A 230,686-nucleotide genomic window follows, 5' to 3' on the forward strand; every position below is an offset into this window, starting at 1 on the left:
GTAGATACATTGTTCTATATCCTACTCAGTGCCACGAATGCATAACAAGGTGTGGCAACGGCGTTAGGTGTATTTTTGAATTCAACGCCTGATTCCATGATGGTGATAGTGGAATCAGGGATTTATGTCTCACCAATGAAATTTGTGAATATTATGAGTACAGGAACCGTAAAGTGGTTTGATTCTGAAAAAGGCTATGGCTTCATCACTCCAGAAGATGGAAGCAAAGACCTTTTTGTCCACCATTCAGAGATTCAGGCCGGTGGTGGTTATGCGAGCCTAGAAGATGGTCAAAAAGTCGAATACGTTGTTGGGCAAGGCCAGAAAGGCCCGTGCGCTACAAAAGTTGTACCTCAGTAGGTCACAGCGTATAGCAAGTGGCTGCAGCTTGACGCCGAAAACTTGGCGTCGTTATGTTCATAGCCTGCAGCCATTTTGAACAAGTTCAACCGCGCTATCTCAGCGCGGCTGAACCAGTCGTTCGGTACATGACAATTCAGTGAAAACTATACAAATTTCTGGACTAGTTTTAGCTGTGTTAGCTGTGTTAGCAGGGGCAATAATTGCTTATTTTCTCTCCCTGGTGGAGCCGGAAATGGGCGCTTCAGCTGCAGCGGGTATAGGGTTCGGGTTATTTTTGATAGTACCAATTCTTTTTCTGTCGGCTGTACTAATTGTCCCATCCTCGTTAGCGTTGCTAAGCCATAGTATTAGAACGCGGTTCAGTTTTCATGGGCGCATTTGGAGTGCGGTCTGGTTAATAAACTGCGCTTTTTCCGTATTATTTGTCGCTGTTTCTGTATTCATTGTATGTGGTTGGCTTGGACTTAAGCTAGACACGTGACAAGGCGTTCCAGCGTGACGTCAAAAAAGATGTGCGCCTCTTGAGGTCGCTTCTCTTTCACCGAAAAGTCTCCCAGCTTTCTTGGCAGTTATAGGGGACTTACTCCCTTCCCTGAACCCTGTGGTTCGTTTCTTAGGGCTACTTGTTGAAGCCGTATGCCTTGAAATCATATTGATTGCTTTGCAGGCACAGCTTGTTTCGTTGGCTGGTATTATCTATAGCCGTTGGGTAGTTCCAGTTTCGAGTGTAGATAATGGAATATTAGAGAAGGTAGATCCATTGTATTTTCGTTCGAATTGATCGCTAATTTGGGCGTATTCGAAAATGGCCACGCATTCGATTCTATTTTTTTGACCACAGTCCACATTGCTGCTGTGGGAACCGTGCTGTCACATTCATAATAAGGCCGGGCCATTAACACCAAGCCTCCGGCCCTCCTTGGGATAGCTTGCCTGTCGTATGACTTTCGTACTAATGTCGTAAGAACGACGTAACTAGTTAAGGCTGATCCGCTGAAAATATCAGTTCAATTTTCAGAGGACAGAGAAATGGAAGTGCAAGTAAATACAAAAAAGATAATCAGCCTACGAAAAGAGCGTGCTTGGAGTCAGCAGCAACTGGCCGAAGTGGCATCGATAAGCCTGCGGACTATACAGCGAATCGAAAAGAGTGCTAATGCATCTCAAGAGTCTGTCAAATCAATTTCTTCTGCATTTTCGCTTACCCCCGCAGACATTCTCGTAAAAGAAACCGAAAAGTCTTCGGTTGTAAAGCGAGCCCAACAATATTTTGGTGGAATGTTGGCAATTGTAGGAGCGTTGCTTCTGTACACATCTTTCTCCACTGCGTCTCCAATTATGCTGAAAGTAGATGCGAGCGCAAATAATGAACAGTTGGCGTCTATTCAGCTTCTGAGTGAGGAAGGTGCTGAAAGTGAGTTGCGTATAGAAAGTAAGCTAAAAATCGACCTAAGTGCGGTGCAAACACCGGAAGGTCAAATCCGGTTGAAGACGAAAGTATATGAGTTTAATGAGTCTAGCGGGTTTGTACTCGTGGCTACCCCCGTTTTACTTACAGAATTTCACGAAGCTGTGGGTATAAAGTTTGTAGCATCCGATGGGGTTTCATTCGAGATTCACGTAACTCCCCAGAATTAGGGGTAATATAGCGCTGTAGGTAGATTTCATACTATGTGTATCTTTCTCTCAGCCGCTATGACCTCATATTGGTGGGGCACGGACAATTAACTCGTCGGCGCTGTGAGTGTAATTATTATTTAATGACCTAAAGGAAGGGTTCGAGTTTGTACCAACTTTACTACTATCCAAATAACGCGAGTTTGGCTCCCCACTTTTTGTTGCATCACATGGGGCTGGATTATGAATTAATATTGGTTGATAAAAGCTCTAACTCGCAAAAATCTTCTGATTACTTAAAGTTAAATCCTGCGGGTCGCATTCCTACCTTGGTAGATGACGGGCACGCAATTTTTGAAAGCCCGGCTATCTGTATACATCTGTGTGAGCAGCATCCAGGCCATCAGCTTATCCCTGAATTGGGTACACCCGAGCGTGCATCGTTTTTTCAGTGGTTGGCATACCTGAATAACACTCTCCAAGCCGAGCTGATGGTGCGTTACTATCCACATAGACACACGAATGATGAAAAGACAATTCCGAATGTAGTCGCGGCGCAGGATGAGCGCATCGCAGATTCTTTAAGAATTATTGACGAGCAGCTTTCTAAAGGTAAATATCTTATTGGTGATAAAATTACTGCTTGTGATTATTTTTTGTTTATGTTGGCTGAGTGGAGTTTGCTAATTGAAAAGTCGCCTTTGACATTTTCTAACTTGGGCGCATATCTAAAGCATCTAGCCGCTAATAAAACAATTAAATCTGTGTGCAAAATGGAAGGGATGGATTTGTCCCTATTCGAGTCATACGAGTAACTATTAATAGCAATTAGAGTAATATTTCTACTTGATTGGATTTCTTTAGATGCTCTAACTATTTTAGATAAGGGGCTAAATCTCATAATGAATGTCCTGAAAGCAGATAAAAGACATCTGGATGAACTATCTAGATTGTTCAATCTATACCGACAGTTCTATGATTACCCGGCAGATTTTGACGCAGCTAAGAGCTTCATGTCTGATCGAATTAAAAATTCAGATTCCACTATCTTTATTGCGGAGAATGATGGTGAGTTGGTTGGGTTTACCCAAATGTATCCATCATTTTGTTCTGTTGATGTGGCAAAAATATTTATTTTGTACGATCTCTATGTGGATGAGTCTGCTAGAGGTTCGGGGGTTGCTGCTTCTTTGATGAATAAAGCAAAGGAATATGCCATAGAGAATGGTGCAAAACGTATCGATTTGCTTACAGCTGTGGATAATCATCCAGGGCAAAAGCTCTATGAAAAGCTGGGTTATCAGCGGGTCTTAGATGATTTTTTAAGCTATTCGCTTAATGTATAGCTGTGGACTCTATTAAAGATATCCCAATATATAGTGACGCTCGCAGTCCAGTGTCCGGCCTCAGAGTGAGGCTCTAAACGGAGGGTGGATAGCGCCAGGTACTATCTATTTAGTGTTAGGCCTGCGCAAGTGATACAAGTTGGTGAGCAAGGTTGGTTGTGGATTCACCGATGGAATACCTCGAGGCTACACTTACCCCGGCTCGTTAATGCGATAATAAGGCGTTACTTTTAGTGAAATTTTCGAAAGTAGGAATGTTAGAGAAAAATGTCACATCCAGCATGCCCAAAATGTAACTCAAGCTATACCTACCAGGACCAAGAGAATCTGGTTTGCCCAGAGTGTGGTTACGAGTGGAACCCATCGGAATCTTCGGAGGAAGATACGATTGTTGTCAGGGATTCGAATGGAAATCTACTTCAGGTTGGCGACAAGATTACGCTGATTAAAGATCTCAAGGTGAAAGGGAGTTCACAGGGGCTAAAGATTGGCTCCAAGACGGTTATACGGAGAATTGTGGATAGTAAGGACCACGAGCTTGATTGTAAGTTTGCCGGGGTGGGGGAGATTATGGTCACTGCGAAGTTCGTAAAGAAAGTGTGATGCTTGGGGTAATCGTAGCGCTTATTTTGTCTTGGGGACTCTTGCGCCGCATATCGGGTGAGCCGGTCACTGTCCTGGGCATTACTCCAACGTGGAAGCGTTGCAACGAACTCCTGCTCGGTATGGGGTTTATGGCTATCATCGCGGTTATCAACTTCACATGGCAGGCGCACTTCAAGCAAATTAACTATGAAATCAATCCAGAATACAGTGTACTGGATTTTTTCCATGGGTCTTTTTGGGTGCTTAGGTCGGTCCTGTTTGAAGAACTCGTGTTTCGCGGGGCTATTCTCTACCTGCTGATCAGGTATATCGGTCTGATCAAGGCGTGCCTGCTCAGTTCTGTTGCTTTTGGCGTCTATCATTGGTTCAGTTACGAGGTCTTTGGCGCTCATCTTGTACTGATGATATATATCTTCCTGGTAACCGGTATGGGCGGTTGGATGTTTGCATTTGCCTATGCGAAAACCCAGTCCCTGTTTGCTCCGGTTGGCTTGCACCTCGGCTGGAATCTCGTCACGGCAATCATATTTTCTTCGGGGCCCCTCGGTAACCAGTGGCTGATCCAACAGGGGGAAGCGGTTCATACGAGTGATTGGATCACGCTGATTTTCTTTTCGTTACAGGCGATTGTCGCTCCTGGCTTGGTGACGTGGTATCTGCTTGTGCGCTATAAGTCGAACGAAGACAGTGCCGTTCCCGTTATGAGATGATTGAAACAGATTGTTTCTCTGTTACGTCCACTTGATATTTTCTTAGGTGAGATCCAGTGAAGAAGATGATATTTGTTATTCTTTTGTTGGCGGTCGCTGCATTTCTATTCTATCAATACGGCAGAACAATCTGGCATCCGGCGACGACCAAGATCACGGGTAAGAAGACGGTAGCAGAGGTTATTGATCTTTACGGTGAGCAATCGAGACAAGAGCTGGAGCCACTGTTCAATGAAAAGGGCATAAGCTACCCACCGTCAAAGCTCGCGCTTATTGCCTTCAAGGATAAAGATATATTGGAAGTCTGGGCGTCAAACGGTGCGAGTTACCAGCTGATTACTTCCTACCCCATTAAAGCGGCTAGTGGCGTACTGGGGCCGAAGTTACGTGAGGGGGATAAGCAGGTACCGGAAGGGATTTATGAAATTATCGGTTTCAACCCGAATAGTGCTTACCACCTTTCCATGAAGTTAAACTATCCCAACGCGTTCGACTTGGTACATGCCAAGAATGAAGGCCGAACTTACCCAGGCACAAATATATTTATCCATGGCCGCGCAGCTTCAATAGGCTGCCTTGCAATGGGGGATCCAGCAATCGAGCAATTGTTTTCCTTGGTTCATGCTACCGGAAAATCGAATACGACAGTGCTTATTTCGCCAACTGACCCATCGCAGAACACGCTAAGCCCACCCGTGGATTCTCCGTCTTGGGTCTCCGATCTGTATAAAGATATCGAGTCAACGTACATGGAAATTACCGGGCAGTAGGTCCACCCCACACTCCAGTCTCTCGAACCAGCCTAGAAACTCGGCGACCATTTTCTTGCCAATAAAGGGTTTTCCGTGCTGCGGCAATATCATTTCCACATCCATTAATCTTATCCGGTTCACCCACTCGCGGCAGGCACGATTGCCCGCCATATAGCGTCGGTGGAACCCTTCCATACGTGGGATATGTGTGGCCATGTCATCTACCGGTAGGTGATCCTGTCCTGGGGTAATGGCTGCACCCACATCGCCGGAAAACAATGCTTTGCTAATCGGGTCGTAGAAGTGGAAGTTACCTACGGAGTGCAGAAAATGTGCGGGCACCGCCTGAAAGCTTGTTTCGCCCAATGCGATGCGACCACCTTCATCGGGCAGTTCGATCATCCGGTGGGCGAGAGAGGCATTCATACGTTCAGACACGAAACCAGATACCAGGTGCGGCAGGAACCGAGCCCACAGCTTGGATGTTACAACGCAGCAGTTGGTATGCATGAGCCAGCGGGGTAGGGATGCAATGATGTCGGGGTCTTGGTGTGAGGCGCATACGTAGCGCAGTGATTTCAAGTTGATGAGCTTGGACAGCTCGAATGACAGCGCGCTGTAGGTGAGATCGCCACCGGGATCAAATAGCGCGGCTTCGCCATGATCAATGATGACCAGTTGATTGCTCGGAATGGCTTCTCCATCCACCAAACCGGTTACGAACAGACAAATATGATCGTCTTTGTCGTAGAGTTTTGTAATCTGTTGGCTCATCACATCGATTCCTTCTATTTATGAGCAGTAAGCGTCATTATTCTGTTGGAAGGGCGCGATCATACGTATCGTACGTGGCGTCTAATTGATGTAGGTCAAGCAAGTCGTGGGCGAGGATCACTAACTACAGGATGAGTATGAAGACCATCGGTATGCTCGGCGGGATGAGTTGGGAATCAACCGCAAGCTATTACAAAGCGCTCAATGAGGGAGTGAAGGAAAGTCTCGGAGGCCTGCACTCAGCAAAAATTGCGCTTTACAGTGTTGATTTCGATGAGATCGAGAAGCTACAGCATCAGGGACGTTGGGATGACACTGCGAAAATTCTTGCGGATGCGGCCAGATCGGTAGAGGCTGCTGGAGCGGAGTTTCTGCTTATTTGCACAAATACTATGCACAAGGTGGCTGGGGAAGTGGAGGCCGCCATATCTATACCTCTGGTGCATATTGCCGATGCCACGGCTGAACAGTTGCTCGCGGACGGTGTGAAGTCGGTAGGGTTGCTTGGGACAAGATTCACCATGGAGCAGGAATTCTACAAGGGTCGCTTGATTGAGCAGTATGGAATCAATGTGATTACTCCAACACCGGACGAGCGCGACATCGTGCATGATGTGATTTACTCAGAGCTTTGCCTTGGCGTCATCAATGACGAATCTCGGGAAAAGTATCTCGATGTGGTTCGTCATCTGGCTGAGCGCGGTGCTGAAGCCGTGATACTGGGGTGTACGGAAATAGCGCTGCTGATTGAACAATCAGATACAAGCGTACCGCTCTACGATACAACCAGGATTCACGCTGCGAAAGCGGTGGATCTGGCGGTCAGTGAACTCTAATAGTGGATTGATAAATGGGTCGCAAAACACATTTCCAAAAGCTCGTCAGCATGTATGTGGCAGCGCCGATAAACACGATCTTCGCGCCTATAATGGAGGTATCAGAAGGCGAGGCGGTCATCGAGATCGAGCTGTCGAAGAAGTATCACCATTCGGGTGGCGGGGTGCATGGGTCTGTATATTTTAAAATGCTCGACGATGCGGCTTTCTTTGCAGCCAACTCTCTGGAAGAGGAGGTGTTTGTGTTGACCACCTCCTTTACCACTTATATAACCCGGCCTGTAGCAACAGGGCGTATGCGGGCGGTAGGCAAGGTTGTGAATAGAAATCGGACCCAGTTTATCGCGGAATCCATTGTATATGATGCAGAAGGCCGGGAGATCGGGCGCGGCAATGGTATTTTCGTACGTGGCAAGCTGCCACTGGCCGAGGCCGATGGGTATGAGTGACAGGTGTTGGACCTGAAGCTGGTCGCTCGTCATTATCTTGAGTGACTGGCTAGTTCTAATTTTCTAATTGACCTAGTGAAGTAAGGGTTCTTAATGTTGATTAAAAAATCGATTGTGGCTTTGGGTATGTTCTTATTTCTGTCTCAGCCAGTGATGGCGGAAATGGACAAAGAATTTGCACCTGTGGAAGAGATTTTCGATGCGTTATCCGCGTTTGATCACGACGGGATGAAAAGTGCGGTAACCCCTAGCTTTGTCCTGCTGGAGCACGGGGAGGTCTGGGATATCCAAAAGCTGATTGAGGCAGTAAAGCCGGCCGAGTACCAGCGCAGAAATTTCATCAGTGTGATCTCTAAAGACGTGAAGGCAGATATGGCGGTGATCAATTATTGGAATAAGGCAGTGTTCAAAAGTGGGGATAAAACCACGGAGCGCGCCTGGCTGGAAAGCGCGGTTGTGGTAAAGACGGAAAATGGTTGGTTGCTGGAACAAATGCATTCAACACGAATCGAATTTGAGAATTTACCAAAGGATCTTGAATTTACTGAAATTTAAGTATTCTTTCCCCTGATCTATGCTCCATCATTCCGTGAATGTCTTTGATAGTCACTTTCATATTATCCCTGAAGGTTATCCGTTGCATAGCAACGCAGGCTTCGTGCCTGACTATTTTTCAGTGAAGGACTATCTCAGGGTGATGAAACCCTATGCGCTGAAGGGCGGGGTGGTGGTTTCAGGCTCTTTTCAGCGGCAAGATCAAGGCTACCTATTGGATTCACTTGCGCGGCTTGGTGAAGGGTATTTCGGGGTTACCCAGTTATTGTCTTCTGTGAGGGATGAGGAAATCCTTGCGTTAAGCGCTTCTAGAGTGCGGGGCGTGCGGTTTAATTTGAAGCGCGGTGGTTCTGAAACGGTGGATAACCTGAGGTACTTTGCATCCAGGATTTATGATCTGGCGAAATGGCATATCGAGATATATGCGGGCCCCCGTGATATCTCCTCTCTATATGACACGCTATTGCAGCTGCCCGCAGTCGCTATTGATCATCTGGGGTTGGACAAGGCCTCTCTACCTTTCATGATTAAGCTGGCTGAGCGTGGCGTGAAGATCAAAGCGACAGGATTCGGCCGGTTAGGTTTCGACCCTCGACTGGTGATTGCACCTATCTATGCGGCGAATCCATCCAGTTTGATGTTTGGTAGCGATCTTCCTGGAACCCGTGCCCCGCGGCCTTTCTGTGAGAATGATATAGCTCTGATATGTGACGCTTTGGGTGAAGCTGCGGCTGGCCAAGTGTTGTATGAAAATGCACACAAGTTTTATGATCGTTCATAACTATAACATTTCGTAAGTTGGTACCGGTTCGAGCATGCGAAAACTTGTTGCGCTGATATTGGCCTATTTTTTCATCGGTCTCGCGGTGATCGGTGTCTTCCTCCCTGGTATTCCGACCGTACCATTTCTGCTGCTTTCTGCTTGGTTTGCTGCGCGCGGTTCTGATCGGCTACACAAATGGTTATACGCGCACCCGACGTTCGGAAGTATCCTGATCAATTGGGAACAACAAAAAGCCATTTCGCGCAGAAGTAAAGTCTTGGCGGTACTGATGCTGATTGGTAGTTGGATCTTTTTGTACCACTTCCTCGAAAGCACCTGGCTACTGTTGGCGATCACGGGAATCTTTCTAGTTGTATCGGCGTTTATTGTGTCTCGTCGTGAGCCATACTGACGTCTGAGACTGCTCCCTGCCTACAGTCTGCCGTTTTTCTCGCTGGGACTTCAGCTGCTATGGTGATTAGACGAATCGTCCTGAGAGGCTCTAAAAATGGCATTACACGCCGAGAGAAGGCTTTGTCTTGTTGGTGTGGCGCCGCTATTGGTCGCCCTGTTAACTCTGTTTACCAGTCCAGTAAGTTTTGCGGAAGACGGAAGTGACGCAATGAATAAGCAACTGTCAAAGAGTGCCGTTGAAATGTGGGCCGCTGATGCGAAAGTGGACACCGCAATCTTTGCGCCGGATTACGTCAATCATCAAGCCCCTCTTGCGACAGGTGGAACCGGGGCCATCGATTTGGCTACCTGGGCTAGCGTGGTGAATACAGTGCATGGCGCATTCTCCGATCTCAAGGTGGAAATCTTGACTCAGATTGCTGAGGGGGATCGAGTGGCTACGCACTGGCGATTTTATGGCACCAACTCAGGTGAATACCTTGGCGTACCAGCGACAGGTAAAGGGGTCAGTTGGACTGGTGTACAGATTGACCGACATGCGGATGGCAAGATCGCGGAAAGTTGGGTGGTATGGGATTTTTTCACATTGCGCAGCCAGCTGGGGCTTGAGGGGCAAGATTGAAAGGGTGTGTTAGGCTTCTGCCTACATTTCCCTTCGGGTGGCGAAGCTGATACCCGAACAACCCATTTGTAATGTGAAAGATGCCGGTAAGTGAAGTCAATCGACATAGTCCCGTAGAGATATTTTTTGTTTTTCTGAAGTTAGGCCTAACCTCTTTCGGGGGGCCAATCGCCCACCTGGGCTATTTTCGGCGCGAGTTCGTCGAAAATCGTGCTTGGATTGGCGAACATCAGTTTGCACAACTCCTATCAATCAGCCAGTTTTTGCCTGGGCCAGCAAGTAGCCAGCTTGGCTTCTGTATCGGACTTATTCGTGGTGGATGGTTGGGGGCATTGTGTGCTTTTCTTGCGTTTACACTGCCCTCGGTAGCTCTGCTAATCGTTTTTGCTGCAGTATCCTCTTTCTTTTCTGGGCCAATCGGAGAGGCTGTTATCCACGGTCTAAAGCTAGTGGCGTGCGCGGTGGTTGCGGATGCGTTGCTCGGCATGTCGAAGAACCTGTGCCCTGATGCAAAACGGCGGTCCATTGCGGTGGCGGCAGCCGCACTACTTCTGGTGTTTTCTTCTTCGACGATGCAATTGGTAGTAATCCTAGTTGGCGGTATCTTGGGTGCCTCAGTGTTGCGCGGTGGGGTAGCTTCTGATTCTGCAGAGCCTCTTCAAGCCCCACTAAGTAGGCGCCTCGGTTTTCTTTTGCTCTTGCTGTTCTTGGTACTGTTGATTGGTTTGCCGCTGTTTGCAAGCGCAGCACCGAGCCTGCTATCGGTTGCCGAGGCGTTTTACCGTGCGGGTGCACTGGTGTTTGGCGGTGGTCACGTGGTATTGCCGCTGCTTGAGGATTCTGTGGTAACGCAGGGGTGGGTGAGCCCAGATCAGTTTTTGGCTGGCTACGGCGCGTCGCAGGCCATTCCGGGGCCAATGTTTGCATTCTCTGCTTACCTGGGGGCGCTGATCCCTACCGGTGCGGGGGCGTTATTGACCGCGGCAGTGGCATTGGTTTTTATGTTTCTGCCCGGGTTTCTGCTGGTGGCTGGTGTGCTGCCGTTCTGGAGCTCTGTATCCCACAGTCCGGTTGCCGCGCGCGTTATCGCGGGCGTGAATGCGGCGGTGGTCGGTCTATTGGCCGCAGCGCTGTATAACCCCATTTTCACCTCGGGTATTGAAGACACCCAAGATCTCGCCATCGCATTGGTAGGCTTCGGTTTGCTGGCGGTTTGGCGACTCTCGCCACTGATCGTCGTGTTGTGGTGTGTGCTCGCCAGTGTCCTGCCGGTTTTGATTTAGTACCCAGTTGCTTCTATATATTGGATTGCGGGCTTGAAGATCTGAGCCTGTAACCATTTTTGTGGAGCTTTTCTTATGCAGCGACAGGCTGGGAATTGTGCGGTCGCCAAGCAGCTATACGATGCGTTTCTCGCCGGCGATATCGACGGGATTTATGCTCTGCTGGATCCGAACATCGAGTGGGAGTTGGTGGGCTCCGACGAGGTACCACATTTTGGCGTTTACCGCGGTCTCGATGAGGTGAAGCGCTTTTTCTCCATCGTCGGTGATATCAACCGAGTCGAGTCGTTTGAGGTGCTTTCTTATACCGAGACGGAGAAGGGCGCTTATGTGGAGTGCAGAGAGCGCGGCCACTTCGTAGGGCACCCGCAGCACTTTGATATACGGTCTTGCCAGATACTTGAAATTGAAAGCGGGCGTATCGTGCGCTTTCGCATTTATCAGGACACTTCGCAGATGGTAGATGCCTGGCGGTCCTGATGCGGCCAGTGTGTAGCCCGCTACTCGTTACAGTTCGTCGAGCGGTTTCTCCTCAAGCTTTGCCAGCATCAGTTCGCGGATGACCGGGACCGGCGCATTGCCGTAGCTCAGGAAGGTCTCATGGAACTGCTTCAAATCGAATGCGTCGCCCATCTTTTCCTTGATTTCATCCCGTAGTTCCATGATGTCCATGTAGCCGGCAAAATAGCTGGTGAGCTGCACCTGTGAGAGCGTGGCGCGGCGCCATTTACCCAGCGCTTCAGTTTTTTGCTGGAACCCCTGTTTCATCATCATATCCAGGGCTTCTTGCTCCGTCATGCCCTTCACCTGAATGGAATAGTCCAAAAGCGTGTTGATGACGGTGCGCAGGTTCCATTTGTAATACATCATCCAGAGTTCCGGCTCGAAGTTGCCGTAACCGGCTTCCAGCATCATGCGCTCGGTGTAAACCGCCCAGCCCTCAATCATCGCGCCGTTGCCGAGAATATTCTTGATGAGGCTTGGGGACTGGTTGGCGTATACCAGCTGCGTGTAGTGCCCGGGAATGGCCTCGTGAATATTCAAGATCTGCATCAGGTAGGTGTTGTACTCACGCAGAAAGCTTTCGGCGCGGTCGTCCGCCAGTTCCGCAACCGGCATCACGTTGTAGTAGGTATTGGCGTCTTTGTCGTAGGGGCCTGGTGCATTGATGGAGGCAATGGCGAAACCGCGCATATAGGGCGGGGTGGTGCGAACGACCAGCGGCTTTTCTTCGTCCAGCGACAACAGGTCTTTTTCTTTGACGAAGGCGACAAGCTCAGGAATCTGTTTTTCAACCTCGGCCTTGAAGGTTTCCTTGGTGGCGTGATTCAGTGAAAGCTTTTCCAGCACCTTGTGGATTTTTTCCAGAATATCGGTCGGGCGTTTTTCATCGGGAAAATACTTGGGCCACAGTTTGTCTGCCAGCTCGTCCATTTTCAGGTGGAGGCGATCTTTCTCGCGCAGCGCACGTTCGTACAGCGACTTGCCGCTCATGCTGATCTGAATGTCGTAGCCAAATTTTTGTTCGTACTGTTCTTCGCCAATACGAAAATCTCGGAAGCTTTCGACGTTCGCCATTTTTGAGTGCATTGTTTGCAGGAAAACGACGTATTCATCGATTGCCTTGCGTGCAGCTTTCAAACGGCTGAGAAACTGCTCCTGTTCGCGCGGGGACAGTCCACTGTCTTCGATCTGACTTTCCAGGGATTCACCGAATACGGATTTGGCGCCCTCATTTTGCTGGATGGCCAGTATCAACTGGGGTGCAGCGGGGTTTTTCAGGGTTTTTTCCGCAGCGGCGTAATAGGCGGGTACCTTGGTGAGGCGTTCGCTAAAGGTGCGTAGACGCTCGTCCAGCGGTGCGTAATCGGTATTCAGGATCAGCGCGAAACCGTGCGAAACATTGTAATCGGCGGGGTTCCACTCGTGCGGTTTGAATTCGGTGAGTTTCCAGATGGTTTGGTTGAGAAAATTGATGATCAGCGCAAGGTCGGTGCGCGCACCGGCGCTCAGGGTTTGCGGGTCAAATCCGGAAAATTGGTTCAGGTAGTCTCGCGCAAAGCTCAGTACCGCCCGGCGGTAGTGATTGTCCGGTACCTGGAGTTCACTGGCGACTTTGTAGTAGCCGTTGCTGATTGCCCATGTGGGGAATAGCTGCCACATGCGCTCAATCATTTGTGCACTTAGGCGCTCAAATGTTTCTTCGTTGACGGTAGCGCGTCGGCTGGGTTTTTCTTCTTCGGCAGCGGATTCGGTTGCGCTCTGGTCGACGAGCGTCTGTGGTGTGTTGGCGTCAGTTTTCTCGCTTGGCGTATCTTTCGGTCCGCAGGCGCAGAGTATGCTGGCGAAAAGAAGTATCGCAGTCACTTGTTTCATAGAGATGCTCGAACTTTTGACCGAATCTGTTGAAAAACTAGCACAGTCGTCTTGTTAGCAGGATTTTATCCGTACACTATTTCGTGTGACCGAGCTTACCTTGTTTCCGCTTCGTGTGGCGACTACAGTGTCAAATTCTGGATTTGTGGTCGAGCGCCACGATTCTACCCTCACTAATAATGAACTGTGCATAGAGGAGTCAGATATGACTGAGCTGGCAGCTCAAGCCTGCGAGGCCTGTCGTGCAGACGCACCACTGGTATCCGATGGAGAACTCGCGACGCTAATCCGCGAAATTCCGGACTGGACCCCAATGACCCGCGACGGCGTTATGCAATTGGAGCGTGTGTTTAAGTTCCGTAACTTCAAGCAGGCGTTAGCGTTTACTAATCGCGTCGGCGCGATTGCCGAAGAGGTGGGGCACCACCCAGCACTGCTGACCGAGTGGGGCAAGGTGACCGTTACCTGGTGGAGCCACGAGGCGGGCGGTTTGCACAAGAATGATTTTATTATGGCGGCGCGGACCGACCAGCAGCTGGACGCAGAGTAAGAATCTCTGCGGTTCCGGTATCCAGGTTAGTGCTCAGTTGTGAGTTCTAGCCTGGAGTTGTGTGCCTAATCGCGCTTTGTGGCCCACAGTAGAAATTCGCGGTTACCGTCTCCGCCCTTGATCGGGCTTTCAATGTAATCCCGCACGGTAAGATCCAGCGCTTCACACAGCGCGCAGATTTTTTCTTGCACGCCTTGATAGAGGCTCGGGTCCTTTACCAGTCCACCTTTACCGATTCCTTCCGGACCTACCTCAAACTGGGGTTTTACCAGGCTCAGCAGGTGCCCCTGTGGCTTCAGCAGGGCGGGAAGCTGGGGCAGGATGAGTGTTTGGGAAATAAACGAAACATCCATCACCACCGCGTTGAAGCCCCCGTCTCCCCAGGGAGAAATTTGTTCGGTGGTGAGATCGCGTGCGTTGATACCTTCGAACAGGTGCATGCGCGGGTTTTCCAGTAATGCCGGCGCCAGCTGGTCGCGTCCCACATCCACTCCCACCACCAGTTCTGCGCCCCGCTGCAGCAAGCAGTCACTAAAGCCGCCGGTGGAGCAGCCTACATCCAGGGCGTGCCAGCCCGCGGGGTTCAGGCCGGTGTGGTCGAGAATGCCCGCCAGCTTGATACCGGCGCGGGAGACATACTGGTCTTCCGGCAGCGCTTCCACGCGCAGCTGGGTGTCCTCACTCAGGTTCTGGCTGGCCTTGGTGGCGGTGCGCCACTGGCTTCCGGCTGCATCCGATACCTGTACCTGCCCGGCGTCAATCAGTTTGCGGGCATGGGTGCGGGAGCTGGCGAGTTGTTGCTGTACCAGCAGTAGGTCGAGGCGGGTCATGAAAGGCACTATAGTTCAGAAACAATGGAAGATTAAATCGCTGCCATGCTAACCTCAGTTTCCCGGATGCGGAAGACGCGGACAGCAGGTAACCGCCCGGTAGATCGTAAAGTAAGCAGACAACCATGTAACTTGGCAACGCGGTTACATAGCGGATCTGAATGATAGGAGTTGGTGTTAGATGGCAAATAAGGTTCTGAGTAAATTCAGAGTGCGTAAAGGCAAGGTGTTCGAGGCGCCATTGGAGAATGCCCTGGGACGCCTGATGACGCCGTTCGATGAATTTATTCACCGCCAGAGTAGCAGTGGTGTACTGCTGATGATTTGCGCAGTGATTGCCCTGGTGATCGCCAACTCTGCATGGCAGGCGGGCTATGCGCATCTCCTTCACCTACCAGTCAGTTACAACTTCGGTGACTGGTCGCTGTCGATGAGTTTCCACCACTGGATCAATGATGGCCTGATGGCGATCTTCTTCTTGCTGGTGGGCCTCGAACTCAAGCGTGAGTTCCTGGTCGGCGAACTCTCCGAAAGGAAACATGCAGTACTGCCCGTGATGGCCGCCATTGGCGGCATGGTGGTACCGGCCCTGATCTTCTCCATGTTCAATGTGGGGACGCCCACCGAGCGCGGTTGGGGTATTCCCATGGCCACCGATATCGCCTTTGCGGTGGGCTGTATTGCCATTCTGGGGAACCGGGTGCCGCGCGCGGTAGTGACCTTCCTGGTGGCATTGGCGATTGTGGATGACCTGGGAGCCATCCTGGTGATTGCCATCTGGTACACCGAAAGCGTCAATATGATCGCGCTGATGGGTGCCTTCCTGCTGACAGCGATCTTGTGGCTGCTGAATTTGGCCGGGGTACGGCACTCCGCCGCCTATATATTTGTGGGTATCCTGCTGTGGTACGACCTTCACATCACCGGTGTGCACGCCACGCTAGCGGGGGTGATTACCGCGATGGCCATCCCGGCGCGCCCGAAGTACGACCCGGTGGCGTTCAGTTCCTTTGTTAAAGACATCATTCGCAGCTTCGACCGCAGCTTCCGCCCCGGCGACAAGATTATTGCCAACGACGCACTGCGCGCACGGGTGTCTGCGCTGGATAACGGCGTACACCTGGTGCAATCCCCGTTGCAGCGCATGGAAACGCGCCTGCACATTCCGGTGGCCTTCATCGTGGTACCGATTTTTGCCCTGGCCAATGCGGGCATTCCAGTGGACAGCTTTACCAGTGCTGAGGCGGTACTGAACCCGCTGACCATTGGTGTGATTTGTGGTCTGGTGTTCGGCAAGCTGATCGGCATCGTCGGTGCCACCTGGATCGGCTGGAAACTGGGCTGGGGTGAACTGCCCAAGCATTCCACCTTCCACCACATCATCGGCGTCGCCCTGCTGGGTGGTATCGGTTTCACCATGTCGATCTTTATTTCAGAGCTGGCCTTTGCCGGTCAGAATGAAATGCTGATTCAGGCCAAGGCGGGTGTGTTGCTCGCGTCGCTGATCGCGGGTATTTCGGGTTTCTTGATCCTGCGCCGCGCGCCGATCGAGGAGTCCACCCAGAGCGAAGAAGTCGATGTTGTTGCTACCGCTGAGATGAGCACCGGTAGAAAGTTGCCCTGATCGGTAACTTCTCTCGATAGTTCTTCAGATTCCTTTCTCAAACGACCCCAGCACCATAAAGCGTGGTGCTGGGGCTTCGTTACTCTCTTCCCAGCTCTCTTCCAAACTCCCTTGCCAACTCTCTTCCCAAGTAAACACGGTAGACGCAGTCGCGCGTATCAGAATACCTCGTGGCGCTGGTAGCGGTTGCAGCGATTGCCGCAGTACGGCTTGTCCGAGCGGATGGCACCACTGCTCGGGTGGACCAGAAGCTGGCGCTTCTTGTTGCCGTGGTAGGCGATTACATTCCAGTAGCCGTTGCGAAAGTACATGGCGTCAAAGGAGTGAAAGCCCAGTTGCTGCAAGCGTGCGCGGACCGCGCCTGCGCTCAGGTCAATCTCCGATGGTGTGTGCCCGTCGAGATCCGGCCCGTACAGCTGCGGGGGAATCTGGGGGTTGGTTTTTGGGCCGGAGAACTGGAAGTCCTGGGCGGAAAAGGGACCCGGTTGTTGTGCGGCGGCCCCGGCGCTTAGCGACAGGGCGGCGGCGAGCAGCGTCGCGCCGAGAAAATGACGCTTTCTGCGGGACTGTCCTTGTTGGAGTGGTTCAGTGGCAAACAGCATGGCGCTCCCCAAATTGCCTTTATCCGGTCATTGATAGGCTGGGGAGGCGTCAATCCCAAGTGCTGTGGGCTTCCGGCTGTTGGCTGATGCACTTTGCGGTGAGTTGAAGGGTTGCTGAGACGGTATTTCGGCGCCGGAATCGCCAGTCACATTAGTGCTGCTAGAATGGCGCGCTATTTATCCAATCTGTGAAAAATGGCGCCAATCATGACCATTAAGACTTTATACCGTCGCCTGGGCGCGGTACTGCTCGGATTTGCCGGGGCCTCCGCGGCCATTGCCGCCGACCCGCTGAACGTCACCGGTGACAAGTTCCGCCAGCTGGAAGAGCTGCTTCCCACCCCGAACACCTATCGCGCCGCCTCTGGTGCGCCGGGGCACGAATACTGGCAGCAGCAGGCCGATTACGATATCAAGGTCTCCCTGGATGATGACAAGCAACGCATCACGGCGTCTGAAACCATCACCTACACCAACAACTCGCCGGACACCCTGCGCTACCTGTGGGTGCAGCTGGACCAGAACCGTTTCAAGCCGAATTCTTCCGGTAACCTGGCGGCGCCGGTAGACGTTGAGTCCATTGCCCCGGATACCATTCCGTTCCGCAGCTTCCGTCGCGAAGTGGTGTCCAGAGATTTCCAAGGTGGTTATGACATCACCAAGGTGGCCGATGCCCGCGGCCGCGATCTGCGCCACACCATCGTCGACACAAATATGCGTATCGACCTGCCGCAGCCGCTGAAGTCTGGCGACGGCGTGACCTTCCAGATCGGCTGGGAATACAACATCATCGAGCAGAAGGCGCTGGGTGGCCGTTCCGGTTACGAATACTTCGAGCGCGATGGCAACTACCTGTATGAGATCGCGCAGTGGTTCCCGCGCATGGCGGCCTACAACGACGTGAGCGGCTGGCAGAACAAGCAGTTCCTGGGCCGTGGTGAATTTGCCCTGGAATTCGGCGATTACCGCGTGGCTATCGAAGTACCGGCGGACCACATTGTTGCCTCCACCGGTGTGCTGCAGAACCCGCAAGACGTACTGACCCGCGAGCAGCGCGCGCGCCTGAAGAAGGCCGAGACGGCGAAGAAGCCGGTCATGATCGTGACCAAGGAAGAAGCTCTGGAAAACGAGAAAGATCGCGCAACTGCCCGCAAGACCTGGGTGTTCGAAGCGGAAAACGTGCGTGACTTTGCCTGGGCTTCCTCGCGTAAGTTCCTGTGGGATGCGCAGGGCTACAAGAAGGGCGGCACCGACACCATGGCGATGTCTTACTACCCGGAAGAGGGTACGCCGCTGTGGGACAAGTACTCCACTGAAGCCATCATCCACACAATGGAAGTGTTTAACCGCTACAGCTTCGATTACCCGTACCCGACCTCTATTTCGGTAAATGGCCCGGTAGGTGGTATGGAATACCCGATGATCACCTTCAACGGCCCGCGCCCGGAGATCGATGAAGAGGATCGCTCCAAGCGCACCTATTCCCGTCGCACCAAGTACGGATTGATCTCGGTGATCATCCACGAGGTAGGTCACAACTACTACCCGATGATCGTGAACTCCGATGAGCGTCAGTGGACCTGGATGGATGAAGGCCTAAACACCTACGTTCAGTTCCTGGCGGAGCAGGAGTGGGAAGAGAAGTACCCGTCTCGCCGTGGCGACGCGCGCAAGATCATTGATTACATGAAGAGCGAGAACCAGGTGCCGATCATGACCAACTCAGAATCTATTCTGCAGTTTGGTAACAATGCATACGGCAAGCCAGCTACCGCGCTGAATATCCTGCGTGAAACCGTGATGGGCCGCGAGCTGTTCGACTTCGCGTTCCGCGAGTACTCCCAGCGTTGGAAGTTCAAGCGTCCGATGCCGGCGGATTTCTTCCGCACCATGGAAGACGCATCCGGTATGGATTTGGATTGGTTCTGGCGCGGTTGGTTTTACACCACTGACAATGTGGATATCAGCATTGATGCAGTGAAGCATTACACCGTGGGTACCAAAAACCCGGATGTAGAAGGCCCGTGGAAGCGTGAGCGTTTCGAGGAAGAGCCGGAGTCTGTGACCAAGCAGAAGAACCGTGCGAACAAGATGACGCGCATTGTGGACGGCAAGCCGGAGCTGGCGGACTTCTACAATGAGCACGATGAGTTTGATGTGTCCAATGCGGACCGCAATCGTTACCGCGGTATGCTGGATGGGCTGGAAGACTGGGAACGCGATCTGCTGAAAGTAGAGAGCAATGTGTACGTACTGAACTTCAGCAATATCGGTGGTCTGGTGATGCCGATCATCCTGAAGCTGGACTACACCGATGGTTCTTCCGAGGAGCTGCGCATCCCGGCGGAAATCTGGACCCGCAATGCGGCCAAGACTTCCAAGATGCTGGTGCGAGGTAAGGACAAGCTGCTGAAGTCGGTTGTGGTCGATCCGCACTGGGAGACTGCCGACGTAGACGTGGAGAACAACCACTACCCGCGCCGAATCATCAAGTCGCGTCTAGAGCTGTTCAAAGACGAGAAAGCGCGCAACTTGATGAAAGACTGGCAGGAAGAGTTGAAAGAGGACTAATTCATTCCTGAAGTCTCTGCTTAGCTGACCCGGTGGCGGTGCTGCCGCCGGGTGCAGTCTTGCGAGACACGCATGAACCCATCCCTGGGGCTCTGCACCGCCATCCATGGCGGTGAAGGTCTCGCAAGACTGCCCCCAGCGTCAGCACCTTCTCTCAAACCGCAAAACTTCGTCAGTGCACATCGTCGTTTCGTTATGCGTTGCATAAAATTTCTAAATGCACATTTTGAATTAGTTAGGTTCATATATGCAGATTCAAATGCTTCGAGTTTGGCAGCTTGCCTTTGTCTCTTTCGCTCTTGTCTTGAGTGCGGCTCAAGCCCACGCCCATCGCTACCACTTCGGCCTCACCGAAATGTCCGTGAATGAGCGTAGCCAGTCCCTGGAAATCACTCATCGTTTCTTTATCGCGGATATGGAGCGCGCGCTGCAGTTGAGTGCGAGTAAGGAAATGAAGGATGCCAAGGCGCAGATGGAGGCGTATGTGAATGATCGCTTTCAGTTGCGCACTGCCGATGGTGCAGTGATCAAGCCCAAGTGGGTGGGAATGGAAGCGGATGTGCACGATGTGTGGGTGTATCAGGAGCTGCCGCTGGCGGAGGTGCAGGGCAAGGAACTGCAGGTGCGTCAGTCGATGTTGATGGAGATGGAGCGGGATCAGGTAAACACCGTGAACGTTACCCGGGATGGCAATACTGAAACCTTTACCCTAAAGCCCGGTTCCAGTGCGGTAACGGTTCAGTTCTGAGGTTTACGTCTGGGGTTTTTGCCTGAGATGTGTGCCTAGCCGCAGCTACAGCAGCGGCGTGTTTTTGCGGTCTTGCCGATACCGGGGTTGAAGGTGTTGGTGGGGTCGAGTTGTTCGAAGAATTCGCGCTGTGCGTCGGGCGCTTGATATAGGTGGCCGACATTGTGCTCTGCGGGGTAGCGCGCTCCCCGCTGGTCGAGCAGTGTTAGCATGGCTTTCTTGACCGCCTCATGGTCGGCGTCTTTTTTCAGGACGTAATCCTGATGGAAGACGTTACACAAGAAGTGGCCGTAGTAGAGGCGCTGCTCTAGCTGATCGGCGATTTCTGCCGGTAGCTTTTCCTCCCAATCCATATCGTTGCGCCGCAGTGCAATATCCAATGGCAGTAACTCCCCCACGCGTTTGTAATGTACGGCCTGGTAACGCATGGCGGCACCGGCGGATACAAAACGGTGCAGCATGGCTTTGCTGGCTTCCTCGGTTGTGCAGATAAAAAAGTCACCCGTGTTTTCTTCGTTTTCGAAAAAGGCCTGCAGCCATTCGCGGGTGCTTTCGATGCCGTCATCCGCCACCTTGACGATCAGGTGGTGTGGATACTTTCCCCGATAGTCCAGCATGCGCTTGGGCAGATGTTGCGGGAGTAGCTTGCTGATTTTTTGTAGCAGGCGTTCGCTCAGAAAGCGCGGTAGGAAGCTGCGTTTTTCTAGCCAGGCATCAACGCGACCTTTGAGGGCAAAGAAGCGCGGCATATTGCTCGTGCCGAGTGTGTTGATCAGGTAGAAGCTGTCTCTTCCGTATTCCGCAGCGAGGTCAAACATGTCGCGGTGCAGGTATTCACCGAGTAGGGGGATAGTAGGTAACTCGCTCAGTAGCCCTCTGCGCAGGCGCGCAAAAACGGTGGGATCGTCGCTGCCGATATAAAACGTTTGTGTGCGCTTGGGGGTGGGGTAGGTGTCGAGGCGTACCGCGAAGACTGCGACTTTGCCGGCGCAGCCGCTGGTTTCAAACAGGCGGCGCGGGTCTGCGTTGAATCTCGCCGGGGTATCGGCGTCTACATCGCGCACCCGTTCCACATACTCCCGGTCCGAGGCCATGCGCGGACGGGTGTTGCTGTTCGAGTAAGCCAGTTGCCCAACTTCTGCAAAGTTGCCGTGCTCGAGGTTAGTGAGTATTTCCTCGGGGTTCTCACCCAGTTCGATGCCCAGGTGATTAATCAGTTGCAGTTCGCCGCGGGCGTCGACCTGTGCGTAGAGCGCCAGCTCGGTGTAAGCGGGGCCACGTTGGCAGAGTGCGCCGCCGGAATTGTTGGCGATACCGCCAATAACGGAGGCGCCCAAACAGGAAGAGCCGATCTCGGAATGTGGCGAGCGCCGCAGTGGCGCCAGCTGTTTTTCCAAGCTGTTGAGTGTTGCCCCGGGCAGCGCGACAACTTGTTCTCCGCGGTGATTTCCCTCGCCCAGCAGATGGATGGTGTCCATGCGCAGGGTATTGATAACGACAACCGGGCGATCGTAGTCAGTGCCGCTGGGGGTAGAGCCCTCTGTCAGGCCGGTATTGGCCGCCTGCAAGATAATGATGACACCCGCATGCACGCAGGCCTCCAGGGTGCGCCAGAGTTGCAGGAGCGAGTCCGGGAACACCACCGCAAGTGCCACGCCCTCACCAGAGCGATAACCTGTACGGTAGTATTCGTTGCGCTCGGCGTCGGTAATCACGCGCTCGCAGCCCAGCAACTGTTCCAGTTGTTGGAGTAGTTGCCGGGTATCTACCTGGGCTTTGTTGGGGGCGGTGGCGTTTTCTGGCATTGGCACGGGTCAGTTGTTGTCTTCTTTTATCTCCAGTATTTCCCCGCTGTTGGGGTCCACCTCCAGGTCCCACTTCTTGCCTTCTTTGTAGGCTTCAACTTCCCAGCGGCCCTTGTCCAGCGATACTTCCACCACAGGGGTATAGCCCTGTTGCTCGAGCTTGGTAAGCACCATGGATAGCGCCATGGCACCGGGTGGTGGCTTTTTGTCTGTGGCGTCCTGTGCGGCAGCCACCGCGGCAATCCCGCCGAGGGTGACGGCGAGCAGTGAGCTCTTCACATTTTTCATGTCGTACTCCCTAAACCGACTCTATGCGAGCCGGTTTCTCGAAGTGATGGCCTTGTCCGGGAATCAGTCGTTGTTACTGAGGCGCTGCTGCATCATAAAACACCACTCATCACTGCCGCCGTCGGGGCCATGGGCGCCGTCCATCTTGTCGCCGCCGGTAAGCTTCTCCATCGCGGTAAACCATTCTTTGGAGCCGACTTCAGGCAGGCCGGTGGGGTAGTGTTCGGCAATGGCCAGGCCCTGGGTTTTCATCACCTCTCCGTTGACCCATTCAAACCATTTTGCGTTGCAGATTAACTGCCCCTCACTGTTTGGGCTTTCGGGAGAGTCGGTGCTGCTGGCATCGCCAGTGCCGGCTGTCGATGACGCAGCGTCGCCGGTGGTTGTTTGGGTATTGGGGTCAGGTTGGGTAACCGTGACTTCCTCCACCACCTCGGCCTCGGTGGTCGGCGCGGTATCCGGGTCGTTGGTATCAGACTTGCGGCTGCAGCCGTGCAGGGCGACAGATGCCGCAAGGGTTGTGGCGAGCGCAGTGAGCAAGAGTTTACGGGTCATGGGGTCTCCTAAACTGTGCGTGCGTGTTCACTTGAACAGCAGTGGCGCCGATTTGTTCGGGTATGTGCTCTAAGCATAGGTGGATTTTGGTGCCTTGCACGGCGGAGGGGGAGTGCCGGAGCACCAAAACAAAACAGGCGGCCAGTGGCCGCCTGTTTTGCTCAATCAGAGGGGTTGGATCAGAGTGCAGACTGGGAAGCGGCGGATTCCGCAGCGGGGACTTCCGCGAGCGCCTCGCTATTGTCGTTGGCTGCGGCGTCGGCCAGGCGCTGTTCTTCGATCCGGTCGGTCCAGGTCAGCAGGGCCTGGTAGTGACGAATATTCTGCACATACGTCACCGGCTCCCAGCCGCGGGCGTAACCGTGCTTCAGGGTCTTGTAGTACTGGCGCTTGGCCAGCAGTGGCAGGTGGTCGCGTACGTCTGCCCAGCGGTCCGGGTTGCCTCCCATGCGCTCGGTGAGAACGCGGGCGTCTTCCAGGTGGCCAAGGCCGATGTTGTAGGCGGCGAGCGCCATCCAGGAGCGATCTGGTTCACGGATACGCTCGGGGATCCGGTCGCGTACCTGAACCAGGTAGCGCGCGCCGCCGTCGATGCTCTCCAGTGGGTCCAGTCGGTTCACGCCCATTTCGCGCGCGGTGGCGCGTGTCAGCATCATCAGGCCGCGCACACCGGTAGGTGACTTGGCGCGCGGGTTCCAATGGGATTCCTGATAACTGAGGGCGGCCAGCAGTTCCCAATCCACACCATACTTGTCGGCTGCTTTCTGCAGCTCTTCCCGCCAGCGGGGCAGGCGGTCGCGGGTGAGCTGGGCGAAGGTCTTGGCGCCGCCCACATTCATCTGGCTCACGTGCCCGAAGTGCAGTTCGCGCAGCTCCGCTACCAGACCGCTGGTATTGGCGCGAACCATAAAGCTGCGCGCGGCGCGGTAGAGGGTGTCGTCATCGCCCTTGGGGAAGGCCCAGGAGACCGGCTGGAACTGGGTCAGGTTAAAGGCGATATGGGTATTGGGGTAAAGGCCGCGGTGCACCGCGTAGGCATTGGAGTCGACAACCGCGTAGTGGTACTTGCCCTGATCCACCATCTCCACCAATTCCATGGCGTCGACATCGGAGATCTCCTCCCAGGACAGCTCTTCGTAGCGCTTGGAGAGCTTGCGCAGCTGCTCGGCGTGGGCGCTGCCGGCGATTACCGCGATATTTTTACCGGCCAGGTCACCCACGCTGCGTGGGCGCGATTCACCCAGGCGGTAGATTACTTGCTGGCGAATCTCAAAATAAGACGGTGTGAAACGCACCTGCTCGCGGCGCTCGGAGGTTACTGTGAGGCCAGATGCCGCCATGTGCGCACCAGACTCGGGATCTTCCAGCTCACCGAACAGGTGGCTCAGGTCGTGTACGTCGCGGATTTCGAGTTCAACGCCCAGTTCGCGGGCAAACTCTTCCAGCATGCCGTATTCAAAACCGGTGTGCTGGCCGTTGGCATCTTCGTAGTAGGTGGTGGGTCCGTTCTGGGACAGCACAACAAGATTGCCGGAGGCCTTGACCCTCTCCAGCAGGCTCGGCGCCTTGCTGGCGACCAATAAAGAGGCGCAGCAGGCCAGTGCCACCCCCTTTACCAGGCGGCGGCTGTATCGCAACAGTCGGCTTTTCATGATCATAGGCTGTCCCCTCGAATCCTTTCGTTAGCATTATTAACGTGTGAAGCTCGGCCAGTACCTGCTTGGTACCTAACACCTTCCATCCGGATCTTTCACCTGGACGTTTTACCCGCTTGTGGCCGGTATCCATGCTTCACTGCGAGCGCTATCCATTGCGTCTCGCCTCGATTCACCGCGTACCAGAAGAATCCAGTACGTCGGCAATGCCGGCTTTGCCTATTATTTGAACAGTACTAGGCAAAAGCGCGGCAATTTTACCCCATATCTACCGGGTCTGACCAATTTTGACCAAATTGCGTGACCTGGTTTGTGAAAGCCGGGGTTGTTCCAATCCACCTTTCAGTGTAGTTCGCCCAGCCGAACATGGAGCTGGCCAAGGGTGATTTAAGGGGAATTGAGGTCGTTCCTGGTGCCACTTGGGTCTTCTCCATTAATGAAAAGGGTGCATTGGTACAGTTAATTCCTGTGGCAGTGTTGGAGTGGCGTCGCTTCAGGTACAATGCGCGCGCTCCGATTCCCGGTGTACCTGCGTGCCACCCCTAAACCGACCGGTTGCTTCCGGCCGCAGGCGCTCAAATTCAGACAAGAGGCTATCTCCCGCGATGCTAGTTCTGCGTGGTGCTCCCGCACTGTCGAAATTCCGCCATCAAAAACTGCTAACCCAACTCCGCGCGCTGCAGCCTGCCATTGCAGACGTATACGCCGAGTTTGTGCACTTCTCTGACAGCGACAACCTGGGGGACAAGGACCTCGCGCTGCTGGAGCGTTTGCTGCAGTACGGTCCCACCGAAGAGAAGCATCTGCCCGAGGGCGAGCTGCTGGTGGTGGTGCCGCGTCCGGGCACGATTTCTCCCTGGTCTTCCAAGGCAACCGACATCGCCCACAATGCGGGCCTGACGGATATCCACCGCCTGGAGCGTGGTGTTGCCTACTACATTACCGGTGTTGAATTAACCGAAGCTGAACGAGACGACCTGGCGGCGCTGTTGCACGACCGTATGGTGGAGTGCGTCTTCACCGAGATGGCCCAGGCCGAGCAGCTGTTCCGCGTGGAAAGCCCGCGCCCGATGGGCACTGTGGATGTGCTGAGCGGTGGCCGCAACGCCCTGTCTGAAGCCAATGTGACCCTGGGCCTGGCGCTGGCGGAAGACGAGATCGATTACCTGCTCACGAGCTTCGAAGAGCTGGAGCGCAACCCCACCGATGTGGAGCTGATGATGTTCGCCCAGGCGAACTCCGAGCACTGCCGCCACAAGATCTTCAATGCCAGCTGGACCATCGACGGCGAAGATATGCCGCACTCCCTGTTTGGCATGATCAAGAACACCTACCGTCAGGGCGGCGACAATGTGCTGTCTGCATACTCGGATAACGCGGCCGTTGTGGTTGGCCACAATGCCGGTCGTTTCTATCCGGATCCGGAAACCAAGGAATACCGCTTCAGTCAGGAAGCCATCCACCTGCTGATGAAGGTGGAAACCCACAACCACCCGACCGCCATCGCCCCGTTCTCCGGTGCCGGCACCGGCGCCGGTGGTGAGATCCGCGATGAAGGCGCGGTAGGCCGCGGCTCCAAGCCCAAGGTTGGCCTCACCGGCTTTACCGTATCCAACCTGCAGATCCCGGGCTTCGAACAGCCGTGGGAAGTGAATTACGGCAAGCCCGGTCGCATCGTGACCGCGCTGGATATCATGATTGAAGGCCCGATTGGTGGTGCTGCCTTTAACAACGAATTTGGCCGACCGAACATCTGCGGCTATTTCCGTACCTTCGAAGAAGATTTCAACGGCGAGCGTCGCGGTTACCACAAGCCGATCATGCTGGCCGGTGGTTACGGCAACATCCGTGAAGATCACGTGGACAAGCCGGAATTCCAGCCGGGCGCCAAGCTGATCGCCCTCGGTGGCCCGGCCATGCTGATCGGTCTGGGTGGTGGTGCCGCTTCCAGTATGGCCAGCGGCTCCAGCTCGGAAGACCTGGACTTCGCCTCCGTGCAGCGTCAGAACCCGGAGATCGAGCGCCGCTGTCAGGAAGTCATCGACCAGTGCTGGCAGCTGGGCTCCGAGAACCCCATCGCCTTTATTCACGATGTCGGCGCCGGCGGCCTCTCCAATGCCTTCCCTGAGCTGGTAAAAGACGGTGGTACCGGCGGCAGCTTTGAACTGCGCAATGTGCTGTCCGACGAGCCGGGCATGAGCCCGCTGGAAATCTGGTGTAACGAATCCCAGGAACGCTACGTCCTGGCTGTCATGCCGGAAGAACTGGCGCGCTTCGAGAAGATCTGCGCGCGCGAGCGCGCGCCGTTTGCGGTGGTGGGTGAAGCCACCAGCGAGAAGCACCTGACCCTGAACGACAAGCAGTTCGATGCCAAGCCGGTCGACCTGCCCATGTCCGTACTGTTTGGCAAGCCGCCGAAGATGCATCGCGAGGCTGCCAAGGTCGAAGCCAAAACCAAGGCATTCGATACCAGCAAGATCGATCTGAACGATGCCGCCGAGCGCGTTCTGCGTCTGCCCACCGTGGCCAGCAAAAACTTCCTGATCACCATTGGCGACCGTACCGTAACTGGTCAAGTGAGCCGTGATCAGATGGTCGGCCCCTGGCAGGTACCGGTCGCAGACTGTGCGGTAACTACCGTTTCTTACGACAGTACCGCGGGCGAAGCCATGTCTATGGGTGAGCGTACTCCGGTAGCACTGCTGGACGCGCCGGCCTCCGGTCGTCTGGCGGTGGGAGAGGCGATTACCAATATCGCGTGTGCGCCGATTAAGCAGCTGTCCGACGTCAAATTGTCCGCCAACTGGATGTGTGCCGCTGGCCACCCGGGTGAGGAAGAAAAGCTCTACCGCACCGTAGAAGCCATCGGTATGGAACTGTGCCCGGACCTGGGTATTACTATCCCGGTGGGTAAGGATTCCATGTCCATGCGTACCGCGTGGAATGAAGACGGCGAAGACAAAGCGGTAACTGCGCCACTGTCGCTGGTGATCTCCGCCTTCTCCCCGGTTACCGATGTACGCAAAGTGGTGACCCCGCAATTGCGCCGCACCAAAAAAGGCGAGAGCGAACTGATTCTTGTGGATCTGGGCGCTGGTAAAAATCGCCTCGGCGGCTCCTGCCTGGCTCAGGTATACAACGAGCTGGGTGAACAACCGGCAGATCTGGACGATGCCAAACGCCTCAAGGGTTTCTTCGACCTGATGCAGCAGTTGCTGGCGGAAAACAAGGTCATTGCATACCACGACCGCGCCGACGGCGGCCTGTTCACCACGCTGGCGGAAATGACCTTTGCTGGCCGCGTCGGTCTGGATGTTGAGATTTTCGACCTCGACGACGACGCCATCGCCGCGTTGTTCAGCGAAGAGCTGGGTGCGGTACTGCAGGTGCCGGCGGCCGATGCTGAGATGATCGAAGCGCGTTTCGCCACTGTTGGCGTACCGGCGCACCGTATTGGTGGCCTTAACGACAACGAAACCCTGTGCATCACCAACAACGGCAAAGAAATCTTCAATCGCAGCCGCGCGGAACTGCAGCAGATCTGGTCGGAAACCAGCTACCGTATTCAAGCCCTGCGCGACAACGCCGATTGCGCCAAGCAAGAGTTTGATGCCATCGCCAAGACCTCCGCGCAGGACCCGGGCCTGTCGGTGAACTTGAGCTACGACGTCAACGAAGATATCGCTGCGCCCTACATCAGCAAAGGTGTACGTCCGAAGATTGCGATCCTGCGCGAGCAGGGCGTTAACAGCCAGGTGGAAATGGCACACTCCTTCCACCGCGCGGGCTTCAATGCCGTCGACGTACACATGAGCGATATCCTTGCCGGCCGTGTTGAACTGGACCAGTTCAAAGGCCTGGTGGGCTGCGGCGGCTTCTCCTACGGTGACGTACTCGGCGCCGGTGAAGGTTGGGCCAAGACCATTCTGTTCAACGACCGCGCGCGCGATCAGTTCGAAGGCTTCTTTAACCGCAAAGACACCTTCGGCCTCGGCGTATGTAACGGCTGCCAGATGTTCTCCGTCATCAAGGAACTGATTCCGGGTGCCGGCCACTGGCCGCGCTTTGTGCGCAACCTGTCCGAGCAGTACGAAGCGCGCTTTGCGCTGGTGGGTGTGGAAGATTCCCCGTCTGTCCTGTTCAAAGGTATGGCCGGGTCTTACATGCCGGTGGCGGTTGCTCACGGTGAAGGCCGCGTGGAATTTGCCGACCAGAAGGCACTGGAAGCGTGCGAGCAGTCCGGCACCATTGCCATGCGTTACCTGAACAATAACCAGCAGATTTCTGAAACGTACCCGGCCAACCCCAATGGCTCGGTAAATGGTATTACCTCGCTGTGTTCTGAAGACGGTCGCGTCACCATCATGATGCCGCACCCGGAGCGTGTTGCTCGCGCGGTTAGCAATAGCTGGCGCCCGGATGACTGGGAAGAAGATTCCGGTTGGATGCGCCTGTTCCGCAACGCCCGTGTATTTGTCAACTGATTTTCGGTATTGCACACCCGCCTGATTTCAGGTGTACAAAAAACCCCGGTTTTTACCGGGGTTTTTTTATGCGCGAAAGGCAGCAGTTTTCCCGATATGGATACCCCGGTGCAGTGATTGAACTTGTCTAGACTGAAGTGGCTTTAAAATTTGGTCGTCCGGTGAAAATGCACGCTGGTCGGATTATGAATCCTCTTAACAATCTCGGTGGTTCAATTATGTGTGACGAATTACTGCAATCCGGCGAAACCTCTCGCGCCACGCAATCGCCCTCTGAGGCGTCCGGTACAGGCCAGGGCACTAGCCGCCGTCAGTTATTAAAGGGCGCCTTCTCAGCGAGTGTGGCCGGGCTTGCCGCTGGCGCGGGGTTAATGGGTTTTTCCAATGTGAGCTTTGCCGGCGCCCTGACCAAAGAGCAGCGCGACGGGATGAGCCCCGATGACATCGTTAAGATGATGGAAGACGGCAACAAGCGCTTTCGTGCGGGCAAGATGAAGCAACATGATTATGTCTCGCAGCAGCGTGCAACTGCATCGGGACAGTACCCCGCCGCGGCGATTTTAAGTTGTATTGATTCGCGCACCCCGGCAGAAATCCTGCTCGACCTTGGCCTGGGCGACGCATTCAATGCGCGTGTGGCGGGTAATATTTGTAATGATGACGTTATTGGTAGCCTCGAGTTTGCTTGCGCAGCCGCGGGCTCCAAAGTGATTCTGGTGATGGGGCACAGTGCCTGCGGCGCAGTGAAGGGTGCCATCGATAACGTAAAACTGGGCAAGCTTACCGGCCTGCTCAGCAAGATCCAGCCGGCAGTGGCGGCCACCAAGTACGACGGTGATCGCACCAGCAAGAATGCCGAGTTTGTGGATCAAGTGGCGGAAAACAATGTACGCCAGTCGATCAAGGAAATTCGCGAAGGCAGTGAGACCCTGGCCAACCTGGAAAAGGAAGGGAAGATCAAAGTCGTTGGCGCCATGTACAACTTGGGTGATGGTCGACTGGAGTTCGTTGACTGAATATGCGCCGCGTCCCGCCGGCGCGATCTTCTTCCTACTTTCTATCTATAAGTGTTTTTGCGCGCCTGACCAGAGGCTAAAATTTCTGACTGGTCGGGCACTTTTTCTATTCTTTGCTACACTTAAAACTATAAGCGCAATAACATTTTTCGTATGGATACTTCATCGCAATCGATACCAACCTCCATACCTTCGTTGCTGGCTGACTACCTCAGTCCACTAAGCCCGCAGCGCAGCGAACGCTTGCACAAGTTGCACAACCTTGTGACCGCCAACTATCCCGATGCAAACCTATCCCTTAAATACAAAATGCCCACCTACGAGCAGGGTGCCGGCTGGGTGGCATTGGCGAGTCAGAAACAGTATGTGTCGGTGTACACCTGTGAGCGTGCCCATATCCAGCCGTATCTCGACAAGCATCCAAAAACCAAGTGCGGAACCGGGTGCCTGAATTTTCGCGACAACGACGATATTGTGTTTGAAGACCTGAAGCCGGTGCTGGCTTCTGCATTTAGCAAGAAGTGAAGCGAGCGAACCCTCGGTGGTGTAGCGGCGCGTTCACAGGGAATTAAGATAAAAATCAAGGAGTTGATCATGCCTTACAACGAAGAGCTGGCGGACAAAGTGCGTGAAGTCCTGCATGAAGAAGCCGGTCTGACCGAAAAGCAGATGTTTGGCGGTCTGGCATTTATGCTCAACGGCAATATGGCCTGCGGTGTTGTTGGCGAGGAGCTGATGGTACGGGTAGGGCCCGACAACTATCAGGCCGCACTGGGAGAGCGCTATACCCGGCCCATGGATTTCACCGGTCGGCCATTAAAGGGCATGGTTTATGTCGAAGAAGACGCCATTCTTGAAGACCTGAATGGCTGGGTCAATCGTGGCGTGGAGTTTGCCGGCACCCTGCCACCAAAATAAGAGCGTACACGCGCTCTCATCAAACAGCGCCGGCATCCAGAGTGTCCGGGTCGTCCAGCTTCGAGGGGGCGGCAATACCGTCTATTTCGACGGTCAAATGGGAAACCTGTGAACAGCGCTGTTTGAGCTCCTCTTCCAGTGTGTCAATCAACATTTCAGTGGCTTCCAGGGTGGCCTGTACCGTCGCTCGCTGTTCCGCATAGTCCATAACCGTATCCGTGCGCCGATGATCAGGCACGCGCTCCAGTAGCTCTGCCTGATGCTCCTCAATACGTGCACGCATATCGCGCATCAAAACTTCTTCGCGTATCTCAATTTCTGCAACGACCACGGTATGCCGGTCATCTACGATGACCGAACGCAGGTCGTGGTGGCGCTCAATCTCGGGGTGCTGGCGCACGATCTCACTAAAGCACTTCTCCGCCTTGTGGTCGCGAATACTGGTAAGGAAACGCATGTTGACCATGCCGAGAAAGATTGCGGTCACGCCGAGCATCAGTGCGATCAGCACGGAAAACCCGATGTCCCAGCGCGGGTCTCCTGTGACCTGAGTCATGCCAATCCCAGTGGCGGCAAGAATCACACCGGTGACCGCAATCGAGTCTTCCAGCAGTACCGCAATCAAAGTCGGGTCATCCGCGGACACCAGATAGCGAAACGGATTGCGCAAACCGGCGGCACGCATACGACTGAAGAATTCCTTGGCTGCCACGTAGAGGACATATCCCTCGAGTACGAAGGCAATGGTCAATACCAGTGCCGAAATCACAATAGGGTGGACCGCCATGCCCAGTACCTGGATGGTCTCCGGCCGTTCTATATGTCCCAGGTTGTGAAACGCGTGCCAGGCGTGAGCCAGGCCGAGACCACAACCAATGGAGAAGAGACCAATGGCGCTCCACAGGTTCCACAGATACTTTTTCTGGCCGTGGCCAAACGCATAGTGCCTATCCGCCGGCCGGCCACCACGCTTCAGACCTAACAATAAAAAGATCTGATTCAATGTATCCATCAGGCTGTGGACTGCTTCGTTCATCATCGCCGCCGAGTGCGTGGCAAGTGCCGCCACCCCTTTCAATACGGTGATGATCGCGTTTACACAGATGGCATAGAGAACCGCCTTTTTTGATCCCTGAGCCATGTCACTCCCTTTTCCTGATGTTTCCTGGCCAGTCGCCGCAGCCCAACGGCACAACGCGACTATTTACATAGATGGTTTCAATGGCGATTTCTACGGATGATTTGTTTTCCAGGTGTTTTGAAAACCCACTTCCGTCAAAAATATACAATGTGACGGCGGCTGAATTTTTTTCTAAATGCGACAAACGCCAACCCGCCAATCTGCACAAAAACCGCTGCCTATACTTCCCCAATTCCAATTGTCTGTCACCGCGATTAGTGCAACGCGGATACTAATGGGGAATCACCATGAGTAAGTATGGGATTGTTTTAACGGCTTTGGCTTTCATTTTTGTCGCAAGTGGCTGTGGTGAAAAACAGCAGGGCGGGACGGAGAGTGAAACGCCAAGCGGTCAGCCCAAATTGATTGAAGAAGAATTTGGGCGCGATGCCAAAGAGCTTAATGAGGAATCCGAACAGCCCCGGGACAAGGAGCCGCAAGCCGTTCCCGAAGGTGGTGACACCAGTGCGGTAGCACCGGCTCCCGCGTCCAGCGGCGGTTACCCAACCCAGGCTTACTTTGGCGACACCCATGTTCATACGGGCTGGTCGGTAGACGCCGGTATGGATGGGGCGATCCTTTCGCCGGAAGACGCTTATCGATTCGCCCTTGGTGAGGAAGTCAAATCCAATAGTGGCCTGAGTGCCAAACTCAGCCGCGCATATGACTGGTTTATGGTCACGGATCACTCCGATGGCATGGGCGTCATTAGCGAGCTGGTGTCCGGTAACCCAGAAATGATGGCCGACGAGACGCTCAAGCGCTGGAACGAGGCGCTCAATTCCGGTGACGACCAGCGGGCGGCTGATGCCAAGAGCGAGCTGATCGTCATGCAATCCGAAGAGCGCCTGCCGGAAATCGTGATGGATCCCAAGTGGATGAAATCCGCGTGGGAAAAAACCGTGGATGCAGCGGAGAAATTCAACAAGCCCGGTGAGTTCAGTACGTTTATCGCGTTCGAGTGGACTGTGAATGCGGGCGGTGGCGACAACCTGCATCGCAATGTGATTTTTCGTGACGATGCCAGCAAGACCCGTAGCCTGCTCCCACTAACCACCTTTGAGACGCAGGATCCGGAAAAGCTCTGGCAGTGGATGAAGGCCTACGAGGACAAAACTGGCGGGCGCGTTTTCGCCATTCCCCACAATGGCAATATGTCCAACGGCCGCATGTTTGAGCAGAAGCGCTTTGATGGCTCGCCCATGACCAAGGAGTGGGCGGAATTGCGCGCGCGCTACGAGCCACTGTACGAAGTCACCCAGATCAAGGGGCAAAGCGAATCACACCCCAGTCTGTCCCCTGAGGATGAATTTGCAAGCTGGGACTTGTGGGACCGCGGTAACCTGATTCTCAAGCCAAAGCCTGCGGGTTCCTTTAAATATGAATACTGGCGCCCGGCCTTGAAAGAGGGCATGCGCCTGGAAGCTGAGCTTGGGGTGAATCCATTCCAGCTTGGCGTCAACGGCGCAACGGATACGCATACCGGCCTCTCCACTCCCGATGAAGATAACTTCTTTGGCAAGTTCAAAACACTGGAGCCGAGCAATAAAGATCGCTGGAAGTTCCCGTTGCTGAGCGGGCCCTCGGATAACTACATGGGATGGGAAATGGCTTCCGCCGGCATTATGGGTGTCTGGGCGGTGGAAAATACCCGCGAGGCCATCTGGGACGCCATGCTACGGAAAGAAACCTTTGCCACCAGTGGCCCGCGTATGCAGGTGCGCTTCTTCGGTGGCTTTGATTTCTCTGCAGCCGATGCTGAATCCGATCTTGTGAAACAGGGCTATGCGAAAGGCGTCCCCATGGGTGGGGTAGTCAACGGGGATCCATCCGGTAAGAAGATGGGCTTCCTGATTGCCGCCATGAAGGATCCTGATGGTGCGAATTTAGACCGTATACAAATAGTAAAGGGCTGGGTGGATGGCCGCGGTAAAACCCATGAGAAGATATTTAATGTGAAGTGGTCCGGCGACCGCAAACTGGATGGTCAAGGCAACATCCAGGAAGTTGGCGATACCGTTAATCTCGAAACGGCCGAATACACCAATGATATTGGCGATTCTGAGCTGGTTGGGTACTTTGAAGATCCTGAATTCAATCCCGAACATCGCGCGGTCTACTACGTGCGCGTGCTGGAGATTCCCACTCCGCGCTGGACGCTGTACGACAAGATAAGAAATAAGGTGGAGATGGATAAAAACGTTCCCATGGTTCTGCAGGAACGCGCCTTCTCAAGTCCTATCTGGTACAAGCCGTAAGTGACAGCTGTAATGCACCCATGGCTTTTGCTCGGGTTAGTCGGTATTCGAGAGAAATTGGCGACATGGAGGTATGCATGAACAAGATATCTTTGGCGATATGCATTACGGCGTTGTTGGTGGGTTGTTCTGGTGAGCAGGAATCCGCGCAGCAACATAAACAGGCATTGCTGGGTGAGTCTTCAGCTCAATCCAGCCTGGCTAAGCATCCGGCGCAAAAGGTAAGTGGTACGGAAGCTTCCGGTGGCAAATTGGTAAGCCGGCAGGGCAGTCTGGCGACGACAAAGCCGAGGCAGCAGGCCGCGCAAACCAGTGATCAAACTGGAGGCAAACCCAACATTCTGGTGATCTGGGGCGACGATATCGGCTGGACGAATTTGTCCGCATACGAAAATGGCGTAATGGGGTATACCACGCCCAATATTGATCGTATCGCCAAAGAAGGTGTGTTGTTCACCGACCACTATGCGCAACCATCCTGTACGGCGGGCCGCGCGGCATTTATCACCGGTCAGTATCCAATACGCTCGGGGATGACCACTGTGGGCCAGCCCGGCGACGCGTTGGGGCTGCAGCCAGAATCACCGAGTCTTGCCGCAGTGTTAAAAGCCGTTGGCTACAGTACCGGGCATTTTGGGAAAAACCACCTGGGTGACCGCAACTCCCACCTTCCCACCAACCATGGCTTTGATGAATTCTTCGGTAATCTCTACCACCTGAATACTCAGGAAGAGTCCGAGCAACGGGATTATCAGAACTTCGGCAAACAGTTTTCCGGTGATTTGGAAAAGTATGAGCAAAGCTTTGGTACCCGTGGTGTGATCCATTCGTTTGCCACGGATAAAATGGACAAAACTAAGGACCCACGGTTTGGTGTGGTCGGCAAGCAAACGATCAAGGACACTGGGCCCCTTACGCAAAAGCGGATGCACAATTTTGACAGTGCTGAAGTCATTCCGCTGGCGTTGAAGTTTATGGAAAAGGCCAAAAGTGAGGGCAAGCCCTTTTTCGTTTGGCTGAATACCAGCCGCATGCATCTCTACACCCGTATCGATGACGAGTGGCTGCAAAAGGTAGAGAAGTACACCAGTGAGGCGGACTACCATGGCGCGGGCATGTTGCAGCACGACCACGATGTGGGCGTGGTGCTGGATTGGCTGGATGCGCAAGGGCTCACTGAAAACACCATTGTCTTGTACAGCACGGATAATGGCCCGGAACACAGTAGCTGGCCGCACGGTGCGACCACGCCGTTTCGCGGTGAGAAAATGACCACGTATGAAGGCGGTGTCCGGGTGCCGATGTTTGCCCGTTGGCCCGGCCGAATTCCCGCGGGTGTTGCTCTCAATGGCATTCAAGGGCATCAGGATCTCTTCACCACACTTGCCGCTGCCGCCGGGGTACCGGATGTCGGCGAAAAAATGCTGAAGGAAAAGAAACAGTACATCGACGGGCTGAACAACTTGCCCTACTGGATGGGTGAATCCGACGAGTCAGCGCGCTCCTATATTTTCTATTACTACGAGAGTAAGCTGACAGCGGTGCGGATGGGGCCATGGAAGTTCCACTTCTCTACCAAGGAAGATTACTATGCGAACGTTGTTCCGCGCACCGTACCGCTGGTATTCAATATTCGGATGGATCCGTATGAAAGCTATGATTCTCCAGATTCATATGGTCATCTGATGCAGAAGATTTCCTGGTTAATCCAACCCATGGGCGTATTGATGCAGCAACACCTGCAGACACTCAAGGACTACCCACCGGTTCAGGGGGGCAAGACGTTTGACATGTCGAATGTGGTTGAGGAATTCATAAATAAACCACCGCAATGATTGTGCAGAAACCCCGATGCCTGAATAAACAAAACCCACCGAAAAGGTGGGTTTTGCATTTCTGGAGCGGAGTGCCTAGTTACTGCCGCCAGCCCCTTCTTTCAACTGTTGCTCGATTTTCTCAAGGTTGAAAGAACCGGGGGTTTGGCTGGGTGGGTATTCCTGCATGGTTTTCAGGAACTTCGCGGCCAGCTGCTGCAGTGGTACCAGTACAAAGGCGCGGTCGATCAGCCAATCGTAATAGGTATTGGCGTTGTGTTGGGCGCGTTCGAAAGGGTCGCGACGCAGGTTGAAGATCAGCGGTACCCGCAGTTCGGTGAAGGGTTCCATCCATACCCCAAACGCCTTGCCACGGTTCTCGAGGAACACGGCTTTCCACGCGTCATAGCGCATAGCTACGATCTGGCCATCGTCATTTACATAGATGAACTCACGACGTGGCGACTCGTCCGTTTTACCGGTGAAGTAGTCCAGCATGTTGCTGCCATCGATGTAGTTCTTGTAGCTGCGGCCATTGAGTCGTACACCCTTCAGCAATTGCTGCTTAATTTCCGGGTTGCCGCCTGCGGCAGCAAAGGTGGGCAGCCAGTCTTCATGGGAGACGATGCCGTTCAGGGTTTTGCCAGCCGGGAACTTGCCAGGCCAGCGCACAAACGCGGGTACCCGGTAGGCGCCTTCCCAGTTGGAGTTCTTCTCACTGCGGAAAATGGTGGTGCCTGCATCCGGCCAGGTATTGAAGTGGGGACCATTGTCAGTGGAGTAGAACACAATGGTGTTGTCGGCGATGTTGAGTTCATCCAACAGGTCCAGCAATTTACCCACATGCATGTCGTGCTCAACCATGCCGTCCTGGTATTCGTTGCTGTTGGGGCCCGCGAGATTTTTGTGCTCATCCTTCACATGGGTGCGGAAGTGCATGCGCGTGGCGTTCCACCAGACAAAGAAGGGCTTGCCGGCCTGCGCCTGCTGTTTGATAAAGTCCATGGCTGCGGCGAGGGTTTCCTCGTCCACCGTTTCCATGCGTTTTTTGGTCAACGGACCCGTGTCTTCGATCTTGCCGTCAGCGGTGGCTTTGATCACACCGCGGGGGCCGAATTTCTTGCGAAACTCCGGGTTTTTCGGGTAGTCGCGGTTTTCCGGTTCCTCTTCCGCATTCAGGTGGTAGAGGTTGCCGAAAAATACATCGAAACCGTGATTGGTTGGCAGGTGCTCGTCGCGGTCACCGAAGTGGTTCTTGCCGAACTGTCCGGTGGCGTAGCCCTGGCTCTTCATCACCGTGGCAATGGTTACGTCGGATTCCTGCCAGCCTTCTTTCGCGCCGGGTAACCCTACTTTCGTCATACCCGTGCGTACTGGCACGTTGCCACCCACAAAGGCGGCGCGTCCCGCAGTACAAGACTGCTGGCCGTAATAGTCGGTAAATGACAGGCCCTCTTTGGCGATTCGATCAATATTCGGCGTCTTGTAGCCCATCATGCCTTTGCTGTTGGCGCTGATGTTCCAAATGCCAATATCATCACCCCAGATCACCAGGATGTTGGGTTTATCCTGCGCCTGTGCTGCGCTGGTGCAGATGGACAGCAATGCAGCTGCCGCTAGAGAAACAGGTACCTTCAACAGGTGCCCTAAACGTAGTTTTTTCATGGTTTCCTCCGGAGCATTGTGGAAGGTTGTTAGTGATCGTTAGTGCTACTTGGTACTAGTTGATTTGTGGTGAGTAATTGATACGAAGGTCAGGGTGTTGCGACCGGGAACACCTGATTCCAGTCTTGCTGCATGTCGATGACAGTCCAGCCCCGGTCCTTCGCCTGGTCCAATCCTTTTTCCAGACGGCCTATGTGCGATTTTCGGTCGTAGGCCCACTCACGTTTGTCATCGGTGTGGTGCAGCAGCAGGCCAAATCGTGGACCTTTTCCTGCGGTGGTCCATTCAAGCATTTGAAAATCACCGTCGGAATTTCCTGCCGCAAATAGTGGGCGTTGGCCGATGTACCGGTGAATACCGACGGGCTTGCCTTCCTTGTCATTAACCAGGTTGATATCAGCGAGCTTGACGATTTCTGGTTTGCCATTGCGGACCTTGTATTCGGCTTTGAGGCTGGACCCCACCACCTGATCCGGTGGGATACCGTAGGTCTGCTCGGCAAACACGCGCATAAAATCGATGCCACCGCCGGAAACGATAAAGGTCTTGAATCCATTCGCGCGCAGGTAGTCGAGCAACTCCAGCATGGGCTGGTAGATCATTTCGTTGTAGGGACGGTTGGTTTTCGGGTGGCGCGCGGTTTTCAGCCACTGGGACACATTTTCCGAGAATTCGTCGGCGGTCATATCGGCGTGGGTCGCGGCGATGATTTTCATCAGGCCTTCTTTGCCACTGGCCATCAATTTTTCCATGTCTCCCTTAAGGGCTGAGGCAAACGGCTCTTCAGATTTCCACTCCGGGTGCTGGGGGGCCATTTTTTTGACTTGATCTAGCGCGTAGATCAACTGGAAATAAACAGGTTGTTCAGCCCACAGGGTGCCGTCGTTATCAAACGTGGCGATGCGCTGATTTTCGGGCACGAAGCCAGGAGAGCCTTGGCGTGTTGTCTTTTCGACAAAGCTGACAATGGCCTGCTTGGTCTTGCCATCGGACCAGGAGGGGAGTGGGTCGTTACTCTCGGCCGCCCATACGCCAGCGCTAAGGCAAGCGAGGGAGACAAAAAGCAGCCACAGAGCTGTGGTCGCGAAGCGGTACGGCAAAATCCGTAGTTGCATAGAACTTCCCAAAGTACTGCAGTGAAGTGCATGCGTTCGTGGTTCACTGTATAAATCCTAGTTCGTGTTTTTCATTCTTGCGCTGCCCCCGCAATATTTTTTCAACTTTGTACGTTAAGCCGCAAAGTTGACCTGATGGTTCTCGAGCGGTTCTGGGGAGGGTCTGGAATGAGGTTAGTGATCGCGGTGTGATGGGTTCAGCGCAGGCAGGTCCGGTCGTCGACTTTTGGCTCGGCGCTTTGCGGCGTAAGCATCAATGGCTAACTCCAACTGTTCCCACAACGGGGTTGCAGTCTCAGATGCCGCGGTGTCGCCATATTGTGCCCGTCCCAGGGCGAGGAGAGCGTCGGGTACATTGGAATCCTGATAGTCAGTAGAACTTTCAAGTTCCACTGCAGCCACGAGGGCACTGGTGTAGTCCCGCTTTTTGGCTGCCTTGCGCAGTCTTGCCAGGGCTTCCTTCCCACCAGTCCTTCGGTATTCGAGATAGCGTGTTCGCACGCGTTGGACCAATGCGGGGAACCAGCGCTTGATGAACCACATTGTCAGCCCGATCAGCGCCAGTATCAGCAGCCACTGAGTAAGCGAGAAACTGCGAACAACAGAGGCGCCCTTTACCCGGATCTTGAGAGCGTCCACCGTGGCGGTTTGGATACTGCCGTCGTCCAGGTCATACCAGCGCAGGGTAATCGCCGGCAGTTCTCCCCGAGTTGGGGCTTCCGCGACAAAGGTGACTTTCTCCGTGCGTTTGCCGGTGTCGTTGTCGCGGAAGTCACTGTGGTCTACCGCCTTTGGCGTGTCCGGGTAAGCGGCAAGGCCATCTACATAGATCTGGCTTTGTAGCAGTGGGATAAACATGACCGTGGACCCCTGAATTGTGGCGGTCACGGTGCGACTAAAACTCTCTCCGGGGCGGAGCTTGTCCGGCTCCCCATCGATCTTCTGCGTCAGGGTGAAATCGCGTGCGGCGATATATGGGCGCAGGTTTTCTGCGCCTTTCGGGGCGGTGACAGTGAGGGTTTGCGCAGGAAGCGGTACATTTGTGACTATGTCTCTGTCATTCTGCGGACTGCGGTAGTGCACCTCGAGGCTGGATAGCGGTAATTGAAAGGTGCCCGGGGTCAGGGGGACCACCTGATATTCCCGTATTACCCCAGACCAGGTTTTCCCGTTGATGGTTTGACTGGTTGATACTGTGGACTTCTCTGGCAGTGTTACCGAAAGATTGGTGCTATCAAATTGGGGGAACTCGATGGGTTTACTCAGCCAGGTTGGTACCAGTACCGTCACACGGAAGGTTACTGCCTGGCCCGGAGCGATGTCGGACTGGGAAAGCGCACTCTGCACGATCGGCTTGTTGTCTGCCTGCTGATTGCTGGTCAGAACCGAAGGCGTGTCGGTTTGTGCAGCGATCGTGACTGCAGTCGTAAGAACAACCATGAGACTTGCGACGAAGCACGCAGTCCGTCTCAGGTAAGCAGTAGCGCAAGTCACGGAGTACTCTCCGACGCTGGTGTACTCGCGGCTTCAACTGCAAACCGCTGCTTGAGGAACTCGCTGGTACTGGTATCCAGTGTGGACATCCACTGCTCTGCATTTACCTCTGTGCCACTGACCGGTGTTGGTGGTGCTTCCATTTCTTGTTGCTGTTGTTCGTCGTAGCGGTCGTCATCGCTTTCAGTTTGTTCATATTTTTCTTCCTCCTCGCCCCGGGATTTCTCCATGTAAGTGAGAATCTCACGAGAGAGTTGCAGGTTTTTCTGTGCGCCTGGGAAATTTGGATCTATCTGCAGTACCTGTTCAAATCCGGCAATGGCGCTCTGATACTGGCCACTTTTAACCTGCGCCATAGCGCGGGTGAAGATGGCCTCAGGTGCATCAAGTGTTGCCAGCGTGTTCGCCGCGTCCTCATAATGGCCAGCCTGATACTGTGCGTATCCGCGGTGGTATACATCGCTGAATGCATCGGCCGCACGAGTATACTCCTTGCGTTGCATCAGCCACTGGCCGAGCTGGTCTGGTGTAAATAGTCGGCTAAGAAACGCATTTGCCGGTGGTCCCTGCGGCGCTGCAGTTGTGGAGGTCGTTGCGGTTTGGGCGTTAGATGTTTGTGCGGTGACCCATGGTGTAACAAGGTGCAGTAGGCTGACGACACAAAGCATCAGGCCAACGCTTACGCCAGCCCGAGTCTTTAAGGTGGATGAGGGTGTTGGCAATTCGGTTGTAGGTAACATCCAGCCGCGACGAAACCAGAGCAGCGCGAGTAGCGCGGCGGGCCAGGCAAGCCACCAGCCGCGATCGTCCCACTGGAGATTCTTGTTCCTGGCCAGCGCCCGGCGGAAGCCACTATCGAAGTAACGCACAAAGCCTTCGATATCGCGGGTATCCGGTGTTACCCGTTCTACACGCGCATCGCGCACTTGTTCAGCCCCCGGTATTTTGGCGTTACTCGGCAACAGCATCAGCATCCCAAGGGTGTTCGCGCGATTGCGCTGGTTGAAGCTGGCAACATCTGCCGGATCAAGTCCATCACCCAGAAATAGAATCCCTCCGGAGGTTTCGGCCTGTTGCAGAATGTTCTGTGCCATGTTCAATGCGCCGTTCGCATTGTTGCCCTCTACCGGCATGATGTCGGCGCCCAGCCCTTCCACATATGGACGCAACAGGTTTTGATCCTCGGTCAGCGGGACCACGCGATGCGCCGTACCGGCGTAGGCGACCAGTGCTGTGGGGGCGCCGTCGCGGCGTTCCAGTAAGTCATAGACCTTTTGCTTGGCGCGCTCCAATCGGCTTGGTGAGACATCGGTTTCAGTCATGCTCTGATTTACCTGCATGGCAATCACCAGGGGCACAGTGCGGCCCATCAGTGGATCCGGCAGGCGCGTCCACGCGGGCCCCGCGGTGGCCAGGGTCAATAGTGCCAGCAGTAACGCGAGTGCATCGATAGGTAAGAAGCGTGGCCAGCGTGTTTTATCGCGCTCGCCGACACTGAGCGCGCGGGCCAGATGGGGAGCGATTGGCAGGGAAGGCTTGTCGACCGCGTGCTCTGCGGGGTGGCGCTGCCTCCACCACTGGGTCAAAATAATCGGTAGCAGCAAAAGCCAGAGCGGACGCAAAAAGTGGAACGCAGTGAGGAAGCCGCCAAGCTCTTCGATAAGGCCGCTCATACTGACGCTCCCTGAAGATTTCGACTGGCCCTTCGCTGTGTCAAAGCCATTCCCAGCAAGGTCAGTAGTAGGGCAATGCCGAGTGGCCAGTGACTCAGGCTGGTACGGGGGCGATAGGTCTCGCTGTCGACCTTTTTCGGCACCAGTGCATCAATCTCTTTGTAGATTTGTGTAAGCGCTTGCTGGTCGTTGGCAAAATAGAAGTTACCATCGGTACGCTGTGCGATGGCCTTTAGTGTGGCTTCGTCCAGCCGGTTCTCGGATTCACCCTGTGGGTCACCTACGCCGACCGTGAGAATTTTCACTCCGCGCTGGGCGGCGATGGATGCCGCATTAATCGGGCTCATGCGGCTGGCGGTATCGCTACCATCACTGAGTAAAATCAGCAGCCGTTGCTTTACGTCGCTGCTTTCGAACTGGCGAATGGAGAGACCAATGGCATCACCGAGGGCGGTGTGCGGCCCGGCCATGCCCACTTCCGTTTGATGCAGCAGTTCGAGCACCGTGTCGAGGTCAGTAGTGAGTGGTGCTTGCACAAATGCTTTGCTGCCAAACACGATCAATGAGACCCGCTCGCCTTCGCGACCCTGAAGAAAATCCGCCAGTACGCTTTTTACCCCGGCCAGTCGTTGCAATCTCTGGTCATCTGCACCCATGAAATCCTCTTGCGCCATGGAGCCGGAAATATCCACGGCAAGGATGAGATCCCGTGCGGGTTTCTGAATGGTTACCGCTTCGCCTTCCAATTGCGGGCGCGCCAGCGCACTCAGGATCAGAATCCAAACGAGACCCCCTAGCAGGTGCTGCCAAAGTTGGCGACGACGCACGATGGCGCCGGCGCTGGGTGACAGACCCAGACGCTCACTGATGCGCTGAAAAAAAGGTACCCGAATGGCCGGTACTCGCATCCGGTAGGGCGGTGCCATTTTCCATATCAGCAGCGGTAGTGGCAGCAGTAAAAATACCCAGGGTGCGGCAAAACTCATGCTCGCCAGAGAACCGCTCACAAGGTTTTCTCCGCGTTCGCAGACCGTTGTTCATAGCTTTTTGTAGGCGGAGGCGAAGCCTGGACGTGATGACGAATCCAGTTGCGCGCGGCACTTGTAAGTGCGGGTAGTGGTGGGCAAGTCCGGTAGGCGCCTTGTAATAATGTTTCGCCTAGTGCGCCCGTAAATGCATTGCCGGGGTAATGGTGGTTGAGAAAATCCAGCCAGACCGACCCGGTGAGCCCCGCCACTTGATCCCGCGGGTAGGCAACCAGCGCGGTGCGCCGCAAGAGCTCGGCGATTTGCGCGGGGTCGTCCGCAACAGTATCCAGCGCCCTCAACGCCGCACGCCGGTATGCGTTTGCGCGGTAGCGTCGGTATGCCAGTGAGGCCAGAGCCAGTACCAGAAACAGTGCCATTAACAGCAGGCTTTTCGCCAGCGGGGTTTGTGGCCACAGGGAGATCGCTTCCGGTACCGGGGGCGGAGCCAATTGCGCAATCAGGTCGGGCAAGGTGGTTTCGGCCGTCGTCGGCTTAGTCTGGGTCACCGGCAGCCTCCGACGCTGAATTGGGTTTTCTGTTGGCTTCGGTTTGCGATGCTGTGTTTGGTGCTGTGTTTGACGTAAGACCCAACAGGCGGCGCAACTGCGGCAGGGTTTCCTCTCCGGCGGATAATGGCGCCAGCGGGATCCCATAGCGTCGCTGCCACTGCGCAATGGCGGCGCGGCGCTCTTCGGTAAAGTGATTCAATACCGAATGGATCTTACGGTCGCTGGTGTCCAGGGTTGCCTGCTGGTCTCCGTCAGAGATAGCACTGACAAAACCCTCGGGTACCGTTTCCCCGGTCGGGTCGGATACGGGCATCAAAATCACGTCGTTGTGTCGCGCAAGGCCGGCCAGCAAGCGGTCGCTGGCGGGGCCGATGACATCGAAGTCGCTGATCAGCAATACAAGGTGGTCGCGCCGGGCAATATTGGCAACTGCCTGCAGCACCGTATCCAGAGAGGTGGGGTTTGCGGGCGGCGCATCCGCATGCAGGCGCTGGTTTGCCTGCGCCAGTTCGCTGAGAAAATGCGTGAGCGCGCGCCGGTTGCGTTTGGGGCGCTGTGCATAAAGCCCATCATCGCGCACCACGATACCGCCCACACGGTCGTTCTGATGCAGTACGGCGAAGGCGGCGTAGGCTGCAGCTTCAGCAGCGGTAACCGACTTCATGGCAAAGTGGGTGCCGTAAAACATCGACATGCGCTGATCTGCGACAATCAGTGCCGGGCGGTCCCGCTCTTCCGTATATACCCGCACATGGGGTTCGCCGGTGCGCGCCGTTACTTTCCAATCGATCGAACGGACGTCGTCCGACGGCCAGTACTCGCGCAGCTCTTCAAAGTTGAGTCCGCGCCCGCGCAATGGCGAATGGTGTTGTCCGGCGAGGACACTGCGTACCGGTTGATGCGGTAGCAGGTTGAGGGTTTGCGCGGGGCCTTCCAGCGCTTGCAGGTGTGCGAGGTCAACGTGAACACGCGGGTCGTCGCCACTGCGCGGTGCGGCTACGGTGGCGATGCCTGCGCGGGCGTAATTTCGGCTGCGGGTGAAGAAGTTTGGCATGGGATTCGCCCCGGTCCAGGTGTCAGGGCAGAGCGACGACTTTGAGCAGGGTGTCGATCGCCCGGTCCGCACTGATGCCTTCCCCTTGCGCCTCGAAACTGAGCCCCAGGCGATGCCGCAGGCAGTCGTGAATGACGGCGTGGATATCCAGCGGGTCGACGTAGTCCCGGCCCTCCAGCCAGGCATTGGCCCGGCCGGCCTTGTCCAGTGCAATGGAGCCTCGCGGGCTGGCGCCAATCTCGATCCAGCGCGCGAGATCCGGTGAGCGCTCACTCGGGTGGCGGGTCGCCTCTACCAGATCTGCCATGTAGCGCGCCATCGGATGGGATACGTGAATGTCGGCAATTTCGCGGCGGGCATCGAATACTGCCTGCTGTGGAATTACGTCCAGGGTTTGTTTGCCGGCGGATGTATTTGTGGCCTTGTCGCCTTTTTCTGGGCTGGTTTCGCTACCGCTATTCGTGCGGCTATCCCTACCATCGTCAATCGCCGCGATCTCCTCGTTACGCACCAGTTCGATCACCTCGACCTCATCTTCCACCGGTGGGTAGCTGATCAGTACGTGTATCAGGAATCGGTCCAGCTGTGCTTCAGGCAGTGGGTAGGTGCCTTCCTGCTCGATGGGGTTCTGGGTGGCCATCACCATAAACAGGGGGGGCAGTGGGTGGGTTTTTCCTGCGACGGTGACCTGGCGCTCTTCCATGGCTTCTAGCAACGCGGACTGCACCTTGGCGGGGGCGCGGTTGATTTCATCGGCCAGCACAATGTTGGCGAAAATGGGGCCGGGGTGAAAACGGAATTCGGAACCCTGGTCGCTCCGGTACAGCATATCGGTACCGGTCACGTCAGCGGGCAGCAAGTCGGGCGTAAACTGAATGCGACTGAAATCGGCTTCCAGGTTTTTTGCCAGTGCCTTGATGGCGCGTGTCTTGGCGAGGCCGGGCAGCCCCTCCACCAGCAGATTACCGTTGGCGAGCAAACCGATAATCAGACGTCGGATCACGTCTCGCTGGCCCACGATGGCACGACCCATGCCCGCTTCCAATGCTGCAATCTGATCACGTGCCGACACAGACAATCCTCCATACTGCCTCTCTATTAACGCTAGCAGATTGGGGGAAGAGGTCAGAGGCGTAAGAAGCTATACTCGATGTCTTCAAAAACCTTAACTCGCTGATAATAAGAGCATAACTCGGAGACAGGATGCGCGCGCCGATCATCTTTCTGCTTGCGGTACTCGCCGCCACCGCCTGTGACAAAAACGCAGGGGTGGGCGATGCAGAAAATCCGCCAAACACGGACCAGCAGGCCGCCGCTGTGGAGAGCCAAAAACCTGCAGTCGCCCATGTGACGCAGGGTGAACAGGGTAAGGAACGTAAGAAAGGGGCGTCACCACAGGCGGATGGAAACCCCGACTATGTAGGCGTCGCGCAATGTGCGGCCTGCCATCAACAGGAATTCCACGACTGGCAAAAATCCCATCACGACCTGGCGATGAAAACGCCGGATGTGGAAACCGTGGTTGGGGATTTTGACGATGCAATCTTTGATTACTTTGGCACCGAGTCTCGCTTTTTTCAGCGCGATGACCAGTACTTTGTGCGCACCGATGGACCCGATGGCGAGCTGCACGATTATCCGGTGGCCTATACCTTTGGTGTTTATCCGCTACAGCAATATTTGATTGAGTTTCCCGGCGGGCGTTTGCAGGCACTCAGTCTCTCCTGGGATGCCCGCCCAAAAGAAGAGGGCGGCCAGCGCTGGTTCCACCTGTACCCGGATGAAGAAATCAAAGCCGGTGACCCGCTGCACTGGACCGGTATCAACCAGAACTGGAATTTCCAGTGTTCCGATTGCCACTCCACCAACCTGCATAAAAATTACGACGCGGAATCCCAGACATTTGCCACCCGCTGGTCTGAAATGAATGTGGGTTGTGAATCCTGCCACGGCCCCGGACGCGCCCATGTTGAGTGGGCCGGTTTGCCGGAAAGTGAACGCGCGGCGATTAAAGACCAGGGATTTGAACTGCGCTTTGATGGTCGTCGGCAGGCGCGCTGGGCGATGGATGCGAAGACCGGTATCGCGCATATCGCCAACGAAGTACATACCCAGGCTGAAATTCCTGTGTGCGCGCAGTGTCATTCCCGTCGCGGTACCCAGTTCCCCGGTGTGAAGCCAGAGGATAATTTTCTGGACTTCTTCCACCCCGCCTTGTTGGGCGAAGGTCTCTACCATGCGGATGGCCAGATCAATGACGAAGTGTATGTATGGGGCTCCTTCCTGCAGAGCAAAATGCACGGGGCCGGAGTAACCTGCAGCAATTGTCACAACCCTCACAGCCTGGAGTTGCGCGCGAGCGGAAACGGTGTGTGCGCGCAGTGCCATCTCCCCACCAAGTTCGACACAGTAGAACACCATTTTCACCCGGTGGGCACAGAAGGTGCGCAGTGCGTGAACTGTCATATGACTGACAAGGTGTATATGCAGGTAGATGCGCGGCGGGATCACAGCTTCCGTGTCCCCCGCCCGGATTTGTCCGAGAAAATCGGATCGCCGAATGCCTGTATCGGCTGCCATACCGATGAAACCAACACCTGGGCGGCGGCGATTCTCGAGGAAAAATTTGGCGAGCCGGACCCGCACTATGGCGAGGCGCTGTTTGCCGGGCGAGTGGGCGCGCCGGACGCAGAGAGCCAGTTGCTGAAGCTGGCGATGGATGAGGACCAGCCTGACATCGCGCGGGCAACCGCTGTCTCTATGCTGCCGCGCTACCTGTCGCAAACCAGTGCCCAGGTATTGCAGGTGATTGCTCAGGGCGATGACGCCTTGCAGCATTTGGGATTGGCGCAGTCGTTGGATCAGGTACCGCAACAGGTGCGCCCGGCGCTGGCGATCCCGCTGTTGTACGAAGACGAACGAGTGACCGCCTCACTCGCCGCCAGTGCCTTGGCGGGGGCGCCGCTGCAGAGCTATCCGGAGGAGGTCGGCAAACGCTTTGACCAGGCAATGGCCGACTACCAGGCCTCGGCGGAGTTCAATAGTGACCGGCCGGAGAGCCTGGTGAATCTGGCTTCCTTGCGCGGGCGCGAAGGCGACCTGCCTGGCGCCGAGAAACTACTGCAACAGGCGGTGGAACTCGCCCCGTATTACACGCCGGCGATCATTAATCTGGCGGACCTATACCGCGGTACCGGACGTGAACGAGATGGGGAACGCCTGCTGCGCAGCGCGCTCAACCGCCCGATCGAAGAAGCCATTGAAAAGGCGCCCTTGCAACACGCACTGGGTCTCTCTCTGGTGCGCCAGCAGAAATTGCAGGATGCCATGCCGATGCTGCGCGCCGCTGCCGATGCTGAGAATTCAACACCGCGCTACGGCTATGTGTATGCCATTGCGTTGAATTCTGCAGGCGACTCAACGGCCGCTATCCAGTACCTGGAACAGGCGCTGCAGCGCTTCCCCGGAGATCCGGAGATGATGAGCGCCCTGATCTCCCTATACCGCGATACCGGCCAGCAGGAAAAGGCGGAGCAGTTGCGGAAGCAATTGCAGTAAGCTGCCCGCTTTGGCTCTGAGCGACGGGGTTCCAGCCGGCACAGAAATTTTCCCAATCTTCTCGCCCTTCCCCGGGGGAAGGGCGGTACACTGAGTGCTCTACAACAATAAATGATAAGAAAAGCACTTTGTGACCATGCGTACTCAGCACTTCGATACCCTGATCATCGGTGCCGGCCTCTCGGGCATCGGCACTGCCTGCCATTTAATGCGGGACTGCCCCGACACTGATTTCGCGATCCTCGAGCGCCGCCAACAGATAGGTGGCACCTGGGACCTGTTCCGCTACCCCGGGGTTCGCTCCGACTCCGACATGTTCAGCTTTGGCTTTAGTTTCCGTCCCTGGAATGGACTGAAGACCATGGCCGATGGCGAGTCGATCCGTCGTTACATTGAAGACACGGCAGCGGAATACCGCGTAACCAATAAGATTCATTTCGGTGTGAACCTGAGCGAGGCCAACTGGGATAGCGCGCAACAGCGCTGGCAATTACTCGGTGAGCGCCGCAGCCCCGCGGAGGAGGGTGCTGTGATAGAGCCCGTGCAGTTTACCTGCAACGTGCTGATTTCCTGCACCGGCTACTACGACTACCAGGCTGGATATCAGCCTGAGTTTTCCGGCATGCACGATTTTCAGGGGCAGTGGATTCACCCGCAACACTGGCCGCAGGATCTCGACTATGAAAACAAGCGTGTTGTAGTGATCGGCAGCGGTGCCACTGCGGTCACTCTGGTACCGGCCATGGCGGAGCAGGCGGCCCATGTCACCATGCTGCAACGCTCACCCACCTATGTGTTGTCGGTGCCGGCGGAAGATAAGTTAACTCACTGGCTGAAGCAGTGGATACCCGAACAGTGGGCCTATGGTATGGCGCGGCGCCGCAACATTACCCTGCACCGCTGGATGTTCAAGGCCGCCAAACGCTGGCCGCAGCTGGTGCGCAAACTGATGCTGCGCGGGGTGCGCAAAGCACTCGGCGAAGGACAAAATACTACTCACTTCACTCCACGCTATGCGCCATGGGACCAACGGCTCTGTGCCATTCCTGACGGAGACCTGTTTGAGGCGATTAATGCGGGCAAGGCATCGGTAGTGACCGAAGAAATCGATTGCATCACCGAGAGCGGCATCCGTTTGAAAAACGGCGATCATCTACCGGCGGATATCATCGTTTCGGCTACCGGGTTGAAGCTGCAGCTGCTGGGTGGACTGGCGCTGAAATTGGACGGGGAAACGGTGGATACCCGCAACCGCCTTACGTACAAGGGTGTGTTGATGGAAGGTGTACCCAATATGGCGTGGGTATTTGGCTATACCAATGCGGCCTGGACTCTAAAGGCGGATCTTGCCGCCGGTTATATTTCCCGCTTGCTTAATCATTTACGTGACACGGGACAGGGCCAGTTTATCGCTGTGGATAAAGAGAACTGCGTGGGGGATTCCTCGGTGATGTCCGCGCTGCAGTCCGGCTATGTGGAGCGTGCGGACCACCTGTTGCCGCGACAGGGTACCCGCTACCCGTGGAAGCTGCTGAACGACTATCCGAAAGATCGCAAGATCATGCTGGAAGCCCCGATCATGGATGGCATTCTGAAATTCTCTGCCTCATGCGTGGCGGAAAAGCCCAGCGCGGAAGAGGAGACCGCGCCAACTGGCTGACACGCAAGCGAATCGACTAGGCTCTAAGTCATCCAGTAACAGTGAGATGACACCAGAATGCCTAGCGTTCGTACCCTGCGACCTTTTTTCCTGTGGGCGGTCGTGTTGTTTTGCCTGGCCATTCTGTGGGAAGTGATCATGGGTGACAGCCAAAGCTCGACGGAGCCAACCGGTCAGGTCGTAAACAGTCTTGCTCCAGCCACGGAGTCGCGTTTGGCACAGGCGGTTATGCGCGATGCCGAGGGCCAGCCGGATACTTACTCCGGCTTCCATCTCTTGCAGGACGGCCTTTCTGCTTTTGTTGCACGTGCCGCTCTGATTCAGGAAGCCAGTGTCTCCCTGGACCTCCAATATTATATCTACGAAGACGATACCGTTGGCCGTATCCTCACTAGCCTGCTGCTGCAGGCCGCGGATCGCGGCGTGCGCGTACGCCTGCTGGTGGACGATCTCGGCACGCGCGTGGACAACCCCTGGATTGCGGTGCTCGACCAGCATCCCAATATTTCCATTCGCTTGTTCAATCCTGTGGCGGGCCGTTCGGGTATCGGGCGCGCCATCGAGCAGGCGCTAAATTTTGGCCGTATCAATCATCGCATGCACAACAAACTGATGGTTGCCGACGGACAGTTGATGATTACCGGTGGGCGCAATATTGGCGACGGCTATTTCTCGCACGCGAATGTGGAATTTTTTGATGTAGACGTACTGGCGATTGGCGCGGTCCTGCCGGAAGCCTCGCGTATTTTTGACGAATACTGGAACTACAAGGTTTCTGTGCCAGTTGACTTGCTGCCTCTAACAGCGGCGGACGATCAGACTCTGGATCAACTCCGCCAGGAGGTGACGAACTTCCTTGCAAACGAGGCTGAGTCCGAATTCACCGAGGCGCTCAAGAATTCCGATTTCGCCCAGGCGTTGATTAATGACCAGGTCGCTTTTTATTGGGGCCCTGCCTCACTCTATGCGGACCCGCCATCAAAAGCGCTGAAGCGGGACGAGATTCCGGTTGAAGAATTTCCCGGGTACCAGCTGGAAAAAGTGATTCGCAGCGCAAAGCAGCGGTTAAGTATTAGCAGTGCCTATTTTATTCCCGGTGATGTGGGCAGCGAGTTGTTTGGCGAGCTGGAGCGGCGTGGCGTACAGGTGAAAATCCTCACCAACTCCCTCTCCAGTAATGATGTGGCGATTGTGCACGGAGCCTACGCGCGTTATCGAATGACGTTACTCAGAAGTGGTGTTGACCTGTGGGAGTTACGCACGGTTGCGGGGCAGGAGAAGCGGCAGCACTGGTTCCATGGAAAATCCAGCGCAACGCTGCATGCCAAGACATTTGTGATTGATGAAGACCGGGGCTTTGTCGGCTCGATCAATCTGGATAGCCGCTCCATCATACAGAACACAGAGATTGGCTTGCTGATGGAAAATGGAGAAATCAATCAGCAACTGAATAATTTGTTTGAAGAGTGGGTTGCGCCAGATTCCGCTTGGCACCTCGTATTGAATGAGCAGGGCAAACTGCGCTGGCAGGCGCAGGATGCGAACGGCGCGCTCATCGAGGTGGATGCGGACCCAGAAACCAGCTGGTGGCAAAGAAGCCTCAGCTGGCTGCTGTCCTGGCTTCCAATAGAAGCGCAGATTTAATTTTTTTTTTGTGGGCGCTGCTTAAGGGACGCTTAAGGTGCGCTTAAAAAGAAAATTGCATTGACGTGCCCAAAAATTGGATCCGGGTATCTTCGTAAGTGCCCTGCAAGCGCGGGCTAAATGGGGGGCGCCCTTGCTGATCGATATCGATATCCCCAAGAGATACGTAGTTGTAGCCGATATCCATGGTCAGTCCCGGGCACAGCTCCTTGCCGGCGCCCACGCCAAAGGTCCAGGTTTCATTGGTCACCGTATCGGCGGTGACTTCTGAGGTATTTTGCATACCGCTTTCCAGCGCAAAGCCGGTGGAAAGATACCAGCCACTTAACATCCCCTGATCAAATTCGTGTCGAACACCCAGTGCCAGGGCGCCGGTGTCTTTATATCCGCGGTCTACCTTGATGGATGTTTGTACCGGATCGCCGAGTTCGAGGGATACACCCGCGTATTCAGACCACTCCTGCCAGGCAAGATTCACATAGAGTGTTGTGGCTTCGGTCATTTGTTGTTGCAAGCTGGCGGTGAGTGTTGGCGGAACATCCACATCGATTTCGGTGCGGATGCCATCGAAACGCTCGACGGCGGGGGCGAACAAGGGACCGAAGTCACGCAGCCTCAAGTTGTCGCGGAAATCGAATTCGACTTTTGAGGTGTAGGTAAGGCCGAAGGTGGTGCCAGCTACCGGCCGGTAAATTAGCCCTGCGTTCGCGCCGTAACCCATTTCGAGGTCTTTAAACCGCAAGAAGGCATCGCCGCCTTCTAACCCGGCGCGCGGAGCAGATTGGTAGCTCAGGTAGCCGACCATGGCGTTGAGGCCGATACCGAACGACAGGCAGTCATTCATCTTAAAACTCAAGGAAGGGATAAGGCTCATCCCGATCAGGTCGACGTTCTGCACAAACCGCCGTCCCTTCCAGGAGTCGGTATAGTCGAGACCAAGGCCGAAGTTTCCGGCGGTGGCGAATCCCCATCCGATATTTTCGGTCAGTTTGCCTGCGCTAAACACACCGCCACCAGGAAACCAGCCCAGTGCATTGCCGCCGTCGCCACCGGATAAATTACTCTCTCCGCCGTCGGTAAACTTGATGTCACCGTAGAGGGCCTGAGCGGCACCGCGCACTTCCATGCCGTCGCGCCACACAGTACCTGCGGGATTGGTAAATGCGGTAGCAGCATCCTCGGGCGTGGCGGCCCAGCCGGCACCGGCCGTCCCTAGGGTGGGGGTGCCGATTTGCCACAGCATTATGCCGCCTGCGTTCGCTACCGGTGCCGCCGCAGCCGCAAGTGCTGCAATTGCGACGGGCAAATACTTACGCGTGTGATTTCTAATGCGCATATCCCATTCCCTCTGGCGACGTTTCACCACGTACCAACTTCATCTCAATAAATACTGATAGGTTTCCGTTGCTGCCCCGCTACTTCGGGAACAACATAATCCAGTTCATGCGGAAGCCCCATTCCTGTGAACCTACCTCAGGGCTATCTACGTAATAGCGCGGACCCGCCTGAATCTGGTAAGTCTGTTTCCCCACCTTGAACACCTTCGCTACCAGGAAATGCACCGGTGCATTCCAGACTTCCGTTTCCCAAAAGTAAGTGGTTTCACTCTGCAGGGTAAAGGTCCAGGCATTGGGTGTGTTGTAGGCCAGGAACGGTTGAACAAATGTATTGTTTACATCATTGCGATTGTCGCTGCCGGCGAATGACCATACGTGATTTGCTAAAGCGCCGATGGTCCAGGGACCTGTTTGCTTCAGTACTACTGCGGTGGGGCCAATTCCCCATTTCTCTGCACCGAGCAATGGCTCCGTTGCGGTGGGTAGGAGAAATACCGGACCGACACCCCAGGTAACGCCACCCTCCGTGGGCTCTTTGGGCGAAAAAAACAGGCTTTGTACTGTGTCGCCCAGCCCGGTCTGGTCGCCGCTTCCTGGAAAGATGTCTTCCTGATTAATTACCGGAACAATCGTGCGGTTGATCAGGTTCAGATCTTCGGTGAGTTCGAAGGGAATTACCGGCTGGATATTCAGCCTGTAGGTTCGCCCGCCTTCTATTGGGCCAACCCGGTTATCGAAATTGTGCTGAAAGGGCACGCTAATAAGGTCGGCGACCGGATTACTCAGCTCCTTGGCGAGATTGCTGTCATCAGCAACGGCAGGGAAATTGACAAGGGCGAGGGCAAAAAAGACGGCGAGACAGCGGTACATCTACATCACCAAATGGAGAAGTTCGAAAACAACTTCCGTCAGTCTAGATGTATCCCGCAATATTTGAGTTGGATTGGCATTGAGCTCAACCAACGGAGAGAAAAACGCGCTGGTTTTGTCGGCTGGTTTTGCAGGGTTCTTTTGCAGGCTTCTATGTAGAAAGATGCGGCCGGGATCGAAATCGCCGGCGCATCTATCAAGATGGGAAAAGATGAAGCGAGGGGCAGGTGGGCGTCGGGTTTTACTTGGTCGCTACCGCCAGTGCCACCGCATTTGGGCCAAGGTTAATACCACCGGAAAGGCTCATGACCGAGCGGTAGATTTTAACGTTGTGCTTCTCTGCCACTTTTTCGAATTCCTTAAAGCCCGGGACCTTGTCCAGGTTCTTCAGGGGGCCGGCAATACTCACTACCACCGCAGGCATTAACAGGTCGCCGGCAGCCATCTTCTCTTCCGCCAACTGGAACAGGCGGCGGGTACAGCCGCCATAGGTTTTTACGGTGTCGGCCACCGCAGAACCCTGATAGGTCATGGAAATGATCGGGTGCAGGTCCAGCAGACGTGCAAAAAACGCCTTGATCCAGCTAACGCTTTTTTCGTTCTTCTGGCGTGCACGTTCACGCAGATAGTAGACGTCCTCAACCGAGGCATAGCCCACCATCTTGCGACCAAACTCTTCGGTGCGCGATTTGATTTGCGTGCCACTGAGGCCTTTTTGAATCAGGGACAGGGTGTACAGCGCCAGCAGGCCCTGGCCGGAGAACAGAGTGTGCGAATCCACTGCACTGATTTGCGCACCGTCATTGTTCAGGCGCTTGGCCACATTGACGGCATTGGCGTAAGTGGGACTGTTGGCACCATTAATGGTCTGTACCACGATGTCCTTATGCCCTTCGCGCAGGAGCTTCGACAGGACGGTACTGATTTCGTCCTCGCTGGCTGGGCCGGAGGTCACCTGATGGGTGCGGCCGACCAGATTCAGCGAGTAGAAGTGATTCATCTGCGCTGGGTTGCGCTGATCTCCGAACTGGTCTTTACCCACACTGACGCTGTGAGGAAGAACCGGGATCTTGTACTTGCGCAAAAACTCATCAGGCAGGTCACAGCCGGAGTCGACAACTAACTGAACCATGTTGGTGCCTCTTATATTCTGGTCCAATGAGGGGTGTTTGGCGCCGAATCTAACACTGTGGCGCGATATTTTACAGGTCGTGCGGGGGCAAATTGCCGGCGGTATGTGACCTGTGAGTTCTGCCGCTGTGGGTCTGTGGCGGGGTCTGTGGCGGGGGCTGTGGGGGGGGGGGATGGTGCAGCTGAATGCTGACGGAGCGAAAAAAAAGCCGCAGACAGTGTCTGCGGCAAGCGCCTTTCAGGATGCGAGGGCGATGAAGACTGGGTGTCTAGTCCGGAGAATCAGACAAGTGAATTTGTCTGCGGACGAATTCGAGCAGGGCATGGGAGCCGCTGCGAACTTCGATGGTGTTGGGAATCTCTGTGACCAGCCACTCCACGGACCAGTCCAGGGTTTCTCCCGGTTGCAGGCTGCGTGCTGCACTCTGTACTTCAAGTTCCAGATATGGTCGCTCGCCACTCAGATAGAGCTCAATATCGCCTTCGCCGGTGGCCATTTCCCGCAGGGCTACCTTTGGGTAGACCTTCAGGTACAGCAGCCCATCCAAAGCGTAGGCGAGCCAGCCTTCGCTGCCGTTGGCGATTACTTTGCCCTCTACCAAGGGGGCGCCAGTGACCATGGGGAGCCACAGGGTTTCACTGTTGAGCTTATAAGCCACTTGCCCGCGTACGGTCTTGACACTGTCCCTGTTCACGGGAGCAAAGGCGAGTCCCTGATTAGGCACGCGGGTAATCTCCCAGGCGGCGATCTCGGGGAATGCTTTCTCAGCATTGATTCGGTAGTGCACGGAGGCGGTGTTGTCGCCGCCGAGGGAAACCGTTTTATGAATCTGCGCACCAGCGCCAAAGGCACTGGTAACCGTTGCGGAATCTATTGACTGAGTGATCACCGAGTAGGGTGCGTTATCGTGCTCCGGAATAGGTGGCCAGTTCCACAGAGTCTGTGGGCTGAGCCAGAAAGTGGAGCCGAAATTATTTGCGCCCGGCTGCGGAATTGCCAACAGGTCCCGTTCGCCGTACCAGAGTTCCGTAATACGTCCGCCGTGATTGGGGTCCAGTGTCAGCTTAAGAGTGTCGTTGCTGAGTCGGATGGGGGCATCGGCGGCATTGCCGGCGGAGACCGCCAACAATACCGCAACCCCAATAGCGGCCGCGCATTTTTTTAGGCATTGCTTGCGCAGCATGGGTTAGCTCCCGCAGCGCACTTGAGCTTGTTCACGAGCGCCGGGAACGAACTTGATGTTCGCCACCGCCATTGTCAGTTTGCCTTTACTGTGCAGGGACAAGCCCTGAGATACTTTAGTGAAATCCGCACCGGCTTCGGCAAAACACTGTAAGTCGATCGACACTTCCGCCCACTCACCCACCGGGAGCTTGCTTAGGGTATTTTGTAGCGGTAAGGCACCGCTGCAATCGCTACCGTCGCAATTGATTTGCGCACTGACTGATGCCGTCGGCATTTCGTCAACCCGCACCTCCATGGTGAGGGCAGAGGCTTCTGCGAGGTAACGGCTCAGGTCCTGCGGTTTCTGAGTGTGCAATACCACACTACCGGCACGCAGCCCTTTCCAGGTGAGTGCCCGGGCATCTTCTTGTGACAGCATGTCGATGGAGGCTACGACGATGTTGTCGTCTGCACTGCTGGCGAGGTTGCCGTTTACCCACTGGAGGTCGGAACCCTCCTCTTCAATGTACAGTTTCCAGGGCGCGCGCGGGCGGGATACCATCAACCAGGCGTCTTCCAACTTGCCATCCACGTAAGACTCGCCGTCTTCGTTTAGATTGTTGGCGACCTGGGTATCGCTGGTGTAGTCGAGTCCGTAGCCATACGCGAACAGCGGCTGGTATTCCACATCGTTGCGGTTGATCACTGTCTGGTGCACTTGTCCGGGCCAGGTAAATGATAGCTGACCGGTAAAGTCGTGGCGTTTGTTGCCGTCTGCATCGGTCAGCAGAACATCTGCAACGCCGGCCCCTTCAGAACCCGGCAGCCAGGCGGCGACGAAGGCATCCGATAGATTCAGCTCCTTGTTTACCCACAGCGGACGGCCGGAAAGGAATACACTGACCACAGGAATGTTCTGCGCTTTCAGCTTTTGCAGTAGTTCCTGATCGGCTTTACTGCCCAGCTGGTATTCAATACTGGCGATGTCACCGTGCCACTCCGCGTAGGGTTCCTCGCCGTAAATCACGATTGCGACATCCGGCTTGGCGTTGTTGCTGAATGTATCTTCTTTTATCTCACCATCTACACTCAGCACTGCTTCGCCACCGGCGGCGTCCACCGCCTGCTTGATACCAGTGTAGATGGAGGTCGCACCCGGGAAGTCTTCCGCGGTGTTGCCGGTGCCCTGCCAGGAAATGGTCCAGCCACCACTTTGCTTGGAAATATTATCGGCGCCGTCACCGGCCACCAGAATATTTTTACCTGCATCAACGGGGAGCAGTTGGTCATTGTTTTTCAACAGCACCAGCGATTTGCGCACGGCCTCGCGCGCGATGGCCCGGTGTTCGTCGCTACCGAGAATGCCATTCTTGCCCGCCAGTGGACGGTCGCGCTCGAACAGGCCCGCACGGATTTTCACCCGCAGGATACGGCTTACTGCATCATCGATACGGTTCATGGGGATTTCGCCGCTTTGCGCCTGTGCGATGGTGTTCTTCAGCAGTGCCTTCCACTCAGCAGTGATCATGAATATGTCGAGACCGGCATTGACTGCCTGTGCGCAGCTGTCCACGGTACAGCCGTCTACAAATCGGTGGCCGTTCCAGTCGCCTACTACAAAGCCGTCAAAACCCAGACGTTCTTTCAAAACGTCGGTAAGCAGGTATTTGTGCCCATGCAGGCGTTTGCCATTCCAGCTATTGAAGGATGCCATCACCGATTGCACGCCGGATTCCAGGGCGGTGATGTAGCCCGCTGCATGGATTTCGGCTAACTCTTTTTCGCTGACTTCGGTATCGCCGCGGTCGATACCGCGTGTTGTACCGCCGTCACCGACAAAGTGTTTAGCAGCAGATACCAGATGGTGGCCATCGAGAAATTCTTCGCTGCTTTTATCGCCTTGAATACCCTTAATCATTTCCCGGGCGTAAGCGGCAACAATCTCTGGGTCTTCGGAATAGCTTTCAAAAGTGCGGCCCCAGCGGTCGTCGCGCACCACGGCAATAGTCGGAGCGAAGGTCCAGTCAACTCCAGTCACGGCGACTTCACGCGCAGTGGCTTCGCCGATCCGGCGAATCAATTCCGGATCGCGCGCGGCACCGAGGCCGATATTGTGCGGAAACAGGGTCGCGCCGATAACGTTATTGTGCCCGTGAACTGCGTCGCTGCCCCAGATGATTGGGATGGCTACGCCACCGTCGGAGGTATCCATGGATGCGGCAAAGTAATCGTCCGCCAGCTGGCGCCAGTCGTCAGGGGTTGCAAATTTGTCGTTATTGGGGAAGGTGCCACCACCGTTAAGAATTGAGCCAATATGATATTGCTTCACTTCTTCCGGGGTGATGAATTTGATTTCCGCCTGCATCATCTGTCCGACTTTCTCTTCCAGTGTCATGCGGGCGAGCAAGTCGGCGATATGACTTTCTACTTGCTCATTTCGCGGCAATGCTGGCTTCAATGCAGGCCATACATCGATGGAATTGGAAGCCGCACTATCCTGCAGGACAGTTTGGGAAGTTGACGAAGCTGTGGAGGTGTTTGGCTTCTCCGCCTCACCACAAGCGCTTAAACCTACCGCGAGAGCAATGCAGCTTGCGAGATGCATTGCTCGGCCTGCGCCAAAGCGACCTATTTTATTATTCATGGTGACTTCCCTAATAAATCTGAAATGATTTTGCTGCCTGTAAAAAAGAACTGGGCACACCCGCGAAAGGGTAGGAGCGGGTGTACCCAGATAAGCAAGCATTCGGCTGGCGAGCTTGCCGCTCGCGCGGCATTACGCTTTCGTTTTTAAGACGTGCAAGAGGAGGGAAATGAACCCTCTCAGCCCTTCATTTGTTCAAGCTCGAGCCCTTTGGTCTCGTGCACCATGTACAGAACAAATGCCACGGACAGCAATGCGAACAGGGTGTAGATACCGTAGGCACCGGCGAGACCGATTCCTACCAACATAATCGGGAAGGTCATGGTGATGGCAAAGTTCGCAACCCACTGTGCGAGACCAGATACCGCAAGGCCAGAGCCGCGCATCTGATTCGGGAACATCTCACCCAGCATGGTCCACATAGCCGGGCCCCAGGAACCGTTGAAGAAGAACACGTAGGCGTTGGCGGCGATCAGTGCCAGAAGACCCATGTTCTGGGAAAGCTGCAGGCTGCCGTTGGCATCCACGGTGGAATTGGCGAAGGCAAAGGCTACCAGACCCAGGGTTGCTGCCATGCCGATGGAGCCCACCAGTAATAGTGGTTTGCGGCCGATCTTGTCGATGAGTGCCATGGTGATCAGGCAGGCGGCGATACTCACGCCACCGGAAATGATATTGATCATCAGCGCGTCGGATTCAGAGAAGCCCACCGCTTGCCACAGAACCGCACCGTAGTAGAACACCACGTTGATACCTACGAGCTGCTGGAACACGGCCAGGCCGATGCCGACCCAGACGATTTTACGAATCTTGCCAACCTTCTCGCCGGTGGCTTCCAACAGATCTGACATGCGCGGACGGTGGTCGCTGGCCACAGACTGGCGAATACTCTCCAGTTTCCCGGCTACGGCGTCTTCACCATACAGTTTGCGCAGTACTTCGGTGGCGCGTGAGGTCTGCTTGGACAGCACCAGATAGCGCGGGCTTTCCGGAATCAGCAGCAGAGCCAGGAAGAACAGGGTGGCGGGAGCGATTTCGATCCAGAACATCCAGCGCCAGGCGTTGTAGCCCATCCACCATTCGTTGATGGCAGAGCCGGCAGTGTTGGCCAGCCAGTAGTTGCTGACAAATGCGGTGAACAGGCCGGAAATGATTGCGATCTGGTTGATGGTGATCAGGCGGCCGCGGATGGCGGCCGGGGCAATCTCACTAATATAAGCCGGTGACATCACGCTGGCGGCGCCCACGGCGAGTCCGCCGAGGATGCGGTAGAACACGAATTCCGGAGAGCTGGCAGCAATACCGGAACCCCAGGCGCTGACTACGAAGAAGACCGCGGAAATCAGCAGCAGGGTCTTGCGCCCCCAGCGGTCAGCCAGGCGACCAGCAAAGAACGCGCCGACGGCACAGCCAAGCAGCATGGAGGCAACGTTGAAGCCGGTACCGGCGGTATCGGAGTTGAAGGCCTGCTGCAGGCCAGTAACGGTACCGTTGATGACCCCGCTATCAAACCCGAACAGGAAGCCACCAATGGTCGCTACTCCGCAGATCAGGATGATAAAGGGAAGGGAAGGTGCATCTTGGCGGCCCTGGGCTACGCCCTGGATACCGTCCGCGGAATTCTCAATCGCTTGCATGGGGGACTTCCTGCTTTTTATTGTTGGCACGAAGGGTATTCGTGCTTGTTGCGGTGAACCGGCAAAACCCAGCCATCTCACCTTGTTGTTTTTGTGTACAGCTGTACTGCACGAGGATCCAATCAGGGGCTTCTTAATGGTGACGTTTGGCGGTAGTAAAAGCGTCCTACTTTGCGAATATTTGTAAAGTTGGACACTTCTATTCCCCTGGCAAGGTCCCAGTTTGGGTGGGAAGCGCCGAAAACTGGGACCTCCTGACCTTATTTGAGGGTAAATCCTCCTTCAAGGCCTGATTCCGCATTTGGAGCAATCCACACCCGGAATTCTCCCGGCTCCACCACTTGCCGCATGTCCGCGTTGTGGAAAGCCAATTGGTCTGGGCTAAGAGTGAACTGCACCAGGCGGGATTCACCGGGGTTTAAGGTGATGCGTTCAAAGCCCTTCAGCTCCCGTACCGGGCGCGACACACTGCCCACGAGGTCGCGCACATACAGCTGTGCCGTCTCGGTAGCGGTGGTTTTACCCGTGTTGGTTAGCGTGGCGGATACAGTGATCTGGCCATCCGCATTCAGGGTGGTGTCGGACAGCGCAAGATCTTTGTACTCAAACGCGCTGTAGGTCAGGCCGTAGCCGAACGGAAACAGGGGTTTGTGACCGTAATCCAGCAGGTTGGAAGAATTGCCAGGCTGGTGCTGAAATACTTCGCGGCCGATCTTCTCGATGCGGGTGTAGTTATCGTCCGTCGGCGGGCGTCCGGTGGCCAGGTGGTTGTAGTAGATGGGAATCTGCCCGGCACCTACCGGCCAGCTGAGCGGCAGGCGCCCGGAAGGTGATGTCTCGCCGTAAAGTACGTCCGCCAGCGCCGGCCCGGCCATGGTGCCCGGGTGCCAGGCCATCATGACGGCGTCAGCCTGTTCCAAGGTGTCATCCAGCTGAAGTGGGCGGCCGGCCAGTAATACCATGGCCAGTGGCCTGCCGGTTTCGGCGAGCGCGGCGACGAGGTCTGCCTGAGCACCGGGCAGGCGAATATCGCCACGGCTATGGCCTTCGCCGGACAGGATGGCCTCCTCTCCGCCGACAAACAGAATCACATCGGCTTTCCTGGCGGCCTTGAGAGCTGATTTGAACCCGCGGGTACGAGTATCGCGACTGTAATCGAGACCGGCGGCGTAAAGGATTTCACCTTCGTCGCCCACCATCTCGCGCAGTGCCGGCAGCAAGGTGTGGGAATATTTTTTATCGCCGTTATAGATCCAGGTACCCAACTGCTCGTGGGCCGCTTCTGCCAGTGGGCCGATGACCGCGACCGTTTGCCCCTTTTTCAGCGGCAGCAGTTGCTTGTCGTTTTTCAGCAGTACGAAGGTTTCTTTGGCGGCCTCCTTGGCGGCACTCAGAAACTGGTCGTTGCGGATAATTTGCTTGCGCTCGGCTTTTGATTTGGCGCGGGGGTAGGGGGTGCTCCATAAATCCAGGCGCAACTTCACGCGGAGAATGTTGGCAACCGCGGTATCGAGTTGGGTCTCGGAGAACTTTCCTTCGTCCATTAATTGCGGGAAGAATTGTTCGTACGTGTCGGTATGCATTTCCATATCGATACCGGCATTGGCGGCCAGGGTTGCCGCGTGCTTGGCATCGCGGGCAAAACCGTGCGGGACCATTTCCATCACCGCGTTCCAGTCGCTCACTACAAAGCCGTCGAAACCCCATTCGTCCCGCAGGATCTGTTTGAACAAGAAGGGGCTGCCGGTGCCTGGTACGTCGTTCAGGGTACTGTAGGTACTCATGATGCTCTGCATGCCCGCGTCGATTCCGGCTTTGAATGGCGGTAGGTAGATGTCCCGCAGCAGGCGCTCTGGGATATAGGCACTGTTGTAATCCCGTCCGCCTTCGGCAGCGCCGTAGCCGGCAAAGTGTTTGCCGCAGGCGGCGAGGCTGCTTGGGTCGGCGAGGTTAGCAGTCTGAAAACCTTCCACCATGGCGACGCCGAGAACGGAGGTCAGCAGCGGGTCTTCTCCAAGGGTTTCAGCGATGCGCCCCCAGCGTGGGTCGCGGCTGATATCGATCATCGGGGCGAAGGTCCAGCGGATTCCATCGGCGCTGGCTTCTTGGGCTGCGACGCGGGCGCCGTTTTTGATCAGTTCCGGGTTCCAGCTCGCGGCCTGACCCAGCGGAATCGGAAAAATGGTTTCATAGCCGTGGATCACATCCTGGCCGAAGAGCAGCGGAATACCCAGCGGGCTTTCTTCCACGGCGATGCGCTGGAGTTCGGCAAAGGCTTCGTCGTCGACAGCGCTAAAACTTACGTTTAGAAAGCCGCCCACGCGTCCTTCGCGAATGGCCTGCTTGATGGCTTTCATGTCGGAAGCACCGAAGGTGCCCCAGTCTCGCAGTGCCAGCTGGCCAATTTTTTCTTGTGTGGACATCTGCGCGAGCAGGTTCTGAAGGCGAGCCTCGATGCCGTCTTGTTGCTGGTGTTGGGGCTCGGCTGCGGCGACTGTTTCGTTAGCGGCCTGTAGGGGAAGGGTTGCGGCGAGCGATAGGAGCCCGGCCATAACGCCGACATAAAGGGGGTGCTTTTTCATGGTGCTCACTCTGGTACTTTTTATCTCTCGGATATCTCTCAGATACTGCTTTGCGGGCAACACTTCGCTTGTACGCCTTTGTGCATGTGTCAGGCGCGGGGAAAAAGGCCCCCATCTCATTGGGAGGGGGCGAGGGAGACAAGCGAAGATGATGATCGCTTTTGGATTTAATCCGGCAACGAATTAAAAGTTGTAGTTGCCGCGGATGCCGTAGAAGCGGGGCATGGAAATCGGCCCCTTGATGACGTGGTCACCGCCGCCAGCCCAGTAGGTTTCTTTCTGGTCAGTGAGGTTGTAGACAAACGCTTCTATATTCCACTGGTTATCCGGTGCTTCCAGCTTGAGGGTGCTGTTCACACTGTGGAATGCTGGGCGTACATCGCTGAATGCATCCGGGGTTTCCGTGACGAAAGCGTCGTAGTGTTTATCCACGTTCTGGAAGGAGTGGTACGACTTGTCCCGCCAGAAATAGCTCAGGTGAGGAACAAGGGCAAAACCATTGTTGAAGCGGAACGTGTGGGTGTAGTTCAGCTTGGCGCTGAGCTTCGGTGACGCTGCCAGTTCGTTGCCTTTCAGGTTGACCTTCATGGCATCGTTGTCTGGATTTGTAGCGGCACCGTGATCCACTTCGAACAGATCGGTAGCGGCGAAATCCCAGTGATAGATAAAGTCGCTGGTAATTTCGGTATCCAGCCAGGTGACGTAACCGTCGAAGCGACCGTTTTCGATCGGCGCCCAGTCAAACTCTACTTCCAGACCCTTGATGACCGCGGTACCTATGTTGTCGGTCTGGAATACGGTCTGGGTTTCGGTGGTGATTTCACCGGTCAGTTCGCCAGTTTCGTCCGCGCGCTCTTCAACATAGTAGGGGAAGATACCTTTGGCGGAGGCCGCCTGCATATCTTCATAATCGCTATAGAAGAGAGTCGCCATGACATTTAGGCTGCCGTCCAGGTAAGTACCCTTGGTTCCCAGCTCATAGGTGGTCACCACTTCCGGGTCGTAGGTGTTGCGGTGGCGTTCTTTGATGATGCGATCGCCATTGGCGTCGAGGAGATATTCCGCTGTGGATGGATCTTGCTCGAACTGCACAAACACATCGCCAATACCGCCGGACTTGAAGCCATTGGCCACATAGCCGAACGCCATCAGGTCGTCGTTGACGATATAGTCCAAGCCCACGCGGTAGTTAGTGAAGTCCCAGCTACCTTTGATCTGGTTGTCGCTGATCTCGGTGTAGATGGCGGGGTCGTCAAAGTAATCTGTGGGCAGCTGGTTGAACGCATCGCGGTCCCACGCTGGGAAGCAGCGCTCGCCGGTCTGCGGATTAATGGTGTCACCATTACAGGTCATGTTATGCCCGCCCACATCTTGCTTAGTGTCTTCGGTGTGACGCAGCCCCAGGGTCAGGTTCAGCTTGTCGGTGACCGCGTAGGTTCCCTGGGTAAAGATCGCCTGAGACTTAAGCGTGCGGTTGGGCTGGTTCCAGAAGTCAGCATTCGGTCCACTATTGATCCAGCCACCCTGCATATTGTTGTCTTCTTCAAAGTAGAAGGCGCCGGCGATCCACTGCAGCGGGCCTGAGCCGGTGGACTGCAGCTGTACTTCGTGGGACTGGGAGGTAAAGGTCGCATCGCGGAAGAAGATAGACATATCCCAGCCGGTGATACCTCGATCTTGGTCTGAATGCTGTGAGCGCACCTGCTCCGCCCAGCCGGCGTTGTAGACCAGGGCAATTTCGTCGGACAGGTCCCAGCTCAGGTTGGAGCGCACGGAATCGATACTGAGATCGAGAAATCCGGGTACGCTGACGTTAACGGTGTAGTCGTCGGCACCGGGGCCGTACACGCTTTCACAACCCAGCAAGCCGGTAACCGGGGTGGCAGAGATATTGCCGTCGGCATCGACATAGTTGCCGTCCCAATCCTTCTTGATGCGCTTGTCTGCCATGTCGCAGTTCAGGGTATCGGCGCCACCGGCGCTGTTATCCTGGAATTGCTCGTAGGCGAGCATCCACGACAGAGACTCGCTGGGCTCCCACAAGGCGCTCACGCGGAAAGCGTACTGGTCAGAATTGTTGTAGAAATCGGACGGGTCGGCTTTAACCAGTTCCTGTACCTCGCCACTGCCCCAGCGCTCACGCTGGCGCAGGCTGCGGTCTTCATCAGCGCCGGTATAGACCGGGGCATTCTGGATTTCTTCTGGCAGGTAGCGCACGTCCCACTGGTTGGGGTCGTAGTAACCGTCGAGGTACGAGTCGCGGGTTTCCTGCATAAAGGAAGCGCGCAGGGCGAAGGTCTCGCTCACTGGGATGTTAAGCACGCCGCGGGTTTGCTGGTGATTCCAGCGGCCGGCTTCAATACCAATAGACGCGTCAAATTCGTTGAACTCCGGTCGTTTGGAAATGATATTGACGTTACCGACGGTGGAGTTGCGTCCGAACAGGGTGCCCTGGGGGCCGCGCATGGCTTCCACGCGCTCCACGTCGAACATTAGCGCCATGGCGCCCTGCGGGCGGGGAGAGTAAATGCCGTCCAGGTGAAGGCCCACAGACGGATCGCCCAGCTCGGTGATATTGGTGGAGCGTACACCGCGCATGGCGACCACTGGCGCGGTCTGCGAGGAATCCATGGAAATTTCCATGTTTGGCACCATCTGTGCCATGTCCTTGATGTTGGTAAGGCCCTCGCGGTCGAGCTTTTCCTGGCTAAAAGCGGTAATGGAAATCGGGGTTTCCATTAGATTGGTTTCGCGTTTGGTCGCGGTGACGGTTACTTCTTCCAGAGCGTTGGTTGCGTAGGTGCCTTGATAGTCGCTTTGGGTTTCCTCGGTTGCTTCCTGCTGTGCATAGGCGAAGCCGGAGTTCACCAGTGCAATGGAGAGCGCCAGAGGCTTGTGCAATCTCTTCATCGGTATTCCTCTCATGTTTATTGTTTTCAGCCGCCATGTGGGCGACGGAGGAAATTTGCCAAATGTGATGGGTGCGGGCGTCCGGGTGCGGTTATTCGAACGCTAAAACCTAGTTTTTTTGGCGTTCGACTATCTTACGTCGACCCGAACATCGCGTAAATATTGAAAAATCAATGAGTTAGCGGTTTTGCTCAGTCGCGGAGGCTGGCTGGAATCGGTTGAAAAGCCGATTTAAAAAAAGGGCCGCGGGAGTGGTTCCGGCGGCCCGAGGTAAGAGAGAGTCCGTCAGCTGAGGTTAGTTTTCAAACAGCCACAGCTGGTTGTCATTGCCGTGGTAGGTCCACTGCTGGATATTGCCGCCGGCGCTGCTGGTGCCATCCTGCACATCCAGAGACTTGCCGCTCATGGCCGACAGAATGCGGAAGCGGTTGTCGGAAACCGGTTCGACAACCCAGTGCTGGTTGTCGCCGCCGCCGTACTCCCACTGCTGGATGTTAGCGCCGTTACTGGAGGAGACATCTTGGACATCGAGCGCGAGTCCGCTGTAGCTGTTTTCGATCCGGTAGTTGCCGTTGCTGAGTGTGGTGACTTGCCAAGACTGGCTACCACCCTGAATTACATTGCCGCCGTTGCTGGTGGCATTGTTGGCAACGCCCAGCAACAGGCCACTGGCTAGGTTGCGGATCTGGTATTCGCCATCGGCAAGGGTGCCAGATGGCGGTGGGGTGGGGTCCGCGGGTTCTTCTTCCCCGCCTCCCACTGCCAACTCGAACCAGTTCAGGTTGAAACCAGGGCCCGCCACTTGGAGGCGCAAAGTCTGGGTGCCAGCGCTCAGGTTCACAGAGGTGGAAACGGACTGCCAGCTTTGCCAGCCACCTGTGTTGGGCAGACTGGTGTCGGCCGCCTGAGCACTGTTGGCCAGCAATCGCAGTTGCCCGGTATTGGCGGTACTGGCCACACGGTAGGTCAGAGTGTATTCGCCGTCTTGTGGAGCATCGACACGGTAGTCCAGCCAGTCACCACTGTCGGTCCAGCCGACATTCTGGCCACCCCCGTTGTCGCTGGTGTCCTCCAGTTGGATACCCGACATGGCGCAGTAGTTTTCTGCTTCGACACGGCCGACGGCCTGCGCGGCGGCGGAGTCACAGCCTGCCGGGGGCGGCGTGCTTTCGCCGCTGTTTTTGATGGCATCGTAGAAACCCTGGTGCCAGCTGACGTTGCTCGCCCCGTTGCCGATATGGTTTTGGGCAAAATCGATCATGCCCGTATAGGCATTGGCGGGCGGGGTGCCGCCGTGGTTGATGTAGTTCACCACCTGGCTATAGATACTGTTGGGGGCGATGGTCCACAGGGTGCGGTCGTGGCTCATCTTTTTAAACGACCAGGGAAATTGGCCGGCGATGTTGTCGACGGACCAGTCGGTGAGCTGACGGATGATGTCGTTGTTGTCTTCGCCGTACTCTCCCAAGATCATCGGCACGCCCATGGCATTGGTGATGTCCGCGCGGGGATACAAGTCGACGATCCATGCGGTATTGCCGAAGACATAGTGATGGGTCTGGTACACCAGGTTGTGGTCCCAGCGGGCGCTGATACCGGTGTTGGTCTGGGTGGCAGAATCTGTCCAGTCGATTTTCTGCATATCCGAACCCCACCAGCTGCCCTCGGCAATGATTGCGTGGTTATCGTCCACTTCACGGATGGCATCGCGCATGGCAATCAGTGAAGGCAACAGTTCGTACTCGCGCCCGGCTTGGGGCACGGGCTCATTGATCAGGTCGTAGCCCCAAACTACCGGTTCATTTTTGTAGCGGTCGGCAATGTGTCGCCACACCTGGCTGGCAATCTGTACGTTACTGCCGTCCCAGAACTTCACCGAGTCCCGCGGTTGGCCAGCATTGGAGTCAATGTTGTCACTGTGGTCGCCGGGGTTCTGGTAGCCGGGGGCAGCGTGCATATCCAGCAGTACAAAGAGTCCGTGGGTTCGGCAGTAATCTATTAGGCGATCAAAATACTGGAAGCCCTGATCCGACAATTGCCCGTTCTCCCAGAACAGGTTGTAGTGGAAGGGTACTCGAACGGTGTTGAAACCGAGACTTTTCAGGTCTGCGATCTCCCGTTCGGTCACGTAGTTCAGTCGCCACTGGTGTTCGAATTCCTTCGCCTGTGCCATGCTGCCGAAAGTGGCTGCCAGACTATTTAGGAACTGTGTATGAGTGCGGTAATTGAAGTCTCCCATCATCAGGTAGCCTTCCCACAGCAGCCAGTTGCCGAGGTTGATACCGTTCAGGTGGATAGGGTCACCATTGCCGTCCACGATCTGAGTACCGTCTGTGTGGACGTACTGCGCGTGGGCCTTGTCAATGACGGTCAGGGGCGACAACAGGGCCAGCAGTGTTAGTAGGCTGCCTAACCTGTTTGCAGAGTTAAATCTCATCATGCTTTCCTTTATTATGCGTTTGATGTTGAGAATGTCGGGCGAGTGAACCGCCCACTGCACCCTAAGAGGTAGGGGTGTGCAGCGTCGTTCTGACGGCGTGAAATATGGGGTGTGTGATCAGTCGAACCCGTTCGGCTGGCGCGCGGTACTCGAACTTTCCGATGTGCCAGGAAAATTAGAAAAATATCTACAAATGAATCTGGTTTTATTTAACTTTCATGACGTGGTACTGCTGATGACGGCAATGCAGTGCCTCTTTTTTGCGGTTCTCCTGTTGGCCACGAATGTGAGTAAACAGGCCAGCACATACTTTCTTGCGGCTTTCCTTTTCTCCCATGCATTTATCCCGCTACATGAATTGGTCTTGTGGGGGGCAGAATTCAAGTTCACCGTGCGCGAGCTATTACCACAGATCTATTTTTTGGGCGGGTTTGCCTATTATCTGGACGGCATGTTGCTGTTCTTCTGCGTGAAGTCCCTGATCTTCCGCGATTTTTCACTGCGGACGCGCGATGCCGTACACCTGCTGCCGTTTGTCCTTGCGCTTCTTTATATGAGTGCGGTTTTCTTCCGCTTACCACTAGAGCAGCGCCTGGATCTCATCAACAGCGAAGATCTGGTGTATGGCTGGCACTATGTGTTGGTGGAGTTTCTGTGCAAAAGTTTGCGAGTAGCCTATTGCGTATGGTCGCTGCTGTTGCTCGTGCAATACACGCAGCGGCTGAAGTCGACACATTCCAATGTGGAAAAGGTGGATGTCACCTGGATTCGGACTCTGGTGTTTGGTTTTCTGGTGGTGATGGTGATGGAAGCGGTGTTGGGCATTGCCAAGATGTTCAGCCTGTATCAGCCGTACGATTTGATTGTGTTCGAAAAAATCGGTCTCACTGGGTACTACACCCTGTTCGTGCTGGTGAACCTGCTGGTATTCACTGGAGTACGTTATTTCGCCAACTTTGAGTCGGTGCGAGAGCCTGAGAAGCCGCGCAAGCCGGCTGCGGAGCAAGTCTGTAACCCGGCGCTTGCCGAAGAAATCGACAACAAGATGCACGCGGAAAAGCTCTACCTGCACCCGGATGTAACCATCGATCTACTGGCGGAAGGCCTAGAGATCCCGCCGCGCGATTTGTCGATGATCATCAACCGGCATTTTGAGGTGAATTTCTACGAGTTCATCAACCGCTACCGTATTGAAGAGGCGATGCGACTCCTGCGCAGTGCCGATGGGCAGGGGAAGACCATCACTGATATCTATCTGGAGGTGGGTTTTAATAGTAAATCGGTATTCAATACCTTCTTTAAAAAAGCAGCGGGTATGACGCCCTCCCAGTATCGCAGTGCAAAGACGGCTCCCCAGCCAGCTTGATTCTGCATGCCAGTGGTTCTCGCGCCGGGCCGCTGGCAGATATACTTTTGCTTTCTGTTTGCGTGTGATCACCCAGTTCCCTCATGTCCGATATTGCATCCAATCTGACCGAAGTACTGAAAACCGCACTGCGTCGTTATCCGGCCACCGGAGCGCTGTGGCTGGGGTATTCCGGCGGCCTAGATTCTTCGGTGCTTTTGCATCTTCTGGCAACGGCGAAGATCCCGTTTGCTGCATTGCATATACATCACGGACTCAGCGCACAGGCGGATGCCTGGTTGGCGCATTGTGAAGCTGAGGCGACGAAGCTCGGTGTGCCCTTTGTGGCGATGAAAGTGGAAGTGGATTGCAAGCGCGGTGGCGTTGAGCAGGGGGCCCGGGATGCACGTTATGCGGCTTTTTCTCACAAAATGAGCGCCGGTGATCAGATTTTGTTGGCGCAGCACGGCGATGATCAGTCGGAAACCTTTTTGTTGCGCCTGTTGCGCGGCGCCGGCGTATTGGGGCTTGGCGGTATGGCGCAGCACCGCGGGATTGGTACCTCGGGAGAAGGGAAAGCGCTCTTGCGTCCTTTATTGGGGGTGAGTCGCGCGGAGCTGGAGCAATATGCGCTAGCCAATCAGTTGCGCTGGGTCGAAGACGACAGCAACGCCGATGCCACTTATGACCGAAACTATCTTAGGAGTCAGGTAACCCCTTCCCTGAGGGCGCGTTGGCCGCTGAACGCGCGAGTGGCCCAGGCTTCCGAGAATTTGCGCGAGGCCGCGGGCTTGCTCGAGGAGCTCGCCGGAGAGGATTTGAGCCGCTGCGGTGCTCGCCAGGAAAGCTTTGGCTGCAGTATCGGCCTTACGGCATTTCGCGACCTGTCGGTTCCCCGTCAAAAAAACCTGTTGCGCGAATGGTTGGCCAGTTTGGGCGCCCAGATGCCAGAGGCTGCCCACCTTGAGCAAGCGGTACTTCAAACAGAAGCCCGGGACGACGCGGCGATTGAGGTCCCCCTGGGGGAGCGGGTTGTGCGTCGTTATCGTCATCGCCTGTATCTCACACCACAATTGCCTCGTCTGAAATTAGAGGCGGGAGAGGGTGAATGGTTGTGGGATGGTGTGGTCTCGTTGGTGTTGCCCGGTGGCTGGACGCTCAGTCCCAGTGTCGACTGGCCGTCCGGGGAATACTCCGTACGCTTCCGCAGCCATGGCGAGCGGGCCCAGCCGCGAGAGCGCCATCACTCCCAGACCCTGAAAAAGCTGCTCCAGGAGTACGGCCTTCCTCCCTGGTTGCGCGATCAGGTACCGCTGGTGTCCCGCGAAGGCACCTTGTTGGCAGTGGGCGACCTTTTCGTTACCGAAGAAGGTCCTTTGAAACCGCCAATCTGGGCGTTTTTGGATTGAGCAGAAACCCGCTTTCTGGTAGTCTGGCGTCCCATCTCAAAGGCACCGAGTTGCGCGAGTCTGCGCGCTTGAGCCAGTCCCGCACGCCCGAACTCGTCGGGCATTCAACTGACCAAGGTTTTGCATGACGCGCTACATTTTTGTCACAGGCGGCGTGGTTTCCTCATTGGGGAAAGGTATCGCCTCCGCCTCTCTGGCCGCTATTCTTGAAGCCCGCGGCTTGAAGGTCACTATTCTTAAGCTCGATCCTTATATCAATGTGGATCCAGGCACTATGAGCCCATTCCAGCACGGCGAGGTCTATGTGACCGAAGATGGCGCCGAGACTGACCTGGACCTGGGCCACTATGAGCGTTTCGTTCGCACGCGCATGTCCAAGCGCAACAACTTCACCACTGGCCGGGTATACGAAACCGTGCTGCGCAAAGAGCGCCGCGGTGACTACCTGGGTGGTACCGTACAGGTGATCCCGCACATCACCGACGAAATCAAGCGCCGGGTGATCGAAGGTGGTCGCGATGTAGACGTGGCGATCGTTGAGATCGGCGGTACTGTGGGTGACATCGAATCCCAGCCGTTCCTCGAGTCTGTGCGTCAGCTGCGCGTGGAAATGGGCATCAATCGTGCCCTGCTGATTCACCTGAGCTATGTGCCGTACCTGGGCACTGCCGGTGAAACCAAAACCAAGCCGACCCAGCACTCCGTAAAAGAGCTGCGCTCTATCGGCCTGCAGCCAGACATGTTGCTGTGCCGTTCCGAGCGCGCTATCGACGATGACTCCCGCCGCAAAATCGCGCTGTTCACCAACGTGGAAGAGCGCGCGGTAGTGCCGCTGCCCGATGCCAAGACCATTTACGGCGTACCGCGCATGCTGCACGAGTACGGCCTCGATGAAATCGTCGTAGAGAAGCTCCAGCTCGAGTGTGAAGCCCCGGATCTGTCTGAATGGGACGACGTGGTTGATGGCAAACTGAATCCAGAGCACGAAATCACGATTGCCATGGTTGGCAAATACATGGAGCTGCTGGATGCATACAAGTCTCTGATTGAAGCCTTGATTCACGCCGGCATCAAAACCCGCACAAAGGTCAACATCGACTACATCAACGCTGAAGATGTTGAAGGCGAGAATGGTCTGGACCTGATCAAGGGTGCCGACGCGATTCTGGTACCTGGCGGCTTTGGCGAGCGCGGCCTGGAAGGCAAGCTTGAAGCGGTTCGCTATGCCCGCGAAAACAATATTCCATTCCTCGGTATTTGCCTCGGCCTGCAGTCTGTGGTGATCGAATACGCGCGCAACGTACTCAATCTGGACGGCGCCAACAGCACCGAGTTTGATGGTAAGACCCCGCACCCGGTTATCGGCCTGATCACCGAGTGGATCGACAGCGAAGGCAATATTGAGACCCGTGATGAGAAGTCCGATCTGGGCGGTACCATGCGTCTTGGTGGCCAGGAATGTCGCTTGGCGAAAGATTCCAAGGCTCGCGAAATCTACGGTGAAGATGTCATCGTTGAGCGCCATCGTCACCGTTACGAAGTGAACAACAACTACGTCGACCGCCTGCAGCAAGCGGGTCTGAAAATCGGCGGTTGGTCTGCAGATGACACTTTGGTGGAAATGGTTGAGCTGCCTGAGCACAACTGGTTCGTCGCCTGTCAGTTCCACCCGGAATTTACTTCTACCCCGCGTGACGGCCACCCTCTGTTTGAGAGCTTCGTAGCTGCGGCTGTCGAGCACAAGCAGGCTTAATCAAGAAGCATAAGCAGGCGCAGATAATGAAAACAATTGAAGTCGGCAAACTGAAAGTTGCCAACGACAAGCCGTTCACCTTGTTTGGCGGCATGAATGTACTGGAATCCCGCGATATGGCCATGAAAGTGGCCGAGCACTATGTCAATGTCACTGACAAACTGGGCATTCCTTACGTTTTTAAAGCGTCTTTCGACAAGGCGAACCGTTCTTCCATTCACAGCTATCGCGGCCCCGGGATGGAAGAGGGGCTGAAGATTTTTGAAGAAGTCAAAAAGACCTTCGGCGTGCCGCTGATTACCGATGTGCACGAGCCCCATCAGGCGGCTCCGGTTGCCGAAGTCGTGGACGTTATTCAGCTGCCTGCTTTCCTCGCGCGTCAAACCGATCTGGTTGCTGCCATGGCAGCAACCGGTGCGGTGATTAACGTGAAAAAGCCGCAGTTTATGAGTCCGCCGCAAGTGAAAAATGTTGTGGAAAAATTTGCTGAGGGCGGTAACGAAAACATCATTTTGTGTGAGCGCGGTGCCTGTTTCGGCTACGATAACCTCGTGGTGGACATGCTCGGTTTCCGCACCATGATCGACGCCTCTGGCGGCGCGCCACTGATTTTCGACGTGACCCACTCTCTGCAAATGCGCGCCCCTGGTGGTGCGGCATCTGGCGGTCGTCGCTCCCAAGTAACCGAGCTGGGCCGTGCGGGTCTAGCCATCGGCATTGCTGGTCTGTTCCTCGAAGCACACCCGATCCCGGACAAGGCACTTTGCGATGGACCAAGCGCGCTGCCTCTCGAAAAGCTCGAGCCTTTCCTGGCGCAAATGAAAGCCGTGGATCAGTTGGTGAAAAACCTCGAGCCGCTCGATACCAAATAGCCCGCTACCAGATAATAGACAAACGAATAACTAAAATGAGCGGCCCAGAGAAGGCGGCCGCCGCACTTAAACTTCACAGAAACACACATTCCGAGTAAATAATTTCCGGAAAAACAAGGAGCCCGTTGTAAACATGAGCAAGATTGTTGCTGTAAAAGCTTTTGAAGTATTGGATAGTCGCGGTAACCCCACCGTTAACGCCGATGTAATTCTCGAGTGCGGCGCGGTAGGTTCTGCCTGTGCACCGTCTGGCGCTTCCACCGGCTCCCGCGAAGCCCTCGAGCTGCGCGATGGCGACAAAAGCCGCTACCTGGGCAAAGGCGTTCTGAAAGCAGTTGAAAACATCAACGGCGAAATTGCCAAGCTGCTGGTAGGCATGGATGCAACCGATCAACGTGCCCTCGACCAGGCCATGATCGACGCCGATGGCACTGAAAACAAATCCAAGCTGGGTGCAAACGCCATCCTGGCCGTGTCCCTGGCCGCAGCCAAAGCTGCAGCTATCTCTAAGGGTGTTCCCCTGTATCAGCACATCGCCGAAGTAAACGGCACCGCGGGTGAGTACACCCTGCCGGTACCGATGATGAACATCATCAACGGTGGTGAGCACGCCGACAACAACGTCGACATCCAGGAATTCATGATTCAACCGGTAAAAGCCAAGTCTTTCGCCGAAGCGCTGCGTCAGGGTGCTGAAATCTTCCACGCTCTGAAAAAAGTTCTGTCCGCACAGGGCCTGAACACCGCCGTTGGTGACGAGGGTGGCTTCGCCCCGAACCTGCCTTCCAACGAAGGTGCACTGAAAGTTATCGCTGAAGCCGTAGAAGCCGCTGGTTACAAACTGGGCGACGACATCACCTTGGCTCTGGACTGCGCATCTTCCGAATTCTACAAAGACGGCAACTACGACCTGTCTGGCGAAGGTAAAGCATTCGATAGCGCCGGCTTCGCCGATTACCTGGCCGAGCTGTCTGAAAACTACCCGATCATCTCCATCGAGGATGGCATGGACGAAAGCGATTGGGACGGCTGGAAAATTCTCACCGATAAAATCGGCGAGAAAGTACAGCTGGTGGGCGACGACCTGTTCGTAACCAACACCAAGATCCTGAAAGAAGGTATCGAGAAAGGCGTTGGTAACTCCATCCTGATCAAGTTCAACCAGATCGGTTCTCTGTCCGAGACCCTGGACGCGATCAAAATGGCCAAAGACGCAGGCTTCACCGCGGTTATCTCTCACCGCTCCGGTGAAACCGAAGACACCACTATCGCTGACCTGGCTGTTGCTACCGCTGCTGGCCAGATCAAAACTGGCTCCCTGTGCCGCTCCGACCGTGTAGCCAAGTACAATCGTCTGCTGCGCATCGAAGCCGAGCTGGAAGGCAAAGCGCCTTACCGTGGCATTGCCGAGTTCAAGTAATTCGGTAAGCCCGGTAAACTGGCTTAAACTCGTGACGAAGTTGAGACTTTGACGCGAAGGCTTCGGCACCGGCAGTGGTGCGCTAGACCTTCACCGCCATGGATGGCGGTGCAGAGCCCCCAGGGATGGGTTTACGGCGTGTCTAGCGCACCACTGCCGGTGCCGGAGCCGCCACGAATTGAAAGTCGTGGTTATCCCCAAGCCAGAAGAGAACAAAACAAATGAAATGGCTGCTGGCAATCCTCACAGTAATGCTGCTGGTCTCCCAATACCGATTGTGGGTGGGCGAGGGCAGTTTTGCGGATGTGACCAGACTGGAACGGCAGCTTGAAGAGCAGCAGCGAAAAAATGCTGCACTCGAGCGGGAAAACCGCCACCTTTTGCGGGAAGTCCGTAGCCTTAAAGAAGGCACCGACGGCGTCGAAGCCAAAGCCCGCTACGATCTCGGCCTTATTAAAGAAGGCGAAACCCTGTTTATTTTTCTCGATCAGGATGAGCACAAAAGTCCTGCGCGGTCACAGCGAGAAAAACAATGATTCCCTCTCATAGCCACGCGACCTCCGATTACTGGGTCGTAGTGCCTGCCGCTGGCGCCGGCAAACGCATGGGCGCAAATACACCCAAGCAGTACCTGCCCATCGATGGCAAGCCACTCATCGCCCATACCCTCGAAAACATATTGTCCTGGCCCGGACTGAAAGGTGTTGTTGTCGCGATTTCTGCAGATGACGAAGTATTCGCAACGCTCGAATGTGCACAAGACGACAAGATTCAAACCGTTATTGGCGGTGCCGAGCGCGCCGACTCTGTTCTTGCCGCCCTTGAATACCTGAGTCAGCACCAATCACCCACGACCTCGGTGTTGGTCCACGATGCCGCACGGCCGCTAGTCAGCACAGACGATATACACAAGCTACTCAGCGCCGCACCGATGGCTCTGCTTGCCCAGCCCGCCAGCGATACCGTAAAGCTCGCTGGAGCAGAGAGCTGTGTACGGCAAACCCTGCCCAGAGAGCAAATTTGGCTGGCGCAAACACCACAGAAAGCGCCACTCGGTACTTTGCTGCAAGCACTGCAACGCGGTCTTGATGAGAACCCCAAGGCAATCACCGACGAGGCCAGCGCGCTCGAATTAGCGGGCCATGCCCCCGAGCTGGTAGCGGCCTGCCGCAGCAACTTCAAAATTACCCACCCGTCGGATCTGGTGCTCGCAGAAGCGTTGCTTCGCCATCGGTCTGGCGGCGCCTCATCAGGAAACAATCTATGAGCCTCAGAATTGGCCAGGGCATCGATGTACATGCCTTCGGCCCTGGAGATCACGTCGTCCTGGGCGGCGTTCGCATTCCGCACGATCAGGGGTTGGTCGCACACTCTGATGGTGATGTGCTTCTGCACGCCCTTGCTGACGCGTTGCTGGGCGCACTGGCCCTCGGCGATATCGGCAAGCATTTTCCAGATACAGATGCGGCCTATTCCGGTGCAGACAGCCGTGTGCTGCTGCGCCATGTGGTGAGCCTGATTCATCAGCAAGGGTACCGGCTGGTTAATGCCGACGCGACACTGATCGCTCAGGCGCCCAAAATGGCCCCGCATATCGATGCTATGCGTGCAAATATCGCCGCAGACTGCGCCGTGGATACTGGTGCAATCAGTGTTAAAGCGACCACTAGCGAAAAGCTCGGCTTTACCGGCCGTAAAGAAGGTATCGCCGCCCAAGCGGTGGTGTTGCTGGAGAAGCTGTGAACGACTCCGTAAATCATTCTGAAAAAGAAGGTGAGCAAGCCTGGGATCTGAATTGGCCCCGTGCACTTGGCGGAGCCGCACTGCAGGCGGACTTCCGCAGCCTGCCTGAAGACTTTGTGGTGGATGAACTGGCCGCGCCTCAAGAGGAGGCTGGTGAGCACGTGTACCTGCACATTCGCAAGCGTGGAGCCAACACCGGCTTCGTTGCCCAGCAACTGGCTCAGCTCGCCGGGGTGCAAAGTAACGATGTGGGCTACTTTGGCCTGAAAGATCGCCACGCGGTGACTACCCAGTGGTTCAGTGTTTGGCTGGCACAGAAACCTGAACCCGATTGGGCTCAGCTGGACAATGAAGAAATTCAGGTACTGCGGCATTTTCGCGGTGCACGCAAGCTGCGTCGCGGTGGGCATTTGGCGAACCGTTTCCAGATTCGGCTGCGCAACGTATCGGGTGACCGTGCGGCGGCAGAAAACGTACTCGCGCAGGTACACAAGGGTGTACCCAATTATTTTGGTGAGCAGCGCTTTGGACACAATGGCGGTAATCTGGACCTGGTAGAGCGTATCGTGGCGGAGCCAATCGCCGGCAAGCGCAAGCGCCTGCCGCGCAACCAGAAAGCTTTTGCTTTATCCGCAGCGCGCAGTTGGCTTTTTAACCAGGTACTGGCTGCGCGGATAGAACAAAGAACGTGGATGGAAACCCTGGAAGGGGAGCCGGAAGCGACAGGCAGCGGCCCATTGTGGGGGCGCGGAAGAAATACGGCCTCTGGCGAGCAGCTTGCGTTGGAGGAAAACGCGATGGCGCCTTGGCAAGCCTGGCAAGACTGGTTGGAGCATGGTGGTTTGAGCCAAGAGCGCAGGCCATTAATGCTGATACCTCAGGGGTTTGAGTATCGATGGGAAGAGCAGGAAAAGGGCACGGATCTGGTGCTTACCTTTGCTTTACCTCCGGGCACATTTGCCACTGCGCTGCTGCGGGAAGTGGCGAAGCTAGCCAACCAATCTTCTGTGGCCCTAAAATAAGTAAAAATTAACGACAACAAACTGTGGCTGTGGAAGCGAGTGTCTTCCCGGTCAATCGCCGGAAAGCGTGGTTCCTTTTTGTTTGAGGACTACTTGGGGGCCGGTGATGCGCTTGTAGGGAGACTTTCAATCCTTATGGATCGATTTAGACACGAAGGCCTGGGCATGACCTCCCAGCGCACCCGTAACCGTTTGATTCAACGGTTGCGCGACGAAGGGATCAGCAACGAAGAAGTGCTGGATGTTATGGCATCCACACCCCGTCACCTGTTTTTGGATGAAGCTCTCGCGATCCGCGCCTACGAAGACACCGCACTGCCCATCGGCTATGGGCAGACCATCTCCCAGCCCTATATTGTTGCTCGAATGACTGAGTTACTACTCAGTCGAGCCTCCTCACGCGCGCGCGTATTAGAGGTTGGCGCCGGTTCGGGCTACCAGACTGCCATTCTCGCCCGCCTCGTTGAGAAGCTGTATTCAGTGGAACGGGTTGAGCCTCTGTTGGTCAAAGCTCGTCAGCGGATGCGTGAATTGGGGATATTTAATGTGGAAATGCGCTTGAGTAGTGGCGGTTTCGGGTGGCCGGAAAAGGAAAGCTTCGATGCCATTTTGTGCGCGGCAGCACCCGCGACGGTTCCCGATGAATTGCGCGAGCAGCTGGCACCGGGCGGCGTGATGGTTATTCCTGTGGGGAGTGAACGCCAGTATCTGACGATTGTCACTCGCAGCGAAGATGGAGAGCGCTTCGATGTGGAGAAAGCCGAGCCGGTTCGGTTTGTTCCGTTGTTAAGTGGAGTGGTGCGCTAATGACCACGGGAAACAACTCATCGGGAAATAATGCATCGAGAAACAACGCATCGGCAAACCCCATTTTGCGAAGCCGCTACTGGGGAGTTGGTTTGCGTGGCTTGGCTATGGGGGCTGCGGATGTCGTCCCGGGAGTTTCCGGAGGCACCATTGCTTTTATTACCGGTATTTATCAGGAGCTGCTCGATTCTCTGAGCAAGATTGGCCCGCATACTGTGGTTTCTCTGTTTCGGGATGGTATTGCCGCCACCTGGCGGGAAATCAACGGAAGCTTCTTATTGGCGCTCTTCAGTGGCGTCCTTATTAGTATTTTCAGCCTGGCAAAACTGATCAGTTTTCTGCTGGAAAATCATCCAATTCTCGTTTGGTCATTCTTCTTTGGTTTGATTCTCGCTTCAGTGGTCCCTATCGCGCGCCGGGTGATGCATTGGCAGTGGTCCAGCTGGTTGGCCCTTTTATCCGGGGTTGCCCTGGCCATTCTGGTTAGTGAAATGCGACCGACGGAGATAGCCGCCACCCCGTATACCTTGTTCTTTTCCGGTGCTTTGGCGATCTGCGCGATGATTCTGCCGGGAATATCCGGGTCTTTCATCCTGCTAATGATCGGTATTTATCCACAGGTGATCAACGCGGTCCACGATCTGCAGATCGGTGCACTGATTTGGTTTGCAGCTGGAGCAGGCTGTGGATTGTTATTGTTTAGCCGGGTACTTTCCTGGCTTATGCACCGTTTTCCTTCTGTAACGCTTTCATTTCTTGTCGGTGTGCTGCTGGGGAGCCTGAAAATCGTGTGGCCCTGGAAGCTCGCTAACGGTGATGTGGGAGAACTGAGTAGTGCCAAGCTAGCGCCAATGTTGTCTAACGTGTCGCCAATGGAGTTTGCTTCCGTCACCGGGCAGCCTTCCTATTTTGTCGGGGCGGCGGCGGCTACTCTGGGCGCTGTGATTCTGGTACTTGCACTCGAATGGATCCATGGCCGGCATGTAGGAAAAGTCGTACACGAGTAAGAGTTAAAGGCGTACTGCAGCGTTACTTCCGGATTACCCGGATACAAAATATGACTTTGGGGTCTTTATTCTCAATCAAGCCGCTTAAAAAGGGTTTGTTCGGGAATCCGCAAGAAGACAGATTTATTGGCCGTCAAAAGCCGTTGAATCAGAGGTTTTCTTTAGACACTTTTTCCATAAATGGACCCCTCTGATGTAAAAAGAGAATAATGAAACGGCGCATATATCGACATTTTGAGGCCAAATTTGCCCACTTTGGTGGATGCTTTTTGCGTCTTTGTCCCTTTTTACTGGGTCGGCTTGTGGTTGTTTTATGCTCGACGTTCCTACTCGCTTCTTGCGCAAGTAATCTGGCCCCCACCTCTTCCCTGAAACAACCCCCAAGCCAAAAGATTCGTCACCACACGGTAAGCAAGGGTGAGACTCTTTACTCCATTGCGTGGCGTTACGGTAAGGATTTCAAAGAGTTAGCGGCAGTAAACCGGATCCCTGCGCCTTACCGGATATTTCCCGGACAACGCCTCGCGCTGACTGGGCGAATACCTGTTGCCGTTAGCCCGCCGCCGGTAAAGACCGTCGCTAAAACTAAAAAAGTGACTAGAAAAGCGCCAGCCAAGGTATCTAAGCCTGCGCCGAAAACTGTAAAAAGATCGTCAATTTCGGACGGTAATAAAAATGTCACAAAATGGCGGTGGCCTGTTCGCGGTCGGGTGCTCTCTCGCTTTCAGGCCAATGACCCCTTGCGGAAGGGTGTTGATATCGCCGGGAAAAAGGGGGAATCTGTTCAGGCAGCGGCGGATGGCACCGTGATTTACGCCGGAAGCGCACTGAGAGGTTACGGTAAGCTTTTGATCATCAAGCACAACGAGGAATTCCTCAGTGCTTATGCCCACAACGACAAGTTACTTGTTGGTGAGGGTACGAAAGTCAGAGCAGGGCAACGGATAGCGGAACTGGGTTCAAGTGGTACCGACCGCGATATGCTCCACTTTGAAATTCGCAAGAATGGTCAGCCGGTAGACCCATTGGCATATCTGCCTTAAGGAGTCTGTCGATATAAGCGCGATAACCCCTCTCCCATACGCTGTTGTGCAATAAAAATGGATTTTTGTTTATAACCACTTGAGGTAGTCACCGGGATCGGAAGTAGCTGCCCTGCAGTGACCCTACTCATCAGTGACGGTGAGTTGCCGAGAACGGAGGCTGTCGCAGTTGACAGCGGCCGATTCAGTGATCGAAAGCTGTCTCAAGCGGCTGATACAGGCAAAGTACAAGGAGTTGGGGAAATGGAAGCACAACGTCATGATCAAATGGAATTTGGTGCTAAGACAGATATTGCGCCGGAATCCTTCGATCAGAAAGAACCCGTAAAAGAAACCAAAACAAGCCGTGCCCGGAGTAAAACGGCAAAAAAAAACTCTGAAACAATCTCCCACAAAACATCGAAGTCCACTTCGAAAGCCACAACTACAAAAACAACCATACGAAAGCTCGACGATGCGGCCGGGCAGAAAAACCTCGACGCTACTCAGTTATATCTTAACGAAATCGGATTCTCTCCTCTATTAACCGCCGAAGAAGAAGTCTACTACGCGCGTAAAGCTCTACGTGGTGATGCGGCGTCCCGCAAGCGCATGATAGAAAGTAACCTGCGGCTGGTTGTGAAAATTGCCCGTCGTTACGTTAGTCGTGGTCTCGCGCTCCTGGACTTAATCGAAGAAGGTAATCTCGGCCTTATTCGCGCGGTGGAAAAATTTGACCCTGAACGGGGTTTCCGTTTCTCAACTTACGCCACCTGGTGGATTCGCCAAACCATTGAGCGCGCCATCATGAATCAAACGCGGACCATCCGTCTGCCCATTCATGTTGTGAAAGAGCTTAATGTTTACCTGCGTGCCTCTCGGGAACTGGCTCAGAAGTTGGACCATGAGCCAACGGCGGAAGAAATCGCCAACTTGCTGGAAAAGCCCGTTGAAGACGTAGAGCGTATGCTCGGTCTCAACGAGCGTGTTACTTCAGTCGATACGCCAATCGGCCCTTCGTCTGAGAAAACGTTGGTGGATACCATTCCGGATCAGCATGAATCGGACCCAGCTGAGTTGCTGCAGGATTCTGACCTGTTCGACAGTATTAACCGCTGGTTGGGTGAGCTGCCGGATAAGCAGTGCGAAGTGGTGTCGCGCCGGTTTGGCCTGCGAGGTTATGAAGCCAGTACGCTGGAAGAAGTCGGTCGTGAAATAGGCTTGACCCGTGAGCGAGTTCGCCAGATTCAAGTGGATGCGCTGAAGCGTCTACGGGAAGTCATGGAAAGTCAGGGGCTCGACGGTATGTCGCTGTTTGCGAATCTTTGATTAGCACAGACTGAGACACGCTTAAGCTCGAAAACCCGCAACTCAGGTTGCGGGTTTTTTTATGCTGTCAAATCGTTACTTTTGTTTCCAACGCCCCAGGTTGTCTTGGTAGTACTCGCCTTTCTTTAGTCGGGCTTCCAGTTTTTCTGCAGCCCGAGCGGCTACCTGGCTGATATCAATCTTGTTGCGCTTGGCGATTGCTGCGTATTCGTTTTTGCGCTTGCGGTTTACTTCATTCACCAGCTTCTCCAGCTCCGGTGAACTGTCCTGCACAATAGCAATATAACCGCTGTTGGCCTCGCCAACCAGCCCCTGAGTTTGGGCCTGTTTGAGCGTAATAGCGCTTGCGGGAAGGGCAAACAGGAGAGCGAAAATCATTAGTACGCTTGCAAGCAATGACTTATTTGGACGCTTCGTCGGCATAGTGTGTTCTGAGCAAGTAATAAAAGTGTTTAGCATGTTTGTGTATCCTTCAATTATCCAGCTGCGACGTAAGTTCTGTCAGCTCTAGAAAATGCCTTCCTTGTCTTCAAACAAGTCGTCCAGTTCTTTGTCAACTTTTACACGAATCTCGTGTTCGATTTTGACATTGAGATTAACCGTAATTGGCTCACTTGGGGCCTGGACCGCTACGGTGGGGGTACATCCGATCAAGGCTCCGCTGAGCGCCAGTGCGCCCCACAGGGCCAAAGGCTTCAAACTGTCTGCTTGGTTCACTACAAACTCCTGCGACTCTCTGGAAAGGGCTCACTCTGCGCTACTTAGATCGCGTGGAGAAAAGAGCCGAAAACGCGCCACTTGTCGGTATCCTGCCAAATTGAGGCGGGATACATACATTGGTTGCTGATTACTATAGATAGCTCAGGATTAACCGTTCCTGAACACACGGAATCGAGTGGGGATTTGGCGCCCATTATGGGGTGCTTCTGATCGAAATCCGTCCCATTAGGCTGGTTTACTGTGCCTGTTTCTCCAACACGTCGGTTAAATCACGGCTAGCTTGCAGTGAGCGCAGCATGCTGGGGACATTGTTTTCCAGGTTCAGATTGATGATCAGGTCGCGTTTCGCGTCTATTGCCTGGCTGTTCCCAGTCAGCTTCAGGTTGAGCTGCAAGTCACCACTCAATGGATATTGAATAGTGCCATGAATGTCGCGGTAGGTGTAATCCTCCAGCGCACCAGCCACCAGCTTAAGCTGTGGGTTACTGGACAGCATTTGCGGGGAGAATGCGCCGTAGTAGCGCATGCGCCCTCCCGGTGGCCGGGATTGTAAGCTTCCATCTGCAACCGTAACCCCTTCGGCATCTGTCGTAATTGGTATGCGCGCATCCATCAGGCCACTAGCGGAAAAGTTGGTTGACTCGAGTTCGTTCGTCAGTGCACGGAGGGAAATACCAGTGAACTGAAAGGTGGATTGCCGTTTTTCCCCACCAATGTTCCATTTAACCGTATCTGAAGTGAGGGCACCCTCGAGGAGCTCAGAGGAAAAGTCAGTCAATACAACATCGCCGGATGCGTTTATGGTCAGGCCAAAGTGCAAATTTTTGAGAGCGACACCGGCATCAATGGTGTCGGCGGAGACTCGAGCTGGGGCAGTTGTCGCCCATGATTCACCTTCACGCTCAAGATATATTGTGGAATTAATTCCTACTGCATAGCTGTTGTTGTATTGAACAACAGCATCCGATAAAGAGCCTTGGGCGGTATCCTGTTGGCTGTCTGGCCAATGGAGCTTTGCGGAGCCTTCGAGTTTTCCGCCTACCAGGTTTGCTGGCAGTCCATCTATTCCCAGTGCCAGAGAATTACTGCGGCTGAATTCGGTAGGAGCAAGTGCCAGCTCCAGCCTGCCTTCTTGGTTATTTCGATCGTGTTGCCATTTACTGTCAAATTGCAGCGGACCGCTAGTGATAGTACTGACACCGCTTAGCTGTTTATCATTGAAATCAACTTTTCCGCGGGATGCCAGCTGGATCGTCAGCGCATTTGCGGTTTTGATGGTCAGCTGGTCTGCGCGATAATTCGACAAGCCCGTCGTTACCCAACCGCTTTCTTCTACATTTTGCGATGTTTTATCCTCTGATCTTGTAAGGTGAAGGTCCTCTAGAAAAACGATCCCCTCAATGCTGTGGCCTGCAAGTGCCATAGGTGCGAAGCTGACGGCAATTTGGGGTGACTCACAATGCATTTTCGCCGGGTTAATTTCACAGGATGCCCTCGAGGAAAACAGTTCGGAGTTATCAGTACTTATTTCTCCCGATGTGCTCTTGTCGACGCTCATATTGAGGTCGCTAAGGTCGATAGCGAATGACGCAGGATCCGTGCTATCTCTCACTTCTATTTTTGTCTCTAGAGTAAAGTTGTCTAGGCGTGTATTTTCCTCGGGAAGCGAAAGGTTGGAGGCATGCATGTCGAGTTGAAATACGCAGGCTTTCGCCATAACGTCAGTACAGTTAAGTTCCAGTAGTCTGGTCGTGATTTTTGTGTTGGCTTCGCCTTCTGGTTGATCTGGTGTTTCAAAAAATACCTTGAATAGGGGCGTGCTTGCCTGTAATGAACCCGGTATCTGCGCTGCGCTGAAAGATATGGATTGATCGCCGGAGACAGTGATTTGAGTCTTGCGCCACTCCTGTAAAGTTGCCGGTGTTTTAGATTTCGGCAGCTTTAGCAGGAATCCGGTGTTATCAGAGAATTTCCACTGTGCTGAAAAATCCCTGATGTGTTGCTTCGTTTCAATAATTTTTGTGTCCAGCTTTGGCAGTGCAAATGACACAGAAAATTCTTGTGTACCAGATAGGTCCTCGATCTCGTATCCCGACAAATAGTTTTTAATTCCTGGGTGCTCAAGCACTTCTTGCCAATTAGCTAGGTCAAGATTTCCATCGACTGCTACTTGCGGTAGCCCATCCGTAGACTCGGTGAGCTGGATTTCAGCGTTTAATAGATATACACCATTGCCTTGCGGTTGGCTCTGAACCCCAATTGTGAGCTCACCGCTAACTTCTCTTGCTGACAATGGATTCAGGCTATCCAGCGCGAGTTTGATCGGCGATTTGGTATTTGTCTTGATCGATAGGGGAGTGCCGACCAGTATTTTGGGTAGCGGCACAGTCAAATTGTTGAGCTGAATTTCATTGTGAAGGCTGTCGATGCCCTGAAGACCACGGATATCGTCTTCGATTTTTCCTCTTAGATTCACGGTGGCTGAGCCTCGACTGTCAGCGAGTAGAGTCAGCCAGTTTTGCCAGTTCTCTATGGATGATGGAGGCAGCGGCTTCATTAAATCTGCAATTAATGCGGATAGTGGCTCTGCGGAGAGCTTGGTGTTGGTAGAAATACCCCAGGTTGCGGGAGCACTTTGTGGAATGTTTTGCAGGTTACCTGTGACGCTAGCAATTACATCTTGTTTTCGGGTGAGTTCAAGCTGAAATTGAGGATGGTTCTTATCCGGGTCTATATCCAAAGACAGCAGGCATCCATCGCAGTGTGAGTTGCGTATATCTCCCTCAATAGCCCCTTGGCTGCCAAAAGAAAACTGTGCCGTGGAGTAGCCGGGCAAATAGTCGGGGAGTTGAAGAGTACGAATCTCGACATTCCGTACAGGCAATGTTTGCAGCTGTTGAAGCAGGTGGCTGATTTTTAGTGCTTCGCGCTCTTTGTCTCCGGTTTGCTCTACTCCTGAGGATTGGGAGCGATCAGCATCGGATTCTCGCTTGGTCGTCGCCTTTGACTCATCGTCCTGCCCTGGTTTCCCAGGTGCAGACTGCGCACTGGCATGTCCGGCCTTTTCGACTGTCACTTGGTCGATGGATATTTCGGCTTTAGGAACGGAATCCCTGCTGGCAGCGAAAACGTGAGCGAATAGTTCATTGAGTTGGCGTATCTGGAGGTTGTCCAGCCGAATCTGCTGACCGTGATCCGTTTGTATGACCAAGCGCTGGATATGTGCATGCCAGTCGCCATAGCCTCGAGATATCTGAAGCTGTTCAATGGAGGTTACACGTGCATTATCGAATTGTTGGTTTATTAGCCAGGGTAGCCAAGTGTGTCGAGTGACCCATGCGGCCATTCCAGTAACAGCACCGATAATAAGGATTGCCAGTGTCAACACGGCAAAATAGCGTACCAGCACCTTCGCATTGCGTTGGGAGAGGCGGGATGTCACGCGCGCGAATACCTCAGTTGACCGGTATGGCTATTACAGAGAGACTTGTTCTGAGAATAACGAGAAGGGCAGTTATTGTGAAATTCCAGATGACATTTTTCCTCAAGCGTGACATGGGCGATGGCGCCCAAGTGCCTAAAACTTCGCGCATAGTGCGGGCGACAACCGCGGCGGTTGGTGCATTTCTGAGCACTCTATTGTTTTCCGCCAGTGTTTCAGCCTATGACCGTGTTAACGGTGAGGGGTTCGCAAGCCGCTCACCGGTCCTGGCAACACAGGGCATGGCCGCCACCAGCCACCCCTTGGCGACGCAGGTGGCGCTGGATATTCTGAAAAAGGGGGGCAGCGCCGTGGATGCTGCAATCGCAGCGAATGCGGCTCAAGGACTGATGGAGCCAACAGGTAACGGTATTGGCGGGGATTTGTTCGCCATTGTCTGGAGTGCAAAGGATAAGAAGCTGCATGGACTAAATGCCAGTGGTCGATCGCCAAAGTCTCTGCCATTTAATTACTTTGCCGACAATAATCTGGAAAAAATTCCATCTCATGGTCCTTTGCCCGTTTCTGTGCCGGGCGCGGTAGATGGCTGGTTTGAGCTGCATGAAAAATTTGGCAAGTTGCCCATGCAGGAGCTGCTTGCTCCGACTATTCGATATGCGAATGAAGGGTTTCCGGTTACTCAGCTGGTGGCTTACTACTGGAATCGATCGGTGCCCAAGCTGGAGCAGTTCCCGGGGTTTCAGGAGACTTACATGCCTGGCGGCAAGGCTCCGCAGGAGGGTGACCTGTTTCGAAATCCGCGCCTTGGCGATACCCTGCAGAAAATAGCCGATGGTGGTCGCGATGCCTTTTATAAAGGCGATATTGCGCGCGAGATCGACCGTTATATGAAAGCCAATGGGGGGTTCCTGTCATACGAGGATCTGGCCGGCCACACTTCCGATTGGGTGGAGCCAGTTTCCACCAACTACCGCGGGTACGATGTATGGGAGCTGCCACCGAACGGCCAGGGTATCGCAGCACTGCAAATCCTCAATATCCTGGAAGCCTACGACCTGAAAAAGCTTGGGCGTACGAGCCCCGAGTACATTCATCTTTTTGCCGAGGCCAAAAAGCTCGCGTTTGAGGATCGCGCCAAATACTACGCCGACCCGGATTTCAACCAGCTACCGGTACAGGAGCTGATCTCCAAATCCTACGCCGAGAAACGTCGCGCCCTGATTGACCCCAATAAAGCGGCAAAGCGTTATGAGGCGGGAACCGTCGCGCTGCGCCACGGCGATACCATTTATCTCACTACCGCGGACAAAGACGGCAACATGGTGTCTCTGATCCAGAGTAATTACCGAGGTATGGGATCTGGCATGACCCCTGGCGATCTGGGCTTTATCTTGCAGGATCGCGGGGAAATGTTCAGTTTGCAGGAAGGGCATTTCAACCAATACGCGCCGGGCAAGCGTCCATTCCATACCATTATCCCGGCGTTTGTGACTAAGGATGATAAACCCTGGTTGAGCTTTGGCGTTATGGGTGGTGCTACCCAACCTCAGATGCATGCGCAGATCGTCATCAATATGCTGGACTTCGGTATGAATGTGCAGGAGGCCGGTGATGCCCCCCGGATCTTGCACAGTGGTTCCAGCCAACCCACCGATGAATTGATGGAAGACGGCGGCTATCTGAGCCTCGAAGACGGTTTTCCAATGGAAACCCGGCGCCAGCTTGTCCAGATGGGACACCAAATCCGCTTCGAAAGCGGCCCCTATGGTGGTTACCAGGCAATTCAGAAGACGGAAAACGGCGTGTACCACGGTGCTTCTGAAAGCCGAAAAGATGGCCAGGCTGCCGGTTACTAATCGCCAGTTTATTGAGTGCAATGTGGAGGCGGGTTAATCGCCTGACCACGAGATTTACCAGAGACTGTTTAGAATGCAAGACACACAGCCACAAACAATTTTTCTGAAAGACTATCAGGTTCCAGACTATTTGATTGACCGAACCGATCTGACGTTCGATCTCGATCCGCAAGCCACACTGGTGAAATCGCGGTTGCAGGTTCGCCGTAATCCGGCAGCCGATGCGAGCGGAGACCTTCCGCCGTTATGGCTCGACGGTGTGGATCTCGAGCTTCTCTCCGTTGCGGTAGATGGCGAGCTGCTGCCGGCCCAGCGCTACAGTGAGCAAACGGATGGATTGTTGCTGACTGTGGATAAAGAATCGTTTGTATTGGAAGTGCAGACCCGTATCGCACCGGAAAGCAATACGTCACTGGAGGGCTTATACCTTTCTAATGGTATGTACTGCACTCAGTGTGAGGCGGAAGGGTTTCGCAAGATCACATTTTATCCGGATCGCCCGGATGTTATGAGTGTGTTTACCACCACGATCGTTGCGCCCGCCACTTACCCGGTTCTACTATCTAACGGAAACAAGATTGACAGCGGCACGACCGAAGATGGACGCCTGTGTGTAACTTGGGAAGACCCGTTCGCCAAACCTTCCTATCTATTTGCCCTGGTTGCTGGTGACCTGCAGTTTGTGGAAGATCACTTTACGACCAGCAGTGGCCGCAAAGTGACTTTGCAGCTGTTCACCGAGCCAAAGAATATTGGCAAGACCGCGCACGCCATGGAGTCTCTGAAGAAGTCCATGAAGTGGGATGAAGAAGTCTACGGTCGCGAGTATGACCTGGATATCTTTATGATTGTGGCCGTAGATCATTTCAATATGGGCGCGATGGAAAACAAGGGATTGAACATCTTCAATTCCGCTTGCGTTCTTGCGAGCCCGGAAACCGCGACCGATGCAGCGTTCCAGCGTATCGAAGCGATTGTCGCCCATGAATACTTTCATAATTGGTCCGGCAATCGCGTGACCTGTCGGGACTGGTTCCAGCTTAGCCTGAAAGAGGGGTTTACTGTATTTCGTGATGCGGAGTTTTCCGCAGACATGAACTCCCGTGGAGTGAAGCGGATTGAAGATGTCACATTGCTGCGTACGGCACAATTTGCTGAAGATGCAGGCCCGATGTCACACCCGGTACGTCCGGATTCCTACATGGAAATCTCCAACTTCTATACCCTGACCGTGTATGAAAAGGGTGCGGAGGTTGTGCGTATGATCCACCGCCTCTTGGGTGCCGAAGCATTCCGTCGCGGCAGTGACCTCTACTTTGAACGGCACGATGGCTGCGCGGTTACCTGCGAAGATTTTGTGGCGGCGATGGAAGACGCCAATGGTGCCGACCTGACCCTGTTCCGCCGTTGGTACAGTCAGGGCGGTACGCCGGTACTTGATGTTGAGGACAAGTACGACGCAGAAGCGCAGGAATACCACTTAACCATTCGCCAGCACACGCCGGATACTCCAGGACAAACCGACAAACAGCCCTTACATATGCCAATAGCGGTAAGCCTATTGGGTGCAGACGGCAGAGAGCTGTCGCTGGATCAAGAGGCAAGTATCGAGCGGGTACTACATCTGACGGAAGCGACGCAGACATTCACCTTCGCAGACATTCCAGAGCGGCCGCTGCCATCTTTACTGCGTGGGTTCTCTGCCCCGGTAAAGCTGCGCTATCGCTACACAAGTGACCAGCTTCTATTCTTGATGCAGTACGATACAGACTCCTTTAATCGCTGGGACGCGAGCCAACGGCTTGCATTTGAGGCGCTTGAACAGTTACAGCGTGCGTATCGTGCTGGTGGTGAAATGCAGGCGCCGGAGGCGTTATTGCAAGGACTATCCGCTGTTTTAGAAAATACGCAGTTGGATCCAGCGCTGGTTGCGAAGATGCTGACACTGCCAAGTCCGCAAGAACTGGCTGAACACGGCGACGCCATCGATGCTCAGGCTATCGTCGCCGCCCGTGTATTCGTGCGCGACTCAATCGCCAAAGCCCTGGCATCACGATTCCTGAAACGCTATCAGTCGCTGGATCAGCGTAAGCCCTATCAACCCGTTGCTGAGGACATTGCAGAGCGCAGCCTCAAGAATACGTGCCTGTCATACCTTTGCGCCACGGGTAGTGCGGATGCACTGGCGTTGGCTGAAAGCCAGTTTATGCGCAAGGAAAATATGACGGATGTTGCCGCCGCACTCGCAGCACTGATTGAGTTTGGTCCTGCGGATCAGGCTGAAGAGCACCTTGAATCGTTCTATCAGCAGTGGCAGCAAGATACCCAGGTGGTGGAAACCTGGTTTGGGCTGCAGGCGGGCAGTGCGAATTATGGAACCCTAGGCCGGGTGCGCGAGCTGATGTCCCATCCTGCATTCGAGTTTACCAACCCGAATAAAGTACGCGCGGTAGTTGGTGGCTTTGCCATGCGGAACTTTGCCCAGTTCCATCAGGAGGATGGAACTGGTTATGAGTTTTTAGCCGAGCAGGTGATTGCGCTGGATAAGCTAAATCCACAAATTGCTGCGCGGATTGTTACCCCACTTACTCGCTGGCGAAAGTACCGTACGCTGGAAGCGGAGCAGATTCGCTCCGCATTGCAGCGCGTGTCTGACAGTGGTGAGCTGTCGAGAGACCTCTACGAGGTAGTCAGCAAGGCGCTGGAAAACTAATTTCAGCAAAGAGAAGCCGGCCTGCGCCCCTACTGAATAGGGTGGGGCGCGTGTCGTTCCTGGCCGAGCTCTACGATGGTCAGTACGTCATCGTCCAGAGATAGGCGGGTTTGTGAGGTGTAATCGGGCCGGAATTGTGCGATTCGCATATCCTGGCGAATTTCTGCGATCACCGCATTAATCACCATAAAGTGGCAGAAGACGAGTGTCGTCTCTACTGGACTCGTAGTCTGAGCCGGGCGAGACTCGATCGACTTGAGTGCGCTAATGATCCCATTGCGCCATGCATGTTGTGTTGCCGTCAGGTCGCCCCAGCTACTCATGAGAAATGCCTGAATCCAGTCTCCGCGCTGAGCAAGGGAAATCCCCTCGGGGGATGGAATTTCTATCACATCATTGAGCGGTTCGAGGGGCTTTTGCCAGAGACTGGCTACGGGCTCTGCTGTCTGACGTGCGCGGGATTTGGGACTGCTCATCAACCTTACGCCCTGTCCACCCGGATATCTCGCGTTCAAGTGATCCGCGAGCTGCTCCGCTTGCTGGTGCCCCAGGGCAGTTAATCCTGGGTCGCCATCGGTGGGTGACTTGGCTGCTTCGCCGTGACGGATCAGAACAATTTCGTGCAATTCAGCTACTCCAGTCTGCGCTTTCTGGGGAAATTCTACCGGTATTTTGTGCTGCGTACATTTCCGAGATTTGATGAGACTCTGAATCCACTAGCGCTTGGAATTCAGAGAAACCCACGCAGCTGCTGATCGTCTAGCCCTTGCCAGAGTGCTTGCAATGCGACCGGATCGAGATCGCGCTTGCTGTGCTCACCAAACTGCTGGGTGTGGCCTTCGTCGAATTCAGCCCAGTCACCACCCGGATTCCCGGACTCGGCAAAGTTCAACCATGCGTTTCGCATTGATTCACTGAGGCTGTGTGGTTCGCTTTCCCCTCCATAAAAGTGGGCGAGATCACCAGCGCCATGGGTGCCAAACACATACCCGAGCTCGGCGGCGTGGCAAGCACCGAGTAGCGGTTGTGCACTCAGCGGTTGGGTAAAGTGATAGTGAAAGCGTTTCCCCTTATGGGCGTTGAGCAATCGCAACCCAGGCACGGTAAATACCATGTCTGTCAGCATCATGTTCCATGTGCGACTCCACAGAGGCCAGGGATCTTCAGTTAGAGCTTCTGCGCGGGTTCGATAATGTTCCAGAAGTGTGGAAATCATTGGGTCTGGAATTTGCTGCTGAAGATGATTCCGAATTTGTTGGTCGTCTAGCGAGTAGGTTTCTGGACGCGCAGCGCTAAATAAATTCCACTCATCGCTATTACTGCCAACCATCATAGGCACGCTGGCTGCAGCAGGACTTTCCAGCGCATCCACAGGGGACTGAACCAGAAACTTGCCGTCTTGCACCGGTTTGAATGGCAGGTGCCCCCACTTCGCGCTCATTGCCTGATTACTAATCAACATCGCCTGCGCCTGCAGGAGCTTCTCTATAGAAAGGTTGCTCAAATCAGAGTTACCCTCAGATGCCACGAGGGTGTCCAGATACAACGCCGCCAGGCTGTTTGCATTATCGGTATGGTGGAAGACGCCAGGATTGCCACTTTGCACGATAACTTTGTGGAAGAGCTTGCCACACAGAGGTTTATTGTCTTGCTGGCATGCAGAGAACAGCGAAGAGATACTCATGGCGCCAGCGGACTCACCAAATAGAGTAACGTTCTCAGGGTCGCCTCCAAATGCGGCAATGTTTCTGTTTACCCATTCCAGCGCCGCCAGTTGATCCATCAGTCCTTCGTTGCCGGTAGCCGGTATATCGCTCAAATCACACAGTCGCAAGAAGCCGAGAGCACCCAAGCGATAATTTAAGGTGACAACGATTGCGCGACCGCTCGAGGCCAGGTATTTCCCATCATACAGCGTCTGGCAGCTGGATCCGAGATAGAAGGATCCACCGTGAATCCATACCATAACGGGCAGCTTGTCATGTCGCGGCTTTGTCGGAGCATAAATATTGAGGTAAAGGCAGTCTTCGCTCGTGGGTTCTTCGCCATTTGGACCACGAATTTGAAATAGCTCCGATGGATTCTGTGGTGCGGGCATGCCATAACGCGTTGCTTCCTTGAGGTGGCTCCACGGCTCTACAACTTGCGGCGGCTGCCAGCGTAACTCTCCCAACGGTGGTTTGGCGTAGGGGATTCCCTGGAACTGTTTCACCTGTTGGAGCTGATCATGTTTTCCCTGTATGGCTCCGCAGGGTGCATCAACCAGAAGAGAGGATTTTCCGAAATTGACCATTGCCGCTATGTCCCCAGCAAAGAGTGACGTTGAATAAATACAGCGAATTTATGCGCCCAGACAGGCTATCGCAGGCGAAAGGATTCGGGCGCAGCTGAAATGCAGGGGTAAGTATAGAAGCTGTCATATAGGGAAGGAGTGTGACCAAACTGTTGCCAGGAGAAATCTGACGAAGACGGTTGCAACCAGATCGTATTCGGATATGATTGAGCGCTTACTGTCTAGATATCTGTGAATCAGAATCTACACTCGTAACAAGTTTATGAATTCAGTTCTCACTAGAGTTTTCTCTATGCCGATCAATATGAACGCAAGCAGCATGATGCCTTGGCAAATTCGCGAGATTTTCGCGGGCTTTGCCGTGTGCGCTGTTCTAGTGCGTTCTGTTTGTGCGTGGCCGGCATCAGTGGCGATTGCTGGTGTGCTATGTGCGAAGTCCGTCTATGGCGCCTCCACCCTGATGGTCCGTACCTGGGCCATCAAGGCGTGTAAAGCGCATGGCGGCCGTAAGGTACGCAACTTGTTAACCTGACAGTAATATCGAATTGTGCTGGAGGGTTCTTTCAAGGCCCTCCACGGAAAAACCCGGAAGGCCTTGGCCTCCGGGTTTTTTTTTGCCGTCAATTTGGGAGAAATCGGCATGGACAGGCAGTGGTGGCAATCGCTTTATGGCTTACCGCCTTTGATATGGATCGTACTTGTGGGGAGTTTCTTCGGCCGTGGCACCTACTTTATGGTGTGGCCGTTTCTCGCAGTGATGCTGCATCAAAAGTTTGCGCTGAGTCCGGCAGAAATCGGCGCTTTGCTCAGTGTTTCGGCGATGTGTGCGGCAATCCTGGGCTTTTATACCGGGGCCCTGTCTGATCGCTTCGGCAGGAAGCTCCTGTTGCTCTGTGGCACCTTTATCAACGTTATCGCATTCGCATTTCTTGCCTTTGCGGATAGCGTGATGGCGTTTGCGGTCGCAATCACCTTGAGCGCGGTTGGGCGATCCGTTTGGGAGCCACCGGCGATGGCGATGTTTGGCGACTTGATCCCAGATACGAAAGCGCGTGAGTTGGCGATGCAGTTCCGCTATTTCCTCATTAACGTTGGTAGTGCACTTGGGCCGATCATTGGCGTATGGATAGGATTAAGCGGCCAACAGACGACGTTTGGTATTACTGCGTTCAGTTATCTGAGTCTGTTTGTCGCGTTCATCGTGGCCTTTCGTGTATACGGTTCTGAAAAGCCCTCCAGTCACGGAGCAACTTCGAGTGGAAAGTTTTCGGATACGCTGCGAGTTCTCGCGCAAGACAAAGTGTTTTTGATCACCATTCTGGCGAATGTCATAGCACTCTTTATTTATGCGCATATGGATTCGAGCTTGATTCAGTACTTGACCATAAATGACGCGCCAAAAGTTGTTACGTTGATTTCGAGCATGATCCTGATCAACGCGTCGACCATCGTCTGTTTACAGTTCCCACTTCTTCGTCTTATGCGAGATGTGAATGTAAATCAGCGTATTTTTATTGGAATGATGTTGTTGGCCGCAGGGCAAATTTGGTTTGCGTTGAATCCAATCCACTGGTTTTCAGGCTGGTTGGGAGCGATATTTTTGATCAGCGTTGCAGAGGCAATTCTGTTCCCAAACATGAGTGTCCAGGTAGACCGGATGGCGCCGGCAAATATGCGCGGCAGTTATTTTGGTGCAACGAGTCTGTATGCCTTTGGTTGGTCTAGTGCACCATTAGTCGGTGGCTTGATGATTCAATTTTTTGGTGGCCCCGCCCTTTATCTGGTGACATTTGCTCTCTGCTTGTTGGTTATGTGGATGTACTGGCATACAGGTAACCTGATGGCACAACCTGTATGGCCGAAGCGAGGTGGTGATTCAGAAGGCGTAACACCGAATCTCCCTACATCCGTGTCGTCTGTTGAAAAGGCAGGGGGGAGGGACTCAACGGCCAGTGACAATGGGAGCCCAGAACCGAATCCTGCGTAACAAACAAAACAAGATGATGAAAAAACGTGAAGCGGCCTCTGTACAAGGGAGCCGCTTTTTTTTGCGTTGCTGTTGGGGAGTGCCTCTTGAATGATATGGCGCCAACCTGTGGTTGTTGACACATTGCTCCTCTTACTGACGTTGCTGTTTACGGTGTGACCATTTTTCTCCGGCTAAAATGTGAACTACTTCAAGTTTGCGGAAGCAGAATCATCTAGATCAATTCGTCTAAACGATCGCTGTTTGGCTTAGGTTTTTTTTCGTGAAACCAACACGAACTTGAATTCCACGAATATCTCATCCATACCATTTAATGGGTTGGTCAAAAATTGATCAGTTTGCGCGAGGTGTTACCGCTGCGGTGGTGGCCTACACGGGACATGTGTATTTCTATCGGGAGATAGGGGCAAGGAAAAGGTACGCAGGATGCAGACGCAGGTAGTCGATAAGGCAACTGGTACTCTGAGTTCATTTGAATCAGCGAATGTGGTTCTAGATGCTCCGGGTTTTGTGAAACTCCAACTCGCGCAAGACGAGATACTGTCGACTTTCAAGGTCGGCGACGACCTAATCATTCAGTTAATCTCCGGCGAAATAGTCACGCTTGAGAATTTCTATCTTGTTGATGGGGCTCAGACCCAAAGCGATCTTCTACTGGAAGACCCGGATTCAGGAACAGTGCTCCTCGCGCAAAAAGGCGCTGACGGCTCGATATTTGCGCTCACGCAAGTCACCAGTAGTGCTGACATTGCGGCGGTCGCACCTTCTACTGCTGCGCCGGTATGTCCTGCCGTTTGGGCTGGTCTGGCAGCGCTCGGTGTGATCGCACTGGCGAACGGGTACAGTGACGATAGTCCCAACGAAAGCATTGATCCGTTTGACCCTACAGAACCACCGCCTCCCCCCGGAGCCCCGCCCCCTGGCGGCGGCCCAACCCCTCCACCTGGAGGCGGGCCTACTCCACCTCCTGACGGCGACGCTGACGCCGATTCTGATGCGGACGCGGATGCAGATACCGATGCAGATGCGGACGCCGACGCCGATACGGATGCCGATGCGGACGCTGACGCCGATACGGATGCCGATGCGGACGCCGACGCAGATACGGACGCTGATGCGGACGCCGATGCCGATACGGACGCTGATGCGGACGCTGACGCCGATACGGATGCCGATGCGGACGCCGATGCCGATACGGACGCTGATGCGGATGCCGACGCCGATACGGACGCCGATGCGGACGCTGACGCCGATACGGATGCCGATGCGGATGCCGATGCGGACGCTGACGCAGATACGGATGCCGATGCGGACGCTGACGCAGATACGGACGCCGATGCGGACGCTGACGCAGATACGGATGCCGATGCGGACGCTGACGCAGATACGGATGCCGATGCGGACGCTGACGCAGATACGGATGCCGATGCGGACGCTGACGCAGATACGGATGCCGATGCGGACGCTGACGCAGATACGGATGCCGATGCGGACGCTGACGCAGATACGGATGCAGACGCCGATGCGGATGCCGATGCGGATGCCGATACGGACGCCGATGCCGATGCCGACGCTGATGCCGATGCCGATGCCGATGCCGATGCCGATGCCGATGCCGATGCTGACGCCGATGCCGATGCCGATGCCGATGCTGACGCCGATGCCGATGCTGACGCCGATGCCGATGCCGATGCCGATGCAGATGCAGATGCAGATGCCGATGCCGATGCCGACGCCGACGCCGACGCCGACGCCGACGCCGACGCCGATGCAGATGCAGATGCGGATGCTGACGCCGATGCCGATGCCGACGCCGACGCCGACGCCGACGCCGATGCTGACGCCGATGCCGATGCCGATGCCGATGCTGATACCGATGCTGACGCCGATGCCGATGCAGACGCGGATGCTGATGCCGATGCCGATGCCGATGCCGATGCCGATGCCGATGCCGATGCCGATGCCGACGCCGATGCGGACGCCGATGCGGACGCCGATGCGGACGCCGACGCCGATGCCGACGCCGATGCAGATGCAGACGCGGATGCCGATGCAGACGCGGATGCCGATGCCGACGCAGATGCCGACGCAGATGCCGACGCAGATGCCGACGCAGATGCCGACGCAGATGCAGATGCCGACGCCGATGCGGATGCCGACGCTGACGCCGATGCGGATGCTGACGCCGATGCGGATGCTGACGCCGATGCCGATGCCGATGCCGATGCCGATGCCGATGCCGACGCCGATGCCGATGCCGATGCCGATGCTGACGCCGATGCCGATGCCGATGCTGACGCCGATGCCGATGCCGATGCCGATGCCGATGCCGATGCCGATGCCGATGCCGATGCCGATGCTGACGCCGATGCCGATGCCGATGCCGATGCAGATGCAGATGCCGATGCGGATGCAGACGCAGACGCCGACGCCGATGCAGACGCGGATGCCGACGCGGATGCCGACGCGGACGCCGATGCCGATGCCGACGCAGACTGTGATGCCGATGCCGATGCCGATGCCGATGCCGATGCCGATGCCGATGCCGATGCCGATGCCGATGCCGATGCCGATGCCGATGCAGACGCCGATGCAGACGCCGATGCAGACGCCGATGCCGATGCCGATGCAGACGCCGATGCCGATGCAGATGCCGATGCAGATGCGGATGCCGACGCAGATGCCGACTCCGACTCAGATCTCGACAATGCCATTTCCTATGTCGCCTTTAGGCTGGAAGATGGCAGGGTGGTCAAGGTCGAAGGTTTTGAAGGTGAGTTCGCCGAAATCAAGGATCCGGCGTATCCACAGTCACTCTATGATTGCATCGAGGATGAATACGGGTCTGCGGTAGATCAAGATGGTCCAGGAGATCCGTATATCATCAAGGCAGGCTCTAGTGGCATAGGGAATGGTCACTATGATCCTGATGGCAATGAAACCACCACAGATGGTTGGCCAACGAATATGTCCGGAAACGTCGGTGGATCAGGTGTCTTCGACGAAATCGATGTGGCAGACCTGTGTGACAACAGTGAGTTGTCGATAGCAGATTCAGCGTCGCCACAATTTGACGAGATGTTCGAGCACTGGGATCAGCTACCAAATGGTGTATCGAAAAGTCACGTCAAAGATACGCTGGAAAATATGCTTGGCGACCTTATCGAAATGGTCGAGGAGCTATCAGGTCATGCCGATGATGAACAATATTCGCCATTGTCTGACCCTGAATCTGGATATCCCAGCTTGCAAGATCTATTTAGTGATTATCTCGATAGTGGGTCTATCGCAGGGGCTGTGCCTACTGAGGTTCTTGGAGAAGTGCTTGAAGAGTTTTTCCAAGAACAATTCGGGCAAAATATTTCGTTGACCGATGTAGACGACCCAACGAAAGACATTTGGAATCAGTCAGGGAGCCATGATGTGTAATTTGAAAACCTGACTAAACCTGATTTTTCACTAGCCGGGCTAAGTCCCGGCTTCTTTTTGGTGAAATGGAAGGTGGTGGTACCTCATCGTTTGATATGGCCTTTTGATACTTCACGAGTAACTTGAAAATACTGGATTTTTCATCCATACCAAAATATGGGTACTGATTTTTTATCCGTCCCAAAACAGAATCTCTGATCCAATAGTTAAGGCCGGATGCCTAAAAATTGTTGGCTCGTAGTAAGAGAAGGTATGCAGGATGCAGACGCAAGTCATCGATAAGGCAACGGGTGCTATTAACTCGGTTGATAGCGAAGATCTAATTCTAGAATCTCCCGCTTTTGTAAAGTTGTCTTTGTCGCAAGACGACATCCTTTCCACATTCAAAGTGGACGATGATCTGATTATTCAGCTGGTATCAGGCGAAATCATCACTTTAGAAAGCTTCTACCGGTCTGGCTCAAATGACGAGCAAAGTGACCTGTTTCTTCAAGATCCCGAATCCGGTGAAGTTCTACTCGCGCAAAAAGGGGTTGATGGATCAATTTTCGCGTTGTCGCAGGTCACGAGCGCGGCAGATCTTGCTGGTACTACATCGACTCCAGGCGTCGTTATTTGTCCTTGGGCGAAAGCTGGGCTCGCAGCTGCGGGCGTTCTGGCTGTTGTTGCAGTCCTAGACGACGACAAAGCCGGTTTTAGCCCTGTCCGTTTACCCATTGATAGCGATGCCGATGCGGATAGCGACGCCGATGCTGACGCTGATACCGATGCGGATGCGGACGCGGATGCTGATACGGATGCCGACGCAGACGCGGATGCGGATACAGATGCCGACGCAGACGCCGATGCGGATGCAGACGCCGACGCAGATGCGGATGCGGACGCGGATGCTGATACAGATGCCGACGCAGACGCCGATGCGGATGCCGACGCAGATGCCGATACCGATGCGGACGCAGATGCAGATGCCGATGCAGACGCTGACGCTGACGCTGATGCAGACGCAGACGCAGACGCAGACGCAGACGCAGACGCAGACGCAGACGCAGACGCAGATGCCGATGCGGATACAGACGCTGATGCCGATGCCGATGCCGATGCCGATGCAGATGCAGATGCCGATGCCGATGCAGACGCGGATGCTGACGCTGACGCTGACGCTGACGCTGACGCTGACGCAGACGCCGATGCCGATGCCGATGCAGATGCGGACGCCGATGCGGATGCCGACGCCGATGCAGACGCCGATGCGGATGCCGACGCCGATGCCGATGCCGATGCCGATGCCGATGCAGACGCCGATGCAGACGCCGATGCAGACGCCGATGCCGACGCTGACGCGGATGCCGACGCAGACGCAGACGCAGACGCAGACGCAGACGCAGACGCCGACGCAGATGCCGACGCAGATGCCGACGCAGATGCCGACGCGGATGCTGACGCCGACGCCGACGCCGACGCCGACGCCGATGCCGATGCGGATGCCGATGCGGATGCCGACGCTGACGCCGATGCTGACGCCGATGCTGACGCCGATGCCGATGCCGATGCCGATGCCGATGCCGATGCCGATGCCGATGCCGATGCCGATTCAGATGCGGATGCCGACGCGGACGCCGATGCCGATGCCGATGCCGATGCCGATGCAGATGCGGACGCCGACGCCGACGCCGATGCGGACGCCGATGCCGATGCAGACGCGGATGCTGATGCCGACGCAGATGCCGATGCCGATGCCGACGCGGATGCCGATGCCGATGCCGATGCCGATGCAGATGCCGATGCAGATGCAGATGCAGATGCGGATGCCGACGCGGACGCCGATGCAGACGCGGATGCTGATGCTGATGCTGATGCCGATGCCGACGCGGATGCCGACGCGGATGCCGATGCAGACGCGGATGCTGATGCCGATGCCGATGCCGATGCCGATGCCGATGCCGATGCCGATGCCGATGCAGACGCGGATGCCGATGCCGATGCCGATGCCGATGCCGATGCAGACGCCGATGCCGATGCCGATGCAGACGCCGATGCCGATGCCGATGCAGACGCAGATGCGGACGCCGATGCCGATGCCGATGCCGATGCAGACGCAGATGCCGATGCCGATGCCGATGCAGACGCCGACGCCGACGCCGACGCCGACGCAGATGCCGATGCAGACGCCGATGCAGATGCCGATGCAGATGCCGATGCAGATGCCGATGCAGATGCCGACGCCGATGCAGACGCCGATGCCGATGCCGACTGCGATATCGATGTGAACATCGATATCGATATCAATTACGGCTCTGAATCAGAAGAGAAATCCAAAGAGACTTGGCGATACAGCCGTGAAATCGAAGTTCACGGGTATAACATCGACCTGGATGTCGAGGTCGACATCGAAACAGATCTATCGTATGAACCGCATGATTTAGAAGATGGCTACGACATTGATGTCGATGTGGATATCGAAATTGCGTGCGACCCGCATTGCAGCTCAGTCATATCTGGCGACCTATTCGATGGCGATACGTTTGGCACGAGTGATCTCCCCCTGATTGAGATGCCCAATATCGATCTTCAAGGAACAGATGATCCCGTCCAGCTGGTCGGATTGAGAGCACATATAGAAGACGGGTTGCAAAGCTTGCTTGCTGAGATCATAGAGATACCAGCGCACATTGCCGGCCCGCATGGCGCTCAAGGCGATTCGTATCAGTCTGATGTAGGCTCGCCCCCAGATCTTGAATCATTGCTGAGCGCGCAACTCGTTAATGATCTGCTCTGGGATGCTTCAGACAGGGATCCCGTTCACATGGTTACGAGCGAACTTGCGCTAGGTGACGTTGGTATCGATACCATTCCGTCCGGAATAGAGGAGCCAATGAGCAATCTCTGGTCCAACTCCGGCAATCATGATGTGTGATGATCTTTGGCGCGTATAGGCGTTTGATCTGATGACAGGGGTGCCGGGCAATCGCCCGGTGCTTGTTTATTGAACTAAAATTCTCAGGCGAATATGAATAAATTCTCCGCCTGCGATCTTACGGACAAGGTCACAATAAGGCATAAAAAAGTGGAATACTGTGAAGCAGCAATACGGGCTTATCAGGCTATGGATGGCTGAGCGTCGTAAATTCCGCCATTCTAATATCTCTCTTTGCGTTCACTTCTTGGCTTCTCTCGCGCTCGCATCAATGATCGACGTGAATGCCGCGCTTGCCGATGAACTTGAAGTCATTAGTCCTACGCAACTTCAGGGCGAAGTCGCCAAAGATCACTTCGGGTCAGCGACGCCTGTGAATGCCGCGACCTATTCCACGCATTCGGCTTTTCAATTGGATATAAACGAAGCGGTACACCAGGCCGTTGGTTGGCATCCGGCAGTGGGCCAATCAGTTGGTGAATTGCGCCGCCAGCAACAAAACATCCGCACCGCGCGAGCCGGCTACTTTCCCCAATTAAGCCTCGGGGTGATCGGTGGATACGATTCTGAGACCGACGGCGATGGTGATGGTCACGCTGTGCAGCTGTATGTTTCACAGGTCATATACGACTTTGGAAAGATATCGGGTAGCGTCGATGCTGCAACCGCCAGTGCACACGCATCTCAAGCGCGAGTTCTTCAGCAGATTGATACGGTAGCGCGTGACACCGCACAGGCGGCTTTGGAAGTGTTGCGTTATCAGGCACTGGTGCAGTCCGCCGATGCACAGGTCGAAGGTGTGTCGAGTATCTCTGATCTGGTAAGAATGCGTAACCAGCGCGGAGCAAGCACTCGTTCAGATGTCTTGCAGGCACAGGCACGTATCGAGTCCGCTCGCGCAAACCGTCAACAGACCTTGGCGCAACTTAATCGCTGGCGAAACGTTTTGCAGAATCTTGTTGGCGTTGTTGAGCCTATTCTGCTGAATTCCGGCGTACCAGGATCTGTGGTCAATGGATGTATGGTTGACCCGCTCAAAGTGAATACGGCACCTGAGGTACTTGTTGCAGAAGCGGATCGCACACAGGCCGTGGCAGAGTTAAAAGAGGCGAAAGCACAGTCGTGGCCGACGTTATCTTTGGACGGGAGCGTTAACCGGTATCTAGATCAACAGTATGTTGATTCGAATGCGCTCAATGATCATGAGAGTGCGATTTTCCTGAACCTTTCCATGCCGATCTATCAGGGTGGTCGAATCTTCGCAAACCGCGACGCGGCAAATTTTGCCATGCGCTCCGCAGAGGCAGCAAAAGACGCTGCACGCCTAACGGTATCCAGAGACTTGCGAATCGCGCAAAGCCAGAGTGTAGGGCTTGAGCGCAGCCTCAGTATTCTCGGTACGCGGCTGCAGGCTATTGAGGAGACCCGGGACTTGTATCGCAAACAGTACTCGGCGTTGGGGACCCGAACGCTGGTCGAGCTATTGAACTCAGAAGAGGAGGTTCAGCAAGCGAGAGTAGAGCTTGCGAACACCCAGTATGATCTTTATCGACTGAATGTCGATTGCCTGTTTACCGTGGGAGAAATCCGCGAAGCCTTCGCCTTACAGGGGCGTACTATCCAAGGAGTGGAAATCTTGCCATGAGAGAAAACCAGGAATCACAAAAGCTCCAGGGCCAGGGAAGTAAAACATCACAGGCGAATCACAGTGGAACTGTGGATTACCGTCCCTGGATGAGGGCGATTATCAATGTCGCGAAGTATTATCGGTTGGATTTTTCCACTGAAAATGTGCGTATTGCTTCCCAGTGGGGGAGTGATGAATCGGTAGAAAACATGGTTCGCAGTATGGCTAGGCAAGCTGGGCTGGTTGCCAAGTTTTGTGAATTTGAGCCGGATATGCTGAGCCCCTGGCGCCTGCCGATTATTGCGCAATTGAAAGGAGGGCAGGTCGGTGTCATTAAATCGATCGACAAAGGAAATCTGCTTTCGGTTTCGTTCAGTGGCGACGCTGGAGCCACCTCTCAAGTAAAAGCGGATAAATTGATTCGGTATGTCCGTTCCGTCGTAATCTTAAGGCCGGCAAATAATGTCGCGGATGCACGGGTTGATGAGTATGTGAAACCGCAGAAGAAGCATTGGTTTCGGTCGATTATCCTGCGTGACTTAAAACCTTATGGACATGTAATGCTCGCGACCACGGTTGCCAATGTACTGGCACTTGCGGGTATTCTCTTTGCGAAGCAAGTATATGATCGTGTGATACCGGCAGAGTCTTCAGCAACACTGTATGTGCTCTTCAGCGGGGTGATGCTTGCCGTTGTGTTTGACTTCATTATGCGGATTAATCGGGTACGAGTGACCGATCTACTTGGAAAGAGGGCGGATATCCGTGTTTCGGATTTGGTCTATGGTCACGCGGTACGTTTGCGTAATAGTGCTCGCCCAAAGTCCACTGGGGCGTTTATCTCTCAAATCCGGGAATTAGAACGTGTGCGGGAAATGGTCACCTCGACTACCGTACTCGCGATCGCAGATATGCCATTTTTCTTTTTATTCCTGTTTTTTATGTGGTATTTGGCGGGTCCGCTAGCATTGGTGCCCCTGGCCGCTCTTGTCGCCCTTGTCATTCCTGGACTTCTGGCACAACCCAAGCTGGCACGCTTAGCTGGTGAATCTATCCGTGAGTCGTCCTTGCGCAATGCCATGCTGGTGGAGACCGTACAGGGCATCGAAGATATCAAGGCACTTCAGGCGGAGCAGCGATTTCAGCAACAGTGGAACCACTACAACGCGGTTACCGCGGAGTCCAACCTGCGTCTTCGCGGGTTGGTTGGGAAGCTAGTCACCTGGACACACAATGTTCAATCATCCGTATTTGCTCTGATCGTATTGTTCGGTGCGCCAATGGTGATGGCGGGTGATATGACGACAGGTTCACTCGTAGCCGCCTCGATTCTGGGGTCGAGGATGATGGCGCCGATGTCGCAAATAACCCAGGTGTTGAGCCGATGGCAGCAGGCAAAGTACGCCCTCAAGGGATTGGACCAGATTATGGACCTCCCGGTGGATCAGCCCGAAGGTGCACACTTGGTGCATATGGCCTCTATCTCTGGCAACTATCAATTGCAGGATGCTGAATTTCGATACACATCGGGAGAAGGTGCCGCGGCACTTAAGGTGGAGGCATTAAACATTCGCGCCGGTGAAAAAATTGCAGTACTTGGAAGAAACGGTGCTGGGAAATCGACCTTACTTCAGGCGCTATCGGGGCAATTGGGCGCGAGCTCCGGCGAGGTGGTACTTGAGGGAGCAAGCCTTGCCCATATCGACCCGGCGGATGCTCGCCGTGACATAGGCCTGTTGACTCAGAATGCCCAACTATTCCACGGCACAATACGAGAAAACGTGGTCCTTGGTGCGCCCGATGCTACCGACCGTGAAATCATGGCGGCTTTGGATATGTCTGGGGCATTGGAGTTTGTACGCAAGCTCCCGAAGGGCTTGGATCACCTTATATTGGAGGGAGGCCTCGGTCTCTCCGGCGGACAGCGTCAGTCGCTGTTGTTGACTCGGCTGTTTATTCGGGGACCACAGATAATCCTATTAGATGAACCCACTGCATCACTGGATGACCTGACCGAACGACGCTTTATTGAAAAGCTCGGGCGCTGGTCCAAAGGCCGGACTCTCATCCTCGCGACTCATCGAAGCAGTACCCTGAAACTCGTTGATCGAATTCTGGTGGTCGAGAACGGTCGGATAATCATTGATTCCCCCAAAAATGCCGCCCTGGAAAAGCTAGCCCAGTTTAGTGGGCGGTCGAAACCGGGAGGTGGAGGTCCAGAGGACGAAGCGGAAGCGCGCGATGCGGGCGAAAGGGTGAGCTGATGTCTGAGAGAAAGCAACACAAAGACGAATTGACGTCTGTTTCGCAATCCGTGATCAGCCATCGAGTGGATCATACGGAAAACCGCAACGTGGCGATGCTTGAGGCCGACTTCCATAGCGTTGGTCATCACCACAACGAAGAAGCTGACGATATTCAGTTATCCAAATCGGGCAGGATTATCTGGGTATTCTTTCTACTTTTGATTGCGCTCATTTCCTGGTCATATTTTGCCAAAGTGGATGAGGTGTCCAAGGGGAGCGGAAAAGTAATCCCGACATCCCGGGCACAAGTGATCCAATCACTAGAGGGGGGGATTCTCGCCCGATTGAATGTAGTGGAGGGCGATATTGTAGAGCAGGGGCAGGTGCTTGCGCAGTTAGACCCCACTAAGGTTCGCTCCAACGTACAGGAAAGTGAAGCACGTTTTAGAGCGGCTCTCGCGAGTGAAGCGCGTTTGAGTGCCGAGGTCAATGGCGCCGATCTACGGTTTCCGCAAGTACTCGATGACTACGATGGACTTCTCGCCAAAGAGCGGAAACTCTACGACACCCGCAGAAAAAGTCTAAATGATTCACTCAGTAGCCTGGGAGAGTCTAGAGATCTGGTGAAGCGTGAACTATCAATCACGCGTTCCTTAGTGGATTCGGGGGCTGCAAGTAACGTGGAGGTACTGCGGCTAAGTCGTCAGAAGTCTGATCTTGACCTGAAAATCAAGGATGTGCGTTCAGAATACATGGTACGGGCACGAGAAGAGCTTGCGTCTGTGAGTGCTGAAGTGGAGGCGCTTCGTTCCGTCATTGTGGGACGGGCGGATTCCCTAACACGGCTCACGCTGAAGTCGCCAGTACGTGGAATAGTAAAAGACATCGAGATCACGACTATCGGTGGTGTTTTGCCACCCAATGGCCGGCTGATGGAAATAGTGCCTCTCGATGACAGGCTGCTAGTTGAGGCAAAAATATCCCCGCGGGATATTGCGTTTATTCATCCGGGGCAAGATGCCAAGGTGAAAATTACGGCCTACGATTACTCCATATACGGCGGATTGGATGGAAAGGTGACAACAATTTCACCAGATACGATCCAGGATGAAACACAACCGGGTGAATACTTCTATCGAGTACTCATTCTCACAGATGAAGATGCCCTGGTGCATCGATCGGGGCAGGAATTTCCCATCGTGCCAGGCATGGTGGCGACAGTGGATGTGCGTACCGGGTCAAAAACTATTTTTGATTATCTCGTCAAGCCGTTTAATCAAGCAGGCGAGGCGTTGCGCGAAAGGTGATGTTAAACACCCGTGGCTGGCAGGTTGTGCGGCAAGTCGCAATTTTATTGCTGGGTATTCCATTACTCGTGCTTAGTTCTTCAGCTGAAAACGGTGATTCATCCCCGCCGGAAAAAGTAGTAAACGCGTATACGCTCGTCGCTGAAATTGCGATCGATAATGGTACGGATATCCCGATTGAAGGGTATATCCATCGCGTCGCCATTCCTGTTTCTGGGCATATGCAGCAATATTTAGTGGATATTCGGTCCGATACGGTGTCGCGGCGCGCGCGAAAGGCATTTGATCATGAGGCCGGTGAGTACCTGGAACTGGAATGGGATGTGCCGGCCAACACAAAGTCCGTAAAACACGTTTACTTCGATCTACTGGTGGGTGCCTATCACCTTCCCGAGAATGAAGATGGATGGATTGCATTGTCTCGGCACCCGCTACCCGATGCGAGTTATCTCAAACCGTCCAAGTTTGTTGAATCTGACGCAGAGGAAATCCAGCGCCTCGCGCGGCACATTGAGCGGAGTTATAGCGATCCAGAGGCACAGTTGCGCGCCGCTTATCTGACACCGCAGCAAATCATTCAATACCGCCGGCAACCAACACGCGGTGCCTTATATGCCGTTTCTGCACGGCAAGGGGATTGTACCGAGTTTTCTGCGCTGTTTGTCGCGCTTGCGAGAGCTTTGGGGTATCCCGCACGCATGACGTCTGAATTCCTATTTTCTGAGAAGCGGGAGTTTTCGCAGCCGAATCATCATGCGGCGGAAGTGTATTGGAACGAACGCTGGATTCCTGTAGATGCCAATCTCGCATTGGATCCTGACTTCGGTTATGGATTTGGAGTAGGTGAGAACCGCAAGATTGTGCTAAACCGAAATTCAGTTTGGGTTTGGTCAAATTTATTTCCACGTGGTGTCAGTAAGCGTCGTGGTGAGGTCAGTGTAAGGATGCACTGGCGTATTCTGGAAGGGCAAGGAGAAGGCTAATGGGCGATGCTATCGATAACTCGGAAACCACTGCGATGGATTCTGACACTGATCTGGAGATGCATCCAGATACACTGCCGCGGACGGATCAGGAGGCCAATGATGGATCTTTGGGAATGTGCGATATCGATGTACATGCGCCACTGCCTGTGGATAAGGTGATTGAGGAGAGTGGCCCCAACGATTTCTCTAAATCAAAACTATTGCAAAGCCAGGATGACATTGGAATACAGTTGCTGTGCAACGCGGCAGCTGATCATGACCTGGACGTGCGGTATCACCGCAACCTGATCTTTGAGGTATTCGACGAGCGTCGGAGAGTCGTTTTTCGGCAGAATTCGCCGGAAAATTCGGCGGTATATAGCTATTGCGCGCGAAAGAAGCACATTGCGAAGCAAATGCTCGCTGAGCAGGGAATTCCAGTACCTTCTGGCAATATTTTTCGTGAGTATGAGAGCGCCCTGAGATTTTTCATACAGTCTGGCGCTGTTGTTACCGTAAAACCGGCCGACGGAAATGCCGGTCATGGTGTAACCAGTGGAGTTTCTAGCGAGGCGGAATTCAGTGATGCGTGGGAATTTGCCAAGAAAGAGAGTCGCGACATCATTGTCGAGCAGAATATTTTTGGCGAAGACATACGAATTATCGTAGTAGGAGGGAAAGCAGAAGCGGCTTATGTACGTATTCCTGCCAGTGTGACCGGTGATGGAGTACACAGTGTTCGTGAACTCGTCGCCCAGAAAAATGCGATCCGCCGACTCAATCCAGGTTTACGAATTGATCCTATCAAGCGCTTTGATTTGCTCGAGCGCGATGGAATTTCGCTCGACTATATCCCGGAACCCGGCGATACACTGCAGCTCACCAGTGTTGCCAATGCTTCTGCCGGCGGCGAGACGGTTCAGGTCTTTGATTACCTGGATCAGGAAATATTGGAGTTGGCCGAACGTGGAGCCAAGTGTTTCCCAGGTCTTGTGCAAGTTGGTGTTGATTTAATCTATACGTCACCTGACCAGTGGCAGCCCGGTTTACCGCGAGGCTACATTATCGAGGTAAACTCGAATCCCGGAATATGCGATACAGTGTTCCCAAGCTATGGGCGTTCCATCGACGTACCGGGAAAACTAGTTTCCCATATGTTTTCAGATGCTGGCGCACAGTTTTCGCGCAAGCTCCCCAAATCCACAGTTTCGCTGGCGGAGCCATACCGCTATGAACGTTTCGGCAGGGTTTTCGGCAAAGGCAATACACGGCAAGCCGCGCTGATTAAGCAAGCTGCCTACGCACTCAATCTCGAGGTCAAACAGGTAGCAGGTGAGCTCTTCCGTCTCACTGGGGACAACGGTAGTTGCCTCTTTCATAACGGTATGCCCGACAGGGTTCGTATGATTACGCGGAAGGTCACCCGTAACAGAGAATGGATGAGTACCGTCTTGCCGAAAAACAGTGAGTACGCTGCAGGCCAAGACACGCAGCTCAATCGTTTTCGCTTGTTTGTTGTCGGCGGGAAATTGGTGTCTGCCCTGCATGTATACACGTCAGGTGATCGCGGTGGACTTTTGCGCAGAGAAGTTGGCGATCTGGTTCACCCGAGTATCCAGACCGTTCTTGATAAGACACTTTCCGCGATTTTTGATCCTATGTCAGTAGGTATTGAATTCTGGGTGGGGGACATCAGTAGTGATCTTTCGCAGCAACCATGGGAAGTGAGAGACGCAGTATGTAACCCGAACCTGTTTTGGCACCACTTCCCGTCTGAAGGAGGTGGGCGCGATGTGGCGAAGGCGTTGGTGTCTTCGGTTTTTGACGAGGTGGACTTTACCGATATACCGCGTGTATGTGCGCGTTTTGTGATACGTGGGCATGTGCAGGGGGTTGGATTTCGGCGTTGGCTAAAGTTGATTTCGATCCTGCACTCCACTACGGGCTGGGTACGAAACAATCAGGAAGGCGATGAATCGGTTGTTGAAGCGGTACTGGAGGGAACCCCTTCGGCCATTAACCGTCTTTACACTCTTTGCCACAGCGGACCCAAGTCCGCACAGGTTGACTCCGTAGATCGTTCGGAGCTGCCATGTTCTGGAAAATCCCAATTCTCGGTTATTAGCTAATGTAATTCTAGGTAGCTTTCCTCGGGGTTCCCGGTTATGGATACAATCAGGGCGGTATTCAGTACTCCCATTCTGGTACGTGATATTGAAAATTCCGGCGAGGTCAATAAACGCCTGGAAGAAATAATTCTGGAGTCCGAGTCGACCACGCCGGGCAGAACGCGTTCAAATATCGGGAGTTGGGATTCCCAGAAAGATTTTTTTGAATGGCCATTTGAGGAAATTCAAACCGTAAAGCTCTGGATCGCTCGTGCGGTAAAGGAAATTACCCTCAAGACTACCAAGCAGAAGTTTGAACCCCGGGCTCAGGAGATGCTCGCTCACGCCTGGGCTAATGTCTCCCGTGGGGACAGCTACCGGAAGATTCACAATCACGAGTCGTGTACCTGGTCCGGTGTCTACTATGTGAAATCCGACCTCGTGAAGGAAAAAAGCCGGAGTAGCGGGAATATTGAGTTTTTAGACCCCCGTATGCTTTGTCTCCAGGCGGAGCTGCCGAATAGCAGCTTTGGCAGTCGTCTGCGGGTTGTTCCGCGCGCGGGGCGACTGGTGGTATTTCCACATTGGCTGCAACACTATGTCAATCCTGTGGAAGATGACTCGCTGAGAATCTGTGTGGCCTTCAACGTAAAGATCGAAACACATACGGTCAAGCTCCGCGCGAACAGCATGCGGCCTTTGTTACATTCGGAACGGCAATATTTTTCTAAGGTCTCTACCGCCTCGGCTCACAAGGTGGATTAAACACTGAATCATTAGGCGGTTTCTTTTTGCCCTACGAACTTCTTCATTAAGGTGGCAACGTCGCCAAAGTCCGAGTCCCTGCGTGAACCTTTAAGCAACAGTAAGTCCGATGGTTGAATTTTCTGTGCGAGATATCGGGCCATTTCTTCTGCTGTGATAAAGTGCGGGCCAAGCAGTTCCCCTGGAATTTCGTCCCTCAGATAGTGCATTTCTTCACCGTGCGTCACTAGTAATTGCACACCACTTTCTACGAGTGGTTTGGCGAGGCTGCGATGCAGATCGGCTGCCTGATTGCCGAGGTGCACTATACGTCCCAGTGCCGCTATCTTGCGGCCGCCGCTGGAAACCGGTACCTGTGCCAATACCGAAAAAGCGTTGAGCATGGAGCTTACGGTCGCATTCCAGCTGTCATCAATGACTTTTGCACTGCCACCCGGTAATGCCAGGTCGGTCTGGCTCAGGTGACCGTCGTCCAGCTGGAGCGTTTCCAGTGATCGTGCTGCCTCTTCAATCGAGCGTCCCATCGCATAGACCACACACAGCGCTGCCACTGCATTGTGTACCATGCCCATACTCGGGGCTGGCACAGTTATTGTGTGCTCAGTGCCGTGGACTCGCAGGGTGACATGGCTTCCATTGCTATCGGTGTCGATATCGGTGATCTGCACTTCGGCATTCTTGCTGGTGCCGAACACAATGACGCGTTTCGCATGTTGTTTCGCTTTCGCAAGTACATAGTCAAAGTGCAGTAACTGCTCATTCACAATGGCGATTGAGCGCCCAATAAGCCCATCGAAGATGCGTGACTTCCAGCGTGCAGTGTCCTTGGTACTTTTCACTCGGCTGCTCGTTTGCGATATACCGATCCCTGTGATGAGCGCAATTGTTGGGGATATGCGGCGGGTGATTGGACCTGACCGCATCCACAGTGCACTTTGCGCAACCTCCACAATGGCAACATCGCGATCGCCACTCAGGCTCGCCAGCATGCTTGGTGCTCCTACACGGGAATTGTAATTGCCAAGGCTCGCGAGCACGTTTTCCGGCGTGCCGAGCATGTTTGCAAGCATTTTTAGGGTTGAGGATTTTCCTGCGGTACCAGTAATGGCGACCACATCGCCGCGGAACCGGTTTCTAGCCGCGAGCCCGAGTTCAATAATTGCCTGTAGTGGGTCTTTTACTTGTAAAACTGGCAGGCCCGCCGGCAAGCCACTTACTGGCCGTTCGACGATGACCCCGCCCAGCAGGTTGCCGGCGGCTTTCGCGATTTCGGGTAGCCTGTTATGTAAATCCCAGTTTGTGTACTTGGTCCGCGAGCTACGCTCGTGGTAGGCGCGATCACTGCTCTTGTGTGCGACAAAGAGTACCGGGTCGAGGGACTGCTCTATGAAGCTACGCCCTGAAACAACACTGCGAACAAACCAGCCTGGTGATGGCTGCACCAGCCATTTACCCCCGGTAATTTCGCTTAACTGCTGTGCATTCCACGTTTGTCCTGGGGTTTCACGGTAGATACTTGCGGGGAATGTATTGCGATAGCGTGGCGGCTCCCTGCCATCGACAGACGTCGCTTGTCTGGTGCGGCCCTTGATTTTCAGTGAGATGGTGGTGCCAGGCACCGGTACGGGGCGAATGTGGGTTTCCGGGCCGATCAGGCCGATTTCCAGACGCAGGTCGACATTGCGCAGTTGCTTGGGTGCCGGTGGACGCAAGCCATAGTAATCCCGGTAGATCACGCCCGGTTTCCAGCGGCTGGTCGGGAGTTGCCAGTCGCACGGGTCGTGATCCATGGATTTACCCCAGTAGGGCATATCCGTTTCCTGAACCGGTACCGCGCGGATGTCCAACCGGATGTTCTCAGAGAGCCGGGTTGACCGGGCGGGGTTCAAGGTCCAGAAGGATTCTACATACAGGAGCTGTCTTTGCTCGAAATTCTTTGGTGTGTAACGTAGGCCAACGAGCTGCAGCGGACCGAAGTCCATCGGTGGGGTTATCGCATTGGATGGTACTTCCTTGGCGGTCCACTGCGGGGAGATTGGGCGCTGGATTTGCTCGAGTTTAACCGGGTCTAATGCTGCTTTGCGCGCGGGCGGCAAAGCTGGATAGTCTCGCTGAGGCGGGTTCAGTGCAATTTCGCCGGAGCCATCTTCTAGTGGCTCTAAGTTGGTGCCCATGTTTGTACACAGATCGGCGAATCGGCGGGTTGCCGCCACCGCGTCGGAGCCTGTGCGCTGATGGCTGAATCCGAAACCGGACCCAACCGGGAAAAATCGTACTTTCTCAACCCCTTTATGGCTCAGTGACAATTGGAAGACACCGCTATCCTTCAGGGTTTTACGCACCGCATCGAATAGCAGGTCACCCGCGTCGTGGATGATCGGGCGATCTTTATAGATTTCGATACCTTGCAAGACATGCGCGCTGGTACCGAGAATTCCATCGGCGCCTGCATCAATGATGTGATGGCCGAGCGTATATTCCTCTGCCCCGGGCTCGGCTTCCAGGTTGCCGCCCCAATGCACCGCGACGAGTACCACCTGCGCATGTTGTCGCGCACGAAGGATACGTGGCTCCAGTAGTCTCGCCCAGGCACTTGGGTTATTCGGTGGCAGGTAAGCGCTACCAGGTTGTTTTGGGTCGGCGGCGAAAGACTGCTGAGTAGCGTCCAGTGAGAAAATGGCAACGTTGAGCTCTTCCAGTGGCAGGATAACCGGCCGCAATGCTGCGTCGAGATTAACCCCTGTGCCGGTGTGTGCGATGCCCACATGGTCTAACCAGAATCCCTGTTCAAGTAACGCTTGTACGCCATAATCGCCGCTGTGGTTGTTTGCGGTAGTAACGGCATCGATATTGGCGCGGCACAGTAGCTTCAGCATTTCCGGGCGCGCGCGGTAGTAGTAGGGGGCCCCCTCGGCTTTGTCGATGCCCTGTTCGCCGGTAGTGGCGACGACACATTCCAGATTGATCACACTTAAATCCGCACCGGACAGTGCAGGGATACGTCCAAGTACTTCTTCTTCCCCAAGTGCCTCTGTGCGGTAGTGTTGTCTACGTGAAAGATTGACATCGCCGGCCCAGGCAAGTGTGGGTAGCGTGCTGTCGTCGGGAAGGGCAAGTTTTTGCATTTGCGGCGTCGGGGAAAATTCCTGTGGACAACCGCCATTGAGCAAGTACTTCCTGAATGCGACAAAACCCGAAAGGTAGTGCTCGACATCATCAATACGCACGCGAAATGCGTGGTGACGAATATAAAAGCTGCCGACGATTTTTTCCGGGTTCTGGAAGAACATGGCATATTCCGGCCAGAAATAACCGTTTAACAGGTACATGGCGCGGGTATGCAGTGCAAAGTAAAATTTCTTCAGGTCAAGCTGGTTGAGTAGGTAGGAAAATTCCTTTTCCTGGCGTAAGCGGGTGACCATCCGCTCTGCAGCCATCATTAGTTCCAACAGGGTCGGAAATGTGGTGATGCGCTCAATAATAAAGTCCAGATGCCCGACCACATTTTGTATGCCGAACTGGTAGTAGCGGGCCTCAGGACGATATAGGGTCAATTCATTGACACAATAGCTAAGCCAGTGATCGTGGGCCTGCCAGTGGTTGTTCACGAGGAAGTACTCAAAGGCTTTCTCGACAAGATTTAGCCAGCGTTCGTCCTTGGTTAGGCCATATAGGCGCATGAGACCGAAGGCTGCTTCGCCGTCGTAATAGATGATCCGAAACGGTTCTTTGACAGTGAGATCTGGGTATTGCAGCACGTGCACGAACTTTCCGGATTCCGGATCCTGCATAAAGCGGATACCCTGCGCCAGCTGCTCCATTAGCGCACTGTATTTTGCGCGTGTCTCGCTGCTTCCACTCAGTTCGATGTATTTGACCAGTGCCAGCAGGCATACCGCGTTTCCGCCAAGTTTTATTTCGCCATTGGCCTCCACAAGGAACGCGGCTTCTTCGCCGCTAGGAAGTCGCGCTTTTTTAATCAGTTTTTCCGTCAGGTATTTGAGTACGCGGTTGATGGCTCGTTTGGTCTTTTCATCGCGTGTTACTTCCCAGCCCTCGGTCATTGCGTAGGTAGAGCTGGCATGGCGGAGGGTGTTGTATGTCCCGATGGGACGGTCGAAGCAGCAGTGCCAGCCATACTCGAAACGCCCATTTTTCAGTACCTGTGAGGCCAGGTAGCGACTACTGGTATCGATTACGTGTTCCGCTGTGGGTTGGTCGAGCTCGTCGATGATCCTGCGGCCAGCGTTGCGTCCGGGGCCATACAGAAACTTGGGAGCGGAATGTTTTTCGACGAAGAGGCCTTCCGTATGCAAACGGGTTACGGCGGTGTCGTCATCGAAGTTCAGGGGCGTATTTGGCCCAAAGCGTATGTCTGTATAGGCGCGAAATTTACTGTGGTTGACCACAGCGTGGGCGATTTTGTTGCCGCCGTACAGCATGGCGTTGCCGTTCAGTTCTTGTTCCAGAAAAGCAACTTTCCAGTCAGAGTCGAGCGCCAGTCCAAAGCGGAAATAGCCGCGTTTGGTGTTTTTGAACTTTTTTTGCAGCGTACGCCAATCCATGGGTTCCGCGTCGGTTACCCAGTCGATGCGCAGCCAGCGCCCATCCATTTTTGCGCTGGCAAGTTGTTTGCGAGACTGCGCGGCGAGTTTTAGCCAGAGGCTGTTGAGATCGCCGCCGCGCGCGTGGCAGACTCTGGCGCGCTTGCTGCCATCGCTCACGGAAAAGAACAGTGTGTAGGGCGGTTGCAGATGTTCTAGCGCTTGCTCGACATTTGGCCGCGCACGAGAGAGTAAATTAGAGAGGGTGGACGTCGCCATGAACAGAGCCTTTCCTGTCGTTCGTTATTCTAACGGCAGGGAAGCTCGATTAGCCGATGTGTGGTGTTGCGGTCGCTGCGCTTGTGGATAATGGCGCTAAGCGGAGAGGAATGTCGCGCTTCCCTGGCAGATCAATCCGTACGCTTCAGTATAGTTCTGCGTCGGCGATTTGCCGCCAAACCAGCCTACATCTGCCTGGCTTGATGTATCAGGGGCGCGATCACTGGCGTTACATCTCTGCCGCGAGACGCGCCCCCTGGTCAATCGCTCGTTTGGCATCGAGTTCCACAGCCTCATAGGCCCCGCCAATCAAATGACTGATTTGGCCTTTGGCCTGCAACGCATCGTGCAGGTTGCGCAGGGGCTCCTGGCCCGCGCAGATAATGATGTTATCCACATCCAGAACTTGTTGTTCGTCGCCCAGGCGGATATGCAAACCCTGATCATCGATCTTCTCGTAAGCCACGCCCGCCAGGTTTTTTACCTTTCGATGCTTGAGGCTGGTGCGATGAATCCAACCTGTGGTTTTCCCCAGCCCTGCGCCAACTTTGGTTGTTTTGCGTTGTAACAGATATACCTCGCGGGGGCTGGTGACGGGCTCAATGGGCTTTAAACCCGCGCGATGGTCGAGGGTGATGTCCACACCCCATTCATCGAAGAATTCCTGTTTGCTACTGGCCACCAGTTCACTGATGTGATCTTCGCTGTGGGTGAGGTATTCCGCCACATCAAAGCCGATGCCACCGGCACCAATGATCGCCACACGTTTCCCTACCGGTTTTTTATCCCGCAGCACTTCGAGATAACTGAGTACTTTGGGATGGTCGATACCCTCGATAGGTGGAATTCGCGGGAGAATACCGGTGGAGATGATCACTTCGTCGTAGTCGGCCAGGCCCGCTTCGGTCGCCTTGGTATTGAGTTTTACATCGACCCCCGTGAGCTCCAGCTTGCGCTTGAAGTAGCGCAGGGTTTCTTCAAATTCGGCTTTGCCAGGAATCTGTTTGGCGATATTAAACTGGCCGCCAACCTTGTCGCTGGCTTCGAACAGCGTCACCTGATGCCCACGCTCGGCAGCGACGGTTGAAGCTGCGAGCCCGGCAGGACCGGCTCCCACGACTGCAATTTTCTTGGGCTTTGCCGTTGGCAGGTAATTGAGTTCGGTTTCATGGCAGGCGCGCGGATTGACCAGACATGAGGTGAGCTTTAACTCAAAGGTATGGTCCAGGCATGCCTGATTGCAGCCGATACAGGTATTGATCTCATCCGCACGATCCTCTGCGGCCTTGTTGACGAATTCGGGGTCCGCGAGGAACGGGCGTGCCATGGAGATGATGTCGGCCTCACCTGCAGCGAGTACATCCTCGCCCACATGCGGCATATTGATTCTATTGCTGGTAACCACCGGTAGGCTCAGGTGTTGTCTGACTTTGGCGGTAATGCCGCTGAACGCCGCTCTGGGAACGCTGGTGGCGATGGTTGGGATTCTCGCTTCGTGCCAGCCAATGCCGGTATTGATGATATTGGCGCCGGCTTTCTCAATCGCCTGACCCAGAGTGACTACTTCGTCAAAGCTGCTGCCGCCTTCCACCAGGTCAAGCATGGAAAGGCGATAGATGATGATGAACTCTTCGCCCAAAGCCTCGCGAATGCGGCGCACAATCTCGATCGGCAGGCGCTTGCGGTTTTCATAACTGCCGCCCCAGCGGTCGTCCCGGTGATTGGTGCGGGTAACGATGAACTGGTTGATGAAGTAGCCTTCTGAGCCCATCACTTCGATGCCATCGTAGCCCGCTTGCTGGGCGAGGGTCGCGCAGCGCACATAGTCATCGATTTGCTGTTCGACTTCTGCGTCGCTTAACGCTTTAGGGGGAAATGGATTAATCGGTGCCTGAATGGCGGAAGGGGCGACGAGATTGGGGTTATACGCATAGCGACCTGCGTGCAGTATCTGCATGCAGATCTTGCCGCCTTCATTGTGGACCGCCGCGGTAATGACCTGATGTTCTTCGGCTTCTTCCGGGGTGGTCAATTTGGCGCACCCCTGAAATACCCCACCTTCTTCATTCGGGGCAATACCGCCGGTGACAATCAGGCCCACACCACCGCGCGCACGCTCGGCGTAGAAGGTGGCCAAGCGCTGGTAGCCTCCAGGATGCTCTTCCAGGTTGGTGTGCATTGAGCCCATCAGCACGCGGTTCTTGAGTGTGGTGAAGCCCAGATCCAGCGGAGCGAGCAGGTGCGGGTAGGCTTGGGTCATCTTATGGGGTTCCTTTTATGGAAGCTGGCCAATTACCTTAGAAAGTAGCGAGAAAGCTAGCTGGAAACATAGCTGGAAAAGTAGCACCGGCGCTGGAAGGCCGGGAAAATCGGCAGTAAAAGAGCGCCGATACCGCTGCGGCAGGGGCTATTGGCGCCTGAATCGCCAGGCGGGAACACGATGGTGTGGCTATAGATTTTTTGAATGTGGGGTGATTCACATAATTAATTTGGTTGATTCCGAGGGAGCCGGTAACGTGAAATTAGGACTCGAATGGAAGGCTCCGGTGCACTTTTTATACAGTGCCGCACTGTGAGCTTCGGATGTCAGTAACCGAACAACGTATAAGACGATAACCGTCGGGAGAAATTGATGGCGACCAACCTCTTTGACTTAACGGGAAAGATTGCTCTGGTGACTGGTGCCAGCCGTGGTATTGGCGAGGCGATCGCCAAACTGCTCGCGGAGCAGGGTGCTCACGTGCTGGTGTCCAGCCGCAAGATTGATGGCTGCCAAGCGGTGGCTGATGCCATCAATGACGCCGGTGGCAAGGCGGAAGCACTGCCTTGTCATATCGGTAACATGCAAGATATTGAGCAGGTGTTTCAGCACATCCGCGCGCAATACGGCAAGCTCGATATTCTCGTAAACAATGCAGCTACTAATCCCTATTTTGGCCATATCCTCGATACTGATCTTGGTGCGTTTCAAAAAACCGTGGATGTAAATATCCGCGGTTATTTTTATATGTCCGTAGAGGCCGGAAAATTGATGCGGGAAAACGGTGGCGGTTGCATCGTAAATACGGCTTCGATCAACGCATTACAGCCAGGGGTGGGGCAGGGTATTTATTCCATCACCAAGGCTGCGGTAGTGAACATGACCAAGGCTTTCGCCAAAGAATGTGCGCAGTTCAATATCCGCGTAAATGCGTTGTTGCCTGGGCTCACCAAGACCAAATTCGCCGGTGCCCTGTTTTCTCACGACGAGATCTACCAAACAGCCATTGGCCATATCCCGATGCACCGACATGCAGAGCCCGAAGAAATGGCGGGTACGGTTTTGTATCTGGTATCCGACGCAGGCAGTTATACCAATGGTGAATGTGTCGTTGTTGATGGCGGCCTCACCGCCTGCGGAGGGCTGTGATCATGGCAGAATTTCAGCGAGACCCATTACTGGATTTCACCGGCAAGGTAGCGTTGATTACCGGAGCCGCCAGTGGGTTTGGGGCACTCCTCGCCGAGGCGCTCGGTCGCCGCGGGGCCCGTTTGGTCCTTGGGGATATCAATGAAGATGGCTTGCATGCAGTGGTTGATAAGCTGACCGCTCAGGATATTGAAGTCCAGGCCGTTACCTGCGATGTATCGTCAGAGACGGATTGTGCGGCGATGGTCGCGCTGGCGCGGGAGAACTTCGGCGGATTGGATATCGCGGTGAACAATGCCGGCATCGCGCCGCCACAAGTCCATTTTGAAGAAGTCGATGAAGAGACCTTCGATCGGCAACATAGCGTCAATGTCAAAGGAGTCTTCTTTGGCATGAAGCATCAGCTCAAGCTTATGCGCGGACAGAAACACGGCATTATTTTGAATGTCAGCTCCATGGCAGGCATTGGCGGAGCGCCGAAGGCGGCGGCCTATGCCGGAGCCAAACATTCGGTGGTGGGGCTCACGCGCACCGCTGCAGTGGAATACGCACGGCACAATGTGCGGGTGAATGCGATTTGCCCATTCTTTACGCTAACTCCCATGGTGGCCGGGCTGACGCCCCCACCGGGTGCCAGCGTTGAACAGCTCCACGGGTTACTCTCAGCGGGTTGCCCAATGAAACGTTTGGGCGAGCCGGAAGAAGTGGTAAATGCAATGGTGATGCTGTGTTCGCCAGCACTCACCTATGTAACTGGGCAAACACTGGCGGTCGATGGGGGCGTTTCAGCATACTGATTGGCAGGTGCAGTGTTCAAGGAAGTAGGCGGCAGTGTTGTTTTGCTTTGGTTGCCAAATCCTTGGGCAGCAGGGTGTTATTGTCGCCACCCTGTTGCCGGCGCCATTGTGCACACAGTGACATAAAGTTACCCGCCTGCACTTCTTCCCGTATGTGGTACCACTCGTCCAGCACTGGTTGGACGGTCGCGGCCGCGGCCGCTTTCTGTGCTAGTTGGCCCTCCGCGGGTTTTACTCGCTCTGCCTGTCCCGGTGTCACCTGCCCGGGTTCCGCGCCGATGTACTGTGCGGGGTGCAGCAATACAATGGCGACAGCCAAAACGCCCAACCCCGAGCCGACCTTGGACAGCAGGCTTGCCTTACCCTGTGGGCGCCGGTTTTTCTGCGCAGGTTTTATGTTGCGCAGACCGTCCATTACTTTTTCATCGAGATGAGACGGTACATGAATGGCCTCAATGGCTTGCTGGTAGGACGATTCCCATTGATTCGTATTCATGCCTGTGCAATCTCAACAGAGGGTTTACTGGTGTCGGAGCTGGATGGTTTAAGGCTTTTGGCTGCCCAGCGTGTTCCCCAGGTGAAGCGTGGCTTGGCAGTTTGTGTCTGCTCGCGCGCTTTCTCCTGAGCGAGGGCTTCTGCCTCTGCTGCTTGCTGAGCGAGCGTGACACTGGAAACCCAGGGTTTGCGCGCGCTGCCGTGTAAATTGAACTCCAGAGATTTTCCACCGTCTGCCAGCTCCTGGCGACACACGGCCAGGGAAATTCTCTCGATGTCTGCGACCGTCGCAAGGGAAAGCCCGCACTGGTTGTACAGCAGGAAAATGTTGCGTTGGCGGCGCGGTAGCTGTTGTAGGGCTTTGAGCATGTCCGACTGCTCAAAGGCGTCGTGTAATGTCGTCTCCTGCGGGTCGGATTCGCTGGCTACGTCACTACAAGCGGATTTGAGTACTCGGTTCAGGCGGATGTACAGCCAGTTTTTCAGCTGTTGACGCTCGAGCAGGGGAGGCTCTGAAAGCAGGGAAAGCCAGAAGTTTTCCATCAGTAGGGTGCAGCGTGCCAAATCCATCTGCGCACAGTAACGAAACAGCGGTTCCTTGTAGCGACGAAAAATCTCGCGAAAGGCCCGACGGTTTCGTGTGTGGTAGTACTGTTGGATTAAGTCTTCGTCACTGAGACTAAACAACTTGTCCGCAAACATGGGATCTGCCTCCTTGGCCTCAATTCCCATAGTTACTTGCTGGTACGCGCACTCTCGGGATTCCTTCCCAGGGCGACATTATCTCACCAGCAAGTAGTCTGTTAACGTTATTTCGCTGAAAAATTGCTTCGAGCGAATACCACTCTTGACTCAGTGTTAACCGTTTCGGGTTCGCAACTGCGTCGTCTCATGTGCGACGCTTAACGCGTTGGGGGCTGTTTTTCTGGAGCCACCTTTTCTGCAGTACCGTGCACCACCTTTTCGTTACGTTCCGGAGGATCTCGCAGATCATCACGACTCTTTCGCCAGGAGGCGAGGAATATCGTTGCGAGTCCTAGCAGAATTTCGTCCACAAAGGGCACCAGATCCGGAATGATCAGATCAATGATAAAAAGGGCACATATCCACTTGAATAGCTGCGGGTGCTTCAACTTGCGGGCGTAATTGAGAAACCAGCCCACAAATGCGCTGGGAAGTACACGCTTCATAGATTCAATGGAGCAGCTTTTAGAACCGTGTTGGGAGTATAGTCGGCAGACGCTCGACAGGTATTCCGGGCAAAGGTTCCGCGACGCGAAAATCTGCCTAAAGTGGCGTGAAAGTCGTTTGTGATTTGAGCGCCTGAATCGGGCACGGCACGGTAGGGGACCTAAAGTTGAGCAAAATCAAGTATTGGATGAGAGCCGGTAACGCAGCGGAAGTGGCAATTGCTCCGGCCCCAATTCGGCGCGCAAGTCTTTAAGTTTGATGCCGACACCAAGCAGGCGAATCGGATCGCTGCGCTTCTCCCAACATTGCTCCAGCAGTTGCTTGAACTCGCTGATGCGTCCGGCCTTACTGGCGCGCTCGTGGGTAGACTGAGTAAAGTCGGCATACTTCACTTTTACGATTGCGCCGCTGATTTCATAGCGGTCGCCTAGCTTCTCCATACGCTCTTGCAGTCGACCGTACAGATGAATCATTTCTTCCTGCCAGGATTCCAAATTAATCAAGTCGTCGCGAAAGGTGCGCTCCACACTTACACTTTTTCGTGAGCCATCACTGCTGACTTTTCTGTCGTCGATGCCGCGACACAATTGGTACAGGCGGTTGCCAAATTTTCCGTATTTTTGTGCCAGCTCAATTTGGCTGTAGCGTCGTAAATCGCTGCAGGTACGGATTCCCTGCCGTTGCATTTTTTCTGCGGTGACTCGCCCTACACCGTGAATCTTTTTGATCGGTAAACGCAGCACAAAATCTTCCACGGCATTTGGGTGGATGACTGTCAATCCATCGGGCTTTTGCCAGTCACTGGCGATTTTGGCGAGGAATTTATTCGGCGCTACGCCTGCGGAAATCGTAATGCCCAGGTCCTTCTGGACCCGTGCGCGAATTTCCTGGGCGATTAAAGTTGCGCTGCCGTTGCAGTGCGGGCTATCCGTGACATCCAGGTACGCTTCATCTAGGGATAACGGCTCAATAAAGTCGGTATAAGATAGAAAAATTTCCCGTATCTGTGCGCTGACTTCCCGATATTTTTTCATGTTGCCCGGCACTACAATCAGATCAGGACACAGCTTTTTAGCCTGTGCAGTAGGCATGGCCGAGCGCACTCCGAAGCTGCGTGCTTCGTAGTTGCAGGTTGAGATAACACCCCTGCGGTCGCTTGACCCGCCCACAGCGATAGGACGCCCCCGTAAATTGGGGTCGTCACGCATCTCTACCGAGGCATAGAAGCAATCACAGTCACAATGGATGATTTTGCGCATGCTGGAATTATATCCAGTATTTTGGCGCAGCCAACCATAATCTGTGCTGGTAATGGCACAGAGGGAGGAGACATGAACTCAATGCCATTGGTACATGCAGCAACGGATGCTCCCCAAGACGCGGGCGTAAAAGCGGTACTGGATGATGTACGTATTCAACTGGGTGGAGTGCCCAATTTATTCCGGGCCTATGCGAATAATCCGACCCTGCTGTCTCAATTGTGGGATCGGTATCAGCACGTGATGCTCACCGGCCATCTGTCGCCCAAATTGAAAGAGGCAATGGCGTTGATGATTGCTGCGGACGAGCACTGCGACTACGGCATTGCCCAGCATGTAGCATGGTTGGAAAAGCTGGGCGTGGCGCCGCGTGAGATCCTGCGTATCCGTACCAACCCAGATCACGCGCATTTTGATCGTAAAGAGCACGCCCTGCTGGAGCTTGCCCGGCATATGAATTCCGCACCACACGACCATGGCGATCTCGCGGTGAAGGCTGCGCGCAAGGCGGGTGCGAGTGATGCGGAAATTCTTGAGGCGGTGGCAGTGGCCGGCTTGTCTGCAGAACTGAGCCACGCGGCATCGTTTTTAGGGGTGCCGGTCGACTAGCGATTGGGTCGATTAGTGATTGATAGAAGGGTCAATCACGCGGGCAAATGACAGGCACAAAAAAGCCGTCTACAAAGACGGCTTTTTATTGGCAGGGCTGTGGGCGGCTTACCGCTCCAGATACTGCAGCTTGTCAGTCTTGCCATCCCACTCTGCGGCGTCAGGCAGAGGGTCTTTTTTCTCGGTAATGTTGGGCCACACTTCGGCGAGCTCGGCGTTCAGCTCGGTGTATTCCTGCTGGTCGTCTGGCACTTCGTCTTCGGAGAAGATGGCATTGGCCGGGCACTCTGGTTCACACAGGGCGCAGTCGATGCACTCGTCCGGGTGGATCACCAGGAAGTTGGGGCCTTCATAAAAGCAGTCTACCGGGCAAACTTCCACACAGTCGGTGTATTTGCACTTGATGCAGTTTTCCCCAATTACGAATGTCATGCTAATCCCTCGATAATACTGTGGCGTTGCCACTGCTCGGCCAGTAGCTGTTGAAACCGCGCTTTATTCTGAAAGCAGCGGATTTTAGCAATTACTGGCGCGAATTGTAGTGGCTTTTGAGTCAAATTGGTTGGGTGCTTATAACAATTTGCGCAGAGCGTAGAGCTGCTCCAGCGCTTGGCGCGGGGTCAACTCATCTGGATCCAACCCTTCCAGTGCCTCCACAGCCGGGTGCGGGGCGCTGCCGAACAGGTCTACCTGTGCGGGTGCGGCGGGCTTCGCTTTGGCCTTGGGGACAACAGGGGCAGGCTCGGGAACTACGGGCTCGGTCGGCTCCGCTTCAATCGCGGCCTTGGGGCCGGGGCCCGAATCGCGCGTGGTGTGTCCGGCTTCCAGGGCGGCCAGGCGCGCCTTGGCTTCATCCAGCACTTCCTGAGGAATGCCGGCCAGTTTCGCCACCTGCAAGCCGTAACTCTTGGAGGCCGGGCCTTCCTGAATGCGGTGCAGGAACACGATGGAATCCCCGTGCTCGGTAGCGTTCAGGTGAATATTGGCCACTTCGCCGCACTGTGCGGGGAGTTCGGTCAGTTCGAAATAGTGGGTGGCGAACAGGGTAAAGGCACGCACGCGGTCGGCAAGGAAGTGCGCACAGGCCCAGGCCAGAGACAGGCCATCGTAAGTGCTGGTACCGCGGCCAATTTCATCCATCAGGATCAGGCTGTGCTCGCTGGCATTGCGCAGGATGTTCGCGGTCTCGGTCATTTCCACCATAAAGGTGGAGCGGCCACCGGCCAGGTCGTCGGCGCTGCCAATGCGGGTAAAGATACGGTCCAGCAAGCCGATGCGCGCGCTGTCTGCAGGTACAAAGCTGCCACAGTGCGCCAGCAGGGCGATCAGCGCGGTCTGACGCATATAGGTCGATTTACCGCCCATGTTGGGGCCGGTAATGACCAGCATACGGCGGGACGTGTGCAGGTCGATATCGTTGGCCACAAAGGGATCTTCGAGGACTTGCTCCACCACCGGGTGGCGGCCACCTTCCACATGGATACCCGGCTCCTCGGAGAGCTCTGGTTTGGTCAGGCGCAGCTGGTCAGCGCGCTCGGCCATATTCCCTAGTACGTCCAGTTCGGAAACAGCCGCCGCAGCGGTTTGCAGCTCCGCGAGGGATTCGTTCAGGGTGGTGATCAGTTCCTCGTACAGGAACTTCTCGCGGGCAAGGGCACGGCTCTTGGCTGACAGTGCCTTGTCTTCAAACTCCTTCAGTTCCGGGGTGATGAAGCGCTCGGCATTCTTCAGGGTCTGGCGGCGGATATAGTCGGCCGGTGCCTTGTCGCTCTGGCCGCGGCTGATCTCGATAAAGTAGCCGTGCACTCGGTTGTAGCCGACTTTCAGGGTGGGAATGCCGGTGCGCTCTTTCTCGCGCACCTCCAGCTGGACCAGGTAATCACCGGCGTTTTCACTGATACCACGCAGCTCATCCAGCTCCTCATCGAAGCCGTCTGCGATCACACCGCCTTCACGGATAACCACGGGTGGGTTTTCCACCAGCGCGCGCTGCAGCAGTTCCACGGTTTGTGGCCACTCACCCATTTCACGATTCAACTGCCCAAGCAGGGCTGCGTCGGTCTCGCTCAGTTGGCTTTGCAGTTCCGGGAATTGGGCCAGGGACATACCCAGGCGGGACAGGTCGCGGGGGCGTGCAGAACGCAGGGCTAGGCGGCCAAGAATTCGCTCCATATCGCCGATGGGCTTTAGCGCTTCGCGCAGTGGCTCAAACCGGTAATCACTAATCAGTGCAGAAATCGCGTTCTGGCGCTGCTGCAAGGTGTTCAGGTTGCGCAGCGGGTTGTTCAGCCAGCGGCGCAACAGGCGGCTACCCATGGCCGTCTTGCAGGCATCGAATACCGACAGCAGGGTGTTGTCGTCGCCACCGTTCAGGTTGGTGTCGATTTCCAGGTTGCGGCGGCTGGCTGGGTCCAGGGCGACGGTGTCTTCGCTGCGCTCGGTACGCAGGGTGCGAATATGGGGTAGTTCGGTGCGCTGGGTATCGCGGGCGTATTGCAGCAGGCAACCGGCCGCGCAGAGGGCTGCATGCATATGGCTGCAGCCGAAGGCTTCCAGGTCCATGGTGCCAAACTGACGGTTCAGCAGGCGCAGGGCGCTTTCCAAATCGAATTCCCAGGGCGCGCGGCGGCGTACGCCGGGGCGGCGCTCGATTTCCACTGGCAGGGTGAGGTCTTCGGATACCAGCAATTCGGTGGGACTGAAACGCTGGATCTGCTCTGCCAGGGCTTCTTCACTGTCGACTTCCTGCACCGCGAAATGCCCGGTGCCCACATCCAGTAGCGCCAAGCCAAACTGGTCGCCCACAAGAACGGTGGATGCCAGCAGGTTGTCACGGCGCTCGTTCAGCAGTGCTTCGTCGGTCACGGTACCGGGCGTGACGATTCGCACAACCTTGCGCTCAACCGGGCCCTTGGACGTGGCCGGGTCACCGATCTGCTCGGCAATGGCTACAGAAACGCCGGCCTTGATCAGTCGCGCCAGGTAGCCTTCCGCCGCATGGTAGGGAATACCGGCCATGGGAATTGGCTGGCCACCGGATTTACCGCGGGCAGTCAGGGTCACATCCAGCAGCTCGGCGGCTCGCTTGGCGTCGTCGTAGAACAGCTCGTAGAAATCACCCATGCGGTAAAACACCAGCTCGTGGGTGTGTTCCGCCTTGATTCGCAGGTACTGCTGCATCATGGGGGTGTGTTCGGGCTTTTCGGCCTTGGGCTTTGCGGCGGTCTTGGGCATTATTTTGTAAAAACTTCTTAAAATTCAATAGGTTGAGGCGTTTTTAGTCTGTCCCGCGTACTCAAGGGGCCTCAATGTTGCGCTTTCAATCGCGGAATCTAGCGTCGGTACTCGTTCGCGTACTACTTTTTCCACTTCCGGCGGCAAACAGCCTACATCTCTCACGGAAATATCTGTCTACGTTACGGTCTGTTGACGTGAACTGGCGTCATTGACAGCGGGGCTAGTTGAGAACCGCGCAGAATAACAAACCGCTACAAAAACCACTAATTGACCCACTGGTCGAGTAGGGCCTCAGTAAGTGGCATACCTCGGCCAATTTCAGAGATTGCTCCTTCCCAAGCGGGGGGTGTTTGCACTTAGTTGAATGCGGTTCGTCAACTTGGGCGATGAAATGCTTCGTATGAACGTAAATGGGTCCTTCCGAGTGTATTGGCAGTGATATCTAGAAATACTACCTGCAAATAAATTCTAATTTTTAGCTTTTATTCGGAATAAATTTCCATTGAGAAAGCTTGTCTTATAGCATTCTTGTACAGATAGCCGAACGTCGAACAACGGCGGGTTGATGTCGACGAGAAGTTAGGGCTGGAGCGAATCCGAATCGAGCCCTTCCAGCGCGAGCTCCGGGGGAGCTATAGACCTATAGCAATCGGGCACTGCTCATTCTGTACGACAATCTCAACCAGAAGGAAGTGAGCTGCAATATCGCTGCACGGGAAACAGAGTATGAAAATCATAACTAAGAAGTCTCCAGCAGATCACGGCGCCCCATCGCCGGTACCTTCTCAGGAACGGTCACCAATATTTCCGAAGGCGCTGCTATGGATGAGGATAAGGGGTATCACTATCTGTCTAGTGTCCGTTTAAATGCGCAGGGCTTGAAACTGGCGGATCGTGAGTCGCTTGGTAATAGTTTTGGGGAGAGATAGAGATGGTTGCCATGAAGCGAATTTTTGGGGCATTTAGCCTTATTATTTTTATACCAATTTTGTTAGTTATTTTGGGTGTGATCGGAACGGAACTTAACAAGGCGTATTGGGATAAGCAGGTCAGTAGAATGTGCGAAGAAGAAGGCGGTGTAGTGATATTTGAGCGAGTAGTTTTGTCAGACTCTGAATATCAAAGAAACGATGGGAATGATGGTTCTATTCGCGTAATGCCTGAAGAGACTTCAAAAGAAAAACATGAATACGCCTGGCGAAGTAATACAGTTGTGATAAATGCTTCTAAGCCGTACGTTCGACGTACAGAATACACGGTGTATAGAAAGGATGGTGGTGAGGAACTAGGAAAAAAAGTTACGTTTTCTCGGAGAGGAGGGGACTTCCCTACGGGGATTATGCATGAGTCGAGTTTTAGTTGTAGTGATAAGTTTGGGTTCGACATCAATATAGTTAATGAAATATTTAAGATTGAGGAAGTGTAGGGTGGCATTTTTTGATGTCAATTGCAGTGCAGAGCTAAGGACGTGAGCTGCAATATCGCTGCACTGGAAACAGAGTGCGAACCTTATAGTTAGAAATTCTCCAGCAGATCACCGTGCCCGTTCGCCGGCACCGTTTCAGGAGCGGTCGTCAACCTTTCTGAAGACGCTGTTATGGATGAGGGTGAAGGGTATCTCTATCTTTCCAATACCCGAATGAATGCACAGAGCCTGAAGCTGCTGGATCGAGAGTTATCTCTACGGGTGGGGGTGCATGTGGTTGCCGATGTGAAAACGGGAAAAAATATCTACGAGTATTTTATCAAGCCGGTTCGCCAATCGCTGATGAGCAGTTTTGGGGGAGATAGTGATGAATGCGAAAGGAAATAAGGGTGTTGCATTCAAGGTAAATACTCTAGCTTTTATCAGGAATCTTCTAGTGAATTCACTGCATCATTATGGCGTTATCTTGTTTGTTATTCTGGGTTTGTTTATGTCTGCTTGCGAAAGGAGGTATAGACCAAATGCAAATACAGAAGAGCATAAGCTGGCTCATGGTCACGTAGACGGGAAAACAAACCAAATTTTGGTGGGCCGGACACTTCTGAGAATTCCGCCCAGCATTAAATATAAACCGGTGACTGCAGGGAAAATTCATCCCGGGCAAGCCGATCAGGTTTTTCTTGGTATTAGCTTTCCGCAATATGTAAAAAACGACAACATTAATTCAGTCTTAATAATGTTGCGGAAAGGGTATGAAGATCCAAAAATATGGAATAAATATTTTGATGATAAGGTGTGGAAAAAAATTGACGAAAATATCGAGCTAGGTCTTACTGAGTACCATCAAGATGTGAATCATATGGCTTGGGGTTACATTGTGTATGCGCCAATTGAAAAAGAATTTAAAACTCCGAAAGGAAGTATCGTGAAATATAGCTGCTCTGGGAATGGCCGAGGTGTAACTTACTGCCTCAGCGGATTTGTTCTTGGTGATGACTTGTATGTTCAATACAAAATTTCAAGGCAGCTATTGCCGTATTGGAAGGAAGTTCACTTAAGTGTTATTAGCTACGTTAACAATTTGATATCTGATCAGGGAGAGTGAAATGGGTTCTGTTTATATTAAAGAGGCGCAGAGATAGATTTTTCAAGAGTTTCTCGATAGGCGGCAAATGAGGACGGAAAATATCTATAGGCGATATCGTATATCTTTTTATGTTAAAGCATTCACATGTTTTTCTATTATTTTTTTGGTTCTTCAGTCGTGTTTGAGTGAGAAGAAACCCTTGACGAATACACGGGAAAGCAAGATTGCTCATGGATATGTTGAGGGGTATGCAAGTGAGATTTTAGTGGGTGATGTGCTGCTTAAAATTCCTCCAGATGTAAATTATACGCCTGAAAGTAACGGAAGGGTTGTTCCTGGAAAGGCAGATCAAATTACTTTTGGTTTGAGGTACCCGGATATCGAGCCTGAGGATTCAGTCAATCTAGTTGTGATTAAAGTTCGGAGAGGATTTGAGGATCCAGGTTTCTCACGAAATAGAATTGATAGAGAAACTTGGGTGGATATAAAGGATCTAAATGATTTGGGTTTGACGGAGTATCGAAAAAATACGAAGAGTACCGCTCATGGTTACGTAATGTATACACCAGTAGAAGGTGTAGTCAGAACGCCGAAGGGTGGGCCTATAATTTATTCATGTCAAGGTAATTATCTTCGGGTCGTTTCCTGCTACACAGGCTTTGAATTACAAGATGGTTTATATGTGGAATATATTTTCCCATATGCCTTAATTGAAAATTGGCGAAAGATACAGGTTGATGTACAAAAATTCGTTGCAGAGATGGGGGGTATGTGATTAAGCCCCCCAAATTTCGGAAAACTTAAGAGATTCATATGCTCAAAAATAAGTTTTTGTTAGTAAAGCGATTTTCTATTTTGGCTGCCTTGCTTGGGCCGTTTGCAATATTTTTAATATTAAACAGTGTGTCGGTTGATTCGACTATGTCGACTTTTTCGGGTGACACGGAAATGAGAAATACGAAGGTCCTAGAGCTTGGTGGCGTGGTTGTTTCCATTCCAGAAGGATATCGAAATTTTCTTTCATTTAAAGAAAGAATCGAAGGCTCAGAGGGTAATGGTGATGAGTTAGCAAGGAAGTCGTATCCACAAGTAAGCTCCTTTGGCTTTGTTGTTGTTTACCCTGACATGCAAGATCCTCAGCCAGTTTCTGGTATTAAAGTAGATATATTTACAACTAAAAGGATGAGGGTTCTTGTAAATGCGGGAAGCAAAAGTGGTTTGGATGGATCGCTCGGCCTAAGGAAAAAGCGACTTTTGGATCCCAAAAAGCCCTGTTATATGAAATGTTTTTTGTATGACCCGATGGAGGAGGGTATTTATGGCCTGACCGGGTATGCATCAAGGATTGTGGGTGAAAAGGTTGATGGGTATCGCGCTGGTTCTGATATGAGGGATTTCAACATATATCTTGATGAGGGTTCTGAGTCCGCTCCAAAAACTTTTATACAATGCAGCAATAATACACATGCTGCAGCAAGATGTTCGCACATGTTTACTCTCACTCCAAAAATGAACGTTAGTGTGAAAGTCGGTTATAGAAAGAGCCTTCTGCCATACTGGCGAGAAATTCAAGAAGGAATATCTGATCTTATCTATGGGTTTGAAATCTAGGGTGTATCAAAATAAGTACCATTGATATGCCTGCCAGCATTACCTATGTACACTCCTGGCGATTTTTTCATTGGAGGTAGCGGTTTTGAAGATTCTTTTTACTGTTTTACTGGTCCCAATTTTTGTGATCTTTCTGGGGGTTGGTGTTGCTGAATTGAATAAAGCATATTGGGATGGACAGGTTAGGAAGCTATGTCGAGCTTATGGCGGAATAACTATATATGAATCAGTCGCACTGTCGGAGGATGAATTTACAGCGCTTGGCGGTGTTTTAGGTAAGCCGCTTGTAGTTCCAGTAAAGGGGGCATCCTGGGCCAATCGGGAGCCAAACTTTCCTTATGAAATGGAGCGGATCACCGAGAGTATTAAGAAGCGTAACCCTTTAGTTTGGAAGCATGAGGCAGCAATATATAGAAAGTCAGATAAAAAGGTATTGGGTAAGAGGGTTTCCTTTGTTCGTCGGGGTGGGGATTTTCGACCGGAATACTTCATGACTCTAGCTACAGTTGTCGGGATATAGATGGTTTTGATGGAAGCTTCGAGGGGGGGCAAAGTTGAAGGGTGGTAATAATGGTGTTCTTGAATTCTAAGATAATACAGAGTTTGGTGGCCCAAAAGAGTTGATCACTATGATCATGGATTTGGATTTATGTTAACTCGAAGCTCAGTGTTTTTAACTGTCATTTTTATTATTACTTTCTTGCTGAATGTATCTACATCATTCGCTAATTCCGGGCCCAGTTATGACTGTAAGAATGCTTCGACTGAAGTTGAAGAAACTATATGTGGTGATAGCCATTTATCTGCATTGGATCGGCGTCTGAGTAAGGTCTATCGAGGAAAAATCGCTATTCCTGCAATTCGGGAAAAGGTTATAAGTTCGCAACGTATATGGCTTCGTACCGAAAGATCTAAATGTGAAAATATTGAAGAGGGAACTTCTGATAATGGGGGCCCTGCAAGCAGAAAGTCATGCTTGGCTTTAGTCTACAACAACAGGATTGAATGGCTGAATTTATTAAAGGTTAGTGAATCCGAAGCCGTTGGGAAAGGTTCGCTAAAGTTTAAATTAATGGTCGGAGGGCAATATGCTTTGTGCAGAGACTATGTGGAGATGATTAACATGGTTGGTTATAGCGATATCCCTATTTGCAAGAGGGAGGTATTGCCAACATTTCCTGGTTTTAGATCTGTAAAGTGGGTGCAGATAGAGGATAAGCAAGAGATACAAAGAGTCAAAGAAGATCAAGTTCGCATGGATCGTAAATGGTCTTCGAGTAAAAAGGAAAAAGTGGATAAGTTTTGGTTGTCAGAGAAAAACAAAATGGACCAAGGTGATTGGCCGGTTCTACATATGTCACGTATTGATATGGATCATGATGGTCAGCAGGAAACGGTTTATCGATTTACCGTGTCGCAGCCGCATCGTGAAAAATATGACGTTTGTACTCAGGCGGAATCCTACTTCGTTAAATTTGATGACGAAGAAAAAAATGAGTTTATTTACTCGAAAGGTAGAGGCTATGCAAACCGTTTAGGTAATTTAAGTGGGCAAAATCGCCTATTTTTTTATGATAATCGTATTTTTCAGGATTACTGGCGTGGTTTCGGAGCAAGATACCATCTTATAGTGAACGAAGTTTCTGGGATTCCAAATCAAGTTTGTGGCATAAATTTAGTTCAATATGGCGCAGAAGAATAATGATTTTGGTAAATGGTCGGTTAACGATAGAGTGCTTTGGGCTCCTTCATTTGAATGTTATCCGTGAATTTATAGGATCTGGGAGCGGTAATATCATCTAGCTCGAAAGTCGAGATTAAGTGTGCATTCGATGACTCGGAAATAATTTTTGGTTAATGATTTACATACCTGTTTGTATGCAAAATATTCGAATAGCTATTTTTAGGTTTTCGATATATATGGATCTACCTATGATTAATGCGCTAGAAACGCTTCATAAAAATACACGAAAAATGAGGTTTTGGATGTGGTTAACACCCGCCATGTTTTCAAGCATGGCTCTAGCATCTGAACCTAATATCGGGCCGAGTTTCGACTGTAGAAAGTCTTCAAATATCATTGAAGAAGCTATTTGTAATGATGAACATCTGTCATTCCTTGACCGGCAAATGAATACACTATACAAAAAAAATATGGAGTTCGAAGATCGGCGAGAGAGTGTTAGCGCTGCTCAGAAAGAGTGGTTGCGGAGTGAGCGCGCGATGTGTGTGCGCCGTACAACTAAATCAAGAATTCGTGCTTGTTTAGCCTCTTCTTATCGTGAACGATCGAAAGAGCTTTTCATGCTAGGCAGACTCCCACCAGGTGTTGTTGAGTACACTCTATCAAAGGGAAGAATGTATGAATTGTGTGGTCAGTATGTTGAGTTAATGAATAGAGTTGATTTTAATCCTAATGCTTCGTGCGGACTTTCATATCCCTTCGATGAAACTGCTAATGCGAATGGATTATCTGAAATTCAATGGGAAGTGATGCGCAAGGAAGAAAGTATCGAGGTTCTAAGGTTCTACTGGGAAAGGATTGGTAAAAGATCGCCTGATAGCTTGATCACAGAAGAGTCGCAAAGAGAATATCGTGAATTTATAGAAAATGTCGAGCAGCTTTCTCGTTCCGAATTGGATTTAAACTTCGATGGAGTTAAAGAGTCGGTTTACCGATTTCCGAAAGGTGGAGCGTGTAAAAGTAATCAATTCGTACATTTTATTTTTGATCGTAGTATTCCTGCTGATCACTTTGAACGTAGCAAAATTTATGGAGAACTGTTTCGTTACAAGGGTAGGATGTACTCCTTCTACGGTTCTCCGGCTACAAATTTTTTGGGCGTGAACGAGATATATGGAGATGAATATTTTTTAAATGAAAGATATCTATGTGATTTCAAAGTTAATATCAGGGGATAATTGAAATTGGTTACGAAAACTTTAGGTCGATTGTTTTTACTTTCGTAAATAGAAGTGGAAAACGCGCACATACGCCAATATACCAATACGGGAAGACTTTGGTGTCTTAGTACACTTATTTTAAGGCGTATAAACAGTGCGCGCCTGTACTGAAAGATAATCTGTAGCTGCGAACACCATGGTCGGTACGATATTGAACTTTGTCGTTATCGTTAGAGATTAATTTCGTTGAAGTCGACTCAGAGATTGTTTAGAGGTAGCTGGCTCGTCTGCTTCATCGTTTCCATCACAAAGCTGGAGCTCACATCAAACAGGTCTGCCTTGATGAGCTCCTTGTACAGACGGTCGTACCCAGGCATGTCGGTCACCACAGCCTTGACTAGATAATCCAGGTCACCACTCATCCGGTGCACTTCCAATATCTCGGGAATCCCAGCGACGACTTCGCGAAAGCGGTTGGACCATGCATCGTTGTGCCGGTTGGTGCGCACAGAGATGTACACGGTGAGGGGCAGGTTGACTTTCTCCGGGTTCAGCAGGGTCACCCGTTCGCGAATCACCTGTTCCTTCTCGAGCCTTTGGATACGTCGCCAGCAGGCGGACTTGGAGATGCCGACTTGCTCGGCGATGTCACCGACGGACCGTCCAGCATCCCTTTGCAGCAGTTCGAGGATCGAACGGTCCTGCTTGTCGAGTTTCAGCTCAGCCATGTTGCTTCCTTTACCTGCCCGTGCCTGTCCGACGGATCTCTTGAGGGGGGTATGAGCCACTTTAGCGAATTTTTAATCAAGTGTGAAACATAGTGCCGAAAAATGTCAATATATGGTACTTTGTGCCGATATTGTGATATTTGGTCGAACATTTAGAAGCAATGTTTCAGGCGCTGAACCCTACAATTTGCCCCGATTCACACCGTTTAGGAAAAGAATAATGGGCGCAGTGCACAACGTATTACTTGAGAAGATTCGTCAGTCCGTCATTGGCGAAGGCTCACAGATCACCACCTGTTTTGGTCAAAAGCCGCTTGTTTACGCGGATTACACGGCGTCTGGCCGCGCGCTCGATTTCATCGAGGACTTTATTCGAGAACAGGTTTTGCCCTATTACGCGAATACGCACACCGAAACCTCGTATACCGGTGCGCAAACCACGCGGCTGCGGGAGGAGGCCAGGCAGCAGATTCGGTCTGCAGTGAATGGCAGTGCGGATGATCAGGTCATTTTTTGCGGGTCTGGCGCGACGGCAGCAATCAACAAGCTCATTGATATTCTGGGGTTTAGAAACGTTCAGGCTGCATCCGGTGTGCAGCGCCCCGTCGTTTTTATTGGCCCCTATGAACATCACTCCAATGAATTGCCGTGGCGAGAGTGCGATGTGGACCTGGTCACGATTCCTTTAACCGAAGGGGGTGTTCTTGACCTTGTAGCACTGGAATCGGCGCTGATTCGGTATCAGGACAGAGCAGTGAAAGTGGGCAGCTTTTCAGCAGCCTCCAACGTAACGGGATTAAAAACGAATACGGTTGCGGTATCGCGTTTGCTACACCGATATGGCGCTATCTCTTGCTGGGACTATGCTGCCGCGGCGCCCTATGTGGGTATCGATATGGCCGGCGAGCAGAACGAAAGCGGGGACTCGAGCCTGGATGCCGTGTTTATTTCCACCCATAAATTTGCGGGTGGGCCGGGTACCCCGGGCATTCTGGTAGTGAAAAAGCACCTATTGCAAAACCCTATTCCGGCTGTCCCCGGCGGAGGCACGGTGCTTTACGTTACGCCAGAAGATCACCGTTACCTGACCAATTGCGAGCGCCGCGAGGAAGGTGGAACACCGGCAATTGTTGAATCAATTCGTGCCGGCTTGGTGTTCAAGTTGCAACAGGATGTCGGTACGAAAGAGATCGAACGTCGTGAAGCGGACTTTGTTGCGCGTGCTTTGGCGCGCTGGAACGAACACGAAAATATTGAAATCCTGGGCAGTACCGAGGCTCCGCGTCTATCCATTGTTTCACTCAGGGTGAAGTATCAACAGCAAGATTTGCACTACAGCTTTGTGGTTGCATTGCTAAACGACCTGTTTGGTATTCAGGTCCGCGGCGGCTGTTCCTGCGCTGGGCCCTATGGTCATAGCCTGCTTGGTATGAGCATGCAGCAGAGTAAAGCGATTGAAGCGCAATTACTCGAGGGAAATATGGTGCTACGCCCCGGTTGGGTGCGACTGAACTTTAATTATTTTATTGATGAAGAAACCTTCGAGTACCTGTTGCGCGCGGTTGAACTGGTGGCGGAACACGGTTGGAAGCTGCTGCCGTACTATCATTTTGATTCCTCGAATGGCACCTGGCGCTATCAGAAACAGGCACTTGCCCCTGAGGTAAGCCTGAAATCCTTCGACTTCACCGAGAAGTTGGGCGCTACTGGTGCAAAAGTTAAAACATCGTTCGAGCGGTTAATAGCGGAGGGGGAAGAGGAATTACTGCGCGCACATCGCGAGGCGAAAACCTATCGTCTCAATCTTTCCAGTTCGGCGGAATCATTGCGCTGGTTTGTATTGCCCCAGGAAGTTTCAGCGCGTTTGCTGGATAGCCAAGCAGCCTGACGTTGCCGGAGACTCTGCGTATGGCTCGCGTAAATAACGGTCGTTTTTCTAAGTTAAACGGAGCTTGAAGGACCAGGCTCTGGTTGCACTAGGGGCGATGCTGGGGGCGGTATTGCGCTGGAACAGGGTACTTAGGCTGTCTGCGTTGCCGATGGCAGGTTCCAGCACCAGGTTGAAGTAGGGTATTCCTCCGTCGCCGGCCCAGCCATGGTAATTCAACCAGAGGGCTATCTGCGGAATCTCACTTGGTGGGAGTTCAAAACACAACGTCTCCCCTGTGCTGGGGTTCTCCAGCCCGATAACTGCCATTTCGTTTTGTTGCCGGCAATCGAAGAAGTCTCTGTGAGACAGGAGTTTTGCGGCAAACCCTTGTGAGGGATGTTGGTCGGGAATAGTCGATAGGTCAAAGCCAGAAGCTGTTGTCGGCCACGGAAAAATATCGCCCGTGCTAAGCGGTGCATCATCCGAGGCAAAGGAGCAATGCAGTTGGTGATTTACTGGCAGTCGCAAACGCATACCGGGCTCGATGCGCAACGCTGGGTGCATACACCAGCTGAATGGAACATGGGAATCGCTGTGGTTACGTATCCGGTACTGAAATTCAATCAAACCCTCTCTGGGCGCGACCAAAAGAGTGCGTTCAAACTCGCAGGGTAGGGTGGTGCAATGGCGCTTTAAGGTCAGTGTTGCCCAGTGGTCCTGCCCAACCGCACAAGTAGTTACTTCCCACGGGCGGCCATAAAGTTCGCCATGGTCTGGCAGAGATAGACCGGCATAAGCTCCAGCGCTTTTGGGTAGTTGGCAGGCATCCACACTGGGAAAGCACTCATCGATACCACCGGTGTCATGCTGCTGTGTATAACTGTGATCCAGCTCCGCCTTTTGATATGGGGTGCGGTCACTTTTCCACAACCATTCCGTTTGTAGCGCATTTGATTGCAGGCTGACAATTTTACCGCCCAATTCCGGGATGACAGCCAATGACAACTTGGGGTTTTCGATCCGGTAGGCAGGGATTCCCTCAATGTGACAAGGGGTGATCGATGTGGTGCTGTTGCCGGGGGACATGGGTGCTTTGTGTCAGCTGGATTATGGAAGGGTTGAGTTTACCAAACTCCACTCAAAAAAATGGCAGCCAATTGGCTGCCATTTTTTGCATTCCTTGTGAGGAACTGCGAAAGGGTATGTAAGCCCGTTATGGGGTAACGGTTACCGCGAAGGTGGCCGTTTTGCCCATATTCTTGGTCTTTACGGTAATCACCGCATTACCGGCCTTTTTACCGGTAACCGTGCCGGAAGAGTTCACCTGTGCAACCAGCGCGTTACTGCTTGAGTACACAACGTTTTTGTTGGAGGCACAGAATGGAGTCACTTCCGGGGCCAGGGAAATACTCTGTCCCTTTGCGATGGTCCCGGAGGTTGGGCTCACGCTTACCCCGGTAACCGACACCCAGCTACCATCACAGGTCTGGCTGCCACCAGAACTGGACGAGCTGCTGGACGAACTGCTACTAGACGATCCGCCAGAGGAGCTACTGCTGGAAGAACTGCTGCTCGAGGAGCCGCCAGAAGAGCTACCACTTGGCGCGAATACGGTGAGGTTGGAAGAGGCCTGGTGGTTGCCGTCTTCGGTAGTCACGGTAATGGTGGCATTGCCGGCGGCATTCGCTTGTGCCAGACCCTGCTGGTTAACGCTGGCAATTCCATTGTTGCTGGAGCCCCAGGAAACAGTGGTGTTGTCGGCGTTAGCCGGGTAAACAGTGGCGGTGAACTGCGTCGTTTCACCTACGGTCAACTGGCTGGTGGCCGCAGAGACAGAAACGCCGGTTACCGCGACCGGTCCATTGTTGCCGTCGGATACAACGTTGATCGGCTGTAGGCCGCCCTGCAGGAATACATCGCTGCCGTTGGAGGAGCGGAAGACCGGAGCCAGAGCGTAGTAGTGGCCTGCCGGTAGGTCCGCAACCGGGGTGACACCGGTAAGGTCAAGGCGCAGGGTGGTTTGTCCACCGTAGCGCTTGTCTTCGGTGGTGACGGAAGCATCGTTTGCGCTTGCGGCAATTTTCACAAAACCGTTCGCGTTTTTCTCCACCAGGTTCACGGTAATCCCGTTGTATTGATCACCGCTGACATGGTGGTTACTGCCACCGTGGTAGTTCACAACTACATCCAGGGTTTCGCCACTTTGGTAGTTGGTGCCCAGGTATTTGCTTTTGTCATCTACCCAAACAGACGGCAGGACTTCCCAAGTTTTAACGTAGTCCACCTGCATGGTGGCGTCTTCCGGGAAGCCAACGGATGTGACCGTATCCGGGTTGGGATCTGCACGGTTACATTCGGTGTTGTAGCGGATGAACTGGCGGCGCAGACCCATTGAGAAAATGACGTGCATTGGGCGATGCCAGAACAGATTGGGCTTTTCACCAATCAATTCGCCATCCACGTACCAGCGGATAACGTCCTTACGATTTTCCACGGCGTAGGTATGGAAATCTTCAGATGGATCAAACGGGGCGTCGAACTTAAGCAGCTGCGCTTCAGGATAGGGCTTGGGGCGGCGCCAGTAGGTGTTACCGTTTTCACCCACGATACGAGCGTGCAGGTTGTGGTCCATCACGTTGATGGGATCAGCATCATCGGGGCCCGGGCCATACCAGTCGGCCTGCTGCAGCTCGACGATATCGATCTCACTGTAATCCACACTGCCTGGTACGTTGCGGTCGGTGTAGGGGTGACCATCGCTATAGAGCCAGAAAGCCGGGCTCAAACCGGGGAATACTTTTACCCCTTTCAGGCTGGCTTCGTAGTAGCCGTAAACGCCGTCGTTGGTGGACTTCACTGCGCCTGACTTGTAGTAGAGCACACGCTGTACCGTAGCGCCGCCTTGGCACACATCACGGAAGGGGCGGGTGTGCGTGTCCTGGGTGACTTCAATATTCAGCTTGCCGTCTTTCAAGTAGGCATTGTTGCTATCAAAGGTCCAGGCACCGATCACCAGGTCGTCGGGATCATTGATCCATTTGGTGCTATCCAGGCTGTTGCCATTGAAGTCGTCGGTGCGATTGCCGAGCTCTTGCCAGCGCATTTCACCTTCCACCGCGCCCATAGGGCGGATGTCCTGCGCGTGCACGGTCGAAATACCGGCGAGCACGAGGGCTGCCAGTAGTGGACTGGTTTTCATGTGGGTTCTCTTCACTATCAGAATTATTGTTGTGTCCCGCTACCCCTGAGACATTCTCTCGATCATCAAAATCCAATCTATGTAAACATATGATGTTAAGTGTTTTCAAGATGTCGCTGTCGGTGGCACAGCTGACATCGCCGTTTTGCGAAATGGTTCCAGAATCGTGCTATCCGCCTTCAAGCCCTTGTTTTATCTGATTTTTCCTATTGCGAAGCGGTGTTCCGGACGAGCGCGCTGGTCCTCAGCGTGAACCGGTGAGCAGTCACTAGATGAGGCAATGTGAGCCTGGCGCTGGATTCTTTCCAGAGAATTAGGCAGGCAAAACATATTGTCTTGCTAAACATCATATGTTTGAATGACTGCTATGAATGGTTGATGATGATTCCGAGCGAGGGCTCAGGTAGTGTTGAGGTGTCTAACCATTCATTCGTCCATATATGTAGGGCGTGGTGCGCTTTTGAGGTACCAGCCTGATCCGGAACCGGCGGCACAGCTATTTCGGTGAAGGTGGAAGCGCGATGAAGATAACGCAATATAAAAATGAGAGGGAAGACGTGAAATCTCAGAGTCAAAAATCCATGCACAGCTTGCTGCTGCTCGGTTGCTGCTCCGTAGCTACGCTTTTCAATGTCGCCATCGCTGAAGAGCTGGAGACCAAGAAGAAGTCCATCGATACAAGTGCTCTAGAGGAAGTGGTAGTTACCGCTCAGAAACGTGAGCAGTCTGTGCAGGACGTTCCGGTTTCCATGGAGGTTCTGTCCGGTGATCTGATCGAGGAGCTGGGTGCTGATACTGGCTTCGATATCGTTAAATACTTGCCGGGTTTCGGCGTTGACGAAAGCAACGAAATCCGTACCACTACCCTGAAGACCCGCGGTATTGGTACTTTTACCAACTCCATCGGCCTGCAGTCTTCTAACCTGATCGTGGTTGACGGCGAAGTTCTGCCGCGCCAGTCCATGATGAACCTGGCCATTGCAGACGTGGAGCGTGTAGAAGCTTTGCGCGGCCCGCAGGGCACCCTGTTTGGTCAAAACACTTCCACAGGTGTGATCCACTACGTTACCAAACGTCCGGAGATCGGTGAGTTCTATGGCCGTGCCAAGGCGGAGGTCACCGACTATAACGGTCGTGAGGTTAGCAGTGCAGTAAACCTGCCGATCAACGAAAACTGGGCGGCACGTATTAATGTGCAGCACAGCGAGCAGGACGGCTGGATTCGCAACGAATACCCCGGCGGTGAAGACGTTGGTGCGGAAGAGAAAAAAGGCCTACGCACACAGCTTCTGTACGACAACGGCTCCAACCTGAATGCACTGGTTCGCCTGGACTACTCCGAGCGCGATACCAACTGTTGTGCGATGGTGAAAGAAGAAGCAAATCCGAACTATGGGCCCAAGCCTGTGGTGCGTATCGATGATGGTGTGGTTTCTGCATCCGCGTATAACCTGATCGATTCCGAGCCTGGCTTCAATGATTTTAATGAGCCGGTTACCGCCCGTAACCCGGTATCCAACTACGGTAGCGTAGAGAATGCCGGCCTGTCTGCGGAAGTAAATTACGAGCTCGATAACGGTATGTCCCTGAGCTACCTGGCGAGCTACCGTGACTTTGAGCTGAACAACAGCTCTGGCTTCTTTACCTTTAAGTTCCCGGTGCACCGCGAGCACTTTGGTGGAAACGAATCGGTTGAGGTGGTTCAGCAGGAGCTGCGCCTGAGTGATTTCGATAACGAAACATTCAACTGGGTTGTGGGTGCTTTCTTCCACGATACCGCAGGTCAGCGTAGTGAAATCACCGATGGCTGTGTGGGTGGCGCTGGTGCCAGCTCGCGCGGTGTAATTGAAGATGGCGTAATGACCGGTTGTGTCAGCAATGCATCTGCATTGGCATTCATCAACAATTACAACCAGACCGGTATGCAGGATCGCTCCCTGCTGGAAGCGGATCGCAACCTGTCTGCGGGTGACTTTACTGCGGACTTCACCAACACCGCGTTGTTTGGTCAGCTCGAATATCAGATCACCGATCGTCTGGATGCTACCCTCGGCTTCCGTGCCCTGCACGAAAAAGGCTCTGCCTCTTTCGACGCACTGTGGCTGCGTCCGCCGACCGACGGCACTGGCATGGAAACTTTTGCCGAAGTTCTGGCATTGTCCGAGACCGATCCGTCGCTTGTTCGTAACGATCCGGAAGGTGCAAAGTTCTCTGACTCTAATACTGACTTTATCTACAAGGCAGTACTGGGTTACGACTTCACCGATGGTATTCGTGGCTACGTGAACTACTCCACTGGCTACAAAGGTCCATCTTACTTTGTAACCAGTAACACCAACCCGGCGGATGCGGAGTACTTCCCGACCCGTCCGGAGCAGTCCACCAACTTTGAAGTTGGCCTGCGTTCCCGTCTGTTCGACGACAAGCTGCAATTCAACCTGACTTACTTCGATATGACAGTTGAAGACTATCAGGTACGCGCGCAACGCCTGGTGGACGAGGCTTCCAATACTTACTTCGCCGGTTACGTCAACGCAGACGAAGTACGCTCTACCGGTATCGAAGCCGATATGGTGTACAAGTTGACTTCCGACCTTAAATTCATTGCCAGCTACGCAAACTTCGAAGCTACCTACGAAGACTTTGCGAATACACCAGTGAATTGTCCGAACGGTACCCTGGCGGAGCGTTGCAGCATCGTTGGTGGTCGCAACGTGTTTGACCAGACTGGACTGCCGGTTGCGAACAATGCTCAGGAACAGGCACTGCTGACCCTGAACTACAACCGCGAACTGGGCAACACCGGCTGGGACGCGAATGTACGCACCGTGTGGCGCTACGAGGGTGACTTCTCTCCCTCCGCCAACATGATTGCGCAAGAAATCGATCCGAACGAAGATTACGATGTACTGGATCTTTACATTGGTATCGGCAACGACAAGCTGCGTGGCAACCTGTTCGTGAAGAACGTTACGAACGAAAGCTACAACACCTTCAAGTACGCAGACCAGTGGGGCGGACAGGCACTGTTCTACCCGCGTGACTACGAGCGTTACTTCGGTGCCAGCGTAACCTACATGTTCTAATCTCACAGGTTGGTTTGATGTAGTTTGCCCCTGATCCCCGTCCGAGCAAGACCCAGAAATTGCTCGGGCGGCGCTTCGGGGGCATTTGTGTTTATACGGTGTTTTAACTGTTGAAATACCAACAACGAATTGTCTATCTGAGTGCGGTGATGAGAATGAAAAGAATCCTAATGCTGCTGTTGGCTGTGGTGCTTGCACCGACCGCGTGTGCCGACGCAAAAAAGACCACCGAGCAAAGTGAGCGCGCGCCGAACATCGTGCTGCTATTTGCCGATGATGCGGGTTTTGAAGACTTTGGTTTCCAGGGTAGTCCGGTGATGAAAACGCCGCGCTTGGATGAGATTGCTGAAGGCGGTGTACGTTTCACACAAGGCTATGTGTCCGATGCAACCTGCGGTCCTTCCCGCGCAGGGCTCATGACCGGCAAGTATCAGCAGCGCTTCGGTTACGAAGAAATTAACGTGCCTGGCTTTATGAGTGAAAACTCCGGTATCAAGGGTGCCGAAATGGGCCTGCCGCTAGATCAGAAAACCATGGCGGACTACCTGAAAGATCGTGGCTACAAGACCGCCATCTACGGTAAGTGGCACCTGGGTGATGCGGATCGTTTTCACCCCACAAAGCGTGGCTTTGACGAATTTTACGGTTTCCGTGGCGGCGACCGCAGTTATTTCAAATACGACGGTGAAAACCCGTTGGATAATGTGGTGGCCGCGTTTGATAAAAAGTTGGAGCGCGGTTTCGGTAACTACGAAGAGCACGAGGGTTATCTGACCGACGTACTGGCCGATGAAGCGGCGCAGTTTATTGAGCAGAATCAGGACAGCCCTTTCTTTATCTACCTGGCGTTCAATGCGGTGCACACACCGATGGAAGCGCTGGAAGAAGATATGCAGCAGTTCCCGCAGCTCTCCGGTAAGCGTCGCGAGCTGGCGGCAATGACACTCGCAATGGACCGCGCCACTGGTCGGGTGATGGATAAGTTGGAAGAGTTGGGTCTCTCGGACAACACGATCGTGGTGTTCACCAATGACAATGGCGGTCCCTCGGATAAAAACGGTTCCAGCAATTATCCGCTTGCAGGCACCAAATCCAATCACCTCGAAGGTGGTTTGCGCGTGCCATTCATTATGCGCTGGCCAGCGAAGATACCAGCAGGTCAGGACTACGATTACCCGGTGTCCACTCTCGACCTGTTGCCCACCTTCTATGAGGCGGCCGGTGGTAGTGAATATGCCTCGGACCTGGATGGCGTGAACCTGGTGCCTTACCTCACTGGTCAGGACGATGAGCGCCCTCACCAGAAAATGTTCTGGAAAAAAGAGTCCCGCGCAGTAATTCGTGATGGCGATTGGAAGCTGATCCGCTTCCCGGACCGCCCTGCGGAGTTGTACAACCTGGCGGAGGATATCGGCGAGCAGAATGATCTGGCATCGGCTCAGCCGGAGCGCGTGCGCAGCATGTTCAAAGATCTGTTCGAATGGGAGCTTACCCTGGAGCGCCCCCTGTGGCTGCTCAAGCGGAAATACGAGAAATACGACATTGACCGTATGGATCAGTATCGGGTGCCAAAGCAGCCCGACGCATGATCATGACCGTTTCTCTCGATGGTTGATGTATGCGGGTGCTTATTGCGCCCGCGATGATGACCTGTGGCCGCCAGTCCTTGGTGGCCACCTCTCAAAATTCCTTCCTAAATAACATCCTACCTATAGATGTCTTCGGCAAAAGCGGGTTGAACGTGTTGCCGCCCGTGACCAGTATTACAAGCTATTGATGAATCTCACGACGCGCGTGCATTGAATCGATGCATATGACGTTAAAAATGTTGCTCTGTACGTATTGCCTATTCAAACATCATATGTTCGAATAGGTCGCATGGGATTGTGGTGCCGTTCAATGAATCGGGTAACTCAATAATAAGTAGGCCTAGTCCCAAACTGGCAATACACGCTGTTTCAACGGGCATTTAAAAAAACTATAAGATTAATGCAGTTCATAGTCGCGGATTTTTCTGGCCGTGCACCCCGCCCCTTGAGTGAGGGTCAAGGTCACTACGGGGGCGACAATGTGATCTTTCAAAGTTTTTCCAATAAGTGCAGTTGCAAAGCAGCGTGGTGCGTCGTCAGGTGCGTTGGGGAGCCTGTGAGCGGTATGCAGGGTGTCAGCGTTAGCGATTAGTACAACAATAGATACGGTGGAGAGATCAAATGAAACAAAGGTTTAAGCCACATGCACTCTCGGTTGCGATCGTGGGGGTAATGTTCGCAGCTCCGGTTTTTGCTCAGGAAGAGGAGGCTGAAAATCTCAAGCTGCCTGCCGAGCAGAGTGAAAGCGTTGAGGAGGTTGCGGTTACTGGCTTTCGGCAAACGGTTGAGCGCGCTGTAGACGCGAAACGTCTGACTGACGAAGTTTCCGACTCAATTTTCGCTGAAGACATCGGTAAGTCGACCGATCAGAATATTGCCGATGCCCTTAACCGTATTACCGGTGTGAGCGTTACCGAAGAAGGGGGCGAAGGCGCGAGGATTTCAATCCGCGGTACCTCCTCTTACCAAAACCAGATTCAAATGAACGGCGTGGCATTGACAAGTGGTCTGAGCTCGCTGGGTGCCGGTGATACCACTGATACCGCTGAAGCCGACCAGAGCGTTGACCTCAGCGCTTTCTCATCTGACATTCTCTCTGCTATTCGCGTGATTAAAACAGCCACCGCTGACCAGGATGAGGGCTCACTCGGCGGCACGGTAATTCTGGAAACCGTTGCTCCGTTGAGTCGTAATGAGCGCGTGTTGAATGGCTCGGTAGAGAGCCGTTTTAACGAATTTTCCGGTGAAGATGATTATCGATATAACGCGAGCTACCTCGATCAGTTCTTCGATGACAAGCTTGGTGTGGTATTCACGGTATCGGAAGATAATCAGATTTATCGTGAAGATCGCATGACTCACGACTGGGGTGATTCCTTAGCGGAGGTTGCGGACGCAGGCCAGGCAAGCGGTCTTCGTGCAATTGATAAGGCAACCGGAAAAGCGATTCGCTATCTCAATGAAGACGGCAGCCTTCCCGAAGGTTTTGATCCGGAAACCGAGGTCGCGTTTGCAGACCCGGTAGAAGTGCTTCGCCGCGACTCTATACATCTAGCGCTGAGTCGCAATGAGCGCAAACGTCAGACCGGTAACTTTGGCATCCAGTTCCGCCCCTCTGATTACACGGATATTCGCCTGGATACCTCCTATACCAAGCAAACGGTAACAACTGATTACAACTCCATGCGTTACAACATGGGTGCCCAAGCCCCGCTGTCCATAGATAAAACTGAGTGGGCGGTAGTGAATACTGAAAACGACACGCTCGAGAGCATGCGTGGCGTTGGGCGCAGTGGTTGGATGAATCGTTCTCAAGGCGACACCATTTCCGAAACCTTGGTTTCTTCCTTGAAGCTGGACCAGCAGCTCACCGACTCCTTAACGATGAACATCACTGCCGGGTACTCCAGGACCGATGATAACACCGATGACTTCGTCAACATGGGTACGGAGACCTGGGGAACCATTGGTGTTGGGGCGATTGAAAACAATGACCCTGACTTGAGTGAACCGACGGGCTATGACTGTTCGACTGACGTATGTACTTTCTATAACGGCACGACCAATGCAATCTTTAATCCGGTTACCGGTAATGTCGTAGCGGCAACCGGGCGTTTCAACCCGACCGATCTCTACGCGAACCATCTGGGTAATACCAATATTCGGGATAACTACCAGACCGATACCAATACCTCGGTATTTGTTGATTTTGACTGGGATGTTGATCAATTCGGGATTACCACCGTTGAGTTTGGTGCGAAATATGCCAATCGTGTGAAAGATGTGCATACGCAAAATACGACCATTGGTTTGGGGTCCACCTTTAGAGATGGTGACGGCACCGACTATGCCTACGATGGACTTTCTTCTGTTCGCCTGCTTGATATGAGTGCATCAGAAGCATTCCTGTATAACAACTTTGGCGAAAAACTGGGAATTGATCGGTCTAACCCCGTCTTCAATGGCTGGCCAATGATTGATCACAATAAAGCCTTTGATGCCCTGCTCGGAAGGAAGCCGGGTTCCATCAAGGTCGATATTGATAACCGGGGCACCCGGAATATCGACACCGATACGTTTGCTGCGTATATCAAATCCAGTTTTGAAGCGATGGATGGCCGCCTGCGCGGTAATGTTGGTCTCCGTTACGCCGAGGATAAAACCGACGCGCGAGGTTATGCGGGTATGCAGTTCTATGCGAACCCTCATGTTATCGACGTTCACGACCTGGCTCAGCGCGGCTTGTTTAATGACAAAAACCCTGTCTGCCAAGAGCCGGATTGGACCGGTGGCCCGCAAGATGGTGATCACCGTTACGTGCCGCAAAATGCCGGCCAAGACGGCGTGGATCAGAATTGTTTCTCCTGGCGTCTGAACTACGCATACAACGTAAATAATCCAGACTCTCTGCCATACGATACCGAGAATCGTGAGTGGGTGAGTGACGAGGGTATGGATTTCAACCGCATTGTTAATATTGAATACAACGATGACGGAACCATCGTTGGCGGCGTTGAAGGGTTTAACGAAGCCATGGCGCGGTTCGAGGGCGGGGAATTCGAGACTCCAAATGGCGAAGGTACTTTCCAGACCAATACGCAAAGCCATTGGTACTTCAACCAAAATGGCGGTATGGAGCGTTGGCTGGATAGAAGCACAACGATTTACCGCTCTAATACCGATGCGAATCTGAATTCGCAACAGAACTATATCCGTGCAGCTGAAGTCTCTGATAAAGGCTTGTTCGATGTACTTTTGCCGAGCCTGAACTTGAGTTATCAAATTAATGATGAGCTGATTGGTCGTTTTGCGGCGTCCAAGACCATGACCCGTCCAAGATTTGACAGTTTGAGCCCCAGCCTGCAGGTCAATGAGAACAACTGGAACGAGCACGCCACCGGAACAGCGGGCAATACCCAGTTACAGAACCTTGAGTCGATCAACCTGGACCTGTCACTCGAGTGGTACTTTGGTGAGGGCAATAACGTGTCTGCCACTGTTTTCCATAAGGATATGAAAAACATTGAGGCAACGGTCGAAACGCCCTATTTCATTAAAGACGCCCGTGGTGATTACGAACTCGCAGACGCGAATATCCTAATCAATCCGGTTGGTGTTCCTGGAGAAGGTGCTGCTGGCGGGGAAACCTGTTTGCCCCGACGTTATGTGGCTGGCTGGCAAACCCAGCAGATGCAAATTGAGTGTCGCTCTGCTCGAATCCAGCAGGTCCAGAACGGTGCTGGCGCTTCCATTACTGGTCTGGAGTTGGGCTACACGCAGATGTACGACTTCCTTCCGGGGATCTGGTCCAACCTGGGGGTTCAGGCGAACTATACCTTCCAGGATGCTCTACAGGACGAAATAGTTATCCAGACCACTGGACGCGTCATTACGCCTAAATCCCTTGAGGATACGCCGCGCCACTCCGGTAACCTTACGGTTTTCTGGGAAGACGATCGTCTTAGCCTGCGGCTTGCCAATAGCTATGTTGGCGTTCAGGCCGTGGATCACGGGCAAACCGGTACCTCCATCTGGCAGGAAGGTTACAACCGCCTCGACTTCAGTTCTAGCTACTACGTCAACGATAATTTCACCGTAACCTTCCAGGCGACAAACTTGGGTGATGAAGGTCGCCGAACTTTCGTTACTGCCCGTGACATGCTTCTGGCAGATGGAACCTATTGGGACGAGGGTGATGCCGTTACCGGAAACGTAAACACGAGTCGTACGATTAACGAGTGGCACTTCGGTCGAGTATTCCGCTTAGGCGCGCGAATGAACTTCTAATTAATACAAATAATAAATGTAATGCTGATTTCACCACTTTCTCTGTGTGACATAGAGAAAGTTGGTGGAATGGAGAGAAAATATGAAACCTAGAATTCTGAAAAGTGTAGCCCTTATTGCTCCGGTTGTTGCTCTAATGGCAGGCTGTAAAGTCGATAAAGGGCAGGACTTTATTGATAATGGCGATCAACCCATCGTATTCAGTGAAGATGCACTGAATATCGTTGTAGATGAAGATCAGGGCTTGATTAACATTGATCTTCTTCAAGGGGGAACGGTTGGCGGTGACCCGCTTTCTTCCCTGAGTGGCGTTGGTGTGAGCCAGGTAAGCTTCGCGCAGGACACCATCATCTGGGATCCGAATGCCGAGAACAATGAGCAGCCCATGTACGGTCTTCCAGTGCCCACTATTGTGGAAGATGGCAAGCAAGTAACGCCGTTTTTCCTCGACGGTAATCAAATGATCGTAGATCTGGACGGATTCGATGAAAGGCTGATTTCATGTTCAGAGTTTACGGCGGGTGAAAGCGCTAACCCCTGGCCGCGTCCCGTCCACACTTACACGATTACCTACAATGTTATCAATGGCGGTGATCCGGTAACCAGAACCCTGAATCTTACAATTAATGGTGTGAAAGCCCAGATTGAAGAGATTGATGTGCAGAATCTGTCTGTTCGATTGGGTGAATCGGTTAATGCCTCTGCCAGCTTTTCGCCTCAAACCGTATGTGACCAGGAATTGCGTTATGAGGTTAACGACGAATCTGTAGCAACTGTGGACGAGGCCGGCACCGTTACAGGCGTAAGCGTAGGTGAGGCCGAGCTTACGGTCTGGAATCCGGACAGCAATGTTTCTTCCACCGTTACGGTAGCTGTGGATTCCAACTTCCGAATTGGTGTCACCAATGCAGAAGGCCCCCGTGATGCCTTGGTGAAAGAGATTGCTGCTTGTACCTATGGTGGTTTGCATGTGGAGTCTGAACCGACGCTTGGCGAGATGTTGAGTGGTGTCTATCAATATAGCTGGAGCACTGAAGAGGAGAGTCTTCTCACTCTGCTTGATTTGGTTCCGGATGCCGACTCTGAAAATGGCGAGTGGGCGATCCTTCAGGTTGGCGATGGTGATAAGAGCCCGGCTAGCAATGTCGCTCAGGATGCTGAGGCTGTTAGTGTTGCCTATGAATCCGGTGAAACCACTGCAGCAAAAGAAGACATCGATTCACTGTCTGTTGCGGTAAGTGTTGTGCCGAACAAGGCCTGCCTCAAAGCCAATAATGCCGGTAATGCCTCCAACTGGGATCATACCTTTGAGCACAGTTTCCCAGGTAATGGATACAACAAATATATAACGGGGGCTTTCGATCAGGCTGTGGGGGATCCCATTTTTGGTAGTTCCCTGCGTGTGACAGCAGAGGAAGACAATACCATCGCCGGTGTTGTTAAGACCAACTGGACCAATGGCGATGCTGCCTTCGATATGTGGGGCTCCTACTATGGCGTGGGTACCCGCGGTCATGGCGTTGAGTTCGGCGTTTCCATGTGGGTTAAGCTTGCGCAGCCGCGCGAAGGCGTGAAGGTGCACTTTAATCTGGCGCCCTGGCATGACAGTCGTAACTCTCTAGATAACAAGGCTGCAGGTAGCTTCCCCAACGCTGCGAAAACTGGGTCTGACTTTGCTGCGGAGCTGGCGCCAACTACCGCTTGGCAGCTTGTGAACCTGGTGAACCGTAATCATACAGAAGATGAAGCTGACGATTCTGCTACCTATACAATCCCTACTACTTGGGCGATTGATGGAACCGCGAATACGACGGTTATGCCCTTCGTTTATGCAACTGGGTTAACTGCAGGCGATCAAATTTTGTTTGATGACATTGCGGTTATCGAGAAATAACTGGGTGACGGGTTAGTACCCTGTACTAAGAATGGCCGCCGTACACTATGTGCGGTGGCTATTTTTTGAATTCTTGAATAGGGGGATATTTCAATGAAACGTTTTATATTCTCATTTCTCGTGTGGGTCTCGGCTACTTCCTGTGGTGCACTAGCGGAGTCAGGCGATTTCATTAACCGTATCGATGTTCCGAATTTTGTGGGTGGGAACGAACCGCTGCGGGTGGATGTTGATCTGAAGGTTGCCAAAACCAGGGATGTATATTTTGTTTTGCAGTACTTTGACACCTGGAAAAAAATTAAGGAAAAAACGGCAAGGGTGACGAGTAGCGGCAAGTACCACGTCAATTTCGAAACCGATGATATTGATCCCGGTAAATATCGCGTTGTTGTTTACGTTACCCCTCGTGATCAAAACTGGAATCACCGAGTGGGAAATGAAGTCAATGCGAATTTTTCTGTTTTGACTGAAAGCGCGTGGAATGAACATCTTTCTACGGAAGAGATTTCTGAGGTTCGCTGGCCCCGTCGAGTTAGCACTGAGAAAGAAGTGCTTGGTGTCAGATATCGAATAAACACGCCAAAAGTTTTAAGCCTTGATTTGGTGAATGGGAACGGTGATCTGGTCTCCAATATCCGGTACCCGGTGGCTGAATCGGGAGATTTTGCTTTGCCAATTGATGACCTTTTCGGCAAAGTTGGACCGGGCAGATTTACTTGGAAAGTTCTGCTGCTAGCAGAGGATGGAGAGAGCGCGGTTGGCGATGAGGTTGTTTACCATTTTACCGTGTATGGCGGGTAACACCGTTACCTCGAGTAAGGGTGCGTTAGTAAGTTGTGCCAAGTAGGTAGTTTCCGTTGAAAATTGAATCCGTTGAAACGTTATTGGGTGCCGTCGGTACTCGCAATCAGTTGCTGGTAAAAGTGGTTACCGAGTGTGGTCTGGTGGGCTGGGGTGAATCCGGGTTATCCAACCGGGAACATGCGGTCATAGGGGCCGTGGCGCACTTCGCTGAGTTCTTGCGCGGCCGCGATCCTCGTCAGATTGGTAGTATTTGGCAGGAGATTTATCGCAGCCAATATTTTGAAGGGGGCAGGGTACTGACTGCGGCCATGTCCGCAATCGATATCGCCCTGCACGACATCCTCGGCAAAGCATTGCAGGTGCCGGTGTATCAATTGCTGGGCGGCAAACAGCGAGACAATATTCCCTGCTTTGCCTGTTGTTATACCGAAGCGGATCCAGATCGTCTGGACGAACTGGTCAATGAAGTCACCGCACTGATCAATCTCGGTTGGACCACCATTCGTGTGATTCCCGCCGGTTTCGATGACCCGAAACTCTTCGATCCGCGGGACTCCATTGCGCGTACCGCGCGCTGTCTTAACGAGTTACGCAAAATTATTGGCCCTGATATCACCCTGGGTATCGATTATCACCATCGCCTGAGCGTGGCCGAGGCCGCCTCTTTCTGTCAGCGCATGGCCCCGGGTACGTTAGATTTTCTCGAAGAACCGATCCGCAATGAATCGCCGGATGCCTACGCCACACTGCGCACAATGACCACCGTGCCTTTCGCCATCGGCGAGGAGTTCAGCTCCAAATGGGCGGCAATGCCTTTTGTAGAAAAAGGCCTCACCCAATATCTGCGGGTGGACGTGTGTAATATCGGTGGATTTAGCGAGGCTATGAAAGCCGCGGCTATGGCCGAAGCACACTACATCGATGTAATGCCGCACAACCCGCTGGGTCCGGTGTGCACAGCTGCGTCCAATCACTTTGCCGCAGCGCTGCCCAATTTTGCCCTGATGGAGACCCATCAAGGGCCTTTCTGCACCTTCGGCTTCCACGACCCGATGCTTTTCCCGGTGCAGCACAAACTTGATGGCACCGCATTCGTATTACCGGATACCCCCGGACTGGGAGTAGAGGTGAATGAAGAGGCTTTCCGTCAATCGCCTCCAGTCGCTGCAGAGGCGCCACACTTGCGCAGGGTCGATGGTTCGGTGACTAACTGGTAATTAAGATGAGCACCATGTCTGAAACTCCTTTTATTGATGTCGCCGCGGAAGTTTTCGATCCTCGCCCTTGCCAATTGGGTGAGGGCCCGCTGTGGCATCCGCAGCGCCAGACGCTTTACTGGGTGGACCTGCTCAATTGTCGCCTTATGGCTAAAACCCAAGACGGTGTCGAGCAGGCCTGGGACCTGGGGGAAATGCCCTCCGCGATAGGCTGGATTGATACCGAGCAATTGCTAGTAGCCTGCGAAAGTGGGCTCAACCTGTTCAATGTGGAGTCTGCTGAGAAGACCCTGTTGTGCGCGCTGGAGCCGGAACTCCCAGGCAACCGCAGCAACGATGGCCGTGCGGATCCCTGGGGTGGATTTTGGATTGGTACCATGGGCAAAAACGGCGAAGAGGGCGTTGGCAATCTCTATCGCTGGTATCGCGGCGAGTTGCGCAAGCTCGATAGTGGATTGACGGTACTCAATGGTCTCTGTTTTGATCGCGAGCGCCGCCTGGCTTATTACGCGGACTCCGCGGCCAGTATCGTTTACAGCGTATCGCTGGATGCGCAAACGGGCTGGCCGGATTCTTCCCGCGGAGTTCATCTGGACCTGACCGCCGACAGCTTGATCCCCGATGGCGCGGTGACGGATGTTGCAGGAAATATGTGGACCTCGCTGTGGGACGGGGAGCGTACCCAATGTTACAGCCCGGAAGGTGTCGAGCTGGGTGCCTTAAAGGCACCGGTGATTCGCACCACCTGCCCGGCTTTTGGCGGGCGGGATTTTACGGATCTGTACGTGACGACGGCAGCGGTAGGCCTTGAGGATGGGCCCGAGGCCCCGATAGCCAATGGTGTGACCCTTGTATATCGCAATGCCGTGAAGGGGCAGCCCGAGCCTGCGGTAATTCTGTAAAGGTTTTCTGACGGATGCGGGCTTTAATTCGTTGCCGCCACAAACATCATATGTTTAAATAGGTCTTATAGGTCGCAGGGCTCCTGTCGGCGATCAGCGATGAAGAATTCAACAAGGTGCCAACAATGAATAACAATAGTGCCGCCAGTAATGTCACCAAGTATGCCCTGATTGCCGCCTTTGGCGGTTTTGTGTTTGGTCTGGATGCTGCAAATATTTCCGGGGCTGTGCGTTTTGTCAGCTCCCAGTTTGAGTTGAGCAGTATGCAGGTAGGCACCCTGGTGGGTTGCGCTATTGTCGGTGTGATTATTGCGCTGTTTTTCACTGGTACTCTGTGTGAGCGTTTTGGCCGCAAAAAGGTTCTGCTTGCCATTGCAGGAACTTATTCTCTCTCAACTCTCGTTTCGGCCTTCGCCGTGGACTACAACATGTTGGTCCTCGGTCGTTTTATTGGTGGTGTCGCCTTTGCCTCGATCACGGTTTCGGCCATGTACATCGGTGAAGTGGCTCCGGCGGACAAACGCGGCAAGTTTGTTTCGGTTAATCAGCTATTGATTACCCTGGGTAGTTTGCTCGCGTTTATCGTCAATTATTTCCTCGTAAAGTCCATGGCGGATATTAGCTGGATCCACAATGAAAACGTGTGGCGGCTGATGCTGGGCTTTGAATTGATCCCGAACATTATTTGGATTTCCCTACTGCTGACGATTCCAGAGTCGCCGCGCTGGCTGGTGACCCAGGGGCGCGATCAGGAAGCGCGTGCAGTATTTGCCCGCGTAGCCCCGGAATCTCAAGTCAGCAGTCTTGTGAATGAAGTGCGCGGTAGTATCGACGAAGAGGGCAAAACTAAAACCCTGGACCAGCTCAAAACCCTGTTCAGCAAGCCCATGCGCCTAGTGGTACTGATTGCGGTTTGCTATGCCGTGGTACAGGGTGCGACCGGCATGAACGCGGTGCTCTTTTACGCACCGACCGTGTTTGAGCAGGTGGGCATGAGCGTGGAAGACAGCTTTATGCAGACCATCGTGCTGGGCCTGGTTGCGGTTGTATTCACGCTGGTGGCGATCACCACTGTGGAGAAGCTTGGCCGTCGAGTCCTGACCCTCGCTGGGCTTACGCTGATTGTGGTGGCCCACGCCTCCACCTGGTACGGATTCGAGTCTGCCCGCTATACCCTGGATGAAAGTGCAGTTGCGACCCTTGAAGCGCAGCAGGTCGACACGGCGCCGCTAGCTCCGTACATCGGTAAAACCTACGAAAACGATGTTGCACTGAAAAGCGATATCGCTGCGGCCTACTCGAAAAAGGATGTGCCGCTGGTCAGTGGCCCGATCATCAACTCTACTATTGAGATCAGTGCGGGCTTTGTACTCTTCGGTATCTTCGCTTTCCTGGCCGCATTCAATATGTCCATCGGGCCGGTAATGTGGGTTATTTTTTCGGAGATCTTCTCCAATCGCGTGCGCAGTGTGGCCCTGCCGTTTGCGGCACTGGTGCAGAGTATTTCCAGCTACCTGATTCAGCAGTTCTTTCCGTGGCAGCTGGAGCATCTGGGTGCAGCGAATACCTTCTTGAATTACGGAGTGGTCGCCTTCGTGGGGATGCTGGTAATGCTGATGATTCTGCCGGAGACCAAAAACAAGTCCATCGAGCAGATCGAAAAAGATCTGGTGCGTCCGGATCCGGCCGGCAAAGCGGAGCTGGCGACCTGATTCCCGTAGGAATCGGTTGGGAGATATACCATGACGAAGCGTTTGCAGGATCAGGTCGCTATCGTAACCGGTGCCGCGGATGGTATCGGCAGTGCAATCGCCCGGTTGTTTGCCAGTGAAGGTGCCAAAGTCTGTGTGGCGGATGTAAATGTTGAGCGCGGTCTGGCACTGGTAGAAGAGCTGAAAGAAACAGGTCAGCAAGCCATTTTCGCCGAGACAGATATCGCCGATGAAGATTCGGTGAATACCATGGTACAGGCTACCTGCGAGCAGCTCGGCGAACCGAATATTCTGGTCAACAATGCCGCGCTTACCCCGATGGGGAAGAGCGTGCTGGACGTATCTCGAGAGCAGTGGCAGCGCAGCTTCTCCGTTAACGTTGATGGTATGTGGCACTGTTGCCGCGCGGTACTGCCGATGATGAAAGCCACCGGTGGTGGCAGCATCATCAATGTGGGCTCGGTGCACTCCTTCAAAATCGTACCGGACAGTTTCCCCTACGCGGTTACCAAGCACGCGGTGATCGGATTGACCCGCAACCTGGCGGTGGAATTCGGGCCGGACAATGTGCGTGTGAATGCGTTGTGCCCGGGCATGGTGGAAACCCCTAACGCCTTCAAAGCCTGGGAGCAGACCGAAGATCCAGCCGCAGCGCGTAAGGCGATTGCTGATGTACACCCGCTGCGCCGCAATGCCAGTGTCGAGGAAATTGCGCGTCCCGCATTGTTCCTGGCCAGCAGCGAATCAAGTTTCATGACTGGGCACAGTCTTGTTGTCGACGGTGGGCGCTCGGTGCTTTACCACGACTGAGTGTGGTTCTCATCTCACCACGCTCACTCACTTTGGTTATGCAAGTCGCGTTCAAAGTGTTGCCTTGCCGGCGCCCCTATGGGCGCCGGCTTTTTTTTGCTTGCGATATCTTCCTGCATTCATTGCTTACGTTTTCCCCCTGCCTGTTCCTTCCCTTTTTTGTCTGCAGCCGGCCTAAGCAATTTTGGCTAAATGTCCGTTAATACTCATAAACGTATTGTTAGTGTAAACATCATATGTTTAAATTGTTTATAACTGGAATGAATCAATAAGCTTCAGGTGGGCGGTTGCTAGCTTCTTATGCGTGGCAACCCGCAAGGCAAGCAACAGGGGACTGAAGATGGCACCGACCAAACGCATGTACATTGGGGGCGAGCTGTGTGGTGACGGCTACCTGCAGGTGGTCAACCCGGCCACGCAAGAGGTTGTTGGCAGTTTTGCTGAAGCGACTGCGGCGGATGCCCACCGGGCTCTGGAAGCTGCTCAGGCCGCTATCCCTAGCTGGTCTACCACGAGTGCTGCCGAGCGCGTCAGCTGGATGCACAAGCTGCGCGATGCGGTGCTGGCTAATGAAGCCCACCTGCGCGAATGCATCCATCTGGAAATGGCCAAGCCCTGGGCGGCCACCAAAGACGATTTCCAGATGCTGGTGCACAGCCTGGAGTTCTACGCGGAAGAAATTACCCGTATGAACGGCGAGTCCCTGGTGGACCGCGAAGGCACCCACGTGCACACCTTGTCTCGCCAGCCCGTTGGCGTGGCGGCGGCCTTCCTGGCCTGGAACTTCCCGCTGCTGAACCTGGCCTACAAACTTGGCCCGGCCCTGGCCGCCGGCTGTCCGATTGTGATCAAACCGTCTTCTAAAACGCCGCTGTCCGCCTACGCGGTAGGCGAGCTCTGCGCCGAGATCGGCCTGCCGGCAGGTGTCGTCAATATCATTGCGGGCGTGGACCACGAAATAGGCGATGCCATTTCTGCCTCTACGATTCCCGCGCTGCTGACCCTGATCGGTTCCACCCAAACCGGTAAGCATGTCATGCGCACCGGTGCCACTTCCATCAAACGCTACTCCATGGAGCTCGGCGGTAACGCGCCGGCACTGGTGTTTGCCGATGCGGACCTGGATCTCGCCGCTGATGTTATCTGTGGTGTGAAGTACGCCAACTCCGGCCAGATCTGTGTAACGCCTAACCGGGTGTTCGTGGAAGCGGGTGTCGCAGATGCGTTCCGTGAAAAAGTGCTGGCCCGCGCCGCAGCGGTGAAGGTTGGCTACGACCGCGAAGGTGATATTGATATGGGACCGGTGATCGATCACGGCTCCCTGCAGCGCATCGATGCACTGGTTAGAGATGCGGTAGAGAAGGGCGCAACCCTGATACACGGTGGCAAAAAGCCGGAGGGGCTGGATAAGAGTCTTGAGAGCGGAGCCTTCTATGCGCCAACGGTACTGGACGGTGTCAACAACAGTATGCGCCTGTACAGCGAAGAAGTGTTTGGGCCGGTGATCAGCTTGCTCACCTTTACTGACAAAGATGAAGTACTGGCACAGGCAAACGATACAGATGCGGGCTTGTCCTCGTTTATTTTTACCGCGGACATCGAGAAAGCAGAGCACTGTGCGGCGCAGCTACAGTTCGGTGAAGTGCAGATTAATGGCATCAAGTATGCCATCGACCTGCCGCACTGCGGGGTTAAACAATCCGGTATAGGGGTGGATTGTTCACACTTGGCGCTGGACGATTACCTGGCGCCGAAGCGCGTAACGCGCGCGATTCAAAAATAAAACTGAAGTCATATTCGAAACAGTTTCGGAACAATTTTCCAGAAACGGATTTGGGGATTGGGTTAGGGGTTAACTCCATGAAAATAACAAAAATCATCAGCCATGTACTGCAGTACGACCTCGAAGAAGAGCTCGGCTATTCACAGCAGTACTACCTGAAGCGCACCACACACCTGGTGGAAGTTCAGACCGATGTGGGCATTACCGGTTGGGGTGAATGCTTCGGCGGCGGTAACGTCGCCTTTGCCAATAAGGCAATTGTGGAAAAAGTCATCCAGCCGATGATTCTGGGAATGAACCCTCTCAATCGCGAAGTCATCTGGCACACAGTATACAACCTGCTTCGGGATCACGGCCAAAAGGGCATGCCCATGCAGTCCCTGTCTGGTGTGGACATCGCCCTGTGGGATATTGCCGGTAAAGCCCTGAACCAGCCTGTGTATCAATTGCTGGGCGGCGCCTTCCGCGAACGCATTCCCGCATACGGTTACGGCATGATGTTGCAGCGAGTGCCGGATCTGAAAGAACGCTTTGCTGATGAAGCCGTCGCTATCCGCGAGAAAGGCTTCCGTGCAATGAAAATGAAAACCGGCCTCGGGCACAAGAAAGATGTCGAGTTGGTGGAAGCTGTGCGCAACGCCATTGGTGACGATGTGGGGCTGATGGTGGACGCCAACCACGCCTATACCACTCGCGAAGCCATCCCCATGGGACGCGAATTCGAAAAGTTGGGCGTTGACTGGTTTGAAGAACCGGTAGCGCCGGAAGACTATCGTGGCTATCGCGATCTATGCGAAGCCCTGGATCTGAATATTTCTGGCGGTGAGTGCGAGTTCACCCGCTGGGGCCACCGTGAATTAATCCAAAACCGCTGCGTGGATATTTTGCAGCCGGAAGTCTGCGCTCTGGGCGGTATTACCGAATATCAGAAAGTATTGGCACTGGCCACTGCGAACTTTATTCCGGTGATTAACCACGTTTGGGGCTCTGCGGTTGCGGTGGGCACTAACCTGCACCTGTTGGCAGCGCTGCCAGACCTGCCCGGTGCCGCGCACCCGGTACAGCCGATGCTTGAGTACGACACGACACCAAACCGATTCCGCGAAGAGCTGCTCACCGAGCCGCTGCGCATTCAGGAACAGGTTGCAGAGAACGGCGGTACCGTTGCGCTGCCAAAAGGCCCTGGTCTCGGCATCGAGCCCGACCGCGATTTTATCAAGCATTTTGAAGTTGACGCCTGACGGCTAAACACCGGCCGCATCACGGCACAAAACTGCAAACCCCGGCGGTCTATCTGGCATTTACCCAGTAGTCGACCGGGTTTTTTACTTTCTGATGGATCAATCCATGACTGAACACGTAAACACCTCGCCCGTATTGATCGGCGTCGACTGGGGCAGTTCAAACTTTCGCGCGTTTCTGATGGACCGCAACGGCGCCCTGTTACAGGAAATCATCAGCCCAAAGGGCATGCTGACGCTCAGCCAGGAGGAGTTTGAATCATTTTTAGTGGAGCAAATTTCACCTTGGGTCAAAGATGCCAAGCTGCCGATCCTGATGACCGGCATGGTCGGCAGCGCGCAGGGTTGGAAAGATGCCGGATATGTTGATTGCCCTCTTGCGCTGTCGGCGATGGGGCAGACTCTGTGCGCGGTGGAAAACCGCCAGGGGCTTTCGATGGCGATTGTGCCCGGTGTCCGCGGCCGCTCTTTCAGCGGCTTTGCCGATGTAATGCGCGGTGAAGAGGTGCAGATTCTCGGCGCTGAATTACTGCAGGGGAGTGGTGAAAGTAAAAGTGAGGTCAAAGACGGGTTACGCCTGTTGTGCTTGCCGGGCACTCATGCCAAGTGGGCGAGGGTGGATCTATGTTCCGCTGCTGGTGGTGTGGCTGAGCCGGCGATAATGGATTTCGCCACTTGCATGACCGGTGAACTGTTTAACGTGCTGTGCCAGCACAGCATCCTTGGCCGCTTAATTCCTGTAGATGGTGCGGGCAAGGTTGCAAGCTCGTTCAGCCCTGCTGCATTTGATCGCGGCGTCAGTGTGGCCGCAGAGCATCCGAATCTTTTGCACACGCTATTCAGTGCGCGCAGTGCGGTGGTAGCGGGCGCCGTTGCAGATACGTTCCAGTTAAGCGCGGACGAAGTGCATAGCTATTTGTCGGGCCTGTTAATCGGTGCGGAAATGCACACAGTCACCGTAGAAATCGGCCGTCCAACCCATGTGACCCTGGTGGGCGGTGGCAACCTCACCGCCCTGTACCAGCGCGCGCTCGAGTTACGTGACATTCCTTCCACAAGCATCGACGGCGACAGCGCCGTGCGCCGCGGGTTGGTGGCGATTGCCAGCAACGCAGGCTGGCTGTAATACATAAGAATTTTTGGAGAACAACATGACCACAAATGTACTGAATCCCTATCTTGAAGCACTGCCCCTGGTGGCCATTTTGCGCGGTGTTCAGCCCTCAGAGGTTGTGGCAATTGCCGAGACTATCCGCGAAGCCGGGTTTCGCATTATTGAAGTACCGCTGAATTCCCCGGAGCCCTGTGCCAGCATCCAGGCACTGTCGGAAGTGATGGGCGATGATGTACTGGTCGGCGCGGGAACTGTGTTGACCGTGGAACAGGTGCAAGCGGTGGCAGAAGCCGGCGGCAAGGTGATTATTTCACCGAATACCAATGTCGATGTGATTCGCGAGACCAAGCGATTGGGCCTGATATCCATGCCCGGTTTCTGCACGCCTACCGAAGCGTTGGCCGCCGCGGATGCCGGCGCAGACGCGCTCAAACTGTTCCCGGCAACTGCGCTCGGCCCGCAAGGGTTCAAAGTGGCCTCGGCGGTATTCCCGGACCTGCCGGTGCTGGCAGTGGGTGGCGTATCACCGGGGGATATGCCGGACTATCTGGCCGCAGGTTTTTCCGGATTTGGCTTGGGTTCCGGGCTTTATCGCGCGGGTATGACCGTGGCGCAGGTGCGGGAAAATGCGGTGGCCTATGCCTCTGGCTATCGCGCCCTGTCTGCCTAAGCGCAGGAAGAGCACGCGATGATGCCCGGTGTATCATTTTCCGCTAATTATTCCCGGAGATTGACTCCCATGAAAACCATACTTGCGGCCTACGCAACAGCGCCTGTGGCCGACGATTGGCAGCCAGAGTTGCAATCCCAGTACCTGGATGGTGTAAAACAGTTGAGCAGTATCCGTGGCATTGAGCACCCGTTTACCGGTCAGTTGCACCCGCACGATGACGATTGGTTTTTGCGGAACATCGACCCGGCTTGGGATTTCGTGTTCACCGGTGTGCCCGGGATTATGGGCCGCTTGGGGAAAAACCCGCATTTCGGTATCGCCTCCGATAACCCGGAAGGTCGTGCAGAAGGTGTCGCTTTCTATCAGCAAATGCGTGCTGCGGTGCATAAACTGAATGCGTATCTCGGGCGCAAGGCCGTGGATTTTATCCAGTTGCATACCAGCCCAAACCGTACCGGAAGCGTGTCTTCAGTGGCGTCGCTGGTCGAGTCTCTGAAAGAGATCCAGTCCTGGGACTGGGACGGTGCTGAGTTAGTGATCGAGCACTGTGATGCCTTTGTAGAGGGCGCGCAACCAGAGAAGGGCTTCCTGACTCTCGAGGAAGAAATTCAGGCGGTTGTTGAGGTCAATCGCGCTTGTGGTTGTGAAATAGGACTGTCAATCAACTGGGGACGCTCTGCTTTGGAAACCCGCAGTGTACAGGGGCCGCTACAGCACCTGCAGGCGGCGCGCGAGGCCGGGCTTTTGCGCGGCTTTATGTTCTCTGGTATTTCTGATCAGGATACGCCTTATGGGGTATGGCGAGATACACATATGCCACCGGCAGAAATCTTCGAAGGCGGAAATTTTGCGGAAGGGTCTCTGTTGACCGCTGAACAAATGAAGGCAAGTCTTGAGGTGGCAGATTGGTCCAGCCTGGATTTTCTGGGCATCAAGATTGGTGTGCGCCCGCAGGATTTGGGGGCGGATGCCAGAGTTGCCTATAACCGCGATGCACTGGCAGCATTGGATTCATTCACGAAGGCTTGATGTCCGACGATATCTGTTTGGAAGTCTATCAAAAAAGGGGGATCAATTTGCTCCCCTTTTTCGTTGTTTGACTCAGAATAATGCTCAATGCTCAATGCTCAATGGTTTTGATTTCATGCAATGAGACCTCGTCAACATAAACTAGACCACCCTGGGGTTGGTTGGTAAAGAAGATAGTTGCTTCGGTGGTGTTTGGGCCGGTAGTAAACTGCAGGCTTTTTTCATGCCAGCGGTTGAAGAAATAGCGGACGTTGGAGGTGGCGTTGCCGTGGTCTCTTACACCCAGGTAGGCGTTGAACCATTGGTCCGCCTGATTGGTGTCGGCGCTATTGGCCCAGGCACTGACGATGTACGAGGTATTGGGTTTTACTGCTACGGTCTGTTCGATGGTGCCGCCACTGGTCAATGATGCCGCCTTGTTGCCATCCGATGTTTCGCCGGTCGTGATGGTGGCGGGGCCGCTCCAGCCCTGCATGTCATTTTCGAAGCTCGGATTGGTCAGCAGGTTTTCCCGGTTCGGGCAGACACCGCCGGATTGTCCATTGGTGCGCTGGTAGACGCGGCTGTAGTCAACCACAAAATCGATACCTTCAGCGTCATTAAAGTGTTCTGGCCTCAGGTCCCAGGCGCTGATTTCCCAGTCGAAGGTTTCCATATCGATCCACGGGCGCTGAGGATTGGTGGCAACCCATGCATTTCCCATTTCTTCGCGAGTGACACAGTTCACCAGTGCGCCGTCGATATAAATGGCGACATAGTTGGGATCCCACTCAAAGCCGTATACATGGAAATCGTTGGCTACACCAAAATCAAAGATGTGGTCGTTTTCCCAGATACGTTTGCCGTAGGTGGAAGAGCCATTGCGCCAATCGTGAAAGCTGGTGTGAAAGCGTTTGCCGGACCAGGGGTTGTTCGGGTTCCAGCCAAAACTTTCGAAGGCATCGGTTTCTCCGCCCACGCCGGTGGTCCAGTAAGAACTGGATATGGGGCCCGGTGCGGCCTTGGAACGCATTTCCATATAGCCGTACAGGAAGGTGTTTTTGCCCAGCAGTGCCGCGGTGGTGATGGGGACGTCACCATATTGCCAGTTGCCCTGGGAGTTACCGCCGCCATTGCCATCTGAGAAATTGTGGGCAGGGTCCCAGCGGGATGTCATATACAGATAGCCGTTTTCTACCCGCACGTTATCCGGGTCATATTCGGATGGGGCCCGTCCTCGCCACTGCCCATTCCATTGGCCGTTCTCGCCCTGATTGAACCACACGTCCCTATCAAAGCTCGAGCCATTAAATTCGTCGGACACACTGGGGTTTATGACCCAGCCAGCGTTGTTGTCTGGATCCGATAGTGGCGGGGGTATTTCCTGCGCTGTGGCCTGTTGCCATGCCGCGGCTAACACTGTGAGCGCAATTGAGGCCCTTAGTTGCTGGTTCATTGATTTATACACGTTTAGGTTCTTTATTTTCGCGGTTTGCATCGATGCTGGCCCGGTGTCTCGCCGTTACATATTCCGGGCCAGCATTTCGTCATAGAGGTCTGTGAAATGACGCTATGGGGACACGATGATGGTAATGGTGTCCGTTATGGATGAGTCCGCCTTGGAGACAACAGTAATAGTGGCTTGCCCTTCGCCTTGGGCAGTTATCAAGCCCGAAGTACTTGGGCTGGCAATTTGCCAGCTGGACGATTGGTAAGTCACGTTTTGTTGGCTCGCACAGCTCGGTGTAACGGTTGTATCCAGAGACAGCGTTTCGCCAATATTCAGGTAAACGGTGCCTTCTACATTGAGCTGGACACTATCGACGGGCACCCAGTTGGGTTGATCCGGGCCGCAAATGCTGTTGTCGGGCTCGGGCTCGGGCTCGGGCTCGGGCTCGGGCTCGGGCTCTGGCTCTGGTTCTGGTTCTGGTTCTGGTTCTGGTTCTGGTTCTGGTTCTGGCTCCGGCGCAGGTTCCGGTGTGCCCCCTACAGGAGTAAGGGTGAATTCGTCGCCGTAGTAATCGCCACCAGCGTCATTCCACATCCAGATTCGATACTCGTGGCTTGCATTGGGGCCAGTCGTAAAGTTGAAGCTGTTCAGTGTGTAGCTTGTCGAGGTAATGCTGGTGTTGCGGATGAATTGACCGGTGGTTACGTTGGTTGCACCAATAAAATATGACTGACCCGCAGCGCCCACTCTTCCTTGAATGCTAACGGTGTATTCCGTATTTGCCTGTAGGGTGAGTATCTGATTGAAGCCACCAGTACCATTGATATGCGCGGCACTACTTCCAGAATGACTGTTGCCGGTAACGATGTTGACGGAGCCATTGGTGATCCATCCGGTGATACCTTGCTCAAAACCACTGTTTGCAAGAAGCGATGTTGGATTCGGGTCCGGAGTGGGTTCGGGCTCGGGCTCAGGCTCGGGCTCGGGCTCGGGCTCGGGCTCGGGCTCGGGTTCAGGTTCGGGCTCAGGTTCGGGCTCAGGTTCGGGCTCAGGTTCGGGCTCAGGTTCGGGCTCAGGTTCGGGCTCAGGTTCGGGCTCGGGTTCAGGTTCAGGCTCAGGCTCGGGTTCGGGTGCAGTACCGCCAGCTAATGCCAGGAGGTAGTGATCCACGTTGAAGGCATTTTGCCGGTTGGATACCTGGCGCGCGTTGGGCCGGCTATTGCCGAGCCAGCTTGCAGGAATGTTGCCGTAAATATACGGGTCCGGCTGCATCGGTTGGCGGCGATCGTCGTACGGCGCCATCACACCGGGACGTAGTGCCAGTGCATCGAGGTCAAGCCCGCCGCGCCCATCGGTGGTGTGACAGCTCAGGCAAAAGGTATTTCCACGGGACTCCGGGCGAGGGCGATCTGAGAGCAGTGGGCCTTCAGGAAAGTTGATCGCTTCGCGAACGCCGACCATTCCGGCGGGGATATTCTGCAAGTGTGCGGCGTAGTCGTCACTGTAGTCGTGATAGCACGCATATTGCGAATAGGTGTTCTCCCCGAACTGTTGCAAGACGTCACTGATTTCACTGTGTGAGTCTGTTGGAAACGCGTTTGCACGAGTACGCCAGTAGGATGGTGCGCTACCGGTAATACCGGCCAGAGTACCTTTTGCATGGTTACAAGCGACTTCCTGATTGACGGTTTCTGAAAATACTTTGAAATCATCAATCCAACCGCGGAAGGAGGGGGTTCCATGGGCGCCGGCGCCGATCGTTAAGGTACCGGGCACAAGTACGAACAGAGGCTGGCCGCTGGTAAAGGTATCGACCTTGTATCCGTTAATGTAAGTCTCGATTGTGCGGTTACCGGTGTTCAGCTGAAAGCCCAGGTGCGCCCAGCCGGATAGTGGTATGGCGTCCACCGTATTCAGGGTATGTACTTGCGCGCCGTCGCTATCGATAAAGGCGATACGATCGCTGTTTTGCAGGCGGATCTGGGAACCGTCGGGAAATTCAAATAACGTGCGCTCTCCAGAATTGTCGCGGCTGTCAATAAAAATGCTGTAATACCACGGGGATTCCAAAACACTCTGCGGCTGTTCCGGAATTTCGTACTGCAGACCGGTGTTTACACCGTCTATCCAATAGCCTTTACCGGTAACCCCGCCATTGGCGATGATTTCTGCACGGCCGTCACCAGTCATTTCCGCACTTAATGGTTTATTCCAATACAGCGATGTCGCGGAGTTCTGAATACGGCCATCCAGCACGGCTTTCACGTTGTATTGCGTGTTGATTCTCAGCTGCTGCACCATATGCGACACAATAAAGCCGTTCGCATTCACGTAATCGTCAAACACCACTTCATCTGAAGATCGACCTGTACTCATCAGCCATGTGACATCTGCGGGGCTGACTGGGCGCATGTTGTCGAAGTAATTGAAGCGGTGCTCGTTCGAGTCAAAAAAACTACTGTTTGGCACATTCCCGTTGGGCATCACATCGATTTGTCGGCTGCGTGTGTCGCCCACACGCTTGTAGCCATCATCGGCACCAATGGACTCATACAGCAATACATCGCGATGTGCGGTTTCGCGCACATCTTCCATGTTGTCCATATGATTGATCATGTTGTCCAGCAACACCATTTTGCCACGTGTCCATAGGCCCAGAAGTGTGCGCCCATTGAGTGGTGAATTTTCTGCGCCGCCTGAGCAGCCACCATAGGTTGCTTGGACTTCTGGGGGGCAGCGGGTTGGGTAGCCAGCGCCTGACAAGCGCCCCCCAATGGATGTAAAAGAGATATTTGCACCGCTTTTATCAATCCAGGGGTAGGTGCCAAAACCGAAGCCATCGGGAAGTATCAGGCGCTCTCCGCGATGATCCAATGTCTCAAAGGGGTGCATGGCAAAACCGTAACGGGTGTTAATGGTTTCATCGTAGGGCGCGTGGCCAATGGGATAGCGGTCGGTGAACTGGCGCACGTCACAGGCGTCAAAATTGTCCGGGTTGTCGTTAACGTAGTAGACAATGTCGGACGTGACTGAGCGGTTGCCGCCGTCAGGATGGCGCCAGGAAATTCGCGCGTTATCGGTACGGGAAACAAGCAGGTGGCCATCACCGGTTATGCTGGGTTCGAAAAACGACCCTCCGGGAAAGCTCACATTCCCTTCCACCGTATCGCCGGCGGTGATTTCGGCAATACGTGCGTCGGTGGTTTTGGGGTTTTCAACCCGGATGTGCACGTCGGTACCGGCCAGGTGCCGGTTCTCCAACTGCGTGATGACAACCAGGTCATAGCAATCATCTGCACCGTCTACGCCACAGGCATAGGGGTTCGCGTTCTCCCGGTGTGGGGCGGCAGATGGGTCATCCGACAGGTCGCCCGACGGGTCACACAAGGTCATATGACCGGAGGTGCCCCTTGTGGGAATATCCCCGTTCGGTTGCATTTCAAAGGAATACTCCTGGCGGCTCATGATCTCCATGCCGGCAGGGGACTCGAGAAAGGGCTCTTCGATGTTTTCCGGCTTCAACAGACGGAAATAGATCCCTCGGTAGGGGCGGTGGGTTAATCCTATCCTGCTGTCCTTGCTGGTGGTGAGCGGGGGGACGTAAGGGTTTAGCCAGTGCCGATTGGTACCGCCGGCCACGTGGCCCTCAGCCATATGGATTGTGCGGTCGATACTGGGTCTTTCAGGGACTGCGTGGCCAAAGCTTGCTGTAAACGCGAGCAATATGGCGGGCAAGTGAAGTTTCATCGCTAGATGCCTCCGGTCGTTATTTTTATGTATTTGCTCAAATAGCCTCGAAAATGGAGGCTTACCGCATTTTGAGGAGGGCTCTCGTCAGAGAACTGACGTAATGTAGCATTTTGTTAAACATCATACCAATGGGGTTTTGGTGTGCAGCGAATAGTTTTTCAGTAGAGTTGTTAGTAGGAGGCGGTCTGCGCGCTATTTGCGCATATTGCGACCCAAAACATATGATGTTTAAATAGGTGGCATGATGCAATACCGGTATCCGTATATGTACCTTGGTGGGCAGTCAAAAGGAAACCGGTGAACCAATAACAGTCATGAATACCGCCTGGATCGAGAGAAAAATGAAAAAGACATTGTTGTGCACTGCCATTGCTGCGCTGTTGCCGTTTGGCCTCGGGGGCTGCTTCGAACAAAAATCGGAAGCCGTCGCGCTGGAGAAGCCGGCTAATGAAAGTGTTTCCGGCGTAAACCCGCTGGAAACTGCGGCACTGGACAAGATCAGCACTCTCGAGGCGCAGGTAAAGAAAGCGCAGGTCAAAGATTTGGATGTTACCCGGGAAGAAACCACGCTCTGGTTTGCCCGGGAGTTTCTGAAGTTTGCCAACTGGGATGAGCAAAACCGCGATGCGGTGGCTTACATGTTCGGCGCCTACGCGCCCTACGAAGATAGAAAAGAGCAGCTAGCGGAAGAGCTGCCGGACTTCGAACGCAGCAAGGTCATCGAGATTCTCGATGCCAGTATTGAAGAGCTGGGCAAGGTCATTGATGGAAGCATCAAGCGGCGCCCGGTGCCCAAGATTGATTGGGAAAATATCGAAGTCAGCGACAATATGCTGCTGAGCAACGGCAAACCCGCATTCCTCTACGACTACTTCTCCAAATCCGTCGGCCGCCCGCTGACCGATACCGCGGTGTACAACGATCATCTCGGTGCCATTTACCATGGTGGTGAAAACCTCTACCCGGTGGATCACGACCGCGCGATCAACTCCTTCCTGCTGAAAGAAGACGGCACCTTTGATGACGCGTTGATGAAAGAAGTTACCGATATCGACCCGAGCAATGTCGGCTTCCTGATTTACTGGAACATGGGCATCCCCGAATGGGTGGAAAAGAAAGAGCCGGAAGTGCGCCTCGGCCGCTCCTTGTTTACCGGCTATGACATCGACAACCCACTGGTACGCGATGTCTGGGGCAAGATTGCCAGTCATACCGGCGAGCTGACCCGGGGTAAAAAAGTGACCCAGCTGGGTTATATCCTCGCGAATGAACCCCACTGGTTCAGTGAAAAAGGCCACTGGAGCCAGAATTTCCAGGAAATGAACGCAATTAGTTCCTATACCCTGAATGCCTTCCGCAACTGGCTCGATGGGAAATACCAGGGCGACATCAAGCGTCTAAATGCCAACTGGGATAGCGACTATTCTGGCTTCGACAGTGTGCAGATCGAGATCCCCATCGATCCGGCCATCCGCGGTACCGCCCAGTGGTATGACTGGTCTCGCTACAACATGGACCGCGCGATCAACTGGTTTACCTTCCTTCAGGGCGAGCTGCGCAAGGGCAACCCCGAAGCGGATACCAGTATCAAAATCATGCCCGACATGTTCACTGAAAATGGCCGCTCCCACGGTATTGATGTGGAAGCGCTCACCGATCTGACCTCAATGATCGGTAACGATGCCAAAACTCGCGAGACACGCGCCCTGAACCGCAACCAGGCTGAACACTGGGAAGCCCATTACAGCTGGTTCTGGGAAGAGATGAGTATGAGCTATGACTTTATGGAGTCGGTCTCACCGGGAAAAATTCATGTAAACAGCGAGAGTCATTTTCTTTCCGCGTCGTGGTGGCGTGATCTGAATACCAGTGTGGATTACGTGCATAGCGTTTACTGGCTGGCGACCCTGCAGGGGATGGACGCCAATATGGCCTGGTTTTGGGCGCGTGACCCGGACGGCTCTCCAGAGGATCGTCTCGAAGGTGAGATGAACTTCTTTGACCCGGCGCTGGCTGGCTCCTTTGCCGGTTCGGTCAATCAGCAGCCGCATGTTGCCAATGCTTATACCCAGGTGATGTACGACCTGAACAGTTTCTCTGAAGAAATCGTTGCGCTGCGTGAACAGCGTCGCCCCATTCGCCTGTTTTACTCGGAAACCTCGGCCATCAATAAGCCGAAGCATATGAGCGAGCAGTGGAAAGCCTACGAGGGCTTGTTCTTTGAGGGTTTCCCGGTGGGTTTCGCCACTGAAAATATCATCAACAAGCAAGATCACAGCCAGTGGGATGTGATTGTGGTGCACAGTACGGAGTATGTGAGCGCTTCGGAATTGGCCGCCTTGCAGTCTTACCTCAATTCGGGTGGTGCCGTGATCGTGGACAACGCGGAAAGCCTGAGCATGGATGAATACGGCAAGCCGCATAAAAAAGTACTGGAGCAGGGTAAAGGCAAACTCATTGTTTTGAATAAAAAGAATGACGTTGCCGCAATGCGTGAAGCCGCGCTTAAACTGGCTGCTGCGAGCCTGTCGGCCATCAAGCTGGTCGAAGAGAATGGCACCAATCACAAAGGTACCACCTGGCGTGTTGTGCAGCAGGATGACGGCTCCTATCTGGTCAGTATCCTGAATATTGGTAAACACAAGGCCAAACTCGACCTTAGCCTGGAGGGCTCCGACAACATCGCGGTAACCGACCTGTTTACCGAAAACGAGATGGGCACCCAATTCGAACTTGAGCCGAAGGGCGTGCTGTTGCTCAAGGTGAGCGCCGGCTAAGTTTTTCTGGTTGTTTTTCAAGGCCGCTCACGAGCGGCCTTTTTCGTAGGTACTTCTAGTTGGTGCTTCTAGTAGGCACTTCGTCAATTGCGCGCGAGGGGTAGCACGTAGAGAGGCGTTGCCCGGCGATGGGTAAGAGGAACAGGTTTGCTTTGAACGTCGGTCAGTGTGAATGAAATTCTCATTATTTTAAGGAACCTGCGAGGAATGGGAATTTTGTGTTGTTCGCCAAAAGGTATAATGTTTAAATAGGTTGTATGAGTGAGCTAATCTATTACGATCTGAAACGTGCCCCGACCATGTCTCCCAGCCTGTCTGTGCAGGTGGCGAGAGAACTGGGGCGGCGCATTGTGTCCGGAGCTTTTGAGCCGGGAAGCCTGATTGACGATGAGGCCGCTCTGGCAGAGCGTTACCAGGTCAGCCGAGTGGTGGTACGCGATGCGGTAAAAATTCTAGTGGGTAAAGGCCTACTAGATGTGCGGCGCGGCATCGGTACCAAGGTGCGTCCGCGCAACCAGTGGATTTTACTGGATGACGACGTATTGGCCTGGCACCTCTCGGCGCCACCAAATCCCGAGTTTTTGAAGCAGCTGATGGAAATCCGCCTGGCTTTCGAGCCCAAGGCATCCCGCTGGGCAGCTGAACGGGCCACGCCGGAAGATCTCGCCGAAATTGAAGCGGCCTGCGATCGCATGGCAGAGGAACGAGGCTCCGCGGAGGACTTCGTGATTGCCGACTCCATGTTTCACCGCGCTATCATCAAGGCCGCGCGCAACTCAATTCTTACTGCCATGGAAGGGGTGATCTACTCCGCACTACTGGTAAGTATTCGCGTGACCAACAAAGACCCGCGAGAAAATGGTGCGTCGGTGCCTTTTCATAGAGAAGTGTATGAGGCCATCGCCGCCGGTGACGGGGACAAGGCTGAGGCGCTGACTGAAAATCTGTTGAGCGATACTAGTCGACGTTTGCGTCTGGAAAGCGCCGACGCGTGATTTGCTTGTAGCATGCCGGGATTAAATTCTTGGCAAGCGTCAGATGCTATGTTTATATGCATCCCATGAGTGAACTAGTCTATTACGATCTGAAACGCTCGGTGTCTATGTCGCCGAGCCTCTCTGTACAGGTTGCCCGCGAATTGGGTCGGCGCATCGTGGCCGGTGCCATCGACTCAGAAACCTTGCTGGACGAAGAAAACACCCTCGCTGAGCGCTTTAAGGTCAGCCGGGTGGTGATTCGCGATGCGGTAAAAATCCTGGTCAGTAAAGGCATGTTGGATGTGCGTAGGGGCATTGGTACCCGTGTGCGTCCACGTAACGACTGGAATCTGCTGGACGACGATGTGCTGGCGTGGCATTTGTCTGCGCCGCCGAGTCGTGAGTTTCTGATGCAGTTGCTGGAAATTCGCCTGGCATTCGAACCGAAAGCTGCGCGTTGGGCCGCCGAGCGGGGTACCGAGCAGGATATTGCCAATATCCGCGCGGCCTGTGACCAGATGGAAGCCTCGGTAGGCTCATCAGAAGGGTTCGTGGTTGCCGATGCTTTGTTCCACAAGGCCGTTCTCAGCGCAGCGCGCAACGATATTCTCACCGCCATTGAAGGGGTTATTTACTCCGCGCTACTGGTGAGCATCAAAATCACTAACCAGACTCGCGAGAGCAACCTGAAGTCGATTCCTTTCCACCGGGAAGTGCTGGAAGCTATTGCTGCTGGCGATGGGGAGAAAGCGGAAAAGCTCACCAGCAAGTTGTTAGAAGACGCCGCGGAGCGACTGCGCAAGGAAATGGCCGGCTAGCAGTAGCCCTGTTTAGCGGTCTTATCAAAAAGCCCGGTCACCCTACCAAAATAGGGCGCCGGGCTTTTTTGTGCCTGCTCGAATCAGGCTTGGGCTCAAGCCAGGGTCAGGTGCTTGTTAACCGGTAGATCGCGAATTCGCTGACCGCAGGCAGCAAAGATGGCATTGGTGATGCTCGGTGCCACCGGCGGCACACCCGGTTCACCGACCCCCGCAGGCGGCTCGTCGGAGGCGAGCAGGTGAACGTGTAACTCCGGGCACTGTTGCATACGCAGTAACGGGTAATCGTGGAAGTTGCTGTTTTCGACTGCGCCATTCTGAATGGTGACTTCGCCCATCAGCGCCAGGCTCAGGCCGAAGATCATCGCTCCTTCCATCTGAGCATTCACGCGATCAGGATTGACTGCCAGCCCCACATCGGCAACGCAGTGCATTTCGACAATTTTCAGCTTGTTGTCCTGCACCTGCACCCGGGTCGCAATACCCACGTAGGAAACGAAGCTGCGGTGCACCGCGATACCCCAGCCCTCACCGTTATGTTTGTCTTCACTCAGGGAGAAATCGGCCTTTGCCGCGGTTTCTTTCAGTACCCGTTTCAGGCGCGCGCTGTCAAACGGGTAGTCTTTTAGCTTCTCGCCATAGTTTCCGTACTTGAATCCACCCTGGTTGGGGTTGATCGCGCGGTCCTTGCCAATCAGTTCCTGCAGAAATGCGTCAGGTGATTGCCCGTTCAGGTGTGCCAACTCATCGGCAAAGCTGCAAATACCGAAGGCGTTCTGGATATTGCTGACCGAGCGCATCCAGCCGATGCGGGTATGGTATTCGGCAACGGCGGTTTCGCAGGTGCGGTTGGGGATATCGAAAGGAAGATCCGCAAAGCCCATGCTCAGTTCTCCCCCGGAAGGGCGATTGGCGCTGGTGGAAAAAGTGCCGCTGATGGACGGGAAAGCTGTGCGCTGGCGCCAGGCGGTCACTAGTCCATCGCTGTTCAGCCCAGCTTCAAAGTAGGCGGCGCTGGCGGCGTGGTAGTAGCTGTGGCGAATATCGTCTTCGCGACTCCACACAACCTTGACCGGGCGCTGCATTTTGCGGGCAAGCACGGCGGCTTCAACTGCAAAGTCCGGTTTGGATTTGCGCCCGAAGCCACCGCCGAGCAGGGTCACGTTTACCTTGACCTGTTCCGGTTTGAGCTTGAGTGCCTTGGCCACATTTTGCTGTACGGATTGCGGCGTTTGCGTACAGGCCCATACCTCGCAGCTATTCTCGCTGACTACGGCGGTGGCACTGGGGGGCTCCATAGCTGCGTGGGTCAGGTAGGGGACTGAATAGGTCGCACTGTGGCGTCGTTGGGATTTCGCCAGCTCCGTATCAGTGTTGCCGTAGGCAGTAACGGTTTTGCCCGGTTCGGCCACCCGCTGCTTGAGGGTCTCGATGTATTCTGGGCTGTTGTGGTTGTCGTGTGCACTGTCGCTCCAGGTGATTTCCAGTGCTTTGCGGCCTTTCAGCGCTGCCCAGGTGTTGGTTGCTAGAACCGCAACACCGGCGAGCGGATGAAACAGCGGTGGAAGCTGTCCGCCATCCATGGTCTCAATCGCGACCACACCTTTCACTTTGCGCGCTTTATCCTGTTTCACGCCGGCAACGGTACTGCCCAAAACGGGAGCCCGCTCGATACTGGCAACCAGCATATTTTCCAGCTGTACGTCCTGCCCGTACTGGCCCTTGCCGACAACCATATCCGGCGTGTCATAAGTAGCGACCGGTTTGCCGATGTAGTTGAAGGCGTCGCTGCTTTTCAGCTTCAGCGCGCTAGATTCCGGCACTGGTTGTGCGGCGGCCAGTTCCGCCAGTTCACCAAAACTGATGGAGCGCCCGCTGTCTTTGTGGTGCACCTTGTGCTGCAATGCCTGGCAACTTGCGGCGGGGACTGACCACAACTGTGCGGCGGCAGCCTCCAGCATATGGCGGGCGCTGGCGCCCATGGTGCGCATAGTCTTGTAAAAACTGCGAATGCTGCGGGAGCCATCGGTGTTCTGGCTGCCGTAACGTTTATCGGCGAGGCCCTGAACTACGTTTATCTTTTCCCAGTCCGCTTCCATTTCGTCCGCCACAATCTGTGGCAGGCCGGTGCGGATGCCCTGGCCCATTTCCGAGCGGTGGCAGACGATCGACACGGTATTGTCCGGGGCGACGCTGACGAACAGGTTGAGTGTGTGTTCGCTGTCACTTGCGGTGGCAGCATCGGCCCACACCGGTTGGCTTGCAGCAAGCCTGCTCCCCAGAATTAGGCCGCCGCTGCCAATGCCCGCCAGTTGCAGGAACTTACGGCGACTGACCACAGAAATGCGAGTGTCCTGTTTACCCATTGGTGCTACTCCCTTTTGTCTCGGTTCCTTCTGTGTAAGTCCCGTTCGCCGGGTACGCCAGTGCGGCGTCTTTTATTGCAGTTTTTATTCTCGGGTAGGTACCGCAGCGGCACAGGTTGCCGCTCATGGCGTTGTCAATTTCCTGTTCAGTTGGGTTCGGGTTATTGGCGAGCAGTGCGGCAGCAGACATGAGCTGGCCACTCTGGCAATAGCCGCATTGGGGCACATTGTGTTTGATCCACGCCTGTTGTAGTGGGTGGTCTCCGCTTTCGCTCAGCCCTTCAATGGTGGTAATCGTCGCACCCTTGGCGACGGATACCGGTGTCAGGCAGGCGCGCGCGGGGTTGCCATTAATATGAATGGTACAGGCACCGCACAGTCCCGCACCGCAGCCGAACTTGGTTCCGGTCAACTTCAGTTCATCGCGCAGAGCCCAGAGCAGAGGTGTATCCTCGTCCACATCCACTTGGTGGACTTCACCGTTGATGGTCATTTCCATTGTGCGTCTCCACTATTTTGGGGTTCCGGGTGGGACCCTGTCCGAGGTCCCGTAAATCTTTTATTGGTGTTTTGCCTGTCTTCAGGGGCATTAATATCGATGGTGGCACCGATCATGATCATTCCGGCAATGCTGCGTTTGAGCAAACTTCAGGATGAGCTTGCGATGATTGGACGGTGAGTGCTGCGGCGGATTTTCTGTGTAACACACTGTGAATCTCTGCACAGGTTGCCAGGGCAATGCTTTCCGGTAACTCGCCGCCCAAGTCCAACCCAATGGGAGCGCGCAACACGCCGTGAATAAGCTTTTCCTGGTCGCTAGTGGGGAGTCCGCTCAGTGTCAGTACTTGGTTTCGGCGGCTGACTGGTCCAAGTAGTCCCAGGTAGCGCAGCGGGCGCTGGTGTAGCAGGCGAATTGCGGCCGCATCCAGGGTCAGGTTGTGACTCATGGCGACGGCTGCATCGATGCTGTTGAGATCCAGTTTTCCTGGCAGTGCATCAGGGTGGCAGCGGTAGCTGGTGCAATTGGGAAAGTAGGCCGGCCGTGCGTTGGCCGGGCGTGGGTCGCACAGGCTGACCAGCCAGCCCTGGGCGTTGAACTGCTGCGCCATGGGGCGCGCGTCAATGCCGCCGCCCACGATTAACACGTGCGGCGCGGGGAGTAGGGGGGTGTTCAGCCATAGGGCGCCGTCGTTTTCCGCGAGAACCGGCCGTTGCAGCGGAATATCTACTCCCAGCGCGCTGGCACAGAGTGGTCGCAGCTCGGCACGGGCTTCACCGCTTGTGGCGACCTGTTGGCGGAAAACCACCGGTTGCCTTTGCCGGAGTCGGCTTCTCAGTTCCGCTAGCTGCAGGTAATTGTTCTCCGGGGTAATGGGTTGCAGCAGTATCTCCACTTCGCCCCCGCAGCCGATACCTAGCTGGAATGCGACATCGTCCTCGTCGCTACCGTCGTAGCGGATGGTGGCCGCCTTTCCGGTGCGCAGGGTCTTCAGCGCATGTCTTTGAATGTCAGATTCCAGGCAGCCGCCACTGAGCAGGCCGTAATGCCGGCCAAGGTCGTCGCACAGCATCATTGAGCCTGCCTTGCGGTAGCTGGGCCCTTGGGTGCGGTATACCGTGCCGAGTACCCAGCCCCGGGAGTCCCGATTCTGGAACCACAGGTCCAGCAGTGTGCCCAAGTGATTTGTAGGTGCCCCATGGAGGTCTTGCATGGTGATTATTCCGCAATTTTTATATTGAAATCAGCGGCTTAAGGCTGAACGCCTGTCGAAGACGACCATATCAACAGGGTTGCCCAGCTCGATCACTGGATACCACGTTTACCTGCCCAACTCCCTTAGGGTGAAGGGGGAGGTCGACCGTCTTCGGGGTTCTAACTACTTGCAGTAAAACATCATATGTTTATATTATTTCTATCTTGTTGATTCAAGCGCGATCGCAGGTGTATTCCTTGATATGCCACCGTAATCACGTTTTGTATAAAAATAATGTCGGGTGGAGCGAATGAATAAACGGCTAGCAAAGGTGTTTGCCTGCGTAGTTTTGGGGGGAGTTGCGAGCTGTGTTTCCGTAACGGCCGCTGCAGCAGTTCTTCCTGATTCGGAGTATGCGATCAGTGAGCGTGAAAATGTCCTGATCCTGATGTTCGACGATATGCGGTTCGATACCTTTTCCTACCGCGACGGCCCGGTACCTACGCCGAATATCGACTTCCTGGCCGAGGAAAGTGTGCGCTTCGACAACGCCATGACTACCACCGGCCTGTGCTCGCCGTCCCGCGCCGCCCTGTTTACCGGCCGCTGGGGACACAGAACCGGGCTGGACGATAACGTCGGCCTGTATCACTCCCGCCTTTCTGAACTTGACCTGTCCGAAGGTGGCTTGATTGCCCGTGCCAAGAATGCGGGCTACTTCGTTGGCTATGTGGGGAAATGGCACCTGGGACCGCAAGGTGTTCGTCTGCGTGGTGCGGACTATACCGCTGAGATCAAAGAGGCGGAGTGGTCCCGCGGTATGCGCCAGTTCACGCCTTATGGGATTGCCAAAAATATCGCGAAATACAAGGCTGCGGCCGGTGTACCGGAAGGGAATAAATCGGAGTACTTCAACGGTGAAAAAGTTGAATACTTCCAGACGTTGCCAGGCACCTACGAAGACACTGGCACCTACAAAAAAGTAACAGCCGGCCAGGCGCTGCTGCGCAAAGCGGCGCGAGAAAAACGCCCATTCTTCGGCATTATCAGTTTTGACCAGCCGCACCCGCCGTATCGGGTACCCGAGCCTTACGCCAGCATGTTTGATCCTGAAACCCTGGCGCTACCGGCAAATCATCTGAGCAAACGGGTGAACAAACCCATGTCGCAGGATGAACCTTTTTGGCCTTGGCACGACGTGAGTCACCTGAGTGATGCGGAGTGGCTGAAAATGCGCGCTTACTACTACGGCGCCATGGCAATGATTGACCGCGCAGTGGGCGAAATACTCGAAACCGCGCAAGAAACTGGCCTCTATGAAAACCTGCACATCGTTTTTGTCGGCGACCAGGGCAGCATGCTCGGCGAGCATAGTCTGTACGACAAAGGCCCCTATGCCTACGACGAACTGATGCGCATGCCGCTGATGATTCGCAGCCCCAAAATGCAACCCAAAGCCATCACCCGTCAAGTCTCCATGCTGGATATTACCCCGACGCTGGCAGAGATCATGCGGTTGCCGGAAGACGGTGTGCAAGACGGCCGTTCTCTGCGTGGATTGATGGAAAAAGGCGATGCTGCAGACATGGGGCGTAAAGACACCGCGCTCTACGCATACGAGTGGTACAACGGGGGCTGGTTTGGTATCCGCGCGCTGCGTACCCCGGATATGAAGTTCGTGTGGAACCCCGGTGATGCCCGCGATGAACTTTACGATCTGCGCAAAGACCCGATTGAAATAAACAACCTATTCGACAAGCCGGAGTATCGCGAACGGATGATGTCTATGGTGCTCCTGATGCGTGAAGAGCTGGAGAGAACACAAGACCCGTTGCTGCGCCGGTTTGATTTACAGATGAAAGATTTCCTCAAATAAAACGCAGGAATTAGAAGCGAGACAAGTATGAATGTGTTGAGAACACTGGCGGCAACGCTGTTGAGCCTGGCGGCAGGTGGTGCTTTTGCGGCAACTGCAGAGAAAATCGACAAACCCAATATTGTAGTGATTCTTGCAGATGACCTGGGTTACGCAGACGTCGGCTTTAATGGCTCGAAAGATATTGTCACGCCGAATTTGGACAAACTTGCCAACGAGGGCATGACCTTCAGTGAGGCCTATACCGCACACCCATTTTGCGGGCCAAGCCGGGCGGCACTGATGACAGGCCGCTACCCCCACAAAATTGGTTCCCAGTTCAACCTGCCAGTACGTGGCTCTTTTGTGGGGGTGCCGACGGAAGAAAAGTTTGTCAGCAAAATGCTGCAGGAGAATGGGTACTTTACCGGCGCAGTAGGTAAATGGCATCTGGGCGAGGCGCCGGAGTACCATCCCAATCGACGCGGCTTTGACGAGTTCTACGGCTTTCTGGGCGGCGGCCACAACTACTTCCCGGAGCAGTTCAATAAGTTCTACGCCAAGCAGAAAGCGCAGGGGCTTACCAATATCGACCCCTACGCCAGACCGTTGGAGCACAACGGCAAGGAAGTGGAGGTGAACGAATACATCACCGATGCCCTGTCCCGTGAGGGCGTTGCCTTTGTGCAAAAGGCCGCGGGCACTGGTAAGCCATTCTTTCTGTATTTGGCCTACAACGCGCCCCATTCTCCGCTGCAGGCCAAGCAGGAAGATATGGCGAAGTTTCCCAATATCGAGAACAAAGACCGCAAGACCTATGCCGGTATGGTGTACGCCATGGACCGAGGTATTGGTGAATTGGTGGAAGCGCTCAAGAGTACCGGGCAACTGGATAACACCCTAATTGTGTTCTTTAGCGATAACGGCGGTGATAAAAGATATGGTGCCAATAACGACCCGCTGAGAGCGGGAAAGGGCAGCGTGTTTGAGGGTGGCTTCCGTACGCCGATGGTGATGCACTGGCCGAAACAGATCAATGCACGGTCGCGCTTTGATCATCCGGTCAAAGCATTGGACCTGTTCCCGACCTTTGCAAGTCTTGCCGGGGCAGAGCTCGAACCAGATAACAAGCTCGATGGCAAAAATCTACTCCCATTCCTGCAATCTGGCGAGCCTCCCCACAAGGATGAGCTGATCTTCGCACTGCGCCACCGCGGCAGCTACAGCGATGCCTCGGTCCGTCGAAATCAATGGAAGGCGGTAAAAGTTGGCGAACATTCTTCGTGGAAACTGTTCGACATCGAACGGGATAAAGAAGAAAAGCATGATCTTGCTGAAGAGTACCCGCTGATGCTTCGTGACATGGTACGTGAGATGGAGGTGTGGTCCTGGGATAACGCACAGCCAGGCTGGTTCCATATCCATAAGGAAGGTGTGCTGTGGCGTCAAAACGGAATGCCGCGATTCGATAAAACCTTTGCAACGGATTGAGTGCAGGACCTTGCGGTCTTAATCACCAATTAAGAATCTTTCGTTTGGCCACCGTGGCGTTGCTGCGGTGGCCATTTTTTAAGGTAAGTGGAAAATGTTCATTCGTAAAAGCTTCTTGTGCGGGTTTCTCGCATTACCGGCGCTGGGCATAGTTGGATTTGCCGGTTGCAATGCCGGCTCTCCTGATACAGGAGTAGGCATTCATGCAGGCCCGGTGCATTTTTCGCCGGTGAGTACGGGTTTCTTCAAGCAGCAAAAGAATCTGCGTAAGTGGGGTGCGCCGACTGTCGCGGACCTTGACCAGGATGGCTGGCCAGATGTGTTGTTGAATGAACACGGTTTCGGGGTACGTGTTATCTGGAATAACGCCGGTACTTATAGTGATGCGCAGGATCTCCTGATGGGTGATTCTCACGGGACTAGTGTTGCCGACTTCGATCGGGATGGGTTGTTGGAAGTGATCGTCGCCCGTGGTGGTGGCTCGGGGAAAAACGCGCGTAATTCCATCATCTATCGAGTGGGCAAAGACCGTACTTTTACTCGGATCGAGGACTTCCCAGAACCACTGTTAAAAATGCGCGGGCGCACCGTACAGTTTGCGGATTTGGATCATGACGGCACTGCAGACCTTTTAAACTTCGCGTTTCCTTCACTGGGTACCCGTGGTGACAGCGAAAATTATTTATACCGCAATGCCGGAGACGGCACCCTGGCATTGGCAGGGCGGTTGCAGGCGAAAGTGCGTGGTGATGGCCAGAGAACTCTGATTACCGATATTGATCAAGATGGGCGGCAGGACCTCTTACTCTATGGTCATGGCCCGATTTCTTTGCACCGTGGAAATGGTGATTTCCAGTTCTCTGAGGTTACAGCGCAGCGGCTGCCTGAGGCTTATACACATGTCACAAGCGCACTAGAACTGGATTTCGACAATGATGGGGATTTCGATATTGTACTGAGCCGCGCCCATGGGTTTGAAAGCGGCGATACTTTTTATGATGCAGAAACACAAGTCTTCGGCTTTTACGCTCGCCGTGGAGGGTTTGCATTCGACCTGGAGTCCGGTGACCTATTGCAGCTGGTAAATTACCAAAGCCCCTGGCCGCACAAGCAGCTCTATCTGGGAGAATCGGCGTACAAGTTACCGCTTCCAGGGGAAACCCACAGTGGCAAAACTTTGAACTTGGTGAATAGCGATTCCCTCGGTTGGCCAGATATGCGCGAGCGCCAGGGGTTGCATGCTGGCTATATCGGAAATCGAACCTGGCGGATTGGTGGCGACATCTGGTCGCCAACATCCGGCGTCGTGAAGGGCATTACTAAAAAACCAGGGCTCGGTGACGCGACTTCCAAAGAGCCACCTGCAAATGTATTGTTGGAAAATCGCGATGGCGTTTTTGTGGATGTCTCTGCAGAAAAGGGACTTGGGGCGGGGTTAAACAGTACCGGAGTAGTCGTGGCTGATTTCGATAACGACGGCTACCAGGATTTGGTTTTCATCCAGAGAGGTAATTTGATCTCAGCCATACACGGCGAAGTATTTTTAAACCAGGGAGGCGAGCGGTTTGCACGTGCGGAATCCCACAACGTTGCTTCCGGGGATTTGGGTGCCTGGGGTTTGGGTGGCATAGCGCTGGATTTCAACAAGGACGGTAAACAGGATGTGCTGTTTGGCAACGAGCGGGGCAAGTGGCATTTGCATGAAAATGCCACGGACAATGGCAACCGCTCACTGACGATTGATGTGGCAGGCCCTGTTTTAGGTGATGTTTCAAGTGATGTTTCAGGCGGCACTGTTTTGGATGGACTGGTAAAAGTGACAGCGTGTGGCAATCGCCAAATACGCCGTGTCGGGGAAAGCGGGGCAGGGTATGAGCGGGGTTTTAACCGCTATCTGCATTTTGGCCTGGGTGACTGTGTAGGCCCGGTACAGGTAGATGCTTCCTGGACCAATGGAAGGGGGAATTCACGGGTGATAGACGGTGAAAATTTACAAGGGAACTTCACTTACGTTTTACAAGAGCAATCCGCAAACTAGTTGTTTTGCCTGTGTGTAGTTCCTGCGGCAGCGAATGCTGCCGCAGGGTGCTTACTTAAGCCAGCTGCAAGTGCTTGTTTACCGGCAGGTCGCGGATACGCTCACCACAAGCGGCAAAAATGGCATTGGTAATACTGGGCGCAACCGGCGGTACCCCGGGTTCACCCACACCCGCAGGTGCGTGCTCGGTACCCATTAAGGTCACGCTCATCTTGGGGCTCTGCTGCATGCGCAGCAAGGGGTAGTCATGGAAGTTGCTGTTGGTTACCGCACCCTTCTCCATGTTAATCCCGCCCATCAGGGCCAGGCTCAAGCCAAAGATCATGGAACCCTCCATCTGTGATTCCACTCGATCCGGGTTCACCGCCAAGCCTACGTCCGCAACACAGTGCATTTCCTTGATTGCGACCCGGCCATTTTCCACCGCTACTTTGGTGGCAATGCCCACGTAGGATAGGAAGCTGCGGTGCACGGCAATACCCCAGCCTTCCCCCGCTTTTTGTACGTGGTCACCTTTTTGCGAGAGGTCTGCTTTCGCGGCGGTGGCTGCCAGTACCTGCTTCAGGCGCGCGGTATCCAGTGGGAAATCTTTCAGGCTGGCCCCGTGGTTGCCGTACTCGAAGTCACCCTGATTCGGGTCGATGTGCCGGTCCTCACCAATCAACTCCAGCAGGAATTCATCCGGCTTGCGATTCCGCAGGTGTGCCAGCTCATCGGCGAAACTGCACACAGCAAAGGCATTCTGGATATTGGACACGGAACGCAGCCATCCGATACGTGCTTCATATTCTGCGGGCGCGGTTTCACATTGGCGGTGGGGAATATCAAAAGGTATGTCGGCAAAGCCGAGGCTGAGTTCACCGTTGCTCGGGTGCTCTACGCCATTCGCAAAGGTGCCGCTAATGGTTGGGAAGGCGGTACGCTGCTGCCAGCCAGTTACCTGGCCATCGTCATCCATGGCTGCCTCAAAATGCGATGCAGCGGCCGCGTGGAAGTAATCGTGGCGAATATCGTCTTCACGGCTCCAAACGACTTTTACCGGGCGCTGCATTTTCTTTGCCAGCAGTGCGGCTTCAACCGCGAAGTCCGGTTTGGATTTACGGCCGAAGCCACCCCCCAGCAGTGTCACATTGACTTTTATCTGCTCGGGAGTGAGGCCGAGCGCATTGGCGACATGTTGCTGTGTGGCTTGGGGTACCTGTACACAGGCCCAGATTTCACAGTGATCGTCTTTCACTACCGCGGTGGCACTCGGTGGTTCCATGCTCGCGTGTGCGAGATAGGGGACCGAATAGGTTGCACTGTGCTTGTTGGCTGCACTGGCAAGGCTGGAAGCGACATCACCGTATTTGGTAACCACTTTACCGGGCTGCTGTACACGCTGCTTCAGTGTTTCGATAAAAGGCGCGCTGTCGTGGCTAGCGTGGCTGGTGTCGGTCCACTGGATGTCGAGTGCCTTGCGGGCTTTCATGGCCGCCCAGGTGTTGGTAGCAAGTACCGCAACACCGGCGAGGGGGTGGAATAGGGGCGGCTCAATACCACCATCCATATTTTCGATTGCCACCACACCGGAAATTTTGCGGGCAGCACTATCGTCCACCGAGGCCACTTTGGACCCAAGCACGGGGGCGCGCTCAATACTGGCAATCAGCATGTCTTCCAGAATGACATCCTGGCCAAAAACACCTTTGCCTTGCACGATTGCTGGCGTGTCGTAGGTGGCGACGGGCTTGCCAATATAGTTGAAGTTTGCCGGCGTCTTCAGGACGAGGGTGTCTTCTGCCGGTACTTTTTGGGTCGCAGCGAGTTCGGCCAGTTCGCCGAAGCTCGCAGAGCGGCTACTGGCTGAGTGGTGTACGCGGTGCTTGCGTGCCTGACATTCGCTCGCGGGCACCGACCATAACTGCGCAGCGGCTTGTTCCAGCATGGTGCGGGCACTGGCGCCCATGGTACGCATGGTGGTGTAAAAATTACGAATACTGCGCGAGCCGTCGGTATTCTGGTTGCCGTAACGCTTGTCGCCGAGACCCTGTACTACTTCCACCAGATCCCAGTCGGCTTCCAGTTCGTCGGCGACCACTTGTGGCAGGCCGGTGCGGATGCCCTGGCCCATTTCCGAGCGGTGACACACGATAGAAACGGTATTGTCTTTGGCGATACTGACAAACAGGTTTAATGGTGCTGCGGACTTGTCTTTGGCCGCAGTACCGGCAATGTCGGCCCACGCGGGCTGGAAGTTGGGTAGGGTAGCTCCGAGAATCAGGCCGGAGCTGCTTACACCAGCGAGCTTGAGGAAGCGGCGGCGGTCTACGAGTGAAATTGCGTTTGTGTTATCCGTCATTTTATTCGCCTCCTTGCTTTTCTTGTTGCTCGCTGGCGTTGTAATACTGCACAGCATCCTGAATAGCCGCTTTGATGCGCGGGTAGGTGCCACAGCGGCACAGGTTGCCGCTCATTGCGCTATCAATTTCTTTCTCTGAGGGCGTTGGGTTATTGGCCAGCAGGGCGGCAGCTGACATTAACTGGCCGCTCTGACAGTAACCGCACTGAGGCACGTTGTGCTTGACCCACGCCTGCTGTAACGGATGGTCGCCCGTATCACTGAGCCCCTCGATGGTAGTGATCTTTGCGCCCTTGGCGGCGGCAATTGGGGTCAGGCAGGCGCGCGCAGGGTTGCCATTGATGTGGATGGTGCATGCACCGCACAGGCCGGCACCACAACCAAACTTGGTACCTGTCATTTTCAGTTCGTCGCGCAGTGCCCACAGCAGTGGAGTATCATCGTCCACATCGACCTTATGAACCTTGCCATTGATGGTCAGTTCCATACTGCTTCTCCATTTGTGTAATCGTTATTTGTGTGTTGTGCGCGCTGCCAATTCTGCCAGTCTTGTGGCGTATCAATATCGATGGCGGCGCTGGCCATGGGAATCATTTTCCCGGCGTATTTGTTGAGTAACGCTTTAGCCCCTTTGTCACCGTTCAGGCGCAGCAGCTGTGGAAATAGCATGCGCGGAAATATCGCGGGCACTCCCGGCGCGCCACGGTAATGGGCGCAGGTGAGTTCTTGTAGCTCAGACCAGTGTTGGCAAAGCGCTTGGATTTCTTCTGCTCTGACCGCCACCTGGTCTCCCAACAGTAACAAAACCGCCTCGATGTCTTCGGGCAGCTGGCCAATGGCAAACGCAATACTGTTTCCCAGGCCCTGCTGCCAGTTGGGATTCAAGTGCAGGCCAAAGTCCGGATGCGCCAGTTGAATTTCCTGGTGCCAAGCTCCGGTAACGATCAAGGGGGCTTGCAGGCCGGCACTCCGCACGGATTCTACACGCTGTTGCAGTACGGTCTTACCGTCCTGCTGGATCAGGTGTTTACAGGTTCCAAAACGGCTGGCTGCACCCGCGGCGAGTATGACCGTTGCCAATTTTTCTGTCCGCAGCTTTTCTGGACGGAGCTTTTCAGCCAGAAGTTTGTCAGAAGTACGCTTCACGAAGGTACCTGTGATTTGTTGCGCGCGTCACTGCGTGTATCCATTTCTTGCGATGCGCTGGTCAACGTGCGGCCAGATTTTCCGTGCAATACGCTATGGATCTCGGCACAGGTGGCCAGTGCAATGCTTTCCGGGAGCTCCCCGCCCAGGTCGAGCCCTATCGGAGCGCGTAATACGCCGTTCACTAGCCGGTTGGTTTCGCTGCTGGACAGGCCGCTGAGTGACAATACCCGGTCTCTTCGACTCGTTGGCCCCAGCAGTCCGAAATATCGAATGGGTCGCTTGTGAAAAATACGTATCGCCGCGGCATCTATATTGAGGTTGTGGCTCATGGCGACTACGCCATCTACCGAGTCGAGATCCATCAGATCGGCCAGCGCATCTGGATGGCAGCGATACGCAATGCAATCCGGGAAGTAGGCGGCGCGGGCGTTGGCCGGGCGCGGGTCGCACAGGCTCACTTTCCAGCCCTGTGCGTTGAATTGCTGGGCCATGGGGCGGGCATCAACGCCGCCACCCACAATGAGAATGTGTGGCCTTGGTTGAATTGGTGTGTTCAGCCAGCGTTCGCCGTCGGTTTCGGTGAGCATGGGGCGTTTCAGGGGAATGCCGGATTCCTGACCGGCGTCGACCAGGGGCCGAAGCTCCGCCTGGCTCTCGCCATTGAGTGCAATCTTCTGGCGATAGAGCAGCGGCTGGCGCTGCTCAAGTTGCGCCCGCAGTTGGCCCAGGCACAGAAAATTATTTTCTTCGTTAATGGGCTGCAGGAGGATGTCGACTTCGCCACCGCAGCCAATACCCAACTGAAAGGAAATATCGTCTTCGTCGTTACCGTCATAGCGGATGGTTGTGGCCTTGCCGGTGGCGAGGACCTTGCGCGCGTGGCGCTGGATATCAGACTCCAGGCATCCGCCGCTCAGCAGCCCAAAATAACGCCCCAGATCGTCGCACAGCATCATTGAGCCGGCCTTGCGGTAGCTGGAGCCGGCAGTCTTGAAAACGGTGCCCAGAACCCACTGCCGCTCTTCCCGCTGGCTGTACCAGATTTCCAGTAGGGTTGAGAGGTGGTTGGCGGCCCGGATGCTTGTGCTCTGCATGGTGAAACGAAGTTAGTTGCTTTGTGTGTTTTCTGAACAGTGCGGCAGATGGCGCTGTCCCCATCGGTTTATGACTCTGCACTTTCTTGATTCAGATTCCGAACATTAACATGTCGGCGGGTTCGTTGAAGAGCCTACCCACTCGGCCTAGCGTATGCAGGGATCCGATCAACGAGGCGTGTTCCAGTTCGGTATCCCGAAGTGCTACAGCCGTCTTTTGATCATGAAATATTGTATACAATTAACTATTGACATTGTGCGTGGGCGCTCACAGGATAGGCGCGTGGTTATTGCGCACCCGTACGACTTGGCGAGAACGCAGTGGCCACAAGGAAGGTTCAACTCAATAAAAAATAAGCGCTCGATACTCGGTTGCCTGGGAGCAGGTGAGGGGTCTGAGCATCGAGCCTCCACATGGAGAGAGAGCACCCATGCCTATCAATAGCAAGCGCTTTACCCTGAGCGCCTTGTCTGCTGCCGTGATTTCCGCAGCATCTGTTGGCGTGCAGGCCCAGGACGCGGCTTCCACCACACTGGAAGAGGTTTCCGTAACCGGTATTCGCCAATCCCTGACCAACGCCATGGATATCAAGCGCGATTCCGCCGGTGTGGTAGACGCAATTTCCGCAGAAGATATTGGCAAGTTCCCGGATACCAACCTCGCAGAATCCCTGCAGCGCATTACCGGTGTGTCCATTGACCGCAGCAACAACGAAGGTAACAAGGTTACCGTGCGCGGCTTTGGCCCCAACTACAATCTGGTGACCCTGAACGGCCGCCAAATGCCGAATTCCTCTGCACTGCAATCGGAAGGTATTACCCGTAGTTTCAAGTTTTCAGAGATCTCCGCTGAGAGCGTATCTGGCGTTGAGGTCGTGAAGACCGGTAAAGCGGATGTTTATTCCGGCGGTATTGGTTCCACCATTAATATCAAGACCGCACGCCCGTTTGACCACGATGGCTTCGTTGCCAGCGCGAGTGTCAAAGGCGTCATGGATACCAGCGTCGAGAAGGGCGATTCTGTCACCCCTGAATTTTCCAGCATGGTGAGCGGTACCTTCTTTGAGGACAAACTCGGTGTGTTGTTGACCGTGTCCCATGCTGAGCGCGATAGCCGCAGTGAAGGCGTCGGCACCCAAGCGTGGGTACCCAACTACGGCACCGCGGATACTTCTGCTATTGACCGCAACAAAAACCCGGAGGGTACCTACTGGGCACCCTGGACCTTTGATGTAGATGTTTCTGACCATCAGCGCGAACGCCAGAACGGTCAGCTGGTAGTGCAGTTTGCGCCAGTCGAAAACATAACCGCGACTCTGGACTACACCGCTTCCCGTTACGATGAGCAGATCTCGATGAATCGTACCAGCGTGTGGTTCGACACCTCAGCCGGTGTGACCGACAGCAACGGTACCGTGATCAACCCAAGTGTGCAGAATGATGAGCTGAACTTCTGGGCATGGGACTACCAGTTCGTGACCGACAACGACTCGGTAGGTCTCAACGTGGAATGGGAAGCGACAGACTCCCTGAGCTTCGCGTTGGATTTCCACGATTCCACTTCTCACTCGCAGCCTGGCGGCCTTCCCGCTGAAACCATCGCCAATACCAAAAACCCGGGCAAGATGGTGGATGTGGTTGCCGATTTCTCCAGCAGCAGTGGCCTGCCGGGTATCAGCTTTGATGACTCCGATCTCGCCGGTGGCGCATACGCACCACAAAACATCGTATCTGACCTGTTCCAGGAGCGCGGCTACGAGATTGAGAACAGCATCCAGCAGTTTCAGCTGAGTGGTGCTTGGGAAAACCTCGACGACGGCGCACTGAAGACCATCCGCTTTGGTGTTGCGACCACCGATTACCAAGTGGACGTATTTGAAAGCGGCTCTTTTGCCTTTGTAAATCTGGGTGACCTCGCGGCTCTGGGTATCGACTTCGAGAACCGTGGCGACTTCGGCGACCAAATGGGCAGCAACAGTGGTTTGTTCCCATTACTGGCAGACTATGAAGCTTCTGACTTTATCGATGCAGTGAAAGCCAATGGCGATTACTACGAGGCGACGCCGACTTTCGACAAGGTAAGTGAAGAGACCCTGGCTGCCTTTGTGGCAATGGATTTCGAAACAGAATTCAATGGCTACCCGGTGCGTTTGAACACTGGCCTGCGCTTTGAAGACACCGACGTATCGGGTACCTCTATCCAGAACGGTATTGTTGGTCTGAGTTACTGGCACGTGGAAGAGCTGCGCGAAGTCAATGACGATATGCCGAGCGCAGATACGCTCGACGGTGACTACACTCGCTTCCTGCCCAATGTGGATGCCAGCATTGAGCTGAATGAAGACCTGGTAGCACGTGCTTCTTACAGCCGTACCCTGAGCCGCGCTGACATCTCGGCGATGTTCCCATCCACCTCACTGGATGTGTCCCGCCCGGGTGGTCCATTTAACGCGTCCCAGGGTAACCCGGGCTTGCTGCCAATCACTTCCGACAACTTCGACCTCTCTGTTGAGTACTACTACGCAGAGGGCAGTTATGCTTCTGTCGGCTTCTTCAAGAAGTACGTTGAGAACTTTATCGGTGCAACGACTGAAGAGCGTGTGATTTACGATGTTAACGGAAACCCGATTACCGACCCGAGTGCCAACCCGCGTCCGGGCTGCCCCGATTCTACCGGTGCCAATGCGGCGTGTCTGAACACCGCTGGAGACCCGGTGATTACCTGGAGTGTAGCTACCCCGGGTAACCTGGAAGAGGCAGAGGTTTACGGTTGGGAAGTGGCGGTACAGCATATGTTCGGCGACTCCGGATTTGGGGCCATTGCCAACTTCACTCTGGTGGATGGTGATGTGGAGTACGATGTATTCGACAACGAAAACTCCGTGGCACTGACCGGTATGAGCGATTCTGCCAACCTGATTGGCTTCTACGAAAAAGACGCCTTCCAGGCACGTCTCGCTTACAACTGGCGTGATGACTTCCTGCTGGATACACGTCAGTCTCAGATCGGCAACCAGCCGGTGTTCACCGAGGCCTACGGCCAGTGGGACCTGAATGCCAGCTATGATGTGACCGAAGATGTATCTGTTTTCCTGGAAGGCTTGAACCTTACCGAGGAAACCATCCGCCGTCATGGTCGCTTCGCTAATCAGCTGGTGAGCGCACAGCAGTATGGTGCTCGCTACAATATCGGCGTTCGCGCGCGTTTCTAAATGCGCGTTAGTATCGTCAAGTAGTACCAGGGAGGGCTGCCACATATGTGGCGGCCCTCCTTGTTTTAAAAATTATATTTAGAAGTCTGATTCCAAAATAATAAATTCGAGGCCAGGTATGTCTGATCCCATTAACTCGGTTGTGATTCTTGGTGGCGGCACAGCAGGGTGGATAACCGCTGGCACTTTGGCTGCCCGATTTAATCGGGAGCAGGAAGAGCCGGTTCGTGTCACCTTGGTTGAATCGCCAACTGTGCCCACTATCGGCGTGGGGGAAGGCACATGGCCCACTATGCGCAGCACCCTGAAAAAAATGGGGGTGAGGGAAACCGATTTTATTCGTGAGTGCAATGTCGGCTTCAAGCAGGGGGCGAAATTTGCCCGCTGGACTACCGGTGCTGACGATGATTTCTACTACCACCCATTGGTGCAGCCGGAGGGCTTTCATAACCACAACCTTGCCACCCATTGGCTTGGCGGTAACACATCAGAGTCCTTCTCGAATACAGTCTGTCCGCAGGAAGCATTGTGTGAACACAATAGAGCCCCCAAGCAGATTGGTACCCCGGAATATGCGGCGGTTGCCAATTACGCCTATCACCTGGACGCGGGAAAGTTCGCAGGCTTCTTGCAACGCCATTGCACCGAAAATCTTGGTGTGCGGCATATTCTCGCGGATGTTACTGGCATTGAGGAATCGGAGACGGGCGATATCGCGGCGCTAAAGACGGAGGCACACGGAAAAGTTTCCGGGGATCTATTTGTTGACTGCAGTGGCTTCGGTTCGCGACTGCTCGGCGGTCACTACAAGGTGCCGTTCCGCTCTTGCAAGGATGTTCTGTTTATTGATAGCGCGCTTGCGGTACAGGTGCCTTACGAGCGCGAAGATAGCCCGATAGCGACCCATACGATATCCACCGCGCAGAGTGCGGGCTGGGTATGGGACATTGGTTTACAGAGCCGGCGCGGTGTGGGGCATGTCTTCTCTAGCGCCCACACGAGCGACAGTGCCGCTTATGGCGAACTGGCGCGGTACCTTAAGGTAAGTGAAGGGGAGCTGGATCGACTTGGTGTGCGCAAAATTCCGATTGTACCTGGCCACCGAGAAAAATTCTGGCACCGGAATTGTGTGGCCATTGGGTTGTCGGCGGGGTTTCTGGAACCGCTGGAAGCCTCGGCGCTGGTGTTGGTGGAGATCTCGGCAAACATGCTCGCGGAGCAGTTTCCAGCAAGTCGCGCCGCAATGGATGTGGTTGCCCGTCGTTTCAATGAGACGTTCTTGTACCGCTGGGACAGGATTATCGATTTCCTGAAGCTGCACTATGTATTGACCAAACGCACCGATAGCCGCTTCTGGATCGACAATTGCGACCCGGCTACGATTCCCGACAGTCTGCAGGAACTGCTGACCTTATGGCGTTACCAGCCACCTTGGCACGACGACTTTGATCGGGCAGTGGAGGTGTTCCCGGCCGCTAGCTATCAATATGTTTTGTACGGTATGGAATTCGAGACGCAACCCGCAGCGCATGGTGTATCGCGCGCGTCGCTTGAGCAGGCAGGGCAGTTGTTCCAGCAAAAAGGCAAGGCTACCCAGCAGATGCTGGCGGGGCTGGAAATACACAGGAATTTAGTCAATAAAATTTGCCGGCATGGGTTACAGCAAATATAAGCTAATCCAGATCAGCCAATATCAAGAATAAGCAGTAGTGAGGGAGAAAAAATGAGCAATACCGTTGCATTGAACAACGAGAGCCATCGCAACTTGAAAGTGATGACTAAGCGCGGCGCCGCTTTTGGTGAGGCGACACATTTGGTGCCAGTGGTGGCAAACGAGCTGCGTAATCTGGTACTGGAATATCCAGTGTGTATCACCAAGGATCCTAAAAACGGCCAATTTTCGCTGTGTGCTTTATTGGGCTTTGGGCCGGGCGAAAACCTCTTTTTGCAGGGCGAAAACTGGGACGCGCAATATGTCCCCATGCATATCCGCAGGCAGCCATTCATGGTTGGGTATCGAAACCCTGAAGCGGGGCCGGGCGAAGACAAAGGTGCCGTGATCACCCTGGATATGGATAGCCCGCGGGTAAACCGCGACGGCAGTTCGGCGGATGGTGAGCGCCTATTTGATGATGAAGGCAGCAACACACCGTTTATGAATGAGGTCAGTGACCTGTTGGGTCAGCTCATGGGCGGGATGGAATCAACCACTGCTTTCCTGAAGTTTCTGGCCGACAACGACTTGATCGAGCCCGCGCATATCAATGTTCAGTTTGCCAGTGGCGAGCAGAAGCGCTACGAAGGTCTTTACACGGTCAATGACGAGAAGCTACAGCAGCTGGAAGCCGACAAACTTGTGTATATGCATCAGCACGGATACTTGCAGGCAGCGTATTGGTTGAGTGCCTCGATGGGGCAGGTGCGAAAATTAATCCAGAGAAAGAACCAGCAATGAGTGCGCCTGAATGCGCCGCGAACACCGCGCATTCAGATGACTGGATTCAGGAGTGTTCTCCACGTATTCGTTAGGTATCTTGTTCCGATAGGATGGGATGCACCTGTGGCCAGCCGGCAAACTGTGCATCCCGCTGTGGATCCGCGTCCCAGGGCCAGCATTCCATCGTGTAGTGATTGGCAGTCTGGTCAATGGTTACCAACCCATAGCCCTCTCTCTTCAGCGCCCGATCCGAAACAAATTTTCCCCAGCTGGTATTGTCGTCACTGAACTCTGCGTGCGAAATTTTCGGATTGGCGACCGCTAGTACGCGCATCTTGTTGCCAAACGGATCAATAAAATGACCGGTATTCGGGTCATTCCCGACCGGGTTCTCGAGCTTGCCAAACCCTTCGAACCAGCGCTGCCAAAATGCTGCGGAGGCGGGTCCCGAGAAAAACAGGGCACCGCCGGAGAAGTCCTTGGTGTATTGCTGTGCGAGCATTCCCAGGTGCTGGTCGCCGGCGAGTACCAGTGCGTTCGCGTCTTCCACCAGCTTGACCGCGCGGGTACGCCCATCGGGCGGGTAGCCGTTTGCGTCGTAGTCAACCAAGCCCGCGCCGGTCTCATCGGTTTGCGGTGAGCCCCAGATGGAGGCGGTGAGGCAAACCTTTGGCATGCCCGGATCCATGTGCTTCCAGTCCTGTAAAAACGCTTCTTGCCGACTGCCGAGCAAGCTGCCTGTGACTGTGAGTCGCTCAGCTTCATAGTCGGGTGCCGATTTGAACTTGCGATCCTCCACCATGGCGAAGCTGGTTTTCCCATAGACAAAGTGCGCATAAGTGACCGGAATACCGTGCTGGATCGGGGTGGGGTCATAGGCATCCGGGGTATGGCTGCTCTGCATGCGGTACACCATTTTTACCAGGTCGATATCGTGCTTGAAGCCGCCGTCTTCTTCCCGCGGACCGCCGCTGGCATCGCCTTTGTTGCCCCACAAGTTGCCCTGCAATACGTCGTGATCGTCCACCAGAAGGATCGACGGGCGGTTACGTACGGATTCGCGAAAGGTCCAGTACCAGAGATACCAGCGATACAGCGTGTCGAGCTTTGCCTGGGGCGTATCGCGGCCGTAGCGGGTGGGAAAGGTTTCGTAGTACTGGTCACCGGCGAAAACATACAGGTCTGGCTGGTGACTGTCGCAATGTTTGGTCAGTGTCGCATGTGGGAAGAAGACAAAATCCTCTGTGTAGCGACCAAGGGTGCGCTCTTCCGGAATATGTTTCTTTATTGCGATGTCGTCGAGGCTCTTCGCAGTAGGAGTGATGCAGGAATACAGCGCAATTTTTAGTGCGTCGCTCTTGGCGGGGTCTTTTTGTATCTGCCCGGAGTATAAAGTCTCTTCGTGGTTGTCATACCGCACACGGTACTCGTGGTCTTGCCCGGCATCCCAGCCCGTAATACGAAACGCCGCAACGTAGCCATCTTCTATTTTTGCCTCGGCCCCGACGATCCACTCTTCGGTGCCAAGCACGCGGTATTCAAGCCGTGCAGCAGGGTTCGCCTGTAGGTCGATTGGCATAAATTGCGCAGACAATTTCAGCACCGCGTTATCGGGGCCATTGGCACAGTTTAGGCTGTGCATACAACCCATAACGGGACCGAGTACCCGCTCAGGATAGGCCGAGATCTTGTCGCCGCCGGTTTCAATATGACTGAACCACCAGCGGGCACCGGCCTGCTGATGGTGTGGAGAAGAAACCAGCATAATCCCACCGGTGAGTTGCTCAGCCTCTACACCGCTGCGTACTGCAAACCCGAGTTCACTGCCACTGTGTACGTCGCTGGTAATCAGGCGCACATCAAACCGCCCGTTGGCCACCGGGTCGATATGGCAATCCAGTTGAATCTCCCGCGTGCCTATCCGGTCGATACCGACGCTGCCTGCGCGCTCAAGGCGGGTAAACGCCATGCTGTTCTTTTGATCGGAAAAGTCGCGGAAGCTCAGTTTTCCCTGATCATCCAGCACCGCCATAAAGCCGCCGTTGGTTCCGCCGGCGCGTTGTGCCAGAGCCGCCCCCCGGTAATCCAGTTCTCCAGCCCCCACACCCAATAAAAAGCCGCAAAAGCCACCGGCTTCGGGCGTCAGCAGGCCTACCCGGGCGCGCAGCCGGCCCGCCTGGTGGTGGTTGTTCAGTTCGCGGGTCAGCAAGGCTGCGGTGCGCACTTCAAAGGACTTTTCCCCCCGCAAGCACTCCAGTCGGCCATTGTTGCAGTGCCAGTCCTGTAGCCGATTACCCCACAGGGGCCCGCCCAGCCAGTGTTGCAAGCCAGATTCGGGGAGGGCTTCAATCGGGCGGGTACCGACAAGCTCGGGCCTGGCTGCCGCCATTGCGGAAGCAAGAGAAGGCGTTAGTGCCGGGGTCAGCGCTGCGCCAAGGATGCTCGCAGTGCCGGAAGTTAACTTGATGAAGTTGCGACGTTTCATATTGATTGAGACCGCGTTTCGTTATTTTTCTAAGGGGGCACAATTGAGCTAGTCGGCGAATGTATCCGGAAAGTGAGATTGGTCGACAAGGGCCCCGCGGTGCTGAATCACCACCGCAGAGATCTTCGCCGCCTGTGCGATCGCTTGGCGAGGGGATGCGCCTCGACTGCGGAAGGCGAGGTAGCTGCCATTGAAGGAGTCACCGGCTGCGGTGGTATCCACTACCTTATCTACCGCTGTAATCGATTCCAGAAAGCGCTCCTTGGAGCCTCGGTAGTAGACCCCATTGGGGCCGTCTTTAATCACCAGCTCTGCAATGGAGAAGGGCTCCAGTAGATCGCAGGCCCCGGAGAAGTCCTTCACTCCATACAATGCTTCCAGGTCTTCGATCCCCGGCAATGCCAGGTCCGCATAGGTAAAGGCGAGTGCATACTGATCGCGGGTCTCTTTGGCCGACTGCCAGAGCTTTGGGCGGTAGTTGGGGTCGAATACGATCTTGGTACCGGAATCCTGCAGCTGTTCCACCAGTTCCCAAAAGACGGGGCGTGACTCGGGCGTCAATACAGCCAGAGAGATCCCGCTAAAGAAGAACATGTCCGGCCGGGGTGCGAGGCCGGCGGGGGAGTAGCCTCCATCCCCTGCGACTTGTGTTGCCTCGCGAAACAGTGGCATCACTTCCCGAGCCGCTGAGCTATTTCGCCAATAACTGAAGCTACGCTCGCCGGCGTTATCGGTGTTCACCATATAGAGGCCCAATTGGCGATCGGGGTGACGGAATACCAGCGAGGTATCGATGTGCTCCCTTTCCAGAGCGTCAATCAGACCGTTACTGGCACTGTCAAAGCCAACGGCAGTCATCAGACGCACCCGGTCATCGGCCTGCGCAAGACGCTTGTAGTAAACGGCCACACTGTGTACGTCGCCGGCGAAAGACTGTTGGTAGAGGCCTGGCTCTACTAGGCTGAACTCCACCATGCTTTCCCCAAGAATTACCAGATCCGTCATCTCAGTCATATCTCCTTGTTGCGCACCCGCTGGGGTATGAGAAAATCGCTGTCACGAAAGGGATTATTGACACGTTTAGCGGGCATTTTATGGAGCAGGTCGGTGGTCAAGCCCAGCAGATAAGTCTGGTGCTTTACTCCCGGAGTGCATGCTTGTAAATTGTCAACAACGGTTCGTGGGATTTTCCAGCGAGTCGTAAAAAGTATTTTAAAAACAATAAGTTAGTGTTTTTCGGATCAGTGAGCAGGCTTTTGCCCCCTGACGCGCTCTTCAGCCGCTATTAAACAACGATTGAATATTGTTAACAATCAACAGTTGACATGTATTCGGGCGTTGGTGGATGATTGAGCCATCGATGGAGGAAACCCAAATAATTTAACTAATGGGTCTTCTTTCGAAATCTAGGGGCGGCGCCACTAGCGGTATCAGTGAATGCCGAGTTGATAATAAAAATGCGATCCGATGGAGAGAGATAATCATGTCTACGTCCAATGTACGTAATCGCTTCCGCATGTCTGCACTGTCAGTAGCGGTACTGTCTGTATGCAGCGGTCAAGCGTTTGCACAGGAATCCGACGAGCAAAACCAATACGAAGCGCTTGAAGAAGTTCAGGTGACGGGTATTCGGGCGAGTCTGGAGAAGTCTATTGATGACAAACGCTTCGGCGGAAACATCAAGGACACCATCAATGCCGAAGACATCGGCAAAACCACCGATCAGAACATTGCAGAAGCCCTGTCCCGCGTGACTGGTGTTTCTATGCAGACTTCGGACGGTGAAGGCACCACTATTACAGTACGTGGTGCAAATGCTCAGCAGAACAACATTAGCCTGAACGGCGTGCAGCTCGGCTCCACCGGTTTCAGCCAGGCGGTGGACCTTTCTGCATACTCTGCGGACATCCTCTCCAAGATCGAGGTTGTAAAAACACCAAGCGCGGACCATGACGAAGGTTCTCTCGGTGCCAACATCAACTTGGTATCGAACAAGCCACTGGAAGTGAGCGAAGGCTTCAATATCAGCGGTCAGGGTCGTTACAACGATCTTTCTGAAAAAGAAAATCACAAGGTTTCCACGACTTACACCGGTAAATTCTTTGACGATACTTTCGGTGTGATTGTTACCGCGTTTGATGAAACCAACTCCGTGCGTAAAGACCAATTTATGCAGGAAAACTGGATTTCTCGCACGTCCCAGCGTGCTACCGACCAGAACGGTAATATCGTTAATGACGTAACCGGTTTGGTCCCATACAACACCAAGATGCAATTGCATCAGAATGACCGCGATCGTCAGGGTGTAAATTTGGGTATGCAGTGGGCGGCCACCGATGCTACCGAAGTGAACGCAAGCCTCAGTTGGAACAAACAGGAAATCGACAGCACGATGCACGAGGTAAAGACCCGTGCTGGCGACTACTGGACCTACAACAATATGGTGGAAGGTGAAGACTACCTGTGGACTGGTCCTGCAGCTTGGACCGACCCGCAAGAAGACTGGCACACCTATAATTCCGATACGCGTACTTTTACCAAGTATCTGAACCGCTCGGCACTGGGTGACCTTTCTCAGGCGGAGAACAAATTTACCAATGAGAACCGCATTTTCTCCCTCGATGTAAATCATGAGCTGAACGACTCTGTTGTAGTGAGCGGTGGTGTAAATTACTCCAAGGCGGAAGAGATCCCGGATCAGGCGCTGTATGTCAACATGCAGAACTATCGCCGTGTAAATGCCTGGCTGACTCGCTTCGCGCCTCCCGGTGAAGCAGAACCTGTAGGTTACGACTGTACTTCGGGCAAGTGTAATCTTGTCGCGGGCGAGGGCTTTGTAGACTACGGGGCTGTATTGCACCCAGATCCAAATGCACTGTGGGACAACTCCTCGACCACCGGTTTCAACCCGGATGACCTCGCCGCACAGCACGTTTCTTTCCTGTCACGTACCGTACGCGAAGTATCGGATGAGCAGCAGGCAGCCTATTTTGACGTGGACTGGGACGTAGATTTTGCGGGTGTGCACAAGCTTGAGTTCGGTGCCAAGGCCACATCTCGCGAGAAGTATGTGGACAACCAGACCGGTGAGTTTAACTCTATTGGTGAAGGTGTCATTGTTACCGATCCAGAGACCGGGCAAACATACACCATTGTTGAAGGTATCACCGATATCGACGGTACTTTTGTCACCAATGGTGATCTGGGTGTTAGCGACTTCATGAACTCGCTGGGTTACGATCGCAATAACGTGACCGACGGCTGGCAGACCGTTTCTGCTGAGCGCGCATTTGAGGTTGCTCTCAATAACCCAGCGGCAGAATTTATTGCTGATGATACCGAGACGCGGTCTGCTGATCTCGATACTCAGGCGTTGTATTTCAAAGCGAACTTTTCATTCCTGGATGACACCTTGAGTGGTGATGTTGGCCTGCGGTATGTGAACACCACCGTGGATACAACCGGTTACTCGGGTGTTAACTTCCATAGCAGTACCGGTAACCTTGGTCGTGTTTTGGATGCCTTTACCTTGCAGTCACTACGCGATAGTTCCAACCCGGCGTGTGCGCCGGTAATTGACTACGGTACACCCATCGTACTGGATGATCCTTCGACCCCAGATATTGATGAAAATACCATTGATAGTGATCCGCAAAACCAGGAAGAGTTGCGCTGGTCGCGTGTCGATGGCCTCGGCTGGGACACTCAGGGCACTGCAGATCGCTCCGATGATACGCCAATTTCTGCTCAGGGTGCCTGTTACGATGCCTTCGCAGTTCGCGGCAACATGAACGAGTACATGCTGTGGCGTCATTCTGATGTATCCACTGAATCGAACTACATCTATGGTGCACGTGATGCCGACGGTAACCCGATTGTAGAAGATCGCAGCCTGCGCTCCTTCGCCGTTACCGGTGAGCATGAATATGATGTGTTGCTGCCTAGTCTGAACCTGAACTACATCATTAATGATGAGATGGTTGGCCGTGTTGCTGTCTCCAAAACCATGTCTCGTCCGCAGATTGACTCCCTGCGCCCTGGCTTTAAAGTTCAGGAAACGGTTTGGACTGATGAAAACGGCACCGGTAACGCGATTACTCTGACCAATACCAAGCTGGATCCTCTCGAGTCCAACAACTTGGATCTGTCGTTCGAATGGTACTTCGCCGATAACTCCATGCTTGCCGCTGGTCTGTTCTACAAAGATATGACCAACTTCGAGGAGTCGCAGACCATTGTTACCTATATGGATGACCTGCGTGATTTGGGCCTCGACGAGAATGGTGAGCCGTATGACACCGCCAGCCTAATTAAGAGTACCGACAACCTCGAAGGTTGTATGCCTCGCCGTATCGAAGGTGTTGCGGACTACGATGAAGACTGGCTGCACTCTGATGACCTGACCGATCTTTGTGCCAAGTTCCAGACCACGAGCATTACTAATGGTAAAGGTGCAGAAATTCGTGGGGCGGAACTTCAGTACACCCAGACTTACGACATGCTACCTGGCGTGTTTGCTGGTCTGGGTACCATGTTTAACTACACCTATCAGGATAGTGCCTACGATCAAGAGGTCTCTTCTCTGGATCCGAGCCTGGTATTACCTGAGCTGCCGGTAGCCTACACCCCAGAACATAGCTACAACGCGACCGTATTCTGGGAAATGAATGGCCATCAGCTGCGCTTGGCTTATCAGGGAACCTCTGATCAACTGGCGCGACGCGTATGGGACAACGGCTCCCTGTGGCAGGAAGGTCGCGGTACTTTGGACCTTTCCGCGAGCTACGCTTTGAACGACAATGTTAGTCTGTCATTCAATGCGGTAAACCTGACTGATGAGGGTGTTCGCCATTACTACACTAGCCGCTTTATCCAATTGCCGGATGCAAATGGCAATATGGTTGCCTTCGACGAAGGCAACCCTCTGGATGGTGGCTATAAAGGGCGTACCGCTGAAGAGTATAAGACTGGTACATTCTACCGGTTTGGTATTCAGGCGCGCTTCTAACGTTCCCAAGGTTGTTAATTTGTTAGCTTGATTTGGCCGCGCCTGGAAACAGGCGCGGTTTTTTTGTTTATGAATAGAAAGAAGTTGATCGTAGTTGGTGGTGGAACTGCTGGTTGGATGGCAGCTCTAATGTTGCAGAAGGCGGTAGGCGATAGCTGGACTATCGAACTGATTGAGTCCAGTAAACGAGGGATAATTGGGGTAGGCGAGGGATCTACACCAGCATTGAAATCATTTTTCGAGGATTTAGAAATTCCTGAAGATGAATGGATGCAGGCGTGTAGTGCGACTTATAAATCGGGTATTACCTTCGATCGATGGTCGGAAAAATCAGGGTTCACAAGCTATTTCCACCCTTTTTACAGTCATTTCGATCGCGATCATGCCAAGGCGCTAATTCACAATTCTCATTTGCGTCGCTCAGGAAAAGATGTGCATGCGCATCCGGACGTCTTCTCGTATAACCATTATTTGGCTAAGAATCGTCTCTCCCCAGTCGTGCCTCATCATTTTCCGTTTGAAGTGCAGTACGGATACCATTTTGATGCAGGTTTGCTTGCCCAGTATTTGAAGAAAGTTGCCTTAATACGCGGAGTTCACCATCGGGATGCATTAATCACCGAGGTGGATCTGAGTACGAGTGGGGATATAGCAGCGGTTATCGACGAGAAAGGGGAGCGCCACGAAGGGGAGTGGTTTATCGATTGCTCTGGGTTTGCTGCATTACTGATTGGCGATACCCTGAAGACGCCATTTACCAGCTACGCAGATACCCTATGGAATGACAGTGCGGTTACCCTTGCCATGCCTCCAGATGCTGAACCACCATGTGAAACGGTGTCCACCGCATTGAAAAATGGCTGGGCTTGGCGAATTCCGCTCCAGAGTCGTGTGGGTTATGGCTATGTCTACAGTAGCCGCTACTGTACCAGGGAAGAGGCGGAGGAAGAGCTCCGCGCGCATGCGGGTGCAGATGCCTCGGTCGACGCACGTCACCTTTCGATGAATATAGGTCGTCGGGAAGAACACTGGGTAAAAAATTGCGTGGCTGTCGGCTTGTCACAGGGGTTTATTGAGCCCCTGGAAGCGACGTCTCTGGCCTTAACTCAGCAGACCATCACTCGGTTCATACACGCTTTCAGGGAAGGGAATACGGGCGAGGAGTTTCGTGAAATATTCAATACTTCTGTGAATAAAAGTTATGACGACGTGCGGGATTACATATCCGTCCACTTTCTTACCAATAGCCGTACGGACAGTCAATACTGGGTTGATAGCAGGGAAAAGCCCGGGCCCGCCAGTAAAGCGCTAAGTGCCGTATTCAGTTGCTGGTTTGATAATGGTGATTTGCCCGGGTTGCTGAAGCATCTGAAAATTGATGGGGCTTACAGTAATTTCTCTTGGCACTATATTTTGTGCGGAATGGGTGTTTTTCCGGCAGCCGAGACATTGACGTCTCCCTCTCCTAAAGATCTTTCCGGTATCGATTTTGAGCAGATACGTGACTTTTTTGCACGTTGTACCCTGAATCATCAGAGCCATATTGAAGCCCTGAAATTCTCTGGTTTAAAACGCCTGCTATAAAAAAGCCGTACCAGACTTGGCGTCTGGTACGGCTTGTTCGTTTAAAGATTCAACAGCTATATCAGTTACGTGTTGGCTCTACACTAAACTCCTTGATCACCAGGTTTGCAACCGCCAACTGGCCATCGTGGCGGAAGTCCACGGCAATGGTGTTGTTGGCTTGCAGCAGTTCAACAGGCACAGGAATTTCCAGTGTGTTGAAGTAGCGTTCGGCGTTGTTTGCCCGACGGCCGCGCCAGTCAATGGGTGTATCGACCACTTCACCATTCACGGTGAGCGAAACAATGCCGAGGTTGGTGTCGACCTTGTCGTCTTCATCCGGATAGAGTGCCACGGTCAGGCGCAGTTGCGCTTCAGCGTAACCTGCAGGTACCGACACATTGCTAATACTCAGTGTCTTGGCACCGCCGGCCACGGCAATGCGGTGCGGTTCACTGCCACCGCTCACGCTGTTACCGAAGTACTTCTTCTCATCCATGGACTGGTTGATGGCGATGTTGTTACCCAGGGTGTAACGCAGAACAACCGTTGCATCGGCACCCAGCGTCAGCGTGCTTGGCGCTTGCTGCATGTGGTGACGATCGGTTACGGTGTCATAGCTGCTGTCGTAACGCATATTACGCATTTCAACATTCTGTACCGCAGCGCCGCCAAGACCTGCGACATTCAGGTTGATGGTAGTTGCGTAGGTCTCCAGGTTGTTGATGATGACGAACAGTTCGTTGCCGTTTACGTAGGACTGTACCTGTACATCTGCATCGGTGGAAATACTGTCTACACGGGTACCGTCGACATCCGCCCAAAGTTCGAAGAACTGGATGTAGTCGGACCACTTCCACTCGTCACTATTCAGCGAGGTCTCTTTCATTAGAGCGTAATGATAGGGAGCCGTACACGTGCGAACTTTCTCTGATCCACAGCCAAATGGCTTATAGCCCCACAGCGGTTTCGCCGGGGTGAACGGCATGGACTTGATGACATAATCCGGACGCTCCAGAATCTGCATAAACATGGCGTTGAAGGACTTCATCACCTCAGACTCGTAGCGATTGTTGTGCACCAGGTAGTCCCAACCACCCTGTACCGCACCGTACTCAGATAGCACGATAGGTTTGCGGTTGGCTTCACCATTCTGGTAAACGTCGTACCACTCCATCATGTCCAGCATGGCGTGCAGGTGACCGTTACGGCGCAATACCGACATGTTGTCGCCATCGACACCGGGCCAGTCGTAGACGTGTACGGCATAGAAGTCCATGTTGTGGCCGGCAGCATCCAGAAAGCCTTTCCACATCACATCCCACTGATACCAGTCCTGGTCGCGGGTATCGTCCACTGTGGTAGCCATCGCATTCTCAAAGAAGGCTTCGGCAGCGGCTTCCGCATCCGGATCTTCGTCGGTAATCCACTGTGCGTAGTTATCGTCACCAAAGCGCGAAATGCCATCGCGACGATAGAAGTCGTGCTGGCCCCAGGTCATACCACCAATCAGCGGTGCTTCATTCCCGAGCTTCGCACGGATTTCCTGTGCTACGAGGTTGTGGTATTCCCACAGTGCTTCCTGGTTGGTAACCATGAACTTACCGGTTTTCATTTCCATGTCCGGTTCGTTGATCACTTCCCAGTATTTCGGCATTGGGTCACCAATGAAGCCGTTACTGCTGTTGGCGTAGTAGTGCTTCAGGTATTGGCCCATCCATGCGGCAGAGGTCTGGATATCCATCGGCTGCCAGTTGTGCCAGGTCTTTCCGTTGTCGTACCAGCTCAGTGTCGGGTAGGTGGGGTGTGGGTTGGTACCGGCGATCAGTTCGGTGCTTTCCGGGCTGAAGCGCTTGTAGAACGCATTGGCTTCATAGTTTTCACGCAGCTCCTGCCCGCGCGTCACCATGTAGTCCATATCCGGCCAATTCGCCTTGTTCGGGTCTTCCTTAGTATCAGAGAACTTCCACGTAGCAGTACCGTTGTCGCGACCGAAGGTCACGTCGAGGGTGTTTAGCAGGTAGTTCAGCTTGTCGGAATGACCAACCCAGTCTTGCTCATAGATCGCAGTGTGCGCAGTAATATGCCGTGCGCGACCAAAGTCGGATACGCCATTAACACTGTGCGCGATGTTGGCATTTACCGTGACGGTAGCGCTGTGGGTATTACCGACTTGTGCGGCAGAGCAGCCGGACTCATTGGTAAACGCACCGGAAGCAGTAGACGGGCAATTGTCCGCGCTGTCTGCAATACCATCGCTATCACTGTCTGAGAAACCACTACAGCCCATCGGGTCAACGTTTTGACCGTACGGGGTGTTGGGACATTGATCCGTCGTGTTAAGTACGCCGTCGAAGTCGTCGTCGTCACCACCGGGGCTCGAACAACCAACAGCGTTGACGAACTCGCCAAGTCCGGTAGTAGGGCATTGGTCTTCCGCATCGTTGATGCCATCTTCATCGGTATCCAGCTGCGAAGGTGCACAGCCGACACTGTTGGCGGTTTCCGCTGGGTCTGTGCTCGGGCACTGGTCGCTAACATCCGGAGTACCGTCGCCGTCACCGTCGAGGTTCAGGTCAGCATCACCCACGCGCTCGAAAATGGCGTAGTCGATATTGAACTGGAAGTCCTCACTGCCGGCACCATAAATACGAATGGTCATATCACCGGCAAACAGGTTCACTTCGCTGGAAGCATTTACCAGATAGAAGCTATCCCAGTCGCCTTGGCTCACCACATCGGTGGTGTTTTTGATCACCAGCTCACCTTCGTGGTCGGTGGCCATCAGTCCAACTGCCGTGCCGGAAGTATTTCCGGTACCCACATAGAACTTCGGACGGTACAAGCCGGATTGATCCAGGTTCAGGTTGTACTCCAGGTAGTCACCACTGTTGAAGTAGTTGACGGCCATACCACCGTTGATGGCATAGGTGTCGATATCGCCACCTACTGCATGGGCGCTTTCTGCCTGCAGGGTAAAAGTTCCAGAAACCGGGCTGCCGTTACCGGGCGAGGTACCACCAGAACTGGAGCTGGAGGAGGAACCGCCTGAGCTGGAAGAACTCGAGGAGGAACTGGAAGACGAGCTCGAAGAAGAACTGGAGCTGCTGCCGCCGGAACTGGACGAACTGCTTGACGAACTACTTGAAGAGCTACTTGAAGAACTGGACGAACTACTCGAAGAACTGCTGGAGGAAGAACCGCCGGAGCTGGAGGAACCACCGGCATATGCGAACTCCATGCGGTCCAGATTCCACTGCCAGTCATTACTACCACCGCCGTACACGCGAATTTGTTGCGTGCCCGCTGGCAGGTATACGCTACCTGCGGCTTGCGGTTGGAAGTTGTCCCAGCCGGCGCTCGATACATTGGTTTGCGCCAGTGTTTGCCAGCTTCCGCCGCTATTTAGCTGGAAATCAATCTGAGCCCCGCTCACCGCAGTGCCGGCGAAATAGGTCAGGTCGTAGTTACCCGCCTGAGGTACAGAAACGGAGTATTCCGCGTAGTCACCTTTATTGACGTAGTTAATCGCGGTCGCGCCGTTGGCTGAGTACACGCTGATTTTTTGCGGCTGGCCGTCGGCATAAGTACCGCCAACCTGCGCGAAGCTTTCCGCTTCCACGGTAAATTCCGTGCTGCCACCGCCGCTGCTGGAACTACTAGAGCCACCGCTGGAGCTACTGCTTGAACTTGAGCTGCTGCTAGAACCGCCGCCGGTGCTGACGAGAGTCAGTTCCAGCGCATCCAGGTTCCACTGCCAGTCGTTGCTGCCAGAGCCAACAACCCGCAGGTTAATGGTGCCCGTTGGAAGTGAAACGTTACCTGCATCCAGCGGCTGGAAGTTGTCCCAGTGGCCAGCAGGTACTGCTTTCTTGGCTAGGGAAGTCCAGCTGCTGCCGGAGCCGATCTGGAAATCGATCTCCGCACCAGAGGTGATGCTGGTACCGATCAGGTATTGCAGGTTATAGGTGCCTGCTTCTGCAACTTGCAGGGCATATTCTGCGTAATCACCACGGTTCACGTAGTTAATGGCGGTCACACCATTCACATTGTAAACACTGATTTTTTGAGGCTGGCCATCGGCGTAGGTACCACCGACGCTACTGAAGGATTCAGCCTCAATTCGATAATCTGCAGCAGTTGCCGCAGTACTGAAGGCAAGACCGGCAGCTAGCACAGACTGTGCCAGCGCCAGTGGGCGCCTTGGGTAGGGGAGTTTCATCGCTTGCTCCGGGATCGAGACACGGTACATCTGGTGTCGTTTTTATTTTTGAACCGCTCTGGCGTTTCGCCGATACCTCGAAATGGCAAAGCGCACAGGAAGTGGCTTTGAATTGACCGTAGTTGCCGCGTCCAGATGATTAGAATTGCTTTTGGACAAGCGGCGGCTGTTAGCGTTATATCTACGACCGCAACCATTTAACAATAAACTGTTAACAATCTACAATACAGTGGGCGGGAATTTTGCCCGTTTTTTCGTGTTTTTTCAGAAATGCGAACTGGTACTGGAGGATGGTTTGGCTTGGAGTGGAGTGGAGAGGGAAACCAGACCGGCAGTAATGCTGCCGGCCTGGCGAAAGAGTCAAAATTTTGCAGAAAAAAGAATGAGCTAGCCGCGTGCCCCACGACCTAACGGCACCGAAGTATTGGACACTTGTGCAGTGACCGTGCTGACGAAGCCACCATCGTCGTCAAATGCAATTTCAATTACATTGTTTTCACTCAGGTAACTGTGGTCCACGGGAATCTCGATAACGCCGAAGAACTGTGCGCGACCTTTGCCGCCGTAATATTGGTCGTAGCCCTGGTAGTCTTCCGGCACGGACAAGGTGTTGCCGTTAATGGTTACGGAAGGCGTGAGGGACTTGTCATGATCTCGGCCGACGCCCAAACGCAAGATTGCTTCGCCGTTATCGCCAAGGGTAACGCCGTTGATGACGAAAGAAATTTTTTCGCCAGCAGTAATAGCCTGTTTGTAAGTCTCTGCGTAGTACTTGGTTTCCATATTGTCGTTGTCGATGGTAATCGCATCGGTAAAGGTCAACTGCAAAATGGCGGTCGCTTCGGCGTTTAAGGTAAACGTTTGCGGCAACTCGGTGGCCGAGGTTTCGTCCAGTACAGGCTTTCCACTATCGTCGTAGTGCAATTGCTTGATAGTCGCGCTTTCAAAACTGTTTCCTGCGATACCGAGAGTGGCGAGGTCCAGTACCGAAGCTTCCTGTTCCAGATTGTTGACTACCAGATACGCGGTATTGCCATCGACATAGGCATTTACCTGTACATCCAGATCGCTCGCCCAGCTGTCTACGCGGGTACCTTGTACATCCGACCACAGCTGGTAGAACTTGACGAACTCCGTGTACACCCACGCATCGCCAGTTTCACCGTCCCCTTCACTTTTTTGCCGCATCAGGCGGTTGGTGTAGGGCATACCGGTTTCCGGGTCGCGCCCCCATTCTGCCTTGATGGTGACAAACGGGATGGACTTCAGAATCTGGTCCGGTCGCTCCAGCATATTCATGGTCAGGCCGTTCAAGGCGCGTAACTTGAAGCTGTCGCGCTGTGGCGACCAGGCATCGTTCATCATGCTGTGCACCGTGGCGCCAATCTCGGAAACCATAAACGGCATGCGTGCGCCGGTTGCCATCAGGCTATATTGCTCGAGCATATCGAACGTGGCTTCCACGTTACTACCGCGGCGGAGCTGTCGAGTGCCCTGAAATGCTGGGAAGTCATAGAAATGCACGGACAAGAAGTCCATATTGTTGCCGGCAATATCGATAAACAGCTTGTCGCGCTCTTCCCAGCGGTTGAAGTTATCTTTTTCAAAATCCGGGAAGGCGACGGTGTAGCCGCCAATCAAAACGTTTTCGTGCGAGGCCAAATTCCACGCGTCGCGGTAAGCTCGAACTTCATTAGCTACCGCATTGTGAAATTTGAAGACTTTTTCTGCTGTGGTTGCAGTTTTTCCTGCTGAGGGGTAGTCGACCAAGTCGTAAAGCGGTTCGTTGACTACCTCAAGATAGACAGGTTTTGGTTGCCCAAATTCGTCGTTCTCGCCACGGTTAAAATACTCGTAGAGATAGTTCGCCATGTAGTGGCCGACAGCGGTCCCAAATGGCTCAGCATCGGTGTCCGTCGTAGAAAAACTCCAGCCCATGCCGGTGTCCTGGCCGTCCGGCCAATATGGGTGGTCCTGTCCTCCAACCACTAAATCTGTCGCGCGGTGTCCGTGTTTGCGAATCAACTCTCCCTTAGGACTGGTGTCTTTGCTGTAGTTCCAACGCATGCCGCCACCGTTGGTAATGGCGGAATCAACATCGATAAAGCCTGGACGGCTACCGTCTTCAGGCAATTGGCTCAATTGCCACTTCATGTTCCCGGTGTCGCGCCCGAAGTAGACGTCGTAGCCTTCCAGGAAATTAGTCATCAAATTGGAGTCGTCATTCAGTGCCCCAGCCCCAGAGCTTTGCGCATTCTCATCGAACCAATCATTTTCGGTATTTGAAGCGTGTACAGTGATGAACTTGCGACGATCAAATTCTGATTCACCACCCACTGAGTGCCGCATGTTCAGGTTGAAGTCGACTTTAATCGCACTCTCTGCCGGAGGCTCCGGTTCTACAGGCTCTGCCATAGTGGTGACTGTGTAATCCGCACTCACACCACCAATCGTTAGCGTGGCGGCGACTTCGGTACTGTATGCGGTGCTCGAAGTGACACGTACAGCGACACTGTCACCATTCTCAAGGGTGGCGGCATCGCTGGAATAGCTGCCGTTATTCACCGAATACTCTCCACCACTAATGCTGACATTCGTGGACGCATTGATACCGGAGACGGTAATGGCATCGGCGGTATAAGCCGTATCCAGATCCGCGTCGTTAACGGCGGAAAATGCAAAGGTATCGGGACGTGTGTCTTGTTGTACACCGCCGTTGTCCTGTTGCGGCTGGTTGTTACCAGAGCTGCCGCTACCGCCTCCGCCACAGGCCGCGAGGGCTGCGGTCAGGGTAAGCAAAGCGAAGCGCGCAGGTAGGGAATAGGGTCTCATCCGCTCTCTCTCCAGATCGGTTTTATCGTTTTGTCTCGCGGATACTAGCGGCGCCGGCAGGGCACTGTAAATAGTATATTGTTAACAAAGTGGCTGGTGGTTTGGACATACCTGACATTGTTGCCAGACTGGCAATGCTCAATATACTTATGCACTTTTACCTTCTTTTTAGAGCTCTTTGTACCTAGCAAAATCTCTATTCTTACTGAATTACATCTTGTAGATTGTTGACAAAAGTCGTAGTGTCGTAGTTATAGCAGTCCCACCTTTAGTCAATAACCAAAAATAATGGGTAAAGTGATGATTGAAACTACTGCAAAGGTCCAGGCGTTTATTGGCCAGTCCCACATTCCTTTCTATTCCAACGGTGCCTGGGTAACGGGCAGTACTGGCAAGTCCATGACTGTGGAGAACCCGGCAGATAAATCCCGTCTGGCAACAATTTCCGAGGCTCTGGCCAGTGACGCTGAGCAGGCTATTGAAGGAGCCCATGCTGCATTTTCTTCCTGGCAAGAGACCAGCCCTGCTGAGCGCGCCGCACTGTTGCGCAAGCTTGCAGACTTGTGTGAGCGCGATGCCGAGGAACTGTCACAGCTGGAAGCTCTGGATGTCGGTAAGCCAGTCGAAAATGCCCGTGGGTTCGATGTGCCATTCGGCATCGAGTGCCTGCGTTACTTTGCGGATCTCTGCGAGAAAGAAGAGTTTGAAACCCCGCTGACTCTCGACGGTATGAAGCAGGCCCGCAAAGTGCGCCTGCCCTACGGCGTGGTCGGTTTTATTTTCCCCTGGAACTTCCCGCTCACCCTGTGCCAATGGGGTATTGCACCGGCGCTTGCGGCAGGCAACACCGTGGTGGTGAAGCCTTCTGAAGTAACCCCGCTTTCCACGCTGTATCTCGCCAAATTGGCGGAAGAAGCTGGCTTTCCCGCAGGCGTGATCAATGTGCTGCCGGGTGAGGGTCCGGAAGTCGGCTCCGTATTTACCCAGCACCCAAAAGTGCGCTTTGTTTCTTTCACTGGCTCTTCCCGCGTGGGTCGTCTGATTGGCGAAGCGTGTGGCGCAAACCTGAAGCCGGTGAAGCTGGAGCTGGGTGGCAAGGGCGCGTCCATTCTCTGCGACGACGCAAATATCAGCGCCGCTGCCGCGGGTCTGGCTGGTGCTATTACCCTGAATACTGGGCAGGTATGTTGCACTGCGACCCGTTGGATTGTGCATGAGAGCGTAGCGTCCGAATTTATCGAGCAGGTAAAAGCGGAGCTCGACAAAGTGCTGATCAAGGCCGGTATGAACGAAGATAGCCAGATGGGCCCGCTCGTAAGCGAGCGCCAACTGAACACCGTCAACGGCTACATTCAACAGGGGCAGGAACAGGGTGCAGAGATTGTGTATGGCGGCCAGCCGCTCTCTGACGCGGAGCGTTCTGGCTACTACGTTTGCCCCACGCTGTTGATGGGCTCTGAAGAGAATATTTGCTTCCGTGAGGAAGTTTTCGGGCCAGTGGCTTACATCACCACTTTCAAGGACGACGCCGATGCCTTGCGTCAGGTCAATAGTCTGGACTACGGGTTGGCCAACAGTGTTTGGACCACGAACAACGACCGCGCTATTTCCATCGCCAAAAAGATGGTGTCTGGTAACAGCTGGGTAAATGCGCACAACGTGTTTGCGTACGGTCTGCCGTATGGTGCCTGTAGTGCCAGTGGCATGGGTGGTGGCGTGAACAGCCGCGAAACAATGCTGGACTACACCCGCAATTTGTCGATCGCCGAACCCGAAGAGGAATAACTGTGGATCAGGTAGCGTTATGTGATTACCTGATCGACAAAGGTCTTCTGCACTCACAGGATGCAACCTTTACCGCGCTCTCCGGCGGGGTTTCTTGTGAGATCCTGCTGGTAGACGACGGTCAGGCACGCTTTGTCGTTAAGCGTGCGCTGGACAAGCTCAAGGTAAAAGACGATTGGTTTGCGGATATCAAACGCAATATCACCGAGCAGGAATACCTGCGTTATGTCGGTGCATTCCTGCCCGAGTCTGTGCCCGCCATTCTCTATTCCGATGCAGAAAAGTATTTTTTCTGCATGGAAATGATTGAGGGGGGGCTGGAAAACTGGAAGTCGCGCCTGCTACTTGGCGAATATGATCGCCAGTATGCACGCCTTGCGGGGAGCTATCTTGGCAGCATTCACAAGCAGTCCCTTGGCGATTCTTTGGCACAAGCTAAATTCGATACCCTGAAGGACTTCACCGAGCTTCGCCTTGAGCCATACCTATTGAAAACCGGTAGCCGGCACCCCGGGCTGAACACGCACTTTGTGTCAGAGGCCGATCGGATTGCCAGCACGGCTACCTGTCTTATTCACGGTGACTACAGCCCGAAAAACCTGATGGTTGGGAATGGCAAGCTGGTGATTCTCGACTGCGAGGTGGCCTGGTATGGCGACCCCGTCTTTGATGTCGCCTTCCTGTTAAATCACTTTTTGCTCAAGGCTCTGCATAAGCCAAAGAACGCGGCACAAATTCTGGGCCTGGGCGAGAAGGTGTGGGAAGCCTACTTGGCTGCGTCGGGAGAGGTTGTCGACGATGGCTTCGAGTCCCGGCTGTGTCACCTGCTGCCCATGTTGATGTTGGCCCGGGTAGATGGCAAGTCCCCAGTGGAGTACCTGAATGCCTGCCAGCAACAAACCGTCAGGAACTTTGCTTACGCAGTAATCCCTGATGGACCAACCACATTAAGTCAGCTGCTCTATCAATGGACAGAACTTTTGGCCGCAGAATGATTAGTGGTAAATAAACACGGTAAATAAATTAAGTACGCCATGAATATCCAAAGTATTGACGCGTTTCAAATATACGATTCACGGGGTTTTCCCACGGTTGAAGTAGAAGTCACCCTCGAGAACGGCGTGACCGGTTCTGGCTTGGTGCCCAGTGGTGCATCCACTGGGCAGTTTGAGGCACTTGAGCTGCGCGATGGTGACAAGTCTGTTTTCCGCGGCAAGTCTGTCTTTAAGGCGATTGCGAATATTCGCGGGGAAATTGCCCCGGCGCTGCAGGGCATGGCCGTCACTGACCTGAAAGCCATCGACGGCAAACTGGTAGAGCTGGACGGTACGGAAAATAAATCCCGGCTCGGCGCTAACGCTACCCTTGGCGTCTCCATGGCATGCGCCCGTGCCGCGGCAAACGCGCGCGGTGTGCCGCTGTACGAATACCTGGGCAAAGGGCAGGGCACCCTGCTCCCATTGAACGAGATTCAGATTCTGGGTGGTGGCGCACATGCCGACTGGGCCATTGATATTCAGGACTTCCTGATTATTGCGATGGGTGCGAAAACCTACGAAGAAACGCTGGAGATGACCTTCAATATCTACCATGCCGCGGGCGAAGTGATGAAGGGGCGGGGCAAGAGTGTTGGGCTTGCCGACGAAGGTGGTTGGTGGCCAGCGTTTGACAGTAATGAAGAGCCTTTTGAAGTCCTTCTGGAAGCGGTGCGCCTGGCGGGTTATGAAGCTGGGAAAGATGTGGCCATTTCTCTGGATATCGCCGCCAGTGACCTGTACGACGGTGAGCGGTACCACCTGAAGAAAGACGGTACCTCATTTACCCCTTCAGAGTTTTGTGACCTGATGATTGAGTGGTGTGAGAAATACCCGATCATCTCTATCGAAGACCCCTTTGCGGACACCGATTTCGATAGCTGGAAACGGTTTACTGAAGAAGTGGGCAAACGTGTACAGGTAATCGGTGACGATCTCTTCACTACTAACATCGCCCGTATCGAAAATGGTATCGATAACCAGTTGGCGAATTCTGTACTGATCAAACTCAATCAGATCGGTACCGTATCCGAAACCATGGCGGCAATCGAAATGACCCAGAAAGCCGGTTGGCTGCCGGTCGTATCGGCGCGTTCGGGTGAAACGGAAGATGCGTTTATTGCCCATCTCGCGGTTGCGACCAACGCGGGTCAGCTCAAAGTTGGTTCCTTTGCCCGCAGTGAGCGTATGGTGAAGTGGAATGAGGTGTTGCGTATTGAGCGAAGCCTGGGGAAACGCGCGCGTTTTGTCGGTGCGGAGCTGTACCAGACGATCTTCGGCTAGTTGTTCGGATAGTTGTTGGGGTAATTGTTCGAGCGGTTGTAAAGACATTCAGTCTGTTCGGCCGGCATGTTGTAGCCGGCCGAACAGACTGAGTGGGAATTGCGCTAATTCACTGGTGCGCACCTGCTTTTGCTACCGCTTGGTATTAGCAGAAAATTTAGCAGCAGCTTTGGGCCTTTGGCGCACAGCAAGCGGACTTTTGCGCAGCTTGTGGAGCAACCGGGACAGGCGCAGCCTTTGGAGCGCAACAAGCGCTGCGTTTAACATCCATTGCGCCGGCGGCTTCTACCTGATTTTTCAGCGCCTCCGCGGCTTGCTTTGACAGCGCGGCCTTGGCCTCGCTAAAGCGTTCGGTCAGATAGTCGCTCTGGCCACGCATCAGTATGGTGGTTTTCACCAGCTCTTCCAGTACATCGATAACACGGTCGCGGAAGGCGGAGTCTTTGAGCTTTCCGTCTTCGTCGAACTCTTGCCAAGCCTTGGCAATAGACGACTGGTTGGGGATGGTAAACATACGCATCCAGCGGCCGAGAATGCGCATATTATTTACCGCGTTAAAGGACTGCGAGCCGCCGGTAATCTGCATCACCGCCAGGGTTTTACCCTGGGTGGCACGCACTGCGGATTGATCCAGCGGCAGCCAGTCGATTTGGTTTTTGAATACCGCGGACATGTTGCCGTGCATTTCGGGGCTGATCCAGACCTGGCCATCACACCATTCAGACCATTCGCGCAGTTGTTGCACCTTCGGGTGATCCGTACTTTCACCATCGAAAATCGGCAGGTCGCGCGGGTCAAACAGTCTGGCTTCTGCACCGAATTGCTCTAGCATTTCCATCACTTCGTCCGCCAGTTTGCGCGTGTGCGAATTGGGGCGCAGGGAACCGAATAGCACCAGGATTTTAGGTGCAACGTCGGTCGGCGAAACTTGTTGCAGCCTGTGTTGAATATTCTTGGCCGTGTGGTTGGGAAGCATTGTGGTCACCTTTAATCTGTATCTATCTATATGTGTATCTGTCACGTCTTTGTCTAGATTTTGATATTTCTAAAAATATCGAAATATAGGTGAAAAAAACGGGTGCAAAAAACTCCATTCGAGGCGTGCGATCAGTCGCAACAGCCTTGCTGCTCAACGCAGCATTCTTCAGCCAAATAGCCCACCAGCGCACTGAGCGCGGGGAAACAGGCTTCACAGCGCAGTATCCGGCCCTGGCGTTCCTGACTCATTAGTCCCGCGTTCACCAGGCGACTGATGTGGTGGGAGAGGGTTGAGCCGGGGACGTCCAGCGCCTGCTGTATGTCACTTACTGCCAGACCCTCCGGACCCGCTTTTACCAGCAGGCGATAGATGGCCAGGCGAGTGGTGTGACCCAGCTCGGCGAGTTTTTTGGCAGCGTCTTGATGTTCCATGTCTGAACTGTAGTGAGTGCGCTCTCATTTGTAAACTATATTTCTAGATTTATCGAAATAATTGTCGACCGCTGGTTCACATCAGTGGTTCATGTCTCTTGTTCGCGCCAATGTGATTTGCTGCAACTTTACGGACTCTGCTCGGTCTCTGCGGACGCGTCGATAGATCCACGGTCGGCCGTCGCGCGTAACAAGGTGCCATATAAAGAATAAAGTTGGAGAAGACCTTGAGTGATTTGATTCAGTTGGTATACGCGAGCCGGGCCACGTTCAAGCCCGCACCCAATAGCCAGGGAGTTGAGCCTTCCGTCGCCCGCATATTGATGCAGAGCCGCCGCAATAACAGTCGTGTCGATATTGGTGGGGTGCTCTATTTTGGCGATGGGCACTTCTTTCAGGTGCTAGAGGGCGATCGCACCGTGGTCACCGAAACCTATGAGCGAATCACCTCCGATCCCCGTCACAGTGACGCGACGATTCTGTCGTTAAAAAATACGCGTGAGCGGGGCTTTAACGAATGGTCGATGAAGTATGTCCCGGTAGATGACGCCGTGCGCGCATTTCTGGCAAAGCGCGGTGAACGCAATTTCGCACCGTTCAAATTTTCAGGTGGGGATGTGGAGGCATTGGTTCGCTTGCTGCATGCCCAGGGTGAGGGCGGCGCAACGAAGGCGAAGCGAAAGTGGGACCTGGGCGGGCTGCTCAGAGCGCCCGCGTTACTAAATCCCTTTCGCCGGTAATCGGTATTGCTAGTGTTTTTGCATGCGCCCCAGATTTTCTGAGAGCAGGCTGCCGACATAAAGGTAGTCTGGTGTTTCAAGCACACCGGTGGTGGTGGCATAACCGCCAGAGGGGTCTTGCAGGTCTTGCAAGACCTCACCTGCTTCATTGATCGCTATGACGTGGCCGTAATAGGTGGCTTTGGGGCGCATAAACTGGGGCAGGCGTTGCACGATTTTGCGTAAAAAGGGGCGGCCGGATATTTTGTCCAGCAGCGGGTTTCTCGGCGATACCAGACCGACCCAGTACTTTCCATCCAGTCCACGGTTCAGGTTATCGGGGAATGCCGGTAGCTCGCCAATTACTTCCGAAAGTGCACCGCGATTGTCCGCGGCGATCCCCACTCGCACTACCCGGTAGTTACCGGTCTCATTGACCAGCACGGATTGTTCATCGGACGCCAGTGCCAGGCCATTGGCGAAATTCAGCCCCTGATAAATCAATTTTGTTTTGTTGTCCGCAGGCGAGTAGCTCAACACGCGCCCGTGACCACCGTGCTCCATCAGGTCTAGCAGGCTGGCGGGGTAGCTGCCACCCCACTGCTTGGCACCAAACTTCATTGAGGCATCGGTGAAGTAGATGGTGCCGTCGCTGGCGATATCCAGGTTATTCGCGTAGAGAATCGGAGATTCACCAAGCTTGTTGGTGAGCAGGGTCTGTACACCGCTAGGGCTGAAAGAGAGCAGGCCCAGGAAGGCGTCAGCCACAATCAGGTTTCCCTGTTGGTCAAACGCCAGCCCGAGCGGGCGGCCGCCGGTTTCAGCAAATACTTCGCGGTTAGTGCCGTCTGCGTTGAGGCGCAGGATGCGGCCTTCATGTACGGAAACATAGATCCGGCCCTGGTTGTCCAGCACCACATCTTCCGGGCCCGTCCATTCACCAATGTCGATCTGATCCAGCCCGGCCAACTTATCGTTGACCGCAAACTGGCCGCTATACCCGGGGTTGGCGGGGGCCTGCCACGCCTGGGGGTTGATAGGCACCGGTGCGAGAAGAAAGTAACCAAGTACAAGTCCCAGTATTAGTGTTATTGAGATGCCTGCTGTTTTCATTTTTTCGTTCCCGCAAAGGCTGAAATTTCGAGTCTGCTGAGTCTATGTGCTTCGACGTGTCAAATCTACAGATGCGAGACCGGATAGGTGGCAAGTACAACGGTGCCACTTACGGCTGATATACAGCTCTTGCTGAATTAGCTTCTATATTCACCGTATTGCGACTATCGACACGGTGCTTCATATGCTTTGCAGGCGGCAGTTCTTTTTGCTCTTTTTCACGTTTTTCACTTTTTTTACCGTTTCAGGTACTGCGGTATCGGATCCGATCGTGCATGACGCCGAACATTACATTCTCGAAGCGCAATTCGGTGAGCGCTGGCAGCAGGAAGATCGTCAGCTGAATCGGCGCCTGGCAGAGCTGCGAGAAAAACACGGTACACCGCCGAATATTGTGCACATCATGTGGGACGATACTGCGCTGGGGGAGGTGGGTATCCCGGCCATTCAGAGTGTGCGCGGGTTTAAGACGCCGAACATCAACCAAATGGCGAATGACGGCATCAATTTTATGCGTATGTACACGGAGCCAGCGTGTACGCCGACCCGTGCAGCCTTCCAGACCGGGCGCTATGCGGTGCGCAGTGGCATGCATACGGTGTCGTTTCCGGTGGAATACTCGGGGATGGATGCGGGAGAGGTAACGATTGCCGAGGTGTTGGACAAGGCGGGGTATAACACTGCGTTCTTTGGCAAGTGGCATCTCGGCGATACTGAGTTCAGTTACGCGCATAAACAGGGCTACGACGAGGCCTTTTTCACGCCATACAACCAGGTGCCCTCCATGTGGATTCCACAGGCGGAAGTGGCAAATGTGATAACTGGTCTCTACCCGGATCTGCATGGCGAGGATCAATACGATCTCGATCAATCTCACCAGCCCCGCGGTGTGGTTTGGACCATCGAGGGCACCAAGGGTGGTCCCAGCCGAGAGTGGGGCCCTCCACCGGACATTAAAAATTACTGGGATATTGAGACCGAGGCGCAAAAGCGAACATTGGCCTTTATTGACAAGAGTGTCGCCGACAAAAAACCGTTCTTCATTTCCTATCAGCCGATTTTGACGGCGTTCTTTCCCGATCCTCGCGAGAAAAAGCGGCTTACAGCGAATAAAAATGTAGGCGCAGAAGGGTTGGTCAAGCTCGATGCGTTTGTCGGCAAACTGTTTGAACACTTGCAGAGCCAGGGGGTTGCGGAAAACACCTTGGTGATTGTGATGGCGGACAATGGTCCCTTTATCCACTACGGCCCGCGGGGCATGGTGGAAACCTTATATCGCGGAGGAAAAGGGGACTTTACCGAGGGTGGGGTGCGGGTGCCTATGCTGGCTACCTGGCCGGGGGTCATTAAGCCCGGGCAGATTGTCGGGGATATATTGCATGTAACCGATTTGTATACCACCTTCGCCAACCTGGGCGGCGCCAAGAAATATATACCGCGCGACCGGATTATCGATGGCGTGGACCAGACGTCGCTGTTCCTGAATGGGGACGGGTTCAGTCGCCGCGACTATGTGATGATTTACCAGGGGCCAAATCTGGCGGCTGGTGTAAAGGGGCGCTTCAAGCGGGACTGGAAAAATGCCGAAGTGGGCTTGTCAAAAAATGAGTTCTACGACCTGTTTACCGACCCGCGCGAAATGCATGGTGAGATGATCGAACAGTTTCATGTAAAGAGCATGTTCAACCGGCAGCGGCAGCGCCACGAACTGTGGATTAAAAAATACCCCAATCGCCCGGACGCAACGCCGGGACCTGCACTGACCGGACTGGAAAATGTGCGGCCTGAGACCGTGGAGATTTATACCGCACCGGTTGATCCCAAAAAGTTACCGTTTGACCCGCAAGAGGTAAGCGAACAGCCACTGCCTTTTAGTGGTAGTGACTTGTAGTGCTGTATTTTGTATCGCGTAACTAAAAAAGGGGGCCACTGGCCCCCTTTTTTAGTTTGTATGACTGGTGATCAGTTGCTCAGCACGAACTTGTCCAGGTTCCACTGCCAGTCGTTACTGCCGACACCGTGCAGGCGCACCTGATGCGTACCTGCCTCCAAGTAGACGCTGCCACCGTCTAGTGGCTGGAAGTTGTCCCAGCCCTGGTTAGGTACAGGCGTTGCCGTTTTACTATTCCAGCTACCACCTTCGTTCACCAGAAACTCGATGCTGCCACCGGTTACGCCGCTACCCACGTGATAGGTAATGGCATAGGTGCCTGCGTCGGCAACATTGATGGTGTAGTCGGCAAAGTCACCGGCATTCACGTAGTTGATTGCGGTGCTGCCATTGGTGGTGTAAACGCTGATGGGCTGCGCTTGCCCGTCGGCATAGGTGCCGCCGACAGAAGCGAAGCTTTCCGCTTCCACGGTGATGGTGGCACCAGTCGCTGGTGGCGGCGGTGGTGTGTTGTCATCCTCGGTTTTGGTAAAGCGTATTTCATCGCCGTTCCACTGCCAGGCACTGCCACCAGCGCTTTGTACACGGATGGTGTGGTTGCCTGCTGAAGCAATATAAATCGTGCTCGGCAGGGTAAATGTGTTGTACAGCTCCCAGTCACCGGTACTGCTCAGGGGAATGGTACCTACGTAGCTGCCGTCCACCTGCACATCCGCTGCGATGCCGGAAGTGGTGGGGGAGGCGGCGAGCAATTCCACGTTGTAGTTACCCGCTTCCGGGAAGTTTACGGTGTAGTCGCCCCAATCCCCGAGGGTGTTGTAGTTGATGTTGTCGCCATTGGCGTTGAAACCAGCAACGGTGTCGCCGGCAACGGCCGCGCCTGCTTTACCGGTAGCGGAGAAGCTGCCCATTTCAACGCGAATGGTTTCGCCGCTTCCCGGGTTGCCCCCATTACCTGGATCACCGCCATTGCCTGGGTCGCCGCCCCCGTTGTTGTCTGCCACTGGCTTGTAGAAGCGTACCCAGTCCACCAGGAACTTGTTGCGGCTTGGGTCAGCTAGCTCTTCATCGGTGGGTGGCAAGGTTCCCTGCGCATCGCGCCAGGGCTGGTGCTCCGCATCAAAGATGACCTGCATCGGCTTGCTGAGGCCATTGCCGTTGGTGTAGCCATAGGGGTCAATCATTTCAACACCGGAGACGGTGCGCACGTGCTCACCATTTACGTAGTACTCCAGTGTCCACGGATCGATCCAGTAAACGCCAATACGGAAAAACTGGTCACGCCAGTGGCCGCCATCGGGGTTCGGATACCAGCTCCCCGCATCTTTCGGCTGGTAGTCCTGAAACGGCTCGCGGATAAATACGTGATGGCTGAGGTGCAGGCGTTCGTCAAACCAGGTCTCGCTGGGGCGGTCACTGCCGTAGGACTCCAGTACATCGATCTCTTCTGTGGAATCCGAGCTCAGCAGCCAGAACGCATTGGCCAGCGTGAGGTTGGTGATTTTTACCCGCGCTTCCATAAACAGCGGATAGGTCATGCTCTCCTTGGAGTGGATGGCGCCTGTATGCACCTTGATGGTACCGGGCTTGCGGCTGGCCTTGATGACCAGGTTACCGCCTTCCACATAGGAGTTGGGGGCGTAGTACTCGGTTTCACCCGGGCCTAGCCAGGGGTTGATAAAGCCTTCGCTCCAGCGCTCAAAAAAGGTCGCACTCTTGCCGACGGGTGGTGCGGCGTAGTTGAAATCGTCAGAAAGGCTGTGGAGTTCCCAGGTATTTCCGGCTCCGGCATCGGCGGGAACGGGAATATTGTCCCAGTCCGCAGCCAGCGCGGAGGATGACAGCGCAAGGGCCGCCAAAGTGAGAGAGGTGGTTTTCATCGCGTCTCCTTGTGCCCCCGGTTTGAGGGGCGGTTATTGTTATGCTGAGGAGAGTAATGTAAATTGTTAACAATTGTAAGGGGCGACCTTGTTCTCGTGATGGTGTAGCCAGCGATTGCTCGATCACGTCACAAAATAATAAGAGTGCTGATAAGCGCATTAACAAGAGTAACCAGGCAAATGAGCGGCGGGACCAAAGGACGGAGCGGCAGTGCTAGCGTAAAGAGCGGCAAGTTTGGTGTGCTCGCACTGATTTTCATCAGTGTGGTGATCAACTATATGGACCGTACCAATATTTCGGTTGCGGCCAATGCGATCTCACAGGACCTGGAGCTCTCTCCGGTACAAATGGGGATTATTTTTTCGGCGTTCGCCTGGACCTATTCCATCATGCAGATTCCCGGCGGCATGATCGTGGATGCTGTGCGTGTACGGATCCTGTACCCCTTTATCCTGATCGCCTGGTCGTTGGCGACGGTTGTGCAGGGGTTGGTTAGCTCCCTCGCGGCCCTGGTGGGCTGCCGCATGGCGATCGGGCTGTTTGAAGCGCCCTCGTATCCTGCGAACAATAAAATTGTTACCCATTGGTTCCCTGAGCGTGAGCGCGCCAGCGCTATTGCCGTGTATACCTCTGGGCAATTTATTGGATTGGCCTTTCTGATGCCCGTGCTGGCGGTGATTCAGGAGTGGTTTGGTTGGCGTGGCCTGTTTATCGTATCGGGCCTTATCGGCATCGTGTGGGCGGTGGTTTGGTATTTCCTGTATCGCGAATCGGGAGATTCCCAAGGCGTCGTCAAAGAGCGGGAAGAGGATGCCGGGCAAGCAGAAACCCATTCAGCGGCGGCGAAACCTGTACGCGCGGCCCCGCAACAGGCGACAATTAATTGGCAGAGCCTGCGCCTGGCGTTTTCTAACCGCAAACTGTGGGGAATTTACATCGGCCAGTTTTGCCTTGGCAGTACCCTGATTTTCTTTTTAACCTGGTTTCCTACCTATCTCGCCGAGTACCGCGGTATGGGTGACCTCAAGACAGGATTTCTTGCTTCCATTCCTTTTCTCGCTGCTTTTTGCGGTGTCTTGCTCTCCGGCTTCACCTCCGATTGGCTGGTGCGGCGCGGGTTCTCCAATGAATTTTCACGTAAAACCCCGGTCATCATCGGGCTTATGCTCTCCTGCTCGATGATTGGGGCAAATTATGTGGAGTCTACGGCAGCGGTGACATTTTTCCTCTCTCTTGCCTTTTTTGGCAATGGCCTTGCCTCTATCACCTGGGTATTTGTCTCCTTGATTGCGCCCAAAAATATGGTCGGCCTGGTAGGCGGTTGTTTTAATTTTGTTGGTGGATTGTCCGCCGTAATTATCCCGGTCGCAATCGGGGCGCTCGCACACGATGGTGATTTTCGTCCTGCCCTGGCATTGATTGGTGCGCTTGCCGTGGTGGGGCTTTGTTCCTATTTGTTTCTCGTTGGAAAAATCGAGCAAATTACGCTGCACGCAGGTGAAGAAGGCTCCGCGGTCGAGCCACAGGCTGCGTAAACACACCATATTTTCATAATCATTCAGGTGGGGACTCACAATGCGGTATCGAATCTTGTTGCTGGCTTTTACTTGCTTTGCGGGAGCGCTGGTAGCTGCCTGTGGCGAGCGTTTGGATGGCCAGCAGCAGACCAGTGCGGCGCAATTGGATAAGCGCCCGATTGGCGAAGCCTTATGGGATTTCGAAGAGACTACCGTACCTCCAGAGATCAAATTGCATAACGCGGTGGCCACGTTGGTTGGAGGCAGAACTGACAAGAGTGGGCAGGCACTGAATATCAAGCTGCAAACGGAAAACCACTACACCGCTGGCTTTTCCTTTTCACCCCAATCGCCATGGGATTGGAGTGAGCTGGGTACATTTGCATTTGCACTGGATATCGCCAATCAACAGCCATCTTCCGTGCATTTTTATGTGAAAGCCCACGATCAACAGGGTAAGACCCATAACCGCAGTTTTGTCGTGCCAGAACGCTCGGATAACACCTACTTCTTTGAGCTGAAAGGTCCGGATCTTGGGGTAGAGACCGGCATCCGGTCCAACCCGCCTTCGTGGGATAGTGAGTACCAAGACATTATCTTTCGCTACGGCGCGAAAGATTTGGATGTGAGCGCAATTGCGCGTATTGAATTCAACGTTGTCGGAGTGCTGGAAGACAAAGAGATTCGCATCGACAATGTTCGTTTGATTCAACCGCAATCTTTGGATCAGGACTACCTGAAAGGTTTGGTCGATGCCTTCGGGCAAAGTGCCAAGCGCGAATTTACAGGCAAGGTAGATTCGGTTGTAACTTTGCGCGAGCAAGCTGAGGAAGAAGGAACCATCCTGCGTAAGCAACCACTGGAGGGGCGCTCTCGCTTCGGTGGTTGGACCCAGGGACCAAAGCTTGATGCCACCGGCTTCTTTCGCGCACAAAAGGTCGATGGAAAATGGACGCTGGTGGACCCAGAAGGCTATCCCTTTTTCTCTACCGGTATCGCCAATGTGCGTCTGGCCAATACCTCCACCATTACCGGTTACGACTTTGACCAGGGTGCGGTTCCCCAACGTGCGCCCGGTGATTTAACCCCTGAAGATTCCCTGGGGCTTAACCCAGTGCCGGACGCTGCGCTTCCTTCGCGCCATATCAGTTCTTCCCTGCGCGCAGAAATGTTCACCTGGCTACCGGATTACGGCGATCCACTGGGCGAGAACTTTGGCTATCGCCGGGAAGTGCATACCGGCGCGATTCCGCGCGGTGAGACCTTCAGCTTCTATCGCGCAAATCTACAGCGCAAGTACCAGGTTGCCGACAACGAACAGCTGATGGCGAAATGGCGCGAAGTCACCATTGATCGCATGCTCAGTTGGGGCTTTACGTCTTTTGGTAACTGGATTGATTCCGATTACTACCAGATGGATCGCATTCCCTATTTTGCCAATGGCTGGATTATCGGCAACTTCAAGACCGTCAGTAGTGGCAATGATTACTGGAGTCCACTGCCCGATCCTTTCGATCCATTGTTTAAGGAGCGCGCATTCATTACGGCCAAGCAGGTCGCAAGGGAAGTGCAGGGCAGCCCCTGGTGCGTTGGGGTTTTTATCGATAATGAAAAGAGCTGGGGCCAGGAAGGTTCTACCGAAACCCGCTTTGGTATCGTCATCAACACCCTGTCGCGGGATGCTGTCGAGAGTCCGACCAAAGCCGAATTCGTGCGGTTGATGCGGGAGAAATATACCTCCATAGAACAGCTCAACAGCGCGTGGGATACCCAGGTCTCTTCCTGGGAGCAGTTTTCTGGCGGCGTGGCATTGGCGAGTTTTAACCCTGCGATGGTGGAGGACTTTTCCGCACTGCTTGAACACTACACCGGCCAGTACTTCAAAGTAGTGCGTGCAGCAGTGAAGCACTTTATGCCCAATCACTTGTACCTGGGCGCGCGCTTTGCAGATTGGGGCATGACCCCGGAGGTGCGTCGCGCTGCAGCCAAACATGCCGATGTTGTGAGCTACAACTACTACAAGGAAGGCGTTAGCGACAAGTTCTGGTATTTCCTTGAGACATTGGACAAGCCGAGCATCATCGGTGAGTTTCACAATGGCGCACTGGATTCCGGTTTACTCAACCCCGGTTTGATTCACGCGAGTTCGCAAGCGGATCGAGGGAAGAAGTACACCGAGTACATGCACAGTGTGATCGACAACCCCTGGTTTGTGGGAGCCCACTGGTTCCAGTACATCGACTCCCCGCTGACCGGCCGCGCATACGATGGGGAGAACTACAACGTGGGTTTTGTGAGCGTTACCGATACGCCGTACGCGCCCTTGGTTGATGCCGTTACCCGCGTGAACAAAAGCCTTTACCAGCGTCGCTTTACCAGTGGCAAACAAGCTGTCGAAGAGGGTGGAACCCCGTGAGTAAAGCGTTGCCAGTCATTGCAGTACTTGCCGGGTGGATATTGCCAATCACCGCTAGTGCGGGTGGCTCTGCAGAAATTTTTGACCCGCAAGTATTGTCACTACTGGATCCCAAAGCGGAAGTAGAGGTCGTCAGCGAGGGCTATGCGTGGGCGGAAGGGCCTGTGTGGGTGCCGCCGGCATCTCGAGTTAGCCGGGGGCAGGGGGCGCGCGGAACCAGTATAGAGGGAAGCACGAACACCGCAGCCACCGGCTATTTGCTGTTTTCGGATATTCCCACACATCGTGTGTACCGTTATGTCCCGGGCGAGGGGGCAAGCGTTTATCTCGAAGACAGCGGTTACTCCAACGGCCTGTTACTGGACCGGGACAATAGCTTGTTGCTCCTGCAGTCCCGATCGCGGCGCGTGGCCAAACTCACTGCGCCGCTCGACACACCACAACCAAGGTATACAACGCTCGCCGAGTCATTTGAAGGCCAGCGCCTGAATAGCCCGAACGATGGTGTGCTGCACCACACCGGCATCCTCTACTTTACCGACCCGCCATACGGGTTGCCCGCACAACTGGAAGACCCGGCCAAGGAACTGGATTTCCAGGGTATTTATGCGCTTGCGCCATCCGGGGAACTGACCTTGCTGGATGACAGCATCCATCTGCCCAATGGCATCGCACTTTCTCCCGATCAACGCCGCTTATATGTTGCGGCTTCCGATCCCAATACACCGGCGTGGTACCTGTATGAGCTTGACGCCCACGGCGTGCGGGGTCCGCGTCGCGTATTCCACAAACTGGATAGTAAAGGCCTTGGCGCCCATGGAAGCGGTTTGCCGGATGGGTTGAAGGTACACAGTTCCGGTACGGTGTTTGCCACCGGCCCCGGTGGTGTGTGGGTGCTGGATGAGGAGGGGAAGCACCTCGCTACTATCCCGACACCGAGTGTTGCGGCTAACCTGGCATTTAATGCCGACGAATCGGCAATCTATATCACTGCGCACAAAACCCTGTTGCGCTACCAACTGCGATCCCAACCCGTGCGCTTCACGGATGTTTCCGCAGCCCGCGGCCTGTTTACAGAACCCACGTGGAAATATGGCGGTCCCGCGGTTGCCGACTTGAATGGAGACGGGCGCTACGAGCTGCTTCTGGGTAACCACGATAAGGTCCCTGCACAGCTTGTTTGGGCCACCGGTGAGAATCACTATGCATTGGATCCAGCACCCTTGATGCGTTGGGATGTCCACGGCATTGCCGCTGGTGACTACGACCTGGATGGTGACCAGGATGTAGTGGTCGCACTCGGTGGTGGCAACGGCAGTAGCCCCCAGCCACCACGAATTTTAAAAAACAACGATGGGAGTTTTGTTGATATCACCGAAGGCAGTGGTATCGAGCACATGGGCGCGCGGGGCCGCTCTGTGCGTTGGATCGACATGGATCTCGATGGTGACCTGGATCTGTTGCAGATCAACGCGATGATGATTCCCGGAGAAACAGGACCGCGCAATATCCTGTTCGAAAATATCGGCCAGGACCAATTTCGCTACCGCAGCCATCCGCAGTTCGAATCACTCGACGCCGAACGCGTACTGGTTACCGATTTTAATGGCGACAATGTGAGTGACCTGATCACCTTCGCACCGCTTGGCTTATGGGCAGGGGACGGTGAATTTGGGTTTGAAGATGTCACAGGTGAGTGGTTGCCGAAATCGGTGGAGCAGGACTTTGTGATGGCGGTGGCAGAGGCAGACATCGACAACGATGGTGACCTTGATTATTACCTTGCCCGCGGTAAAACCTATTATCAAATTGCCAACAATGCCATCGCCTTCGATGCGCGGTCACGGCGATTGGACTTGCGCGATGAAGGTAATAGCGGGCACGACGGTATTAGCTTCACCGCGGATGGGGAGCTCCAGCTCAATCATTTTTTCCACTGGCACCGCGGTGTAAAGGTGACACTGCCCGTGTACCTCGGTGAAGCAGGGGTGGCACTGGACACACCGGCAGGTGCTGACCGGGTTTCGGTGAGCCGGGAACAGGCTATAGGTTTCCCGGCGGACCTAAAGAAAAACGGCTGGTATCTGGGCCACATGGGCGACGGCCAATGGCGGCTTGAGTGGCGCCTCAATGACAACCTGGCGTGGGACCTTCGCGCTAGTATTCACGGGGTAACTTCCGTAACACCGGATTGGCAGCCCCAGGAGCTCGGAGTCCCAGACTTGCTGTTGCGCAATGAGGGAGACCGGTTTAGCGATGCAAGCCAGCTGCTGCCGGTGCAAACCACCGATAATAATTGGGGTGTGGCAACCGGTGACTTCGATAACGATGGCTTTGAAGACTTTTTCGTATATCGGTTTGGCGCGCTGCACCAGCGCAAGGTTGATTTGCTACTGCGCAATCGCCAAGGCAAGGACTTTGGGCTGCAATTAATGCATGGCGCCACTGCCGTGCCGCAGTCAGGGCATGGCGATATGGGGGCCGCGTTCGACTACGACCTCGACGGAGATGTCGACCTGCTGAGTGGCGACGACGATCAGGGTCGCTGGCACTTGTTTGAAAACCAGCTAAAAGATGCATCCCCCGCGACTGACTTTTTATTGGTCAACGTAGGTTATTCACCAAAGGGGGCGGATGCTTCTGCGGCAACCGTGCGCCTGACAGTTACCCACGGGGAAACTGAACTCACCCGACTCAAGCGCGTTGGTTCCGGCAGTGCCACGCACTCGCAAAGCCAGCTGAATCTTGTGCACTTTGGTCTCGGCCAGGGAATGCTGCCGACTCGTCTGGAAGTGTTATGGCGAGACGGTTCCCAGCAGCAACTTGAACATCCCATACCTGGTTCCACCATTGCTCTTGGCGAACGCCGCCAGTGAGCTTCCGCCAGATATTATTGCAGGAAATACCGTGAAAACTTCAGTCTCTATTCCGTCGTTTGTTCTTGTTACATCGGTCCTTTTTTTGTGCGGCCTAGTATCAACCGCGCTCGCTAACCCTTCTACATCGAGTAGCACTTCAAACCATGGAGGAGAGGTTGGGCCTGTGCGCTCCACCGATTTTAATTTCGGTTGGAAGTTCAAGCTGGAAGACAGTAGCGACTTTAGGCGCGCTGATTACGATGATAGTGGATGGCGAGCGCTGCGCTTGCCACACGACTGGAGTATCGAACAGGATTTTGACCCATCGCTAGATGGCGCCACTGCATATTTACCCGGAGGCATTGGCTGGTACCGGAAGTCTTTCGTTACCCCGAAAAGCGCAGATAAGAAACGCTCTTTTCTGTATTTTGATGGCATTTATAACCATTCAGAAATTTGGCTGAATGGGACCCGCGTCGGTGGCCGCATCAACGGCTATACCCCGTTTTACATTGATATCACTGATCATCTGCTTGATCCGGGTAAGCAGAACCTAGTGGCCGTGCGCGTCGACCGCAGTCGCTACATCGATAGCCGCTGGTACCCCGGTGCAGGTATTTATCGCGATGTGAAGCTGGTTTCCGTGGACCCATTGCATATCCCCATATGGGGGGTATTTATCAAAACACCAGTAGTCACGGAAGAGCGTGCCGAAGTAACACTGGATGTTGAGGTTGCCAACCAGCGCGATGAATCTGCGCAATTTACCATTCACTCGGTGATTCTGGATGGGCAGGGACGTGAGGTCGCAAGAGCGGATTCCAGTAGCAAACTTGCGGCGGATCAATCTGGCACCTTCATGCAGGCTTTGTCGATTAAGTCGCCCAATCTTTGGAGCCCTGACACACCCAACCTGTATCGTGCGCAAACCACGATCTCGTTGGGTGATGTGGTAGTGGACCGCCTGGAAACGCGCTTTGGCGTGCGCGAAATTCGTTTTGATCCAAATGCCGGCTTTTACCTGAATGGTGTGAACACTGAAATCAAAGGCGTAAACCTGCACCACGATGCCGGAGCTGTCGGTGTCGCGGTGCCAAAAGACGTCTGGCGGCGCAGGCTGGAAAGTTTGAAGCGGGCGGGTACCAATGCCATCCGCACCGCACACAACCCGGCCTCTCAGGAATTTCTCGACCTGTGTGACGAAATGGGTTTTCTGGTCCAGGCCGAAATTTTTGATGAATGGGATAACCCCAAGGACAAGCGGCTCAACCAATGGGAGCGCCATGACGACCGGATCAGCCGGGGATACGCCGACTATTTCCAGCAGGAAGCTGAATCCGACCTCAAGCTTTCGGTAAAGCGCGATCGCAACCACCCTTCGGTGATTATGTGGAGTATTGGCAACGAGATCGAGTGGACCTACCCGCGTTACAAGGATGCCACCGGATACTTCGACATGAACGCATCCGGCAATTACTTCTACAACCCGCCGTTTATCACCGAGCAGGAAATCAAGGATCGTTTTCACGGCAGCGAAGCCGGGCAATACGTGTTGGCGAAAACGGCGGCCAAACTCTCGGGCTGGGTTAAGGAACTCGACACCAGCCGTCCTGTAACCGCGAACCTGATTCTGCCTTCGGTGAGTCATATCTCCGGTTACACCGATGCGCTGGATATTGTCGGTTACAGCTACCGTCGCGTGATCTATGACTATGGGCACGAGAAGTACCCCGAGAAAATGATCATGGGTACCGAAAATGTGGTGCAGTGGCACGAGTGGAAGGCCATCGAGGAACGCGACTTTATTCCCGGCACGTTCTTATGGACCGGTACCGACTACCTGGGCGAAGCCCATGGCGCTTGGCCGCGCAAGGCGGTGCGCAGTGGCCTGCTGGACCTTGCAGGTTTTGAGGCCCCCGCCTATGACCTGTACCGCACCCTGTGGAATCCAGCTCCCTATGTGGCAATCACTTCCCAGACGGAAGAAAAATCCCTGTATCGCCGCGATACCGACGGCAAGGTGGTAGAAAAAACGCCGGGTGCCTGGGAGCAGCGTGTGTGGGGGTGGCAGGATGTTAACCGACATTGGAATTACGCCAACGGCGAGCCAGTGATTGTCGAGGTGCTGAGCAACTGCCCGCAAGTAGAACTGTTCCTGAATGGAAGCTCGCTGGGCGCTCGGGCTCTTGCTGACAACCCTGACCGTCTCCTCAAGTGGGCAGTTCCGTTTGCCGGGGGCAAACTATCCGCCCGCGGTATCGATGGTTGTGCAGCGACTTCTGAGGTACAGACGGCAACGCAACCGGTGTCTATCGAACTCTCCTTTGATCGCCACCTGCTGTCGGCAGATAAAGACAGTGTGGCGCATGTGGAAGCACAACTGGTGGATAACAAGGGCCGCCCGGTGCGGCATCTGGATGCGAATATTGAATTTGTGTTGCCGGAAGGGCTGGAACTGCTCGGTACCGACAACGGCCGTTCGGCGTATATGGAACGCTACAAAAGCGAACGCTTGCGGACCAGTGAAGGCCGGGCACTGCTGATTGTGCGTGCCGCTCAGCATTCGAAGCCTATTGCCCTGGATGATGAGGTAGTGTCGGCGAAGATAACCAGCCTGCTACAAACACCGTAATTTTTGCGCCGTGCAAGAGACAAGTAGTTTGAGAATTTGAGGAATACACGTGAGCGATCAACTGCTGAATTCAGCGACTAGGGAACAGGGCGGGGAAACTGTTGCCGCCGAGGTTTTCGATGAACGGATATGCAGCCTCGGCGAGGGTCCGCTGTGGCATCCAATGCGCAAGACCCTGTATTGGGTGGACCTGCTGAATAACAAGGTGTTGGCCAAGGGCCCCGATGGCACGCAAGCCTGGGATATGGGCGAAATGCCTTCTGCCATTGGCTGGGTGGATCGCGACCGTGCACTGGTTGCCTGCGAGAGTGGCCTGCACTTGATGGATTTAAATTCCGGTGAGAAGAGCCTGCTGTGCGAATTGGAACCTGATATGCCGGGCAATCGCAGCAACGATGGCCGCGCCGACCCCTGGGGTGGATTCTGGATCGGTACCATGGGCGTCAATGGTGAGCCGGACCAAGGGAACCTGTATCGCTGGTACAAAGGCGAACTGCGTCGCCTCGATTCAGGAATGACAGTACCCAATGGCATCTGCTTTGACCGCGAACGTTGTTATGGTTACTACGCAGACTCTGCAAAAAATACCGTTTACCGCGTACTGCTGAATACCGCTGATGGCTGGCCCATGGGTGAGCCCGAAGCTTTCCTGGACCTGAGTACACAGGAGCTGATTCCCGACGGCGCAGTAATGGATGGGCAGGGCAATATGTGGTCTTCACTGTGGGACAGCGCGCGCACCCAGTGCTTTGACCCGAGCGGCCGGGAAATCGCGGCGCTGGAAGCGCCAGTGATTCGCACCACTTGCCCGGCGTTTGGTGGCGAGGACTTTACCGATATGTATGTGACCACCGCTGCGGTTGGCTTGGAAGATCGCCCCGGAGCGGAAGTCGCCAACGGTGTCACGCTGGTCTACCGCAATGCGGTGCAGGGACAGCCTGAGCCCGCGGTTATTGTCTAGATCCAGTCTGTTACTCCTTGGCTATAGTTGAGCAAAGCCCTCAGACCGTCAATGGAGTGACGCACATGACAACAAGTAAATGTCCTTTTGGCCATGCGGCCGGTGGTGGTACGACAAATGAGGATTGGTGGCCGAATCATTTGCGGCTGGATATTCTCCGCCAGCATTCGGGCAAATCCAACCCGCTGGATAAGGACTTCGATTACGCCGAAGCATTCCAGCAGCTCGATTACGAGGCGGTAAAGAAAGACCTGCACGCGTTAATGACGGATTCGCAGGACTGGTGGCCGGCAGATTTCGGCCACTACGGACCTCTGTTTATTCGTATGGCATGGCACAGCGCCGGTACTTATCGGGTGCGTGATGGGCGCGGTGGCGCCAGCACTGGCAACCAGCGTTTCGCGCCACTGAATAGTTGGCCGGACAACGTCAACCTCGACAAGGCGCGTCGCCTGTTGTGGCCCATCAAGCAAAAATATGGTCGCAACATTTCCTGGGCAGACCTAATGATTCTCACCGGCAATGTGGCGTTGGAATCCATGGGTTTCAAAACTTTTGGTTTTGCCGGTGGCCGGGAGGATGTGTGGGAGTCGGAGAAAGATGTCTACTGGGGCGATGAGAAAGCCTGGTTGACAGACGCCCGCTACAGCGGCGATCGCAACCTGGAAAATCCATTGGCCGCAGTGGAGATGGGTTTGATTTATGTAAACCCCGAGGGTCCCAATGGCAATCCCGACCCGTTGGCTGCAGCCAAGGACATTCGCGACACCTTTGGCCGTATGGCAATGAATGACGAAGAGACGGTGGCGCTGATTGCCGGTGGCCACACATTTGGTAAAACCCACGGAGCCGGTGACGCTGCATTGGTTGGCCCCGAGCCGGAGGCCGCGGGACTGGAAGAGCAGGGGTTGGGTTGGCACAGCAGCTTTGGTTCGGGCAAAGGCGATGACACCATCACCAGTGGATTGGAAGTTATCTGGACCAGCACGCCCACCAAGTGGAGCAGCAACTACTTCTGGAATCTGTTTGGGTACGACTGGGAACTCACCAAAAGCCCGGCAGGCGCGCATCAGTGGCAGCCCAAGCATGGTGCGGGGGCCGACTCGGTGCCCGATGCCCACGACCCGAACAAACGCCATGCGCCCATGATGCTGACCACGGACATCGCGCTGCGCGCAGACCCGGATTACGAAAACATTTCCCGGCGCTTCTACGAACACCCCGACGAATTTGCCGATGCATTCGCCCGCGCCTGGTTTAAATTAACCCATCGCGATCTCGGGCCCAGAGCGCGCTACCTGGGTCCCGAAGTACCGGATGAAGCGCTAATTTGGCAGGACCCGGTACCGGCGGCAGACTACTCGCCTATTGACGACGGGGATGTTGCCGAGCTGAAAAAGAAAGTGCTGGCCTCCGGACTCGCCATTGGCGATCTGGTGAGTACCGCCTGGGCTTCCGCTTCGACCTTCCGTGGTTCTGACCGGCGCGGTGGGGCCAACGGAGCCCGTGTCCGCCTGGCACCGCAAAAGGATTGGGCGGTCAACAAACCGCAAATCCTTGCCAAAGTATTGGCGGCGCTGGAGTCAATTCAGACTGACTTCAATTCCGGCGCCAGTGGCGGCAAACAGGTTTCATTGGCGGACCTGATCGTGCTCGCCGGTTGCACCGCTATTGAGAAAGCGGCAGCGGATGCCGGGCATCCCGCCAGTGTTCCCTTTACCCCAGGTCGCACCGATGCCACTCAGGAACAAACAGAAGAGCACTCATTTGATGACCTCGAGCCCATCGCAGATGGCTTCCGTAATTACCTGCGGGGTGATATCGAGATTCCCGCAGAGCAGTTACTCATTGATCGCGCGCAGCTACTGACATTGTCGCCACCGGAGCTGGTGGTGCTGGTTGGTGGCATGCGGGTGCTCGGGACCAACTTTGATGACAGCCAGCACGGCGTATTCACAGATCGGGCGGGTGCCCTAACCAACGATTTCTTCGTCAACCTGCTGGACATGTCCACGGTCTGGGCACCCATGACCGAAGGTAATGGACTCTATCAGGGGGTAGCGCGGGATAGCGGCGAGCCCCGCTGGACCGGCACTCGAGTTGACCTGTTGTTTGGCTCCAATGCTGAGCTTCGCGCCCTCGCCGAGGTCTATGCCAGTGACGACGGGAGAAAGAAGTTTCAGCAGGACTTTATTGCCGCCTGGAACAAAGTCATGCAATTGGACCGATTTGACCTGCATCGTTAAGTAAACAGTTAAAGCGATCTATAAGCGAGTAACA

Annotated in this window: 160 protein-coding genes and 1 pseudogene (1 of these 161 cut by a window edge); 102 read left to right on the forward strand and 59 right to left on the reverse strand. The window is 54.2% G+C overall.

What is annotated here, in order from left to right:
- From Mag101_RS05100 to Mag101_RS05135, 8 genes are all read left to right on the forward strand, one after another.
- On the forward strand, positions 1 to 45 hold the end of the coding sequence (locus Mag101_RS05100) for a hypothetical protein (RefSeq protein WP_077401728.1). Its footprint begins 294 nt before the window's first position; 45 of the gene's 339 nt are visible here — the last part of the coding sequence; its start codon lies off the left edge, out of view; its stop codon occupies positions 43 to 45.
- A gap of 108 nt (positions 46 to 153) precedes the next feature.
- On the forward strand, positions 154 to 360 hold the full coding sequence (locus Mag101_RS05105; RefSeq protein WP_077408060.1) for a cold-shock protein: 207 nt from the start codon (positions 154 to 156) through the stop codon (positions 358 to 360).
- 1,032 nt (positions 361 to 1,392) lie between these two features.
- On the forward strand, positions 1,393 to 2,001 hold the full coding sequence (locus tag Mag101_RS05110) for a helix-turn-helix transcriptional regulator (protein ID WP_077401731.1): 609 nt from the start codon (positions 1,393 to 1,395) through the stop codon (positions 1,999 to 2,001).
- A 146-nt stretch (positions 2,002 to 2,147) separates the two neighbouring features.
- Positions 2,148 to 2,795 carry a glutathione S-transferase family protein gene (locus tag Mag101_RS05115; protein WP_077401734.1) on the forward strand — a complete coding sequence of 216 codons (648 nt, stop codon included), beginning with the start codon at positions 2,148 to 2,150 and terminating at the stop codon, positions 2,793 to 2,795.
- Between the two features lie 87 nt (positions 2,796 to 2,882).
- Complete coding sequence (locus Mag101_RS05120; RefSeq protein WP_077401737.1) at positions 2,883 to 3,326, forward strand: GNAT family N-acetyltransferase; 444 nt, start codon at positions 2,883 to 2,885, stop codon at positions 3,324 to 3,326.
- A gap of 267 nt (positions 3,327 to 3,593) precedes the next feature.
- A complete protein-coding gene (locus Mag101_RS05125; RefSeq protein WP_077401740.1) occupies positions 3,594 to 3,929 on the forward strand; it encodes a zinc ribbon domain-containing protein YjdM in 336 nt (111 codons plus the stop codon).
- Positions 3,929 to 4,642 carry a CPBP family intramembrane glutamic endopeptidase gene (locus Mag101_RS05130; protein WP_077401744.1) on the forward strand — a complete coding sequence of 238 codons (714 nt, stop codon included), beginning with the start codon at positions 3,929 to 3,931 and terminating at the stop codon, positions 4,640 to 4,642. The genes Mag101_RS05125 and Mag101_RS05130 overlap by 1 nt, the downstream gene beginning before the upstream one ends.
- A 65-nt stretch (positions 4,643 to 4,707) precedes the next feature.
- The gene (locus Mag101_RS05135) at positions 4,708 to 5,412 is read left to right on the forward strand and encodes a L,D-transpeptidase family protein (protein ID WP_077408062.1); all 705 of its coding nucleotides are present in this window, start codon (positions 4,708 to 4,710) and stop codon (positions 5,410 to 5,412) included.
- Here Mag101_RS05135 and Mag101_RS05140 read toward each other — a convergent pair.
- Entirely contained in the window at positions 5,383 to 6,168 is a 786-nt protein-coding gene (locus Mag101_RS05140) for an MBL fold metallo-hydrolase (protein WP_077401747.1), read from the reverse strand. The two genes, Mag101_RS05135 and Mag101_RS05140, sit on opposite strands and share 30 nt — an antisense overlap.
- Positions 6,169 to 6,305: 137 nt before the next feature.
- Between Mag101_RS05140 and Mag101_RS05145 the strand changes: the two genes are divergently transcribed.
- From Mag101_RS05145 to Mag101_RS05180, 8 genes are all read left to right on the forward strand, one after another.
- The gene (locus Mag101_RS05145) at positions 6,306 to 7,004 is read left to right on the forward strand and encodes an aspartate/glutamate racemase family protein (RefSeq protein ID WP_077401750.1); all 699 of its coding nucleotides are present in this window, start codon (positions 6,306 to 6,308) and stop codon (positions 7,002 to 7,004) included.
- A 14-nt stretch (positions 7,005 to 7,018) separates the two neighbouring features.
- Entirely contained in the window at positions 7,019 to 7,453 is a 435-nt protein-coding gene (locus Mag101_RS05150; protein ID WP_077401753.1) for a PaaI family thioesterase, read from the forward strand.
- Positions 7,454 to 7,546: 93 nt separating this feature from the next.
- The gene (locus Mag101_RS05155; protein WP_157520182.1) at positions 7,547 to 8,008 is read left to right on the forward strand and encodes a nuclear transport factor 2 family protein; all 462 of its coding nucleotides are present in this window, start codon (positions 7,547 to 7,549) and stop codon (positions 8,006 to 8,008) included.
- Positions 8,009 to 8,042: 34 nt separating this feature from the next.
- Positions 8,043 to 8,789 carry an amidohydrolase family protein gene (locus Mag101_RS05160; RefSeq protein WP_232325141.1) on the forward strand — a complete coding sequence of 249 codons (747 nt, stop codon included), beginning with the start codon at positions 8,043 to 8,045 and terminating at the stop codon, positions 8,787 to 8,789.
- A 34-nt stretch (positions 8,790 to 8,823) separates the two neighbouring features.
- On the forward strand, positions 8,824 to 9,183 hold the full coding sequence (locus tag Mag101_RS05165; protein WP_077401759.1) for a YbaN family protein: 360 nt from the start codon (positions 8,824 to 8,826) through the stop codon (positions 9,181 to 9,183).
- A gap of 210 nt (positions 9,184 to 9,393) precedes the next feature.
- Positions 9,394 to 9,807, forward strand: coding sequence for an ester cyclase (locus tag Mag101_RS05170; protein WP_198040096.1), 414 nt, complete (start codon positions 9,394 to 9,396; stop codon positions 9,805 to 9,807).
- 80 nt (positions 9,808 to 9,887) lie between these two features.
- The gene (gene chrA / locus Mag101_RS05175; RefSeq protein WP_077401765.1) at positions 9,888 to 11,090 is read left to right on the forward strand and encodes a chromate efflux transporter; all 1,203 of its coding nucleotides are present in this window, start codon (positions 9,888 to 9,890) and stop codon (positions 11,088 to 11,090) included.
- 75 nt (positions 11,091 to 11,165) lie between these two features.
- A complete protein-coding gene (locus Mag101_RS05180) occupies positions 11,166 to 11,570 on the forward strand; it encodes a nuclear transport factor 2 family protein (protein WP_077401768.1) in 405 nt (134 codons plus the stop codon).
- 27 nt (positions 11,571 to 11,597) lie between these two features.
- Here Mag101_RS05180 and Mag101_RS05185 read toward each other — a convergent pair whose 3' ends face one another.
- Positions 11,598 to 13,466, reverse strand: coding sequence for a DUF885 domain-containing protein (locus tag Mag101_RS05185; RefSeq protein ID WP_077401772.1), 1,869 nt, complete (start codon positions 13,464 to 13,466; stop codon positions 11,598 to 11,600).
- A gap of 205 nt (positions 13,467 to 13,671) precedes the next feature.
- On the opposite strand from Mag101_RS05185, the gene Mag101_RS05190 reads away from it, so the two are divergent.
- A complete protein-coding gene (locus Mag101_RS05190) occupies positions 13,672 to 14,016 on the forward strand; it encodes a 4a-hydroxytetrahydrobiopterin dehydratase (protein ID WP_077401775.1) in 345 nt (114 codons plus the stop codon).
- 65 nt (positions 14,017 to 14,081) lie between these two features.
- On the opposite strand, the gene Mag101_RS05195 is transcribed toward Mag101_RS05190, so the two are convergent.
- The gene (locus tag Mag101_RS05195; protein WP_077401778.1) at positions 14,082 to 14,846 is read right to left on the reverse strand and encodes a TlyA family RNA methyltransferase; all 765 of its coding nucleotides are present in this window, start codon (positions 14,844 to 14,846) and stop codon (positions 14,082 to 14,084) included.
- A 181-nt stretch (positions 14,847 to 15,027) separates the two neighbouring features.
- Here Mag101_RS05195 and nhaA point away from each other — a divergent pair, with 181 nt between their 5' ends.
- A complete protein-coding gene (nhaA, locus tag Mag101_RS05200; protein ID WP_077401781.1) occupies positions 15,028 to 16,470 on the forward strand; it encodes a Na+/H+ antiporter NhaA in 1,443 nt (480 codons plus the stop codon).
- A gap of 158 nt (positions 16,471 to 16,628) precedes the next feature.
- On the opposite strand, the gene Mag101_RS05205 is transcribed toward nhaA, so the two are convergent.
- Positions 16,629 to 17,072, reverse strand: a complete 444-nt coding sequence (locus Mag101_RS05205) for a hypothetical protein (protein ID WP_077401784.1) — start codon at positions 17,070 to 17,072, stop codon at positions 16,629 to 16,631.
- 207 nt (positions 17,073 to 17,279) lie between these two features.
- Here Mag101_RS05205 and Mag101_RS05210 point away from each other — a divergent pair, with 207 nt between their 5' ends.
- On the forward strand, positions 17,280 to 19,643 hold the full coding sequence (locus tag Mag101_RS05210; protein ID WP_077401787.1) for a M1 family metallopeptidase: 2,364 nt from the start codon (positions 17,280 to 17,282) through the stop codon (positions 19,641 to 19,643).
- Positions 19,644 to 19,902: 259 nt separating this feature from the next.
- Complete coding sequence (locus tag Mag101_RS05215; protein ID WP_232325142.1) at positions 19,903 to 20,391, forward strand: DUF6702 family protein; 489 nt, start codon at positions 19,903 to 19,905, stop codon at positions 20,389 to 20,391.
- Positions 20,392 to 20,426: 35 nt separating this feature from the next.
- On the opposite strand, the gene dld is transcribed toward Mag101_RS05215, so the two are convergent.
- The 4 genes from dld to mltF all read right to left on the reverse strand — a co-directional run bounded on the left by dld (position 20,427) and on the right by mltF (position 24,697).
- Positions 20,427 to 22,196 carry a D-lactate dehydrogenase gene (dld, locus tag Mag101_RS05220; RefSeq protein ID WP_077401793.1) on the reverse strand — a complete coding sequence of 590 codons (1,770 nt, stop codon included), beginning with the start codon at positions 22,194 to 22,196 and terminating at the stop codon, positions 20,427 to 20,429.
- Between the two features lie 9 nt (positions 22,197 to 22,205).
- Positions 22,206 to 22,484 (reverse strand): PepSY domain-containing protein, encoded by a 279-nt coding sequence (locus Mag101_RS05225; RefSeq protein WP_077401796.1) that lies wholly within the window; start codon positions 22,482 to 22,484, stop codon positions 22,206 to 22,208.
- A 63-nt stretch (positions 22,485 to 22,547) separates the two neighbouring features.
- On the reverse strand, positions 22,548 to 23,039 hold the full coding sequence (locus tag Mag101_RS05230) for a hypothetical protein (RefSeq protein ID WP_077401799.1): 492 nt from the start codon (positions 23,037 to 23,039) through the stop codon (positions 22,548 to 22,550).
- Between the two features lie 179 nt (positions 23,040 to 23,218).
- Positions 23,219 to 24,697 (reverse strand): membrane-bound lytic murein transglycosylase MltF, encoded by a 1,479-nt coding sequence (mltF, locus tag Mag101_RS05235; protein WP_077401802.1) that lies wholly within the window; start codon positions 24,695 to 24,697, stop codon positions 23,219 to 23,221.
- A gap of 602 nt (positions 24,698 to 25,299) precedes the next feature.
- Between mltF and purL the strand changes: the two genes are divergently transcribed.
- From purL to Mag101_RS05255, 4 genes are all read left to right on the forward strand, one after another.
- On the forward strand, positions 25,300 to 29,178 hold the full coding sequence (purL, locus tag Mag101_RS05240) for a phosphoribosylformylglycinamidine synthase (protein ID WP_157520185.1): 3,879 nt from the start codon (positions 25,300 to 25,302) through the stop codon (positions 29,176 to 29,178).
- Positions 29,179 to 29,363: 185 nt separating this feature from the next.
- Positions 29,364 to 30,194: a carbonic anhydrase family protein gene (locus Mag101_RS05245; protein ID WP_232325143.1), complete on the forward strand. Its 831-nt coding sequence runs from the start codon at positions 29,364 to 29,366 to the stop codon at positions 30,192 to 30,194.
- A 153-nt stretch (positions 30,195 to 30,347) separates the two neighbouring features.
- On the forward strand, positions 30,348 to 30,719 hold the full coding sequence (locus tag Mag101_RS05250) for an iron chaperone (RefSeq protein WP_077401810.1): 372 nt from the start codon (positions 30,348 to 30,350) through the stop codon (positions 30,717 to 30,719).
- Between the two features lie 69 nt (positions 30,720 to 30,788).
- On the forward strand, positions 30,789 to 31,112 hold the full coding sequence (locus Mag101_RS05255) for a TfoX/Sxy family protein (RefSeq protein WP_077401813.1): 324 nt from the start codon (positions 30,789 to 30,791) through the stop codon (positions 31,110 to 31,112).
- Positions 31,113 to 31,131: 19 nt separating this feature from the next.
- On the opposite strand, the gene Mag101_RS05260 is transcribed toward Mag101_RS05255, so the two are convergent.
- Positions 31,132 to 32,253, reverse strand: coding sequence for a cation diffusion facilitator family transporter (locus Mag101_RS05260; protein ID WP_077401816.1), 1,122 nt, complete (start codon positions 32,251 to 32,253; stop codon positions 31,132 to 31,134).
- Between the two features lie 287 nt (positions 32,254 to 32,540).
- Between Mag101_RS05260 and Mag101_RS05265 the strand changes: the two genes are divergently transcribed.
- Together Mag101_RS05265 and Mag101_RS05270 are read left to right on the forward strand one after the other, a co-directional pair.
- The gene (locus tag Mag101_RS05265) at positions 32,541 to 34,550 is read left to right on the forward strand and encodes a DUF3604 domain-containing protein (RefSeq protein ID WP_077401819.1); all 2,010 of its coding nucleotides are present in this window, start codon (positions 32,541 to 32,543) and stop codon (positions 34,548 to 34,550) included.
- Between the two features lie 77 nt (positions 34,551 to 34,627).
- Positions 34,628 to 36,385: an arylsulfatase gene (locus tag Mag101_RS05270; protein ID WP_232325144.1), complete on the forward strand. Its 1,758-nt coding sequence runs from the start codon at positions 34,628 to 34,630 to the stop codon at positions 36,383 to 36,385.
- 75 nt (positions 36,386 to 36,460) lie between these two features.
- Here Mag101_RS05270 and Mag101_RS05275 read toward each other — a convergent pair whose 3' ends face one another.
- From Mag101_RS05275 to Mag101_RS05310, 8 genes are all read right to left on the reverse strand, one after another.
- Positions 36,461 to 38,029 (reverse strand): arylsulfatase, encoded by a 1,569-nt coding sequence (locus tag Mag101_RS05275; RefSeq protein WP_077401822.1) that lies wholly within the window; start codon positions 38,027 to 38,029, stop codon positions 36,461 to 36,463.
- Between the two features lie 89 nt (positions 38,030 to 38,118).
- Entirely contained in the window at positions 38,119 to 39,144 is a 1,026-nt protein-coding gene (locus Mag101_RS05280) for an HAD family hydrolase (protein WP_077401825.1), read from the reverse strand.
- A gap of 174 nt (positions 39,145 to 39,318) precedes the next feature.
- Positions 39,319 to 40,584 carry a BatD family protein gene (locus Mag101_RS05285; protein ID WP_077401828.1) on the reverse strand — a complete coding sequence of 422 codons (1,266 nt, stop codon included), beginning with the start codon at positions 40,582 to 40,584 and terminating at the stop codon, positions 39,319 to 39,321.
- Positions 40,585 to 40,634: 50 nt separating this feature from the next.
- Complete coding sequence (locus Mag101_RS05290) at positions 40,635 to 42,311, reverse strand: vWA domain-containing protein (RefSeq protein ID WP_077401831.1); 1,677 nt, start codon at positions 42,309 to 42,311, stop codon at positions 40,635 to 40,637.
- Positions 42,308 to 43,318 (reverse strand): VWA domain-containing protein, encoded by a 1,011-nt coding sequence (locus tag Mag101_RS05295; protein ID WP_198040098.1) that lies wholly within the window; start codon positions 43,316 to 43,318, stop codon positions 42,308 to 42,310. Before Mag101_RS05295 ends, Mag101_RS05290 begins: the two co-directional genes overlap by 4 nt.
- Positions 43,315 to 43,845 (reverse strand): DUF4381 domain-containing protein, encoded by a 531-nt coding sequence (locus tag Mag101_RS05300; RefSeq protein WP_198040099.1) that lies wholly within the window; start codon positions 43,843 to 43,845, stop codon positions 43,315 to 43,317. The genes Mag101_RS05295 and Mag101_RS05300 overlap by 4 nt, the downstream gene beginning before the upstream one ends.
- The gene (locus Mag101_RS05305; protein ID WP_077401836.1) at positions 43,832 to 44,902 is read right to left on the reverse strand and encodes a DUF58 domain-containing protein; all 1,071 of its coding nucleotides are present in this window, start codon (positions 44,900 to 44,902) and stop codon (positions 43,832 to 43,834) included. The genes Mag101_RS05300 and Mag101_RS05305 overlap by 14 nt, the downstream gene beginning before the upstream one ends.
- Before the next feature lie 22 nt (positions 44,903 to 44,924).
- On the reverse strand, positions 44,925 to 45,974 hold the full coding sequence (locus Mag101_RS05310; RefSeq protein WP_077401839.1) for an AAA family ATPase: 1,050 nt from the start codon (positions 45,972 to 45,974) through the stop codon (positions 44,925 to 44,927).
- Between the two features lie 131 nt (positions 45,975 to 46,105).
- On the opposite strand from Mag101_RS05310, the gene Mag101_RS05315 reads away from it, so the two are divergent.
- The 3 genes from Mag101_RS05315 (at position 46,106) to Mag101_RS05325 (ending at position 51,764) form a co-directional block, all read left to right on the forward strand.
- Positions 46,106 to 48,460 (forward strand): tetratricopeptide repeat protein, encoded by a 2,355-nt coding sequence (locus tag Mag101_RS05315; protein WP_077401842.1) that lies wholly within the window; start codon positions 46,106 to 46,108, stop codon positions 48,458 to 48,460.
- A 136-nt stretch (positions 48,461 to 48,596) separates the two neighbouring features.
- Entirely contained in the window at positions 48,597 to 50,120 is a 1,524-nt protein-coding gene (locus Mag101_RS05320) for a flavin-containing monooxygenase (protein ID WP_077401845.1), read from the forward strand.
- Positions 50,121 to 50,177: 57 nt separating this feature from the next.
- Positions 50,178 to 51,764: a phospholipase D family protein gene (locus tag Mag101_RS05325; protein WP_232325145.1), complete on the forward strand. Its 1,587-nt coding sequence runs from the start codon at positions 50,178 to 50,180 to the stop codon at positions 51,762 to 51,764.
- Between the two features lie 43 nt (positions 51,765 to 51,807).
- Here the strand turns inward: Mag101_RS05325 and Mag101_RS05330 are convergent, their stop codons facing one another.
- The 9 genes from Mag101_RS05330 to Mag101_RS05370 form a co-directional block, all read right to left on the reverse strand.
- The gene (locus tag Mag101_RS05330; RefSeq protein WP_077401848.1) at positions 51,808 to 53,100 is read right to left on the reverse strand and encodes an OmpP1/FadL family transporter; all 1,293 of its coding nucleotides are present in this window, start codon (positions 53,098 to 53,100) and stop codon (positions 51,808 to 51,810) included.
- A 79-nt stretch (positions 53,101 to 53,179) separates the two neighbouring features.
- On the reverse strand, positions 53,180 to 53,971 hold the full coding sequence (locus Mag101_RS05335; protein WP_077401851.1) for a hypothetical protein: 792 nt from the start codon (positions 53,969 to 53,971) through the stop codon (positions 53,180 to 53,182).
- A 241-nt stretch (positions 53,972 to 54,212) separates the two neighbouring features.
- On the reverse strand, positions 54,213 to 55,103 hold the full coding sequence (locus Mag101_RS05340; protein WP_077401854.1) for a DegV family protein: 891 nt from the start codon (positions 55,101 to 55,103) through the stop codon (positions 54,213 to 54,215).
- A 268-nt stretch (positions 55,104 to 55,371) separates the two neighbouring features.
- Entirely contained in the window at positions 55,372 to 56,286 is a 915-nt protein-coding gene (locus Mag101_RS05345) for a DUF4380 domain-containing protein (RefSeq protein WP_077401857.1), read from the reverse strand.
- A 3-nt stretch (positions 56,287 to 56,289) separates the two neighbouring features.
- Positions 56,290 to 58,911, reverse strand: coding sequence for a glycoside hydrolase family 3 protein (locus tag Mag101_RS05350; protein ID WP_077401859.1), 2,622 nt, complete (start codon positions 58,909 to 58,911; stop codon positions 56,290 to 56,292).
- Between the two features lie 179 nt (positions 58,912 to 59,090).
- Entirely contained in the window at positions 59,091 to 60,548 is a 1,458-nt protein-coding gene (locus Mag101_RS05355) for a sugar porter family MFS transporter (RefSeq protein WP_077401862.1), read from the reverse strand.
- 260 nt (positions 60,549 to 60,808) lie between these two features.
- Positions 60,809 to 63,130: a beta-glucosidase BglX gene (gene bglX / locus Mag101_RS05360; RefSeq protein ID WP_232325146.1), complete on the reverse strand. Its 2,322-nt coding sequence runs from the start codon at positions 63,128 to 63,130 to the stop codon at positions 60,809 to 60,811.
- 183 nt (positions 63,131 to 63,313) lie between these two features.
- Complete coding sequence (locus Mag101_RS05365) at positions 63,314 to 66,040, reverse strand: TonB-dependent receptor (RefSeq protein ID WP_157520191.1); 2,727 nt, start codon at positions 66,038 to 66,040, stop codon at positions 63,314 to 63,316.
- 295 nt (positions 66,041 to 66,335) lie between these two features.
- Positions 66,336 to 68,477 carry a carbohydrate-binding protein gene (locus Mag101_RS05370; RefSeq protein WP_232325147.1) on the reverse strand — a complete coding sequence of 714 codons (2,142 nt, stop codon included), beginning with the start codon at positions 68,475 to 68,477 and terminating at the stop codon, positions 66,336 to 66,338.
- Positions 68,478 to 68,556: 79 nt separating this feature from the next.
- Here Mag101_RS05370 and Mag101_RS05375 point away from each other — a divergent pair, with 79 nt between their 5' ends.
- The 13 genes from Mag101_RS05375 to rpoS all read left to right on the forward strand — a co-directional run bounded on the left by Mag101_RS05375 (position 68,557) and on the right by rpoS (position 82,209).
- Positions 68,557 to 69,846 (forward strand): AraC family transcriptional regulator, encoded by a 1,290-nt coding sequence (locus tag Mag101_RS05375; protein ID WP_232325148.1) that lies wholly within the window; start codon positions 68,557 to 68,559, stop codon positions 69,844 to 69,846.
- 83 nt (positions 69,847 to 69,929) lie between these two features.
- A complete protein-coding gene (gene tilS, locus Mag101_RS05380; RefSeq protein WP_077401870.1) occupies positions 69,930 to 71,234 on the forward strand; it encodes a tRNA lysidine(34) synthetase TilS in 1,305 nt (434 codons plus the stop codon).
- 124 nt (positions 71,235 to 71,358) lie between these two features.
- Complete coding sequence (locus tag Mag101_RS05385) at positions 71,359 to 72,987, forward strand: CTP synthase (RefSeq protein ID WP_077401872.1); 1,629 nt, start codon at positions 71,359 to 71,361, stop codon at positions 72,985 to 72,987.
- A gap of 26 nt (positions 72,988 to 73,013) precedes the next feature.
- The gene (gene kdsA / locus Mag101_RS05390; RefSeq protein ID WP_077401875.1) at positions 73,014 to 73,859 is read left to right on the forward strand and encodes a 3-deoxy-8-phosphooctulonate synthase; all 846 of its coding nucleotides are present in this window, start codon (positions 73,014 to 73,016) and stop codon (positions 73,857 to 73,859) included.
- 133 nt (positions 73,860 to 73,992) lie between these two features.
- Positions 73,993 to 75,279, forward strand: coding sequence for a phosphopyruvate hydratase (gene eno / locus Mag101_RS05395; RefSeq protein ID WP_077401878.1), 1,287 nt, complete (start codon positions 73,993 to 73,995; stop codon positions 75,277 to 75,279).
- Between the two features lie 221 nt (positions 75,280 to 75,500).
- Positions 75,501 to 75,815 (forward strand): septum formation initiator family protein, encoded by a 315-nt coding sequence (locus Mag101_RS05400; protein WP_077401881.1) that lies wholly within the window; start codon positions 75,501 to 75,503, stop codon positions 75,813 to 75,815.
- The gene (ispD, locus tag Mag101_RS05405; protein WP_077401884.1) at positions 75,812 to 76,546 is read left to right on the forward strand and encodes a 2-C-methyl-D-erythritol 4-phosphate cytidylyltransferase; all 735 of its coding nucleotides are present in this window, start codon (positions 75,812 to 75,814) and stop codon (positions 76,544 to 76,546) included. The genes Mag101_RS05400 and ispD overlap by 4 nt, the downstream gene beginning before the upstream one ends.
- Positions 76,543 to 77,022 carry a 2-C-methyl-D-erythritol 2,4-cyclodiphosphate synthase gene (gene ispF / locus Mag101_RS05410; RefSeq protein ID WP_077401887.1) on the forward strand — a complete coding sequence of 160 codons (480 nt, stop codon included), beginning with the start codon at positions 76,543 to 76,545 and terminating at the stop codon, positions 77,020 to 77,022. The genes ispD and ispF overlap by 4 nt, the downstream gene beginning before the upstream one ends.
- Positions 77,019 to 78,044: a tRNA pseudouridine(13) synthase TruD gene (truD, locus tag Mag101_RS05415; RefSeq protein WP_077401890.1), complete on the forward strand. Its 1,026-nt coding sequence runs from the start codon at positions 77,019 to 77,021 to the stop codon at positions 78,042 to 78,044. The genes ispF and truD overlap by 4 nt, the downstream gene beginning before the upstream one ends.
- Before the next feature lie 135 nt (positions 78,045 to 78,179).
- Complete coding sequence (locus Mag101_RS05420; RefSeq protein ID WP_198040100.1) at positions 78,180 to 78,851, forward strand: protein-L-isoaspartate(D-aspartate) O-methyltransferase; 672 nt, start codon at positions 78,180 to 78,182, stop codon at positions 78,849 to 78,851.
- Positions 78,852 to 78,943: 92 nt separating this feature from the next.
- Positions 78,944 to 79,858 (forward strand): DUF368 domain-containing protein, encoded by a 915-nt coding sequence (locus tag Mag101_RS05425; RefSeq protein WP_232325149.1) that lies wholly within the window; start codon positions 78,944 to 78,946, stop codon positions 79,856 to 79,858.
- Positions 79,859 to 80,067: 209 nt separating this feature from the next.
- Positions 80,068 to 80,901 (forward strand): peptidoglycan DD-metalloendopeptidase family protein, encoded by an 834-nt coding sequence (locus tag Mag101_RS05430; RefSeq protein WP_232325150.1) that lies wholly within the window; start codon positions 80,068 to 80,070, stop codon positions 80,899 to 80,901.
- Between the two features lie 243 nt (positions 80,902 to 81,144).
- Positions 81,145 to 82,209 carry an RNA polymerase sigma factor RpoS gene (rpoS, locus tag Mag101_RS05435; RefSeq protein WP_232325151.1) on the forward strand — a complete coding sequence of 355 codons (1,065 nt, stop codon included), beginning with the start codon at positions 81,145 to 81,147 and terminating at the stop codon, positions 82,207 to 82,209.
- Positions 82,210 to 82,284: 75 nt separating this feature from the next.
- Here rpoS and Mag101_RS05440 read toward each other — a convergent pair whose 3' ends face one another.
- From Mag101_RS05440 to Mag101_RS05450, 3 genes are all read right to left on the reverse strand, one after another.
- Positions 82,285 to 82,587, reverse strand: a complete 303-nt coding sequence (locus Mag101_RS05440) for a YdbL family protein (protein ID WP_232325152.1) — start codon at positions 82,585 to 82,587, stop codon at positions 82,285 to 82,287.
- A gap of 129 nt (positions 82,588 to 82,716) precedes the next feature.
- Positions 82,717 to 82,926 (reverse strand): YnbE family lipoprotein, encoded by a 210-nt coding sequence (locus tag Mag101_RS05445; protein ID WP_237049733.1) that lies wholly within the window; start codon positions 82,924 to 82,926, stop codon positions 82,717 to 82,719.
- 238 nt (positions 82,927 to 83,164) lie between these two features.
- Complete coding sequence (locus tag Mag101_RS05450; protein ID WP_077401898.1) at positions 83,165 to 86,338, reverse strand: intermembrane phospholipid transport protein YdbH family protein; 3,174 nt, start codon at positions 86,336 to 86,338, stop codon at positions 83,165 to 83,167.
- 122 nt (positions 86,339 to 86,460) lie between these two features.
- On the opposite strand from Mag101_RS05450, the gene ggt reads away from it, so the two are divergent.
- Together ggt and pepN are read left to right on the forward strand one after the other, a co-directional pair.
- Positions 86,461 to 88,227 carry a gamma-glutamyltransferase gene (gene ggt, locus Mag101_RS05455; RefSeq protein ID WP_232325153.1) on the forward strand — a complete coding sequence of 589 codons (1,767 nt, stop codon included), beginning with the start codon at positions 86,461 to 86,463 and terminating at the stop codon, positions 88,225 to 88,227.
- Positions 88,228 to 88,300: 73 nt separating this feature from the next.
- Positions 88,301 to 90,940 carry an aminopeptidase N gene (gene pepN / locus Mag101_RS05460; protein ID WP_077401901.1) on the forward strand — a complete coding sequence of 880 codons (2,640 nt, stop codon included), beginning with the start codon at positions 88,301 to 88,303 and terminating at the stop codon, positions 90,938 to 90,940.
- A gap of 29 nt (positions 90,941 to 90,969) precedes the next feature.
- On the opposite strand, the gene Mag101_RS05465 is transcribed toward pepN, so the two are convergent.
- Together Mag101_RS05465 and Mag101_RS05470 are read right to left on the reverse strand one after the other, a co-directional pair.
- Entirely contained in the window at positions 90,970 to 91,566 is a 597-nt protein-coding gene (locus Mag101_RS05465) for a histidine phosphatase family protein (protein ID WP_198040101.1), read from the reverse strand.
- Positions 91,567 to 91,670: 104 nt separating this feature from the next.
- Entirely contained in the window at positions 91,671 to 93,152 is a 1,482-nt protein-coding gene (locus Mag101_RS05470; RefSeq protein ID WP_232325154.1) for a carboxylesterase/lipase family protein, read from the reverse strand.
- A 373-nt stretch (positions 93,153 to 93,525) separates the two neighbouring features.
- Here Mag101_RS05470 and Mag101_RS05475 point away from each other — a divergent pair, with 373 nt between their 5' ends.
- The 10 genes from Mag101_RS05475 (at position 93,526) to Mag101_RS05520 (ending at position 110,581) form a co-directional block, all read left to right on the forward strand.
- Positions 93,526 to 93,765, forward strand: coding sequence for a hypothetical protein (locus Mag101_RS05475; RefSeq protein ID WP_077401907.1), 240 nt, complete (start codon positions 93,526 to 93,528; stop codon positions 93,763 to 93,765).
- A gap of 108 nt (positions 93,766 to 93,873) precedes the next feature.
- Complete coding sequence (locus Mag101_RS05480) at positions 93,874 to 95,220, forward strand: MDR family MFS transporter (RefSeq protein WP_077408087.1); 1,347 nt, start codon at positions 93,874 to 93,876, stop codon at positions 95,218 to 95,220.
- 426 nt (positions 95,221 to 95,646) lie between these two features.
- The gene (locus Mag101_RS17780; RefSeq protein ID WP_157520194.1) at positions 95,647 to 98,649 is read left to right on the forward strand and encodes a BapA/Bap/LapF family prefix-like domain-containing protein; all 3,003 of its coding nucleotides are present in this window, start codon (positions 95,647 to 95,649) and stop codon (positions 98,647 to 98,649) included.
- Positions 98,650 to 98,908: 259 nt separating this feature from the next.
- Positions 98,909 to 101,563 (forward strand): BapA/Bap/LapF family prefix-like domain-containing protein, encoded by a 2,655-nt coding sequence (locus tag Mag101_RS17785; RefSeq protein WP_157520195.1) that lies wholly within the window; start codon positions 98,909 to 98,911, stop codon positions 101,561 to 101,563.
- 160 nt (positions 101,564 to 101,723) lie between these two features.
- Positions 101,724 to 103,208 carry a TolC family outer membrane protein gene (locus tag Mag101_RS05495; RefSeq protein ID WP_077401910.1) on the forward strand — a complete coding sequence of 495 codons (1,485 nt, stop codon included), beginning with the start codon at positions 101,724 to 101,726 and terminating at the stop codon, positions 103,206 to 103,208.
- Positions 103,205 to 105,454, forward strand: a complete 2,250-nt coding sequence (locus tag Mag101_RS05500; RefSeq protein ID WP_077401912.1) for a type I secretion system permease/ATPase — start codon at positions 103,205 to 103,207, stop codon at positions 105,452 to 105,454. Before Mag101_RS05495 ends, Mag101_RS05500 begins: the two co-directional genes overlap by 4 nt.
- On the forward strand, positions 105,454 to 106,743 hold the full coding sequence (locus Mag101_RS05505) for an HlyD family type I secretion periplasmic adaptor subunit (RefSeq protein WP_232325155.1): 1,290 nt from the start codon (positions 105,454 to 105,456) through the stop codon (positions 106,741 to 106,743). The genes Mag101_RS05500 and Mag101_RS05505 overlap by 1 nt, the downstream gene beginning before the upstream one ends.
- Positions 106,744 to 106,790: 47 nt before the next feature.
- Positions 106,791 to 107,726, forward strand: a complete 936-nt coding sequence (locus tag Mag101_RS05510; protein WP_198040102.1) for a transglutaminase-like domain-containing protein — start codon at positions 106,791 to 106,793, stop codon at positions 107,724 to 107,726.
- Positions 107,726 to 109,837, forward strand: coding sequence for an acylphosphatase (locus Mag101_RS05515; RefSeq protein ID WP_077401917.1), 2,112 nt, complete (start codon positions 107,726 to 107,728; stop codon positions 109,835 to 109,837). The genes Mag101_RS05510 and Mag101_RS05515 overlap by 1 nt, the downstream gene beginning before the upstream one ends.
- Before the next feature lie 36 nt (positions 109,838 to 109,873).
- A complete protein-coding gene (locus Mag101_RS05520; RefSeq protein ID WP_077401919.1) occupies positions 109,874 to 110,581 on the forward strand; it encodes a TIGR02466 family protein in 708 nt (235 codons plus the stop codon).
- A gap of 11 nt (positions 110,582 to 110,592) precedes the next feature.
- On the opposite strand, the gene Mag101_RS05525 is transcribed toward Mag101_RS05520, so the two are convergent.
- Both Mag101_RS05525 and Mag101_RS05530 read right to left on the reverse strand, forming a co-directional pair.
- A complete protein-coding gene (locus Mag101_RS05525) occupies positions 110,593 to 115,404 on the reverse strand; it encodes a CapA family protein (RefSeq protein ID WP_077401923.1) in 4,812 nt (1,603 codons plus the stop codon).
- Positions 115,405 to 115,633: 229 nt separating this feature from the next.
- Complete coding sequence (locus Mag101_RS05530) at positions 115,634 to 117,664, reverse strand: NADPH-dependent 2,4-dienoyl-CoA reductase (protein ID WP_077401926.1); 2,031 nt, start codon at positions 117,662 to 117,664, stop codon at positions 115,634 to 115,636.
- 372 nt (positions 117,665 to 118,036) lie between these two features.
- On the opposite strand from Mag101_RS05530, the gene Mag101_RS05535 reads away from it, so the two are divergent.
- Positions 118,037 to 118,813, forward strand: coding sequence for an SDR family oxidoreductase (locus Mag101_RS05535; RefSeq protein ID WP_077401929.1), 777 nt, complete (start codon positions 118,037 to 118,039; stop codon positions 118,811 to 118,813).
- Positions 118,814 to 118,815: 2 nt separating this feature from the next.
- Positions 118,816 to 119,610, forward strand: coding sequence for an SDR family NAD(P)-dependent oxidoreductase (locus tag Mag101_RS05540; RefSeq protein ID WP_077401932.1), 795 nt, complete (start codon positions 118,816 to 118,818; stop codon positions 119,608 to 119,610).
- 16 nt (positions 119,611 to 119,626) lie between these two features.
- On the opposite strand, the gene Mag101_RS05545 is transcribed toward Mag101_RS05540, so the two are convergent.
- From Mag101_RS05545 to dinB, 4 genes are all read right to left on the reverse strand, one after another.
- Positions 119,627 to 120,106, reverse strand: a complete 480-nt coding sequence (locus Mag101_RS05545) for a hypothetical protein (RefSeq protein WP_077401935.1) — start codon at positions 120,104 to 120,106, stop codon at positions 119,627 to 119,629.
- Positions 120,103 to 120,837 (reverse strand): RNA polymerase sigma factor, encoded by a 735-nt coding sequence (locus Mag101_RS05550; protein ID WP_077401938.1) that lies wholly within the window; start codon positions 120,835 to 120,837, stop codon positions 120,103 to 120,105. Before Mag101_RS05550 ends, Mag101_RS05545 begins: the two co-directional genes overlap by 4 nt.
- Before the next feature lie 170 nt (positions 120,838 to 121,007).
- Complete coding sequence (locus Mag101_RS17980; protein WP_198040103.1) at positions 121,008 to 121,295, reverse strand: DUF6116 family protein; 288 nt, start codon at positions 121,293 to 121,295, stop codon at positions 121,008 to 121,010.
- Positions 121,296 to 121,472: 177 nt separating this feature from the next.
- A complete protein-coding gene (gene dinB, locus Mag101_RS05560; protein WP_077401941.1) occupies positions 121,473 to 122,555 on the reverse strand; it encodes a DNA polymerase IV in 1,083 nt (360 codons plus the stop codon).
- Between the two features lie 81 nt (positions 122,556 to 122,636).
- Between dinB and Mag101_RS05565 the strand changes: the two genes are divergently transcribed.
- Positions 122,637 to 123,164 (forward strand): carboxymuconolactone decarboxylase family protein, encoded by a 528-nt coding sequence (locus Mag101_RS05565; protein WP_198040104.1) that lies wholly within the window; start codon positions 122,637 to 122,639, stop codon positions 123,162 to 123,164.
- Positions 123,165 to 123,272: 108 nt separating this feature from the next.
- Here Mag101_RS05565 and fdxA read toward each other — a convergent pair whose 3' ends face one another.
- On the reverse strand, positions 123,273 to 123,596 hold the full coding sequence (gene fdxA / locus Mag101_RS05570) for a ferredoxin FdxA (RefSeq protein ID WP_077401947.1): 324 nt from the start codon (positions 123,594 to 123,596) through the stop codon (positions 123,273 to 123,275).
- 138 nt (positions 123,597 to 123,734) lie between these two features.
- Positions 123,735 to 126,398, reverse strand: coding sequence for a DNA mismatch repair protein MutS (gene mutS, locus Mag101_RS05575; protein ID WP_077401950.1), 2,664 nt, complete (start codon positions 126,396 to 126,398; stop codon positions 123,735 to 123,737).
- A 934-nt stretch (positions 126,399 to 127,332) separates the two neighbouring features.
- On the opposite strand from mutS, the gene Mag101_RS05580 reads away from it, so the two are divergent.
- The 8 genes from Mag101_RS05580 (at position 127,333) to Mag101_RS05615 (ending at position 133,447) form a co-directional block, all read left to right on the forward strand.
- Complete coding sequence (locus tag Mag101_RS05580) at positions 127,333 to 127,827, forward strand: hypothetical protein (RefSeq protein WP_077401953.1); 495 nt, start codon at positions 127,333 to 127,335, stop codon at positions 127,825 to 127,827.
- 171 nt (positions 127,828 to 127,998) lie between these two features.
- Positions 127,999 to 128,214, forward strand: coding sequence for a hypothetical protein (locus tag Mag101_RS05585; protein WP_077401956.1), 216 nt, complete (start codon positions 127,999 to 128,001; stop codon positions 128,212 to 128,214).
- A complete protein-coding gene (locus Mag101_RS05590; RefSeq protein WP_077401959.1) occupies positions 128,195 to 128,932 on the forward strand; it encodes a hypothetical protein in 738 nt (245 codons plus the stop codon). The genes Mag101_RS05585 and Mag101_RS05590 overlap by 20 nt, the downstream gene beginning before the upstream one ends.
- A 163-nt stretch (positions 128,933 to 129,095) precedes the next feature.
- Positions 129,096 to 129,689: a hypothetical protein gene (locus Mag101_RS05595; protein ID WP_157520198.1), complete on the forward strand. Its 594-nt coding sequence runs from the start codon at positions 129,096 to 129,098 to the stop codon at positions 129,687 to 129,689.
- 38 nt (positions 129,690 to 129,727) lie between these two features.
- On the forward strand, positions 129,728 to 130,525 hold the full coding sequence (locus tag Mag101_RS05600) for a hypothetical protein (RefSeq protein ID WP_077401964.1): 798 nt from the start codon (positions 129,728 to 129,730) through the stop codon (positions 130,523 to 130,525).
- Between the two features lie 85 nt (positions 130,526 to 130,610).
- Positions 130,611 to 131,045, forward strand: a complete 435-nt coding sequence (locus tag Mag101_RS05605) for a hypothetical protein (protein ID WP_157520200.1) — start codon at positions 130,611 to 130,613, stop codon at positions 131,043 to 131,045.
- Between the two features lie 129 nt (positions 131,046 to 131,174).
- Entirely contained in the window at positions 131,175 to 132,227 is a 1,053-nt protein-coding gene (locus Mag101_RS05610; RefSeq protein WP_077401970.1) for a lysozyme inhibitor LprI family protein, read from the forward strand.
- A gap of 230 nt (positions 132,228 to 132,457) precedes the next feature.
- Positions 132,458 to 133,447, forward strand: a complete 990-nt coding sequence (locus Mag101_RS05615; RefSeq protein WP_198040105.1) for a lysozyme inhibitor LprI family protein — start codon at positions 132,458 to 132,460, stop codon at positions 133,445 to 133,447.
- Positions 133,448 to 133,686: 239 nt separating this feature from the next.
- Here the strand turns inward: Mag101_RS05615 and Mag101_RS05620 are convergent, their stop codons facing one another.
- On the reverse strand, positions 133,687 to 134,157 hold the full coding sequence (locus tag Mag101_RS05620; RefSeq protein ID WP_077401975.1) for an Lrp/AsnC family transcriptional regulator: 471 nt from the start codon (positions 134,155 to 134,157) through the stop codon (positions 133,687 to 133,689).
- A gap of 220 nt (positions 134,158 to 134,377) precedes the next feature.
- On the opposite strand from Mag101_RS05620, the gene Mag101_RS05625 reads away from it, so the two are divergent.
- On the forward strand, positions 134,378 to 136,045 hold the full coding sequence (locus Mag101_RS05625; protein WP_077401978.1) for an aminotransferase class V-fold PLP-dependent enzyme: 1,668 nt from the start codon (positions 134,378 to 134,380) through the stop codon (positions 136,043 to 136,045).
- 48 nt (positions 136,046 to 136,093) lie between these two features.
- Here Mag101_RS05625 and Mag101_RS05630 read toward each other — a convergent pair whose 3' ends face one another.
- Both Mag101_RS05630 and Mag101_RS05635 read right to left on the reverse strand, forming a co-directional pair.
- A complete protein-coding gene (locus tag Mag101_RS05630) occupies positions 136,094 to 137,113 on the reverse strand; it encodes a hypothetical protein (RefSeq protein ID WP_077401981.1) in 1,020 nt (339 codons plus the stop codon).
- A 127-nt stretch (positions 137,114 to 137,240) separates the two neighbouring features.
- Positions 137,241 to 139,226, reverse strand: coding sequence for an Ig-like domain-containing protein (locus tag Mag101_RS05635; RefSeq protein WP_077401984.1), 1,986 nt, complete (start codon positions 139,224 to 139,226; stop codon positions 137,241 to 137,243).
- A 581-nt stretch (positions 139,227 to 139,807) separates the two neighbouring features.
- On the opposite strand from Mag101_RS05635, the gene Mag101_RS05640 reads away from it, so the two are divergent.
- The 14 genes from Mag101_RS05640 (at position 139,808) to Mag101_RS05705 (ending at position 161,367) form a co-directional block, all read left to right on the forward strand.
- On the forward strand, positions 139,808 to 142,312 hold the full coding sequence (locus Mag101_RS05640; RefSeq protein ID WP_198040106.1) for a TonB-dependent receptor: 2,505 nt from the start codon (positions 139,808 to 139,810) through the stop codon (positions 142,310 to 142,312).
- A gap of 155 nt (positions 142,313 to 142,467) precedes the next feature.
- Positions 142,468 to 143,901 carry a sulfatase gene (locus Mag101_RS05645; RefSeq protein ID WP_077401990.1) on the forward strand — a complete coding sequence of 478 codons (1,434 nt, stop codon included), beginning with the start codon at positions 142,468 to 142,470 and terminating at the stop codon, positions 143,899 to 143,901.
- 621 nt (positions 143,902 to 144,522) lie between these two features.
- Positions 144,523 to 148,188, forward strand: a complete 3,666-nt coding sequence (locus Mag101_RS05650) for a TonB-dependent receptor domain-containing protein (RefSeq protein WP_077401993.1) — start codon at positions 144,523 to 144,525, stop codon at positions 148,186 to 148,188.
- 82 nt (positions 148,189 to 148,270) lie between these two features.
- The gene (locus Mag101_RS05655; RefSeq protein WP_077401996.1) at positions 148,271 to 150,082 is read left to right on the forward strand and encodes an Ig-like domain-containing protein; all 1,812 of its coding nucleotides are present in this window, start codon (positions 148,271 to 148,273) and stop codon (positions 150,080 to 150,082) included.
- A 93-nt stretch (positions 150,083 to 150,175) separates the two neighbouring features.
- Positions 150,176 to 150,883, forward strand: a complete 708-nt coding sequence (locus tag Mag101_RS05660; protein WP_077401999.1) for a hypothetical protein — start codon at positions 150,176 to 150,178, stop codon at positions 150,881 to 150,883.
- 56 nt (positions 150,884 to 150,939) lie between these two features.
- Positions 150,940 to 152,103 (forward strand): mandelate racemase/muconate lactonizing enzyme family protein, encoded by a 1,164-nt coding sequence (locus Mag101_RS05665; RefSeq protein ID WP_077402002.1) that lies wholly within the window; start codon positions 150,940 to 150,942, stop codon positions 152,101 to 152,103.
- A 14-nt stretch (positions 152,104 to 152,117) separates the two neighbouring features.
- Positions 152,118 to 153,005 carry an SMP-30/gluconolactonase/LRE family protein gene (locus Mag101_RS05670; RefSeq protein ID WP_198040107.1) on the forward strand — a complete coding sequence of 296 codons (888 nt, stop codon included), beginning with the start codon at positions 152,118 to 152,120 and terminating at the stop codon, positions 153,003 to 153,005.
- Between the two features lie 125 nt (positions 153,006 to 153,130).
- Positions 153,131 to 154,717, forward strand: a complete 1,587-nt coding sequence (locus Mag101_RS05675) for a sugar porter family MFS transporter (RefSeq protein WP_077402008.1) — start codon at positions 153,131 to 153,133, stop codon at positions 154,715 to 154,717.
- A gap of 30 nt (positions 154,718 to 154,747) precedes the next feature.
- Positions 154,748 to 155,527: a glucose 1-dehydrogenase gene (locus Mag101_RS05680; RefSeq protein ID WP_077402011.1), complete on the forward strand. Its 780-nt coding sequence runs from the start codon at positions 154,748 to 154,750 to the stop codon at positions 155,525 to 155,527.
- Positions 155,528 to 155,867: 340 nt separating this feature from the next.
- Positions 155,868 to 157,310, forward strand: coding sequence for an NAD-dependent succinate-semialdehyde dehydrogenase (locus tag Mag101_RS05685; RefSeq protein ID WP_077402014.1), 1,443 nt, complete (start codon positions 155,868 to 155,870; stop codon positions 157,308 to 157,310).
- Positions 157,311 to 157,387: 77 nt separating this feature from the next.
- Entirely contained in the window at positions 157,388 to 158,551 is a 1,164-nt protein-coding gene (locus tag Mag101_RS05690) for a mandelate racemase/muconate lactonizing enzyme family protein (RefSeq protein WP_077402017.1), read from the forward strand.
- 106 nt (positions 158,552 to 158,657) lie between these two features.
- The gene (locus Mag101_RS05695) at positions 158,658 to 159,677 is read left to right on the forward strand and encodes a 2-dehydro-3-deoxygalactonokinase (protein WP_198040108.1); all 1,020 of its coding nucleotides are present in this window, start codon (positions 158,658 to 158,660) and stop codon (positions 159,675 to 159,677) included.
- A 25-nt stretch (positions 159,678 to 159,702) separates the two neighbouring features.
- Positions 159,703 to 160,335: a 2-dehydro-3-deoxy-6-phosphogalactonate aldolase gene (locus Mag101_RS05700; RefSeq protein WP_077402024.1), complete on the forward strand. Its 633-nt coding sequence runs from the start codon at positions 159,703 to 159,705 to the stop codon at positions 160,333 to 160,335.
- 69 nt (positions 160,336 to 160,404) lie between these two features.
- Positions 160,405 to 161,367, forward strand: coding sequence for a DUF4862 family protein (locus Mag101_RS05705; RefSeq protein WP_077402027.1), 963 nt, complete (start codon positions 160,405 to 160,407; stop codon positions 161,365 to 161,367).
- A 91-nt stretch (positions 161,368 to 161,458) separates the two neighbouring features.
- Here Mag101_RS05705 and Mag101_RS05710 read toward each other — a convergent pair whose 3' ends face one another.
- Positions 161,459 to 162,802: a family 16 glycosylhydrolase gene (locus Mag101_RS05710; protein WP_198040109.1), complete on the reverse strand. Its 1,344-nt coding sequence runs from the start codon at positions 162,800 to 162,802 to the stop codon at positions 161,459 to 161,461.
- Between the two features lie 114 nt (positions 162,803 to 162,916).
- Positions 162,917 to 166,543, reverse strand: a complete 3,627-nt coding sequence (locus Mag101_RS17985; protein WP_198040110.1) for a LamG-like jellyroll fold domain-containing protein — start codon at positions 166,541 to 166,543, stop codon at positions 162,917 to 162,919.
- Positions 166,544 to 166,887: 344 nt separating this feature from the next.
- On the opposite strand from Mag101_RS17985, the gene Mag101_RS05730 reads away from it, so the two are divergent.
- The 3 genes from Mag101_RS05730 (at position 166,888) to Mag101_RS05740 (ending at position 171,118) form a co-directional block, all read left to right on the forward strand.
- Positions 166,888 to 169,323, forward strand: coding sequence for a glycoside hydrolase family 42 (locus Mag101_RS05730; protein ID WP_077408091.1), 2,436 nt, complete (start codon positions 166,888 to 166,890; stop codon positions 169,321 to 169,323).
- A 257-nt stretch (positions 169,324 to 169,580) separates the two neighbouring features.
- Positions 169,581 to 170,318 (forward strand): FadR/GntR family transcriptional regulator, encoded by a 738-nt coding sequence (locus tag Mag101_RS05735; RefSeq protein ID WP_077402033.1) that lies wholly within the window; start codon positions 169,581 to 169,583, stop codon positions 170,316 to 170,318.
- Positions 170,319 to 170,383: 65 nt separating this feature from the next.
- Positions 170,384 to 171,118, forward strand: a complete 735-nt coding sequence (locus Mag101_RS05740) for a FadR/GntR family transcriptional regulator (protein WP_077402037.1) — start codon at positions 170,384 to 170,386, stop codon at positions 171,116 to 171,118.
- Positions 171,119 to 171,213: 95 nt separating this feature from the next.
- Here Mag101_RS05740 and Mag101_RS05745 read toward each other — a convergent pair whose 3' ends face one another.
- From Mag101_RS05745 to Mag101_RS05755, 3 genes are all read right to left on the reverse strand, one after another.
- The gene (locus tag Mag101_RS05745) at positions 171,214 to 173,484 is read right to left on the reverse strand and encodes a xanthine dehydrogenase family protein molybdopterin-binding subunit (RefSeq protein ID WP_077402040.1); all 2,271 of its coding nucleotides are present in this window, start codon (positions 173,482 to 173,484) and stop codon (positions 171,214 to 171,216) included.
- Complete coding sequence (locus Mag101_RS05750; RefSeq protein ID WP_077402043.1) at positions 173,477 to 173,983, reverse strand: (2Fe-2S)-binding protein; 507 nt, start codon at positions 173,981 to 173,983, stop codon at positions 173,477 to 173,479. Before Mag101_RS05750 ends, Mag101_RS05745 begins: the two co-directional genes overlap by 8 nt.
- A gap of 118 nt (positions 173,984 to 174,101) precedes the next feature.
- Complete coding sequence (locus Mag101_RS05755) at positions 174,102 to 175,196, reverse strand: XdhC family protein (RefSeq protein WP_077402046.1); 1,095 nt, start codon at positions 175,194 to 175,196, stop codon at positions 174,102 to 174,104.
- 292 nt (positions 175,197 to 175,488) lie between these two features.
- On the opposite strand from Mag101_RS05755, the gene Mag101_RS05760 reads away from it, so the two are divergent.
- The 3 genes from Mag101_RS05760 to Mag101_RS05770 all read left to right on the forward strand — a co-directional run bounded on the left by Mag101_RS05760 (position 175,489) and on the right by Mag101_RS05770 (position 180,562).
- Positions 175,489 to 177,054, forward strand: coding sequence for a sulfatase-like hydrolase/transferase (locus tag Mag101_RS05760; protein ID WP_077402048.1), 1,566 nt, complete (start codon positions 175,489 to 175,491; stop codon positions 177,052 to 177,054).
- A gap of 27 nt (positions 177,055 to 177,081) precedes the next feature.
- Positions 177,082 to 178,524 (forward strand): sulfatase-like hydrolase/transferase, encoded by a 1,443-nt coding sequence (locus Mag101_RS05765; protein ID WP_077402050.1) that lies wholly within the window; start codon positions 177,082 to 177,084, stop codon positions 178,522 to 178,524.
- 94 nt (positions 178,525 to 178,618) lie between these two features.
- Positions 178,619 to 180,562 carry an FG-GAP repeat domain-containing protein gene (locus Mag101_RS05770; RefSeq protein WP_077402052.1) on the forward strand — a complete coding sequence of 648 codons (1,944 nt, stop codon included), beginning with the start codon at positions 178,619 to 178,621 and terminating at the stop codon, positions 180,560 to 180,562.
- A 55-nt stretch (positions 180,563 to 180,617) separates the two neighbouring features.
- Here the strand turns inward: Mag101_RS05770 and Mag101_RS05775 are convergent, their stop codons facing one another.
- The 4 genes from Mag101_RS05775 to Mag101_RS05790 are packed head-to-tail and all read right to left on the reverse strand — an operon-like array spanning position 180,618 to position 185,146.
- Positions 180,618 to 182,903 carry a xanthine dehydrogenase family protein molybdopterin-binding subunit gene (locus Mag101_RS05775; RefSeq protein WP_077402055.1) on the reverse strand — a complete coding sequence of 762 codons (2,286 nt, stop codon included), beginning with the start codon at positions 182,901 to 182,903 and terminating at the stop codon, positions 180,618 to 180,620.
- Position 182,904: 1 nt separating this feature from the next.
- Positions 182,905 to 183,390 carry a (2Fe-2S)-binding protein gene (locus tag Mag101_RS05780; protein ID WP_077402058.1) on the reverse strand — a complete coding sequence of 162 codons (486 nt, stop codon included), beginning with the start codon at positions 183,388 to 183,390 and terminating at the stop codon, positions 182,905 to 182,907.
- Positions 183,381 to 184,049, reverse strand: a complete 669-nt coding sequence (locus Mag101_RS05785) for a nucleotidyltransferase family protein (protein WP_198040111.1) — start codon at positions 184,047 to 184,049, stop codon at positions 183,381 to 183,383. Before Mag101_RS05785 ends, Mag101_RS05780 begins: the two co-directional genes overlap by 10 nt.
- Entirely contained in the window at positions 184,046 to 185,146 is a 1,101-nt protein-coding gene (locus Mag101_RS05790) for an XdhC family protein (RefSeq protein ID WP_077402064.1), read from the reverse strand. Before Mag101_RS05790 ends, Mag101_RS05785 begins: the two co-directional genes overlap by 4 nt.
- A 431-nt stretch (positions 185,147 to 185,577) precedes the next feature.
- On the opposite strand from Mag101_RS05790, the gene Mag101_RS05795 reads away from it, so the two are divergent.
- From Mag101_RS05795 to Mag101_RS05805, 3 genes are all read left to right on the forward strand, one after another.
- Positions 185,578 to 188,358 (forward strand): TonB-dependent receptor, encoded by a 2,781-nt coding sequence (locus Mag101_RS05795; protein WP_077402067.1) that lies wholly within the window; start codon positions 185,578 to 185,580, stop codon positions 188,356 to 188,358.
- 118 nt (positions 188,359 to 188,476) lie between these two features.
- Complete coding sequence (locus Mag101_RS05800; protein WP_077402070.1) at positions 188,477 to 190,030, forward strand: tryptophan halogenase family protein; 1,554 nt, start codon at positions 188,477 to 188,479, stop codon at positions 190,028 to 190,030.
- 51 nt (positions 190,031 to 190,081) lie between these two features.
- Positions 190,082 to 190,813: a SapC family protein gene (locus tag Mag101_RS05805; protein ID WP_077402072.1), complete on the forward strand. Its 732-nt coding sequence runs from the start codon at positions 190,082 to 190,084 to the stop codon at positions 190,811 to 190,813.
- 70 nt (positions 190,814 to 190,883) lie between these two features.
- Here the strand turns inward: Mag101_RS05805 and Mag101_RS05810 are convergent, their stop codons facing one another.
- Both Mag101_RS05810 and Mag101_RS05815 read right to left on the reverse strand, forming a co-directional pair.
- Positions 190,884 to 193,280, reverse strand: coding sequence for an alkaline phosphatase D family protein (locus Mag101_RS05810; protein WP_077402075.1), 2,397 nt, complete (start codon positions 193,278 to 193,280; stop codon positions 190,884 to 190,886).
- Positions 193,281 to 193,328: 48 nt separating this feature from the next.
- Positions 193,329 to 194,294, reverse strand: a complete 966-nt coding sequence (locus Mag101_RS05815) for a sugar kinase (protein WP_077402078.1) — start codon at positions 194,292 to 194,294, stop codon at positions 193,329 to 193,331.
- A 469-nt stretch (positions 194,295 to 194,763) separates the two neighbouring features.
- Between Mag101_RS05815 and Mag101_RS05820 the strand changes: the two genes are divergently transcribed.
- Positions 194,764 to 198,288 carry a TonB-dependent receptor gene (locus Mag101_RS05820; protein ID WP_077402081.1) on the forward strand — a complete coding sequence of 1,175 codons (3,525 nt, stop codon included), beginning with the start codon at positions 194,764 to 194,766 and terminating at the stop codon, positions 198,286 to 198,288.
- Positions 198,289 to 198,357: 69 nt separating this feature from the next.
- Positions 198,358 to 199,872 carry a tryptophan halogenase family protein gene (locus Mag101_RS05825; protein WP_077402084.1) on the forward strand — a complete coding sequence of 505 codons (1,515 nt, stop codon included), beginning with the start codon at positions 198,358 to 198,360 and terminating at the stop codon, positions 199,870 to 199,872.
- 61 nt (positions 199,873 to 199,933) lie between these two features.
- Here Mag101_RS05825 and Mag101_RS05830 read toward each other — a convergent pair whose 3' ends face one another.
- Together Mag101_RS05830 and Mag101_RS05835 are read right to left on the reverse strand one after the other, a co-directional pair.
- Positions 199,934 to 204,073, reverse strand: a complete 4,140-nt coding sequence (locus tag Mag101_RS05830; protein WP_077402087.1) for a carbohydrate-binding protein — start codon at positions 204,071 to 204,073, stop codon at positions 199,934 to 199,936.
- A gap of 387 nt (positions 204,074 to 204,460) precedes the next feature.
- On the reverse strand, positions 204,461 to 206,905 hold the full coding sequence (locus Mag101_RS05835; RefSeq protein ID WP_077402090.1) for an agarase: 2,445 nt from the start codon (positions 206,903 to 206,905) through the stop codon (positions 204,461 to 204,463).
- A gap of 300 nt (positions 206,906 to 207,205) precedes the next feature.
- Between Mag101_RS05835 and Mag101_RS05840 the strand changes: the two genes are divergently transcribed.
- Genes Mag101_RS05840 through eno (Mag101_RS05850) form a run of 3 tightly spaced genes read left to right on the forward strand, consistent with a single transcriptional unit; the run spans position 207,206 to position 211,008 of the window.
- Positions 207,206 to 208,690, forward strand: a complete 1,485-nt coding sequence (locus Mag101_RS05840) for an aldehyde dehydrogenase family protein (RefSeq protein WP_232325156.1) — start codon at positions 207,206 to 207,208, stop codon at positions 208,688 to 208,690.
- 2 nt (positions 208,691 to 208,692) lie between these two features.
- Positions 208,693 to 209,685: a phosphotransferase family protein gene (locus tag Mag101_RS05845; protein ID WP_077402096.1), complete on the forward strand. Its 993-nt coding sequence runs from the start codon at positions 208,693 to 208,695 to the stop codon at positions 209,683 to 209,685.
- Between the two features lie 39 nt (positions 209,686 to 209,724).
- On the forward strand, positions 209,725 to 211,008 hold the full coding sequence (eno, locus tag Mag101_RS05850; protein ID WP_077402099.1) for a phosphopyruvate hydratase: 1,284 nt from the start codon (positions 209,725 to 209,727) through the stop codon (positions 211,006 to 211,008).
- A gap of 286 nt (positions 211,009 to 211,294) precedes the next feature.
- Here the strand turns inward: eno (Mag101_RS05850) and arsH are convergent.
- Both arsH and Mag101_RS05860 read right to left on the reverse strand, forming a co-directional pair.
- Positions 211,295 to 211,984: pseudogene (gene arsH / locus Mag101_RS05855) on the reverse strand (arsenical resistance protein ArsH); the annotation flags it as partial.
- A 131-nt stretch (positions 211,985 to 212,115) separates the two neighbouring features.
- Entirely contained in the window at positions 212,116 to 212,418 is a 303-nt protein-coding gene (locus Mag101_RS05860) for an ArsR/SmtB family transcription factor (protein WP_077402106.1), read from the reverse strand.
- A gap of 227 nt (positions 212,419 to 212,645) precedes the next feature.
- Here Mag101_RS05860 and Mag101_RS05865 point away from each other — a divergent pair, with 227 nt between their 5' ends.
- Entirely contained in the window at positions 212,646 to 213,158 is a 513-nt protein-coding gene (locus Mag101_RS05865; RefSeq protein WP_077408093.1) for a BLUF domain-containing protein, read from the forward strand.
- Positions 213,159 to 213,167: 9 nt separating this feature from the next.
- On the opposite strand, the gene Mag101_RS05870 is transcribed toward Mag101_RS05865, so the two are convergent.
- The gene (locus tag Mag101_RS05870; protein ID WP_077402108.1) at positions 213,168 to 214,250 is read right to left on the reverse strand and encodes an SMP-30/gluconolactonase/LRE family protein; all 1,083 of its coding nucleotides are present in this window, start codon (positions 214,248 to 214,250) and stop codon (positions 213,168 to 213,170) included.
- A 271-nt stretch (positions 214,251 to 214,521) separates the two neighbouring features.
- On the opposite strand from Mag101_RS05870, the gene Mag101_RS05875 reads away from it, so the two are divergent.
- Positions 214,522 to 216,141 (forward strand): sulfatase-like hydrolase/transferase, encoded by a 1,620-nt coding sequence (locus tag Mag101_RS05875; RefSeq protein WP_198040112.1) that lies wholly within the window; start codon positions 214,522 to 214,524, stop codon positions 216,139 to 216,141.
- A gap of 71 nt (positions 216,142 to 216,212) precedes the next feature.
- Here the strand turns inward: Mag101_RS05875 and Mag101_RS05880 are convergent, their stop codons facing one another.
- Complete coding sequence (locus Mag101_RS05880; RefSeq protein WP_077402114.1) at positions 216,213 to 218,021, reverse strand: carbohydrate-binding protein; 1,809 nt, start codon at positions 218,019 to 218,021, stop codon at positions 216,213 to 216,215.
- A 180-nt stretch (positions 218,022 to 218,201) separates the two neighbouring features.
- Here Mag101_RS05880 and Mag101_RS05885 point away from each other — a divergent pair, with 180 nt between their 5' ends.
- From Mag101_RS05885 to katG, 6 genes are all read left to right on the forward strand, one after another.
- Entirely contained in the window at positions 218,202 to 219,557 is a 1,356-nt protein-coding gene (locus Mag101_RS05885; RefSeq protein ID WP_077402117.1) for an MFS transporter, read from the forward strand.
- 40 nt (positions 219,558 to 219,597) lie between these two features.
- The gene (locus tag Mag101_RS05890) at positions 219,598 to 221,955 is read left to right on the forward strand and encodes a beta-galactosidase (protein ID WP_232325157.1); all 2,358 of its coding nucleotides are present in this window, start codon (positions 219,598 to 219,600) and stop codon (positions 221,953 to 221,955) included.
- Complete coding sequence (locus Mag101_RS05895; RefSeq protein ID WP_077402120.1) at positions 221,952 to 224,831, forward strand: SMP-30/gluconolactonase/LRE family protein; 2,880 nt, start codon at positions 221,952 to 221,954, stop codon at positions 224,829 to 224,831. The genes Mag101_RS05890 and Mag101_RS05895 overlap by 4 nt, the downstream gene beginning before the upstream one ends.
- A gap of 166 nt (positions 224,832 to 224,997) precedes the next feature.
- Complete coding sequence (locus Mag101_RS05900) at positions 224,998 to 227,445, forward strand: glycoside hydrolase family 2 TIM barrel-domain containing protein (RefSeq protein WP_077402123.1); 2,448 nt, start codon at positions 224,998 to 225,000, stop codon at positions 227,443 to 227,445.
- A 49-nt stretch (positions 227,446 to 227,494) separates the two neighbouring features.
- Positions 227,495 to 228,406: an SMP-30/gluconolactonase/LRE family protein gene (locus Mag101_RS05905; protein WP_077402126.1), complete on the forward strand. Its 912-nt coding sequence runs from the start codon at positions 227,495 to 227,497 to the stop codon at positions 228,404 to 228,406.
- A 65-nt stretch (positions 228,407 to 228,471) separates the two neighbouring features.
- Positions 228,472 to 230,652, forward strand: a complete 2,181-nt coding sequence (gene katG, locus Mag101_RS05910; RefSeq protein ID WP_077402129.1) for a catalase/peroxidase HPI — start codon at positions 228,472 to 228,474, stop codon at positions 230,650 to 230,652.
- Positions 230,653 to 230,686 lie beyond the last annotated feature (34 nt).

Origin of the sequence: Microbulbifer agarilyticus, from assembly GCF_001999945.1 — a bacterium.
GTDB lineage: Bacteria > Pseudomonadota > Gammaproteobacteria > Pseudomonadales > Cellvibrionaceae > Microbulbifer > Microbulbifer agarilyticus_A.

Coding starts and splice junctions, on each gene's coding strand:
- Mag101_RS05105 (WP_077408060.1), top strand. CDS start 154: ATGAGTACAGGAACCGTAAAGTGGTTTGATTCTGAAAAAGGCTATGGC.
- Mag101_RS05110 (WP_077401731.1), top strand. CDS start 1,393: ATGGAAGTGCAAGTAAATACAAAAAAGATAATCAGCCTACGAAAAGAG.
- Mag101_RS05120 (WP_077401737.1), top strand. CDS start 2,883: ATGAATGTCCTGAAAGCAGATAAAAGACATCTGGATGAACTATCTAGA.
- Mag101_RS05125 (WP_077401740.1), top strand. CDS start 3,594: ATGTCACATCCAGCATGCCCAAAATGTAACTCAAGCTATACCTACCAG.
- Mag101_RS05130 (WP_077401744.1), top strand. CDS start 3,929: ATGCTTGGGGTAATCGTAGCGCTTATTTTGTCTTGGGGACTCTTGCGC.
- Mag101_RS05135 (WP_077408062.1), top strand. CDS start 4,708: ATGATATTTGTTATTCTTTTGTTGGCGGTCGCTGCATTTCTATTCTAT.
- Mag101_RS05140 (WP_077401747.1), bottom strand. CDS start 6,168: ATGAGCCAACAGATTACAAAACTCTACGACAAAGACGATCATATTTGT.
- Mag101_RS05145 (WP_077401750.1), top strand. CDS start 6,306: ATGAAGACCATCGGTATGCTCGGCGGGATGAGTTGGGAATCAACCGCA.
- Mag101_RS05150 (WP_077401753.1), top strand. CDS start 7,019: ATGGGTCGCAAAACACATTTCCAAAAGCTCGTCAGCATGTATGTGGCA.
- Mag101_RS05155 (WP_157520182.1), top strand. CDS start 7,547: ATGTTGATTAAAAAATCGATTGTGGCTTTGGGTATGTTCTTATTTCTG.
- Mag101_RS05165 (WP_077401759.1), top strand. CDS start 8,824: ATGCGAAAACTTGTTGCGCTGATATTGGCCTATTTTTTCATCGGTCTC.
- Mag101_RS05170 (WP_198040096.1), top strand. CDS start 9,394: ATGAATAAGCAACTGTCAAAGAGTGCCGTTGAAATGTGGGCCGCTGAT.
- chrA (WP_077401765.1), top strand. CDS start 9,888: ATGCCGGTAAGTGAAGTCAATCGACATAGTCCCGTAGAGATATTTTTT.
- Mag101_RS05180 (WP_077401768.1), top strand. CDS start 11,166: ATGCAGCGACAGGCTGGGAATTGTGCGGTCGCCAAGCAGCTATACGAT.
- Mag101_RS05185 (WP_077401772.1), bottom strand. CDS start 13,466: ATGAAACAAGTGACTGCGATACTTCTTTTCGCCAGCATACTCTGCGCC.
- Mag101_RS05190 (WP_077401775.1), top strand. CDS start 13,672: ATGACTGAGCTGGCAGCTCAAGCCTGCGAGGCCTGTCGTGCAGACGCA.
- Mag101_RS05195 (WP_077401778.1), bottom strand. CDS start 14,846: ATGACCCGCCTCGACCTACTGCTGGTACAGCAACAACTCGCCAGCTCC.
- nhaA (WP_077401781.1), top strand. CDS start 15,028: ATGGCAAATAAGGTTCTGAGTAAATTCAGAGTGCGTAAAGGCAAGGTG.
- Mag101_RS05205 (WP_077401784.1), bottom strand. CDS start 17,072: ATGCTGTTTGCCACTGAACCACTCCAACAAGGACAGTCCCGCAGAAAG.
- Mag101_RS05210 (WP_077401787.1), top strand. CDS start 17,280: ATGACCATTAAGACTTTATACCGTCGCCTGGGCGCGGTACTGCTCGGA.
- Mag101_RS05215 (WP_232325142.1), top strand. CDS start 19,903: ATGCTTCGAGTTTGGCAGCTTGCCTTTGTCTCTTTCGCTCTTGTCTTG.
- dld (WP_077401793.1), bottom strand. CDS start 22,196: ATGCCAGAAAACGCCACCGCCCCCAACAAAGCCCAGGTAGATACCCGG.
- Mag101_RS05225 (WP_077401796.1), bottom strand. CDS start 22,484: ATGAAAAATGTGAAGAGCTCACTGCTCGCCGTCACCCTCGGCGGGATT.
- Mag101_RS05230 (WP_077401799.1), bottom strand. CDS start 23,039: ATGACCCGTAAACTCTTGCTCACTGCGCTCGCCACAACCCTTGCGGCA.
- mltF (WP_077401802.1), bottom strand. CDS start 24,697: ATGATCATGAAAAGCCGACTGTTGCGATACAGCCGCCGCCTGGTAAAG.
- purL (WP_157520185.1), top strand. CDS start 25,300: ATGCTAGTTCTGCGTGGTGCTCCCGCACTGTCGAAATTCCGCCATCAA.
- Mag101_RS05245 (WP_232325143.1), top strand. CDS start 29,364: ATGAATCCTCTTAACAATCTCGGTGGTTCAATTATGTGTGACGAATTA.
- Mag101_RS05250 (WP_077401810.1), top strand. CDS start 30,348: ATGGATACTTCATCGCAATCGATACCAACCTCCATACCTTCGTTGCTG.
- Mag101_RS05255 (WP_077401813.1), top strand. CDS start 30,789: ATGCCTTACAACGAAGAGCTGGCGGACAAAGTGCGTGAAGTCCTGCAT.
- Mag101_RS05260 (WP_077401816.1), bottom strand. CDS start 32,253: ATGGCTCAGGGATCAAAAAAGGCGGTTCTCTATGCCATCTGTGTAAAC.
- Mag101_RS05265 (WP_077401819.1), top strand. CDS start 32,541: ATGAGTAAGTATGGGATTGTTTTAACGGCTTTGGCTTTCATTTTTGTC.
- Mag101_RS05270 (WP_232325144.1), top strand. CDS start 34,628: ATGAACAAGATATCTTTGGCGATATGCATTACGGCGTTGTTGGTGGGT.
- Mag101_RS05275 (WP_077401822.1), bottom strand. CDS start 38,029: ATGAAAAAACTACGTTTAGGGCACCTGTTGAAGGTACCTGTTTCTCTA.
- Mag101_RS05280 (WP_077401825.1), bottom strand. CDS start 39,144: ATGCAACTACGGATTTTGCCGTACCGCTTCGCGACCACAGCTCTGTGG.
- Mag101_RS05285 (WP_077401828.1), bottom strand. CDS start 40,584: ATGGTTGTTCTTACGACTGCAGTCACGATCGCTGCACAAACCGACACG.
- Mag101_RS05290 (WP_077401831.1), bottom strand. CDS start 42,311: ATGAGCGGCCTTATCGAAGAGCTTGGCGGCTTCCTCACTGCGTTCCAC.
- Mag101_RS05305 (WP_077401836.1), bottom strand. CDS start 44,902: ATGCCAAACTTCTTCACCCGCAGCCGAAATTACGCCCGCGCAGGCATC.
- Mag101_RS05315 (WP_077401842.1), top strand. CDS start 46,106: ATGCGCGCGCCGATCATCTTTCTGCTTGCGGTACTCGCCGCCACCGCC.
- Mag101_RS05320 (WP_077401845.1), top strand. CDS start 48,597: ATGCGTACTCAGCACTTCGATACCCTGATCATCGGTGCCGGCCTCTCG.
- Mag101_RS05325 (WP_232325145.1), top strand. CDS start 50,178: ATGCCTAGCGTTCGTACCCTGCGACCTTTTTTCCTGTGGGCGGTCGTG.
- Mag101_RS05330 (WP_077401848.1), bottom strand. CDS start 53,100: ATGCGCATTAGAAATCACACGCGTAAGTATTTGCCCGTCGCAATTGCA.
- Mag101_RS05335 (WP_077401851.1), bottom strand. CDS start 53,971: ATGTACCGCTGTCTCGCCGTCTTTTTTGCCCTCGCCCTTGTCAATTTC.
- Mag101_RS05340 (WP_077401854.1), bottom strand. CDS start 55,103: ATGGTTCAGTTAGTTGTCGACTCCGGCTGTGACCTGCCTGATGAGTTT.
- Mag101_RS05345 (WP_077401857.1), bottom strand. CDS start 56,286: ATGCTGCGCAAGCAATGCCTAAAAAAATGCGCGGCCGCTATTGGGGTT.
- Mag101_RS05350 (WP_077401859.1), bottom strand. CDS start 58,911: ATGAATAATAAAATAGGTCGCTTTGGCGCAGGCCGAGCAATGCATCTC.
- Mag101_RS05355 (WP_077401862.1), bottom strand. CDS start 60,548: ATGCAAGCGATTGAGAATTCCGCGGACGGTATCCAGGGCGTAGCCCAG.
- bglX (WP_232325146.1), bottom strand. CDS start 63,130: ATGAAAAAGCACCCCCTTTATGTCGGCGTTATGGCCGGGCTCCTATCG.
- Mag101_RS05365 (WP_157520191.1), bottom strand. CDS start 66,040: ATGAAGAGATTGCACAAGCCTCTGGCGCTCTCCATTGCACTGGTGAAC.
- Mag101_RS05370 (WP_232325147.1), bottom strand. CDS start 68,477: ATGAGATTTAACTCTGCAAACAGGTTAGGCAGCCTACTAACACTGCTG.
- tilS (WP_077401870.1), top strand. CDS start 69,930: ATGTCCGATATTGCATCCAATCTGACCGAAGTACTGAAAACCGCACTG.
- Mag101_RS05385 (WP_077401872.1), top strand. CDS start 71,359: ATGACGCGCTACATTTTTGTCACAGGCGGCGTGGTTTCCTCATTGGGG.
- kdsA (WP_077401875.1), top strand. CDS start 73,014: ATGAAAACAATTGAAGTCGGCAAACTGAAAGTTGCCAACGACAAGCCG.
- eno (WP_077401878.1), top strand. CDS start 73,993: ATGAGCAAGATTGTTGCTGTAAAAGCTTTTGAAGTATTGGATAGTCGC.
- Mag101_RS05400 (WP_077401881.1), top strand. CDS start 75,501: ATGAAATGGCTGCTGGCAATCCTCACAGTAATGCTGCTGGTCTCCCAA.
- ispD (WP_077401884.1), top strand. CDS start 75,812: ATGATTCCCTCTCATAGCCACGCGACCTCCGATTACTGGGTCGTAGTG.
- ispF (WP_077401887.1), top strand. CDS start 76,543: ATGAGCCTCAGAATTGGCCAGGGCATCGATGTACATGCCTTCGGCCCT.
- Mag101_RS05420 (WP_198040100.1), top strand. CDS start 78,180: ATGGATCGATTTAGACACGAAGGCCTGGGCATGACCTCCCAGCGCACC.
- Mag101_RS05430 (WP_232325150.1), top strand. CDS start 80,068: ATGAAACGGCGCATATATCGACATTTTGAGGCCAAATTTGCCCACTTT.
- rpoS (WP_232325151.1), top strand. CDS start 81,145: ATGGAAGCACAACGTCATGATCAAATGGAATTTGGTGCTAAGACAGAT.
- Mag101_RS05440 (WP_232325152.1), bottom strand. CDS start 82,587: ATGATTTTCGCTCTCCTGTTTGCCCTTCCCGCAAGCGCTATTACGCTC.
- ggt (WP_232325153.1), top strand. CDS start 86,461: ATGACATTTTTCCTCAAGCGTGACATGGGCGATGGCGCCCAAGTGCCT.
- pepN (WP_077401901.1), top strand. CDS start 88,301: ATGCAAGACACACAGCCACAAACAATTTTTCTGAAAGACTATCAGGTT.
- Mag101_RS05475 (WP_077401907.1), top strand. CDS start 93,526: ATGCCGATCAATATGAACGCAAGCAGCATGATGCCTTGGCAAATTCGC.
- Mag101_RS05480 (WP_077408087.1), top strand. CDS start 93,874: ATGGACAGGCAGTGGTGGCAATCGCTTTATGGCTTACCGCCTTTGATA.
- Mag101_RS17780 (WP_157520194.1), top strand. CDS start 95,647: ATGCAGACGCAGGTAGTCGATAAGGCAACTGGTACTCTGAGTTCATTT.
- Mag101_RS17785 (WP_157520195.1), top strand. CDS start 98,909: ATGCAGACGCAAGTCATCGATAAGGCAACGGGTGCTATTAACTCGGTT.
- Mag101_RS05500 (WP_077401912.1), top strand. CDS start 103,205: ATGAGAGAAAACCAGGAATCACAAAAGCTCCAGGGCCAGGGAAGTAAA.
- Mag101_RS05505 (WP_232325155.1), top strand. CDS start 105,454: ATGTCTGAGAGAAAGCAACACAAAGACGAATTGACGTCTGTTTCGCAA.
- Mag101_RS05515 (WP_077401917.1), top strand. CDS start 107,726: ATGGGCGATGCTATCGATAACTCGGAAACCACTGCGATGGATTCTGAC.
- Mag101_RS05520 (WP_077401919.1), top strand. CDS start 109,874: ATGGATACAATCAGGGCGGTATTCAGTACTCCCATTCTGGTACGTGAT.
- Mag101_RS05525 (WP_077401923.1), bottom strand. CDS start 115,404: ATGGCGACGTCCACCCTCTCTAATTTACTCTCTCGTGCGCGGCCAAAT.
- Mag101_RS05530 (WP_077401926.1), bottom strand. CDS start 117,664: ATGACCCAAGCCTACCCGCACCTGCTCGCTCCGCTGGATCTGGGCTTC.
- Mag101_RS05535 (WP_077401929.1), top strand. CDS start 118,037: ATGGCGACCAACCTCTTTGACTTAACGGGAAAGATTGCTCTGGTGACT.
- Mag101_RS05540 (WP_077401932.1), top strand. CDS start 118,816: ATGGCAGAATTTCAGCGAGACCCATTACTGGATTTCACCGGCAAGGTA.
- Mag101_RS05545 (WP_077401935.1), bottom strand. CDS start 120,106: ATGAATACGAATCAATGGGAATCGTCCTACCAGCAAGCCATTGAGGCC.
- Mag101_RS05550 (WP_077401938.1), bottom strand. CDS start 120,837: ATGGGAATTGAGGCCAAGGAGGCAGATCCCATGTTTGCGGACAAGTTG.
- Mag101_RS17980 (WP_198040103.1), bottom strand. CDS start 121,295: ATGAAGCGTGTACTTCCCAGCGCATTTGTGGGCTGGTTTCTCAATTAC.
- dinB (WP_077401941.1), bottom strand. CDS start 122,555: ATGCGCAAAATCATCCATTGTGACTGTGATTGCTTCTATGCCTCGGTA.
- Mag101_RS05565 (WP_198040104.1), top strand. CDS start 122,637: ATGCCATTGGTACATGCAGCAACGGATGCTCCCCAAGACGCGGGCGTA.
- fdxA (WP_077401947.1), bottom strand. CDS start 123,596: ATGACATTCGTAATTGGGGAAAACTGCATCAAGTGCAAATACACCGAC.
- mutS (WP_077401950.1), bottom strand. CDS start 126,398: ATGCCCAAGACCGCCGCAAAGCCCAAGGCCGAAAAGCCCGAACACACC.
- Mag101_RS05580 (WP_077401953.1), top strand. CDS start 127,333: ATGGTTGCCATGAAGCGAATTTTTGGGGCATTTAGCCTTATTATTTTT.
- Mag101_RS05585 (WP_077401956.1), top strand. CDS start 127,999: ATGGATGAGGGTGAAGGGTATCTCTATCTTTCCAATACCCGAATGAAT.
- Mag101_RS05590 (WP_077401959.1), top strand. CDS start 128,195: ATGAATGCGAAAGGAAATAAGGGTGTTGCATTCAAGGTAAATACTCTA.
- Mag101_RS05600 (WP_077401964.1), top strand. CDS start 129,728: ATGCTCAAAAATAAGTTTTTGTTAGTAAAGCGATTTTCTATTTTGGCT.
- Mag101_RS05610 (WP_077401970.1), top strand. CDS start 131,175: ATGTTAACTCGAAGCTCAGTGTTTTTAACTGTCATTTTTATTATTACT.
- Mag101_RS05615 (WP_198040105.1), top strand. CDS start 132,458: ATGATTAATGCGCTAGAAACGCTTCATAAAAATACACGAAAAATGAGG.
- Mag101_RS05620 (WP_077401975.1), bottom strand. CDS start 134,157: ATGGCTGAGCTGAAACTCGACAAGCAGGACCGTTCGATCCTCGAACTG.
- Mag101_RS05625 (WP_077401978.1), top strand. CDS start 134,378: ATGGGCGCAGTGCACAACGTATTACTTGAGAAGATTCGTCAGTCCGTC.
- Mag101_RS05630 (WP_077401981.1), bottom strand. CDS start 137,113: ATGTCCCCCGGCAACAGCACCACATCGATCACCCCTTGTCACATTGAG.
- Mag101_RS05635 (WP_077401984.1), bottom strand. CDS start 139,226: ATGAAAACCAGTCCACTACTGGCAGCCCTCGTGCTCGCCGGTATTTCG.
- Mag101_RS05640 (WP_198040106.1), top strand. CDS start 139,808: ATGCACAGCTTGCTGCTGCTCGGTTGCTGCTCCGTAGCTACGCTTTTC.
- Mag101_RS05645 (WP_077401990.1), top strand. CDS start 142,468: ATGAAAAGAATCCTAATGCTGCTGTTGGCTGTGGTGCTTGCACCGACC.
- Mag101_RS05650 (WP_077401993.1), top strand. CDS start 144,523: ATGAAACAAAGGTTTAAGCCACATGCACTCTCGGTTGCGATCGTGGGG.
- Mag101_RS05655 (WP_077401996.1), top strand. CDS start 148,271: ATGAAACCTAGAATTCTGAAAAGTGTAGCCCTTATTGCTCCGGTTGTT.
- Mag101_RS05660 (WP_077401999.1), top strand. CDS start 150,176: ATGAAACGTTTTATATTCTCATTTCTCGTGTGGGTCTCGGCTACTTCC.
- Mag101_RS05670 (WP_198040107.1), top strand. CDS start 152,118: ATGTCTGAAACTCCTTTTATTGATGTCGCCGCGGAAGTTTTCGATCCT.
- Mag101_RS05675 (WP_077402008.1), top strand. CDS start 153,131: ATGAATAACAATAGTGCCGCCAGTAATGTCACCAAGTATGCCCTGATT.
- Mag101_RS05680 (WP_077402011.1), top strand. CDS start 154,748: ATGACGAAGCGTTTGCAGGATCAGGTCGCTATCGTAACCGGTGCCGCG.
- Mag101_RS05685 (WP_077402014.1), top strand. CDS start 155,868: ATGGCACCGACCAAACGCATGTACATTGGGGGCGAGCTGTGTGGTGAC.
- Mag101_RS05690 (WP_077402017.1), top strand. CDS start 157,388: ATGAAAATAACAAAAATCATCAGCCATGTACTGCAGTACGACCTCGAA.
- Mag101_RS05695 (WP_198040108.1), top strand. CDS start 158,658: ATGACTGAACACGTAAACACCTCGCCCGTATTGATCGGCGTCGACTGG.
- Mag101_RS05700 (WP_077402024.1), top strand. CDS start 159,703: ATGACCACAAATGTACTGAATCCCTATCTTGAAGCACTGCCCCTGGTG.
- Mag101_RS05705 (WP_077402027.1), top strand. CDS start 160,405: ATGAAAACCATACTTGCGGCCTACGCAACAGCGCCTGTGGCCGACGAT.
- Mag101_RS05710 (WP_198040109.1), bottom strand. CDS start 162,802: ATGAACCAGCAACTAAGGGCCTCAATTGCGCTCACAGTGTTAGCCGCG.
- Mag101_RS17985 (WP_198040110.1), bottom strand. CDS start 166,543: ATGAAACTTCACTTGCCCGCCATATTGCTCGCGTTTACAGCAAGCTTT.
- Mag101_RS05730 (WP_077408091.1), top strand. CDS start 166,888: ATGAAAAAGACATTGTTGTGCACTGCCATTGCTGCGCTGTTGCCGTTT.
- Mag101_RS05735 (WP_077402033.1), top strand. CDS start 169,581: ATGAGTGAGCTAATCTATTACGATCTGAAACGTGCCCCGACCATGTCT.
- Mag101_RS05740 (WP_077402037.1), top strand. CDS start 170,384: ATGAGTGAACTAGTCTATTACGATCTGAAACGCTCGGTGTCTATGTCG.
- Mag101_RS05745 (WP_077402040.1), bottom strand. CDS start 173,484: ATGGGTAAACAGGACACTCGCATTTCTGTGGTCAGTCGCCGTAAGTTC.
- Mag101_RS05750 (WP_077402043.1), bottom strand. CDS start 173,983: ATGGAAATGACCATCAACGGTGAAGTCCACCAAGTGGATGTGGACGAG.
- Mag101_RS05755 (WP_077402046.1), bottom strand. CDS start 175,196: ATGCAAGACCTCCATGGGGCACCTACAAATCACTTGGGCACACTGCTG.
- Mag101_RS05760 (WP_077402048.1), top strand. CDS start 175,489: ATGAATAAACGGCTAGCAAAGGTGTTTGCCTGCGTAGTTTTGGGGGGA.
- Mag101_RS05765 (WP_077402050.1), top strand. CDS start 177,082: ATGAATGTGTTGAGAACACTGGCGGCAACGCTGTTGAGCCTGGCGGCA.
- Mag101_RS05770 (WP_077402052.1), top strand. CDS start 178,619: ATGTTCATTCGTAAAAGCTTCTTGTGCGGGTTTCTCGCATTACCGGCG.
- Mag101_RS05775 (WP_077402055.1), bottom strand. CDS start 182,903: ATGACGGATAACACAAACGCAATTTCACTCGTAGACCGCCGCCGCTTC.
- Mag101_RS05780 (WP_077402058.1), bottom strand. CDS start 183,390: ATGGAACTGACCATCAATGGCAAGGTTCATAAGGTCGATGTGGACGAT.
- Mag101_RS05790 (WP_077402064.1), bottom strand. CDS start 185,146: ATGCAGAGCACAAGCATCCGGGCCGCCAACCACCTCTCAACCCTACTG.
- Mag101_RS05795 (WP_077402067.1), top strand. CDS start 185,578: ATGCCTATCAATAGCAAGCGCTTTACCCTGAGCGCCTTGTCTGCTGCC.
- Mag101_RS05800 (WP_077402070.1), top strand. CDS start 188,477: ATGTCTGATCCCATTAACTCGGTTGTGATTCTTGGTGGCGGCACAGCA.
- Mag101_RS05805 (WP_077402072.1), top strand. CDS start 190,082: ATGAGCAATACCGTTGCATTGAACAACGAGAGCCATCGCAACTTGAAA.
- Mag101_RS05810 (WP_077402075.1), bottom strand. CDS start 193,280: ATGAAACGTCGCAACTTCATCAAGTTAACTTCCGGCACTGCGAGCATC.
- Mag101_RS05815 (WP_077402078.1), bottom strand. CDS start 194,294: ATGACTGAGATGACGGATCTGGTAATTCTTGGGGAAAGCATGGTGGAG.
- Mag101_RS05820 (WP_077402081.1), top strand. CDS start 194,764: ATGTCTACGTCCAATGTACGTAATCGCTTCCGCATGTCTGCACTGTCA.
- Mag101_RS05825 (WP_077402084.1), top strand. CDS start 198,358: ATGAATAGAAAGAAGTTGATCGTAGTTGGTGGTGGAACTGCTGGTTGG.
- Mag101_RS05830 (WP_077402087.1), bottom strand. CDS start 204,073: ATGAAACTCCCCTACCCAAGGCGCCCACTGGCGCTGGCACAGTCTGTG.
- Mag101_RS05835 (WP_077402090.1), bottom strand. CDS start 206,905: ATGAGACCCTATTCCCTACCTGCGCGCTTCGCTTTGCTTACCCTGACC.
- Mag101_RS05840 (WP_232325156.1), top strand. CDS start 207,206: ATGATTGAAACTACTGCAAAGGTCCAGGCGTTTATTGGCCAGTCCCAC.
- eno (WP_077402099.1), top strand. CDS start 209,725: ATGAATATCCAAAGTATTGACGCGTTTCAAATATACGATTCACGGGGT.
- Mag101_RS05860 (WP_077402106.1), bottom strand. CDS start 212,418: ATGGAACATCAAGACGCTGCCAAAAAACTCGCCGAGCTGGGTCACACC.
- Mag101_RS05870 (WP_077402108.1), bottom strand. CDS start 214,250: ATGAAAACAGCAGGCATCTCAATAACACTAATACTGGGACTTGTACTT.
- Mag101_RS05880 (WP_077402114.1), bottom strand. CDS start 218,021: ATGAAAACCACCTCTCTCACTTTGGCGGCCCTTGCGCTGTCATCCTCC.
- Mag101_RS05885 (WP_077402117.1), top strand. CDS start 218,202: ATGAGCGGCGGGACCAAAGGACGGAGCGGCAGTGCTAGCGTAAAGAGC.
- Mag101_RS05890 (WP_232325157.1), top strand. CDS start 219,598: ATGCGGTATCGAATCTTGTTGCTGGCTTTTACTTGCTTTGCGGGAGCG.
- katG (WP_077402129.1), top strand. CDS start 228,472: ATGACAACAAGTAAATGTCCTTTTGGCCATGCGGCCGGTGGTGGTACG.